The 225,471-nt window shown below is 71.3% G+C and carries 215 protein-coding genes (1 of these 215 only partly in view); 109 read left to right on the forward strand and 106 right to left on the reverse strand.

Annotation, left to right across the window (positions count from 1 at the left end; all coding sequences use genetic code 11):
• Positions 1-2,382: the 5' portion of an MMPL family transporter gene (locus DEJ09_RS00500; RefSeq protein ID WP_111087306.1), read on the reverse strand. The gene continues 270 nt to the left of window position 1, outside the view; the window shows 2,382 of its 2,652 coding nt (coding positions 1-2,382); it begins with the start codon at positions 2,380-2,382; its stop codon lies off the left edge, out of view.
• Between the two features lie 86 nt (positions 2,383-2,468).
• Entirely contained in the window at positions 2,469-3,107 is a 639-nt protein-coding gene (locus DEJ09_RS00505) for a TetR/AcrR family transcriptional regulator (protein ID WP_181433214.1), read from the reverse strand.
• Positions 3,108-3,291: 184 nt separating this feature from the next.
• Here DEJ09_RS00505 and DEJ09_RS00510 point away from each other — a divergent pair, with 184 nt between their 5' ends.
• Complete coding sequence (locus DEJ09_RS00510) at positions 3,292-4,773, forward strand: mannitol dehydrogenase family protein (protein ID WP_111087308.1); 1,482 nt, start codon at positions 3,292-3,294, stop codon at positions 4,771-4,773.
• A gap of 160 nt (positions 4,774-4,933) precedes the next feature.
• Here the strand turns inward: DEJ09_RS00510 and DEJ09_RS00515 are convergent, their stop codons facing one another.
• Entirely contained in the window at positions 4,934-5,491 is a 558-nt protein-coding gene (locus DEJ09_RS00515) for a GNAT family N-acetyltransferase (protein WP_111087309.1), read from the reverse strand.
• Between the two features lie 42 nt (positions 5,492-5,533).
• Between DEJ09_RS00515 and bla the strand changes: the two genes are divergently transcribed.
• A complete protein-coding gene (gene bla, locus DEJ09_RS00520) occupies positions 5,534-6,496 on the forward strand; it encodes a class A beta-lactamase (RefSeq protein ID WP_220034901.1) in 963 nt (320 codons plus the stop codon).
• A 28-nt stretch (positions 6,497-6,524) separates the two neighbouring features.
• On the opposite strand, the gene DEJ09_RS00525 is transcribed toward bla, so the two are convergent.
• The 4 genes from DEJ09_RS00525 to DEJ09_RS00540 all read right to left on the reverse strand — a co-directional run bounded on the left by DEJ09_RS00525 (position 6,525) and on the right by DEJ09_RS00540 (position 8,735).
• Positions 6,525-7,514 carry an alpha/beta hydrolase gene (locus DEJ09_RS00525; protein ID WP_111087311.1) on the reverse strand — a complete coding sequence of 330 codons (990 nt, stop codon included), beginning with the start codon at positions 7,512-7,514 and terminating at the stop codon, positions 6,525-6,527.
• Positions 7,515-7,605: 91 nt separating this feature from the next.
• Positions 7,606-7,797, reverse strand: a complete 192-nt coding sequence (locus tag DEJ09_RS00530) for a hypothetical protein (RefSeq protein ID WP_111023553.1) — start codon at positions 7,795-7,797, stop codon at positions 7,606-7,608.
• A gap of 55 nt (positions 7,798-7,852) precedes the next feature.
• Positions 7,853-8,422 (reverse strand): GNAT family N-acetyltransferase, encoded by a 570-nt coding sequence (locus DEJ09_RS00535; RefSeq protein ID WP_071414699.1) that lies wholly within the window; start codon positions 8,420-8,422, stop codon positions 7,853-7,855.
• A gap of 76 nt (positions 8,423-8,498) precedes the next feature.
• Positions 8,499-8,735, reverse strand: coding sequence for a hypothetical protein (locus tag DEJ09_RS00540; protein ID WP_111087312.1), 237 nt, complete (start codon positions 8,733-8,735; stop codon positions 8,499-8,501).
• Between the two features lie 158 nt (positions 8,736-8,893).
• Here DEJ09_RS00540 and DEJ09_RS00545 point away from each other — a divergent pair, with 158 nt between their 5' ends.
• Positions 8,894-10,948: a transglycosylase domain-containing protein gene (locus tag DEJ09_RS00545; RefSeq protein ID WP_258373741.1), complete on the forward strand. Its 2,055-nt coding sequence runs from the start codon at positions 8,894-8,896 to the stop codon at positions 10,946-10,948.
• A gap of 81 nt (positions 10,949-11,029) precedes the next feature.
• On the opposite strand, the gene DEJ09_RS00550 is transcribed toward DEJ09_RS00545, so the two are convergent.
• The 4 genes from DEJ09_RS00550 to DEJ09_RS00565 are packed head-to-tail and all read right to left on the reverse strand — an operon-like array spanning position 11,030 to position 15,244.
• Entirely contained in the window at positions 11,030-12,049 is a 1,020-nt protein-coding gene (locus DEJ09_RS00550; protein WP_111032867.1) for an ABC transporter substrate-binding protein, read from the reverse strand.
• Between the two features lie 11 nt (positions 12,050-12,060).
• On the reverse strand, positions 12,061-12,990 hold the full coding sequence (locus DEJ09_RS00555) for an ABC transporter ATP-binding protein (protein ID WP_111087313.1): 930 nt from the start codon (positions 12,988-12,990) through the stop codon (positions 12,061-12,063).
• Positions 12,987-14,144 carry an iron ABC transporter permease gene (locus DEJ09_RS00560; protein WP_258373742.1) on the reverse strand — a complete coding sequence of 386 codons (1,158 nt, stop codon included), beginning with the start codon at positions 14,142-14,144 and terminating at the stop codon, positions 12,987-12,989. The genes DEJ09_RS00555 and DEJ09_RS00560 overlap by 4 nt, the downstream gene beginning before the upstream one ends.
• Positions 14,141-15,244, reverse strand: a complete 1,104-nt coding sequence (locus tag DEJ09_RS00565; protein ID WP_258373743.1) for an iron ABC transporter permease — start codon at positions 15,242-15,244, stop codon at positions 14,141-14,143. The genes DEJ09_RS00560 and DEJ09_RS00565 overlap by 4 nt, the downstream gene beginning before the upstream one ends.
• A gap of 28 nt (positions 15,245-15,272) precedes the next feature.
• On the opposite strand from DEJ09_RS00565, the gene DEJ09_RS00570 reads away from it, so the two are divergent.
• Positions 15,273-16,103: a siderophore-interacting protein gene (locus DEJ09_RS00570; RefSeq protein ID WP_111087314.1), complete on the forward strand. Its 831-nt coding sequence runs from the start codon at positions 15,273-15,275 to the stop codon at positions 16,101-16,103.
• Between the two features lie 480 nt (positions 16,104-16,583).
• On the opposite strand, the gene DEJ09_RS00575 is transcribed toward DEJ09_RS00570, so the two are convergent.
• From DEJ09_RS00575 to DEJ09_RS00585, 3 genes are all read right to left on the reverse strand, one after another.
• Entirely contained in the window at positions 16,584-17,495 is a 912-nt protein-coding gene (locus DEJ09_RS00575; protein WP_111087315.1) for a carbohydrate ABC transporter permease, read from the reverse strand.
• 1 nt (position 17,496) lies between these two features.
• Positions 17,497-18,468, reverse strand: coding sequence for a carbohydrate ABC transporter permease (locus DEJ09_RS00580; RefSeq protein ID WP_027466146.1), 972 nt, complete (start codon positions 18,466-18,468; stop codon positions 17,497-17,499).
• Positions 18,469-18,552: 84 nt separating this feature from the next.
• Positions 18,553-19,908, reverse strand: a complete 1,356-nt coding sequence (locus tag DEJ09_RS00585; RefSeq protein WP_027466147.1) for an extracellular solute-binding protein — start codon at positions 19,906-19,908, stop codon at positions 18,553-18,555.
• Positions 19,909-20,203: 295 nt separating this feature from the next.
• Here DEJ09_RS00585 and DEJ09_RS00590 point away from each other — a divergent pair, with 295 nt between their 5' ends.
• The gene (locus DEJ09_RS00590) at positions 20,204-21,709 is read left to right on the forward strand and encodes an alpha-N-arabinofuranosidase (RefSeq protein WP_110865198.1); all 1,506 of its coding nucleotides are present in this window, start codon (positions 20,204-20,206) and stop codon (positions 21,707-21,709) included.
• Between the two features lie 311 nt (positions 21,710-22,020).
• On the opposite strand, the gene DEJ09_RS00595 is transcribed toward DEJ09_RS00590, so the two are convergent.
• On the reverse strand, positions 22,021-23,046 hold the full coding sequence (locus DEJ09_RS00595) for a LacI family DNA-binding transcriptional regulator (protein ID WP_181433227.1): 1,026 nt from the start codon (positions 23,044-23,046) through the stop codon (positions 22,021-22,023).
• 196 nt (positions 23,047-23,242) lie between these two features.
• Between DEJ09_RS00595 and DEJ09_RS00600 the strand changes: the two genes are divergently transcribed.
• The 4 genes from DEJ09_RS00600 (at position 23,243) to DEJ09_RS00615 (ending at position 28,503) form a co-directional block, all read left to right on the forward strand.
• On the forward strand, positions 23,243-24,187 hold the full coding sequence (locus DEJ09_RS00600) for a carbohydrate ABC transporter permease (protein ID WP_071404236.1): 945 nt from the start codon (positions 23,243-23,245) through the stop codon (positions 24,185-24,187).
• Positions 24,184-25,155 (forward strand): carbohydrate ABC transporter permease, encoded by a 972-nt coding sequence (locus tag DEJ09_RS00605; protein ID WP_027466151.1) that lies wholly within the window; start codon positions 24,184-24,186, stop codon positions 25,153-25,155. The genes DEJ09_RS00600 and DEJ09_RS00605 overlap by 4 nt, the downstream gene beginning before the upstream one ends.
• A 96-nt stretch (positions 25,156-25,251) precedes the next feature.
• Entirely contained in the window at positions 25,252-26,586 is a 1,335-nt protein-coding gene (locus tag DEJ09_RS00610; protein WP_181433215.1) for a sugar ABC transporter substrate-binding protein, read from the forward strand.
• A gap of 87 nt (positions 26,587-26,673) precedes the next feature.
• On the forward strand, positions 26,674-28,503 hold the full coding sequence (locus DEJ09_RS00615; RefSeq protein ID WP_111087318.1) for a beta-galactosidase family protein: 1,830 nt from the start codon (positions 26,674-26,676) through the stop codon (positions 28,501-28,503).
• A 111-nt stretch (positions 28,504-28,614) separates the two neighbouring features.
• On the opposite strand, the gene DEJ09_RS00620 is transcribed toward DEJ09_RS00615, so the two are convergent.
• On the reverse strand, positions 28,615-28,920 hold the full coding sequence (locus DEJ09_RS00620; RefSeq protein ID WP_111087319.1) for a biopolymer transporter Tol: 306 nt from the start codon (positions 28,918-28,920) through the stop codon (positions 28,615-28,617).
• 44 nt (positions 28,921-28,964) lie between these two features.
• Between DEJ09_RS00620 and DEJ09_RS00625 the strand changes: the two genes are divergently transcribed.
• Positions 28,965-30,038, forward strand: coding sequence for a spore photoproduct lyase family protein (locus DEJ09_RS00625; protein ID WP_111087320.1), 1,074 nt, complete (start codon positions 28,965-28,967; stop codon positions 30,036-30,038).
• Positions 30,039-30,053: 15 nt separating this feature from the next.
• Here the strand turns inward: DEJ09_RS00625 and DEJ09_RS00630 are convergent, their stop codons facing one another.
• Positions 30,054-31,154 (reverse strand): SDR family oxidoreductase, encoded by a 1,101-nt coding sequence (locus DEJ09_RS00630; protein ID WP_111087321.1) that lies wholly within the window; start codon positions 31,152-31,154, stop codon positions 30,054-30,056.
• 122 nt (positions 31,155-31,276) lie between these two features.
• On the opposite strand from DEJ09_RS00630, the gene DEJ09_RS00635 reads away from it, so the two are divergent.
• Together DEJ09_RS00635 and DEJ09_RS00640 are read left to right on the forward strand one after the other, a co-directional pair.
• Complete coding sequence (locus tag DEJ09_RS00635) at positions 31,277-31,870, forward strand: nucleotidyltransferase domain-containing protein (RefSeq protein ID WP_111038240.1); 594 nt, start codon at positions 31,277-31,279, stop codon at positions 31,868-31,870.
• Between the two features lie 11 nt (positions 31,871-31,881).
• Positions 31,882-32,268 carry a hypothetical protein gene (locus tag DEJ09_RS00640; RefSeq protein WP_146245643.1) on the forward strand — a complete coding sequence of 129 codons (387 nt, stop codon included), beginning with the start codon at positions 31,882-31,884 and terminating at the stop codon, positions 32,266-32,268.
• Between the two features lie 22 nt (positions 32,269-32,290).
• Here DEJ09_RS00640 and DEJ09_RS00645 read toward each other — a convergent pair whose 3' ends face one another.
• On the reverse strand, positions 32,291-32,689 hold the full coding sequence (locus tag DEJ09_RS00645; protein WP_111055130.1) for a DUF3253 domain-containing protein: 399 nt from the start codon (positions 32,687-32,689) through the stop codon (positions 32,291-32,293).
• A gap of 81 nt (positions 32,690-32,770) precedes the next feature.
• Between DEJ09_RS00645 and DEJ09_RS00650 the strand changes: the two genes are divergently transcribed.
• Positions 32,771-34,111 (forward strand): alpha-amylase family protein, encoded by a 1,341-nt coding sequence (locus tag DEJ09_RS00650; RefSeq protein WP_258373744.1) that lies wholly within the window; start codon positions 32,771-32,773, stop codon positions 34,109-34,111.
• Positions 34,112-34,214: 103 nt separating this feature from the next.
• On the opposite strand, the gene mmsB is transcribed toward DEJ09_RS00650, so the two are convergent.
• From mmsB to chvE, 3 genes are all read right to left on the reverse strand, one after another.
• Entirely contained in the window at positions 34,215-35,396 is a 1,182-nt protein-coding gene (mmsB, locus tag DEJ09_RS00655; protein WP_027466160.1) for a multiple monosaccharide ABC transporter permease, read from the reverse strand.
• Positions 35,383-36,936 carry a multiple monosaccharide ABC transporter ATP-binding protein gene (gene mmsA, locus DEJ09_RS00660; protein ID WP_111087323.1) on the reverse strand — a complete coding sequence of 518 codons (1,554 nt, stop codon included), beginning with the start codon at positions 36,934-36,936 and terminating at the stop codon, positions 35,383-35,385. The genes mmsB and mmsA overlap by 14 nt, the downstream gene beginning before the upstream one ends.
• 102 nt (positions 36,937-37,038) lie before the next feature.
• The gene (gene chvE, locus DEJ09_RS00665) at positions 37,039-38,166 is read right to left on the reverse strand and encodes a multiple monosaccharide ABC transporter substrate-binding protein (protein ID WP_111029920.1); all 1,128 of its coding nucleotides are present in this window, start codon (positions 38,164-38,166) and stop codon (positions 37,039-37,041) included.
• 179 nt (positions 38,167-38,345) lie between these two features.
• Between chvE and DEJ09_RS00670 the strand changes: the two genes are divergently transcribed.
• A complete protein-coding gene (locus DEJ09_RS00670; protein WP_071404246.1) occupies positions 38,346-39,395 on the forward strand; it encodes a substrate-binding domain-containing protein in 1,050 nt (349 codons plus the stop codon).
• A 199-nt stretch (positions 39,396-39,594) separates the two neighbouring features.
• On the opposite strand, the gene DEJ09_RS00675 is transcribed toward DEJ09_RS00670, so the two are convergent.
• The 4 genes from DEJ09_RS00675 to DEJ09_RS00690 form a co-directional block, all read right to left on the reverse strand.
• A complete protein-coding gene (locus tag DEJ09_RS00675; protein WP_027466164.1) occupies positions 39,595-40,548 on the reverse strand; it encodes a carbohydrate ABC transporter permease in 954 nt (317 codons plus the stop codon).
• A gap of 4 nt (positions 40,549-40,552) precedes the next feature.
• Positions 40,553-41,521, reverse strand: a complete 969-nt coding sequence (locus DEJ09_RS00680; protein ID WP_071247863.1) for a carbohydrate ABC transporter permease — start codon at positions 41,519-41,521, stop codon at positions 40,553-40,555.
• Positions 41,522-41,599: 78 nt separating this feature from the next.
• Entirely contained in the window at positions 41,600-42,916 is a 1,317-nt protein-coding gene (locus DEJ09_RS00685; protein ID WP_258373745.1) for a sugar ABC transporter substrate-binding protein, read from the reverse strand.
• Complete coding sequence (locus DEJ09_RS00690; RefSeq protein WP_111087325.1) at positions 42,913-44,913, reverse strand: glycoside hydrolase family 127 protein; 2,001 nt, start codon at positions 44,911-44,913, stop codon at positions 42,913-42,915. The genes DEJ09_RS00685 and DEJ09_RS00690 overlap by 4 nt, the downstream gene beginning before the upstream one ends.
• Positions 44,914-45,077: 164 nt before the next feature.
• On the opposite strand from DEJ09_RS00690, the gene DEJ09_RS00695 reads away from it, so the two are divergent.
• The 10 genes from DEJ09_RS00695 to DEJ09_RS00740 all read left to right on the forward strand — a co-directional run bounded on the left by DEJ09_RS00695 (position 45,078) and on the right by DEJ09_RS00740 (position 59,043).
• Positions 45,078-46,076, forward strand: a complete 999-nt coding sequence (locus DEJ09_RS00695; RefSeq protein ID WP_111087326.1) for a LacI family DNA-binding transcriptional regulator — start codon at positions 45,078-45,080, stop codon at positions 46,074-46,076.
• Positions 46,077-46,808: 732 nt separating this feature from the next.
• Positions 46,809-48,512, forward strand: coding sequence for a xylulokinase (locus tag DEJ09_RS00700; protein ID WP_111087327.1), 1,704 nt, complete (start codon positions 46,809-46,811; stop codon positions 48,510-48,512).
• Entirely contained in the window at positions 48,509-49,219 is a 711-nt protein-coding gene (locus tag DEJ09_RS00705; protein ID WP_071247850.1) for an L-ribulose-5-phosphate 4-epimerase, read from the forward strand. The genes DEJ09_RS00700 and DEJ09_RS00705 overlap by 4 nt, the downstream gene beginning before the upstream one ends.
• Entirely contained in the window at positions 49,216-50,751 is a 1,536-nt protein-coding gene (gene araA, locus DEJ09_RS00710) for an L-arabinose isomerase (RefSeq protein ID WP_111029926.1), read from the forward strand. The genes DEJ09_RS00705 and araA overlap by 4 nt, the downstream gene beginning before the upstream one ends.
• 17 nt (positions 50,752-50,768) lie before the next feature.
• Positions 50,769-52,043, forward strand: a complete 1,275-nt coding sequence (locus DEJ09_RS00715) for an FAD-binding protein (protein WP_111087328.1) — start codon at positions 50,769-50,771, stop codon at positions 52,041-52,043.
• A gap of 511 nt (positions 52,044-52,554) precedes the next feature.
• Positions 52,555-53,481, forward strand: coding sequence for a cation-transporting ATPase (locus DEJ09_RS00720; protein WP_258373746.1), 927 nt, complete (start codon positions 52,555-52,557; stop codon positions 53,479-53,481).
• 204 nt (positions 53,482-53,685) lie between these two features.
• Entirely contained in the window at positions 53,686-55,353 is a 1,668-nt protein-coding gene (locus DEJ09_RS00725; protein WP_071404254.1) for an ABC transporter substrate-binding protein, read from the forward strand.
• On the forward strand, positions 55,350-57,110 hold the full coding sequence (locus tag DEJ09_RS00730) for an ABC transporter ATP-binding protein (protein ID WP_111087329.1): 1,761 nt from the start codon (positions 55,350-55,352) through the stop codon (positions 57,108-57,110). Before DEJ09_RS00725 ends, DEJ09_RS00730 begins: the two co-directional genes overlap by 4 nt.
• A complete protein-coding gene (locus DEJ09_RS00735) occupies positions 57,107-58,042 on the forward strand; it encodes an ABC transporter permease (RefSeq protein ID WP_111087330.1) in 936 nt (311 codons plus the stop codon). The genes DEJ09_RS00730 and DEJ09_RS00735 overlap by 4 nt, the downstream gene beginning before the upstream one ends.
• Positions 58,039-59,043, forward strand: coding sequence for an ABC transporter permease (locus tag DEJ09_RS00740; protein WP_111087331.1), 1,005 nt, complete (start codon positions 58,039-58,041; stop codon positions 59,041-59,043). The genes DEJ09_RS00735 and DEJ09_RS00740 overlap by 4 nt, the downstream gene beginning before the upstream one ends.
• Positions 59,044-59,197: 154 nt before the next feature.
• Here the strand turns inward: DEJ09_RS00740 and DEJ09_RS00745 are convergent, their stop codons facing one another.
• The 8 genes from DEJ09_RS00745 to DEJ09_RS00780 form a co-directional block, all read right to left on the reverse strand.
• Complete coding sequence (locus DEJ09_RS00745) at positions 59,198-60,187, reverse strand: squalene cyclase (protein ID WP_111087332.1); 990 nt, start codon at positions 60,185-60,187, stop codon at positions 59,198-59,200.
• A 50-nt stretch (positions 60,188-60,237) separates the two neighbouring features.
• A complete protein-coding gene (locus DEJ09_RS00750; protein WP_111087333.1) occupies positions 60,238-60,702 on the reverse strand; it encodes a DUF2087 domain-containing protein in 465 nt (154 codons plus the stop codon).
• Positions 60,702-62,021, reverse strand: coding sequence for a GNAT family N-acetyltransferase (locus DEJ09_RS00755; protein WP_111087334.1), 1,320 nt, complete (start codon positions 62,019-62,021; stop codon positions 60,702-60,704). Before DEJ09_RS00755 ends, DEJ09_RS00750 begins: the two co-directional genes overlap by 1 nt.
• 586 nt (positions 62,022-62,607) lie before the next feature.
• Positions 62,608-63,039, reverse strand: coding sequence for a hypothetical protein (locus DEJ09_RS17990; RefSeq protein WP_111087335.1), 432 nt, complete (start codon positions 63,037-63,039; stop codon positions 62,608-62,610).
• Positions 63,005-63,793, reverse strand: a complete 789-nt coding sequence (locus DEJ09_RS00765; protein WP_253183680.1) for a signal peptidase I — start codon at positions 63,791-63,793, stop codon at positions 63,005-63,007. The genes DEJ09_RS17990 and DEJ09_RS00765 overlap by 35 nt, the downstream gene beginning before the upstream one ends.
• The gene (locus DEJ09_RS00770) at positions 63,790-64,686 is read right to left on the reverse strand and encodes a hypothetical protein (protein WP_111038224.1); all 897 of its coding nucleotides are present in this window, start codon (positions 64,684-64,686) and stop codon (positions 63,790-63,792) included. The genes DEJ09_RS00765 and DEJ09_RS00770 overlap by 4 nt, the downstream gene beginning before the upstream one ends.
• Positions 64,683-65,261 carry a TasA family protein gene (locus DEJ09_RS00775; RefSeq protein WP_111087336.1) on the reverse strand — a complete coding sequence of 193 codons (579 nt, stop codon included), beginning with the start codon at positions 65,259-65,261 and terminating at the stop codon, positions 64,683-64,685. Before DEJ09_RS00775 ends, DEJ09_RS00770 begins: the two co-directional genes overlap by 4 nt.
• Before the next feature lie 45 nt (positions 65,262-65,306).
• Positions 65,307-65,861, reverse strand: coding sequence for an alternate-type signal peptide domain-containing protein (locus DEJ09_RS00780; protein WP_111087337.1), 555 nt, complete (start codon positions 65,859-65,861; stop codon positions 65,307-65,309).
• A 393-nt stretch (positions 65,862-66,254) separates the two neighbouring features.
• On the opposite strand from DEJ09_RS00780, the gene pnuC reads away from it, so the two are divergent.
• The 4 genes from pnuC to DEJ09_RS00800 all read left to right on the forward strand — a co-directional run bounded on the left by pnuC (position 66,255) and on the right by DEJ09_RS00800 (position 68,467).
• Positions 66,255-66,920, forward strand: coding sequence for a nicotinamide riboside transporter PnuC (gene pnuC / locus DEJ09_RS00785; RefSeq protein ID WP_110865285.1), 666 nt, complete (start codon positions 66,255-66,257; stop codon positions 66,918-66,920).
• 90 nt (positions 66,921-67,010) lie between these two features.
• Positions 67,011-67,643 (forward strand): TetR family transcriptional regulator C-terminal domain-containing protein, encoded by a 633-nt coding sequence (locus DEJ09_RS00790; RefSeq protein WP_111032838.1) that lies wholly within the window; start codon positions 67,011-67,013, stop codon positions 67,641-67,643.
• Positions 67,644-67,727: 84 nt separating this feature from the next.
• Positions 67,728-68,162 carry a chemotaxis protein CheY gene (locus tag DEJ09_RS00795; protein ID WP_111087338.1) on the forward strand — a complete coding sequence of 145 codons (435 nt, stop codon included), beginning with the start codon at positions 67,728-67,730 and terminating at the stop codon, positions 68,160-68,162.
• Positions 68,159-68,467 carry a transcriptional regulator gene (locus DEJ09_RS00800; protein ID WP_111022077.1) on the forward strand — a complete coding sequence of 103 codons (309 nt, stop codon included), beginning with the start codon at positions 68,159-68,161 and terminating at the stop codon, positions 68,465-68,467. The genes DEJ09_RS00795 and DEJ09_RS00800 overlap by 4 nt, the downstream gene beginning before the upstream one ends.
• A 10-nt stretch (positions 68,468-68,477) precedes the next feature.
• Here the strand turns inward: DEJ09_RS00800 and DEJ09_RS00805 are convergent, their stop codons facing one another.
• The 6 genes from DEJ09_RS00805 to DEJ09_RS00830 all read right to left on the reverse strand — a co-directional run bounded on the left by DEJ09_RS00805 (position 68,478) and on the right by DEJ09_RS00830 (position 75,799).
• The gene (locus tag DEJ09_RS00805; RefSeq protein ID WP_111087339.1) at positions 68,478-69,698 is read right to left on the reverse strand and encodes an ABC transporter permease; all 1,221 of its coding nucleotides are present in this window, start codon (positions 69,696-69,698) and stop codon (positions 68,478-68,480) included.
• Positions 69,695-70,630, reverse strand: a complete 936-nt coding sequence (locus DEJ09_RS00810; RefSeq protein ID WP_071404266.1) for an ABC transporter ATP-binding protein — start codon at positions 70,628-70,630, stop codon at positions 69,695-69,697. Before DEJ09_RS00810 ends, DEJ09_RS00805 begins: the two co-directional genes overlap by 4 nt.
• Positions 70,631-70,881: 251 nt before the next feature.
• Complete coding sequence (locus DEJ09_RS00815; RefSeq protein ID WP_111032940.1) at positions 70,882-72,540, reverse strand: glycoside hydrolase family 13 protein; 1,659 nt, start codon at positions 72,538-72,540, stop codon at positions 70,882-70,884.
• Positions 72,541-72,617: 77 nt separating this feature from the next.
• A complete protein-coding gene (locus tag DEJ09_RS00820) occupies positions 72,618-73,532 on the reverse strand; it encodes a carbohydrate ABC transporter permease (RefSeq protein ID WP_111087340.1) in 915 nt (304 codons plus the stop codon).
• Positions 73,532-74,488: a carbohydrate ABC transporter permease gene (locus DEJ09_RS00825; protein WP_111087341.1), complete on the reverse strand. Its 957-nt coding sequence runs from the start codon at positions 74,486-74,488 to the stop codon at positions 73,532-73,534. Before DEJ09_RS00825 ends, DEJ09_RS00820 begins: the two co-directional genes overlap by 1 nt.
• A gap of 12 nt (positions 74,489-74,500) precedes the next feature.
• Positions 74,501-75,799: an ABC transporter substrate-binding protein gene (locus DEJ09_RS00830; RefSeq protein ID WP_111087342.1), complete on the reverse strand. Its 1,299-nt coding sequence runs from the start codon at positions 75,797-75,799 to the stop codon at positions 74,501-74,503.
• A gap of 132 nt (positions 75,800-75,931) precedes the next feature.
• Between DEJ09_RS00830 and DEJ09_RS00835 the strand changes: the two genes are divergently transcribed.
• Positions 75,932-77,161: an ROK family protein gene (locus tag DEJ09_RS00835; RefSeq protein WP_111087343.1), complete on the forward strand. Its 1,230-nt coding sequence runs from the start codon at positions 75,932-75,934 to the stop codon at positions 77,159-77,161.
• On the opposite strand, the gene DEJ09_RS00840 is transcribed toward DEJ09_RS00835, so the two are convergent.
• The gene (locus tag DEJ09_RS00840; protein ID WP_258372662.1) at positions 77,073-77,765 is read right to left on the reverse strand and encodes a CoA pyrophosphatase; all 693 of its coding nucleotides are present in this window, start codon (positions 77,763-77,765) and stop codon (positions 77,073-77,075) included. The genes DEJ09_RS00835 and DEJ09_RS00840 overlap by 89 nt on opposite strands.
• Before the next feature lie 183 nt (positions 77,766-77,948).
• Between DEJ09_RS00840 and DEJ09_RS00845 the strand changes: the two genes are divergently transcribed.
• The 3 genes from DEJ09_RS00845 to DEJ09_RS00855 are packed head-to-tail and all read left to right on the forward strand — an operon-like array spanning position 77,949 to position 82,356.
• Positions 77,949-79,280 (forward strand): esterase family protein, encoded by a 1,332-nt coding sequence (locus DEJ09_RS00845; protein WP_111087344.1) that lies wholly within the window; start codon positions 77,949-77,951, stop codon positions 79,278-79,280.
• Positions 79,281-79,324: 44 nt separating this feature from the next.
• The gene (locus DEJ09_RS00850) at positions 79,325-81,784 is read left to right on the forward strand and encodes a bifunctional lysylphosphatidylglycerol flippase/synthetase MprF (protein ID WP_111087345.1); all 2,460 of its coding nucleotides are present in this window, start codon (positions 79,325-79,327) and stop codon (positions 81,782-81,784) included.
• A gap of 38 nt (positions 81,785-81,822) precedes the next feature.
• On the forward strand, positions 81,823-82,356 hold the full coding sequence (locus DEJ09_RS00855; protein WP_146245644.1) for a hypothetical protein: 534 nt from the start codon (positions 81,823-81,825) through the stop codon (positions 82,354-82,356).
• 191 nt (positions 82,357-82,547) lie between these two features.
• Here DEJ09_RS00855 and DEJ09_RS00860 read toward each other — a convergent pair whose 3' ends face one another.
• From DEJ09_RS00860 to DEJ09_RS00875, 4 genes are all read right to left on the reverse strand, one after another.
• Positions 82,548-82,946 carry a hypothetical protein gene (locus tag DEJ09_RS00860; protein ID WP_146245645.1) on the reverse strand — a complete coding sequence of 133 codons (399 nt, stop codon included), beginning with the start codon at positions 82,944-82,946 and terminating at the stop codon, positions 82,548-82,550.
• Between the two features lie 40 nt (positions 82,947-82,986).
• On the reverse strand, positions 82,987-84,237 hold the full coding sequence (locus DEJ09_RS00865; protein ID WP_111087348.1) for an MFS transporter: 1,251 nt from the start codon (positions 84,235-84,237) through the stop codon (positions 82,987-82,989).
• On the reverse strand, positions 84,222-84,794 hold the full coding sequence (locus DEJ09_RS00870; protein ID WP_111029949.1) for a transcriptional regulator: 573 nt from the start codon (positions 84,792-84,794) through the stop codon (positions 84,222-84,224). The genes DEJ09_RS00865 and DEJ09_RS00870 overlap by 16 nt, the downstream gene beginning before the upstream one ends.
• Before the next feature lie 71 nt (positions 84,795-84,865).
• A complete protein-coding gene (locus DEJ09_RS00875) occupies positions 84,866-85,993 on the reverse strand; it encodes an FAD-dependent monooxygenase (RefSeq protein ID WP_111087349.1) in 1,128 nt (375 codons plus the stop codon).
• 104 nt (positions 85,994-86,097) lie between these two features.
• Between DEJ09_RS00875 and DEJ09_RS00880 the strand changes: the two genes are divergently transcribed.
• From DEJ09_RS00880 to DEJ09_RS00900, 5 genes are all read left to right on the forward strand, one after another.
• Positions 86,098-86,730, forward strand: a complete 633-nt coding sequence (locus tag DEJ09_RS00880) for a TetR/AcrR family transcriptional regulator (RefSeq protein ID WP_111087350.1) — start codon at positions 86,098-86,100, stop codon at positions 86,728-86,730.
• Positions 86,731-86,872: 142 nt separating this feature from the next.
• A complete protein-coding gene (locus DEJ09_RS00885; RefSeq protein ID WP_111087351.1) occupies positions 86,873-87,967 on the forward strand; it encodes an SGNH/GDSL hydrolase family protein in 1,095 nt (364 codons plus the stop codon).
• A 240-nt stretch (positions 87,968-88,207) separates the two neighbouring features.
• Entirely contained in the window at positions 88,208-88,633 is a 426-nt protein-coding gene (locus DEJ09_RS00890; protein WP_111029953.1) for a hypothetical protein, read from the forward strand.
• A gap of 76 nt (positions 88,634-88,709) precedes the next feature.
• The gene (locus DEJ09_RS17995) at positions 88,710-89,519 is read left to right on the forward strand and encodes a hypothetical protein (RefSeq protein ID WP_111105242.1); all 810 of its coding nucleotides are present in this window, start codon (positions 88,710-88,712) and stop codon (positions 89,517-89,519) included.
• Between the two features lie 279 nt (positions 89,520-89,798).
• Entirely contained in the window at positions 89,799-90,428 is a 630-nt protein-coding gene (locus DEJ09_RS00900) for a hypothetical protein (RefSeq protein WP_146245646.1), read from the forward strand.
• A 59-nt stretch (positions 90,429-90,487) separates the two neighbouring features.
• Here DEJ09_RS00900 and DEJ09_RS00905 read toward each other — a convergent pair whose 3' ends face one another.
• From DEJ09_RS00905 to DEJ09_RS18315, 4 genes are all read right to left on the reverse strand, one after another.
• Positions 90,488-91,468, reverse strand: a complete 981-nt coding sequence (locus tag DEJ09_RS00905) for an alpha/beta hydrolase (RefSeq protein WP_111032819.1) — start codon at positions 91,466-91,468, stop codon at positions 90,488-90,490.
• On the reverse strand, positions 91,461-93,002 hold the full coding sequence (locus tag DEJ09_RS00910; RefSeq protein WP_309146924.1) for an MFS transporter: 1,542 nt from the start codon (positions 93,000-93,002) through the stop codon (positions 91,461-91,463). The genes DEJ09_RS00905 and DEJ09_RS00910 overlap by 8 nt, the downstream gene beginning before the upstream one ends.
• A gap of 147 nt (positions 93,003-93,149) precedes the next feature.
• A complete protein-coding gene (locus DEJ09_RS00915) occupies positions 93,150-93,602 on the reverse strand; it encodes a flavin reductase (RefSeq protein WP_258373754.1) in 453 nt (150 codons plus the stop codon).
• 3 nt (positions 93,603-93,605) lie between these two features.
• Complete coding sequence (locus DEJ09_RS18315) at positions 93,606-93,773, reverse strand: hypothetical protein (protein WP_258373747.1); 168 nt, start codon at positions 93,771-93,773, stop codon at positions 93,606-93,608.
• Positions 93,774-93,906: 133 nt separating this feature from the next.
• Here DEJ09_RS18315 and DEJ09_RS00920 point away from each other — a divergent pair, with 133 nt between their 5' ends.
• The 3 genes from DEJ09_RS00920 to DEJ09_RS00930 all read left to right on the forward strand — a co-directional run bounded on the left by DEJ09_RS00920 (position 93,907) and on the right by DEJ09_RS00930 (position 95,961).
• Entirely contained in the window at positions 93,907-94,269 is a 363-nt protein-coding gene (locus DEJ09_RS00920) for a hypothetical protein (protein ID WP_111022117.1), read from the forward strand.
• Positions 94,270-94,280: 11 nt separating this feature from the next.
• Positions 94,281-95,090 (forward strand): hypothetical protein, encoded by an 810-nt coding sequence (locus DEJ09_RS00925; protein ID WP_111087352.1) that lies wholly within the window; start codon positions 94,281-94,283, stop codon positions 95,088-95,090.
• 64 nt (positions 95,091-95,154) lie between these two features.
• On the forward strand, positions 95,155-95,961 hold the full coding sequence (locus DEJ09_RS00930) for an isocitrate lyase/phosphoenolpyruvate mutase family protein (RefSeq protein WP_111087353.1): 807 nt from the start codon (positions 95,155-95,157) through the stop codon (positions 95,959-95,961).
• Between the two features lie 101 nt (positions 95,962-96,062).
• On the opposite strand, the gene DEJ09_RS18320 is transcribed toward DEJ09_RS00930, so the two are convergent.
• The 11 genes from DEJ09_RS18320 to DEJ09_RS00985 all read right to left on the reverse strand — a co-directional run bounded on the left by DEJ09_RS18320 (position 96,063) and on the right by DEJ09_RS00985 (position 111,901).
• A complete protein-coding gene (locus DEJ09_RS18320; RefSeq protein ID WP_258373748.1) occupies positions 96,063-97,025 on the reverse strand; it encodes a glycoside hydrolase family 16 protein in 963 nt (320 codons plus the stop codon).
• Between the two features lie 291 nt (positions 97,026-97,316).
• Positions 97,317-98,642 (reverse strand): alpha-hydroxy acid oxidase, encoded by a 1,326-nt coding sequence (locus DEJ09_RS00940; RefSeq protein WP_181433216.1) that lies wholly within the window; start codon positions 98,640-98,642, stop codon positions 97,317-97,319.
• Entirely contained in the window at positions 98,639-100,126 is a 1,488-nt protein-coding gene (locus tag DEJ09_RS00945) for a rhamnulokinase family protein (RefSeq protein ID WP_111087354.1), read from the reverse strand. Before DEJ09_RS00945 ends, DEJ09_RS00940 begins: the two co-directional genes overlap by 4 nt.
• Before the next feature lie 45 nt (positions 100,127-100,171).
• Positions 100,172-102,220, reverse strand: coding sequence for a bifunctional aldolase/short-chain dehydrogenase (locus tag DEJ09_RS00950; protein ID WP_111087355.1), 2,049 nt, complete (start codon positions 102,218-102,220; stop codon positions 100,172-100,174).
• Positions 102,221-102,260: 40 nt separating this feature from the next.
• Entirely contained in the window at positions 102,261-103,433 is a 1,173-nt protein-coding gene (rhaI, locus tag DEJ09_RS00955) for an L-rhamnose isomerase (protein WP_111087356.1), read from the reverse strand.
• A gap of 181 nt (positions 103,434-103,614) precedes the next feature.
• Positions 103,615-105,933, reverse strand: coding sequence for a family 78 glycoside hydrolase catalytic domain (locus DEJ09_RS00960; RefSeq protein ID WP_111087357.1), 2,319 nt, complete (start codon positions 105,931-105,933; stop codon positions 103,615-103,617).
• A 119-nt stretch (positions 105,934-106,052) separates the two neighbouring features.
• Positions 106,053-106,931 (reverse strand): carbohydrate ABC transporter permease, encoded by an 879-nt coding sequence (locus tag DEJ09_RS00965; protein WP_111038202.1) that lies wholly within the window; start codon positions 106,929-106,931, stop codon positions 106,053-106,055.
• Complete coding sequence (locus DEJ09_RS00970) at positions 106,928-107,860, reverse strand: carbohydrate ABC transporter permease (RefSeq protein ID WP_241660435.1); 933 nt, start codon at positions 107,858-107,860, stop codon at positions 106,928-106,930. Before DEJ09_RS00970 ends, DEJ09_RS00965 begins: the two co-directional genes overlap by 4 nt.
• Positions 107,861-107,865: 5 nt before the next feature.
• On the reverse strand, positions 107,866-109,185 hold the full coding sequence (locus DEJ09_RS00975; RefSeq protein ID WP_111029963.1) for an ABC transporter substrate-binding protein: 1,320 nt from the start codon (positions 109,183-109,185) through the stop codon (positions 107,866-107,868).
• 558 nt (positions 109,186-109,743) lie between these two features.
• The gene (locus DEJ09_RS00980; RefSeq protein WP_111087358.1) at positions 109,744-110,847 is read right to left on the reverse strand and encodes a LacI family DNA-binding transcriptional regulator; all 1,104 of its coding nucleotides are present in this window, start codon (positions 110,845-110,847) and stop codon (positions 109,744-109,746) included.
• A gap of 43 nt (positions 110,848-110,890) precedes the next feature.
• Entirely contained in the window at positions 110,891-111,901 is a 1,011-nt protein-coding gene (locus DEJ09_RS00985) for a LacI family DNA-binding transcriptional regulator (protein WP_071405040.1), read from the reverse strand.
• A gap of 365 nt (positions 111,902-112,266) precedes the next feature.
• On the opposite strand from DEJ09_RS00985, the gene DEJ09_RS00990 reads away from it, so the two are divergent.
• The 4 genes from DEJ09_RS00990 to DEJ09_RS01005 all read left to right on the forward strand — a co-directional run bounded on the left by DEJ09_RS00990 (position 112,267) and on the right by DEJ09_RS01005 (position 116,157).
• Entirely contained in the window at positions 112,267-113,622 is a 1,356-nt protein-coding gene (locus DEJ09_RS00990) for an MFS transporter (RefSeq protein WP_220034902.1), read from the forward strand.
• Positions 113,619-113,960: an L-rhamnose mutarotase gene (locus DEJ09_RS00995; RefSeq protein WP_111087359.1), complete on the forward strand. Its 342-nt coding sequence runs from the start codon at positions 113,619-113,621 to the stop codon at positions 113,958-113,960. Before DEJ09_RS00990 ends, DEJ09_RS00995 begins: the two co-directional genes overlap by 4 nt.
• Positions 113,961-113,985: 25 nt before the next feature.
• Positions 113,986-114,918 (forward strand): metallophosphoesterase, encoded by a 933-nt coding sequence (locus DEJ09_RS01000; protein WP_111087360.1) that lies wholly within the window; start codon positions 113,986-113,988, stop codon positions 114,916-114,918.
• A 177-nt stretch (positions 114,919-115,095) separates the two neighbouring features.
• A complete protein-coding gene (locus DEJ09_RS01005; RefSeq protein ID WP_051596869.1) occupies positions 115,096-116,157 on the forward strand; it encodes an NADP-dependent oxidoreductase in 1,062 nt (353 codons plus the stop codon).
• 61 nt (positions 116,158-116,218) lie between these two features.
• On the opposite strand, the gene DEJ09_RS01010 is transcribed toward DEJ09_RS01005, so the two are convergent.
• Genes DEJ09_RS01010 through DEJ09_RS01020 form a run of 3 tightly spaced genes read right to left on the reverse strand, consistent with a single transcriptional unit; the run spans position 116,219 to position 119,158 of the window.
• Positions 116,219-117,079, reverse strand: coding sequence for an ABC transporter permease (locus DEJ09_RS01010; protein WP_027466217.1), 861 nt, complete (start codon positions 117,077-117,079; stop codon positions 116,219-116,221).
• Positions 117,066-118,043 (reverse strand): ABC transporter ATP-binding protein, encoded by a 978-nt coding sequence (locus DEJ09_RS01015; protein ID WP_111087457.1) that lies wholly within the window; start codon positions 118,041-118,043, stop codon positions 117,066-117,068. The genes DEJ09_RS01010 and DEJ09_RS01015 overlap by 14 nt, the downstream gene beginning before the upstream one ends.
• A 38-nt stretch (positions 118,044-118,081) precedes the next feature.
• Complete coding sequence (locus tag DEJ09_RS01020) at positions 118,082-119,158, reverse strand: outer membrane lipoprotein carrier protein LolA (RefSeq protein WP_146245647.1); 1,077 nt, start codon at positions 119,156-119,158, stop codon at positions 118,082-118,084.
• A 125-nt stretch (positions 119,159-119,283) separates the two neighbouring features.
• Between DEJ09_RS01020 and DEJ09_RS01025 the strand changes: the two genes are divergently transcribed.
• Positions 119,284-120,765 (forward strand): FGGY-family carbohydrate kinase, encoded by a 1,482-nt coding sequence (locus DEJ09_RS01025; protein ID WP_111087362.1) that lies wholly within the window; start codon positions 119,284-119,286, stop codon positions 120,763-120,765.
• Positions 120,766-120,862: 97 nt separating this feature from the next.
• On the opposite strand, the gene DEJ09_RS01030 is transcribed toward DEJ09_RS01025, so the two are convergent.
• The 4 genes from DEJ09_RS01030 to DEJ09_RS01045 form a co-directional block, all read right to left on the reverse strand.
• On the reverse strand, positions 120,863-121,345 hold the full coding sequence (locus DEJ09_RS01030) for a ribose-5-phosphate isomerase (protein WP_111087363.1): 483 nt from the start codon (positions 121,343-121,345) through the stop codon (positions 120,863-120,865).
• Complete coding sequence (locus DEJ09_RS01035; protein WP_111087364.1) at positions 121,342-123,081, reverse strand: dihydroxyacetone kinase family protein; 1,740 nt, start codon at positions 123,079-123,081, stop codon at positions 121,342-121,344. The genes DEJ09_RS01030 and DEJ09_RS01035 overlap by 4 nt, the downstream gene beginning before the upstream one ends.
• Before the next feature lie 73 nt (positions 123,082-123,154).
• Positions 123,155-124,471 carry an MFS transporter gene (locus DEJ09_RS01040; RefSeq protein WP_209082617.1) on the reverse strand — a complete coding sequence of 439 codons (1,317 nt, stop codon included), beginning with the start codon at positions 124,469-124,471 and terminating at the stop codon, positions 123,155-123,157.
• A gap of 29 nt (positions 124,472-124,500) precedes the next feature.
• Positions 124,501-125,661: a zinc-binding dehydrogenase gene (locus DEJ09_RS01045; RefSeq protein ID WP_111087365.1), complete on the reverse strand. Its 1,161-nt coding sequence runs from the start codon at positions 125,659-125,661 to the stop codon at positions 124,501-124,503.
• A 107-nt stretch (positions 125,662-125,768) separates the two neighbouring features.
• Here DEJ09_RS01045 and DEJ09_RS01050 point away from each other — a divergent pair, with 107 nt between their 5' ends.
• Both DEJ09_RS01050 and DEJ09_RS01055 read left to right on the forward strand, forming a co-directional pair.
• On the forward strand, positions 125,769-126,626 hold the full coding sequence (locus tag DEJ09_RS01050; protein WP_111087366.1) for a GolD/DthD family dehydrogenase: 858 nt from the start codon (positions 125,769-125,771) through the stop codon (positions 126,624-126,626).
• A gap of 53 nt (positions 126,627-126,679) precedes the next feature.
• On the forward strand, positions 126,680-127,657 hold the full coding sequence (locus DEJ09_RS01055; RefSeq protein WP_111087367.1) for a sugar-binding transcriptional regulator: 978 nt from the start codon (positions 126,680-126,682) through the stop codon (positions 127,655-127,657).
• Positions 127,658-127,923: 266 nt separating this feature from the next.
• Here the strand turns inward: DEJ09_RS01055 and DEJ09_RS01060 are convergent, their stop codons facing one another.
• Positions 127,924-128,448, reverse strand: coding sequence for a DinB family protein (locus DEJ09_RS01060; protein ID WP_111087368.1), 525 nt, complete (start codon positions 128,446-128,448; stop codon positions 127,924-127,926).
• 191 nt (positions 128,449-128,639) lie between these two features.
• On the opposite strand from DEJ09_RS01060, the gene DEJ09_RS01065 reads away from it, so the two are divergent.
• Complete coding sequence (locus DEJ09_RS01065; RefSeq protein ID WP_111087369.1) at positions 128,640-130,187, forward strand: MFS transporter; 1,548 nt, start codon at positions 128,640-128,642, stop codon at positions 130,185-130,187.
• A gap of 231 nt (positions 130,188-130,418) precedes the next feature.
• Here DEJ09_RS01065 and DEJ09_RS01070 read toward each other — a convergent pair whose 3' ends face one another.
• Positions 130,419-131,447, reverse strand: coding sequence for a GTP-binding protein (locus DEJ09_RS01070; protein ID WP_111087370.1), 1,029 nt, complete (start codon positions 131,445-131,447; stop codon positions 130,419-130,421).
• 45 nt (positions 131,448-131,492) lie between these two features.
• On the opposite strand from DEJ09_RS01070, the gene ykgO reads away from it, so the two are divergent.
• Together ykgO and DEJ09_RS01080 are read left to right on the forward strand one after the other, a co-directional pair.
• Positions 131,493-131,615 (forward strand): type B 50S ribosomal protein L36, encoded by a 123-nt coding sequence (ykgO, locus tag DEJ09_RS01075; RefSeq protein ID WP_017888460.1) that lies wholly within the window; start codon positions 131,493-131,495, stop codon positions 131,613-131,615.
• A gap of 28 nt (positions 131,616-131,643) precedes the next feature.
• Positions 131,644-132,300 carry a histidine phosphatase family protein gene (locus DEJ09_RS01080; protein WP_042538188.1) on the forward strand — a complete coding sequence of 219 codons (657 nt, stop codon included), beginning with the start codon at positions 131,644-131,646 and terminating at the stop codon, positions 132,298-132,300.
• 73 nt (positions 132,301-132,373) lie between these two features.
• Here DEJ09_RS01080 and DEJ09_RS01085 read toward each other — a convergent pair whose 3' ends face one another.
• On the reverse strand, positions 132,374-134,107 hold the full coding sequence (locus tag DEJ09_RS01085) for a glycerol-3-phosphate dehydrogenase/oxidase (protein WP_111087371.1): 1,734 nt from the start codon (positions 134,105-134,107) through the stop codon (positions 132,374-132,376).
• Between the two features lie 192 nt (positions 134,108-134,299).
• Here DEJ09_RS01085 and DEJ09_RS01090 point away from each other — a divergent pair, with 192 nt between their 5' ends.
• The 3 genes from DEJ09_RS01090 to ald all read left to right on the forward strand — a co-directional run bounded on the left by DEJ09_RS01090 (position 134,300) and on the right by ald (position 137,512).
• Positions 134,300-135,262 (forward strand): sugar-binding transcriptional regulator, encoded by a 963-nt coding sequence (locus tag DEJ09_RS01090; protein ID WP_027466231.1) that lies wholly within the window; start codon positions 134,300-134,302, stop codon positions 135,260-135,262.
• Between the two features lie 48 nt (positions 135,263-135,310).
• Positions 135,311-136,270 (forward strand): AraC family transcriptional regulator, encoded by a 960-nt coding sequence (locus DEJ09_RS01095; RefSeq protein WP_111087372.1) that lies wholly within the window; start codon positions 135,311-135,313, stop codon positions 136,268-136,270.
• 141 nt (positions 136,271-136,411) lie between these two features.
• Complete coding sequence (gene ald, locus DEJ09_RS01100; RefSeq protein ID WP_111087373.1) at positions 136,412-137,512, forward strand: alanine dehydrogenase; 1,101 nt, start codon at positions 136,412-136,414, stop codon at positions 137,510-137,512.
• A 166-nt stretch (positions 137,513-137,678) separates the two neighbouring features.
• Here the strand turns inward: ald and DEJ09_RS01105 are convergent, their stop codons facing one another.
• Positions 137,679-138,488, reverse strand: coding sequence for a tryptophan-rich sensory protein (locus DEJ09_RS01105; RefSeq protein ID WP_111047241.1), 810 nt, complete (start codon positions 138,486-138,488; stop codon positions 137,679-137,681).
• A gap of 153 nt (positions 138,489-138,641) precedes the next feature.
• On the opposite strand from DEJ09_RS01105, the gene DEJ09_RS01110 reads away from it, so the two are divergent.
• From DEJ09_RS01110 to DEJ09_RS01140, 7 genes are all read left to right on the forward strand, one after another.
• A complete protein-coding gene (locus DEJ09_RS01110; RefSeq protein ID WP_111029980.1) occupies positions 138,642-139,625 on the forward strand; it encodes a magnesium and cobalt transport protein CorA in 984 nt (327 codons plus the stop codon).
• Positions 139,626-139,750: 125 nt separating this feature from the next.
• Positions 139,751-141,862 (forward strand): alpha-galactosidase, encoded by a 2,112-nt coding sequence (locus DEJ09_RS01115; RefSeq protein ID WP_111087374.1) that lies wholly within the window; start codon positions 139,751-139,753, stop codon positions 141,860-141,862.
• A gap of 100 nt (positions 141,863-141,962) precedes the next feature.
• Positions 141,963-143,246 (forward strand): chloride channel protein, encoded by a 1,284-nt coding sequence (locus tag DEJ09_RS01120; RefSeq protein WP_071405054.1) that lies wholly within the window; start codon positions 141,963-141,965, stop codon positions 143,244-143,246.
• 95 nt (positions 143,247-143,341) lie between these two features.
• Positions 143,342-143,554, forward strand: a complete 213-nt coding sequence (locus DEJ09_RS01125; protein ID WP_071247674.1) for an Rv0909 family putative TA system antitoxin — start codon at positions 143,342-143,344, stop codon at positions 143,552-143,554.
• Between the two features lie 135 nt (positions 143,555-143,689).
• On the forward strand, positions 143,690-144,982 hold the full coding sequence (locus DEJ09_RS01130; RefSeq protein ID WP_111029982.1) for an aminotransferase class V-fold PLP-dependent enzyme: 1,293 nt from the start codon (positions 143,690-143,692) through the stop codon (positions 144,980-144,982).
• The gene (gene sufU, locus DEJ09_RS01135; protein ID WP_071405057.1) at positions 144,979-145,428 is read left to right on the forward strand and encodes a Fe-S cluster assembly sulfur transfer protein SufU; all 450 of its coding nucleotides are present in this window, start codon (positions 144,979-144,981) and stop codon (positions 145,426-145,428) included. The genes DEJ09_RS01130 and sufU overlap by 4 nt, the downstream gene beginning before the upstream one ends.
• 27 nt (positions 145,429-145,455) lie before the next feature.
• The gene (locus DEJ09_RS01140; RefSeq protein WP_111087375.1) at positions 145,456-145,932 is read left to right on the forward strand and encodes a GNAT family N-acetyltransferase; all 477 of its coding nucleotides are present in this window, start codon (positions 145,456-145,458) and stop codon (positions 145,930-145,932) included.
• A gap of 3 nt (positions 145,933-145,935) precedes the next feature.
• Here the strand turns inward: DEJ09_RS01140 and DEJ09_RS01145 are convergent, their stop codons facing one another.
• Complete coding sequence (locus DEJ09_RS01145) at positions 145,936-146,745, reverse strand: hypothetical protein (protein WP_111087376.1); 810 nt, start codon at positions 146,743-146,745, stop codon at positions 145,936-145,938.
• An 18-nt stretch (positions 146,746-146,763) separates the two neighbouring features.
• Entirely contained in the window at positions 146,764-147,816 is a 1,053-nt protein-coding gene (locus tag DEJ09_RS01150; RefSeq protein WP_111087377.1) for a zinc-binding alcohol dehydrogenase family protein, read from the reverse strand.
• 95 nt (positions 147,817-147,911) lie between these two features.
• On the opposite strand from DEJ09_RS01150, the gene DEJ09_RS01155 reads away from it, so the two are divergent.
• Positions 147,912-148,487 (forward strand): TetR family transcriptional regulator, encoded by a 576-nt coding sequence (locus DEJ09_RS01155; protein ID WP_111032081.1) that lies wholly within the window; start codon positions 147,912-147,914, stop codon positions 148,485-148,487.
• On the opposite strand, the gene DEJ09_RS01160 is transcribed toward DEJ09_RS01155, so the two are convergent.
• Positions 148,441-148,896, reverse strand: a complete 456-nt coding sequence (locus tag DEJ09_RS01160) for a GNAT family N-acetyltransferase (RefSeq protein ID WP_111087378.1) — start codon at positions 148,894-148,896, stop codon at positions 148,441-148,443. The genes DEJ09_RS01155 and DEJ09_RS01160 overlap by 47 nt on opposite strands.
• A gap of 53 nt (positions 148,897-148,949) precedes the next feature.
• Between DEJ09_RS01160 and DEJ09_RS01165 the strand changes: the two genes are divergently transcribed.
• The 3 genes from DEJ09_RS01165 (at position 148,950) to DEJ09_RS01175 (ending at position 152,065) form a co-directional block, all read left to right on the forward strand.
• Positions 148,950-149,519, forward strand: coding sequence for a uridine kinase (locus tag DEJ09_RS01165; RefSeq protein ID WP_111087379.1), 570 nt, complete (start codon positions 148,950-148,952; stop codon positions 149,517-149,519).
• Positions 149,520-149,837: 318 nt separating this feature from the next.
• Positions 149,838-150,695 carry a hypothetical protein gene (locus DEJ09_RS01170; protein ID WP_146245648.1) on the forward strand — a complete coding sequence of 286 codons (858 nt, stop codon included), beginning with the start codon at positions 149,838-149,840 and terminating at the stop codon, positions 150,693-150,695.
• Positions 150,696-151,195: 500 nt separating this feature from the next.
• Positions 151,196-152,065, forward strand: coding sequence for a hypothetical protein (locus tag DEJ09_RS01175; RefSeq protein WP_146245649.1), 870 nt, complete (start codon positions 151,196-151,198; stop codon positions 152,063-152,065).
• Positions 152,066-152,289: 224 nt separating this feature from the next.
• Here DEJ09_RS01175 and DEJ09_RS01180 read toward each other — a convergent pair whose 3' ends face one another.
• Positions 152,290-152,733, reverse strand: coding sequence for a MarR family winged helix-turn-helix transcriptional regulator (locus DEJ09_RS01180; RefSeq protein ID WP_111087382.1), 444 nt, complete (start codon positions 152,731-152,733; stop codon positions 152,290-152,292).
• 62 nt (positions 152,734-152,795) lie between these two features.
• On the opposite strand from DEJ09_RS01180, the gene DEJ09_RS01185 reads away from it, so the two are divergent.
• The 3 genes from DEJ09_RS01185 to DEJ09_RS01195 all read left to right on the forward strand — a co-directional run bounded on the left by DEJ09_RS01185 (position 152,796) and on the right by DEJ09_RS01195 (position 155,201).
• The gene (locus DEJ09_RS01185) at positions 152,796-153,164 is read left to right on the forward strand and encodes a VOC family protein (protein ID WP_111087383.1); all 369 of its coding nucleotides are present in this window, start codon (positions 152,796-152,798) and stop codon (positions 153,162-153,164) included.
• Positions 153,165-153,301: 137 nt separating this feature from the next.
• Entirely contained in the window at positions 153,302-154,705 is a 1,404-nt protein-coding gene (locus DEJ09_RS01190; protein ID WP_220034903.1) for an LLM class flavin-dependent oxidoreductase, read from the forward strand.
• A gap of 4 nt (positions 154,706-154,709) precedes the next feature.
• Complete coding sequence (locus DEJ09_RS01195; RefSeq protein ID WP_111087384.1) at positions 154,710-155,201, forward strand: N-acetyltransferase; 492 nt, start codon at positions 154,710-154,712, stop codon at positions 155,199-155,201.
• Between the two features lie 65 nt (positions 155,202-155,266).
• Here the strand turns inward: DEJ09_RS01195 and DEJ09_RS01200 are convergent, their stop codons facing one another.
• The 4 genes from DEJ09_RS01200 to DEJ09_RS01215 all read right to left on the reverse strand — a co-directional run bounded on the left by DEJ09_RS01200 (position 155,267) and on the right by DEJ09_RS01215 (position 159,460).
• Positions 155,267-156,034 carry an SGNH/GDSL hydrolase family protein gene (locus DEJ09_RS01200; RefSeq protein ID WP_258373749.1) on the reverse strand — a complete coding sequence of 256 codons (768 nt, stop codon included), beginning with the start codon at positions 156,032-156,034 and terminating at the stop codon, positions 155,267-155,269.
• A gap of 76 nt (positions 156,035-156,110) precedes the next feature.
• Positions 156,111-157,040 carry an acetamidase/formamidase family protein gene (locus tag DEJ09_RS01205; protein WP_111029990.1) on the reverse strand — a complete coding sequence of 310 codons (930 nt, stop codon included), beginning with the start codon at positions 157,038-157,040 and terminating at the stop codon, positions 156,111-156,113.
• Entirely contained in the window at positions 157,037-158,443 is a 1,407-nt protein-coding gene (locus DEJ09_RS01210; protein WP_071405068.1) for an APC family permease, read from the reverse strand. The genes DEJ09_RS01205 and DEJ09_RS01210 overlap by 4 nt, the downstream gene beginning before the upstream one ends.
• Positions 158,444-158,554: 111 nt before the next feature.
• On the reverse strand, positions 158,555-159,460 hold the full coding sequence (locus DEJ09_RS01215) for a proline iminopeptidase-family hydrolase (protein ID WP_258373750.1): 906 nt from the start codon (positions 159,458-159,460) through the stop codon (positions 158,555-158,557).
• Between the two features lie 86 nt (positions 159,461-159,546).
• Here DEJ09_RS01215 and DEJ09_RS01220 point away from each other — a divergent pair, with 86 nt between their 5' ends.
• Positions 159,547-160,278 carry a FadR/GntR family transcriptional regulator gene (locus tag DEJ09_RS01220; protein ID WP_111022162.1) on the forward strand — a complete coding sequence of 244 codons (732 nt, stop codon included), beginning with the start codon at positions 159,547-159,549 and terminating at the stop codon, positions 160,276-160,278.
• Positions 160,279-160,329: 51 nt separating this feature from the next.
• On the opposite strand, the gene DEJ09_RS01225 is transcribed toward DEJ09_RS01220, so the two are convergent.
• Positions 160,330-160,893 carry a VOC family protein gene (locus tag DEJ09_RS01225; RefSeq protein WP_111087386.1) on the reverse strand — a complete coding sequence of 188 codons (564 nt, stop codon included), beginning with the start codon at positions 160,891-160,893 and terminating at the stop codon, positions 160,330-160,332.
• A gap of 273 nt (positions 160,894-161,166) precedes the next feature.
• On the opposite strand from DEJ09_RS01225, the gene DEJ09_RS01230 reads away from it, so the two are divergent.
• The 6 genes from DEJ09_RS01230 (at position 161,167) to DEJ09_RS01255 (ending at position 168,412) form a co-directional block, all read left to right on the forward strand.
• Positions 161,167-162,732 carry an NCS1 family nucleobase:cation symporter-1 gene (locus DEJ09_RS01230; protein ID WP_111087387.1) on the forward strand — a complete coding sequence of 522 codons (1,566 nt, stop codon included), beginning with the start codon at positions 161,167-161,169 and terminating at the stop codon, positions 162,730-162,732.
• 159 nt (positions 162,733-162,891) lie between these two features.
• Positions 162,892-163,656 (forward strand): aspartate/glutamate racemase family protein, encoded by a 765-nt coding sequence (locus DEJ09_RS01235; RefSeq protein WP_111087388.1) that lies wholly within the window; start codon positions 162,892-162,894, stop codon positions 163,654-163,656.
• Complete coding sequence (allB, locus tag DEJ09_RS01240; protein WP_220034904.1) at positions 163,653-165,029, forward strand: allantoinase AllB; 1,377 nt, start codon at positions 163,653-163,655, stop codon at positions 165,027-165,029. Before DEJ09_RS01235 ends, allB begins: the two co-directional genes overlap by 4 nt.
• Before the next feature lie 43 nt (positions 165,030-165,072).
• Positions 165,073-166,326 carry an alanine--glyoxylate aminotransferase family protein gene (locus tag DEJ09_RS01245; RefSeq protein ID WP_110863478.1) on the forward strand — a complete coding sequence of 418 codons (1,254 nt, stop codon included), beginning with the start codon at positions 165,073-165,075 and terminating at the stop codon, positions 166,324-166,326.
• A complete protein-coding gene (locus DEJ09_RS01250; RefSeq protein WP_111087389.1) occupies positions 166,323-167,582 on the forward strand; it encodes an allantoate amidohydrolase in 1,260 nt (419 codons plus the stop codon). Before DEJ09_RS01245 ends, DEJ09_RS01250 begins: the two co-directional genes overlap by 4 nt.
• Positions 167,579-168,412, forward strand: coding sequence for a MurR/RpiR family transcriptional regulator (locus DEJ09_RS01255; protein WP_056070518.1), 834 nt, complete (start codon positions 167,579-167,581; stop codon positions 168,410-168,412). The genes DEJ09_RS01250 and DEJ09_RS01255 overlap by 4 nt, the downstream gene beginning before the upstream one ends.
• On the opposite strand, the gene DEJ09_RS01260 is transcribed toward DEJ09_RS01255, so the two are convergent.
• A complete protein-coding gene (locus tag DEJ09_RS01260) occupies positions 168,379-168,888 on the reverse strand; it encodes an SRPBCC family protein (protein ID WP_111087390.1) in 510 nt (169 codons plus the stop codon). The two genes, DEJ09_RS01255 and DEJ09_RS01260, sit on opposite strands and share 34 nt — an antisense overlap.
• A gap of 144 nt (positions 168,889-169,032) precedes the next feature.
• On the opposite strand from DEJ09_RS01260, the gene DEJ09_RS01265 reads away from it, so the two are divergent.
• The 3 genes from DEJ09_RS01265 to epsC all read left to right on the forward strand — a co-directional run bounded on the left by DEJ09_RS01265 (position 169,033) and on the right by epsC (position 171,877).
• Positions 169,033-170,070 carry a dipeptidase gene (locus DEJ09_RS01265; RefSeq protein ID WP_111087391.1) on the forward strand — a complete coding sequence of 346 codons (1,038 nt, stop codon included), beginning with the start codon at positions 169,033-169,035 and terminating at the stop codon, positions 170,068-170,070.
• 287 nt (positions 170,071-170,357) lie between these two features.
• On the forward strand, positions 170,358-171,296 hold the full coding sequence (cysK, locus tag DEJ09_RS01270) for a cysteine synthase A (protein WP_111087392.1): 939 nt from the start codon (positions 170,358-170,360) through the stop codon (positions 171,294-171,296).
• Positions 171,297-171,316: 20 nt separating this feature from the next.
• Complete coding sequence (gene epsC, locus DEJ09_RS01275; RefSeq protein WP_110863472.1) at positions 171,317-171,877, forward strand: serine O-acetyltransferase EpsC; 561 nt, start codon at positions 171,317-171,319, stop codon at positions 171,875-171,877.
• 118 nt (positions 171,878-171,995) lie between these two features.
• Here the strand turns inward: epsC and DEJ09_RS01280 are convergent, their stop codons facing one another.
• Positions 171,996-172,295, reverse strand: coding sequence for an excalibur calcium-binding domain-containing protein (locus DEJ09_RS01280; RefSeq protein WP_220034905.1), 300 nt, complete (start codon positions 172,293-172,295; stop codon positions 171,996-171,998).
• 141 nt (positions 172,296-172,436) lie between these two features.
• Here DEJ09_RS01280 and DEJ09_RS01285 point away from each other — a divergent pair, with 141 nt between their 5' ends.
• Entirely contained in the window at positions 172,437-172,820 is a 384-nt protein-coding gene (locus DEJ09_RS01285) for an MmcQ/YjbR family DNA-binding protein (protein ID WP_111038164.1), read from the forward strand.
• Between the two features lie 33 nt (positions 172,821-172,853).
• Here DEJ09_RS01285 and DEJ09_RS01290 read toward each other — a convergent pair whose 3' ends face one another.
• Positions 172,854-173,483: an MOSC domain-containing protein gene (locus DEJ09_RS01290; protein ID WP_111087394.1), complete on the reverse strand. Its 630-nt coding sequence runs from the start codon at positions 173,481-173,483 to the stop codon at positions 172,854-172,856.
• 185 nt (positions 173,484-173,668) lie between these two features.
• Here DEJ09_RS01290 and DEJ09_RS01295 point away from each other — a divergent pair, with 185 nt between their 5' ends.
• From DEJ09_RS01295 to DEJ09_RS01320, 6 genes are all read left to right on the forward strand, one after another.
• Entirely contained in the window at positions 173,669-174,505 is an 837-nt protein-coding gene (locus tag DEJ09_RS01295; protein WP_111046741.1) for an alpha/beta fold hydrolase, read from the forward strand.
• A gap of 206 nt (positions 174,506-174,711) precedes the next feature.
• Positions 174,712-175,266: an RNA polymerase sigma factor gene (locus DEJ09_RS01300; protein ID WP_027466268.1), complete on the forward strand. Its 555-nt coding sequence runs from the start codon at positions 174,712-174,714 to the stop codon at positions 175,264-175,266.
• Positions 175,263-175,943 (forward strand): hypothetical protein, encoded by a 681-nt coding sequence (locus DEJ09_RS01305; RefSeq protein ID WP_146245650.1) that lies wholly within the window; start codon positions 175,263-175,265, stop codon positions 175,941-175,943. The genes DEJ09_RS01300 and DEJ09_RS01305 overlap by 4 nt, the downstream gene beginning before the upstream one ends.
• Positions 175,940-176,248 carry a hypothetical protein gene (locus tag DEJ09_RS01310; RefSeq protein WP_110863466.1) on the forward strand — a complete coding sequence of 103 codons (309 nt, stop codon included), beginning with the start codon at positions 175,940-175,942 and terminating at the stop codon, positions 176,246-176,248. The genes DEJ09_RS01305 and DEJ09_RS01310 overlap by 4 nt, the downstream gene beginning before the upstream one ends.
• A gap of 219 nt (positions 176,249-176,467) precedes the next feature.
• A complete protein-coding gene (locus DEJ09_RS01315) occupies positions 176,468-177,745 on the forward strand; it encodes an NAD(P)/FAD-dependent oxidoreductase (protein WP_111087396.1) in 1,278 nt (425 codons plus the stop codon).
• Positions 177,746-177,760: 15 nt separating this feature from the next.
• Positions 177,761-178,450: a hypothetical protein gene (locus tag DEJ09_RS01320; protein ID WP_110863464.1), complete on the forward strand. Its 690-nt coding sequence runs from the start codon at positions 177,761-177,763 to the stop codon at positions 178,448-178,450.
• Between the two features lie 36 nt (positions 178,451-178,486).
• On the opposite strand, the gene DEJ09_RS01325 is transcribed toward DEJ09_RS01320, so the two are convergent.
• Complete coding sequence (locus DEJ09_RS01325; protein WP_111087397.1) at positions 178,487-178,846, reverse strand: UBP-type zinc finger domain-containing protein; 360 nt, start codon at positions 178,844-178,846, stop codon at positions 178,487-178,489.
• Between the two features lie 140 nt (positions 178,847-178,986).
• Between DEJ09_RS01325 and DEJ09_RS01330 the strand changes: the two genes are divergently transcribed.
• Positions 178,987-179,625 carry an acetolactate decarboxylase gene (locus tag DEJ09_RS01330; RefSeq protein ID WP_181433217.1) on the forward strand — a complete coding sequence of 213 codons (639 nt, stop codon included), beginning with the start codon at positions 178,987-178,989 and terminating at the stop codon, positions 179,623-179,625.
• Positions 179,626-179,637: 12 nt separating this feature from the next.
• On the opposite strand, the gene DEJ09_RS01335 is transcribed toward DEJ09_RS01330, so the two are convergent.
• Complete coding sequence (locus DEJ09_RS01335; RefSeq protein WP_111087399.1) at positions 179,638-182,505, reverse strand: AAA family ATPase; 2,868 nt, start codon at positions 182,503-182,505, stop codon at positions 179,638-179,640.
• 179 nt (positions 182,506-182,684) lie between these two features.
• Entirely contained in the window at positions 182,685-184,646 is a 1,962-nt protein-coding gene (locus tag DEJ09_RS01340; protein ID WP_111087400.1) for a helix-turn-helix transcriptional regulator, read from the reverse strand.
• 261 nt (positions 184,647-184,907) lie between these two features.
• Here DEJ09_RS01340 and DEJ09_RS01345 point away from each other — a divergent pair, with 261 nt between their 5' ends.
• A complete protein-coding gene (locus DEJ09_RS01345) occupies positions 184,908-185,963 on the forward strand; it encodes a Dyp-type peroxidase (RefSeq protein WP_111087401.1) in 1,056 nt (351 codons plus the stop codon).
• Positions 185,960-186,766, forward strand: coding sequence for a family 1 encapsulin nanocompartment shell protein (locus tag DEJ09_RS01350; protein WP_111087402.1), 807 nt, complete (start codon positions 185,960-185,962; stop codon positions 186,764-186,766). Before DEJ09_RS01345 ends, DEJ09_RS01350 begins: the two co-directional genes overlap by 4 nt.
• 167 nt (positions 186,767-186,933) lie before the next feature.
• Here the strand turns inward: DEJ09_RS01350 and DEJ09_RS01355 are convergent, their stop codons facing one another.
• The 7 genes from DEJ09_RS01355 to DEJ09_RS01385 form a co-directional block, all read right to left on the reverse strand.
• On the reverse strand, positions 186,934-187,806 hold the full coding sequence (locus DEJ09_RS01355) for a phospholipase (RefSeq protein ID WP_111087403.1): 873 nt from the start codon (positions 187,804-187,806) through the stop codon (positions 186,934-186,936).
• A 298-nt stretch (positions 187,807-188,104) separates the two neighbouring features.
• Positions 188,105-188,560 (reverse strand): MarR family winged helix-turn-helix transcriptional regulator, encoded by a 456-nt coding sequence (locus DEJ09_RS01360; protein WP_027466277.1) that lies wholly within the window; start codon positions 188,558-188,560, stop codon positions 188,105-188,107.
• A gap of 176 nt (positions 188,561-188,736) precedes the next feature.
• Complete coding sequence (locus tag DEJ09_RS01365; RefSeq protein WP_111038155.1) at positions 188,737-189,387, reverse strand: GntR family transcriptional regulator; 651 nt, start codon at positions 189,385-189,387, stop codon at positions 188,737-188,739.
• 182 nt (positions 189,388-189,569) lie between these two features.
• Positions 189,570-190,037 (reverse strand): DUF1810 domain-containing protein, encoded by a 468-nt coding sequence (locus DEJ09_RS01370; protein WP_111087404.1) that lies wholly within the window; start codon positions 190,035-190,037, stop codon positions 189,570-189,572.
• The gene (locus DEJ09_RS01375; protein WP_181433218.1) at positions 190,034-190,825 is read right to left on the reverse strand and encodes a YqjF family protein; all 792 of its coding nucleotides are present in this window, start codon (positions 190,823-190,825) and stop codon (positions 190,034-190,036) included. The genes DEJ09_RS01370 and DEJ09_RS01375 overlap by 4 nt, the downstream gene beginning before the upstream one ends.
• Complete coding sequence (locus DEJ09_RS01380; protein ID WP_181433219.1) at positions 190,822-191,220, reverse strand: hypothetical protein; 399 nt, start codon at positions 191,218-191,220, stop codon at positions 190,822-190,824. Before DEJ09_RS01380 ends, DEJ09_RS01375 begins: the two co-directional genes overlap by 4 nt.
• Positions 191,221-191,299: 79 nt before the next feature.
• The gene (locus tag DEJ09_RS01385) at positions 191,300-192,568 is read right to left on the reverse strand and encodes a phosphopantothenate--cysteine ligase family flavoprotein (protein ID WP_111087462.1); all 1,269 of its coding nucleotides are present in this window, start codon (positions 192,566-192,568) and stop codon (positions 191,300-191,302) included.
• Between the two features lie 64 nt (positions 192,569-192,632).
• Here DEJ09_RS01385 and DEJ09_RS01390 point away from each other — a divergent pair, with 64 nt between their 5' ends.
• Positions 192,633-193,424: an NRDE family protein gene (locus DEJ09_RS01390; RefSeq protein WP_181433220.1), complete on the forward strand. Its 792-nt coding sequence runs from the start codon at positions 192,633-192,635 to the stop codon at positions 193,422-193,424.
• Positions 193,425-193,601: 177 nt separating this feature from the next.
• Here DEJ09_RS01390 and DEJ09_RS01395 read toward each other — a convergent pair whose 3' ends face one another.
• On the reverse strand, positions 193,602-194,540 hold the full coding sequence (locus DEJ09_RS01395) for an SDR family oxidoreductase (protein ID WP_027466280.1): 939 nt from the start codon (positions 194,538-194,540) through the stop codon (positions 193,602-193,604).
• Positions 194,541-194,664: 124 nt separating this feature from the next.
• Here DEJ09_RS01395 and DEJ09_RS01400 point away from each other — a divergent pair, with 124 nt between their 5' ends.
• The 3 genes from DEJ09_RS01400 to DEJ09_RS01410 all read left to right on the forward strand — a co-directional run bounded on the left by DEJ09_RS01400 (position 194,665) and on the right by DEJ09_RS01410 (position 197,515).
• The gene (locus DEJ09_RS01400) at positions 194,665-195,774 is read left to right on the forward strand and encodes an LLM class flavin-dependent oxidoreductase (protein ID WP_258373751.1); all 1,110 of its coding nucleotides are present in this window, start codon (positions 194,665-194,667) and stop codon (positions 195,772-195,774) included.
• A gap of 206 nt (positions 195,775-195,980) precedes the next feature.
• A complete protein-coding gene (locus DEJ09_RS01405) occupies positions 195,981-196,643 on the forward strand; it encodes a hypothetical protein (protein ID WP_111087407.1) in 663 nt (220 codons plus the stop codon).
• Positions 196,644-197,023: 380 nt separating this feature from the next.
• On the forward strand, positions 197,024-197,515 hold the full coding sequence (locus tag DEJ09_RS01410; protein WP_181433221.1) for a pyridoxamine 5'-phosphate oxidase family protein: 492 nt from the start codon (positions 197,024-197,026) through the stop codon (positions 197,513-197,515).
• A 102-nt stretch (positions 197,516-197,617) separates the two neighbouring features.
• On the opposite strand, the gene DEJ09_RS01415 is transcribed toward DEJ09_RS01410, so the two are convergent.
• Entirely contained in the window at positions 197,618-198,865 is a 1,248-nt protein-coding gene (locus DEJ09_RS01415) for a hypothetical protein (RefSeq protein ID WP_111038148.1), read from the reverse strand.
• A 281-nt stretch (positions 198,866-199,146) separates the two neighbouring features.
• Between DEJ09_RS01415 and DEJ09_RS01420 the strand changes: the two genes are divergently transcribed.
• Entirely contained in the window at positions 199,147-200,556 is a 1,410-nt protein-coding gene (locus tag DEJ09_RS01420) for an MFS transporter (RefSeq protein WP_111087409.1), read from the forward strand.
• Positions 200,557-200,689: 133 nt separating this feature from the next.
• The gene (locus DEJ09_RS01425; protein ID WP_071405095.1) at positions 200,690-201,466 is read left to right on the forward strand and encodes an endonuclease/exonuclease/phosphatase family protein; all 777 of its coding nucleotides are present in this window, start codon (positions 200,690-200,692) and stop codon (positions 201,464-201,466) included.
• 829 nt (positions 201,467-202,295) lie between these two features.
• On the opposite strand, the gene DEJ09_RS01430 is transcribed toward DEJ09_RS01425, so the two are convergent.
• From DEJ09_RS01430 to DEJ09_RS01440, 3 genes are read right to left on the reverse strand one after another with little or no spacing between them, the layout of a single operon-like run.
• The gene (locus DEJ09_RS01430) at positions 202,296-202,970 is read right to left on the reverse strand and encodes a methionine ABC transporter permease (protein ID WP_017888525.1); all 675 of its coding nucleotides are present in this window, start codon (positions 202,968-202,970) and stop codon (positions 202,296-202,298) included.
• Positions 202,967-204,049: a methionine ABC transporter ATP-binding protein gene (locus DEJ09_RS01435; RefSeq protein ID WP_111087410.1), complete on the reverse strand. Its 1,083-nt coding sequence runs from the start codon at positions 204,047-204,049 to the stop codon at positions 202,967-202,969. The genes DEJ09_RS01430 and DEJ09_RS01435 overlap by 4 nt, the downstream gene beginning before the upstream one ends.
• Positions 204,049-204,999: a MetQ/NlpA family ABC transporter substrate-binding protein gene (locus tag DEJ09_RS01440; protein ID WP_111087411.1), complete on the reverse strand. Its 951-nt coding sequence runs from the start codon at positions 204,997-204,999 to the stop codon at positions 204,049-204,051. Before DEJ09_RS01440 ends, DEJ09_RS01435 begins: the two co-directional genes overlap by 1 nt.
• A 177-nt stretch (positions 205,000-205,176) precedes the next feature.
• Here DEJ09_RS01440 and DEJ09_RS01445 point away from each other — a divergent pair, with 177 nt between their 5' ends.
• Positions 205,177-205,686 (forward strand): 2'-5' RNA ligase family protein, encoded by a 510-nt coding sequence (locus DEJ09_RS01445; RefSeq protein WP_111087412.1) that lies wholly within the window; start codon positions 205,177-205,179, stop codon positions 205,684-205,686.
• A gap of 24 nt (positions 205,687-205,710) precedes the next feature.
• Here the strand turns inward: DEJ09_RS01445 and DEJ09_RS01450 are convergent, their stop codons facing one another.
• The 3 genes from DEJ09_RS01450 to DEJ09_RS01460 all read right to left on the reverse strand — a co-directional run bounded on the left by DEJ09_RS01450 (position 205,711) and on the right by DEJ09_RS01460 (position 208,997).
• Positions 205,711-206,958 (reverse strand): D-arabinono-1,4-lactone oxidase, encoded by a 1,248-nt coding sequence (locus DEJ09_RS01450; protein ID WP_111087413.1) that lies wholly within the window; start codon positions 206,956-206,958, stop codon positions 205,711-205,713.
• Between the two features lie 108 nt (positions 206,959-207,066).
• Complete coding sequence (locus DEJ09_RS01455) at positions 207,067-208,548, reverse strand: MDR family MFS transporter (protein ID WP_110863444.1); 1,482 nt, start codon at positions 208,546-208,548, stop codon at positions 207,067-207,069.
• Positions 208,549-208,715: 167 nt separating this feature from the next.
• Positions 208,716-208,997, reverse strand: coding sequence for an acylphosphatase (locus tag DEJ09_RS01460; RefSeq protein WP_071247546.1), 282 nt, complete (start codon positions 208,995-208,997; stop codon positions 208,716-208,718).
• Positions 208,998-209,141: 144 nt separating this feature from the next.
• On the opposite strand from DEJ09_RS01460, the gene DEJ09_RS01465 reads away from it, so the two are divergent.
• From DEJ09_RS01465 to DEJ09_RS01495, 7 genes are all read left to right on the forward strand, one after another.
• On the forward strand, positions 209,142-209,849 hold the full coding sequence (locus DEJ09_RS01465) for an NUDIX domain-containing protein (RefSeq protein WP_035808830.1): 708 nt from the start codon (positions 209,142-209,144) through the stop codon (positions 209,847-209,849).
• A gap of 8 nt (positions 209,850-209,857) precedes the next feature.
• The gene (nadA, locus tag DEJ09_RS01470; protein WP_111046759.1) at positions 209,858-211,129 is read left to right on the forward strand and encodes a quinolinate synthase NadA; all 1,272 of its coding nucleotides are present in this window, start codon (positions 209,858-209,860) and stop codon (positions 211,127-211,129) included.
• 32 nt (positions 211,130-211,161) lie between these two features.
• Positions 211,162-212,829, forward strand: a complete 1,668-nt coding sequence (gene nadB, locus DEJ09_RS01475; protein ID WP_111087414.1) for an L-aspartate oxidase — start codon at positions 211,162-211,164, stop codon at positions 212,827-212,829.
• Positions 212,826-213,728, forward strand: a complete 903-nt coding sequence (gene nadC / locus DEJ09_RS01480; protein ID WP_111087415.1) for a carboxylating nicotinate-nucleotide diphosphorylase — start codon at positions 212,826-212,828, stop codon at positions 213,726-213,728. The genes nadB and nadC overlap by 4 nt, the downstream gene beginning before the upstream one ends.
• 2 nt (positions 213,729-213,730) lie before the next feature.
• Positions 213,731-214,870, forward strand: a complete 1,140-nt coding sequence (locus DEJ09_RS01485; protein ID WP_111087416.1) for a cysteine desulfurase family protein — start codon at positions 213,731-213,733, stop codon at positions 214,868-214,870.
• A gap of 79 nt (positions 214,871-214,949) precedes the next feature.
• Positions 214,950-215,216 (forward strand): hypothetical protein, encoded by a 267-nt coding sequence (locus tag DEJ09_RS01490; protein WP_111233264.1) that lies wholly within the window; start codon positions 214,950-214,952, stop codon positions 215,214-215,216.
• A gap of 218 nt (positions 215,217-215,434) precedes the next feature.
• Positions 215,435-215,725 (forward strand): hypothetical protein, encoded by a 291-nt coding sequence (locus DEJ09_RS01495; protein ID WP_110863438.1) that lies wholly within the window; start codon positions 215,435-215,437, stop codon positions 215,723-215,725.
• 22 nt (positions 215,726-215,747) lie between these two features.
• Here the strand turns inward: DEJ09_RS01495 and DEJ09_RS01500 are convergent, their stop codons facing one another.
• Entirely contained in the window at positions 215,748-216,215 is a 468-nt protein-coding gene (locus DEJ09_RS01500) for an MSMEG_6728 family protein (protein ID WP_111087417.1), read from the reverse strand.
• A gap of 88 nt (positions 216,216-216,303) precedes the next feature.
• Between DEJ09_RS01500 and DEJ09_RS01505 the strand changes: the two genes are divergently transcribed.
• On the forward strand, positions 216,304-216,900 hold the full coding sequence (locus DEJ09_RS01505) for an NAD(P)H-dependent oxidoreductase (RefSeq protein WP_027466300.1): 597 nt from the start codon (positions 216,304-216,306) through the stop codon (positions 216,898-216,900).
• 198 nt (positions 216,901-217,098) lie between these two features.
• On the opposite strand, the gene aroQ is transcribed toward DEJ09_RS01505, so the two are convergent.
• Positions 217,099-217,542: a type II 3-dehydroquinate dehydratase gene (aroQ, locus tag DEJ09_RS01510; protein WP_027466301.1), complete on the reverse strand. Its 444-nt coding sequence runs from the start codon at positions 217,540-217,542 to the stop codon at positions 217,099-217,101.
• Between the two features lie 142 nt (positions 217,543-217,684).
• Here aroQ and DEJ09_RS01515 point away from each other — a divergent pair, with 142 nt between their 5' ends.
• Positions 217,685-219,355 (forward strand): sodium:solute symporter family protein, encoded by a 1,671-nt coding sequence (locus tag DEJ09_RS01515; RefSeq protein ID WP_071405106.1) that lies wholly within the window; start codon positions 217,685-217,687, stop codon positions 219,353-219,355.
• Between the two features lie 22 nt (positions 219,356-219,377).
• Positions 219,378-219,713: a hypothetical protein gene (locus DEJ09_RS01520; RefSeq protein WP_181433222.1), complete on the forward strand. Its 336-nt coding sequence runs from the start codon at positions 219,378-219,380 to the stop codon at positions 219,711-219,713.
• Positions 219,714-219,934: 221 nt separating this feature from the next.
• Here the strand turns inward: DEJ09_RS01520 and DEJ09_RS01525 are convergent, their stop codons facing one another.
• Positions 219,935-220,579, reverse strand: coding sequence for a DUF3800 domain-containing protein (locus DEJ09_RS01525; RefSeq protein WP_146245651.1), 645 nt, complete (start codon positions 220,577-220,579; stop codon positions 219,935-219,937).
• Here DEJ09_RS01525 and DEJ09_RS01530 point away from each other — a divergent pair.
• From DEJ09_RS01530 to DEJ09_RS01540, 3 genes are all read left to right on the forward strand, one after another.
• The gene (locus DEJ09_RS01530) at positions 220,560-220,976 is read left to right on the forward strand and encodes a VOC family protein (RefSeq protein ID WP_111087418.1); all 417 of its coding nucleotides are present in this window, start codon (positions 220,560-220,562) and stop codon (positions 220,974-220,976) included. The genes DEJ09_RS01525 and DEJ09_RS01530 overlap by 20 nt on opposite strands.
• Positions 220,977-221,013: 37 nt before the next feature.
• The gene (locus DEJ09_RS01535; protein ID WP_111087419.1) at positions 221,014-221,634 is read left to right on the forward strand and encodes a DNA-3-methyladenine glycosylase I; all 621 of its coding nucleotides are present in this window, start codon (positions 221,014-221,016) and stop codon (positions 221,632-221,634) included.
• A gap of 87 nt (positions 221,635-221,721) precedes the next feature.
• The gene (locus tag DEJ09_RS01540; RefSeq protein ID WP_111087420.1) at positions 221,722-222,402 is read left to right on the forward strand and encodes a DJ-1/PfpI family protein; all 681 of its coding nucleotides are present in this window, start codon (positions 221,722-221,724) and stop codon (positions 222,400-222,402) included.
• Between the two features lie 171 nt (positions 222,403-222,573).
• Here the strand turns inward: DEJ09_RS01540 and DEJ09_RS01545 are convergent, their stop codons facing one another.
• Positions 222,574-223,044 (reverse strand): GNAT family N-acetyltransferase, encoded by a 471-nt coding sequence (locus tag DEJ09_RS01545; RefSeq protein ID WP_111087421.1) that lies wholly within the window; start codon positions 223,042-223,044, stop codon positions 222,574-222,576.
• Positions 223,041-223,865, reverse strand: a complete 825-nt coding sequence (locus tag DEJ09_RS01550; protein ID WP_181433223.1) for a LysR family transcriptional regulator substrate-binding protein — start codon at positions 223,863-223,865, stop codon at positions 223,041-223,043. The genes DEJ09_RS01545 and DEJ09_RS01550 overlap by 4 nt, the downstream gene beginning before the upstream one ends.
• A gap of 33 nt (positions 223,866-223,898) precedes the next feature.
• Between DEJ09_RS01550 and DEJ09_RS01555 the strand changes: the two genes are divergently transcribed.
• Both DEJ09_RS01555 and DEJ09_RS01560 read left to right on the forward strand, forming a co-directional pair.
• Complete coding sequence (locus tag DEJ09_RS01555; RefSeq protein WP_017888549.1) at positions 223,899-224,288, forward strand: DUF5997 family protein; 390 nt, start codon at positions 223,899-223,901, stop codon at positions 224,286-224,288.
• A 40-nt stretch (positions 224,289-224,328) separates the two neighbouring features.
• Positions 224,329-224,835, forward strand: a complete 507-nt coding sequence (locus DEJ09_RS01560; protein WP_111087423.1) for a hypothetical protein — start codon at positions 224,329-224,331, stop codon at positions 224,833-224,835.
• 50 nt (positions 224,836-224,885) lie between these two features.
• On the opposite strand, the gene DEJ09_RS01565 is transcribed toward DEJ09_RS01560, so the two are convergent.
• Positions 224,886-225,335: a phage holin family protein gene (locus tag DEJ09_RS01565; RefSeq protein WP_111087424.1), complete on the reverse strand. Its 450-nt coding sequence runs from the start codon at positions 225,333-225,335 to the stop codon at positions 224,886-224,888.
• Positions 225,336-225,471: the final 136 nt, after the last annotated feature.

Raw genomic sequence — 225,471 nt, forward strand, 5'->3', positions numbered from 1 at the left:
GCCGATCGGCTTGATGGTGGACGAGTCCGAGAAGATGAAGCCCGCGAACACGGAGATCATGATGATCGCCGCCGCCGTGACCACCGCGCGACCCGCGTGCAGACCGCGCTGGACGGCCACCTTCGCGCTCGCGCCGTGGGCGTAGGCCTCACGCATGCCGGACACCAGGAACAGCTGGTAGTCCATCGCCAGACCGAACAGGATGCCGATCTCGATGATGGGCAGGAAGCTCAGGATCGGTGCCGGGTCGTGCACACCGAAGACCGAGCCGAGCCAGCCGAACTGGTAGATCGCGGTCAGACCACCGAACGACGCCAGCACGGACAGGATGAACCCGGCGGTGGCGGTGATCGGCACGAGGAACGACCGGAACACGATGATCAGGATGATCAGCGACAGCCCGACGACCACCACGAGGTAGAGCGGCAGCACGTTCGAGAGCTTCTCGGACACGTCGATGTTCGCCGACGCGTTGCCGGCGACGCCGAGGGTGACCTTGCCGTCGTCGGTGGAGACGGTCTGCTCGCGCAGGTCCTTCACGACGTTCTCGGTGGAGACGCTGTCCGGGCCACCGGCGGGCTTCACCTGGAACGCGACGATGTCACGGTCCTTCGAGGCGCCGATTGGCAGCACGGCCTCCACGTCGTCGTTCTTCGCGATGGCCTGGCCGATGGTGACCTCGGTCGCGGTGACGTCGCTCTTGCTGATCGACTCCGGCAGGGTCGCCACGACGAGCAGCGGGCCGTTCTGCCCGGCGCCGAACTCCTTCTCGAGCGTCTTGTAGGCCTTGTACTGGCTCGACTCGACCGCCTCGGACGAACCGCTCGGCAGGCCGAGGCGCATCTGGGTCGCGGGCAGGGCGATGGTGCCGAGCACCGCGACGCCGAGGACGAGCGTGATGACCGCGCGCCAGCTCGACATCGGCTTGTTCGGGATCCGCGTGGAGTCGGTGTTGCCGATCTTCGCGCGCTCCTTCTTCCGCAGGATCCGCATGCCGATGAGCGACAGCAGGGCCGGGGTGAACGAGGTCGCGATGAGGATCGCGAAGAGCACCGCGACCGCACCGACCGTGCCCATCAGGCCGAGGAACGGGATGCCGGTGATGTTCAGCGCGAGCAGCGCGACGATGACCGTCGCACCGGCGAACACCACGGCGTTGCCCGAGGTGCCGTTCGCGAGCCCGATCGACTCGTGCACCTGCATGCCCTGCTTCAGCTGGGTCCGGTGCCGGTTCAGGATGAACAGCGAGTAGTCGATGCCGACCGCCAGGCCCAGCATCACCCCCAGCACCGGCGTGACCGAGATGAACTCGACGACGCTCGAGAACGACAGGGCGGTGAGCGAGGCGACGCCGACGCCGAGCACGGCGCTGACGAGCGGGACCGCGGCGCCGATGACCGTGCGGAGCATCAGGAGCAGCACGATCGCGGCGATGATGACACCGCCGATCTCACCCGGGCCGAGGATCGACGGCACACCCTGTGCGATGTCGTTCGAGACGTACACGTTGACGCCCTGGATGTCGGCCGACTCGGCGTCGTCCGCGATGGCGGTCTTCGTGTCCGCGGGGACCTCGTAGGTCGACTTCGTGAACTGCACGGTGCCGATCGCGGCGCTGCCGTTGTCCGACACGAAGCGGATGTCCTTCGACAGGTCGAGCAGGTCCGAGCCCTGTTCGAGCTCCTGCTCGTTGTCGTCGAGCTTCTGCTTGTTCGTGTCGATCGTCTTCTGGGCGTCGGCGATCTGCTGCTCACCGGCGTCGATCTGGGCCTGCTGGGCGTCGATCTGCGCCTGCGCCTGCTGGAGCTGGGCGGCCGCTGCCTGCGCCTGTGCGGCGGGGACGGCTGCGCCACCGGCTGCCTGCGCCTGGGCCTTCTGCGCGTCGAGCTGCGCCTGGGCGTCCTCGATCTTCTGCTTGCCGGACTCGAGCTGCGCCTTCTGGGCGTCGAGCTGGTCCTGGCCGGTCTCGATCTTCGCGCGACCGGACTCGATCTGGTCACGGCCGTCGACGATCTTCTGCCGCTGGTCGTCGAGCTGGTCCTGGGTGGCGAAGCCGCTCGTCGTGCCCTTGACGCCGTCGAGCTTCTCGAGGCTGGTCAGGAAGTCGTCGATCTCGGACTGCTGCGACGACGAGAACGCCTTGCCGTCCTTCGTCTCGAAGACGATCGTGCCGTTGCCGCCGTTCGCCGACGGGAACTTGTCGGCGAGCTGGTCCTGCACCTGACTGGTCTTGGTGTTCGGGATCGTGATCGACGACGAGATGGTGCCGGCGAAGAGCGTGTACGTGACGCCCGCCACGGCCATGATCACGACCCAGGTGATGATCACGAGCCAGTGGCGTCGTGCGGAGAACCGTCCGAGACGGTAGAGGAGACCGGCCATGCGGTTGCCTGCGGTCCTTTCGTGTCAGGTGCTGGTGGTGCGGGGTGCGCCGGTGGACCCCTGGGGGATGAGGAGGTGGAGCGGTGTCAGCCGTCGGCCATGTAGCCGCTGCGGACGCTGTGCACGAGTCGTGCGAGCAGGTCGTCCCACGCGTCGAGCGCCGGTCGGTCGAGCTCGGGGCCGGACGTCGCCAGCCAGTGCTCCGCGATGACGACGATGCCGCTCATGAGCGACTCGACGAGCAGTGCGGCGTCCAGGGGGTCGGCGGCCGGGTAGCGCCGGGCGACCTCGTGCCGGAGTCGTTCGGTCACCCGCGAGAACGCCGTCTGGGTCAGGACCGCGGCCTTCGGGTCGTCCTTGCCGGGGTCGCCGAGGATCCGGTACATGCTGGCGATCGCGGGAGCCAGGTCGGCACCGCGGGCGGCGGACTCGAGCTCGTCGAACATCGAGGCCCGGCTGCCGTCGCCCACCGGGGTCCGGGCCATGTCGGCGAGGAACCGGTCGATGATGACGGACAGCTCCTGCTCGCACACGGCCAGCAGGACCTCGTCGAGCGAGGCGAAGTGGTTGAACACGGTGCGCCGGGCGATGTCGGCCCGGGCGGCGAGGTCGTCCACGCTGAAGTCGCGGCCGCCACGCTCGTCGATCAGGTCGCGAGCGGCCTGCAGGATCGCCGCACGGTGCTTCGCCTTGAGGGCAGCACGGCGGTCGGTCGCGATGGTCACGAGATGGAACACTAGGTGCATCGATGCACTCGGTGCAACGAGGTTGAGTGCATCCCCAGGTTCGTCCCCCGGCGCAGAACGTCTGTGCTGCACCACTGTTCAGTCGGAGGTGCCGGGTGCCAGACTGGCGGGACGAACCGCTGCGTCACCGCCCGCGGATCCGCCACCGTACGAAGGAGTACCGATGCCCGTCCGCCTGTCCCCGGAGACCCTCGACGAGATCGCCGCGAGCGGTGTCGCCGTGCCCACCTACGACCGCGACGGCATCACCGCCGGCATCGTCCACTTCGGCGTCGGCGGGTTCCACCGCGCGCACCAGGCGATGGTGATCGACCGGCTCCTGCAGCGAGGCGAGGCCCGCGAGTACGGCATCTGCGGCGTCGGCGTCCTCGAGCAGGACCGTCGGATGGCGACCGCGATGGCCGAGCAGGGCGGCCTGTACACGCTCGTCCTCAAGCACCCGGACGGCACCCGTGAGTCACGCGTCGTCGGCAGCATCGTCGAGTACCTGCTCGCCGTCGACGACCCGGACGCGGTCGTCGAGAAGATGGCGCACCCGGACACCAGGATCGTCAGCCTGACCATCACCGAGGGCGGCTACAACTTCGACCACGTCACCGGCGAGTTCGTCGCCGACGAGCCCGGCGTCGCGGCCGACCTGCGCGGCGACGGCCCGCCCCGCACGGTGTTCGGCCTGGTGGTCGCGGCACTGCGCCGCCGACGGGACCGCGGCCTCGACCCGTTCACCGTGATGTCCTGCGACAACATCCAGGGCAACGGGCACGTCGCACGGTCGATGTTCACCGCCTACGCCCGGCTGCAGGACCCGGACTTCGCCGACTGGATGGACGAGCACGTGGCGTTTCCGAACTCGATGGTCGACCGCATCACCCCGGTCACCGCCGACGAGGACCGCGCCTGGGTCCGCGACGAGCTCGGCATCGACGACGCCTGGCCCGTCGTCGCCGAACCGTTCTTCCAGTGGGTGCTCGAGGACGCCCACCCCGCCGGCCGCCCACCCTACGAGGACGCCGACGTCCAGCTCGTCGACGACGTCGAGCCGTACGAACTCATGAAGCTCCGACTCCTCAACGCCAGCCACCAGGGGCTCTGCTACTTCGGCTACCTGTCCGGGTACCGCTACGCGCACGAGGCCACGCAGGACCCGGCGATCGCGACCTTCCTGCGCCGCTACATGGACGAAGAGGGCACGCCGACACTGCACCCGGTGCCCGGCATCGACCTGGAGGACTACAAGTCGACCCTGATCGAGCGCTTCCAGAACCCCGAGGTGCGCGACACCCTCGCCCGGCTCTGCGCCGAGTCGAGCGACCGGATCCCGAAGTGGCTGCTCCCCGTCGTGCGCGAGAACCTGGCGGCCGGCCGACCCGTCGCGCTGTCCGCCGGCATCGTCGCGTCGTGGGCCCGCTACGACGAGGGCACCGACGAGTCCGGTGAGCCCATCGAGATCGTCGACCGGCTCGCCGAGCCCCTGCACCGCATCGCCCTGACCCAGCGCGACGACCGCCTCGCCTTCATCGCGAACCGCCAGGTCTTCGGCGACCTGGTCGACGACGAACGGTTCGTCGCGGCGTACCGCGACGCTCTGGACGGGCTCATCGCGGACGGCGCGCACGCCACCGTGGAGCGCCTGTCACGGTCCTGAGACGCGACCGACCGACCGACGGGAGGCCCGTGGCGGCGCCGCCACGGGCCTCCCGTCCGCCTGCTGCCCGCGTGACGGGCGCGGGACGGCGGTTCGTCTCCGCACGATGACGGTTCCGGTTCGCGAACCCCGAGGATCATGAACCAGAACCGTCAGCCGCTCACCGCGCGACGTCGTCCCACGGCACCGGAGTGGTCTCGCCCGTCTCCCAGTCGCGGCGCAGCACGCCGTAGCCGACCGACCCGACGGCCGGGCCGCCGTCGACGGGCCACGCCTCGCGGTAGTGGGCCTCCTGTACCCAGCCGGCACGGACGAAGACCCGGCGCATGGCGGTGTTGTCCTCGCGGGTCTGGCCCTCGAAGCGCGTGATCGCCGGCATCGTCGTGAACACGTGGTCGGTCACCGCATGCAGGGCGGGGACCCCGAGGCCGCGGCCCCGGAACCGACCGGCCAGGCGCAGGTCGAACAGGGGGACGGGGTCGGCCAGGTCCTCGAGGCGGACCAGACCGATGCGGCCGTGGTCGTCGTGGTCGAGCCAGGAGGTGTCGTGCTCGTCGTCGCGGTAGGTGCCGGAGTCGACGGCGCTCGCCGCGTCGGCCGCACTGATGCGCCGTCGGACGTGGAACGGGAACTCCTCGGACGTCAGGAACGCGAGCAGCTCCTGGCGGTCGGCGCCGGTGGGGTCCAGACGGGTGAGGCGGACGGCGGGAGCTGGCATGCCGCTCAGGGTAGTTGCACGGTCGTCGGGCATGCTCGGGGCGTGCGAGGTGGGACGAGGATGACGGCCGCTGCTCTGACGGCGTTGGTGCTGGTCGGGCTGGTGGGGTGCTCCGGCGGCCCGGGCGGGGCGTCGACCGGGCCGACGTCGTCGGCGTCGGCTTCTGCAACGGCTTCTGGTTCTGGGTCGGCTTCCGAGTCCGTGGCGCCGTCGACCGGCCCGGCCACTGCCCGGGCCTTCGCGGTGCTGGAGCGGCGGTACGACGCACGGCTCGGGGTCGCCGCGATCGACACCGGGAGCGGTCGGACGATCGTGCACCGTGCGGGGGAGCGGTTCGCCTTCGCGTCGACGATCAAGGTGTTCATCGCGGCTGCGGTCCTCGATGCCTCGTCCGACGCCGACCTGGCGACCCTCGTGCACTACGACCGCGGCGACCTGCTCGAGTACGCGCCCGTGACGAGCGAGCACGTCGACACCGGGATGACGGTGCGCGAGCTCGTCGATGCGGCGCTCCGCTCCAGCGACAACACCGCGGCGAACCTGCTGGTGGAGCGGCTCGGCGGGCCGGATGCCGTCGAGCGGTGGCTGCGCGGCATCGGGGACCGGACGACGCGTGTCGACCGGGTCGAACCCGACCTGAACGAGGCGACCCCGGGCGACCCACGGGACACGACGACGCCGGAGCGGTTCGCGGCGGACCTCCGGACCGTGCTGCTCGGGGACGCCCTCGACGCCGCCGACCGGCGGGTGCTCCGTGAGGCGATGCTCGGCAACACGACCGGGGACGCGACGATCCGTGCCGGGGTGGACCCGTCGTGGCGGATCGCCGACAAGACCGGCACGGCGTCCTACGGGGTGCGGAACGACATCGCGGTCGTGACACCGCCGGGGCGCGACCCCATCGTGCTCGTGGTCATGACGAGCCGCGCCGATGCCGGCGCGGAGCCGTCGGACGCGCTCGTCGCCGCGGCGACCCGCACCGCGGTGGCCGGGCTGTCCGACTGAGTCCCCCGCGTCGCCGGGCGTCGCGGGGCTACCGGAGTGTGCTCGCCCAGCGCGCGATGGCGTCGTAGGCCCGTTCCCGCACCTCCGGCGCGGACAGCACGACGTCGTGCAGGGCACCTTCGAGTCGGCGGACCGTGACCTCCTCGCCGAGGGAGAGCGAGCGGTGCGCCACCGTGTCGACGTTCAGGGCGACGTCGGCCCGCGCCATGCCCGGGTCCCACCGCGGCTGGAGCATGCTCTTGTCGCTCAGCATCACCAGGGTCGGGACCCCGATCCCGAGGCCCTTCTCGACCTCTGCCTGGCCGTCGAAGACCGCTGCGAGCCACCCGGGGTGCAGCGGGAAGCCACGCTCCGGCCGCCACTGCTGCTCGTAGGTCCACGACCCCTCGCCCTCGGCCGAGACGGTGCGGGTGTAGAAGCCGGGGTCGACGGCGGGCATCGGCGCGAGGGGGTTCCGGCGGGCACCGAGCTTGATGACCGGTGCGACGATGGCCCGGCCGACCGCGGTGGCCTGGAACTCGAGCCACGGGCTGTTCAACACGAGGCCGTGCACGAGCTCCGGGTGCCGGGCGGCCCAGAGCGACAGGGTCAGGCCGCCGGTGGAGTGGCCCATCGGGACGAGTCGGCGGCGGTCCGAGCCGGGGTGCTCGGCCGAGATCGCGTCGAGCGCCGCGGCGATGTCCTCGTCGTACACCGCCAGGTCGTCGACCATGCCCGGGGTCTGGTACGGGCGCAGGCTCCGACCGTACTTCCGCAGGTCCAGCGCGTGGAACCGGGCACCGAGCCGCTCGAGGCGCTCGGCGAGCTCCACCTGGAAGAAGTAGTCCGACCAGCCGTGCACGTAGAGCACGTCGACCCCGTGCAGGGGTCCGCGACCGTGCAGCAGCAGGTCCGTCGGGGTGTGCCGGCGGCGGACCAGGGTGGCGACGACGGGCCCCTCGGAGTCGGTACCGAGCGGCAGTTCGAGCCGCTCGTACGGTGCTCCGAGCACGTCCTCGTGCCACCCCTGGTCCGTCATGCGCCGAGCGTATCCGGCGCTGCTGCGGGCGGTGCTGGTGCGGGGGTGTCGCGCGGCACGCCAGATCGTCGCGCTGGCCGTGGCTCGCGGCCTAGCTGCGGGGGGCCCGCACCAGGAACAGCGTGATGGCGCCGAGGACGACCGCGGCGACGATGAGCGCCCAGGCGAGCACGATGACCGGCCCGTCCCAGGGGGTGAAGAGCAGGCCGACCCCGATCACCAGGGCCACGGCGGCGCCGATGAGGGCGAGGCGGTGCGGTCGTACCGGAGCGGTGCGTGTCACGGTTCCCACGGTACGCGCGACGGGCTGGCAGTGCGGCGTCGAGCGGGCACGCCGGTCACACCGTCGTGCGCATCACCCACCGCCACTTGGCGATGCGGCGGTCGCGCACGAACCCGAACTGCGTGAACAGCTCTTCCGGTCCGGTGTGCAGGTAGGCCCCGCGCTGCGGCTTCCGCTCGACCGTCTGCTCCGGGTAGGCCTCGACGGTCCCGCCGCCGGCCCGCCGGATCTGGTCGAGTGCGGTCGTGACCGCGGCGCGTGCGACCCCTTGACCCCGGTGCCGGGACTCCACGAACACGCAGCCGATCCGCCAGTCCGGCGGCGTCGAGGCGTCGCGGGCGTACGCGCCGGGGTTCAGGATCGTCGGCAGCTCGACCGGCCGCCCGAACTGGCACCAGCCGACCGCCGTGCCGTCGGCGTAGACGAGCACCTGGTGGTTCGTGCCGTTCCGCACGTGGCGGTGCTTCGCCTCCTGGTGGGACACCGTCGGGTCGGGCGTCCCGCGTGGGCCGTCCGGGTGGAACCCGATGCACCAGCACCCGCCCCACACACCGTTGCTGCGGGTCACGAGCGCGGCGAAGTCGGGCCACGTCTCCTCGGTGAGCATCGCCGTCGAGTACTCCATGGGCCGATGATCCTCCGGTCCTGGCGATCCCGCCACCACCGCGACCGTGGTGCTCCGAACGGCGCGCGACCGGTGGTCAGGCCGCGCTGCGCCGGGCGGCGACGAGGCCGGAGACGAGCGCCGCGACGCCGAGCCCGATGCCGACCACGCCGGCGAGTGCACCGAAGAACATCAGCGCCCCGGCACCGATGTTCGCGCCGCCCTCGCCGGAGTCGTTCGCGTTCGCGTACCCACCGACGAACGATGCCAGGAACGCCACGACGAGGAACGCCGTGCAGAGGATGTGCAGCACACGTGGCGCGAGCGGGGTCATGCCCGGATCGTAGCGCGGCGGCGGGGAGCGGATCGCACCGGCACTTTCCCAGCGGACACGACGGTGTTCCGCGGGGAAGTCACGGCGCCTGCCCGAGCAGGACTGCGAGCCTCTCCGGACCGCGCCGATGCTGGTGCGACCGAGGGGGAACGGACGACATGACGATGCGACGTGCAGGGGGAGCCGCGCTCGGCTTCGTGGGTGGCAGTGTGCTCGCCGGATTGCTGGTGAGCGTCGGGGTGACCCCGGTGATCGCGGTCGCCGGCGTCGGCACGACCTCGGCGATCGGGGTGTTCGAGACGTTGCCGGAGGACATCGAGATCGGGCAGCTGCCGCAGCGGAACCAGATCTGGGCCTACCGCGGCGGCGAGCCGGTGCACCTGGCGAACGTGTGGGACCAGGACCGGCAGGAGCTCACGCTCGACCAGATCAGCGACCAGCTGGAGCACGCCGCGGTGGACGGCGAGGACAAGCGGTTCTACGAGACCGGCGGTGTCGACGCGACGTCCGTTGTCCGGTCGCTCGTGAGCGTCGCCACGTCCGGGACCGAGGGCGGGTCGGGTGGTTCGACCCTGACGATGCAGCTCGTGCGGAACATCAAGATCCAGCAGGCGAGCGAACTGCCCACGGCCGAGGAGCGCGAGGCCGCGTACGAGGACGCGACCCGGCGGACACCGCAGCGCAAGCTCGCCGAGATGAAGCTCGCGATCAGCCTGGCGAAGCAGTACACGAAGCAGCAGATCCTGGCGGCGTACCTGAACATCGCCTACTTCGGCGACCAGACCTACGGGGTGCAGTCGGCGGCGCAGCACTACTACGGCAAGTCGGCGACCGACCTGACCCCGGCCGAGGCGGCGTCCCTCATCGCGATCGTGCAGTGGCCGGAGCGACGGGACCTGTCGACGCCGGACCACCACCGCGACAACGCCGCGCGGCGGAACGTGATCCTGCGGTCGATGCACGAGCAGGGGCACCTGTCGACCGAGGAGTACCGCACGGCTCGGCTGTCCCGTGTCGCCGACTCCGTCCACCTGACGGCCCCGCAGCAGGGGTGCGAGGCGGTCGAGGTGGGCGCGGAGTTCTTCTGTGACCACGCGGAGACCATCGCCCAGCGGCTCCCGCAGCTCGGCGCGACGAAGCAGCAGCGGGCGGACGCCTGGCGCACCGGCGGGTACCGGATCCAGACCACGCTCGACCTCGACCTGAACGCGGAACAGAAGCGGCTGCTCGACCGGTACGACCCGAAGACCGAGACGCGGCTGGCGCTGGGGGCCACGTTCAACACGGTCGAGGCCGGGACGGGCCGTGTGCTGACGATGGCGCAGAACACCGACCACGACCGGTCGTCCGACGCGCCCCGCACCGCGACCTCGCTGAACTACGCCACCGACCAGGCGGACGGCAGCTCGACGGGGTTCCAGACCGGGTCGACCTACAAGATGTTCACCCTGCTGGCGTGGATCGAGGCCGGCCGCAGCCCGGACACCGTCGTCGACGGCACCCCGCACCCGCACAGCGAGTGGACCGCCTGCGGTGGACCCGCCTCGGCGTTCTGGCAGCCGAAGAACGACTCACCAGGGCAGCGTGGTCCGTACTCGGTCCGGTCGGCGACGGCGCAGTCCGTGAACGCGGCGTACCAGTCGATGGCCGAACAGCTCGACCTGTGCGACATCCGCGACGTGGCCGAGCGGCTGGGGGTGCACCTGGCGACCGGTGGCGAGCTGCCCTGGAACCCGGGGTCCCTGCTCGGCACCGAGAGCATCGCCCCGCTGACGATGGCGTCGGCCTACGCCGGCATCGCGAACGGCGGGCGGTTCTGTGCACCCGTGGTGATCGACCAGGTCATCGCACCCGACGGCGAGGAACTCGGCGGACAACCCCGCACCTGCACGCAGGCGGTGTCGCCGCAGACCGCGGCCACCGCGTTCGACGTCATGCAGGGCGCGTTCCGCGGCGGCACGGCGAGCGGTGGGCAGACCCCCGACGGCGCGACCCTGTTCGGCAAGACCGGCACCACGGACGCTGCCGACCAGGTGTGGCTGGTGGGTGGGACCTCGCGTGCCGTCACCGCCTACTGGCAGGGCAACACGGACGGCGCGAAGCACAACCTGCGGTCGTTCTCCAACGGTCAGGGCGGCACCTACGCGGGATCGCGCGCGGCCGTCTGGCGCGACGCGCAGACCGCGGTGAACGCGGCGCTGCCGGCCGGCTGACGGCCCGGAACGCAACCACGAACGGCCTGGAGGCGCGGTGCCAGCTGGCACCGCGCCTCCAGGCCGGTTCTCGGTTGCGTCCTACGACAGCTTCTTGCTGTCCTCGAGCCAGCCCGCGAGCTTGGTCATGTAGTCGGCCTGCGACGCGTAGTCGAGGGCCGGGAACGTCCAGCTGTGGACCTGGCCCGCCTCGAGCGCGGCGTTGTCGGCGAAGGTCGGCTGCTTCTCGAGGTCGGCGACCTGGTAGCCCTGCTGCGACAGCAGCAGCACGTCACCGGTGATCTGGCCGGCGTTCTCCCACGAGTAGATGCCCCAGTAGAAGCCCTCGGGCTTCGGGTTGACGAAGTCGACCCCGTACGACGCGTACATCTGCAGCGACGGCTCGTCGGTCGGGCGGGTGACGTACGCGCCGTCACCGTCGGCGTACATCGAGACGACCGACAGGTCCTTCTCCTTCGAGACCTTCTCGAGCTCGTCGGCCGCGGTGTCGAAGCGCTCCTCGGCGGCGTCGACCGTCGACTCCTTCGCGCCGAGGGACTCGGACAGTTCGGCGATCTTCTCGATGACGTCCTCGCCCTTGCCGCCCCACTTCACCTGGACGACCGGCGCGATGGCCTCGATCTGCTTCTCCTGCGCCTTGTCCTTGAAGCCGTAGCCCGGCTGCTTCGTGTCGAGCGTGCCCTTGGCGTCGGTCGGGTAGACCGAGGTGACGACGAGGTCGGGCTTGAGCGCGGCGAGCTGCTCGAGGTCGATGTCGCCGTAGGCGGTGCCGAGCTGCGTGATGCCGTCGGTGTCGAGACCCTTGAACCGGGCGTCCTTCGCCATCGTCAGCTGCCCGAAGGTGCCGACGGGCTTCAGGCCGTACTCGATGAACGACAGGGCGATGTCGTTCAGCACGACGACGCGCTTCGGCGTGTGGTCGACCTTCACGGTGGCGCCCGTGGCGTCCTCGTACGACCACGCCTTCGACGCGGCGGTGCCGCCGTCGGAGTCGGAGTCGTTCGAGTTGCCGGTGCTCGAGCAGCCGGTCAGGAGGAGTGCCGAGACGGTCACGGAGGTCAGGAGGGCGGCGCGCAGGTGGCCACGTCGGGAGGTCTTCACGTTAGGAGAGGCTAACCTAAGTTCGCGGTACTCGCCAGCACGTCTTCGGTTTTCGTCGGGACCGTGCGCTCGGTCGGGGCACTCGGGACCGTGTGCCCCGTCGTGGCACTCGGGACGGGGTCGTGCTCGTCCGCCTCGGGCACGATCATCGGTGCACCGCTCACCGGGTCGGGGAACACCCGGGCGTGCAGGCCGAACGCGTGCTCGAGCAGTGCCGGGGTGAGGACGTCGTGGGGGGTGCCGTCGGCCACGACCCCGCCGTCGTGCAGCACCACGAGCCGGTCGGAGTACCGCGCCGCGAGCGACAGGTCGTGCAACACCATCACGATCGTCGACCCCTGCTCGCGGTTCAGCCGCCGGACGAGCCGCAGGACCTCGAGCTGGTGCGCGAGGTCGAGGTAGGTCGTCGGCTCGTCGAGCAGGAGCGTCTGTGCCTGCTGCGCGACGACCATGGCGATCCAAGCGCGCTGGCGCTGCCCGCCGGACAGGCTCGTGACGTCGCGGTGCGCGACCTCGGTCAGGCCGGTCGCGGCAATGGCCTCTTCGGCGACGGCGGCGTCCTCAGCGGTCCACGGCTTCGCCCACGACTGGTGGGGGTTCCGGCCGCGCATCACGAGGTCGAGCACGCTGGTGCCCGCGGGGGCGACGGGGGACTGCGGCAGGATCGCGAGCTTGCGGGCGACCTGGCGGTTCGGCTCCTTGCGGATCGGGGTGCCGTCGAGCAGGACCTCGCCGGCCTGCGGCTTGAGCACGCGGCCGAACGCCTTGAGCAGGGTCGACTTGCCGCAGCCGTTCGCGCCGAGGAACGTCGTGACGGTGCCGCGTTCGATGCGCAGGTCCAGGTCGCGCAGCACGGGCTGGCGGTCGTAGCCGACGGACAGGCCCGTGGCTTCGAGGACGGGGGTGTGGTGCTCGTGCTCGTGTTGGTGCGATGTTGTCATCGGGACATCTCCTTGCGGTGACGGACGAGGAGCCAGATCAGGTACGGCGCCCCGATCACGGTGGTGATGATGCCGACCGGCACCTGCCACGGGAACGCGGAACGGGACAGCAGGTCGGCGGCGAGCACGAGCACGGCGCCGAGGGCACCGGCGAGCAGCAGCGGCGGCCGGTTCGTGCCGGCGAGCCGGAGCCCGACCTGCGGGACGACGAACGCGACGAAGCCGACCGGTCCCGCGGCGGCCACGGCGGCGGCGGTCAGCACGACCGCGAGCGCGATGACGAGCAGCCGGTGCCGCTGGACGCCGAGTCCGACGCCCGTCGCGACCTCGTCGCCGAGCTGCCCGATGCCGAGGGCCGCACTCGTCGCGAGCGCGATCGGCACCGCGACGACCGCCACCACGAGCAGCGGCCAGACGCTCTCCCACGAGGTGCTCGACAGGCTGCCGACGAGCCACTGCGACGCCGCGGTGGCGACGGTGATCTTCGCGCGGACGAGCAGGTAGCTCGTCACCGCGTCGAGGGTCGCGCTCACGCCGATGCCGACCAGCACGAGTCGGTAGCTCTGCACGCCGCCGCGCCAGCCCAGGCCGTACACCAGGACCGCCGCGACCAGGGCGCCGATCGTCGCGGCCACCGGGATCCCGCCACCGAGCACCAGCGACGACACCGAGTACGTCCCGCCGCCGAGGACGATCGCCGCGACCGCACCGACGCTGGCGCCCGCCGTGACACCGATGATGTCCGGGGTGCCGAGGGGGTTGCGGGTGAAGGTCTGGGTGAGTGCGCCGGCCACCCCGAGTGTCAGGCCGACGAGTGCGCCGGTGAGCACGCGGGGCAGGCGCAGGGTGGTGATGATGAAGGCGTCCGGCCCGGACTCCAGGCCGAGCAGGGACCGGATGACGACCCCGGGGGCGATCCACGTCGAGCCGACCGCCGTGCCGAGGACGATGAGCACCAGGACGGTGGCGATCGATCCGACCGTGTACCAGAACACCCGGGGGCGCCAGGCGAGGCCGACGGGGCCGATGCGGATGCCGGCGCGGCCGGGGGTTCGTGCAGCCGGGGCGGGCGTGCCCGGCGTGGTGGTCTCGGGCGTGCTGCTGGGCGCGCTGCCGGGCGTGCTGCCGTTGCTGCGCACCGCTGCCCCGCTCACAGCGACACCAGCGATCGGCGACGGGCGACGGCGACGAACACCGGGCCCCCGATGACGGCGAGCACGATGCCGACCTCGACCTCGGAGAACCCGCCGATCAGGCGACCGATGACGTCGGCGAGCAGCACGAGGGCGGCGCCGACCAGACCGGAGACCGGCAGGGTCCAGCGGTGTCCGGTGCCGACGAGCGCGCGGGCGACGTGCGGCACCGTCAGGCCGACGAAGCCGATCGGGCCGGCCGCAGCGGTCGCCCCGGCGGCGAGCAGCGTGATCCCGCCCAGGCCGACGAGCCGGGCGACGAGCACGTTCTCGCCGAGCCCCTTCGCCAGCTCGGACCCGAGCCCGAGGGCGTCGAGGGCGCGGACGTTCAGCACCGCGAGCACGAGCCCGGCGGCCAGGAACGGCCACACCGCCCCGAGGATGTCGAGCTGCCGTGCCGCGAGGGACCCGACGACCCAGAGCCGGTACGCGTCGAGCGAGGCCTGGTCGGTCAGCACGACGAAGGAGGTCAGGGCGGCGAGCAGTGCCGACACCGCGGCCCCGGCGAGGGCGAGCGGCACCGGACTGGCGGTGCCGCTGCCGGCGATCGTCACCGAGAAGACGACGACGCTGGCGACCAGGGCCCCGACCAGGGCGAACCACACGGTCGCGCTCGTGCTCGTCACCCCGAACACGTAGACGCCGAGCACCACCGCGAGTCCCGCACCCGACGAGACCCCGAACAGGCCGGGGTCGGCGAGTGGGTTGCGGGTGTGTCCCTGCATGAGGAGCCCGGCGATGCCGAGGGCCGCCCCGACCGCAGCACCGATCAGCGTGCGCGGGATGCGGGACCCCCACACGATCGCCTCGTCGGTGCTCGACCCGGAGCGGGTGAGCCCCGCCCACACCTCGGCGACACCGATGCGGTTGCTGCCGAGCAGCATGCTCGCCACGGCGACGAGCACGAGGGCGACGACGAGCCCGACGATCACCGCGGTCCGCCGCCGCATCGCGGTCCGGTGGACGCCGAGGGCACGGGACGCGTCGCCGTCCCGGGCGCTGGACACGACGGGTTCGGGGGCCTCCGGACCGGAAGCCAGAACGGGATTGGGGGCTGGCACGGAAGTCATCTTAGGTTAGCCTTGCCTCATGGCGAAGACCCCGCGGCTCCTGCCGACGAACCCCCGGCTCTTCCGCGCCCGTGTCCTCCGGACCCAGCGGGTGACCCCCTCGATGCAGCGCGTCACCGTCACAGGCGACGACCTGCACGAGTTCGGCTACCTGGGTTTCGACCACTGGTTCCGCCTGTTCGTCCGGCGCCCCGACCAGGACGCCTTCCGGATGCCCGACCTGGACGGCAAGAAGTGGTGGCCGACGTTCCTCGGCATCCCCGAGGACATCCGCCCCCACTGCGCGAACTACACCGTCGCCGCGTACCGGCTGCTCGCCGACGGCACCGCCGAGCTCGACATCGACTTCGTCGTGCACCTGGACCACCGCGGTCAGCTCGAGGGCCGTGCCGCGATCTGGGCCTGCTCCGCCCGCCCCGGCGAGGAACTCGCGATGCTCGACCAGGGCTGCATCTTCGACGTCCCCGCCGGCACCAGCGAGGTCGTCGTCGCCGCCGAGGAGACCGGCCTGCCCGGCATCGTCGGCATCGCTGCCTCGTTGCCGCGCGACACCGTCGGCCGCATCATCCAAGAGGTCCCGACCCCCGCCGACATCCGCGACCTCGACGCCCCCACCGGCGTGCAGGTGACGTGGATCGTCCGGCAGCCCGGCGCCGTCCCCGGCAGCGGGGCCCTCGCCGAACTGCAGCGGCACGTGCCGTCCGACGACCAGGGGTACGCGTTCGTCGTGGGGGAGTCGCGACTCGCAACGGAGGGCCGCCGCCACCTGCACCGTGCGGGCCTGCCGAAGTCGCGCATCACGTTCTCCGGGTTCTGGAAGCACGAGACGAAGGTCTCCGTCCCCGCCTGACCCGCGCGCTGCCTGGCAGGTATGCCCGTTGCCGCCAGGTACGCCCGGTCTTTCCCCTTGCGCGCGCGATGCCTGGTGCTTTCGGGCGTACCACCACGGAACTTCCGACCGGGTATGCCCGGTTCCGCCAGGTATGCCCGGTTCGGCCAGGTGCGCCCGGTCCTTCCCTTGGCGTGCGCGATGCCTGGTGCTTTCGGGCGTACCACCACGGAACTTCCGACCGAGTACGCCCGGTTCCGCAAGGTGTGCCCGCTCTGCACAGGTACGCCCGGTTCCACCCGCTACGCCCGGTTCTTCCCCTGGCGCCCGCGATGCCTGGTGCTTTCGGGCATACCGCCACAGAACTTCCGACCAGGTACGCCCGGTTCTGCCAGGTACGCCCGAAAGCGCCAGCCGCGCCGCGCCCGCGACGCGACCAACGGACGGACGGGAGGCCCGGTGCCAGCTGGCACCGGGCCTCCCGTCCGTGGTGGGGTGGCGTCAGCCCTTGAGGCCCGAGCCCGTCACGCCCTCCACGATCTGCCGCTGGAAGATCAGGTAGAGGATGATCAGGGGCAGCGCCGCCAGGATCGCACCGGCCTGGATGTCGGCGTAGCGCTGCCCGAAGCTGCCCTGGACCGTGGCAAGCCCGACCGGGATCGTCATGAGGTCCGGGTTGGACAGCACGAAGAGCGGGAGCAGCAGGTTGTTCCACACCCCGACGAAGGTCAGGATCGTCACGGCCGCGATCACCGGACGTGACAGCGGCAGGATGACCGACCAGTAGACCTTCCAGATGCCGGCGCCGTCGATGCGCGCCGCCTCTTCCAGCTCCTTCGGGATGCCGTCGAAGAACTGCTTGAAGATGAACACCGCGATCACGGCGGGCACCTGCGGGAAGATCACCGACCAGTAGGTGTTGAGCAGGCCGACCGCGTTGAGCTCCTGGAAGATCGGGATGATCAGCACCTGGGTGGGGATCATGATCCCGAGGATGATGAGCAGGAACGCGATGTTGCGGCCGCGGAACACCAGCCGCGACAGCGCGAACGCCGCCATCGACGCGAACAGCACGGTGAGTGCCGCCGTGACGACGCTCGTGATGGCGCTGGCGAGGTACCAGTTCCAGATGTCGCCGGCCTGGAACAGCGACGAGTACGAGTGCAGCGTCGGGTTCCAGTTCGACAGGATCGCGTTCGCGCCGAGTGCGGCGACGCCGTTGTCGGACAGCGACGTCTTCAGGGCGAACACGCTCGGGATGAGCCAGATGATCGCGAAGATCGTCAGGACGATCCCCGACGCGATCGTGAAGCCGCGACCGCTGACGCCGATCTTCGCGGCGCTCGTGGGAGCGGCGGACGAGACGCCGGTGCGGCGCTTGCGGCCGGTGGTGATGCTCTCGGTGGCGGTCATGTCAGGCCCCGATCTCTCGCTTGGCGGCAGCGCGCTCGACGAGCTGCCGGATGACCGCGATCGCCACGATCACGATGAACAGGAGGACCGACGCGGCCGATGCGGCACCGAGCCGGTTGTCGGTGAAGCCGACGCCGGTGATGAGCTGCAGCGAGACCTGGGTCGAGATGCCCGGCCCGCCGTTCGTCATCAGGTAGACCTGGTCGAAGATCTTCAGGCTCGCGATGATCTGCAGCAGGACGACCAGCGTCGTCGTGCGGCCGAGCAGGGGGAGCGTGATCGACTTGATCTGCTGCCAGTTCGACGCACCGTCGACGGCGGCTGCTTCGTACAGTTCGCGCGGGATCTCCTGCAGACCGGCCAGGTAGAGCACGAAGTTGAAGCCGAGGGTCCACCACACGGTGGCGATCGCGACACCGATCATGGCCGTGTTCGGGCTCGACAGCATGCCGGAGCCGGGCGTCATGCCGATCGCCGACTGCAGGCTCGCCCACAGACCGGTGCTCGGCGTGAAGATGAACACCCAGATCAGCGAGATCGTCGCCGACGGCAGGATGAACGGCAGGAAGAACGCCAGACGGAAGAACCACTGCCCGCGGTTCATCCGGTTCGTCAGCACGGCGAACACGAACGCCAGGATGACGAGCGGCGGGGTCGTGTACAGCGTGAACTGCAGCGTGTGCCAGAGCGACGACCAGAAGTCGCTGCGCCCGAGCATCTCGGCGTAGTTCGCGAACCCGGCGAAGCTGCCGAGCCCGGTGCGGACGGTCGAGGTGTTGAAGAAGCTCGTGACGATCATCCAGACCGTCGGGCCGAGCAGGAAGGCCACGTAGAACAGGCCGAACGGGGCGAGGAACAGCCAGCCGCTGCGGCCCTGGCCGCGGTTCACGCTGGAGCCGTAGGAGCGGTTCCGGCGGAGACGCGGCGCGGTGGCCGCGTCGGTCGGCCGGTCGAGGACAGGTGCTGTGGTCACGTCATCGTGCCTTTCGCGCGGTGTTCACGGCGATCGCGGGAGTCGTCTGCCCGGCGTGGTCCGGCCGGGTGGTTGCGTGCCGGGTCACAGGGGGCTCGGGGTGTTGAGGTACGTCGCGAGCTGCGACTTGATGGCGCTGAGGGCCTGCGCTGGGGACGAGCTGCCCTGCTGCACGAGGGCGAGCTGGGCGCCCACCGTGCCCTCGAACGTCGAACCCGACCCGCCGTACCAGGCGGCGTCGTCGAACACGGCGGTCTCGGCTGCGGCCGCGTAGTTCGACTGGGGCGTGAGCTTCTTGTACGCCGCGCTGTCGAACGTCGGGATGTAGGCCGGCACGTGCCCGCCCTCGGCCCACGTCAGGCTCTGCTCGAGCATCTGCTTGATGAAGAGCATGTGCTGCTTGCGCTGCTCCGGCGTGCGGGCCTTCTTCGGCAGGACGAACGTGTGCGAGTCCGCCTGGGTCGCCGGCTTGTCGTAGAGCTGGGGGATCGGCGCCATGCCGAAGTTCAGGCCCTTGATCGACTGCGCGGTGCTGATCTCCCACTCGCCCTGCATGAAGAAGCCGGCCTTGCCGTCGAACATGAGCGACTGCGCGGTGGCGTAGTCGAGGGCCTTGTTCAGCCAGCCCTCCTTCACCCACTTCTGGGTGCGGCTCGTGACTTCGTTGTAGGCGTCCTCGTTGACGGTGAGCTTCGACCCGCCGTCGCTGATGAACGGGGTGGCGTCCTTCAGCTGGTTGTACATGGTCCAGAAGAAGCGCCACGGGGTGGCCGTCTCCGGCACGACGTTCGCCACGTTGAGCGCCGTGCCGCCGGTGACCTTGGCGACCGCGGCGAGGGCCTTCTCGAAGTTGTCCATGCCGTTGAGGTCGACGAGGTTGCCGTCGCCGTCGATCAGGCCGGCCTTCTTGCAGACGTCGACGTTGTAGAAGAGGACGAAGGGGTGGGTGTCGAGCGGGACCGCGATGTTGTTGCCGTCGGTCTTCTGCGCCGCCCAGGCCTTCTGGTTGAAGTCGGCGGCGCTCAGGCCGACGCTCGCCAGGTCGTCGGACGTGATCGGGTCGAGCAGGTCACCGTCCCAGAGCGGCTTCGCGCGGGTCAGGTGCGCGACCGCGACGTCCGGCGGCTTGTTCCCGACGGTCGCCAGTGTCAGCTTCGAGTAGTACGGGTTGCCCCACGCGAACGTGGTGCCCTGCAGCGCGCTCGAGCCGCCGTGCTGCTTCGCGTAGCCGTCCTCCATGGCCTGCATGCGGACGCCGTCGCCGCCGCCGAACAGGTTCCAGAAGACGAGGGTCTCGGGGTTGAGTGCGCTGCCGGCGAGGCCGGCGGCGAGGGGGCTCGAGCAGGCGGCGAGCGGCAGGACCGTCGCGGCCGCTGCGCCGGCGGCGAGGAAGCCCCGGCGCGAGAGGCGCGACGCGGGTGTTGCGGGTGGGATCGGCATGGCATCACTCCATCGGGATGGGCCGGGCTCGGGAACAGGGTCGGTGCTCCCGCCGGAGCATCGCTGCTCCGGACCCGGAGCACTGCTGCTCCGGACACGGAACCACCTTCCGGTGCTCCGTGAGCGCTCACATTAGCGCTCGCTCCCGGCATCCGCCACCCCTTTCGCGACGGCGTGGAACCCGGTAGCGTTTCTGTCAGGTGAGCGCTCACTTTCGTGACGGCCCGCTTCGGTTCCCGTCCGTGGCCCCACCCGCTCCCCGCACGAACCGCACTGCCACGATCGAAGGAGATCCATGCCCCGCACACACCTCGTCCTCGACGCCGCGTTCACCGTGGGGCCGGTGCGACGTCGCCTGTTCGGCGGGTTCGTCGAGCACCTCGGCCGCCACGTCTACGACGGCATCCACGAGCCCACCCACGAGACCGCCGACGAGCACGGCTTCCGCAAGGACGTCGTCGAACTCGTCAAGGAACTCGGCGTCTCCGCCATCCGCTACCCCGGTGGCAACTTCGTCTCCGGCTACAAGTGGGAGGACGGCGTCGGCCCCGTCGAGCAGCGCCCCCGCCGCCTCGACCTCGCCTGGCACTCGACCGAGACCAACGAGGTCGGCCTGCACGAGTTCCAGCACTGGCTCGACCAGGTCGGCTCGGAGCTCATGCTCGCCGTGAACCTCGGCACCCGCGGCACGCAGGAGGCCATCGAGCTCCTGGAGTACGCGAACATCGACGCCGGGACCGCACTGTCCGAATACCGTCGTTCGAACGGTCGCCAGGAACCCTTCGCCATCAAGATGTGGTGCCTCGGCAACGAGATGGACGGCCCGTGGCAGCTCGGCCACAAGAACGCCGACGACTACGGCAAGCTCGCCGCCATGACCGCCAAGGCCATGCGGCAGATCCAGCCCGACCTCGAGCTCGTCGCCTGCGGTTCCTCCGGGGCGTCGATGCCGACGTTCGGCGAGTGGGAGCGCACCGTCCTCGAGCACACCTACGACGACGTCGACTACATCTCCGCGCACGCCTACTACGAGGAGGACGACGACCTGCCGTCGTTCCTCGCCTCGGGCGCCAACATGGACCACTTCATCAAGACGGTCACCACGGCCGCCGACCACGTCCAGGCGCAGAAGAAGTCCGACAAGCGCATCGACATCTCGTTCGACGAGTGGAACGTCTGGTCGATCAAGAAGTGGGAAGCGAAGGCCAAGACCTTCACGCTCGACGAGTGGCCCGTCGCCCCGCGTCTGCTCGAGGACGTCTACACCGTCGCCGACGCCGTCGTCGTGGGTGGCCTGCTCATCTCGCTGCTCCGGCACGCCGACCGCGTCGCCTCGGCCTCGCTCGCCCAGCTCGTCAACGTGATCGGCCCGATCATGACCGAGCCCGGCGGCCCGGCCTGGCGCCAGACGACCTTCTTCCCGTTCTCGGTCACCTCGCGCCTGGCGCAGGGCACCTCGCTGCAGGTCAAGGCGTCGGGCGACACGGTCGACGGTGGCAAGCACGGCGAGGTCCCGGTCGTGGACTCCGCCGCCACCGTGTCCGAGGACGGCAAGGCCGCGGTCTTCCTGATCAACCGCCACCCGTCCGAGCCGACCACGGTGACGATCGACCTGGCCGGCATCGGTGCGACCGGTGACGTCCACGCCGAGGGCGTCTGGGACGACGACCTGCACGCCGTGAACGACCTGGAGAACACCTCGCGCGTGGGGCTCCGCACGAACGAGTCGGTCCGCCGCGAGGGCGACACCGTCACGATCGAGCTCCCGCCGGTCTCCTGGACCGCCGTCTCGATCGGCTGACAAGGCGCCTCGGCGCACGCCACGGCGGGCGTCGAGTGAGCACAGAGGACGTCGGGCGCTCGCGCCCGACGTCCTCTGCTCGTTGCGGGGGCGCGGTGGGCGGCGCGAGTTCACGTGCTGGGCGACAGTTCACGGGGTGACGGGCGCGTGGACTGTCGCTGGGCCCGAAACATGCGCGGCGGCGGCCGGGAGGCCCGTGGCGGCCTGGCACCGGGCCTCCCGTCCGGCGTGTGCGCGAGTCCACGTGCTGGGCGACAGATCACGGGGGCGTGCGCACGTGATGTGTCGGTGAGCGCGAAACGCGCGCCGTGTCAGCGCGCCAGCGGCGCCGCCGTGCTCGCGCGCTCGACGAGCCGCACCGGCACCAGGTCCGCCGCGACGCTGACCCGCTCGCCGTCGATCTGGGCGAGCAGGTTCGCGACCGCTCGGCGGCCGACCTCGTCGAAGGACTGGTGCACGGTGGTGAGCGGCGGCCAGAACGAGTCGGACTCGGGGGAGTCGTCGAACCCCACCACGCTGAGCGACGACGGCACCGGGCGTCCGGACTCGTGTGCGGCGCGCAGGACCCCGAGGGCGGTCTGGTCGTTCGCGGCGAACACCGCGGTGATCTCCGGGCGTGCGGCGATCTCGAGCCCGGCCTCGTAGCCGTGCTCGGTCGTCCAGCCGCCGCGGAACACCGGGGGCACCGGTCGACCGGCGCGCGTCAGGGTGTCCTGCCACGCGGCGAGGCGACGGGCTGCCGAGTACGACGACTCCGGACCGGCGACGTGCCAGACGGTCTCGTGCCCGAGGTCGAGCAGGTGCTGCGTGGCCTGCCGGGCGCCGTCGGCCTGGTCGGTGTCGATCGCGGGGTGGTCGGTGCTGCCCGTGGAGTCGATGATGACCATGGGCACGCCGTCGGGCAGCACGACCTCGGCGGTGTCGATGATGTGCGACTCGATGATGATCACGACGCCGTCGACGGCCTGTTCGTGCAGGCGCGAGAACGCGGAACGGACGCCCGCTTCGGTGCGCGAGGCCATGGGCAGCAGGGTGATCGTGAAGTCGGCGACCCCGGCGGCGTCGGCGATCGCCTCGAGCGTGCGCATGTTGCCGAAGGACGCGAGCGTGAACATGATCACGCCGATCGTGCGGAAGCGGCCGGAGCGCAGGGCACGGGCGGCACGGTTGGGCCGGTAGCCGAGGGACTCCATCGCGCGCTGGACGCGGTCGCGGGTCTCCGGGCTGACGTTGTCGAAGCCCCGGGCGACGCGCGAGACCGTCTGCATCGACACTCCGGCGGCGTCGGCCACGGCGGCCATCGAGGGGGCGCGGCGGGTGCCGGCGGGGGACTCCATCGTCACGCTGGCGCTCCTTCCGGATCGAGGGGCCGAGCGGTCGGCCTCCCCGGACGCTAGCGCATGTTGACGTTGCCATGCTATCGTCGCGTCGTTCGATGTTGACGTCAACATCGGTGACCGCCCGGACACCCTGATCCGGCCCGGGCCGAGCCGCCGACATCGACCACCCGAACGCAGCAGACGAAGGAGTCACATGAGCACGCTCGCAGCGCGCCCCGGTGAGGCAGCACCGCGCCCCACCGCCGAGCGCCCCGCCGGCCGCCGCCCCAAGCCGCGGGGACGGCTCACCGGATGGCTGTTCGTCGGCCCGTTCGTCGTCGTCCTGGTCCTGATGCTCATCGTGCCGATCGGCTACGCGCTCTGGCTCAGCCTGTTCCGCGACCAGCTCATCGGCGGCAACCAGTTCGTCTGGTTCGCCAACTACGTGCAGCTCTTCCAGGACGCCAAGTTCTGGTCCGGGTTCGGCCGGGTCGCGATCTTCCTGGTCGTCCAGGTGCCGATCATGCTCGGCCTCGCGCTCGTCGCCGCCCTGGCCCTGGACAGCGCCCGACTGTGGGGGACGAGCTTCTTCCGCATCGCGGTGTTCCTGCCGTACGCCGTCCCCGGTGTCGTCGCCGCCCTGATCTGGGGCTTCATCTACGGCAACCAGTTCGGTCTGACGGGCGCTGCGAACGACGCGCTCGGCATCGACCTGCTGCAGCCGTTCAGCCCGAGCTGGGTCCTGACGTCGATCGGCAACGTGGTCACGTGGGAGTTCCTCGGCTACAACATGCTGATCTTCTACGCCGCACTCCGCACCGTCCCCGGTGAGCTGTACGAGGCGGCAGAGCTCGACGGCGCCGGCCCGATGCGCACGGTCTTCTCGATCAAGCTCCCGGCGCTCCGCGGCCCGATGGTCATCGCCACGATCTTCTCGATCATCGGCAGCTTCCAGCTCTTCAACGAGCCGAACCTGCTCAAGACGCTCGCCCCGAACGTCATCGGCAGCGCCTTCACCCCGAACATGTACGCCTACTCGCTGTCCTTCAGCGGTCAGCAGTTCAACTACTCCGCCACGGTCGCGATCGTGATGGGCGTGATCACCGCGGTGATCGCCTACGTCGTCCAGGTCCGCGGCACCCGCGAGGAGAACCGATGAGCACCATCCAGCACCCCGCCGGGCCCGCAGCGGCCACGGTGACCGAGGCGACCACGACGCAACGTGCGCCGCGCACCCGCTCGATCCGCGCCTCCAGGCAGCTCCGCACCGCGGAAGGCGGACGCAAGCCGAAGCGTTCCGGCCTGCTGACCGCGGTCATGGTCGTCTTCGTCGTGTACTCGTTCGCGCCGCTGTTCTACCTGCTCGTGAACAGCACGAAGACGCAGGCGTCGCTGCTCTCCACGTTCGGTCTGTGGTTCGGCGGGGACTTCAACCTCTGGCAGAACATCGTCGACACGCTGACCTACAACGACGGCATCTTCCTGCAGTGGTTCGGCAACACGCTGCTCTACGTCGTCGTCGGTGCCGGCGGGGCCACCCTGCTCGCCACCGTCGCGGGCTACGGCATGGCGAAGTTCCAGTTCCCCGGTCGCCGCGCGGTGTTCGCCGTCGTCCTCGGTGCCATCGCGGTCCCCGGCACGGCCCTGGCGGTCCCGACGTTCCTGCTGTTCTCGCAGGTCGGCCTGACCAACACCCCGTGGGCGATCATCCTGCCCTCGCTGATCAGCCCGTTCGGCATGTACCTGATCTGGACCTACGCGGTCGACGCGATCCCCGCCGAACTGCTCGAGGCCGCCCGCATGGACGGCGCCGGTGAGTTCCGGATCTTCTTCACGATCGCGCTCCGCCTGCTCGCGCCCGGTGTCGTCACCGTCCTGCTGTTCGCGGTCGTCGCCACCTGGAACAACTACTTCCTGCCGCTCATCATGCTGAGCGACCCGAAGTGGTACCCGCTGACGGTCGGCCTGAACCAGTGGAACGCCCAGGCCACCGGGTCCGGCGCGCAGCCGATCTACAACCTCGTCGTCACGGGATCGCTCCTCACGATCATCCCGATCGTGGTCGCGTTCCTCTTCCTCCAGCGCTTCTGGCAGTCCGGCCTCGCGGCCGGGTCGGTCAAGGCCTGATCCCTCGGACGGGAGGCCCGTGGCGACCCCGCCCCGGTCCTCCGGTCCGGCACACAGCAGCACCACCCCCTCCACGAAGAAGTGAAAGGCACTCCCATGAACAAGCGTCTCCGGCGCGGGCTCAGCGCCCTCGCCATCGGCGTCACCGCCGCGATCGCCCTCGCCGCGTGCGCCTCCGGCGGCTCCGGCTCCGGCGGATCGGCCGACGACATCGACAAGGCCCTGAAGGACGGTGGCACCCTGACCTACTGGTCGTGGACCCCGTCGGCGAAGGCCCAGGTCGCCGCGTTCGAGAAGCAGTACCCCGAGGTGAAGGTCAAGCTCGTCAACGCCGGCACCGGTGCCGACCAGTACACGAAGCTGCAGAACACGATCAAGGCCGGCTCGGGCGCCCCCGACGTCGCCCAGGTCGAGTACTACGCCCTGCCGCAGTTCGCCCTGTCCGAGTCGCTGCTCGACCTGTCGAGCTACGGCTTCGACTCGCTCGAGAAGGACTTCGCGAAGAGCACCTGGAGCTCGGTGTCGATCGACGGCAAGGTCTACGGCCTGCCGCAGGACTCCGGCCCCATGGCGCTGTTCTACAACAAGAAGGTCTTCGACAAGCACGACATCGCCGTGCCGAAGACCTGGGACGAGTACGTCACCGCGGCCAAGAAGCTGCACGAGGCGGACCCGAAGGCCTACATCGCGGCGGACTCCGGCGACGCTGGCTTCACCACGAGCATGATCGCCCAGGCCGGTGGCACCCCCTTCACCACCGACGGTGACAAGGTGACCATCAACCTGCAGGACGAGGGCACCAAGAAGTGGACGAGCACCTGGAACGAGCTCGTCGAGCAGGGCCTGCTGTCGAAGACGGTCGGCTGGACCGACGACTGGTACAAGCAGCTCGGCAACGGTGAGATCGCCACGATGATCACCGGCGCCTGGATGCCCGGCAACCTGGAGTCCGGCGTCGCCCAGGCATCGGGTGACTGGCGCGTCGCCCCGATGCCGACCTACGACGGTGGCACCGCCCAGACCGCGAACAACGGCGGCAGCGCCCAGGTCGTCATGAAGCAGTCGAAGAACCCGGCCCTCGCCGCCGGCTTCCTCAAGTGGCTGAACTCCTCGAAGGAGTCCACGAAGGTCTTCATGGAGTCCGGCGGCTTCCCGTCGACCACCGCTGACCTCGACTCGTCGGCGTTCCTCGACGAGAAGCCGGAGTACTTCGGCGGCCAGCAGATCAACAAGGTGCTCGTCGACGCGTCGAAGTCCTCGGACAACGACTTCACCTACCTGCCGTACCAGGTGTACGCGAACAGCGTCTACGCCGACACCGTCGGTCAGGCGTACGAGAACGGCACCTCGCTTGACGCAGGCCTGCAGGCATGGCAGAAGGCCCTCGCCAAGTACGGCAAGGACCAGGGCTTCACGGTCTCGTCGAAGTAGTTCGACAGCACCCCCGCGGGGCCGTGCGGACACGTCCGCACGGCCCCGCTCCACGCCCGGCCCGGCCGGCAACGAAAGAAAGACACCATGCGCTTCGCCATCGGCGACACCGACTTCCTGCTCGACGGCGAGCCGCACCGGGTCCTGTCCGGCGCGATCCACTACTTCCGCGTGCACCCCGACCTGTGGGCCGACCGGATCCGCAAGGCGAAGCTGATGGGCCTCAACACCATCGAGACCTACGTCGCCTGGAACGCGCACGCGCCGTCGCCCGGGGTGTTCGACCTGTCGGGTGGCCTGGACCTCGGCCGCTTCCTCGACCTCGTCGCCGCCGAGGGCATGCACGCCATCGTCCGCCCCGGCCCCTACATCTGTGCCGAGTGGACGAACGGCGGTCTGCCGTACTGGTTGTTCGCGGACGGCTCCGTGGGCGTCCGGCGCAACGAGCCCGGTTTCCTCGCGGCGGTCGAGACGTACCTGCAGCAGCTGGCCCCCGTGCTGGTCCCGCGGCAGATCGACCAGGGCGGGCCCATCGTCCTGGTGCAGGTCGAGAACGAGTACGGCGCCTACGGCTCCGACCCCGAGTATCTGCGCGCACTCGAGCAGATGCACCGCGACATCGGGCTGACCGTCCCCTTCACGAGCGTCGACCAGCCGATGGGCACGATGCTCGAGGACGGCTCCCTGCCCTCGCTGCACAAGACCGGGTCGTTCGGCTCACGGTCCGCCGCCCGCCTGGAGCGCCTGCGGCAGGCACAGCCCACCGGGCCCCTGATGTGCTCGGAGTTCTGGGACGGCTGGTTCGACAGCTGGGGCGAGCACCACCACACCACGCCGGCGTCCGCCAGCGCCGAGGACCTCGACGTCCTGCTCGCCGCCGGCGGCTCGGTGAACATCTACATGTTCCACGGCGGCACGAACTTCGGCTTCACGAACGGCGCCAACGACAAGGGCGTCTACCGCCCGATCGCGACGTCGTACGACTACGACGCCCCGCTCGACGAGGCCGGCCGGCCGACCGAGAAGTTCCACGCCTTCCGCGCGGTGATCGCGCGCTACGCGCCCGTCCCGCCGCTGCCCGCGACGATGGAGCCGGGTGGGTCGGGTCGCCTCGGTCCCGTGGTCGCGTCCGGCGACGGCCTGGAGGCCCGGATCACCCCCGCCACGGACCTCGCCGTCCGTCTGGACCGCGTCGCGTCGCTCCGTTCCCTGCTGCCCACGCTCACGACGTGGTCCGCGCACGACGAGCCGCCGACCTTCGATGCCCTCGGAGCCGCGAGCGGCTTCGTCGCCTACCGCGCCGAGGTCGACCTGCCGGCCGGAGGGGTACTGACCGTCGGCACCGAGGTGCGAGACCGAGCGATCGTGTCGGCCGACGGTGTCGTGGTCGGGGTCCTGGAGCGCGAGCACCACGACCGCGCCATCGCCCTGCCGCCGGTGACCGGCACGCTCGAGCTCCTCGTCGAGGACCAGGGCCGCGTCGACTACGGCATCCGCATCGGCGAGCCGAAGGGCCTGATCGGCGGCGTCTCCATCGGCGGCGTCCCGGTGGCCCGGTGGACGGCGTCGCCGCTCGCCCTCGACCCCATCGCACCGGCCGCCGTGACCGCGCTGTCCGAGGTCGCTCCGACCGGCGGCGAGGTGCTCGCCGGGCCGACGTTCGCAGCTGGCTCGTTCGACCTCGACACCGTGGACGACCGGTACCTGTCGCTCGACGGGTTCCGGAAGGGTGTCGCCTGGGTCAACGGGTTCTGCCTCGGTCGGTACTGGTCGCGAGGCCCGCAGCGGACCCTGGCGATCCCGGGGCCGGTGCTCCGCCACGGTCGCAACGAGCTCGTCGTGCTCGAGCTGCACGCCGCTGCTTCCCGTACCGCGTGCCTGCTCGTCGAGCCCGACCTGGGCCACACCGAGGCCTAGTCGGGCGCCCTGGTCGAACCGGGCGTCCCTGGTCGAATCGGGCGTCCCTGGTCGGAAGTTTCGACCAGGGACGCCCGATCCTGCTTTCCATCGCGGGCGTTGTGGGAAGGATCAGTCGCGGTCGAGAGCGTCCAGGTCGGCGAGGGCCTGCTCGGCATCGGCGATCCGGTCGGCCTCGGCGCGGGTCCACCACTCGGGTCCGCGTTCGCCCAGCCCGTGCTTGGCCAGGCCGTTCCGGTGCCGCGCCGCCGCCAGGGCCTCGTCGTCGCCCGCGCGCTTCGCGGTCTTCACGGCGTTGCGCCCGCGCCCCAGGTGGGAGCGGAGTGCGGCGGCGAGTTCCTCGGGCAGGGCTGGGTCGGTGCGGCGCCAGCGTCGGCCGTCCACGACGAAGAAGTGGTCGTCGGGTTCGGCGGTCATGGTCCGAGTCTGCACCGTCGGTGGTGCCGGGTAGACAGGAGCCGATGAGCGACGAACGCGTCCGCCCGATGCTCGACGTCCGACGCATCTACGCCGAGCCGGCCGCCCTCGAACTCCAGCGCGGGCAGGAGATCGTCGGGCGCTGGCCGGACGCCGAGATCGTCCCGGTCGAGTCGCACTGGAACATCCCCGAGGTGCACGGCGACGAACGGAACGTCCAGCGCTGGGTGCGGATCAAGACCGAGGCGCTCGTGCTCGGCGTGAAGAAGTCGTTGGTGACCCGGCCGAACGGTCGCTCCGCCGACTTCATCGCACCGTCCACCGCGAACGGCTGCGCGATGGCGTGCGCCTACTGCTACGTGCCGCGGCGCAAGGGCTACAGCAACCCCGTGACGGTGTTCGCGAACATCGACCAGATCACCAAGCACGTGGCGCGGAACATCGCCAAGCAGGGGCCGAAGACCGAACCGAACCAGTGCGACCCGGAAGCCTGGGTCTACGACATCGGCGAGAACAGCGACTGCTCGGTCGACGCGATGATCAGCGACAACGTCCGCGACCTCTGTGACCTGTTCCGGATGACGCCGACGGCCAAGGCCTCGTTCGCCACGAAGTACGTCAACCGCGACCTGCTCGACTGGGACCCGATGGGTCGGACCCGGATCCGTTTCTCGCTGATGCCGCACGAGACCGCGAAGGTCACCGACATCCGTACGAGCCCGATCGCCGAGCGCATCGCCGCGGTGAACGACTTCGTCGACGCCGGCTACGAGGTCCACCTGAACTTCTCGCCGGTCATCCTCACGCCGACGTGGGAGTCGGACTGGGCCGAGCTGCTCCGGCAGGTCGACGACGTGCTGTCCCCGGGCGCCAAGGCGCAGCTCGCGGCCGAGGTGATCTTCCTGACCCACAACCAGTCCCTGCACGAGGTCAACCTCGGGTGGCACCCCAAGGCCGAGGACCTGCTGTGGCGTCCGGACCTGCAGGAGCAGAAGGTGTCCCAGAACGGTGCCGTGAACGTGCGCTACCGGTCCGGCATGAAGGGGCAGCTCGTCGAGCGCTTCCGCGAACTCGTGGCCGAGCACCTGCCGTCCTGCCGGATCCGGTACGCCTTCTGACCGGCCCCCGACGGATCAGGGGATGAGGCGGTCGGCCCGGTACCGGGCGAACAGGTCCGCGAAGGCCTGCTCGGTCCGGCGGAACGCCGTGAACCCGGCGTCGCGGCTCTTCCCCATGTCGGTGACGACCTCCATCGCACGACCGAGGTCGGCGTCGGTGTGCCACCACGAGGCGAGCCGGGTGATGTCGGCCTCGGCGAGACCGTGGCGCTCGGCGATGCCGGCCCACTCGGACTCGTACGGCGCCATCTGCTCCTCGAGCGGTCGCGGAGCGTCCTCGTAGCCCACGACGCGCGCGGGGTCGACACCGAGGTGCGCGGCCAGGCGCGGCCACATCCAGCGCCACCGGAAGACGTCACCGTTGACGATGTTGAACGGCTCGTCCGCACCCTCGGGTGACGTCGAGGCCCACACCATGTGCTCGGCGAGGATGCCGGCGTCGGTCATGTCGGTCAGGCCGTTCCACTGGGCCTCGCTGCCCGGGAACACGAAGTCCAGGTCGAGTTCCTTCGCCAGCGTGGCCTGCACGGCGAGTGTGAGGCCCATGTTCATGGCGTTGCCGACCGCGTGCCCGATCACGGTGTGCGAGCGGTGCACGGACCAGGTGAACCCCTGGCGCTCGGCTGCGGCGAAGAGCTCGTCCTCTTGCGCGTAGTAGAAGTTCGGGGTGTCGAGGCGCGGTTCCTCCTCGTGGAAGGGGGTGTCGGGCATCTCGCCCGCGGCGTACGCCTCGAACGGGCCGAGGTAGTGCTTCAGGCCGGTGACCAGGGCGACGTGCTCGAGCGGAGCGTGCGACAGCGCCGCGAGCAGGTCGCGGACCATGCCGCCGTTCACGCGGATGTTCTCCGCCTCGGTGTCCTGCCGCTGCCAGGCGGTGAAGAAGACGTGGGTCGGGTGCTCGTCGGCGAGTGCGGCCGCCAGGCTCTCGGGGTCGCGCAGGTCGGCTGCGACGGTCCGGACGCCCTGTTCAGCGAGCGGTCGGCGGGAGAGCGCCGTCACGTCCCAGCCCAGGTCGAGCAGGTGGCGCACCAGGGCGGAACCGGTGATGCCACTGGCTCCGACGACCAGGGCTTCGCGGCGGGCAGGGGTCGGTTCGGTCGATCCGGTTGCAGTCATCCCTCGATGCAACCCACGTTGGGCGACACGTGTTCCCTCACCGCGTCCCGGCGACTGGCCTGTGTACACAAAGACGCACCACTTGTACCGTTGAGCGGTACACTCCTCGCGGAGGAACCAACATGCAACTCGTGCAACCACTCGCCACGCTGCTGGGAGCCACACAGGCCGACGCGCTCCGCGTCCTCGCCCGGACCGATTCGGGCATGACCGGACGACAGGTTGCGCGGGTCGCGGGCGCTCCGCAGCACACCGGCATCAAACGAGCGCTCGACAAGCTCGAGGCGGCAGGGCTCGTGCAGGTCGAGCGCGGTCTGCAGCACTCTGCTTACCGGGTCAACCGGGAACACCTGCTCTGGCCGGCGGTGGAACTCGGACTCGAAGCCAGCGACGAACTCGAACGTCGGATCGGCGCGTACGTCGCGTCGGCGCAGGCCGGAGTCCTCTCGGTCTCGATCTTCGGGTCAGTCGCGCGGGGCACCGCGACGCCGACGTCCGACCTGGACCTCCTCGTCGTCTTCGAGGAGACCGTCGACACGGACGTCGTCGTCCGCCTCGGTGACCTCGTCCGGCGGTGGACCGGCAATGAGTGCCAGGTCTTCGACGTGACCCGCGCTGATCTCCGTCGGTTCGTGGCCGAGGGAGACCCGCTCGTCGGGTCGTGGCGAGAAGAAGCCCGAACAGTCTTCGGCGAGGAGATCAGGACGTACATCTGATGGGTTCCCGCGTGCGCGCCGTCGACAGGGCCGCAGTCGCGATGCGCCGAGACGAAGCGGAGTCCTACCTCGAGGTCGCGCTCCTCTCCGTCGAGTCGACGAGTCACGCGGACTGGAAGGCCGCCGGTGCGAACGCTGTGCTCGGCGGGATCGCGGCGTCGGACGCGATCTGCGGTGCGATCCTCGGCCACCACCATCTCGGCGACGACCACGCCGCCGCTCGACGGCTGCTCGACACGGCCTGCGCACCGGACATCCGACCCGGCCTGCACTTCAAGCGCCTGACCGATGAGAAGACGAACTTCCAGTACTCGACGTCGCGTGTGACCCAGGAGAAGACACGGGCGCTGGTGACCGCGCTCGAACGGCTCATCCGAACGGTTCACGAGCACACCTGAAACAGGGGCGCCGCGACCCGGATCACCGCGGACGGCGGATGCGGATCGGGCCCTTGGCGGTCGACGGGTCGACGACGGACCCGCCCTGGGTGATCTCGACCTCGCCGCGCGCGACCATGCGCCGGGCGGCTCGACGTGCGGGCTCCATCAGCGGTCGCCAGTCGTCCGGCTCCAGTGAGCGGGCGACCTCGGACGGGCAGATGCTCGAGGTCCGTGCCCGTGCCGCGAGCAGTTCGTCGATGCGCTGCTCGAGGGCCCGGTCGGTGTCGTCGAGACCGTGCCGGCGGCAGGCTGCCGAACACCACTTCGCCTCCGGTGCCGCCGAGGACGGCATCCGTCGCCCGCACGAGGCGCAGGTCCGTTCGGCGTGTGCCGACTCCGATGCCGACGCATCGGCTTCCGTCCTGATCGCCCGTCCCATGGGCCCATCCTCGTCCTGCTCGGCAGGGCGGCACACAGCGACCACGCACACGGTCCAGGTGCGCCTGGCAGCATCGGAGCGGTGAACCCCGAGACCGCCCCCGCCCGTCCGTCCGAGCCGGCCTGGGTCCAGCACGTGATGTGGTGGCACGTCTACCCACTCGGCTTCGTCGGCGCAGAGGTCCGCCCTGCGTCACCGGTGGGGGAGCGTCCGCTCGAACACCGCCTCGACCGCCTGACCGGGTGGCTCGACCACGTCGTCGACCTCGGTCTGAACGGCCTGCTGCTCGGCCCGGTGTTCGCGAGCTCGACCCACGGGTACGACACGGTCGACCACTTCCGCATCGACCCGCGCCTGGGCGACGACGCCGACTTCGACGCCCTGGTCACCGCAGCGCACGAGCGGGGCGTGCGGGTGCTGCTGGACGGGGTGTTCAACCACGTCGGCCGTGAGCACCCGGCGTTCCGTGCGTTGTCGGACCAGGGCCCGGAGGCGCCCACCGCCGACCTGTTCGCCATCGACTGGTCCGGGTGGCAGCCGGGGCAGCCCGTGCCCGTCGGACTGTTCGAGGGCCACGACATCCTCGTCGCGCTCGACCACGACAGCCGTGCCACCGAGGACCTCGTGGTGCAGGTCATGACGCACTGGCTGGCGCGCGGGGTCGACGGCTGGCGGCTCGACGCGGCGTACGCGGTGCCGCCGGCGTTCTGGGCGCGGGTGCTGCCGCGGGTGCGGGAGCGGTTCCCGGACGCCTGGTTCAGCGGCGAGGTGATCCACGGCGACGCGGCGGCGATCGCACGCGACTCGACGATGGACTCGCTGACCCAGTACGAGCTGTGGCAGGGGATCTGGCACGGCATCGCGGACCGCAACGGCCACGAGCTCGCGCACGCGATCGAGCGGCACGACGCGCTGCTGGCCACCTTCGCCCCGACGACGTTCGTCGGCAACCACGACGTCACCCGGATCGCGAGCGCGGTGGGGGAGCGGTTCGCCGGGCACGCCGCCGCGGTGCTGTTCACGGTGGCGGGGACCCCCGTGGTCTACGCGGGCGACGAGTACGGCTGGACCGGGGTGAAGGAGGAACGCGAGGGCGGCGACGACGCGGTCCGCCCGGAGTTCCCGGCCGAGGTGCCGGCGCCGACGGATCTGACCCACGCGTACGAGGCGCTCATCGCCCTGCGTCGCCGGAACCCGTGGCTGCACCGCGCACACACCGACGTCGTGCACCTGACCAACACCGCCGTGGTGCTGCGGACCGCGACGGCGGATGCCGCCGTGGTGACCGCCCTGAACCTGTCGGACGAACCCGTCGAGGTGCCCGTGGCCGACGCGACGCAGGTCGAGGCGGGCGGGGCCGATCTCGGGGACGGGACCCTGCGCCTCCCGGCCGGGGGTTGGGCCGTCCTGTCGCGTTCGTGAGCAGAAACGGTCGGGTCCCCATCGAGGACCCGACCGTTTCTGCTCACCAAGCGAACGCGCGAACACGCCAACGCGCGCACGCGAACGCGCAGGCGCGCGAACGCTACTTGCGCGCGGACGCCGCCCGGCGCTTGTTGAACACGTCGAACGCGACGGCGGCGAGCAGCACCAGACCCTTGATCAGGGACTGGAACTCGGTGCCGACACCGAGGATCGACATGCCGTTGTTCAGCAGGCCGATGATCAGACCACCGACGATGGCTCCCGGCACGGTGCCGATGCCACCGGTGACGGCCGCGCCACCGATGAAGACGGCGGCGATGGCGTCGAGCTCGAAGCCGTTGCCCGCGCCCGGTGCCGCCAGGTTGAGCTGGCCGGTGAAGACCACACCCGCCAGGGCCGAGATGACACCCATGTTGACGAAGAGCAGGAACGTGACGCGCTTCGTCTTCACACCCGACAGCTGCGCGGCCAGGGCGTTGCCACCGATCGCGTAGATGTGGCGGCCGAACACCGCGCTCCGCATGACGACCGAGTAGATCACCACGAGGGCGCCGAGCACGACGAGCACGATCGGGGTGCCGTTGTAGCTGGCGAGCAGGAGCGCCACGTAGATCACGAGCACGGCGCCGAACGCCGTCTTCACGATGAACCAGGCGAACGGCTCGCTCTCGAGCTGGTACTTGCGACGCGTGATGCGACCGCGGAACGCGGCGATCACCATGACGGCCGCGGCGGCGAAGCCGAGGATCATCGTGAGCGGCTCGTACCCGGTGGTGCCGAAGGACGGCAGGAAGCCGGAGCCGAGCGAGCGGAAGCCGGCGGGGAACGGCGAGATCTGCTGGTTCTGCAGGACGATCTGCGCCGCGCCGCGGAACGCGAGCATGCCCGCCAGCGTCACGATGAACGCCGGGATCCCGAAGTACGCGATCCAGAAGCCCTGCCAGGCGCCGACGAGTGCACCGACCACCAGGCAGAGCACGACCGCGATCGGCCACGGGATGTTCCACTGCGTGATCATGACGCCGGCCATGGCACCGGTGAAGGCGACCACCGAGCCGACCGACAGGTCGATGTGGCCGGCGATGATGACCATGACCATGCCGATGGCCAGGATGAGGATGTAGCTGTTCTGGACGATCAGGTTCGAGACGTTGATCGGGGCCAGCGTGATGCCGTTCGTGGTCACCTGGAAGAAGATGACGATGACGATCAGCGCGATGAACAGGCCGATCTGTCGGAGCTGCCCGGTGAGGTAGCCGACGGCGGACTTAAGCGCGTTCATTGACAGGGGTCTCCCGTTCCTGGGTCATGTACTGCATGAGGACCTCGGGCGTCGCCTCGGCGCGCGGGACGTCGGCCGTGATGGTGCCCTCGGAGAGGGTGTAGATGCGGTCGCAGATGCCGAGCAGTTCGGGGAGCTCGGAGGAGATCACGATGACCGCCTTCCCCTGGTCGGCGAGCTGGTTGATGATCGTGTAGATCTCGTACTTCGCGCCGACGTCGATGCCGCGGGTCGGCTCGTCGAGGATGAGCACGTCGGGGTCGGCGTACATCCACTTCGACAGGACGACCTTCTGCTGGTTCCCGCCGGAGAGCTTCCCCGTCACGACGTCGACGTTCGGCGCCTTGATGTTGAGGCTCTTGAGGAACTGGGTCGCGACGGTGGTCTCCTCCGAGGAGTTCACGAACCCCCAGTTGGCGAGCTTGCCGAGGGCCGACCCGGAGATGTTCCGCTTGATGTCGTCGATCAGGTTCAGGCCGTACCGCTTGCGGTCCTCGGTGACGTAGGCGATGCCGTTGTCGATCGCCTGCGAGACGGTGTGCGTCTTGATCGGGGTTCCGCGCTTGTAGACGGTGCCGCTGATGCCGGTGCCGTAGGACTGGCCGAAGACGCTCATCGCGAGCTCCGTGCGGCCGGCGCCCATCAACCCGGCGATGCCGACGACCTCGCCGGCACGGACGTTGAGGTTGGCCCGGTGGATGATCTCGCGCGACGAGTCGAGCTGGTGGTGGACGGTCCAGTCCTCGATCCGCAGCAGTTCCTCGCCGATGACGGGGTTCTCGCGCTCGGGGTACCGGTTCGACAGGTCACGGCCGACCATCCCGCGGATGATCCGGTCCTCGGACACGTCGTCGGCCCGCATGTCGAGCGTCTCGATGGTCTTGCCGTCGCGGATGATCGTGACCTTGTCCGCGATCGCCTTGATCTCGTTGAGCTTGTGGCTGATGATGATCGCCGTCATGCCCTCGGCCTGCAGCGAGCGGATGAGCTCGAGCAGGTGCGCGGAGTCGTCGTCGTTCAGCGCGGCGGTGGGCTCGTCGAGGATGAGGAGCTTCACCTCCTTCGAGAGCGCCTTCGCGATCTCGACGAGCTGCTGCTTGCCGACACCGAGGTCGACGACCTTGGTGACGGGGTTGTCCTTCAGCCCGACGCGCTTGAGCAGCTCGGCGGCCGTCAGGTTCGTCTTGTTCCAGTCGATGAAGCCGCCCTTGGACTGCTCGTTGCCGAGGAAGATGTTCTCGGCGATCGACAGGAAGGGGCTGAGCGCCAGCTCCTGGTGGATGATCACGACGCCCGCAGCCTCGGAGTCGTTGATGTTCGCGAACCGCACGGGTTCGCCGTCGAGCAGGATCTCGCCGTCGAAGGAGCCGGCCGGGTAGACACCCGACAGCACCTTCATGAGCGTCGACTTGCCCGCGCCGTTCTCGCCGCAGATCGCGTGGACCTGGCCGCGCTCGACCTCGATCGAGACGCCCTGCAGGGCCTTGACGCCGGGGAACGTCTTGGTGATGTCCCGCATCTCGAGGATGGTGTCCGCCATGTGGACGCCTTTCCGTCGTGCGCGCGTGCGCGCGCTGGTGGAGACGGACTGGAGGCGCGGTGCGGGCTGGCACCGCGCCTCCGGTCCGTGAGATGGACCTGACTACTTCAGGTCGGCTTCGGTGTAGTACCCGGAGTCCACGAGGACTTCCTTGTAGTTGTCCTTCGTGACGACCGTCGGCTGGAACAGGAAGGTCGGGACGACCTTGACCTTGTTGTCGTAGCTCTTCGTGTCGTTGACCTCGGGGTCCTTGCCGGTGAGCAGGTCCTCGGCCATGGTGACGGACTGCTTGGCGAGCTTGCGCGTGTCCTTGTAGATCGTCGAGTACTGCTGGCCGGCGATGATCGACTTGACCGAGGCTGCCTCGGCGTCCTGGCCCGTGACCGTCGGGAGCGGGCGGTCACTCGTGCCGTACCCGGCGCCCTGGAGCGCCGAGATGATGCCGATCGAGATGCCGTCGTACGGCGAGAGCACGCCGTCGAGCGTGGTGCCGCCCGAGTAGGACTTCGCGATCAGGTTCTGCATGCGGGCCTTGGCCGTGGCCGGGTCCCACTGCTGCGTCGCGGCCTGGGACAGCTCGTCCTGGCCGGACTGGATCTTCAGCGTGCCGTCCTCGAGGTACGGCTTGAGCGTCTTCATGGCGCCGTTGAAGAAGAACCCGGCGTTGTTGTCGTCGAGCGAGCCGGCGAAGACCTCGATGTTGAAGGGGCCCTTCTCGCCGGTCTTCTTGCCGTCCGCGTCGAGCACACCGAGGCCGGTGAGCAGGCTGTTCGCCTGGTCGACGCCGACCTTCTCGTTGTCGAAGGACACGTAGTAGTCGACGTTCTTGTTGCCCGTGAGCAGGCGGTCGTACGAGATCACCTTGATGCCGGCCTTGGCGGCGGCGTCGAGCTGGTCGGAGAGCGCGCCACCGTCGATCGACGCGATGATCAGGACCTTCGCGCCCTTGGTGATCATGTTGCTGACCTGCTGGGCCTGCTGCTGGACCTTGTTGTCGCCGTACTCGAGGTCGACCTTGTAGCCGGCCTTCTCGAGGTCGCTCTTGACGGCGTTGCCGTCCTTGATCCACCGCTCGGAGACCTTGGTGGGCATGGCGACGCCGACGAGGGCGCCCTTGTTGTCGCCGCTGCCGCCACCATCGGTGGACGCACGGCCGCCGGCCGAGCAAGCGGCCAGCGAGATCGCGATGCCGACGGCTGCGACGCCCGCGATGATCCTGCGCTTCATCATCGAAGTACCTCTGTTCCTTCGCGTCGTCCTCGACGCGGTCGGGTGCCGGGGCTGCTGTGCCCCGTGGGATGCGCTCGTGTGAGCGCTCACATCTTGTGGGTTCCGTGACGGGGTGTCAACTCAACACCGCCGTTTCGTGATCTTGCCGCGGCGACCGGACCGAGCGGTACGGTTGGCGCGTGAGCACCACGACCGCCCCCGAGGGCAGGGGCGGCAAGCGCCGGAAGGCCCCGACGATCTTCGACGTCGCCGAGCGCGCCGGCGTGTCCCACCAGACCGTCTCCCGCGTGATCAACGGCGATCCGACCGTCCGCGAGCAGTTCCGGACGCAGGTCACCGACGCCGTCACCGAGCTCGGGTACCGGCCCCGCGCCGCCGCCCGGGCGCTCGCCGGTGGGCGGAGCAAGGCGCTCGGCATCATCACCGCCGGCGACGCGCTGTACGGTCCGTCGAGCACCTCGATCGGCTTCGAACGAGCTGCCCGCTCCGCCGGGTACCACGTGCTGCTGTCGACCCTGCCCGAGGAACCGCGGCCGTCCGACCTGTCCGGGGCGCTCACCACGCTGCTCGCGCAGGACGTCGCCGCGATCGTGCTCGTCGCCGCCGACAACCGGGTGCTCGACGCCCTCGCATCGCTCACCGTGCCGGTCACGGTGCCCGTCGTGGTGTCGAACGCGGTGCAACGAGACGCCGTCCGGACCCCGGTCGCGCCGAGCGTCGCCGCCGTCGCCATCGACCAGGCGGCCGGCACCTCGCTCGTCATGCAGCACCTGTTCGACCGCGGACACCGCCGGATCGTGCACATCGCCGGGCCGCACGTGTCGCAGGAGTCCGAGGTGCGCCGCGCCACCTACGTGCGGATCATGCAGGACGCCGGGCTCGAACCGGTCGTGCTCGAGGGCGACTGGACCCCGGCGAGCGGCTTCGCGGCCGCCCGGCACATCGACGTGGGGACGGTCGACGCCGTCTTCGCGGGCAACGACCAGATGGCGCTCGGGGTGCTGCACGCCTTCGCCGACGAGGGGCTGCGGGTCCCCGACGACATCGCGGTGGTGGGGTTCGACGACGTTCCCGAGGCGGCGCACTTCACACCGCCGCTGACCACCGTGCGGCAGGACTTCCGGGCGATGGGGGAGCGGGTGCTCGACACCGTGCGGGCCCTGGTCGAGGGGGAGCCCCGCGACGAGACGCTGCTCGCGCCCGAGCTGGTGGTGCGGCGCAGCACGTAGCGCCCCCTCGCACCGTGCGAGCCCCGGTGCCGCGCGCTCCCTCGCACCGTGCGAGGTCTGGCACCGCGCGATCAGTGTGGTGCGAGGTTCCGTACTCGGTGCGAGCCCCTGCGCCCCGCACGGAGTACGCAATCTCGCACCACACCGGCGGCACCCCTCGCACGGTGCGAGGGGCGCCGCCGGCGAGCTGACCCGACCGTCAGCCCTTCAACGCGCCGGACGACAGCCCGGCGACGTAGAACCTCTGCAACCCGACGTACAGCGCGATGCACGGGATCATCGCCACCACCGACCCGGCGACGAGGTTGCCGTACGACACCTGCCCGTACGCCCCGGTCTGCAGGTTGAGCAGCGCGACGGGCAGCGTGTACAGCGAGTCCTTCGTCAGGAACGTCAGGGCTCCGAGGAACTCCGTCCACGACGCCAGGAACGCGTAGAGCGCCGCGGTCGCCGCCCCGGGCAGGAGCAGCGGGCGGAGCACCGACACCACGACGCGGAAGCGCGAGGCCCCGTCGACGAAGGCCGAGTCCTCGAGCTCGGTGGGGATCGACTCGAACGCGTTGCGCATCACGAACACCCCGAACGGCAGGTTCACGGTCGTGTAGAACAGCACGAGCCCGAGCAGCGAGTTCGTCAGCCCCATGGCGTTCATCTCGAGGTACAGCGGCGTGAGGATGGCCTGGAACGGCACCATCATCGTCAGCAGCACCAGGCCGAACACGAGCCCGGCGCCCCGGAACCGGAAGCGGGCGAACCCGTAGCCGGCCATCGTCGCGATCACCGCGGTCAGCACCGCCGTGGCGATCGACACGATGAGCGAGTTCACGACGCCGGTGAGCAGGTGCGACGACGAGGCGAACACGGCGGCGAAGTTCTGCCACCCGAGTTGGAAGAACGTCGCCGGGTCGGGGGCCTGCGTGATGACGGCCTCGGACTGGAACGCCCGCAGGATCGACCAGATGAGCGGGACGCCGAACACGAGCGCGGAACCGATGCCGGCGATCGCGTACAGGGTGCGCTTCACGGTGGTGTCGCGCGGGTGCTGGACGCTGCCCTGCTGGTGGCGCCGACGTCGGCCGTCACCCGTGGTGGTCAGGGTCCTGGTGGACAGGTCCGGCGCCGCGAGGGCCGCACGGGAGGTCGTGGTGCTCATGGCGTCAGTCCTTCTCTCGCAGTGCCCAGAACTGGAACACCGTCACGGCGGCGATCACCACGACGAGGGCGATCGACTGGGCGGTCGCCGCTCCGAGCTGCAGGTTCACGAACCCGCGGTTGTAGATCGCGTTCACGATCGTGGTGGTCTCGGTGCCCGGCCCGCCCTGGGTCAGGATGTAGAACTGGTTGAAGGCGAGCAGCGAGCCGATCACCGAGATGATGACGCTCAGCGCCACGGTCGATCGGATCATCGGGAACGTGATGAGGCGCTCGGTCTGCCACCAGGAGGCCCCCTCGAGCTGCGCCGACTCGTAGACCTCGTCGGGGACGCCCTGCATCGCCGACATGAGCAGCACCATGGTCAGCCCGGACACCGCCCAGACCACGAGCACGCAGATGAGCAGTGTCGCCAGCGGACCGTTCACGAGCCACGCGGTGCTGCCGTCGGTGATCCCGAGCCAGCGGAGCACCATGTTGACGGCGCCGGAGTTCGGCTGCGCCTCGAGCACGAGCATGAACGAGAGCGTCGTCAGCCCGACCACGTACGGCAGGAAGAACACCGTCCGCAGGATCGTGCTGCCACGGCGACGGGCCCGGACGAGCACGGCGAGGAAGTACCCGAGCGCCAGGATCGGCAGGGTCACGATCGCCGTGTACAGCAGCGTGTAGCCGATGGCGTGCACGAACGTCGGGTCCTGGAACAGCGTCAGGTAGTTCTGCAGCCCGATGAACCGGTACGGGCCGATCAGGGGCCAGTTCGTGAACGAGATGTAGAGCGCGAACACGAGCGGGACGAGCACGAAGACGGCGACGAACAGGATCGCCGGGGCGACGAGGACGGCGCCGGTGCGCGGCGGGTGGGTGAGCGAGTTGCGGGTCCGGACGGAGCCGCCACGCCCCGGGCCGCGGCCCACGGTGGGACGGCCCGGGCCGGTCCGGCCGGCGGGGCGCCGGGTGGAGATGGTCGACATGCGTGCACCTCTCTGTGCATCAACAAGAGCGAGACGAGCGAGACGAGCGGGACGAGCGGAGAAGACAGGCAGGCAGGCTCAGGCCTGCACCTGGTCGAGGATCCGCTGGTAGTCGGACTGCGCCGTCCGCATGGCGGCAGCGCTCCCCGACCCGAACACGGCCTCGCGGAACATCGCGAAGTACGGCGACGACGGCTGGTTGTTGAGCAGGTTGTACGCCAGCGTCTGCGGTGCGTATCCCTTGTCGATGGCGTCGAGCGGCCCGTACGCCAGTGGGAACCGCTTGCGGTACTCCGGGGTGGCGGCGTCGGACCGCGTCGGGAAGTACCCGCCGTCCGGCAGCGCCTGCTGCTGCTGGAGGCCGTTCGCGTACTGCATGAACGCCCACCCACCGGACGGGTTCGCCGCCCCGTTCGGGATGCACATGTTGTCCCCGCCGTCGAAGAACGACCGCTGGCCGTCCCACGACGGGATGAGCACCGTCTGCATCTTCGCCCGCATCGCCTTGGTGGCCGCGGGCACGGTCGCCCCGTACGAGGTCGGGAAGATCCCCACCTTGCCGGCCCGGAAGTCGGCACCCCACGTGGTGCCGGCATCGGAGTACGTCGCCTTCGACAGCACGCCGTCCTTCCACAGCTGCCGGTAGAACTCGAGCATGCGTTCGAGGGCCTCGTTGCCGGTGATGTTCGCCCGCTGGGACCCCACCTCGCCGGTCATCATGTCGACCCCGGTCGCCCAGACGTGCGGCTGCGTGACGAAGCCGATGATGCCGGCGGCGTTGCCGGAGATCGACCAGCCGTAGACGTCGTCGTCGAGCTTCCGGATGGCCTTCGCCGCGTCGAGCAGCGTGGACAGGTCCTTCGTCGACTCCTCGACGTCGAGGCCCGCACGCTCGAACAGCTCGGTGTTCACGAACAGCTGCGAGTTGTCGGCCAGGTAGGGCAGCCCGTAGTACCGGTCGCGGTACTCGAGCAGGCGCAGGTGCCCCGGCGAGATCGCGTCGAAGTAGTCCAGGCTCTTGACCACGTCGGTCAGGTCGGCGAACGCCTCGCGGAAGATGAACAGCTGCGAGTTGATGTCGTCGATGTCGACGACGTCCGGCGGCTCACCCCCGCGGATCGCGGTCGCGAGCTTGGTCACGTACTGCGCGTCCGGCACGGGCGTCAGCTGGACCTGCAGCGCCGGGTTCGCCTTGTTGAACCCGGCGACGGCCGACGTCAGGCCGGCCTGGGTCGCCGACCGGCACCACACCTGCACGGTGCCGGTCGCGTTCTTCCCGAAGCTCGCGGGCTTCGCGACGACCTTCGGCAGGGTGCCGGAGCACCCGGCCAGGGCGAGGGCTGCCCCGCCGGCGACGCCGCCGACGAGGAACGCTCGGCGGTCCACGCCGGTCACCGCGCCAACGGGAGCCAGACGCGCATCGGCGCGGCTCCCCGGTTGGCCCACGCGTAGTACGGGACGGCGATCGCGGTGACGTCGCGACCGGCCTGGAGGCCCGTGGTGGCGCCCTGCGGACCGGCCACGTCGTCGACGTTGGCCGCGTCGCGGGCCGTGGTCGCGCCTCCCGGCCCGTCCAGCCGCTGGTACGGCCAGGCCGGCTGCACGTGCTCAGCCGGGGCGTGCCCCGGGATCCGCAGCGTGACGACGCCGTCGAGCAGGTCGTCGCGGCGCTCCTCGGTGATCGGCGCGTCCGCGTCGACCGTCAGGTCGTCGACCGTGAAGCCCTGCTGGTCCGCCTGCTCGACCGCGTACACGAGCGGGCCGCGCTCGATCGCGACCTGCCCGCGGGCGGCGTCGATGCGGGCGTCGGCCACGTAGCGGTGCGGCGTGGTGTCGAACGCGAGTTCGACGGAGTCACCGGCGGTCCACTCGCGCTCGATGACGTGGAGCGTGCCCGCTGCGGGACTCGCGTCGCCACCGGCGCCCGTGACGGTCGTCGTGTCCGACCAGGCCGGGATCCGCAGACCCAGGGCGAGCGGGCCGTCCTCGGTGACCGTGACGCGGACGCGGCCCTCGTGCGGGTAGTCGGTCTCGACCCGCACCGGACCGAGGTCGGCGGTGGCGTACTGGTGGACCTGCAGGCCGCCGTCGGTCGCGGTCGCCAGGTAGCCGTCGAGGCTCGCGAAGGTGCGCATGATGTTCGGCGGGCAGCAGGCGCAGTCGAACCATCCGCGGCGCCCGTGGGCGGGGGAGCGGTTCTCGTCCTGGTGGGCGTGGTCGCGCTGCTGGAGCGGGTTCACGTAGAAGTACTCGGTGCCGGCCAAGCTCACCCCGGCGAGGAACGCGTTGTAGAGCAGGCGCTCGATCGCGTCGGCGTAGACCGGCTTGCCGGTGGCGAGCAGCAGCCGCCAGGCCCACTGCACCCCGCCGATGGCCGCGCAGGTCTCGGCGTAGCCGCGGTCGGTCGGCAGCTCGTAGGGGTCGCCGAACGCCTCCCAGTCCCAGCGCGCCCCGAGGCCGCCGGTGATGAAGGCCTTCGTCGCCATCATGTCCGCGAACTGGCGCTCGCTCGCGGTGAGGAGCTCGGTGTCCCCGGTCTCGATCGCGACGTCCACGGCACCCGCCGCCAGGTACACGGCGCGTACGGCGTGCCCCTCGACGGTCGTGGCCTGCCGGCTCGGCACCCGGTCGGAGAAGTACGTCGGCTCGCCGCCGGCGCGCTCGATGATCCCGTGCCCGCGGGCGTCGACGAACCAGTGCGCCAGGTCGAGGTAGGCACGGTTGCCGGTCTCGCGGTACAGCTCGACCAGACCCATCTCGACGACGGGGTGGCCGTCGACGTCGCGCGTCTTCGGCGTGCCGTCCGGTGCGGTGCCGTCGCCGAACGTGCGGACCAGGTGGTCGGCGTTCTTGATCGCGACGTCGAGCAGACCGGTGTCGCCCGTTGCACGGTGCTGGGCCACGGCCGCCTGGTACAGGTGCCCGGCGCAGTACATCTCGTGGCTCCACTTGAGGTCCGTGTACCGCTCGCCCTTCCCACGGACCTGCTGGACGGAGTCGAGGTACCCGTCGTCGGCCTGTGCCCGGGCGTACAGGGCGGTGACCTCGCGCTGCAGGTCGAGCAGGTCCTCGGCGGGGGCGCGGCCGTACTCCCAGGCCACGGCCTCGAGCCACTTCGTCACGTCGGAGTCCATGAAGATCGGGCCGACGGCCTCGCCCTCCTCGAGTCCGGCGGCGATGCGGAGGTTGCGGAAGTTGCCGGCCGTCTCGAGCTGCTGGTAGCCGCTGCGGACGGCGTCGCGGCCGTTGCGCTCCTGGCGGAGCGCCCAGAAGCCGCCGGTGATCCGGGCGTCGCCGGTCGGCAGCGGCCGGAGCGTCAGGCAGGCGTCGGCGGTCGGGAGGACCGGGGTCGCGGTGTGCGCGCCGCGATCGGTCGCGAGCGTGGTGGTCATGTCGCCTCCTTGCGATGTGACTGGCACCGTCCGGATGGAGCTGGCAATCCGGAAAACGGTTTCTGCGGTGGACGCTACGACACGGGGCGCATGCCGCGCAAGAGCATTCCGGCGGTTTTGTGTAAGGTCATCGGCACGCCCTGATCGTCGGAAAGGTGGTTGCCGTGACGCTCGAACGCACCGGACAGCCGATCCGGATCACCGACGTGGCGGCGCTTGCCGGGGTGTCGATCGGCACCGCGTCGAAGGCGCTGAACGGCACCGGGCAGCTGCGGGACGCCACCCGGCTGCGGGTGAAGGAAGCCGCCGAGAAGCTCGGGTTCGTCGGCGATGCCCGGGCCCGTGCGCTGTCGTCGGGGCGGACCTACACCGTCGGCATGATCACCACCGACTCGTTCGGACGGTTCTCGATCCCGGTGCTGCTCGGCGCCGAGGACGCCCTGTCCGCCGGGCGGATGGCCGTCCTGCTGTGCGACACCCGCGACGACCACGTGCGCGAGGCCCACTACCTGCGCTCCCTGGCGGCCCGCGGCGTCGACGGCATCATCGTGACCGGCCGCTCCGCCGACGCCCGGCCCCCGATCGACGTGTCGATCCCCGTCGTCTATGCCTTCACGCCCTCGACCGATGACTCCGACGTGTCGATCACCCTCGACGACGCCGCCGGGTCGGCACTCGTCGCCTCGCACGTGCGCTCGCTCGGGCGGCAGCGGGTCGCGATCGTGACGGGGCCGGCGCGACACCGGTCCGCGGCACGACGGGTCGCCGGTGCCGCGTCGGTCCTCGGGTCCCACCTGGTCACCGACCCGCTGTACGGCGAGTGGTCGGAGCGCTGGGGGAGGCAGGCCGTGGACGTGCTCGCGCGGGAGTCGCCCGACGTCGACGCGATCGTCTGCGGCAGCGACCAGATCGCCCGGGGCGTGTGCGACCGGCTGCGGGAACTCGGGCGTTCGGTGCCCGGAGACGTCGCGGTCACGGGGTTCGACGACTGGGACGTGATGGCGCTCGCCTCGAGGCCGCCGCTGACCACCGTGGACCTGCGGCTCGAGGAGCTCGGGCGCGTCGCGGGGCAGGCGCTCCTCGCCCTGATCGACGGCGGGACGGCGTCGTCGGCGGCCGTGACCCCGTCGCTCGTCATCCGCGAGAGCACCGTCGGCGCGTAGGGCGCGTTCGGGGCGACCTCGGCGGCTCGCGAGGTCGCACGAACTGCCGCGCATCGTGCCGTCCGACGGCAGTTCGTGCGACCTCGGCGGACCGGTTGCGGCGTGTCGTGCGATCTCGATCGTGCTGGTGCTGGTGCTGGTGCTGGTGCTCGTGGTCGAGCGGTCACAACACCCCGTCCGCCGTGGTCGAGCGGTCACGACTCGTCGCCCGGCGCGCCTCCAGCCGACACTTCGTGACCGCACGCTGGGGAGGCAGCGGGGTGTCGTGACCGTCCCGAGCGCCGCAGTTCGGGGTGTCGCGGGTTCGGAGAGCCGGTGGTCGGGACGTGCGCGGGTGCGGGGCGGCGAGTGGTCGGGACGTGCGCGGGTGCGGGGTAGCCGGTGGTCGGGACGTGCGCGGGTGTGGGGCGGCGGGTGGTCGGGACGTGCGCGGGTGCGGGGTAGCCGGTGGTCGGGACGTGCGCGAGTGTGGCATTGCGGTGGTCGCACGTCGTCGCCGACCTCGTTCGTCGCGCGGTCACGACCCGTCGCGCGTGGGGCGTCGAGTGGTCAGGAACCGTCGGCTGCCGATGCGCCGGACGACGGTTCGTGACCGTTCGGGGGAACTGAGCGGGGTGTTTCGACCGCTGGCGAGACGCGCGCACCGGCGGCGCGCCGCGGCGTTGCACGAGTGAGCGCTCACGTGCCAGGATGTGAGCGCTCACTGAGGACGACGAGGTTCTGGAGGAACACATGGGTGACGACCGCCGACAGCGGATCGTGGACGGCCGCACCACACTCGGGATCGAGCTCGGTTCCACCCGCATCAAGGCCTGCCTGGTGGACGAGGACCTCGTGCCCATCGCGGCCGGTTCCCACGAGTGGGAGAACGAGTACGTCGACGGCCGCTGGACCTACTCGCTCGAGGCCGTCGAGACCGGACTCCGTGCCGCGTACGCCGCCCTGGTGGCCGACGTCGAGGCGCAGTACGGCGTCGCCCCGAGCACCTACCGCGCGGTGGGCGTGAGCGCGATGATGCACGGCTACCTGGCGTTCGACGCCGCGGGCGAGCTGCTCGTGCCGTTCCGCACCTGGCGCAACACCTCGACCGGCCCCGCGTCCGAACGGCTCAGCGAGGCCCTCGGGTTCAACATCCCGCTGCGCTGGTCGATCGCGCACCTGTACCAGGCGGTCCTCGACGACGAGCCGCACGTGGCCGAGATCGCCGGCGTCACGACCCTGGCCGGCTACGTGCACCGCCGCCTGACCGGCCGGAACGTGCTGGGCGTCGGCGACGCGAGCGGCATGTTCCCGATCGAGGGCGGTCCCGTCGACAGCGGCCCCGGCGACCCGGGCGCGAAGGACTTCGACCACGCCATGCTCGCCACCGCGCAGGAACTGATCGGCGTCCCGGACCTGCGGTCCCTGCTGCCCGAGGTCCTCGTCGCCGGTGCCGAAGCCGGTGAGCTGACCCCCGAGGGTGCGGCCTGGCTCGACCCGACCGGCACGCTCGAACCCGGCGCACCGCTCTGCCCGCCCGAGGGCGACGCCGGCACCGGCATGGTCGCGACGAACGCCGTCGCCCCGCGCACCGGCAACGTCAGCGTCGGCACGAGCATCTTCGCGATGGTCGTGCTCGAGCAGCCGCTGACCACCGCGCACGAGGAACTCGACGTCGTCACCACCCCGGCCGGGGACGCCGTGGCGATGGTGCACTGCAACAACGGCGCGAGCGAGATCGCGAGCTGGGCCCGCGTGTTCGGACGCTTCGCCGAGGCCTCGAGCGAGCGGACCGGCGCGACGCCGATCGGCATCGACGACGTCTACGCGACCCTGCTCGCCGAGGCCGTCGCCGACGACACCGACCCCGACGCCGGCGGCCTGCTCTCGTTCAACTACCTGGCCGGCGAACCCGTCACCCACGTCGAGGACGGCCGGCCCCTGCTGCTCCGCACCCCCGGCGCGCGCTTCACGCTCGGCAACCTGGTGCGATCCGAGGTGCACGGCGCGTTCGCGACCCTGGCCATCGGCATGGACGTCCTGCACGGCGAACAGGTGCAGGTCGACCGGATGACCGCGCACGGCGGGCTCTTCCGCACACCCGGCAGCCCGCAGCGGCTCCTCGCGGCGGCCCTGCGGGTGCCGATCGCGCTCGAGGAGACCGCGGGCGAGGGCGGCGCGTGGGGGATCGCCGTGCTGGCCGCCTACCTCGAGCACACCGACCAGCAGCTCGCCGACTACCTGTCCGACACCGTGTTCGGCGGGGACGCCGTGCACGTGGCCGAACCCGAGCCGGCGGACGTCGCCGGGTTCCAGACGTACCTGGAGCGCTACCGGGCCGCACTGCCCGTGCAGGACGTCGCCGCGGCGGCGACCCGCCCCAGCGCGACCACAGGACCGACCGAAGAGACCGACGGCGCCGACCCGCGCCTCCAGACAGAGGAAGTGACCCGATGACGGACGCGATCGACGAGACCACACGCCAGGCGGTGGCGACGACGCGGGAGCGCGTCGCGCGCCTGCACGGCGAACTCGTCCGCTACGGCCTCGTGATCTGGACCGGCGGCAACGTCTCCGAGCGCGTGCCCGGCACGGACCTGTTCGTCATCAAGCCGAGCGGGGTGTCGAGCGACGACCTGACGCCCGAGAACCAGGTCGTCTGCACCCTCGACGGCGTGCCGGCCGAGGGCTGGGGCAACGAGCACGGCCCCTCCAGCGACACCGCCGCGCACGCCTACGTGTACCGGAACATGCCCGAGGTCGGCGGTGTCGTGCACACCCACTCGACGTACGCGACCGCCTGGGCCGCCCGCGCCGAGGCGATCCCGTGCGTCATCACGGCGATGGCCGACGAGTTCGGCGGCCCAATCCCGGTCGGCCCGTTCGCGATCATCGGCGACGACTCGATCGGCCACGGCATCGTCGACACCCTGAGCGGCCACCGCAGCCGTGCGGTCCTGATGCAGAACCACGGCGTCTTCACGATCGGCAAGGACGCGAAGGACGCCGTCAAGGCGGCCGTGATGTGCGAGGACGTGGCACGGACCGTCCACATCGCGAAGCAGGGCGGCGAGGTCGTCCCGATCCCTGAAGCAGACATCGATCGACTCTTCGATCGCTACCAGAACGTCTACGGACAGAACCCCGAAGGAGCCATGCGATGACGCAGGACACCACCGTCGCCCCCCAGGCCACGCTCGACAGCTACGAGGTCTGGTTCCTCACCGGCTCCCAGGGGCTGTACGGAGAGGAGACCCTGCGCCAGGTCGAGGAGCAGAGCAAGGCGGTCCACGCGGAGCTCGCCGGGCACCTGCCGGTGAAGCTCGTCTGGAAGCCCGTGCTCAAGGACGCCGACGGCATCCGCCGGGCGCTCATCGAGGCGAGCGCCGACGACAAGGTCATCGGCGTCACCACGTGGATGCACACGTTCAGCCCGGCCAAGATGTGGATCGGCGGCCTGCAGGCGCTGACCAAGCCGCTGCTGCACCTGCACACGCAGGCGAACGTCACGCTGCCCTGGGCGGACATCGACTTCGACTTCATGAACCTCAACCAGGCCGCGCACGGCGACCGTGAGTTCGGCTACGCCCTGGCCCGCCTCGGCGTCCGGCACGCCACGGCCGTCGGCCACGTCTCGGACCCCCGCGTCCAGCAGCGCGTCGCGAACTGGACCCGTGCCGCCGCCGGCGCCGCGGCCGTCCGCGAGCTGAAGCTCACCCGCTTCGGCGACAACATGCGCTACGTCGCCGTCACCGAGGGCGACAAGACCGAGGCCGAGATCGAGCTCGGCGTGCAGGTCAACACGTGGGCCGTCAACGAGCTCGCGGCAGCGGTGGACGCCGCCGCAGCGGACACGGCAGCGGTCGACGCGCTCGTGGCGACGTACGAGCGCGACTACGACGTGGACCCGTCACTCCGCAGCGCCGGCGGCGAACGGCACGCCGCGCTCCGCGACGGTGCCGCCATCGAGATCGGCCTCCGCACCCTGCTCGCGCAGAACGGCAGCGCCGCGTTCACCACGAACTTCGAGGACCTCGGCTCGCTCAAGCAGCTGCCGGGCCTGGCCGTGCAGCGCCTGATGGCCGACGGCTACGGCTTCGGTGCCGAGGGTGACTGGAAGACGGCGGTCCTGGTCCGCGCGATGAACGTCGCCGGCGCCGGCCTGCCCGGTGGCGCCTCCCTGATGGAGGACTACACCTACGACCTCACCCCGGGCGCCGAGAAGATCCTCGGGGCGCACATGCTCGAGGTCTCGCCGACGCTCACCACCACGAAGCCGACGCTCGAGATCCACCCGCTCGGCATCGGCGGCAAGGACGACCCGGTCCGCCTGGTCTTCACCGCCGACTCCGGCGAGGCCGTCGTCGTCGCGCTGTCCGACACCCGCGACGGCTTCCGCCTCACGGCGAACGTCGTCGACGTCGTGCCCCCGACCGAGGCCCTGCCGAAGCTGCCCGTGGGCCGCGCGGTCTGGGAGCCCCGGCCGTCGTTCCCCGTCGCCGCCGAGGCCTGGCTCACCGCCGGCGCCGCCCACCACACCGTCATGACGACGGCGGTCGGCCTGCAGGTCGTCGAGGACTTCGCGACCATGGTCGGCACCGAGTTCCTGGTGATCGACGAACACACCACCGCACGCGGGTTCCGCGACGAGCTGCGTCTCCAGCAGACGTGGCACCGTCTCGACCGCGGCTTCTAGAGGAGTCAGGACCCACGATGGACGACGTGATCGCGGCCGAGCGCACCCGCACCAACTGGGCGGGCAACGTCACCTACCGCGCCTCGGCGCTGGCCCGGCCGACGTCGGTGGACGAGCTCCAGCAGCTCGTCGCCTCGACGCCGCGCCTGACGGCGCTCGGCTCGCGACACTCGTTCAACACCATCGCCGACACCGATGCCGTCCAGGTCTCGTTGTCGGACCTGCCGCCCGTGCTCGACATCGACACGTCGCGGCGCGTCGTGCGGGTCGCCGCAGGCATGACGCACAGCCAGGTCGCGGCCGGTCTGGAGGCCCGTGGCTGGGCACTCGGGAACCTCGCGTCCCTGCCGCACATCTCCACGGCCGGGGCCGTCGCCACGGGGACGCACGGCTCCGGTGTGCGGAACCCGTCGCTCGCGCAGACGGTGGTCGGCCTCGACGTCGTCCGCGCCTCTGGTGAGATCGCCCACGTCGACGCCTCGTCGCCCGACGGGCTGCTCGACGCCCACCGGGTGGGGATCGGCGCGCTGGGCGTCGTCACCGCGGTGGAGCTCGCGATCGAGCCGACGTTCCAGGTCGCCACGACGGTGCACCTCGACCTGCCGTGGGACGCCGTCGCCGCGCAGTTCGACCAGGTGATGTCCGACGCGTACTCCGTGTCGATGTTCACCTCGTTCGACGACCGCGGTGCCCGGCAGGTCTGGGTCAAGCACCGCGTCGACGAGGCCGCACCGACCGTCGACCTCGTGGCCCTCGGAGCCCGTTCGGCCTCGGGGCCGGTGCACCCGGGGGAGAACGACCCTGCCGGGGTCACCGAGCAGGGCGGCGTGCCGGGGCCGTGGTCGGAGCGACTGCCGCACTTCCGGTCCTCGTTCACCCCGTCGACCGGGGCTGAGATCCAGGCGGAGTACCTGATCCCCGCTGCCTCGGCGGTGGCGGCACTCGAGGCGCTCCGACCGCTGGCGTCGCTGTTCGCCCCGATCCTCATCGCCGCCGAGGTCCGCACCATCGCGGCCGACACCGCGTGGCTCGCACCGTCGTCCGGACGACAGTCGGTCGGCCTGCACTTCACGTTCCGCCGCGACGCCGCCGCCGTGGCCGCGGCGGTGGCCCGGATCGAGGACGTGCTCGAGCCCTTGGACCCGCGGCCGCATTGGGGCAAGGTCTCCGCGGCCAGTGCCGAGCGGCTGCACGAGGCGTACCCGCGGCTGTCCGACTTCGCCGCACTCGCCCGGGACCTCGACCCCACGGGGCGGTTCCGCAACGCGTTCCTGGCCCGCATCCTGTCCTGACGCGATGGACAGGTGTCCCGCACCACCGGCTGCGGTGCGGGACACCCGGGTCCTCAGTCCTTGCGAGACAGGTCGATCAGGAGCCTGACCACGGTCACGAGCAAGCTCGCGATCCCCAGCCATGGCACCCGACGCCTGGACCGATCATCGGTGTCGTTCGACATCGCTGACCTCCTGGTGTCGTCGCCGGCTGACACGAGGAGCTTCGGCCGAGGGATGCGTCGCCGAGCGGGCTCGGCTACCATCGGTTCCGAGCGTTGGACTCGGGATGGTTGACGCATCCCTTGGCTTTCCACTCGGAAGGCGAATCGAGGCCCGGAACTGTTGTCGCAGTCCCGGGCCTCACGCTTTCGCCCAGGTCGCGCTCCGGCGGTGACGCGACCGGAGCCAGCCTACGTGTATGTGTCCGCTGAAATGCAGCCGGAATCTCACAGGGGATCCTCATCGGATGCCCTGGCGAACCCCCGCCTCGGTGCCGGTCGTCCACATGTGAGGACGCAAAGGTGGGGGCATGGCGAACCTCAACCGCATCATCGGCATGGCCTCGAAGGTCATCGACAAGCAGCTCCAGAAGCGTGGGCAGGGGGGAACCGCGCCCGGCGCCGGATCGCAGCAGGGCGGAACCGACTGGCGCGGCATCGTGCGCAGCGCCGCGGACAAGCTGACCGGCGACGACCGGAACCAGCAACAGCCGCTGCAGCAGCAGTACGGCCAGCAGCCGTCGCAGCAGTACGGCCAGCCGCAGTACGGCCAGTCGCAGCAGTACGGCCAGCAGCCGCAGCAGCACGCCGGCACGCCGCAGCACGGGGCCGACGCCGACAAGGTCGCCCTGGCGAAGTACGACTACCTGCTCCGCACCTCGTCGCCGGAGCAGCTCGAGCAGGTCCACCACGACGCCTTCGCGCGGCTCACCCCGGGGCAGCGCCAGCAGGTCCGCGACCGCCTGAACTCCGAGCTCCCGCCCCACGAGCACCTGCGCGACGACTCGGCTGGCGGCATGGCCCGTGCGATGACCCGCGGTGAGATGTCGCGTCCGGGTCTGGTCCGACGGGTCCTCGGCGGTTCCGGCCGGGGTAACGGCAACGGCCGCGGCCGCGGTGGGGCCTTCGCCGGTGGTGCGGCGGTCGGTGCCGGCGCGATGGCGTTCGGTGGCCTTGCCGCCGCGGTGGCCGGGGGAGCGGTGCTGAGCGCTGCCGCCGGCCCGGTCCTGGCAGGGGCGGCCGACCTCGGCGTCGACTTCGAGGGCATCGCCTCGGGCATGGGCGACCTCGGACTCGGTGACCTCGGCGGTGGCGTCGAGGGCGTCCTCGGCGAGGGCGAGCAGCTCCTCGGCGGGTTCGGTGAGCAGGCCGCGGGGTTCGGTGAGCAGGCGTCCGGGCTCGGCGAGCAGGCGTCGAACCTCGGCAACGACTTCCTCGGCGGGCTCTTCGACCGCTGACGCTCCGCGGTGCGATCGCATCGGGAATAGCGGGACGGCGTCCGGCGCTTGCAATGTTTCGTCGTGCGTCGTCCGACGCACGCGAGATTCGGACGGGCCACCGTCGCGGTGTCAGGATGGACGCCGCCCGGCGGGTGAACCGTTCCGCCGTCGCAGCGACCGCCACCGCGATCGCGACCCCCTTCCCCGAGGAGCAGCACCGTCATGAGACGCCCCAACCGCCTGACGATCACCGCGGCCGTCGCCGCAGCAGCAGCCCTGGTCCTGACCGGCTGCTCGGGTGGGGGTTCGTCCGACGACGGCGCCGAGGGCACGGCCAAGGGCGGCACGCTCAACATCCTGACGCCGCAGACCTCGTTCCACCTCGACCCCGCGACCAGCCAGAGCCTCGGCATCACGTCGATGGGCCTCGTCGCCCGACGGCTCACCACGTGGGACGTCGAGCCGGGCAAGACGGCGAAGGTCGTCCCCGACCTGGCGACCAACACCGGGGTCTCGAGCGACGACGGCAAGACCTGGACCTACACGCTGAAGGACGGCGTCGAGTTCCAGGACGGCACGCCGATCACCACGAAGGACATCAAGTGGGGCATCGAGCGCTCGTTCGCGCCGACCCTCAGCGGTGGCCTGAGCTACCACAAGTCGCTCCTGGTCGGTGGTGACTCCTACAAGGGCCCGTTCGACGGCAAGTCGCTCGACAGCATCGAGACCCCGAACGACAAGACCATCGTCTTCAAGCTGAACGACGCGTACGGCGACTGGCCGTGGCTCGCGTCGATGCCCGCGTTCACCCCGGTGCCCGAGGGCGACGGCAAGGACACCGGCGCCTACGACCTGAAGCCGGTCGCATCCGGTCCGTACCAGGTGCAGTCGAACACGCAGGGCTCGCAGGTCACGCTCGTCCGCAACAAGAACTGGAGCGCGAAGACCGACGAGGTCCGCACCGCCGGCCCGTCGAAGATCGTCTTCAAGGAGAGCCAGGACCAGTCCACGGTGACGCAGACGCTCATCGCGGACAACGGCGACGCCAAGAACTCGTTCGGCGCCATCTACCTGGGTGCCGCCGAGCTCAACCAGGTCCGCAGCAACCCGGCCGCCCAGGACCGCCTCGCCACCTCGAAGGCCGGCCCGATCAGCTACATGGCGATCAACACGCAGCGCGGTGAGCTCAAGGACCTCAAGGTCCGCCAGGCGCTGCAGTACGCGGTCGACCGCAAGTCCTTCCGGATCGCCGCCGGCGGCGCGATCGCCGGCTCGTACGCCTCGACGCTCATCACCCCGGGCATCGCCGGACGCCAGGACTACGACCTGTACAAGACGAAGGCCACCGGTGACGTCGACAAGGCGAAGGAGCTGCTCAAGGAGGCCGGCGTCAGCAACCTGAAGCTGACCCTGGTCACGCAGAACGACCCCACGTACCTCGCCCAGGCCCAGGCGCTGCAGTCCGGCCTGAAGCGTGCCGGCATCGCCGTGACGCTCAAGCCGCTCGACTACGACTCCTTCACGCAGGCGACCACCAACGGCACCGACTTCGACCTGTCGCTGTCGAGCTGGCAGCCGGACTTCCCGAGCGCGAACGCCAACCTGCAGCCCCTCTACGACTCGTCGCAGATCGGTGGCGGCGGCTACAACGTCTCGAAGTACAGCAACCCCGAGGTCGACGCCCTCATCGCGAAGGCCAGCTCCACGGTCGACCAGGACGACGCGCAGAAGCTCTGGGCCCAGGCGGACCAGAAGATCATGGCCGACGCCCCCGTCGTGCCGCTGATCTACGCGAAGCAGTCCTTCCTCGCCGGCTCGAACGTGCAGAACTTCCAGATCGCGGACTTCCCCGCGTACCCGAACTACCTCAAGGTCTCGCTCAAGCAGTGACCGAACCGATCCTGCAGGTCGAGGGGCTCCGCGTCGCGTTCGGCGACGCGGAGCCCGTCGTCCGTGACGTCTCCTTCGACCTGACGCCCGGCCGGGTCCTCGCCCTGGTGGGGGAGTCCGGCTCGGGCAAGTCCGTCAGCGCCATGAGCGTGCTCGGGCTCCTGCCGCCGCAGGCCTCGGTGTCGGGCAGCGCCCGGTTCCGTGGCGAGGAACTCATCGGTGCCCCCGTCGAGACGGTCCGCGCCGTCCGGGGTGCGGGCATCGGCGTGGTGTTCCAGGAGCCGATGAACTCGTTCACGCCCGTCCTGTCGATCGGCACGCAGATCGCCGAGGCCGTCCGAGCGCACCCGACCGGGCTCGACCGCGCCGGGGTCCGGGCGCGCGTCGACGAACTGCTTCGTGACGCCGGGCTCACCGACCCGGAGCGCATCCGGAAGGCCTACCCGCACGAACTGTCCGGCGGTCAGCTCCAGCGCGCGATGATCGCGATGGCCCTGGCAGGCGACCCGGTCGCACTCTTCGCCGACGAGCCCACAACCGCGCTCGACGTCACCGTGCAGGCGGGCATCCTCGACCTGCTGCGGCGGCTCGGTCGCGAGCGTTCCCTGGCTGTGCTGCTCATCACCCACGACATGGGCGTGGTCGCGGACGTCGCGGACGACCTGCTGGTGCTGCGCCGCGGGGACCCGGTCGAGCACGGGACCGTCGCCGAGGTCTTCGCCCACCCGACCGCCGACTACACGCGCGAGCTCCTCGCGGCCGTTCCCAGCCTGGAGGCGCGCCCCGCGTCCGCAGCGCCGGCTGCGGACCCGGACGCCCGGGCCGGCGATCCCGGCTCACGCGCCCAGCGACAGCTCACGGCTCCGGGCGCGCGTGAGGTGTCGCCCAGCGCGAAGACCGCTGCGGTGACCGACGAGGCGGACGCGAGTCGCGCCTCCCGGTCGCTGGTGGCGCGCCTGCGCGACGTCGCCGTGCGGTACTCGCGCCGAGGCGGACCGACCGTGTCCGGCATCGACCTCGACCTGCATGACGGCGAAACCGTCGGCCTGGTGGGCGAATCCGGTTCCGGCAAGTCCACGATCGGGCGCGCGCTCGCGGGCCTGGTGCCCGTCGTCGCCGGCTCGGTCGAGGTGGACGGCAGCGACCTGCGCACCGCTCGCGGACGACGACTGCGCGAGTTGCGCAGTCGGGTCGGCATCGTGTTCCAGGACCCGGCGTCGTCGCTCAACCCGCGGCAGACCATCGGCTGGAGCATCGCGGAACCGCTGCTCGTGCACGGCACCGACTCCGCTGCGGAGCGGTCCGAACGGGTCCGTGAACTGCTGACCGCTGTACAGCTCGACCCGACGTGGGCCGAGCGGTTCCCGCACCAGCTGTCGGGCGGCCAGCGGCAGCGCGTCGCCGTCGCGCGTGCGCTCGCACTGCGGCCGGCACTCGTCATCGCCGACGAACCGACCTCGGCACTCGACGTGACGGTGCAGGCCGCCGTGCTCGACCTGCTCGCCGGGCTGCAGCGGGAGTTCGGCTTCGGCATGCTGCTCATCAGCCACGACCTCGCCGTCGTCCGCCAGCTCGCCGACCAGGTGATCGTGCTGCGCGACGGCCGGATCGTCGAGCGGGGGAGCACCGACGCCGTGCTCGACGACCCGCAACAGGACTACACGCGCATGCTCCTCGCTGCCGCGCCCGTCGCCGATCCCGTGCGACAGGCCGCTCGCCGCGAGGCGTGGCGCGCGTGGGAAGGAGTGGCCTCGTGACGGCCAACGTCGTCGACCGACCGGTCGCACCGTCCGGCCGGACCACCGGCTTCCGGGCCGTGGTGCGACGCGTCCGGCAGGACCGCTGGGCGGTGGCTTCAGCCGTCGTCATCGCGGTGTTCCTGGTGGTCGCCGTGGCGGCCCCGCTCATCGCGAAGGCGTCCGGGCAGGACCCGTACTCGTACGACATCGACGCGCTCAACTCGTTCGGTGCGCCCCGGGGTGCGGGTGGCGGCATCAGCGGCGAACACTGGTTCGGCGTCGAGCCCCTGACCGGGCGCGACCTGTTCTCGATCGTCACGTACGGTGCTCGGACGTCGCTCGGCATCGGACTCGCAGCAACCCTCGTCTCGATCGTCATCGGCGTGCTCGTCGGCGTCACGACCGGGTTCTTCGGTGGCTGGTACGACCGGGTGCTCTCGCGGGTCGTCGACGTGATCTTCGGGTTCCCGTCGCTCGTGTTCATGATCGCCCTCACCGCGATCGTGCCGTCGTCGTTCCCGAAGCCCGTGCTCGTCGTGCTCGTCATCGGGTTCTTCGGCTGGCCGGCCGTGGCCCGTGTCGTGCGGGGGCAGACGCTGTCGCTCGTCAGCCGCAACTACGTCGTCGCCTCCACCGCGATGGGCGCCGGACGGTGGCACGTCATCCGCACGCAGCTGCTGCCGAACCTCGCCGCGACGATCACCGTCTACGCCACCATCTCGATCCCGTCGATGATCGGTGCCGAGGCCGCGCTCTCGTTCCTGGCCGTCGGCGTCAACCCGCCGACGCCGTCGTGGGGTCGCAGCATCGGCGACGCCATCGGCTGGGTGCAGACCGATCCCATGTACCTCGTGTTCCCCGGAGCCGCACTGTTCCTCATCACCCTCGCCTTCAACGTGCTCGGTGACGCCCTGCGCGACGCCCTCGACCCGCGAGGGGGCACCGCGTGAACGCCGCCACCTTGCGCTTCCTGGCGATCCGCGTGCTCGGGGCCGCCGTCGTGCTGCTCGTCGTCGCCGCCATCACGTACGCGCTCTTCATGCTCCTGCCGACCAACCCGGCCCGAGCGATCTGCGACAAGCCCTGCACGCCGGACCGGCTGCGAGAGGTCCAGGCGTTCCTCGGCACCGACAAGCCCTGGCTCGCGCAGTTCGGCGCCTACCTGGCCGGCATCTTCACCGGCCGCACCTTCGGCAGCGGCAACAGCGTCATCGAGTGCGCGGCGCCGTGCTTCGGGTACTCGTTCCAGCTGCACGAGAGCGTCACCGAGCTGATCCTCGCGCGCCTGCCCGTCACCGCTTCGATCGCAGTCGGCGCTGCCGTGCTGTGGCTCGTCGTCGGGGTGTTCGGTGGCACCGTCTCGGCGCTGCGCCGCGGCACCTTCGTCGACCGGGCCGTGATGACGGTCGCTGTCGCCGGTGTCTCGTCCCCGGCGTACCTGGTCGGGCTGCTCGGCATCCTGCTGTTCGGCTTCGTGCTGGGGATCCTGCCGACGAGCGGGTACGTGGCCTTCGGTGACGACCCAGTCGGCTGGTTCACCCACCTGATCCTGCCGTGGTGCGTGCTCGCGTTCATCAGCGCGGCGATCTACGCCCGGTTGACCCGTGGCGAGATGCTCGAGTCGATGTCGCAGGACTTCGTCCGGACCGCCCGGGCCAAGGGGCTGCGGGAGCGCCAGGTCGTCGTGCGGCACGGGCTCCGGACCGCCATCCTGCCCGTGGTGACGCTGTTCGGGCTCGACCTCGGGTCGCTGCTCGGTGGCGCGGTCATCACCGAGAAGGTGTTCTCGATGCAGGGCCTCGGCGCGCTGCTCATCGACGCGGTGCACACGCTCGACCTGCAGGTGGTCGTCGGCTTCACGCTGTTCTCGGCGCTGCTCATCGTCACGGCGAACGTGATCGTCGACGTGGTCTACGCGTTCGTCGACCCGCGGGTGCGGCGCCGGGCGTAGGGGCGCCCCCGCTCGTGCCGAGCCTCGCACCGTGCGAGGTCAGGTGCCCCCGCCGCTGTTGTGGTGCGAGGTTCCGTACTCCGTGCGAGCGCATCCGCCTGCCACGGAATCGGGAACCTCGCACCAGAGCGCCCGCCCCTCGCACCGTGCGAGGTCAGCCGGCCGTTGCCGCGCCGTCCCACCACCGCAGGACCCGCGTCCCCATCAGGGTGAGCCACTTCGAGCGTTCGCCCGCCGGGACGTCGACCTCGAACCACTGCCGCCCTGGTGCACGTTCACCTTGGGTCCAGGTGCCGTCGGCGTTGCGAGCCGCCCGGACGAGCTCGATCGCCTCGGCAGCACGTGGGTCCGGCGGGGTCCCGTCCTGCAACCCGGCCGCCCGCAGGTGATCGGTCGTCCGAAGCGCGGTGTAGATCCATCGCGACGGGTACGCGAAACGGTGCACCCAGGAGCCGACGAGCTCGCCGTCGGACTTCCGGTACAGCAGCCGCCGTTCGAGCAGGTACTCGGCTCCGCGGTGTCGGGCGGCGCGGAGCTCCGTGGCGCGCGGGTGCGATCCCTCGGACAGCTGCTCGTGCTGCAGCAGCCCGTCGAGCACGTTGAGGGTCGAGTGGAACGACGACACGGTGGACCCTTCGACCCACTCGCAGTTCCAGCCACCGTCGGCGAGCTGGTGCTCGAGGATCCACTCGGCGATGTCATCCACGTCAGCACCGAGCCAGGTGCCGTTGGCGAGCGTGAAGGCGTTGATGCAGCAGTCCACTTCGCCGCCCCAGTACGGCAGGTCGTCGTAGTCCCACCGACTGTTCTCGGCGAGGCGCACGGCGGTGTCCCCGAGCACAGCGGCGTCGAGCCCCCAGTCGCGCAGCGTGTTGAGCGACCAGGTCGTCGCCGTGTAGGGCTGTCCGGCGGCCTGGGCCTCGGGACCGTCGGGGTCGAAGTCGGCGGGGAAGTACGAGCCGCCAGCCCACTGTCCGTCCGGGTCCTGGTGAGCGAGGAGCGCTGCGCCGAACCCCTCGGTCGCGACCCGGGCACGGGTGGCCTGCCACGTCGCGGCGGGGGCGTCGACGAGGTCCCGCTCGACCTGCCAGCGCAGTGCCGGGTCGGAGGCGACGAGCCAGTCGACCACCGTGTCGTCCGTCATGGCGGGGAGACTACTCGCTGCTGCGCGCCGTGCGGGACGACCGAGCAGCATCAGGCCGGACGACGCACCATCCGGTAGACCGAACCGTTGTCGGTGCGCGTCAGGACGCCGAGGTCCACGGCGTCCCGGCGCACGACGGAGACATCGGTCGCGAACATGCCGATGGCCGCGTTCAGGACGGCCTCCGGCACGGCTCGCTCCTGTCCGAGTCGCTCGAACACCAGCTCCACGATCCGGACGGACAGCGCATGTCGTTCGACGTCCTTCACCGGCATCCGCTCGATCCGGTCGAACTCGAGCACCGCTGCCGGCGACTGCAGCCGTTGGAGTTCGCGTGACGTCCTGCCGAGCACCGACGCGTCGGGACCGTCGTCGGTGAGCCAGTCGAACGAGTCGATCGCTGCCCGGGTGCGGTCATCGACGGGGCTCCCGCCGAGCACCGCTGCTCGCAGGGTGGGGGACGCCAGGACGGAGACGACCTGACGCGCGCGCCCCACCACCCGGGCGACGTCCATCAGAAGTACGTGATGCCGTGCGGCGTCCGCGGCGGCAGCAGCATCGCGCGGAGCAGCTCCACCGACGCCGGGTCCGCAGCGCGGACGAGCCCCGCGGCGGCCAGGGTGACGGGGGAGACCGACCCGATCAGCAGCGCACCGAGCTCTGCGACGTCGAGCTGGACGTCAGACCCGGCCACGTCGACGTCGTCGGCGATGCGCGTGACGGTGCCACGGGCCTCCTGGACGTCGAGGCGGTACGTACCGGTGGTGAAGCCGAGCGCGTCGGTGACCCCGAGTGTCAGCGACCCGTCGACGGCGAACGGCCGCGAGGCCAGCACCGTCGGCACGTCGAGCACGCGCAGCCAGACGTGGTCCTCTTCGTGGTCGACGTCGTACGCACGGTTGTCGCCGAGCGCCGCGACGATGGGGTCGTCGAGGCGGGAGCGGTTGTACTTCACGACGTCGTTGAGGTCGACCGAGAGCAGGAACTCCCACAGCGCAGTGTAGGCCTGGTCGTCCGCGTAGACCAGGTCGACGATCTCGAGCGCGGTGTCGGAGCCGCGGTCCTCCTTGACGCGCCAGGTCACGTAGCCGTCGATCTCATCGGAGCCGTCGGGACGGTGCACCGCCGCACGGACGTCCTTCGCCTTCTGCCCGTCGTGCCCGAGCAGGCCGAACACGATCGGCCAGGTGCCGGTGTTGCGGACCATCGAGCCGGGGGTGCGGACGTGGAACCGGTCGAAGACCGCCTTGCCCGGGCCGTCGGCCAGCCACTGCGGCGTGACGACCGACACCGTGCCGGAGGTCGGGGCGAGCAGGGGGAGCGCGCGCTCGCGGCGGACGTGCACGGCACGCTCGCGGATGGCGCAGCCGAAGCCGAAGCGGCGGTAGATGGTGCCCTCGGACGCGGTCAGCGACGCGACGGCGTAGCCTTCGGCGACCCCGCGCTCGAGCGCGTGCGTCATCATCCGGCGCAGGATGCCGCGGCGACGCTCGGTCGGGCGGACGGTGACCGCGGAGATCGCCTGGGTGTCGACGGAGGACCCGTCGCCCCAGCTCAGCGCCTTGCGGAACCACGTGAAGGTGCCGGCCGGCCACGTCTCGTCGACGGACCCCGGGAACGGCTCGCGCACGTAGACCCCGAGGAACGTCTCTTCGTCGGCGATGAAGTGCGACGCCATGCGGGCTGCGCCCTCGGCGTCGGGGTCGGCTTCGTGGAAGCCCATCCCGACGGCCTGCATCCACGCTGCCGTCTCGGCGTTCGGTGCCCCCTTGTCGTCCGTCCCGGGCGCGAACTCGCGCAGCTCGTAGCGGTCGTCGAATGCCTCGTTGCTCACGTTCCGACACTATCGGGACCGGGTGACGTCGCGACAGGCGCGTGGTCGGTCCGGTCGGACTGGAGGCCCGGATCGCGTCCGGCGGACTGCCTGCGGGGTGCGGGTGGCCGGTTCGGGTGCCGGGTTCGGGTGCCGCGGACGCACGGTGCGGGATGCAGGGCGGGCCGCACGGTGCTGGGATTCCGGGTGGCGGGCCGCAGGGTGCTGGGTTCGTCAGTGGGGGCGGCGGAGGTGGTTCGGTGCAGGGTCGTGGCGGGGCACGGGGCGGGCAAGTTCGCACGAGTCAGGAGATCCGGCACGGTGCGGTTGTGTGGCTCTGGGCACGAGCTCGCACCGGGAGCGGGAACGCGCACGGAGTCGCCGCCGCTGCACGGTGCGCACGACGAAGCCGGCACGGTGCGCTTCCGTGGTCGCGTCCTTGGGGCTCACCCGGAGCCGCACGGTGTGGGGTTCGTGGGTCGGGGCGGTCGCGGTGGTTCGGTGCGGGATCGTGGCGGGGCACGGGGCGGGCAAGTTCGCACGGGTCGGGCGAGCCCGCACGGCACGACGAACCCAGCACCGTGCGATTCCGTGGCCGCGGGCCGCGTCAGTCGGCCGCGCCCCGCGGGGGATCGACGAGCAGCCCGACGCGGTCGTCCAGGTAGTCGGCGAGGGGGACCGCGGCGCCGGTGGTCGGGGACCACCGGACCGAGGGCACGTCCTCGATGACGACGAGCACGCCCTCGGCGCCGACGAGGGAGTCGTCGACGGGGATCGGGACGGCGCCGTGGTTCACCGTGTCACCGGCGCTGAAGTGCCCCTTCGCGGCGGCGGCGCGGTAGGCGCGACGGACCTCGGCGGAGACCGACTGGTACTGCGACCGACCGGGTTCGGTGACACGGGTGATCGACCCGGTGGCCCAGACACGGCCGGCGGTCTCGGGGGACGACCCGATCAGGAGTGCTCCGACCCGCCACACCCGGCCGAGGGGTCGCATCGTCGGGTCACGACGGATCCCGAGGACGGCCTTCGGCTGCACGTACTCGCCGAGTGCTTCGTCCGGGACGTCCGCGGCGCGGAGCCGTCGGGCCGCTGCGTCGAGGAGCTCCCGCGCCCGCTGCACTCCGTCCGTCACGTCCACCGAGCCTAGACCGGGTGGTGGTCGTGTTCTCGGTGGTGGTCCGCTCGACGTGGTGCGCTGCGCTGCGGCGTCCGTGGCTGGTGCCGGCGCGGCTCGTGCCAGCGCGTCGACGACGTGCGGCGCTCACGAAGCCCGCCGTCATCATCACTGCCCCGTACGTCAGGAGCACGCCGGCGACCGCAGGGATGAGCCAGCTCCGCGACCCGTTGACGACCTGGTTGACGATGCCGATCTCCGGCACGGAGTACCAGACCACGCCGCGGATCTGCACGGCGGTGACCGGTGCCGGGTCGGCCTCGGCGTTGTTGTCGCCCTTGAGGACGAAGGTTCGCTCGCCGTCCGACGACGACGACACCGAGACCACCCGGTGGCTGACGACCGCGGGCTGGCCCGACACGATCTGGTAGGTCACGACGTCGCCGACGCGGATGTCGTCGATCGGGGTCGGACGGACCACGAGCAGGGTCCCCGGCGGCAGTGTCGGCTCCATCGACTGCGTCAGGACGGTGAGCGGCATCGAGCCGGTGGCCTTCGGCACGACGATCAGCACGACCGCCAGGGCCGCGACGAGCAGCAGGAGTCCGGTACTGAGACCGAGCACGACGGCGTGGACGACGGCGCGCCAGCCGGAGCGCGGGGTGGGGGTGCTCATGCGCCGCATCGGATCGCCGCCCCGTTGTCCTGCGTGAAGAGCGTGACCTTGCCGGTGCCCGCGACGGTCGACGTGGGGTTGCCGGCGCTGTCGAGCACCTTGACGGTGACGGTCAGCGTGCCAGCGGTGCCGGCGCTCGCGGGGACGTCCGGCGGGGCGATCGTGATGAACGCGGAGTAGTCCTGCGCCTTCTGCCCGACCGGGGTCGAGCCGACGAACGCGCCGTACCAGGTGTCCATCGGCCGGTTCGCGGCATCCCACCGGATCTCGACGTACCAACCGCCGTGGTCCGTGCAGACCAGCGAGGGCGTGGTGTCGACGGTCGCCGCCGGGGTGGTCAGGGTGAAGCCGCCGGCGACGACGCCCGAGGTCCAGGTGCCGCTCGTGACGGTGAGGTTGACGTTCACCTTGGCGGTCGAGCCGGCCGGGGCCGATGACTGCAGGGTGCTGCGGGTGCACCAGACGGCGGAGGCGCCGGCGGCCAGCTTCGCGCTCATGCTCGGCAGCGACGCCCAGGTGCCGGTGACGGACCCGGTGCCGACGGCCGTGCTCGTGGTGCAGCCCGCGGTCGAGGCGACCGGCCAGGCGACGACGGTGACGGCCTTGGCGAGCGCGGTCGAGCTGCCGGACACGACGGAGACCGTGGTGGTGGCGGTGCCGGCGAGGGTGCCCGAGTCGGTCAGGGTGATCGGCTTCGTCGTCGAGGTGACGCTCGACGAGAACGCCGTGGTGAGGGCGCTCGTGCCGCCGATGGACGCCGCGACCGTGCCGACCGTGGTGCTCGCCGCTGTGGTGCCCGACGCGCTCCACAGTGCCCACGCGGCGCTCGAGGTGCCACCGACGAACACGGCGGTGAGGAGCACGGCGACGAGGAGCCGGAGGCGGCGGTTCATGCGGAGACCTGCGTTCCCGTGACGGTGAGGGTGAAGTCGGTGGTGGCGCCGGCGACGCTCTGCGGGGCGTCGGCGTCGAGGGCCATCTCGAGGCAGGCGATGCCGCTGACCCCGGCCGGCAGGGTGAAGGACCCGGTGCCGGTGTCGAAGGTGGCGAGCCGCGCGCTCGTGCCGGTGAGCCCGGGCACGCACTTCGCGGCCGAGGACACCATCGCGAGGTGGAGCGTCAGCTCACCGGTCGCCGCCGCGACGGACGACTTGGAGGCCGTCGTCGTGACGCGCATGGACAGGGGGATCGACCCGGTGTTCCGCACCGTGAAGGTGCCGGTGGTGCTCGTGCCCGGCCCGAGGACCGCGGTGTTCATCGCCGTGGTGCTGCCGACGGTGACGGTCGCCGTGGCGGAGCGCACCGTGGTGGCTGCAGTGCTGGCGGTCCCGTTCCAGAGGGCGTACGTGCCGCCGGCGCCGAGGAGCGCCGTTCCGACCGCGACGACCAGGGCGATCGCGACCGGCCACACCCAGCGGTACCGTCGGGCTGCGCGGTGGCGTCCCGTCGTCCGCTGTGTGGCGGTCATGTGCGTGCTCCTGGTCGTCGTGGTCGGTGGGGTGCGATCGGGGGATCAGGAACCGATCGCGGTCTGGGTCAACGTGAAGGCCAGCGCGCTGAGGTTGATCGAGCCGCCCTGACCGGTGGTCGCCGACGAGGGGAGCGTCACCGTGAAGACGACCTTGACGGTCGACGTGGACGAGGACGGCGAGACCACGAAGGTGTTCGTGTTCGACGAGGACTGCACGACCGAGGCGCTCGTCGACGTGACGGCCAGCGTCTTCGTCGTGGCGGCGAGCAGCGCGGCGTCGCCGGTGATGCTCTGGTTGGCGTAGGTCAGGTTCGCCTTGAGGTCCTGGCCGGTCGCACCGATGTTCAGCGTCTGGGTGAACTGGGACGTGTTGCCCGGGACCATCAGGGCCTTCGTCGGGTCGATCGCGGTGGAACGACCGTTCGTGATGTCGGTCCAGGCGCCGTCGTTGTTGGCGCTCAGCGTCAGGGTGCCGGCGCTCACGGCGGATGCGGCGCTCGAGGCGCTGGCGTTCCAGAGGGCGAACGTGCCCGCACCGCCGAGGAGGAGTGCGACGCCTGCTGCGCCGGCGATGGCACCGGTGACGATCTTGTGCATGGGGTGGATCCGTTCCTGCGTGCTCCGGGCACGCTGAAGCCCACCGGGGACATTCGGGCGTCGTGTCCGGTGGGGAGGTTGTCATCGACCCAGTGGTTGGAGGGGGTCGCGGCTGACCGGTGCCGAGAACGGTCGCCGGGCCTCGGAGCGCATGTGCTGCTGCTCGGGCGGGCTGGACTCGCTCTGGTGACGACGTTAGCTGTCCCCCAAAGTGCCGACAAGCGAGAACGATCGTTCACCCGGACCCCAGAACAGGGGTCATTTTTGTCCCCACTAGGGAGGACATGGTTTGTACCCCGCTTTCTGGGTGCGCGCTTCGCGTGCGCAGGGCAATCGCGGAAGGAATGCCGGTACGCACGGCGTCGTTGCACCGTCCGGAAACGAGGAGGGCCCATGGGCATCGTGCGCTGGTTGTTCGACGCGCAGATCGTCATCGGCGACCAGACGGTGCTCTGGCGCGAGGTGATCGGCAACGTCTTCGGGCTGCTCAGCGCCCTCGGGGGCATGCGCCGGAAGGTCTGGGCCTGGCCGGTCGGACTGGTCGGCAACGCCCTGCTCTTCACCGTCTTCATGGGCGCGCTCTTCGACACCCCGAACCCCGTCAACCTGCTCGGGCAGGCCGGCCGTCAGGTCATGTTCATCATCGTGAGCATCTACGGCTGGTACCGGTGGACGCACCGCCCCGAGGACGCGACGACCGTGATCGACCCGCGCTGGGCCTCCTGGCGGACCCGTCTGCTGCTCGTCGTCGGCATGGTCGGCGGCACCGCCCTGCTGACCCCCGTCTTCCGCGCGCTCGGGTCCTACGAGCCGGTGTGGAGCGACGCGTGGATCTTCGTCGGATCGCTGCTCGCCACCTACGGCATGGCGAAGGGGTGGGTCGAGTTCTGGCTCATCTGGGTGGCGGTCGACCTGGTCGGCGTGCCGCTGCTGTTCTCCGCCGGGTACTACGCCTCCGGGTTGATGTACGTCTTCTACGGCGTCTTCACCCTGACCGGGTTCTTCGTTTGGATGCGCCAGCGGGTCCGCCCGCCGGCGGCGCCCGTCACCGTCGGCTGACCGCTGTGATCACGACGCGCTGACGCGGCCCGGAGCACGGCCCCCGCTCTGGGACGAGACAAACGGCCCGGAATGCGCTGCAATGGTCGGATGGAACCCCTGCACGGCGAACGCGTCGAGGACGACGAGTCCCTCGCAGAGCGCACGGTGCGCGCGGCCATCCGTGCCTACCGGCTGCACCCGTTCGACACCGTCGACGCGGCGGTCGTCGCCGAGGTGGCCGGTATCCCGCTCGAGACCGTCGAGCGGCTGTTCCCGACCTGGCACGCCCTGCTCCTGGTCACCTACGACCGGTGGGCGCAGCTGCGGGGGACCCGGCGGAAGAACCCGCCCACGTGCACGATCGAGCACGTCCGTCTGACCCTGGCCGAGGACGTCGCCGACCCCGGGCTCGTCCGGGTGCTCGCCGGGCTGATCACCGTGGCCAGCTCGGAGTCCGGGTTCGCCGAACTGTTCCGCAAGCGGTTCGAGGAGTACGCCGAGCAGCTGACCGTCGGGCTGCAGCGCGACTTCGACAAGGGCTCGGAAGAGGCCGGCATCCCCGCGTACCAGGCTGCGACCCAGCTGCTCGCGGTCTACGAGGGGCTGCAGATCCAGATGCTGGTCCGCCCGCACATCGATGTCCTGGTGGAGTTCGACCGCGCGGCGAACACCCTGCGCCAGGGCTGGAAGCGGCATGCCGTCCCGTCGTGGGACCTCGACGAGGCACCCGTCCGCGTCTGAGCGCAGCGGCAAGCTCTCCGGTTTGGAAAGTATTTGCCAAACTGGAAAGTACTTGCAACACTGGTGTCAACGAGAGGGGACACCATGGAGGACACCACCGCACGACCCGGACCCGCCGAGGCGGCCCGACTGCTCGACCAGGCGGACCGGATCGGCCGACGTGCGCACGACGCCGTCCGCTGGCCGTACGTCATGTTCATCACCGCGCTCGGCGTCGCGACGTCGCTCGGCACGCTCGGCATGGGGCTCACGACCGGGGACGCGTTCGCCGCCGTCTACGTCGGCACCCTCGTGGCCCTGTTCGCCCTGGTGGTGTTCTTCATGGTGAGCATCCGCGGCCGCTCGGCCTTCGCCCGGAGCCGCCGCTGGACCGTCTACATCGCAAGCTGGGCTGTCACCTACCTGGCGGCGATCGCCGTGGTCGGGTGGGTGCACGGCTCGGTGCTCTGGTCGGGCATCACCTCGGGGCTGGTGCTGCTGGTCGCCCTGGTGTGTGCGGCGCGCGAGGCCCGCTCGTGAGCACCACCGACCGGGTGCACCCGCGGCACGAGCTCGACGACCTGCTGCAGCACCCCGTGCGCTTCTCGGTGATCGCCGCCCTGACCCGTGCCGGCACCCTGGGGTTCCGCGAGGTGCGGGACGCGGTCGAGGTCAGCGACTCGGTGCTGAGCAAGCAGGTCTCCGCGCTCGAGGCGGCCGGCTACGTGTCGGTGGGGAAGGGGTTCGTGGGCAAGACACCCCGCACGTCGATCACCCTGACGGCGTCGGGTCGGGCCGTCTGGGCCGCCCACCTGGACGCGCTCCGCCGCATCGCCGCCGGCTGATCGGCGGGGATCAGCCCCGCCGCCCCCGCCGCCACGACAACATCTGCCGCACTGTCACCTTCGACCCGTACTGCGCGACCGAGTGCCGGAACAGGTACTCCGCGAACCACAGCAGCAGCCCGGCGACGACGAACACCTCGACGATGCAGACCACCGACTCCGCCACGGTCAGGGCCCCGACGGCGTTCCGCACCATCGCGGTGATCGGGGTGAAGGTCGGGAAGTACGTGAAGAACTGCGCGACGGGCGACGTCGGCGTCGTCATCACGAAGAACGCCGCGTACAGGGGGATGATCAGCGCGAAGATCGCCGCCGACTGCAGGGCCGAGGCGTCCTTGATCGACGGGACGGCGGCCCCGACGGCGACGAACAGCCCGGACGCCAGCAGCACCCCGCCGACGAGCAGCAGCGCCCCGGTCACCATCCGCCACGGGTCGACGGTCAGCCCACCGAGCTGCGACGACACCAGCGGCAGGGCGACGAGCAGCCCGACCAGGCCGGGCACGACGAACACGCTGACCTGCACGAAGCCGACGAGCAGCATCGCGATGACCTTGCCGCGGATCAGGTCACCCGCGGTCACCGTGGTCAGGATCATCTCGGAGATCCGGTTCTCCTTCTCCTCGACCACGACGGTGACCATCCGGGCGGCGAGCAGGATGACGAGCCCGAAGAACGCGGCGACGAACAGGAACGGCGGCACGACGGACAGCCAGCCCGGGGCAACCCGGCCGTCGGCGTAGGTGGTGACGTCGGTGGCGGGCGGACTGCGGAGCAGCTGCACGGTCTCGGGGTCGTCGACCGACGCGGCGACGCTCTGCTCGAGCACCCGCTCGGCCAGCGACGAGTACACCCCGTTGGCGAAGAGCCCGCGGTCGGCGGCGTCGACCCGGATGGCCGTCGTGGACGGCGACGACGGGAACACGATGAAGGCGTCGAGGTCACCGGATCGAACGGCTGCACGTTCGGCGGCGGCGTCGGTGGAGGGGGTCCCGCCCCACTTCGCGGCCACGGACTCCGACACCAGGCCGGACTCGTCGACGTAGTGGAACGGGGTCTTGGTGGCCGACGACCCGGACACCACGGAGTTGGTGCCGGCTGCCTGTCCGATGCCCACGAGCAACGAGACGACCACGATGACGATCGGCAGCGCGAGGGTGCCGATCCAGAACGCGGGCTTCTTGACCGCGCGGACGAACTCGAACCGGACGACCGTGCCGAGGTTGCTCATGCCGCTGCCCCGTCGGTCGACGCCGCAGCCAGGGCGTCGTGCCCGTAGACCTGCACGAAGATCTCGTCGAGCGGGATCCGGCGCATCTCGAACGCGGTGACGTGCACCCCGGCCGCGACCAGTTCTGCCAGGACGTCCGCACCGTCCGGAGCGGCGGCCTGGGTCGGGACCAGGTACGCGACGTGCCCCTCGTGGCGGGCGAGCCGGTACAGCGGTGACTTCGGTACGGGGCCGTCGAGCCCGACGCGGGCGACGGCGCCGCCGAAGGCGTCCTGCACGTCGGGCACGGATCCGTACGCGGCGGCCCGCCCGTCCTTGAGCAGCAGGATGCGGTCGCAGAGCCGCTCGACCTCGTCCATGTGGTGTGTCACGAGGACCACGGTCGCCCCGTCGGCCTTCCGTTCGTCGACCAGGTCGAGCAGGAGCCGCCGGTTCACGGGGTCGAGGCCCTTGGTCGGTTCGTCGAGGATGAGCAGCCGGGGCTGGTCCATGATCGTGATGCCGAGCTGCACCTTCTGCTGCTGCCCGCCGGACAGTTTGTCGACGCGCAGCTTCGCGCGGTCGGCGAGCCCCACCCGGGCCAGGTAGTCCATGCTCCACGCGGTCGCCTCGGCACCGCGGAGTCCGCGCAGGCGCCCGAAGTAGGTCATCACGTCGATGACGGACTCCTTGCGGTACAGCCCGCGCTCTTCGGGCAGGTAGCCGATGCCGCCGGTGGCCGGTCGGTAGGGGCGGCCGTCGATCGTCAGCGTGCCCGCCGTCGGGGTGGTGATGCCGAGCAGGGCCCGGATCGTCGTGGTCTTGCCGGAACCGTTGCTGCCGAGCAGCCCGAACGTCTCGCCGGGGGCGACGTCGAACGACAGTCCGTCGACCACGTTGCGGTCCCCGAACCGCATCACGAAGTCCTGCACGCTGATGCTCGCCCCGCTCATGCGGCGACCCTACCGGGACTTCCTTCCCAGAACGGCTGCGATGGGATGCGAGAACGGGCGTACTTGGTCGGAACTCTCGACCCGGTACGCCCGCTTCCGGCAGGTACGCCCGTTTCGACCCGGTACGCCCGTTTCCGCCGGGTACGCCGGGTTCCGCGGGCAGACGCGGGACACGGCGGACGGGAGGCGCGGTGCCAGCTGGCACCGCGCCTCCCGTCCGTCGTCCGGTCGCGCCCAGGGCGCGGCTCGCGTCAGGAACGCAACCAGGCCGTCCCCACGCCCGACAGGGCGCCGTCGACCACCGGGGCCGAGGCGAGCAGCAGCTCGCCGGCCGGCAGCGCGAAGGGCTCGTCGCCGAAGACCGTCACGCTCGTCCAGCCGTTCGGCCGACGGAACGCGAGCACGTCGTCGCGGCCGGTCTCGATCCACTCGAGCTGTTCCTCGGACTGCAGCTGGCCACGCAGGCCGAGCGCCTTCCGGTACAGGTTGAGGGTCGAGTCGGGGTCGGCGTCCTCGGCCTCGACGCTGGAGTCGGCGAACCACGCCGGCTGCGGCAGGTGCGAGCCGTCCGGACCGAAGCCGAACGACGAGCCGGTGCGCGTCCACGGGATCGGAACGCGGCAGCCGTCACGACCGACGTCGACGCCCGGGTTGCGGAAGAACGCCGGGTCCTGGCGGTCGGCGTCCGGGATGTCGCCGACCTCGTGCAGCCCGAGCTCCTCGCCCTGGTACAGGTAGGCGGAGCCGGGCAGGGCGAGCTCGAGCAGCGTCGCGGCCTGCGCGCGACGCAGGCCGAGCGACCGGTCGAGCGCGTCCTGCGAGCCACCGGCGAGCAGCCACGCGCTGCCCTGCTTGTCGGTGCCACCGGCGCGGGGCGGCAGGGCGTAGCGGGTGGCGTGCCGGACGACGTCGTGGTTCGAGAACACCCACGTGGTCGACGAGCCGGACTGCTCGGCGAGGCCGAGGTTGAACTCGATGATCGTGCGGAACTGGCCGGCGTCGAAGTCGGCCTCGAGCAGGTCGAAGTTGAACGCCTGACCGAGCCCCTCGGCGCTGGCGTAGCGGGCACGGCGGTGCGCGGGGACCCAGGCCTCGGCGACCGCGGTGCGGGCCGGCGTGTACTCGTTGAAGACCGTCCGCCACTCGGCGTAGATCTCGTGCACGTCGTCACGGTCCCAGAGCGGGTGCGTGCCGTCCTTCGGCATCTCGGCGAGCTCGGCCCAGGTGGGCAGGGTCTCGCCCAGGTCCTTCGCCAGGCCGTGGGCCACGTCGATGCGGAACCCGTCGACGCCGCGGTCGGACCAGAAGCGCAGGGTGTGCAGGAAGTCGTCGCGGACCTCGCGGTTCGCCCAGTTCAGGTCGGGCTGCTCCTTCGCGAAGCTGTGCAGGTACCACTGACCGTCGCCGACGGCGGTCCAGGCCGGGCCACCGAAGATCGAGATCCAGTCGGCGGGGGCTTCCTCGCCGGACGGTCCGCTGCCGTCGCGGAACACGTAGCGGTCGCGGGCGGGGGAGCCCTTGGGCGCTGCGAGCGCCTCGCGGAACCACTCGTGCCGGTCGCTCGTGTGGTTCGGGACGACGTCGACGATCACCCGGATGCCGGCGGCGTGCAGTGCCTCGACCATCCGGTCGAAGTCGTCGAGGGTGCCGAGGCGCGGGTCGACGCCCCGGTAGTCGTCGACGTCGTAGCCGCCGTCGGCCAGGGCGGACGGGTAGAAGGGGCTGAGCCAGACGGCCTCGATGCCGAGTGAGGCCAGGTACGGCACCCGCTCGGTGATGCCGGGCAGGTCGCCGATGCCGTCGCCGTTCGCGTCGGCGAACGAGCGGGGGTAGATCTGGTAGACGCTGGCCTGGCGCCACCAGGTCTCGTCGTGCGAGGTGGTGGCGGGCTGGGCGAGGGTGTCGGTCACGTCGGGCCTTTCGTGGGTCGAGGGGGTCGTCGGGTTCGAGGGGTGTGTGTCGGTCGGGCCCGCACCGGCGGTGTCGGTCACTTGATGGCCCCCTGGGTCACGCCGGCCATCACCCACCGCTGGGTGACGAGGTAGACGATGATCGCCGGGGCCATCGCCATCAGGTACGAGGCGAACGACACGTTGTAGTTGTTGCTGAACTGCGTCTGGAACATCTGCTGCAGCACCGGCAGGGTCTGCAGCGCCGGGTCGGAGGTGATCAGCGACGGCATCACGAAGTCGTTCCAGGACGCGAGGAACGCGAAGATGCCGACGGTGGCGCTCATCGGTGCCAGCAGCGGGAACACGAGTCGCCAGAACACCTGCCCCGTGCTCGCACCGTCGATGCGTGCACTCTCCTCCAGTTCCGCCGGGATCGACCGCAGGAAGGCCGTGAAGAGCAGCACGCTGAAGGACAGCTGGAACATGACGTGCAGGATCGCGACGCCGAGCGGGTTGTCCAGGTGCGCGAGCCCGGTGAGCTTCACCTGCGACAGCGCGAGCACCGGGAACGGCAGGAACATCGCCGCGAGCAGGTAGAAGAACGACCAGCGGAACAGCCGGCGGTCCCAGTTCCGGGCGATCGCGTAGGCCGTGAACGAGGCGAGCAGGATCGTGCCGACGACGGTGATCGCGGCGACGAACACCGAGACCCCGAACGCCCGCGGGAAGTCGGTCAGCTGCCACGCCTGCACGAAGCCGTCGACGCTGAACGGTGCCGGCAGCGAGAACGCGTTGCCGTCGACGGCCTGGCCGGTGGTCTTGAACGCCATCGTCAGGGTGACGTACAGCGGCACGAGCACCGACAGCGCGCACAGCACGAGGACGACGGTGACGGGCCAGTTCGAACGAGCGCGGCCGGCCTTGCCCGAGCCGGAGGACCGGTCAGCGTCGACGGAACGGATGCTGCCGGTCGCGGTGGTCCCCGGTCGCAGGGGTGCTTGCAGGGACATCAGAGCGCTGCCTTCCCGCGGGTCGCCCGCAGCTGGATCACGGCGATGACGACCGCGATGACGAAGAAGATCGTGGCGTTCGCCATCTGGTAGGCGTAGTCGCCGCCGTTGAAGCCCTTGAAGATCGACATCGCGACACTGGTGGTCGAGGTGCCGGGGCCGCCGTCGGTCAGGCCGACGATGATGTCGTACGAGTTCAGGAAGTTCTTGAACCCGATGACCAGGTTGATCAGGATGTAGCCCGCCGTCAGCGGTGCGGTGATCGAGATGAGCTGCCGCCACGCGCTGGCACCGTCGAGGGCTGCTGCCTCGTACACCTCGCCGGGGATCGAGAGGACGCCGGCGATGTAGATGAGGAGCGTCGACGGGATCGCCTGCCAGGCGGTGACGACGACGATCGCCAGCCAGGCCAGGTCGGGGTTCGCCAGGATGCTCTGCTCGAGCGGCCCGAAGCCGATCGCGGTGGCGAAGGCCGGCAGGCTGTTCGCGAACAGGAACGAGAACACGTAGGCGATGACGATGCCCGAGATCACCATCGGCAGCACGAACACCGCACGCAGCGCGATCTTGCCGCGGATCTTCGACGTCAGCGCGATGGCGAGCAGGAACGCGATCGCGTTCACGACGATCACGGTGACGAGTGAGAAGCCGAGCGTGAACAGGTACGCCTGCAGGATCGCGGGGTCGGAGAACACCGCGATGTAGTTGGTGAGCCCGGTGAAGCGGAACTCGCCGAAGCCGACGGAGTTCGTGAAGCTCAGCACGATGCCCATCACGGCCGGCAGCGTGATGGCGAGCGTGAAGAGCACCAGGGTGGGTAGCAGGAACGCCAGGAAGAGCGGGTCGACGCGGGGCTTGCGTCGTCCGTCCCGTCGTCCGGCCTGGAGGCCCGGTGCGGCTCCGCCACGGCGGCGGCGGTCCGCCGTCGTGATGGATTCGGTGGTCGTGGTTGCCATTCGGACGTCTCCTTACGCGGCCGTGCGGAGCGCGAGACGCGCCCAGTCGGCGTCGAGGGTGCGGAGCTGGCGCTGCGGGTCGCCGCCGAAGGCGATCGACTGCGCGTAGTTCGCGACCGGGATCTCGGCGGGGATGAGCTGCGAGGCGCCGAGGTAGAAGGCTGCATCGTCGTAGTACGACTGCATGCCACGGAGGGCGGGGTTCGACGCCGGGGGAGCGTCCTTGCGCACCCCGAAGCCGTTGTTGTCCGCGTTGTACTTGTCGTTGACCTGCTTGGTCATCAGGAACGACAGGAACTCGCGGGCGGCCTCCTGCTTGCGCGACGCCTCCGGGATCCAGAGCGCCAGGTCGACGTTCACGCGGACCTTGCGGTCGGCCGGGTCGTCGGTGACGGGGAGCGGGAAGGTGCCGAGGTCCATGTCCTTCGTGGTCTTGGCGATCTCGCCGAGGGCCCACGGCCCCTGCAGGTACATGCCCGCCTTGCCCTGGGCGAAGGCGAGGTTGCCGTCGCCGTACCCGCGGCTCGCGGCGCCGTCCTGGTGCCAGGCGCGGAGCTGCACCATGCGATCCATCGGCTTCCGCAGGTCGCGCTCGAACGAGACCGCGGATCCCCTGCCGACGTTCGTGCCCTCGCGCCGGAGTGCCTCGAAGGTCGCCGGGGTGTCGATCATGCCGCCGATCGAGTAGTCGAACATGCCCTGGGCGATCGTCCAGTTGTCCTTGAACGTGCCGTAGATCGGCGCGATGCCGGCCTTGGTCAGGCGCTCGCACACGTCGGCGAACTCGCTCCACGTCGTCGGGACCTCGAGCCCCTGCTGCGCGAAGAGCGCCTTGTTGTAGATCACCGACGCCGCCGTCACCGAGTACGGCAGGGCGCTCTTCCGGCCGGGGTAGTCGGCGGTCTGCTCCATGAGCGGCCACAGGTCGGGGTTGATGGTGTCGGCCTGCGGCAGGTCGGACAGGTCGGTCAGCGCGCCGTGCTCGACGAACGGCACGACCGAGAAGTTGTAGTTCCAGCAGCCGAGGTCCGGCGGCCGGTTCCGCACGAAGTTCGCGGACATGCTCGAGGTCGAGTCGCGCACGACCCGGACCTTCGACTGGCTCTGGTGGAACTGCGCGATGACGTCGTCGAAGTAGCCGATGACCTCGGGCTTCGACACGTAGAACGTGATGGTCTCCGGCTTGGCGCTCGAGGACCCGATCGGGGCGCATCCGGCGAGCGCGAGGCCCGCCCCGATGCCGCCCGCTCCCAGCAGGAACCCGCGTCGGCTGACCGATGCTGCGCTCCTGGCGGTGGCGTGTGCTTGCACGTCGTCTCCGTCCGTCCGGACCCGGCGTCCCTGCCGTTCCGTCCCGCGAGCGGCTCCGATGCTGCCCGCGGAACTAAATGTAGCGAGAAAATCTAATTCCGCAAGGAACTCGTCGCGCGATAGGGTCACGACATGCCGCCACCCCGTGGAACGAGCGCAGAGACGCTGCTCGCGTACGCCTTCGACTCGTCCGCGTTCACCGCGACCGAGGCGATCGACGCCACCGGCCTGACCCGGTCGACCGTGCTCGGGGCGGCCGAAGAGCTCGTGCGGCTCGGCTGGCTCCGCGAACTCGACGATGCCCGGGCCGCGGGGGAGTACCGGATGGGACGCCCCGCCCGGCGCTACGAGCTCGACACGGTCGCCGGGGTCGTCGTCGGTGTGGACGCCGGCCAGCACCGGGTCACCGCCTTCGTTGCCGACCTGCGCGGCACGGTGCTCGGTCGCGCCGAGGGGTCGCTCGGAGAATCAGGCCTCGACGTGCCCGTTCGACTCGGGGTCCTCGCCGACACCGTGGCCGCCGCCCTCGCCTCGGCCGACGTCGACCGCGGACGGGTCCTGGTCACGGTCGTGGGCATCCCGGCGCCGGTCGACGCCGCCGGTGCCTCGCCCGACGACGGCGGCTTCTGGGTCCGGATGAACCCGGGGTTCGCCGACGCCGTGCCGGACGGGCGGGTGCTGGTCGAGAACGACGCGAACCTCGCCGCGCTCGCCGAACGGCCGTCCTCGGGTGACGCCTCGTTCGCGGCGCTGCTGTCCGGCGAACGCTTCGGCGCAGGCCTCGTCGTCGACGGGGTCCTGCTGCGCGGTGCCCACGGTGGTGCCGGGGAGATGCGGGTGCTCGAACTCGTCGAGGGTGTCGGCTCCTCCGACGGCATCGGCGCGGTCGCCCGCACCTTCGTGGCCGACGCTGTCGCTGCCGGGCACATCCCCGCGGACGCCGCGCTCGCCGCGGACGCCGCCCTGGTGTTCGCGGCCGCACGGAGCGGTGATCCGGTCGCGCGCACGATCGTCGACCGTCTGGGTGACCGCCTGGCCCGGGTCTGCATCCTGCTCGCGAGCCTGCTCGACATCGACCGCGTGGTGGTCGCCGGCGCGATCGCCCAGCCCGCGGTCGCCGTCATCGACCGCGCGCGCGACCTGCTCGCCAAGGGGCACTTCGACCCGGTGCCCGAACTCGTCGCGTCGTCGCTCGGGGCCGACGTGGTCGTCATCGGGGCCGTGGCCCACGCGGTCGACGCGGTGCGGGCCGACCCGCTGTCGTTCCCGCTGCTCAGTCGGGCAGCGGCACCTCGAGGCTCCGGTCCCACGGTTCCGTCCAGCCGAGTCGGTCGAACAGTGCATCCAGCAGCATCGCGGTGAAGCCCCACACCAGGTGCTCGTCCCCGTCGGCCTCGATGGTGAACGCCGGTCCGCGCCACTCCTGACCACTGCGGCGGATCACGGTCACGCCGCGGTTCGCCGGATCGAGCAGGTCGGCCACGGGGACCCGGAACACCGCCGCCGACTCGTGCTCGTCGACGACGCGGATCGGTGAGGGGTCGCGCCACCAGCCGATGACGGGTCGGACCAGGTGGTTCGAGAACGCCAGCGGCACGGCCGGCAGGGTGCCGAGCACCTCGACGCCGGCGGGGTCGAGGCCCGTCTCCTCCTGTGCCTCGCGGAGTGCGGCGGCGACGGCGTCCGCGTCACCGGGGTCGATGCGTCCACCGGGGAACGCGACCTCGCCGGCGTGCGCGCGCAGGGTCGTGGCCCGGGCGAGGAGCAGGACGTCGAGGTCCCGCGGGACACCGGGCGCTGCTGCCGGTCGGTCACTCGGCGTGTGGTCGAGCGCGCCGAAGAGCATCAGGACCGCGGCCCGACGTGGTGAGGCCGTGCCGCCGGGTTCGACGAGCGGCCCACCGTCGCCCCAGCCGTCCGCTGCGACCGCCGCGAGAGCAGCCCGTACCGATCCGTCGTGCGTCACTCGTTCACCCTAGGTGCGCGCCACCGAGCGGTCCCGCGGCAGCGTCGCACCGGACGCCTCACTGGGCGTTGTTCGAGTGCCGTCTGGGAGCCGCACAGGTGGGAACTGTGCGAACCGGAAGCGCCTCGGTGCCCCGTTCGCAGCAGGCCGCCGCCACGATTGCACCGTCCGCCGGGAGGCCCCATGTTCCACGATCTGCTCCGTCCCCTGTTCCACGTCGCCGTCGTCGCACCGTCCGTGCTCGTCCCGGTGGACGTCGCCGCGGGGCTCCTCACCGTCGCCGCGCTCCTGCCGGCGTTCGGTCGTCACTCCCGCCATCCGGTCCGGGGCCTGCTCTGGCGGCTCGGTGCCGTGGCTGTCGGCGCCGTGATCGGCCTGGTCGCGGTGTGGTGGTTCGGGGACGTGCAGGACCTGTACGGGGTGTCGTTCACCCCGATCACCCGGATGTGGGTGGCCCTTGCGTTCGGCGGTGTCGGGCTCCTCGTCGTGACGGTCGTCCAGGGCGGCTGGCTCCGCCGCGTGCTCGGCGTGCTCGTGGCGGTGGCGGTGGCCCTGGCCGCCGTCCTCGGCGTCAACGTCGACTTCGGGGCGTACCGCACGATCGAGCAGGCCGTGACGACCGATCCGTACCCGTCGGGTCCGCTGGGACACGAGACGGGGGTGGGGCGCGCCTCCAGTCCGGTGGTGGACCCGGCCACTTGGCGGGCCCCCGCCGGCATGCCGCGACGCGGGAAGGTGCTCTCGGTCACCATCCCGTCGACCGTCGCCCACTTCCACGCACGGCCGGCGGTGGTGTACCTGCCGCCGGCCGCCCTGACCGAGCGACCACCGACCCTGCCGGTCGTGATCAGCCTGGCCGGGCAACCCGGGCAGCCGAGCGACATGTTCCAGGCCGGTCGGCTCGGCGCGGTGATGGACGCGTTCGCCGAGGCCCACCACGGACTCGCCCCGATCGTCGTCGCGCCGGATCAACTCGGGGCACCGGACCGGAACCCGATGTGCGTCGACTCGTCCCTCGGCCGTTCCGCGACGTACATCATGACCGACACCACGAACTGGATCCGGCAGCACCTGCGCGTCGGGGCAGCGCCCTCGGCCTGGGGCATCGTCGGGTTCTCGCAGGGGGCCACGTGTGCCATGCAGTTCTCCACCGCACACCCGGACGTGTTCGGCACGACCTTCGCGATCTCGAGCGAGCTGGCACCCCTGAACGGCTCCGTCCAGCACAGCATCCGGTACGGGTTCGGCGGCTCGGCCTCGCGGTACGCCGAAGCGGCACCGCGGGCGATCATGCGTGCGCACGGTCCCTACCCCGGGCACCTGACGGTGTTCGCCTACGGCAGCGACGACGCCCCCTACGTCGCCTCGACCACGGCACTCCGCGCCGCCGCGAACGCCGCCGGCATGCGGACCCGGCTGTTCGTGTCCGAGGGCTCCGCCCATGACTGGAACACCGTCCGCTACGCGCTGCGCGTCGGGATGCCCGGCGTCATCGCGCACCTGGGCCTGCGGTGAGCGCGGTGGTCGCGGCCCTCGCGTGGGCGCATCCGAGACGGCTCGTGCCGGCAGCCCGTCGGTACCCGCTGACGAGCGTCGTCTCGGCCCTGACGATCGTCGCCGGCATCGCCGCCGTGGTGCTCCGATGCCTCGGCACGGAGGACGGCCGGACGCCCGACACCCTGGGCGGGACGATGGGTCCGCTCGGCGTGGTCGCGGTGACGAGCAGCGTCGTCGGGTTCCTCGTCACCTTCGTCGCCGTCGTGGTCTGCACCGCGGCGTCCGAACGGCTGCTCGGCTGGCGGCGCACCCTGCTCGCGATGGTCGTCACGACCGTGGTGGGGACGGGGCTCGGCGCCCTGCTGCAGCTGTTCGACGGCGCCCCGGCGAACCGCGGTTTCCTCGTGCACCTGGGGCACGTCGGACCCTGGACGTGGATCGTCGGCACCATCGTCACCGCGAGCGCGTTCGCCGGCGCCCTGTGGCGACGCCGGATCCGGGTGGTGTCGATCGCCGTCGTCGCGGCACTGCTGCTCTACGCCGGACACGCGTCCGACCTGCACGCGGCACTCGCTCTGCTCGTCGGCCTGGTGCTCGGCCGCGTGCTGCGACGGTCACCGGTACGGAGCGGCTGGACCCGGAGCTCCTCACGCGAGACCCGGGTGCTGCTGGTGGCCGCGGTGACCGTGTCGGCCGTCGGGCCCGTCCTCGCGCTCGTCACCGGTGCGCAGTTCGGGCTGCTCGCCCCGCTCGCCGTGGTGCTCGACACCGGGCCGACCGGACGGATGCCGCACTGTTCGGTGACCGGGGTGACCGCCAGCTGCGTCCGGGCGCTCGCCGAGGTGCACCCGCACGGCCTGTTCCACTCGCTGCTGGCCGTGATGCCGCTCGTGGTCCTGGCGGTCGGCGCGGTGGGACTCCGGAGCGGGAGCCGGTTCGCACTGTGGCTCGTCGCGACCGTCGACCTGGTCTCCGGCGTCGCGACCGCCGTCTCGTACGGGGTGCTGCCCGAACGCCACCACGCCGTCGTGCAGCGCCTGGCGTCGGACCACCTCGCGGTCTCACTCTCGATCGCCGCGTCGGTGCTGGTGCCGATCGCGACCGCCGTGGTGCTCGTCCTGCGCCGCGCGGACTTCCCGGTCCGGACCGACCAGCGACGACTGCGGACCTTCGTCCTGACGGTCGCCGGTTCGGCCGTGGTGCTCGCGGTCGTCGTCGTCGGTGTCGCCGTGGCCTCGGGCGACAGCGTGCGCGAGCCCCTCCACCTGGCGCTCGCCGTGCTCGGCCCGATCGCCCCCGTGACGCTGCCGACGCACCTGGCGCAGGCCGACCCGGCGCTGCGGTTCGTCGTGGGTGTCTCCGGCCCGCTCCTGTGGCTCGCCGTGGCGATCGCCGCGGTCCGGCCGACCGGGGCAGGACGCTCGGACAGCGACCTCGACGGGCAGGACGCCGCTCGGGTGGCCGCTCGGGCGCTCCTGGTCGCCGGCGGTGGTGACACCTTCGGGTGGATGACCACCTGGCCCGGCAACGAGTACTGGTTCACCGAGGACGGCCGCGCCGGTGTCGCCTACCACCGCACCGGGAGCGTCGCCGTGACGACCGGTGGCCCCTTCGGACACGAGGACGCGCGGCTGGCGGCACTCGAGGGCTTCGCACGGGCCGCGGACGACCACGGCTGGACGCCCGTCTTCTACGGCATCGACGCCACCCTCGGCGCGGCGCTCGCCCGACTCGGTTGGACGACCCTCCCCGTGGCCGAGGACGCCGACCTCGACCCCCGCACCTGGACCACGACGGGCAAGCGCAAGCAGGACGTCCGCACGGCCGTCAACAAGGCCGCACGGTCCGGCACCACCGCACTCTGGTCGGACTGGGCCTCGCTGCCCGGCTCGGTCACCCGCCAGATCGAGGCGATCTCGGAGGAGTGGGTCGCCGAGCGCGAACTGCCCGAGATGGGGTTCACCCTGGGCGGGATCGACGAGATGCGCGACCCCGCCGTCCGCACGCTCGTCGCCCTGGGCGAGGACGGCTCGGTGCTCGCCGTCACCAGCTGGCTGCCGGCGTACCGCGCCGGGCAGGTGGTCGGATGGACGCTCGACGTGATGCGCCGCGCCCCGGACGCTCCGAACGGTGTGATGGAGTTCCTGGTCGCGAGTGCGGTCGACCGGATGCGCGCCGACGGTGCCGAGCGGCTCAGCCTGTCCGCGGCCCCGCTCGCGTCCTCGGCGGAACCACAGGGAGCCGGCCGGAGCGGCGTCGAATCGTTCCTCGACGTCGTCGGCGGTGCGCTCGAGCCCGTGTACGGGTTCCGCTCCCTGCTGCGCTTCAAGGCGAAGTTCGGGCCAGACCTGCACCCGCTGGTGATGGCGTACCCGGACCCGGTGGCGCTGCCCACGATCGGCGTCGCGATCGTCCGTACCTACCTGCCGGGGTTGTCGCTGCGCCAGGCGGTAGCGATCGTGCGGGAGCGGCGTCCGGCACACGGGGTCCGGGCCGAGCAGCCGGGGGAACGGGTCGGCTGACCCGGACGGTTCCCCAGCGCCGTCGGTACGTTCGGAGCATGGGAACCGAACGGGCCGACAGACCGGCCGTGGACGAGCACGATCCGTACGAACGCCGCCCCGGTTACGTCACGAGTGTCGACGGCCGGACCGACCGGATGACCTCGGACATGTTCGTGGGCATCGCGGTCGGGTTCGTCCTGGTGATGGTCTTCGGGTTCTTCCAGCTCGTCGAGTGGATCGCGATCGGAGCGGCCGTGGTCATCGGCGCGGCGGTGTGGTTGGTCCTGCGCGGCCGGCGACGGCGTGCAGATCGCCGCGCTGGTCGGTCGCCGGACGCCGTCCCGCGTGCCCGGGACCGGGCGATCGCCGAAGCGAACGGTGGGCGCCGGTTCTTCGTCGCCCAGAACCCGGTCGTCGTCATCGTGATGGGGGCGATCTTCATCGGCGTCGCGGTCGCGCCGCTGCTGTTCGGCGGGGTCTCCGTCGGTCGGATCGTGACCGGGGTCATCGTCGTCGCGAGCGGCGTCGTCTGCATCGTGCAGGGGATCGGCACGCTGCGGGTTCGCCGTCGGGAGCGCAGCAGCGGCTGAACCCTGGTCGTCAAGCATCTGGGGGCCGGTGGAGGTCTGCGGCTCGACGAACGGCGGCCCCGAGACCTGCCAGACCTACTGGCCCTGGGAAGCCTGACGCGTCGTCGACGCGACCACAGGGCGGACGGGAGGCGCGGTGCCAGCTGGCACCGTCCCTCCAGGCACGGCCGCCTCGTGTGGTCTTCCGGGCGTCAGGGAGAGGGCTCGCGGGACCAGTAGTCCGCCTGGATCACGAGGAGGTCTCCCTGGACTTCTGACGTCAGGTTGATGACGCGTGGGTCCCACAGGCTCCCGGGCAGCCTCGCGAACGGTTCAGTGCCCAACGTCGTCGACAGTTCGGTCGGGCTCATCCCCGACGGCGGCTGCACGGACACGAGCGACCAGCACCCGCCGGACGCGCACTGCTCGTCCTCGTCGACCACCCTGCTCCCGGCCGGCAGGGGGATCGACGCCGTCGCCGGCACGTCGCCTTCCGTCGCGCCCATGAACAACAGTGCGGTGCGCAGGCCGATGAACAGGAGCGCCGCGGCACTGACGATCAGAACGGTCACGACGATCGCTCGTCGGGTGTTCGTCCGGTGCCTGGTCACCTCCGCAGCCTAGGCGGCGGTTCGGGCGGACCACCGGACGTCAAGCCGCCGACACCGTGACCGAGCGGCGTTCCATCAGCCGCCATGATCCGCCGAGCAGCGGCGTGAGCGTCACGACCGTGTACACGACCGCGACGACGGCGAAGGTGGCCTCGACCCCCACACCGTCGGCAGCGAGCCCGGCGAGCAGGCCGCCGACGGGGATGCCCGCCCACGCGCCGGCACCGAGCAGGCCGAACACCCGCGCGCGCATGTGCTCCGGGATCCGCTCGAGCTCGACGGCTCCGAGGATCGGGTTGATCGACCCGGCCGCCAGCCCGGACAGCGCAGCCGAGGCGAGCATCCACGGCAGGCCGAGCCCGAGCGCCGGGACCACCAGGGACGGCCCGCCGGCGAGCACGAAGCACAGGGCGAAGACCAACCGCCGTGGCACGCGGTGCGCCACGTACCCGAAGGCGACGGAGCCGAGGAACGCCGCACCCCCGAAGACACCGGTGACGAGCCCGAGCGCCTGCGCGCCGCCGAGCTGCTGGTCGGCGTAGAGCGGCAGGAGCGTGGTCGAGCGTGCGGCGTCGAGCAGGTTCGTCACGAGCACCAGCGCGACCACGAGCCGGAACAGGGGATCGCGGACGCAGAACCGGAACCCGTCGGCGATGTCGCGCCAGTACCCCTGCGACTCCACGGGCTCGCCGGACGCGACCGGCGCCACCGCACCGCGGACCGTCAGCGCCATGAGCATCGCGGCTGCCCCGAAGGCGATCGCCACGCAGGCGAGACCCGGCATCGGACCGAGGACGGCGACCAGGGTCCCGCCGAGGGGCGCACCGATCAGCACCGACAGCCGTGACGACGCCTCGAAGTGGCCGACGGCACGTTCGAGCGGCACGCCTGCCGCGGTCGCGAGCCCCGGCAGGAGCACCCGTCGGGCGGACTCACCCGGGGTGTCGAACAGCCCGCTGACGAACACGAGCGCGAGGAGCGCCCAGAACGGCAGACCGACGGTCCAGGCGAGCACCGGCATCGCGAGCAGGGTGAGCCCGCTGACGACGTCGGACGCGACACTCGAGCGGACGAAGCCGACCCGCTCCACGATGGCACCGCCGAACGGGCCGCCGAGCACGATCGGCACCGTCGCCATGAACGCGGCGATGCCGACGTCGGTGGCGGAGCCGCCACGCGCGAGGACGGCGAACGGCACGGTGATGGTGGTGATGACGTTCCCGACGCGCGACACCACCTGCACCGCGAGCAGTGCGCGCAGTTGCGCCCGGGGGCTCAGCCGCGAGGCCATCGGTATGCCTGGTTCAGCACGAAGACCTGCTCGGAGCCGTCGCCGGCGTGGTGCTCGGCAGCGACACCAGCCCAGCGGTCCACGACGCCGCGGAGTTCCTCGCCCATGTCCTGGAGCTCGGCTGCCGTCAGGCGGAGCACGCGGTCCGAGCTCGAGGACGCCGACACCCACTCGCGTCCGAACGTCGGCGCGAGGTCGACGAACGCCTCGTAGTTCGCGGCGTACACGCGGGCGACCGCGTGGTCGAGGGTGTTGGTGGCGAGCAACCGCTCCGGGTCGTCGAGCGCATCGGCGAGCTCCCACACGGAGGCGTCGTGCGCGGCTCGCCACCAGCGCTCACGTCGGTCCGTGCCCGCGTCGGGAGCGGGTTCGATGAAGCCCGCGGCGGCGAGTCGGGTGCAGTGGTAGCTGATCGTGCCGGGCGCTTCGTCGATCACCTCGCCGATCGTCGCGGCGGTTTGCGGGCCGTTCGCACGCAACAGGCCGAGGATGCGCAGGCGTGTCGGGTGAGCGAGGGCGCGCATCTGGGCGGGGTCGTCGATCCGTCCTTGGGTCATGGTGCGACCCTATACGCACAAGAAGTCTTGTGGAATTGTTTCGAACAGGCGCAACCGCGGGGCGTCCGTACTCAGCGGTCGAGCAGCATCCTGTTGCGCGCATCGATCTGGTCTGCGGTCGCGGGGAAGTAGCTGCTGACACCGATGTGCTCGGCGTCGTGCTGTACCGCGTCGACGACCGGCCGGAGCGCGCGCTCGTAGTCAGCGAATGCTTGCTCGACGTCGCCGTCCGCGTCCCGCAGGGCGTCGTGGAGTGCAGTGGCACCGATGATGGCGAGCGAGCCGCCCATCCCTGCGGCCGGGGAAGGGCAGTAACCGGCGTCGCCGACGAGTGCGACGCGGCCGGACGTCCACGCCGGCATCTTGATCTGGCTGAGCTTGTCGAAGTAGAAGGTCACGGCGCCGATGGCTTCGTCGACGTGGTCCGAGAACGGCGAACCGGCCCGGAGCATGTGCTCGCGGAGGATGCGCTTCTGTGCCGCTTCGTTGTGGTGGTCGAAGGGGATCTCCTGCTCGGAGCGGAAGCCGAGGACGAGGTCGGTGGTGGTGTCGTACGAGTTGACCAGCATCGTGACGCCCGGTGCGTTGGTGATCCGGGTCGTCTGCGGTTCGATGACGAGGTCGTCGAGGACGGCGACGGAGAAGTACGTCCGCAGGAAGTGGCTGTACAGCGCTTCCTGCCCGAAGTGCAGTCGACGCACTGTGGAGTGGTTGCCGTCGCAGCCGAACACCATGGAGAAGTCCCGTTCGGTTCCGTCGCGGAAGGTGACGTGCACGCGCTCTTCGTCGGTCTCGTGCAGGGATGTGACCGAGTTGTTCCACAGCATCTCCACTTCGCCCTCGGTCGCGGCGGCGAGGATGTCGAGCAGGTCGTCGCGGTGGACCTCGTAGCCGTCGCCCGTCGATCCGGCCGAGGGAGGCACCGGATCCATCCGCGCGATGCGGTCTCCCTCCGGCGTCGTGAACTCTGTCACCCGCGGCGCGAGCGCCTTCGCCGAGATCTGCTCGAGCAGGCCCATCCGGTCGACGATCGCGATGGTGTCGTCGCGGATGTCGACCGGGGTGCCGCCTCGCTTCAACCCGGGAGCGACCTCGACGATCGAGACGTCGTACCCGAGCCGACGCATCCACAGCGCGGTCGTGAGCCCAGCGAAACTCGCTCCTGCGATGAGTACCTGTTCCTGCTTCTGCGTGGTCATCGATCGTCCTCGTTCCTCGGCATCCACCGAACTTGTAGTGACTCTAAGTTCGGCAAACGTACCAGAACTTTGGGTCACTCAACGTTTCGTGCCAGACTCGGGGGATGGTGGAGTCGAGCACGGGCGTTTCGTCGGGCCTGCGAGAGCGCAAGAAACGGGAGACCCGCGAGCGCCTGGGTGACGTTGCTGCACGGCTGTTCGCTGAGCACGGGTACGACGAGGTGTCGATGTCAGACGTGGCCCGAGCTGCAGGCGTCTCGGATCAGACCGTCTACAACTACTTCCCGACCAAACCCGATCTGGTGTTCGACCGAGCCGATGAGGTGCTCGAGAAGATCCGAGCTGCGGTTGCGGACCGAGGTGCGCAGCAGTCACCCGCGGAAGCGATGCGCACCATCGTGCTCGAGGATGTCGATCGGTACGTCGCAGAGGACCCGGCCTTGGCGCGAGGGGAGTTCCCAGCGCAGTGCCGGCTCAGCGCGGTGCTCCGGCGACGGGCGCTGGAGTTCTACGACGAAGTCACGTCCGCGGTGGCGGCAGAACTGGCGGACACGGGTTTCGACTCGATGACCCGGCGTGCTCAGGCTGCCGCGCTCGTGGCCGTCGTGCACCAGACCACCGAAGCCATCGGCGACGCGGTCCTCGCGGATGCCGACCGGGAATCGACCCGCAAGCGCTTGGTGACCACGGCCGGAGCGGCGCTGGACCACCTGTCCACCTGGTGCGCGCCGGCCTGATCCACGTCGAGGGACAGGGGGGTGCGCGGAATGCGTCCGATGCACCTTGTGGCCCTCTCATGGCGCGGGGCGTCCCACCAACCTACCGTCTACTTGTCAGACGATCGTCTGTCGAATAGGCCCTCTGGAAGGAACCTGCTCCATGCGTCACGCTCCTCGCCTCCGCCGGACCAACGCGCTGCTGATCACCAGCGGCGTCCTCACGGCGGCAGCGCTCGCTGTCGGGGCGGCCGGGCCCGTCTCCGCGGCCAACGCCGACGGCGCGGCACCCACCCAGTCCGTGGCCACCGCCAGCGGTGACAACTACGTGGCCCTCGGCGACTCGTACGCGGGCGGCTTCGGCGTCGCCCCCTACAGCTCGGGTCCGGCAGCCGGCTGCTTCCAGTCCACCACCGACTACCCGCACCAGGTCGCAGCATCACTGGGACTCCAGCTCGACGACCGCGCCTGCGCCGGTGCCACCACCGGCAACATCTCCCGGGTCGCGCAGAAGACCGGAGCCGGAAGTGCCACCGCGCCCGTCCAGGCCGACGCGCTCTCCAAGGACACGGACGTCGTCACGGTGTCGATCGGCGGGAACGACCTGGGGTTCTCCGGCGTCATCGCGAACTGCGTCGCGCTGGACAAGGCCGGCCCGGTGTTCTCGGAGATCCACGGGAAGACCTACGACCACTGCAAGGACTACTACGCACCGGTCGTGCACGGCGTCACGCGGGATCGTCTCGCATCGCGCATCCGCACCGTCGTGGCACCGCGGCTCGCGTCGACGTTCCGCGTGATCGCGCAACGTGCTCCGCAGGCGAAGGTGTTCGTCGTCGGCTACCCGATGATCGCGCCGGGTGCGGCGCAGGCCCCGAAGGGATGTTTCTCGAGCCTTCTCGGTGACTCCGGTCTCGAGCCGCCGTTCCCGCAGAACGCGTTCCCCTTCACCGCGACCGACACCGCCTACTTCCACCGCACCCAGAACGCGCTCGACGCAGCGGTCAAGGCTGCGGCGAAGGCTCGTGGGTTCACCTACGTCTCGACGCTCCAGGGCTCTGCCGCGCACACCCCCTGTGCCGCGTCGGGTTCCGCCTGGATGGCGGGACTCACCCTGACCGATCGCGGCACCGCCGCGAACAGCACGCCGCTGGCCGGGACGAAGTACAGCATCCTCTTCGGCGCACTCCACCCGAACGCCGCCGGCATCGCGTACCTGCGTGACCAGACCAAGGCCGCGATCGTCCGATCGCGCTGACGCACCAGCGCCTGCTCGTCGCGTCGTCGACGCGACCATCATGCGGACGGGAGGCCCGTTGCCAGCTGGCAGCGTCCCTCCAGGCTCGGCCGTCGCCCCGCTGGCGCGGTGCGCCGGTACCGGCTGGTGGGGCCCACCTCCCGTCCGTCTGGTGTGGACCATCGGGCGTCAGGTCGCCAGCGCTCGACATGTTGTCGGACCGTGACCCGGCAGGGCGTCTCGTTGAGCCATGCTCGTCCTGTGCAGAAGCCACTGGTCCTCGCCGCCGCCGGACTCGCGCTGGTCGCGCTGCCGCTCCTGTCGGCGTGCAGCGAGCAGCCAGCTGACCCCATCGCGTCCGCCCGCACACTCGCCGATGCGCCCGAGTGGGTCAGCAACCCGAGCGGTACCGACTGCGGTGACGTGGAGCTCGAGGCCGACGGTGCGCTCCCTGCCGAGAGCCTGCGGTGTCTGCGGGACGCGAGCGAAGCGGGCGAGGTGGCCTCGCTCCAGTGGGTCCGGTGGACGACCGAGGGTGATCCGACCCCGTCCTTCGTCCGGACGGCTGGTGCAGGGGCCACGGTGGCGTCGACTGCGGCGTACGACACCTACGGCCAGGGTGGGTGGAGCGAGTACGGGTGCACGGACATCGCGGCGTTGCCGGGCTGCTCGGACGTGGGGGAGTAGGGGCGGTTCCGGTTGCGGATGGTCTTCGGAGACTGCTTTTCCTGAGTGAAGGCGTTCGCCGTGGGATGCTGATGCGGTGATCCTGCTGACCGAAGCCCTGCGAGGCGATTGGCTCGTGAAGCGAGCCGGTCGATGGGCGACCGTCGGCGGTGTCGCTGGCACGGGCTTCGAGGCGTACGCGCGGCTGCTGCACCCGGTGGATGCGCACCGTACTGACCCGAACACGGTCGACGAGTGGGGCAATCCCGTCGATGTTGAGCACACGCGTTGGCGGTGGGCTGAGGTTGCGCGCCGTAACGGCCGGGTGATGCATCCCCTGGTGCAGTGGTTCCGCATCAGCGATGACGAGCACACGAGGGACTGGTCGGATGGGTGGAGTGTCGGTCAGTCCGACGATGGGTGGTTCAACCCGGAGGACCTCGCGGTCCTGACCACGCATCTGCGGGCCGCGACGCGGAACCCGGACGACCTGGTCATCGGAGCATGGGAAGGCACCGGCAACCCGCCATGGGCCGAAGGAGGCCGGAACGCGCGCGCGCGGGCTCGCATGCAGATGCCGTGGCCCGGTCGGGACATGTGGTTGTTCAGCTCGAGCCTGCGCGAGCTTGCTGACCCATCGTGGGCGCAGCGCTCCGTCCCCGGATGGGGATGCAGTCGCCCCCAGCAGGAAGGGCCCTACACGTCGCTGATCTGGCCCGGGGATCACACCTGGGTCGTCGCTTCCGAGGAAGACTGGGACTCGACGATCGTCGCCGGCTCACGCGCACTCGTCGACAGCATCCTCGCGGACGATCACTTCGAGGCCTTCGAGGTGCACGAAGACGACGACCTGAGCTGGGACGGCGATCTCCTCAACCCCCGCCAACAGCCGACGTCAGAGCTCTGAGGCGACCAGACCCCGGTGGTGACGAGTCACCACACAACACGGTGCTCGGTGTCTTCGCGACTGAGTCCGAAGCGTCGAAGTTCAGCGACGAGGTAGAAGCACGATTCCCGCTGGGAGTCATCTACTCGCGCTTCGGGGCTGCGCCGGCGCGAACTCCGAATCGGCCTTGCTGGTTACCGCAAGATCGGTGAGGAACCGTCGTGTGGGCCGACGGTCCGGCAGTACGGTCCGGGAACAGCCTGACTCGAGGCTGCGAGAAGCCGACCCGAAGGCGACCCGATGGACAACTGCGACGAGCGACGGCCTGGCGCCCTTGCGTTCAAGAAGCATCTCGGCGAGCAGTTCGGCGGTGATCTCCGGCGGACAAGAGCAGCTCCGGTCGCGCCACGACTCCACGGCGCGGTGAAGGCGACTGCCGTGCGAGCGCACACCGCCGGCGGCTCGAACGGCGGAATCCGTCAGGTCGTTGCTGAGCCAGTCCCGTTGCGGTTCGAGATGGCGAGCATGGGGCTGTCCCTCGCCGGCCTGGGTGTCGCGATCGGGTGCGGAGTCGCGCGCACGATCGGCCAGCAGATCCTGCCAGTCGCGAGGATCGTGGATCCCGAGGCGGGCGACGCGGAGCTCGACGAACGCGGCGTGTTCGAGGCACAGCTCGCCGAGGTGCTCACGGAGTCTCGGCCTCTCACCGTGGAACTCGCTGCAGAGGAGCTGGCGGCGGACACCATCATCATGCCCGTCGTCGGTGATCGCGTGCACTACAGCAGGGGTTCCGGGCACCTCATCGGGCTGCAGGGAGTCGTCGTTGAGTCCGATGACGGACAAGCCCTGCCGCGCGGGCTGCGGTCCGTGCAGCTCGACGGTGAGGCGTGGCCGATCGTCGTCGCGGTGGCGTCCCTGGACCGGATCTAGCTGATGCTGCGAGCAGGTCCCGGCACGAGCACCACGATGCGCTCGTGCCGGGGCTGCCGTCAGACTGCCGGGTTGAGGAGGCGACCGGTGAACTCGCGCAGGGCCCGCACGGCCCGCTGCGACAGCGTCGCGTCGGGCATCATGCTCGTCGATCCGTGGAACGCTCCCGGCCACACGTGCAGTTCCGCCTGGACTCCTGCCGCCCACAGCGAGCTGGCGTAGGCGACGGTCTCGTCGCGGAACACCTCGGTGCTGCCGCAGTCGATGTACGCGGGTGGGAGCCCGGTGAGGTCGGTCGCGCGGCCCGGTGCGGCGTAGACGGAGACGTCCTCGCCACCCCGCCGGTCACCGAGGTAGGCGTCCCAGCCGAACCGTGTCATCTCCCGGTCGGCGACCCCGACACCGTCGAACTGCCGAGCCGACAGCGTCGCGTCGCGGTCGTCGAGCATGGGACTCACGAGCACCTGGCCGATGACGGAGGGCCCCTGTCGGTCGCGGGCCAGGAGGGCCGTGCCGGCGGCGAGACCGGCACCGGCGCTCTGCCCGACGAGGACGATGCGCTCCGGGTCGATGCCGAGTTCGTCGGCGTGCTCGGCTGCCCAGACGAGACCGGCGTAGCAGTCCTCGACCGGGTACGGGTCCGGGTGTTCCGGAGCCAGGCGGTAGTCCGGGCTGACCAGGACGACGTCGTGCACCAGCAGCCACTCGTCGTAGGAGTCGAGGTTGCCGAGGTGGTGGCCGAACATCATGCCGCCGCCGTGGATCGCGTAGGCCAGGGCAGCCGTGCCGGTGCGGCCGGCGCGTTGGATCACGGCGAGGTCGATCGGGTCGCCGCGGTGCCCCGCGATCGTGATGCTGCTCCGCTCGAGGCCACGAGCACGCAGTCCTTCGTCGAGCTGCGCCTCCGTCATGTCCAGTTGTCGCATCTGCGGCAGCATCTGGGTCGTGAGGTGGAAGCGGCCTCGCGCGTCCATGGCCGTGAGGAAGGGCACGAACTCGGGATCGAACGGCGGGCGGGGGAGGGCGATGGTGTCAGGCACGGGAGGTCTCCTCGGTGATGGTGATCGGGTCGGGCTGTGCAGGCGTGGTGTTGGCAGGTTCGGACGAGGCCGCGTCCTCTGGTTCGACGGCGGGCCGGGCTCGGAGCATGCCGACCACGACGAGCAGCGCTGCGACCGCGGCGAGACCGAGGCCGGCGACGGTGAGGGCGTCCTGGAAGCCCTCGAGCCGGGCGGTGGTCCAGGTGGTCGTGGTGATGCTCCCGGTGACGAAGGCGGCGACGATGGTCCCCGCCGCAGCGACGGCGGCACCGCCCGCGAGCTCGCTCGAGGTGTCGACGAGCGCCGCTCCGACGGAGGCGCGGTCCGCGGGCAGGCCCGTGAGGACGGACGCGCCGGCGACGACGCCGACGACCCGCATGCCGGCGGCGACGAGCACGAGCGCGACGAGCACCCACGGGTACCCGTGCCGGCTCAGGGCGCCGAAGACCGCGAGACCGGAGACGACCGAGACGGCGCTCATCCAGGCGGCGCGGCCCAGGCCGACCCGCTGCACGAACGGCCCGACGAAGCGGCCGCCGACGAGCAGCACGACCACCTGCGGCAACGTCCCGACGGCGGCCAGCGCCGGCGGCCAGCCCCAGGCGAACTGCAGCTGCAGGGTCACGAGGTACGACAGTCCGGCGACGGCCAGACCCGACGCGGCCTTGAACGCGAGGCCGCTCGAGACGAGTGGTCGGGCGAGCAGGTGCAGGTCGATCAGCGGGTGCTGCGCGGTCCGCTCGCGGGCGACGAACCCCACCGCGCAGGTGGCGGCGAGGGCGAGGACTGCCCACCCCCACCAGTCAGTGGCTCCGGACTCGACCAGGATCGTCGGCGTCACGAGTGCTCCGGCCGTGGTCACGGTGCCGAGCAGCGCTCCGACCACGTCGACCGGATCGCGACGGAGCCCCGCCGCCTCGTCGCGTGCGACACCCAACCGGATGCCGACGAGCGCGAGGACCGCGATCGGCACGTCTGCCAGCAGCAGCACCTGCCACGGGGCGACGGCGAGCACGAACCCGCCGACGGTCGGACCGACGGCCAGCCCCACGAGCCCGGCCGTCGAGATGACGGTGAGCGCCCGCACCCGGAGGCCTTCGTCGTCGAAGAGGCGGAACGCCAGCGCCATCGACCCGGGCGTCGTCATCGCCGCGGCGACGCCCATCGCGACCCGCACGGCGATCAGTTGCTCGGTCGACGTGACCACCGCCGTGGCGAGGCTCGCCAGGGCCAGCAGCACGAGCCCGGCGAGCATGACCCGACGGCGTCCGATGCGGTCGGCGACGGCGCCGAAGAGCAGCATCAGCCCTCCGAAGGCGACCGAGTAGGCACCCGAGACCCACTGCAGGCCCGTCGTCGACGAGCCCAGGTCGCGGCCGATCGTCGGCAGGGCGACGTTGAGCACGGAGTTGTCGAGCATCTCGAACAGGAACACCGCGGACAGCCCGGCGAGGGCGATCCAGGCGTCGCGCAGACGAGGCGACGAGTCACCGGCGGGTACGTGCCCGGTGGTGAGAGGGGGACTGGGGGACACGATGGCGCACTCCTTCGAGGGAAGAAGTGGCGACTCGTTCGATGCCGCGTGCTGGTGCGTCGCAGATCGCGGCGCCTTTTACCTCAGTGATCGAGACCATACACGGCCTGCACGCTCGAGGAAAGTCCGCGGTCGGGGCCCCTCTCGCTACCGGTACCACTCCTCGTCGACGCCGGCGAGCCGCGACGGGTGGAGCTCGCCGCCGAGGCCGTAGAACCGCTGGAAGCTCATGATGAGCGGACGCCACAGCTCGGGATCGATCCGGTTCGCGGTCCCCGCCATGCGGATGGAATCGTGCACGTGGACGCGGCTGATCGAGGCTTCGAAGACGAAGGTGCCGTCGTCTGATGCGAGCGGTCGCGTGTGCACGACGTGCGCTTCGAGGTTGACCGGGCACTCGTCGATCCGTTCCGTACGGACGGTGTCGCCGGGGCGGCCGTGGAGCCCGGCGAGGCGGAGCTTCTCCGGTTCGTGGCGGTAGCGGACGTGGGCCTTGCCGGCGGGGACGGGTGATCGTCCGGTCGTGAGGGCGAGCGTGTCCACCGCGGCCACCAGATCAGCGGACGGGAGGTTGATGACGCACTCACCGGTGGCGAGCAGATTCTACGCGGTCTGGGATCGGCTTCCCATGCCGAGGACGGCGGTCTTCCCGAGCCAGAAGACCGACGACATGGGGGCGGTGTTCGTGGTGCCGTCGTCAGCGATGGTGCTCAGCAGCGCCACAGGTGTGCCGAAGTAGAGGGTCGCAGGGTCGATGGGGCTGTGGTGCACGGCGCTCGGCTCTCGGTCGGGCTTCGCGGCGGTCGCGGGCTCCGAGCCAGTCTCGCCAAGCGCGGGAGTGATCACTGGCGGTTTCCCGACATCGCAGTTCGAGGTGGGAAGGGGCAGGACCTACCCTGGACGGATGCTCTCCCGCCGCGAAGCCGCCGTCCGGCTCGACATCCCCCTCGAGATGGCGACCCGCCACGGCATCCCGTCGCGCCTCAGCGAAGCGGAGCTCGACGCGATCGAGCAGGACCCGCCCGCCTGGCTCGTGCAGTCCCGCGCCAACCGCACCGGCACCAAGAAGGTCTGGACGCGCCTGGAGTGCGTGGTCTGCGGCTTCGACGAAGAGGCGCGCCCGAAGAAGTGGTGGCCCGAATGGGACTACCTGATGTGCGACTACCACGCCCCGTACCAGGCGCCGGAGCCCACCGCCGGGTTGACGCGGCGCGAGGTCGAGGGCATCGGCAGCCGCTTCATCGCGCTCGTCGACGAGAAGCTCTGAGCAGCAGCACGATGCGCCTGCTGAGCGATGCATCGCGGGGCGACTGGCTCGTCGCGCGTGCCGGGCGTTGGGCGAGCGTCGGTGGTGTCGCGGGCACCGGGTTCGAGGCGTACGCACGCCTGTTGCACCCGGTCGGCGCGCACCGGGCGGACCTCGACACCACGGACGAGTGGGGCGACCACCCGGACGTCGAACACACCCGCTGGCGGTGGTCGGAGGTCGCGCGCCGCAACGACCGCGTGATGCACCCCCTGGTGCAGTGGCAACGCCTGACCGACGACGAGCAGACGACGTCGTGGGCCGACGGCTGGCGCGTGGACCAGTCGGACGACGGGTGGTTCGACCCGCAGGACCTCGCCGTCCTCACCACGCACCTACGGAGCGCGACGTCGACCCCCGAAGACCTGGTCGTCGGAGCGTGGGAGGGGACGGGCGGGCCGCCGTCCGCTGAACGCCGGCACCGGATCCGACGTGCGCGGGGCTTGATGGCCTGGCCCGCGCGGGACACCTGGCTCTTCAGTGCGACCCTGGACGAGCTCGTCGATCCGTCGTGGGCGCAGCGGGCGGTCCCGGGTTGGGAGAGCTTCGGGCTGCACGGCCAGGTGGCGCCGCACACGACGTTCATCTGGCCGGAGGACCACGCGTGGGTCGTCGCCGCCGAGGAGGACTGGGACTCGACGATCGTCGCCGGATCGCGCGCGCTCGTCGACCGCGTGCTCGACGACGGCCGGTTCGAGGCGTTCGAGGTCCGCGAGCACGACGACCTGTCGTGGGACGGAGACCTGCTGAACCCACGCAGGTCTCCTCGCCCCGAGGGCTGAGCGGCCCCACCGCGTCGTCCGGAACCCGCCAGCTCGTCCGCGCTCGGACCGCTGGGATCGAGGGGTGAACACCACTTCGACCAGAGCCGCGACCTTCCACGGCCTCCACGACCACCGATCCCGGCCACTCGTCCTCGTCAACGTCTGGGATGCCGTGAGCGCCCGACTCGTCGGGGATGCCGGCGCGACCGCGATCGCCACGACCAGTGCGGGCGTCGCCTGGTCCCTCGGGCGACCGGACGGGAACACCCTGACCCGCGCGGAAGCGATGGACGCGGTCGCGCGGATCGCGGCTTCGGTGTCGGTGCCGGTCACCGTCGACATCGAGTCCGGGTACGCCGACGACGCGGACGGCGTGGCGCGCACGGTGGACGCGGTGCTCGAAGCGGGCGCCGTCGGGATCAACATCGAGGACGGCAGGTTGCATCCGGATGCGCTCGCCGACCGGATCGGGGCGGCCCGGCGCGCGGCGGACCGAGCCGGGGTGCGCCTGTCCGTCAACGCACGGACCGACGTCCACCTCGCCGGTCTCGTCGATCCCGAACGACTCCTGGCCGAGACGCTCGAGCGTGCTCGTCGCTACCGCGGAGCCGGCGCGGACGGCGTGTTCGTCCCCGGAGTGCGAGACGTCGAGACCATCCGTGCGCTGGTGGAGTCGATCGACGGCCCGGTGAACGTGATGGCCGGTCCGGGGTCGCCGACCGTGGCGGAACTCGCCCGGCTCGGGGTGGCCCGCATCAGTCTCGGTTCCGCCGTCGCGCAGGCCGCGTACGCCGTCGTTCGGCAGGCCACGGCCGAGCTGCGGACCACCGGCACCTACGACTCGCTGGCGGGCGGGGTGGACTACGCGGACCTGAACGCGCTCTTCTGAGCGGCGCGCGACGCCCTGAACGCGACCACACGGACGGACGGGAGGCCCGGTGCCAGCTGGCACCGGGCCTCCCGTCCGTCCGTGGTGCGGACCTGCGGACGCTACTCGGTCGTCGAGACCCAGTCGATGAGCAGGTTGCCCTGCTCGCCCCAGTTGCCGACCTGGAACATGAAGCGGTGCGGGGTCGTCGGCACGTCGTGCGTGACGGTGCCGAGTACCTTGCCGTCGACGCTGTAGGTCACGGACTCACCGGGGACCCAGTCGACCTTGTAGGTGTGCCAGTCGCGCCACGAGACGCCGGTGCCGAGCTGGACGCGCTCGGCTTCCTTGCCCGGGGTCATCGAGTGGTGGAACACCGAGGGGCTTTCCTCGAAGTTGCCCTCGGGGAAGTCGATCTCGCCGTCGGCCCACACGTTCGACGTCGGCCACAACATGAAGGCCGCGCCGTTGCCGTCGCCGCCGGTCGCCTTCGCGCGGACCGAGAAGGAGCCACCGACGTGGTCCCAGGCGCCGGCGGAGGAGCCGAAGGTGCCGGCTGCTCCGGCACCGGTGCCGAGGGCGACGTCCATCACGCCGTCGTGCACCGACACGGTCTTGCTCGGCGCGTAGATGCCCGAGGTGCCGTCGGGGTAGGGCTGCCACGACTGCGGGTACAGCGACTGGACGAGGCCGGTGACGGCGTTCGTGGTGAAGTCCTCGACGAACGGGGCGTCCGGTGCGATCGCGGACAGGTCCGCGGGGGAGGCCTCCGCCTCGGGCGCGGCTTCCGGCGCTGCTTCGGACTCGGGCTCGGCCTCTGCGTCGGGCGCGGGCTCGGCGACGGGGGCCGAGTCCTCGATCGGCGCGGAGTCCTGCTCGGGCTCCGCATCCGGGGTCCACTCGTCGGTGGGGGCCGGGGTCTCCGTCTCGTCCGGGGCCGGCGTCGGGGTGGGGTTCACCGGGGCGTTGTGCCAGCGGCGTTCGCCGTCCCAGCCCCACCACGTGCGGGCGGAGGCGGCGGTGGGGACACCGAGGACCAGGGCGCCGGCGGTCGCGACCGCCAGGATCGCGCGGTGGCGGATCATCGGGTGCCCCCTCGGGTTGTCGGGGGCGTGGACGTCGTGCGTGGGGTCGTGCCGCGAGAGGGCGTGCACGTGCTTCGGGTCGAGATGTCGGGCTCCTCGTGGATGCTCGGGCGCAGGATGCGGGGAGGGACGGACGCACCAGCCGGCCGGATGCCGAGGGTTTCGTTGACACGTCCACGGACATCTTGCATCATTTGTGACCCGTTCGGGGGGCGTCACGGAAATCGACCGACGAACGCCCGGTGTCCGCCGCCCGAACGTGCACGATGCAACGCGCGGGGAGCCGACCGCTCAGGCCCGGGGGATCGGCTGCAACCGCTGCAGCTGCGTCACGTGCCCCGGCTCGAGCTCGTCGAGCGAGGCCACCCCGAGCAGCCGCATGGTCCGCTCGATCTGCTCGGACAGGATCTGGATCATCCGGTCCACCCCGGCCTCGCCGCCCGCCATCAGCCCGTACAGGTAGGCACGGCCGACCATCGTGAACGTCGCCCCGAGGGCGACCGCGGCGACGATGTCGGCGCCGGACAGGATGCCCGTGTCGAGGTGCACCTCGGTGTCCTTCCCGACCTCCTTGACCACGGAGGGCAGCAGGTGGAAGGGGACGGGGGCGCGGTCGAGCTGCCGGCCGCCGTGGTTCGACAGCGTGATGCCGTCGACGCCCAGGTCCGCGAGGCGCTTGGCGTCGGCCAGCGACTGCACGCCCTTGACGACGACCTTGCCCTGCCACTGGTCACGGATCCAGGCGAGGTCCTCGTAGGTGACGGTCGGGTCGAACATGTGGTCGAGCAGCTCGCCGACGGTGCCGGACCAGCGGTCGAGCGACGCGAACGCCAGCGGTTCGGTGGTCAGGAAGTCAAACCACCACCACGGCCGCGGGATCGCGTTCACCACGGTCCGGGCACTCAGCTGCGGCGGGATCGAGAACCCGTTCCGCTTGTCCCGCAGCCGCGCACCCGCGACGGGGACGTCCACGGTGACGAGCAGGGTGTCGAAGCCGGCCTGCTGGGCGCGGGAGACCAGCGCCATCGACTTCTCGCGGTCCTTCCACATGTACAGCTGGAACCAGTTGCGCCCGTGCGGGTTGGCGTCGCGGACGTCCTCGATCGCGGTGGTGCCCATCGTGGAGAGCGAGAACGGGATACCGGCACGTCCGGCGGCCCGGGCACCGGCCCGCTCGCCCTCGGTCTGCATCATCCGCGTGAAGCCCGTCGGCGCGATGCCGAACGGGTACGACACCGGCGCCCCGAGCACCTGGCGCGAGGTGTCCACCCGCGACACGTCCCGCAGGATCGCCGGGGTGAACTCGATGTCCTCGAACGCCTGCCGCGCGCGGGCCAGTGAGATCTCCGCCTCGGCCGCGCCCTCGGTGTAGTCGAACGCGGCCTTCGGGGTGCGGCGGGCGGCGATCTCCCGCAGGTCCCAGATCGTCAGGGCCTGTTCGAGGCGCTGCCGTCGACCCGGCAGCGACGGCTTCTTGAACTGCATGAGCGGCGCGAGGTCCCGCACCGTCGGCAGCTGCCGCTTGACCCGCGTGCGAGCTGCGGACGCGGACCCGGTCGCGGGCGCCGGTGCGCCGGTTGCGGGGTCGATCCGGTGCTGGTCGTCGGTCGTGGTCATGCGTGGCTCCTGACGGGGGATCGATCGGGATCGGCGCGCGACGACGCCGACGGGGTGTACCGCACGGGCTCGACGCTCCGTGCGACGATGCTGCGGAGTGCCTCCAGTGAAGCCCCTCCGAGGCCCGCGAGTCCAGCGGCGCGCGCCTGCACCAGCACGTTGCCGAGTGCGGTGGCCTCGACCGGTCCGGCCACGACCGGCAGGCCGGTGCGGTCCGCGGTCAGCTGGCAGAGCAGCCGGTTCTGCGAGCCGCCGCCCACGACGTGCACGACCCGGATGGTCTTGCCGGTCACGTCGGCGATGGTGCGCAGGGTCTCGGCGTACGCCGTCGCGAGGGACTCGAGGATGCTCCGGACGAACTCCTCCCGCGACGCGGGGGCGCTCAGCCCGTGCGCCGCGCACCACACGGCGATCCGCGCCGGCATGTCGCCGGGCGCCGTGAACGACTCGTCCGCGGGGTCGAAGACGGGGACCGGGGCGGTGACGGCCGCGGCGGAGGCGAGCAGGGCCTCCAGGTCGACGTGGTCGCCACCACGCTCCCAGGTGCGGACGCTCTCCGACAGCAACCACAGTCCGGACACGTTCTTCAGGAACCGGACACGGCCGTCGACACCGCCCTCGTTCGTGCAGTTCGCGCGTCGTGCCGCGTCCGACAGGACGGGCGCGTCGAGCTCGACGCCGACGAGCGACCACGTGCCCGACGAGATGTAGGCGAAGTCCGGCTCCGTCGCGGGGACCGCGACGACGGCGCTCGCCGTGTCGTGCGAGCCGACCAGGGTCACGTCGGCCTGCCCGCCGACGAGCTCGGCGACGGACGGCAGCAGGGGGCCCAGTCGGTCGCCCGGGTCACGCAGCGTGGGCAGCAGCCCGGCCGGGAGGCCCGCAGCAGCCCGCATCGCGGGGTCCCACCCACGGGTGGTCGCGTTCAGTGCCCCGGTCGTCGAGGCGTTCGTGCGCTCGGCCGCCTCGACCCCCGTCAGCCAGTACCCGAGCAGGTCGGGGACGAGCAGCGCACGCTGCGCGAGCTGCAGTGACGGGTCGGCAGCCCACTGGAACAGGGTGTTGAACGGCAGGTGCTGCAGGCCGTTCCGCGCGTACAGCTCGGTGGCGTCCATCCGGTCGTGCACGGGGAGGACACCGCCCTGGTGCCGGTCGTCGCGGTAGTGCGACGGCAGCCCGAGCAGTCGGCCGTCGCGGAGCAGGCCGTAGTCGACCGCCCACGAGTCGATGCCGATGCTGGCGATCGCGGGGTGCTCGGCGAACGCGCGTCGCAGCCCCTCGGTCACCTGCCGGTACAGCTCGACGACGTCCCAGTGCAGGGCGTCGCGGCCGGTGTCGGCGTCGCCCTCGTGCAGGGTGACGGGGCCGTTCGGGAACCGGGCGACGTGGTCCATCCGGACCCCGTCGGGGTCGACGTGGCCGACGATCACCCGGCCGCTGGTGGCCCCGAGGTCGACCGCGGCGACGCTGCCGCTGGTGTGCATGGTCTGCTCCTGCTCGGTTCGTTGGTCGTCGCTCGTTGGTCGTCGCTACCGCAGGAAGGCCGCGGCGACGCCGGCGTCGACGGGCACGTGCAGGCCGGTGGTGTGCGAGAAGTCGTCGGTGCAGATGGCGTAGACGGCGTTCGCGACGTTCTCGGGCACGACCTCGCGCTTCAGGATCGTGCGCTGCGCGTAGAACTTGCCGAGGTCCTGCTCCTCGATGCCGTACGTCTTGGCGCGGTTGGCGCCCCAGCCGCTCGCGAAGATGCCGGAGCCGCGCACGACGCCGTCGGGGTTGATGCCGTTCACGCGAACGCCGTACTCCCCGAGCTCGGCCGCGAGCAGCCGCACCTGGTGGGCCTGGTCGGCCTTCGTGGCGGAGTACGCGATGTTGTTCGGCCCGGCGAACACCGAGTTCTTCGACGAGATGTAGACGATGTCGCCGCCCAGGCCCTGCTCGATGAGGACCTTCGCCGAGGCCTTCGACACCAGGAACGAGCCCTTCGCCATCACGTCGTGCTGCAGGTCCCAGTCCTGCTCGGTGGTCTCGAGCAGGCTCTTGGACAGCGACAGCCCCGCGTTGTTCACGACGAGGTCGAGGCCGCCGAAGTGCAGCAGGGTCTGCTGGATCGCCTGGTCGATCGCGGCGGCGTCCGTCACGTTCGCGGCGACGCCGATGGCTTGGTCGAGGCCGCCGATCTCGGCGGCGGTCTCCTGCGCCTTCGCCAGGTCGAGGTCGGCGATGACGACGGCGGCGCCCTCGGCCGCCAGGCGCTTCGCGATCGCCTTGCCGATGCCCGATGCGGCTCCGGTGACGAGGGCGATGCGCGTCGCGAGCTTCTTGGGTGCGGGCATCCGCTGCAGCTTCGCCTCTTCGAGGGCCCAGTACTCGATCCGGAACTTCTCGGCCTCGTCGATGGGGGCGTAGGTGCTGACGGACTCGGCACCGCGCATCACGTTGATGGCGTTGACGTAGAACTCGCCGGCGACGCGGGCGGTCTGGGCGTCCTTGCCGTACGAGAACATCCCGACGCCGGGCACCAGCACGATGAGCGGGTCGGCGCCGCGGATCGCGGGGGAGTCCGGCGTCCGGTGCCGGTCGTAGTAGGCCTGGTAGTCCGCGCGGTACTGCTCGTGCAGTTCGTGCAGGCGGGCGGTCTGCTCGTCGACGCTCGACGAGGCCGGCAGGTCGAGGATGAGCGGCTTGACCTTGGTGCGCAGGAAGTGGTCCGGGCAGCTGGTGCCGAGGGCCGCGAGTGCTTCCGCCCGTTCGCTCGCCAGGAACTCGAGCACGACGTCGCTGTCGGTGAAGTGCCCGACGACCGGCTTGTCGTGCCCGGCGATGCCGCGGATCGTCGGGGCGAGGGCGGCGGCGCGTGCGCGACGTTCGTCGGTCGGCAGTGCTTCGAACCCCGCTCGGAGGCCGCCGAACGGGTCCGCCGTGCCGTGCTCCGCGAGGTACTGCTCGGCGGTGTCGATGATCCAGCGGGAGTTCGCCTCGGCCTCGTCGCTCGTGTCTCCCCACGCGGTGATCCCGTGGCCGCCCAGGATCGCGCCGATCGCCTGCGGATGGTCACGCTTGACGCCTGCGATGTCGAGCCCGAGCTGGAACCCGGGCCGGCGCCACGGCACCCAGACGACCCGGTCGCCGAAGATCCGCTCGGTCAGGGCCGGACCGTCCGCCGCCGTGGCGATCGCGATGCCGGCGTCGGGGTGCAGGTGGTCGACGTGGGCGGCGTCGACGAGGGCGTGCATCGCGGTGTCGATCGACGGCGCAGCACCGCCCTTGCCGTGCAGCGTGTAGTCGAACGCGGCGACCATCTCGTCCTCGCGCTCGACCCCGGGGTAGACGTCCTGGAGGGCACGGACGCGATCGACGCGCAGGACCGCGAGGCCCGCCGGAGTGAGGGTGCCGAGGTCGCCCCCGGAGCCCTTCACCCAGAGCAGCTCGACCGGTTCGCCCGTGACCGGGTCGGTGTCGGTGCCCTTGGCGGAGGTGTTCCCGCCCGCGTAGTTCGTGATCCGCGGATCCGAGCCGAGCGCGTTCGAGCGCGCGACCAGCGCCCGGATCGTGGTGTCTGCGTCGGTGCCGTGCATTGCGGGGTCCACCCGTGCCTCCACTGTGTTCGTCATGTTCCTACGCGCCCCACCCGGCCTGGACGCCGCCGACGCGGTCCTCGGCGATGGACTGCTGGTAGCCCGAATCCAGGTACGCGCGCATCGGGTTCGCCGGCAGCCCGCGGGACTCGCGCCACTCGGCGAGGTCCTTCCGGACGTCGGTCTGGTACGCGTCCATGAAGACCTCGTTGGCGCCGAGGACGTCGTGTGCCTCCTGCGCCGCGGTCAGTGCGACGCGGTCCAGGAGCAGCGCGCGGGCCGTCATCTCCTGCACGTTGAGCACGGAGCGGATCTGGCCGGGGATCTTGTCCTCGATGTTGTGGCACTGGTCGAGCATGAACGCGACGTCGGGGTTGTCGTACCCGCCGCCGCGGATGACCTCGACCAGGATCCGGAACAGCTGGAACGGGTCCGCGGCGCCCACGATCAGGTCGTCGTCGGCGTAGAAGCGCGAGTTGAAGTCGAAGGAACCGAGCTTGCCGAGGCGCAGGAGCTGCATCACGATGAACTCGATGTTCGTGCCGGGGGCGTGGTGGCCGGTGTCGAGGCAGACCATCGCCTTCGGCCCGAGCGCCGCCGTCTGCACGAAGCTGGTGCCCCAGTCGGGGACGTCCGTGTGGTAGAACGACGGCTCGAAGAACTTGTACTCGAGCACCAGTCGCTGGTCGGCACCGAGGCGGTCGTAGATCGTGCTGAGCGACTCGTGCAGGCGGTCCTGGCGGGAGCGCATGTCCTCCTGCCCCGGGTAGTTCGAGCCCTCGGCGAGCCAGATCTTCAGGTCGCGGCTGCCGGTGGCGTCCATCACGTCGATGCAGCGCAGGTGGTGGTCGATCGCCTTCTGCCGGATCGTCTCGTCGACGTGGGTCAGGGCGCCGAACTTGAAGTCGTCGTCCTGGAACGTGTTCGAGTTCACGGTGCCGAGCGACACCCCGTGCTCCTCGGCGTGGCGCTTGAGGTCGGCGAAGTCGTCCACCAGGTCCCACGGGATGTGCAGCGCGACGGTGGGGGCCAGGCCGGTGTACTCGTGCACCTGGGCGGCGTCGGCGATCTTCTCGTACGGGTCGCGCGGGGTGCCCGGCGTGCTGAACACCTTGAAGCGGGTGCCGGAGTTGCCGAAGGCCCAGCTGGGCAGCTCGATCTGCTGTCGTGCCAGCTGGTCGGCGATGCCGGCGAAGCTCGGGGTCGATGTCATCGTGTCACTTCCTCGTGTGCGATTGAATCGTTTCATACAGTACGGCGCGCGGCGGTCTGCCGCAACCGTGGTGGGTGGGGCGGTGCCGCGGGGTGCTGTGGGCGGGGCGGGGAACCAGGTTCCGGATACGGCACCACGCACTTCCGCGGTGTTGTGTCCGGAACCTGGTTCCGGCAGCCCCCTACCCGGCGGGGACCGCGGCGGGCGCGCGGAGGTCGTGCGTTCCGCCGCCGAGCCACTGCTCCGCAGCACCCGGCAGGCGCACCACGGCCGAGACGCCCTCGGGCACGGTCGCCCGGACGCGCAACTCCCCGTCGACGAGCTCCCACCGCACCGCGACGTGCCCGTGCACGGTGTCGAGCGAGGTCTCCGCCCACGTCAGCCCACCGCCCGGCTGCGGCGCGATCAGGACGGCCGAGTACCCCGGCGACAGCGGCGACAGGCCACCCACCACCCGGTGCATCCAGTCCGCCACGGCACCGAGTGCGTAGTGGTTGAACGAGGTCATCTCACCCGGGTTGATCGTGCCGTCCGGCAGCATCGAGTCCCACCGCTCCCACACCGTCGTCGCGCCCATCGTCACCGGGTACAGCCACGACGGGCACTCCGTCTGCAGCAGCAGCCGGTAGGCGTCCTCCAGGTGGCCCGTCTGCGTCAGCGCGTCGGTGATGGAGGGCGTTCCCGCGAAGCCCGTCGAGATCCGGTACCCGGACGCCTCGACCAGCTCGGCGAGACGGTCGCCGGCCACGGCCTGCTCCTGCTCGGACAGGATCCCGAACACGATCGCCAGCGTGTACACCGTGGTCGCGTCCGACAGGATCCGCCCGTCGTCCTGCAGGTAGTGGGTGCGGAACCCGGCCTGGAGGCGCGTGGCGAGTTCCCGGAACTCCGCTGCTTCCGCCTCGTGGCCGCCCAAGAGCTCCGCCGCGTCCGCCACGATCGTCGCGGACCGGTAGGCGCAGATGGTCGCGACGACGCCCTTGTCGGCCTTCGCGTCGGCCGGGGCCTCGGGCGGGGCGTCCGGGTCGAGCCAGTCGCCGAACTGGAACACGGTGTCCCACAGGTCCTCCGGGGACAGGTGGTCACGGACCCGGCGCAGGTGTGCGGCCATCGAGTCGAACTGCTCCTCGAGCACCGCGGTGTCGCCGTACGCCTGGTACAGGGTCCACGGCACCCAGACGCCGGCGTCCGACCAGACGGCGGTCGCGTCGGGCGTGCCGAAGTCCTCGGCGGGGGAGTACTTCAGCACGTCCGGCACCACGAACGGGATGACCCCGTCGGCGTGCTGCTGCTCGAGCCAGACGTCGCGCAGCCAGTCGGCCAGGAACGTCCGGGTGTCGAACAGGTACGAGGCCGTCGGGGCGAACGCGGCGATGTCGCCCGTCCAGCCGAGTCGCTCGTCGCGCTGCGGGCAGTCCGTCGGCACGCTCAGGAAGTTGCCCTGCATGCCCCGGACGACGTTGTCGTGGAAGGTGTTCAGCAGCTCGTGGCTCGACGCGAACGTGCCGGTGCGGGTGAGGTCCGACCCGACCTGCACGGCGGTGACCGCGGCGCGGAGTTCGTCGTGCGTGCCCGGCCAGCCGTCGACCTGCGCGTACCGGAACCCGTGGAACGTGAACCGGGGCTCGAACGTCTCGGGCTCGTCGTCACCGCGCAGGGTGAAGTGGTCCGTCGCCTTCGCGGTGCGCAGTGGGCGGGTGCCGAGCTCGTCGTGCTCCAGCACCTCGGCGTGCTGCAGGGTCAGCACGGTGCCGGCCGGGCCGGTCGCGGTGACGCGGAGCCACCCGACCAGGTTCACGCCGAAGTCGAGCAGGGTCGCTCCCGACGGGCTCGTCCAGATCGCCACCGGGGCGATCTCCGCCAGCGGGCGCACCGGCGGCACCGTGTCGGCGACGAGTTCGCGCTCGCCGATGTCGACCGTGTGCACCGTGCTCGTCCGTCCCTGGTGCCCGTTGACGCTGGGCACGGTGACCTCGCCGGGCGTCAGGAACGAGCCGTCGCGGAGTCGGGCGTCGATGTCCTGCCCGTCGTAGAGCTGGTCCGCGGTGATCGCGCTCGACAGGGCCTGCCAGTCGGTGTCGGTCGTGACTCGCTGCTCGTGCCCGTCGGCGAAGGTGATCCGGAGCTCGGCGAACCCGGCGCGCTCGTCGGTGTACCAGCCGCCGCCGCCGCCCCAGGCCAGTCGTCCGGCGGCCCAGCCGTTGCCGACGACGAGCGCGAGGACCGCCGGCTGCCCGGGGACCGTGTCCGTCAGGTGCTCGGTGACGTCGTGCGAGACGACGCGGATGCGCCACTCGTAGCTCGTCCACCCCGGTTCGAGCAGGTGGTCGGAGACGCGCTGCCCGCCGAGCCAGGCCTCGACGACGCCGAGGGCGCTGATGCCGAGGGTGGCGGCGGTGACGGCGCCGTGGCCGTCGTCGAGGGGGAACTCCCGACGCAGGATCGGGGCGCTGCCGAGGTCGGTGTCGGCCGCGATGAACGGTGCGGTCCAGGTGGTCATGTGGTGGTCCTTTCACGCGACCGGTCGTCGTCGACCGGTGCGGGGGTCGTGGGCCCGGCCGTCCGCCCGGGTGGGCGGTGTGGCGGAGGCGGGTCGCGCCTCCAGGCCGGGGTGGGCGGTCAGCCCTTGACGGCGCCGCTGGTCATGCCGGCGACGATCTGACGGTTGAAGAAGACGTAGAGGATCAGCGGCGGGATCGTGATGAGCAGCACGTCGGTGAACAGCAGGTTCAGCTGGCTGACCGACTGGCTCTGGAACGCGTAGAGCGTCTGCTGCACCGTCGCGTTCTCGGACCCCGGCAGGAAGTACAGCGGGTTGGTGAAGTCGTTGAACACCGTCACCGACTGCACGAGCACGACCGTGATGATCACCGGCTTGAGCAGTGGCAGCACCACCCCGAAGAACAGGCGGATCGGGCCGGCGCCGTCGAGCACGGCGGCCTCGTCGAGCTCCTTCGGGATCGTCGCGACGAACGCCCGGAACAGCAGGATGCAGAACGACAGGCCGAAGGTCGCCTCGATGAGGATCATCCCGCCCATGGTCTTGAACAGGTTCAGACCCTGCAGCACCCAGATGGTCGGCACGATCGCCGGCGGCACGATGAGCCCCGCCAGCACGAAGAAGTTGATCAGGGCGTTCCACCGGCTCGGGCGCCGCTGCAGGACGTACCCGACCATCGCCGAGAACACGACCATGACGGTGACGCTGCCGACGGTGAGCAGGGCGCTGTTCCAGAACGCGCGGAGGATCCCGCCGTCACCGCTCTGGAACACCGCCTGCAGGTTCTGCCACAGCTGCCAGTCGGTCGGCAGGCTGAAGCCGAGCTGGTTCGCCTCGGCCGGGTTCTTCGCCGCCTGGAGCAGGACGAACACGAACGGCACCAGGAAGACGACGAAGCTGACGACGATGGCGATCGAGCCGATGATCCACCGGCGGGCGCGGCCCGGGTGGCGCGACCGCGTCGGGGTGCTGACGCGGGGGCTGGTGAGCGCGGTCACAGCTCTGCCTCCTTGCGGTTGAGGAGCCACGAGATCGGCACCATGATCGCCGTGACGACGACGAACAGGACCACGTTGCCGGCGGTGGACAGACCGTAGAACCCGGCCTGGTACTGCTTGTAGATCACGCTCGCGATCACGTCGCTCGTGAACCCCGGCCCGCCGCCGGTCATCGCCCAGATCAGGTCGAACGACCGCAGGCCGCCGATGAGCGACAGGATGATGACGGTGCCCATCGCGGGGCGGGACAGCGGCAACGTGATGTTCCGGAAGATCGACCACGCGCTCGCGCCGTCGACCCGTGCCGCCTCGAAGTACTCCTGCGGGATCGCCACGATGCCGGCGATGAAGATGAGTGTCGCGATGCCGACGCCCTTCCAGACGTCCACCGCGGCGACGCTCCACAGGGCGAGCGCCGGGTCGGTCAGCCACCCGGGGGTGGGCAGGCCGACCGAACCCAGCACGCCGTTGATGATCCCGTGGAACGGGTCCATCAGGGCCTTGAACGTGATGCCGATGCCGATGGTCGACACGAGCACCGGGAAGAACACGACCGCCCGCAGGTAGCCGCGCCCCAGCACGGGCGACGTGAGGAGCAGGGCGAGGGCGAGTCCGAGGACCACCTTCGCCGCGCTCGTCACGAAGCCGTACTGGAAGGTGTGCACGAACCCGGAGACGAGCTGCGGGTCCTGGAAGAACCGGACGAAGTTGTCGAAGCCGATGAAGGTCTGGTCGAACAGCGTCCAGCGGGTGAGCGAGAAGTAGAACCCGGCGAAGGTCGGGACCGCGAAGAACACGACGTACAGTGCGATCGCGGGGATGAAGAACCACGCGGGGTAGAACGAACGCATCCGCTTGCGCGCTGGTCCGGGGCGGCCGGCCTTGCGTGTCTGCGGCGGGGCCACCGCCGTCGTGAGGGTCGCGGTCACGCCGATCACCAGCCCTTGATGCCGAGCTGCTGTGCCTGCTGGACGACGTCGTCGTCGTACTGGTCGGCGCCCTTGCTCGCGGTGGTGATGCCCGAGCCGACCTGCACGCAGATCTTCTCGAGGTTCGGGCCCTTGATCGGGGACAGGAACTCGAGCGCGGGGCTGGCCTTGCCGTCGTCCAGGTACTGCTGCAGGTCGTCGATCATCGGGGGCACGTCGTCCGGCAGCGAGCAGGTCGAGATGACGTACGGGCCGGCGGGGGTGCCGGTGTCGTTCTGCACCTGGCAGCCCTCGGTGGAGTTCGCGAAGGCGACGAACTTCTTCGCGGCCGCCAGCTTGTCACCGGTGGTCGTCTTCGGGATGTACAGGCCGTTCGGCTCCCAGATCGTCAGGTTCGTGTCCGCGGCGTCCTCGGCCGGCAGGGCGAACGCGCCGATGTCGTCGACGGCGTCGGGGGAGTCCTGCTGGATCGCCGAGATCGCGTTCGTGAGCATCGGGTACTGCGCGCCGGTGCCGTCGGCCAGCATCTTCAGGCCGTTCGCCTGCGTGGCCGAGGCGTAGTCCTCGTTGTAGAGGTCCTTGTCCTTGCCCTCGGCGAGGTGCTCGAACCCGGCGAGAGCGGGTTCGTCGGCGTAGGACTCCTTGTTGGCGGTGTAGTCGTCCGCCCACTTGTCGTCCTGCGCGGTGATGTTCGCGAAGTCGCCGAGGACGAAGAGCTGGCTGGTCCAGGTGTCGCCGTAGGTCTGGATGATCGGGGCGACGTCGCCGGCGTCCTTGATCTTCTCGCTGTTGCTGATGAACTCGTCCCACGTGGTCGGGACCTTGAGGCCGAGGTCGTCGTAGACCTTCGTGTTGTAGAGCACCGCGCCGCCGAAGCTCGTGCCGAACGGGGCGCCGTACATGCCCTTGTCGGTGCTGACGACCTTGGTGAACTGCGGGTCGACGTCGCTCGCCCACTTCTCGTCGGACAGGTCCACCAGGGTGTTGTCCGGGTTGAGGGCCTGCATGAGCGAGCCGGAGTTGTAGTTGAAGACGTCGGCGGCCTCGCCGGTCGACAGCCGGGTCTTGATCAGGTTGTCGCCGTCGGTGCCCTGGGGGCGGGTGTCGAACTTGACGGTGATGTCGGGGTTGGCCTTCTCGAAGGCCTCGATGAGCGGCTTCGCGGTGGCCGCGGTGGCCGGGGCGTTGTCGGCCTGGTAGGTGATCTCGACCTTGCCGCCGCCTTCGTCGGCGGAGCCGCCGGACGAGCACGCTGCGAGCCCGCCGATCAGGACCGTCGCGCCGCCGATGGCGATCGCGCGCTTGGTCACGGAACGAACTGACATTCCTTACCTCCTCGTAAGGCCCGGGGCTGGGGTACCCCGGGTGAAACGGACCCGGATCCCGCGCCGTCGCGGGGTCCGGTTACTGCGTGTTAGAACGTTTCAATCAGGATGGAACCACGAGGATTGAAGCGTGTCAATCGCTGTGCCGATTTCGTTACGCGCAGCTCGTTCGCTGGTTCGCTCGTTCGTCGTTCGGTGCGAGGTTCCACGCTCGGTGACGGGCGCGCGGGCTCGCACGGAGTGCGCAACCTCGCACCGAGCCGACGCGCGGTTCTGCACCGTGCGGTGGTCGCGCCGCCCGCCGGCCGGGAGGCCCGTACCGGCCCCGCCCCGCGCCTCCCGTCCGGTGTCCGGTCGCGTCCGCGGGCCCGCGTCGCCTCGTGCGCGCCGGCCCGGCCCGCAGCCTGCTGCCTGCTGCCTGCTGCCCGCAGCCCGCGGCCCACTGTCCGCGAAAGCGACAGTGTGCCGCCGAACGTTCGCGCCGATCTGTCGCTCTGGCGGACCGGACGCAGCGACGACCCGCAGAAGTGTCGCTTTCCCGGGTTGGTCCGCCGCCGGTCAGGCCTCGGTACGCCTCGGGTCGCTCGGTGTCGTGCCCGCGACGGCTGCGGCGGCGGCTGCTGCGGCCGCGCCCTCCCGACCGAGCGTGCTTTCGCGCGGCACCAGCTCGCTGCTGAGCACGACGGTCCGGTGCACGTGCATCGGGTCGGTGAGTTCCTCGAGCAGCAGTTCCACCGCCGCCACACCCATCTCCGAGCCGTGCATCGTCACCGAGGTGAGCGGCACCGCACCACCCCACGCCACGGAGTTGTGGTCGCAGCCGGACACGGGGATGTCCTCGGGGACGCGGATCCCGGCGGCTCGGAGCTCGGAGACGACCGCCATCGCGAGCAGGTCGGTCACACCCAGCACCCCGTCGGGGCGTTCGTCCTCGGGCATCCGTGCGATGCGGAGCCCGGCGTCGGTGCCTCCGGGCGGGTCGATGTCCCCGGCGTCGACGTCGACGAGCACGACCCCCGGGTGCGCCGCGACGGCCCGCAGTACCCCCGCCCGTCGGCGGTCGACGGGCTGCAGGTCCGGCCGGGCGCTCACGAACCCGATGCGTCGGCAGCCGCGGTCGATCAGGTGCTCGGTCGCCAGGAACCCGGCCTGCTCGTTGTCCACGACCACCGCACACGCGTCGAGCTCGGTCGGCTCGTAGTTGACGTACACGACGGGTCGGCCGTGGCGCCGCGCGGCCTCGACCTGGTCACGCGACTCCGTCATCGAGGCGAGCAGGATCCCCGACACCCGGGCGCTCTCGAGGTAGGCGAGGTGTTCGCCCTGCGCCTGCAGGTCGTCCTCGCTGCTGGCGATCAGCAGGGTGAAGCCGCGTTCCCGCGCGGCCAGCTGCGCGCCGTTGACCATGTCGCTGAACAGGGAGTTCCGCAGCGACATCACGACCAGACCGATCGCTCGTGTGCTGCCGGACACCAGGGCGCGGGCGTTCCGGTTCGGCGTGTACCCGAGCGCGTCGATCGCGTCCCGCACGCGTGCGGCGGTAGCGTCGGCGACCCGCTCGGGGTGGTTCAGGACGTTCGAGACCGTGGCGAGCGAGACCCCGGCCCGGGCTGCGACGTGGTGCACGCTCGGCGGACCGTCGCGCCGGGGGACATGCACCATGCTCCGATCGTAGGCGGCGGGGGAGCCGTGTCCGGACCGGGCCCTAGGCGTCGGCGACGGAGGACTGCCGCACCACGAGCTCCGGTGTGAACTCCACGTGCTCGAGGTCGATGTCCTGCCCCTGCTCGACCTGCTTCGTCAGGAGCTCGATCGCACGACGACCGAGGTCCTGCGCCGGCTGCCGCACCGACGTCAGCGGGACCACGGCGGACTCGGCGAACGCGATGTCGTCGTACCCGACGATGGCGATCTGCTCGGGGACGGCGATGGTGCCGCGCATGATGAAGGCCTGTTCGAGCCCGACGGCGAGCAGGTCGTTGGCGGCGAAGACGGCGTCCGGGCGATCGGCGGCCGGGCGGGCCTGGATCGCTTCGCCGATGCGGCGCCCTTCGAGCACGGACAGCGAGGTGGTCGGCAGGGCTTCGAGCCGGATGCCCGCGGCCTGGGCGGCGGCGAGTGCCCCGGCGTGCCGGTCGGCGACCTGGCGGATGCCGAACGGCCCGCCGACGAAGGCGATGTGGGTGCGGCCGATCGCCGCGAGGTGCTCGACCGCGATGCGGCCACCCGCGACGTCGTCGACGGAGACCGAGGCGAAGTGCTCGTCATCGGCGCGACGGTCCACCAGCACCACGGCGGTGCCCTGGTCGCGCAGCCGCGCGAGGCGGGACAGGTCGTCGCCGGCGGGGGAGATCAGGAGTCCGGCGACACGGCGTTCCTCGAACAGGTCGACGTAGGTGCGTTCGCGGTCGGTCGACTCGTCGGAGTTGCCGATCAACACCGCGAGGCCGTTGTCCATCGCGGCGTCCTCGGCGCCCCGGGCGACGTCGGTGAAGAACGGGTTGCCGCCGTCGAGCACGATGAGCCCGACGGTGGAGCTGCGCCCGGCCCGGAGCTGCCGTGCGGAGTCGTTGCGGACGAACCCGAGCGTCGCGATCGCCGACTGCACGCGTTCCACCGTGCCGGGAGCGACCTTGTCGGGGCGGTTCAGCACGTTCGACACCGTGCCGAGGGACACGCCCGCGAGCGCTGCCACCTCTCGCACACTGACCGCCATGTGGCCATCCTGGCATCGGCGCGGCCCGTGCGGTCGGCCCGCGCCGTGATCTGTGGAAAACGCGGACGGGAGGCGCGGGGCGGGCCGGTGCCGGGCCTCCCGTCCGTGGGGTGTCGCCTCGACTGCCCGCGCACGGTGCGACGTACGCGGCTGGTGCGAGCCGTGCGGCTGGTGCGAGGTTCCGCACTCGGTGCGGGGTGGAAAGGCTCGCACGGAGTGCGCAACCGCGCACGGGGCGAACGCCCCCTCGCACGGTGCGAGGCGCAGCCCGACGAACCCGCTCTTGCCAGCGCGCACACCGGAGCGCTATCGTCCTCGTCGTCCCGTTGAAACGATTCACCGACGAACACGCGAACGGAGGACCAATGGCGGTCCGCATCGGAGCCCGGAACACCACGGGCTGGAAGGCCACCGTCTCGGTGGCCATGTCGAACTACATCGAGTCGGGGTCGATCATCGCGATCGCCACGAGCCTCAGCCTCTGGCAGGCCGAGTTCCGGATCGGCGACCTCGAGGTCGGCCTGCTCGCGAGCCTGTCCGCGAACGCCTTCGGTGCCGCCCTCGGCGCGATCGTCGGCGGACCGCTGTGCGATCGGTACGGCCGGAAGTTCATCTACACGTACGACCTGCTCCTCTACATGCTCGGCATCCTGCTCGCGGTGTTCGCCGGCAGTTACGGCATGCTCCTGGTCGGCTTCATCCTCACCGGCATCGCCGTCGGTGCGGGTGTGCCGGCGAGCTGGACCTACATCGCCGAGCAGGCCCCCGCGGACAAGCGCGCGGCCCACGTCGGCACGGCACAGCTCGCGTGGTCGATCGGGCCGATGGTCGGGTTCGCCCTGGCGATCGCCGCGGCCCCGCTCGGCCTGCTCGGGAGCCGCCTCATCTTCGCCCACCTGTTCGTCGTCGCCGCGATCGTGTGGTGGCTCCGCCGCGGGCTGCCCGAGTCGGCGATCTGGAAGGACGAGCGCGCGGCCACCGGCACGGCGAACTTCTTCCACGGGATCACGCAGCTGTTCAGCCGCCGGAAGAACCTGACCGCGATGCTGTTCCTGTTCGGCGTCTACGCGCTCTGGAACACCGTCGCGGGGCAGGCCGGCATCTTCCAGCCCCGGGTGTACGCGGCGACCGGGGTCACGAGCGTCACCGAGCAGTACGGACTGCAGATCCTGGTCTGGGGCTGCACCGTGGCCGCGACGTACTTCGGCTTCATGCGGTACGCCGACCGGGTCAGCCGCCGCGCGCTCTACGCCGCCGGGGCCGTGCTGGCGATCATCGCGTGGGCCGTCCTCATCTACGCGCCCGCCAACCTCGGCACCCTGCTGTTCTTCGCCGTGGCGTGGGGCATCTCGTCGGGCATCGGCGCACAGGCGTTCTACGGCCTGTGGACGAGCGAGCTCTTCGCCACCCGGTACCGCGCCAGCGCCCAGGGCGTGCTGTTCCTGGCCGCCCGCGTCATGGTCGGCCTGTTGAGCATCTGGTTCCCGCTGCTGCTGTCGGACATCGGGCTGCGGGCCCTCGGCGGCCTGATCCTGGGCCTCCTCGCGTTGTCGTTCCTGGTCGGCACGATCTGGGCACCGCGGACGCAGGGCAAGACCCTCGAGGCGATCGAGGCCGAGCGCTACGGCACCGTCACCACGGTCACCGGGACGGTCCGCACCGCCGACGAGCGCAGCGTCCACGACGCCGAGCAGCGTCGCCGCGAACAGGCCGGCCGGTGACCCGCGTCTGCTTCCGGCTGCAGGTGCAGGTCGAGCTGCTCGACGCCTACCGCGAGCGGCACGCCGCCGTGTGGCCGGCGATGCTCCGGGCGATCGCGGCGGCGGGGCGGCGGAACTACTCGCTGTTCCTCGACGACGACGGACTGCTCATCGGGTACTACGAGACGGACTCGGTGGCCGATGCGGACGCCGCGCTCGCCGCGTCCGAGGTGGCCGCGGCGTGGGAGGCGCACATGCAGAACCTCTTCGCCGGGGCCACCGGGCGCGCCGACCAGACGGCGCGGGTGCTGCCCGAGGTGTTCAACCTCGAGGACCAGCTCGCGGCCGCGCCGGACTGACGGGGGCCGTGGCTACCGTGGACGCATGCAGCCGCCAGCAGCCGGGACCCTCCGCATCCTCCACCTCTCCGACACCCACCTGACCGGCGACGGGTCCCTGCACCAGGGCGCGGTCGACACCACGGCCGCGCTCGAACGGCTGCTCGCCCACGTCGACGCGGTGCCCGGCATCGGGCTGGTGGTGGTCTCGGGCGACGTCTCCGAGGACGGCAGCCCGGAGTCCTACGAGACCGTGCGGGACCGCGTCGGCGTCTGGGCGGAGCGGCACGGCGCGGCCGTCGTCGTGGTGCCCGGCAACCACGACCTGCGCGAGGGCTTCCGGCAGGTCCTGGCGAACGGACACGTCCTGGGCCAGGGTGGCACCGCGCTGCTGCACACGATGGAGTACCTGCCGCCGACGGTGCCCGTCTCCGGGCAGTCGGTCGTCGCCGGGCGCCGGATCGTGACCGTCGACACGAGCGTCCCGGGTGCCGGGTACGGCGAGCTCAGCGACACGGCGCTCGAGCACCTGCGCACGGCCCTCGCCGAAGACGCCCACAGCGGCCCGGACGACGCCCCGCACGGCACCGTCGTCGTCCTGCACCACCCGCCACTGCCCGCCCCGACCGAGCTGCACGAGGCCCTCCGCCTGCAGAACCCCGAGGCGCTCGCCGACGTCATCCGCGGTTCCGACGTGCGGGTCGTCCTCGCCGGTCACTACCACCACCACTTCGCCGGGTCGCTCGCCGGCGTCCCGGTCCTCGTCGCCCCCGGTGTCGCGAACGACACCGACGTCGTCGGCCCGTACGACGAGGAATCCGCCGTCGTCGACAGCGGCGCACTCGTCGTCGACGTCGCCGCGGACGGCTCCGTCTGGTCGACACCGGTCCGCGTGCCACGGGGCGACGCCGACCCGCGGGCGTTCCGCCTCGACCCCGAGACGGTCCGCGCCGTCATCGCGGCCGCCGGCAAGCACTGAGCCTGGTCCCCACGCGCGGTGGACGCGCGTGACGTCTGACGGGAGGCCCGTGGCGGCGCCGCCACGGGCCTCCAGTCCGTCGTCTGGTCACGTCCACAGCCGCGGTACCCCACGTCTTCGGGTTGCGTGCGGGAACACCGAGTAGCACGGACGCACACCTGGAGCGAAGGAGCACCCATGCGAGTCGGCAGTGCAGTGCAGTACGACCGGTACGGCGACTTCGACGTCGTCGAGCTCGTCCCCCAGCAGAAGCCCGAGGCCGGACCGGGCGAGATCGTCGTCGAGATCGTGGCCGCGGGCCTGAACCACATCGAGCGGTTCCTGCGCGAGGGGAAGCTCCGCGACCACGTCGACCTCGAGTTCCCCGCCCACCAGGGCGTCGACTTCGCCGGCATCGTGCGCGCGCGGGGCGACGGCGTGAAGGATCTCCGCATCGGCGACGAGGTGATGGGGCACGCGCCGACCGGCGGCGCCCACGCCACCTGGATCGCGGTGCCGCGCGGCGCCGTCATCAAGAAGCCGGAGCACGTCGGGTGGGAGGTCGCCGGCGGCCTGTACCTGGCGGGCTGCACCGCGGTGTCGGTCGTCCGGTCGCTCCGGCTCGGACCGCAGGACACCGTCGTGATCTCGGCCGCAGCCGGTGGCGTCGGACACATCGAGTGCCAGCTGGCGCACGACGCCGGCGCGACCGTGATCGCCCTCGGCAGCCCGCGCAACCACGACTACCTGCGGCAGATCGGCACGTTGCCCGTCGCCTACGGCGAAGGTGAGGAAGACCGCATCCGCGACATCGCCGACGGCCGGCCGATCACCGCGTTCATCGACAACCACGGCGAGAGCAACGCCGAGCTGCTGGCCGAACGCCTCGGCGTCGGCCAGGAGCGCTTCGTGTCGTCCGAGGAACGCCGGGACATCGAGGTCCGGTTCCTCCGTGCACCCGCCGAGGACGAGGAGACGCGCGAGCTGCTCACCCTGCTGGCGAAGGCCGTGCAGGACCGTCGCGTGCAGGTGCTGATCTCGGGCTTCTACCCGTTCGAGTACATCGTCGAGGCGTACGAGGACCTGGCCGAGATGAAGTCCCGCGGCAAGGTCGTGATCGGGATGCAGACGGTGGAGACCGGGGCACGGCTCGACTGGTACCGCTCCGAGAAGGCCCGTGACCTGCGCGACCGGTACGCCGATGCGCGGGGGACCGACACGGAGACGATGGCCGGCGGATCGGCGTCGCCCGCGAGCTGAGCGAGCGGAGCGAGCTGCCCGTCGCAGGGGCCCGACACCGTCGTGTCGGGCCCCTGCCGCGTCAGCTCAGGATGTCCTTCGAGGCGAACCGGCTGTACGCCAGCGCCCCGAACACCACGACGTACCCGAGCTGCAGCACCGCGTTCGACCCGAACGAGTCGAACGAGATCGGGTCGCGCAGCAGGTCGCCGAACCCGAGCCACTGGTGCGAGAACAGGAACGGGTGCAGCCAGTCGAGCTGGGGGAGCTGGTCGAGCACCTGCGACGCCCCGGCGAGCACGACCGTCGCGGCCATCGCGCCGACCGGCACGTTCGTCAGCGTCGACGTGAACATGCCGATCGCCACGAGCCCGAGCATCGACATCGCGACGTACAGCGCGAGCAGCAGGGCGCGGCCGGCGTACGACCAGCCGCCCACCTGGGTGCCGGAGAGCAGCGTGACGGGGCCGATCGGGAACAGCACGGCGCCGATCGCCGCGCCGACCAGGACGACAAGGAGTGTGGCGGCCAGGCAGAACGCGACGGCACCGGCGAACTTCACCAGGATGAACCGCACGCGGCCCGTCGGTGCGACGAGCAGGTAGCGGATCGTGCCGTGGCTGGCCTCGCCTGCGACGGTGTCCCCGGCGACCACGCCGACGGTCAGCGGCAGGAACAGCGGGATCGACACGGTCAGTGCGGTGAACGCGACGAACAGGCCGTTGTTGGTGATGTCGCCGAGGAACGCCGGCCCGCCGTCGTCGCCGTCGGTGGTGAGCTTCACGGCGACCGCGATCAGGATCGGCACGAGCGCGAGCGCCCCGAGCATCGCCCAGGTGCGGCGACGCCGGAACACCAGCGCGAGTTCGGAACCGAGCAATGCGAACGGGCGCTGCCGGCGGCGGACGGGCAGGTCGCGCACGGCCGCGTCAGGCTGCGACATCGAATCCCTCTCCGGTGAGTGCGACGAACAGGTCCTCGAGGGTGCCGCCGCCCACCGTCAGGCCGCGCACCCGGACGTCGGCGCGCACGAGTTCCGCGGTGATCGTCTCGGGCAGCAGCGCGTTCGGCAGGTCGGCCACCAGCACGTCGGCCCCGCCGTCGTGCCGCGGGGTGAGCCCGAGTCGGGTGAGGACGGAACCGGCCTGCCCGACGTCGGGCGTCCGCACGGTCACGGTGCGGGCCCCGGCTGCGCGCAGCTCGTCGAGGGGGCCCTGCGCGACGATCTTGCCCGTCCGCATGACGGCCGCGTGCGTGCAGACCTGTTCGATCTCGGCCAGCAGGTGGCTGGACACGAACACCGTGGTGCCGTCGTCGGCCAGGGAGCGGATGAGGTTGCGGACCTCGCGGGTGCCCTGCGGGTCGAGGCCGTTCGTCGGCTCGTCGAGCACCAGCAGGTCGCGCGGGGACAGCAGGGCGTTCGCGAGACCGAGTCGCTGCTTCATGCCGAGGGAGTACGCGTGCGCCTTCTTGTCGGCCGCGTGGGTCAGCCCGACGCGGTCGAGGGCACCGGCCACGCGGGCCTTGCGGGTGCGCGGGTCCGACGTGGGGTCGGCGGCGTCGAAGCGCTGCAGGTTCGCCCGGCCGGACAGGTACGGGTAGAAGGCCGGCCCCTCGACGAGTGCACCGACGCGGGGCAGGACGTCGTGCAGCGCCTTCGGCATCGGTTCGCCGAGCAGCTCGATGGTGCCGCCGCTCGCGCTCGAGAGCCCGAGCAGCATCCGGATCGTGGTGGTCTTGCCGGAACCGTTCGGCCCGAGGAACCCGAACACCGCGCCGCGCGGCACCGCCAGGTCGATCCCGTCGACCGCACGCTGCTTGCGGAACACCTTCTGGAGGCCCGTGGTGCGGATCGCCAGGTCGGGTGCCGGCCCGGCCGTGCTCGCCTGATGGTCGGCTGAGTTCACCTCGTGGTCGGCTGTGCTCACCTCGTGGTCGACCGCGCTCACTTCGCGGCGTCGACCAGGGAGGCGACCGGCACGGCACCCGCGAGCACGCGGCCGTCGTCGGTCAGGTAGACCGAGACGAGCGACGTCTGCACGGCACGGCCGCCGTCGACGGGCTTCGTCAGCTGGTCGAGCAGGCCGGAGGCGTCGCCCTCGAGCCCGGACCGGTCGACCGTGCCGGCGGGGAGCTCGGCGATGGTGCTCCACCCCGTGCCGGTGAAGGTCGGCTCGTCACCGCTCGGGGTGCCACGGTGGTCGCCGTGCTCGCCCTTCGCGTGGGATCCGGCCTCGGACAGGTCCTTCTCGGTGACCTTGGCGTTCGACGGCGGGGTGAAGTCGAAGAGCCGGGCCGCCGGGGCGCCGTAGTCGAGGCTCGTGAACCCGACCTGCACCGCGGGGTCGTCCGCGCCGGCGGCCTGGACGCTCGCGCGGAGCGGGAGTCCGGTCTGCTGGTCGACGGCCAGCCGGACGGCTCCGACGAGGGTGTCGGACGACTTCGGCGTCAGGGTGATCTGCCAGGCGTCGTGTCCGGCGACGCTGACCTCGGTCGGCTTCGACACGGTGGTGGTCGGGGTGATCGCGTCGATGGCCTGCTCCGCGATGTCCGCCGGGGTGGTCGTGCCGCCCCGCGGGTCCTCCGCGGTGTCGCTCGGCAGCGTCACGTGCGTGGCCGTGCGCTCCTTCGAGTCCCAGGTCCAGACGTCCGAGCCGTTGCGGACGACGTCCTGCTCGGCGAGCTGCTGCGTCAGCTGGACGCGCTGCTTGTCGGGGCCGTCGACGTAGACACGGGCGGTGTGCGACGCGGTGAGCAGCCCGAGCACGTCGGAGGCGTCGCCCTCGAGCGAGGAGCCGCCGGACCCGGTGGGCAGTTCGGGGAGCCCGAGTGCGCTCGTCTGCGAGAGCTTGCCCGAGTACTGGGCGTCCGACGACTTCGCGATGCTGGCGATGACGTCCGACGCGCTGGGGTTCGTCCCCGCGATCGGGTCGTTCGCGGCGTTCGCGATCATCGGGGCGGCAACGGCGCCGGCGACGACGACCGGTGCGATGACGGCTGGCAGCCAGGCTGACTTCTTCATCGGGTTCCCCTCGTGGAGCATTGGAGTCGTCGGTACCGTACGTCCGGCCCCCGACAGGCAGCTGGGCGTCGCTCGTAGACTCGTGGCGCGACCGGCGGCGGTCGTGTGGCGGCGAAGGAGGCGGCATGCGAGCGGTGCTCGGTCTGGACATCGGGACGTCGAGCACGAAGGCGTTGCTGGCCCGGTTCGACGGCACCGTGCTCGCCGAGGTGAGCCGTCGCCACGAGGTCGACCGCCCCGAGCAGGGCCTCGTCGAGATGGACTCCGGCGTCTGGTGGGAGGAGTTCACCACCCTCACCCGCTCCCTGCTCGACCGCGTGCCCGACGTCGAGGTGCAGGCGGTCGGCGTGAGCGGCATCGGACCGTGCGCGCTGCTGACCGACGTCGACGGTGCGCCGCTCGGTCCGGCGATCCTGTACGGCATCGACACCCGAACGGCGGAGTTGCTCGACGACGTCACGGCCGAGCTCGGCGGCGAGGGCGCGATCCGGGCCCGCTGCGGGTCCGCCCTGAGCACCCAGGCCGCCGGCGTGAAGCTCGCCTGGCTCGCCCGGCACGAACCCGACGTCTGGGCGCGGGCCGCCCGGTTCACGATGCCGTCGTCCCGCGTGGTCGAGCGGCTGACGGGCGAGTACGTCCTCGACCACCACTCTGCCAGTCAGACGACACCCCTCTACGACGTGCACGCGAACCGGTGGATCCCGGAGTGGTGCGACCGGCTGGCACCCGGTCTCGCCATGCCGCGCCTGCTGTGGTCGGGCGACCAGGCGGGCGTCGTGACGCCCGAGGCGGCCGCGGCCACGGGCCTCCCGGCCGGCATCCCCGTGACGGCCGGGACCATCGACGCCTGGGCGGAGGGCGTGAGCGTCGGCGAGTCCGTGCCGGGCCGGATGTTCCTGCAGTACGGCACCACGATGTTCATGATCGTGCCGACGGCCGAACCCACGGCGGTGCCGGGGATGTGGACGACCGTCGGCACGCACCCGGGCCAGCCGAGCGTGTCCGGGGGGATGGCGACCTCCGGGGCGATCACGGACTGGCTGCGACGGCTGGTCGACGGCGAGTGGTCGACCATGCTCGAGGAAGCGCGGTGCTCCGGCATCGGGGCGAACGGGCTGCTGATGCTGCCGTACTTCGCGGGGGAGCGGACGCCGATCGCCGACCCCGACGCCCGCGGAGTGCTCGCGGGGCTGACGGTCCGGCACACGCGCGGGGACATCTACCGGGCGACGCTCGAGGCGACGGCGTACGCGGTACGGCACCACCTCGAGGCGCTGCGCGACGCCGGGGTCGAGGTCCGCGAACTCGTCGGGGCCGGCGGCGGGCTGCTCGGACGGCTGTGGCCCACGATCGTGTCGGACGTCACCGGGCTGCGGCAGACGGTGCCGAGCGTGACGATCGGTGCGTGCTTCGGCTCGGCGTACCTGGCTGCCGAGCTCGTCGCGGGGCCGGGCGACACCGTGGACATCGGTGCGTGGAACCCGCCGGCGACGGTGATCGAACCGGACCCTGCGGCGACCGCGGCGTACGAGGCCGGCTACCGGGACTACCGCGAGCTGTACGAGGCGACGAAGGCCGTCGTGCACCGCCTGGCCGCGCGCGGGTGAGCGGCGCGGGATGGCTCGCAAGACACCGGTGTTCGCGTGCCGAACACCCGAACGGGCGTGTTCAGCGTGCGAACACCGGTGTCGTGCGGGACCCTGCCTACGCCTGGGCGTCGACCCCGGTGGGCGCGCTGCCGTCGTACTCGCAGATGGCGTTGACCTTCTCGGCGCTGGCACTGGAACGGTCGAACTCGTAGCCGAGCCACTCCTTCGCCAGACGGCGGGCGAGCTCGATGCCGACGACGCGCTGCCCCATGCAGAGCACCTGGGCGTCGTTCGACAGGATCGACCGTTCCACGCTGTACGAGTCGTGCGCGGTGACGGCACGGATGCCCGGCACCTTGTTGGCGCTGATCGCCACACCGAGGCCGGTGCCGCAGATCAGGATCGCCCGGTCGGCCTCGCCGTTCGCCACCAGGCGCGCAGCGTCCACGGCGACGTGCGGGTAGGCGGTGTGGCCGTCCGCGTCGACGCCGACGTCGGTGACGTCCGACACCCGGTCGTCGGCGAGCAGGTCGGCCTTGATGATCTCCTTGTAGTCGAACCCGGCGTCGTCGGACCCGATCACGAGACGGTACGTCATGCGTGTGTTCCTTCCTTGTCAGCACGGGCGGCGAGGACCTCGCCGATCCGCGTGAGGATCATCCCCATCGAGGTGGCACCCGCGTCGGGTGTCCCCAGGCTCTTCTCGGCCAGCGGCCTGGCCCGTCCGACCTTCGGCGTGAGGTCGGCGGTGGCCTCGGCCTGCTCGACCGCGACCCGCGCCGCGGTCTCCCACGCTGCCACGAGCGGTGCGCCGGTGTCGACGGCCCGGCGCAGTTCGTCCACGAACGGCAGCAGCGCGTCGAGCAGCGTCTTGTCCCCGCGGGACGCCCCGCCCAGGTGGACGATCGAGTCGGCGAAGGCCTGCGCCGCGTCGACGACGTCGGCGGCCTGGTACGACTCGCGGTCGTCGCCGAGGGAGCGGCCGAACGCCTCGAGTGCGGCGCCCCACAGGACACCGGAGGTGCCGCCCGCGAACGCGGCCCACGCGTCACCCGCGCGTCCGAGGACGAAGGCGACCCCGGCCTCCGGGCCGAGCCCGTCGACCGCCTTGCGCGCCGCACCGATCCCCTTGACCATGCCGCGGCCGTGGTCGCCGTCCCCGGCGACCGCGTCGATGCGGCCGAGCGTCTCCTCGTGCTCGCGCAGGAGCGCGTCCATCGCCTCGACGGCGGCTCGCGCCGTCTGCGCGGCCTGCCGGGAGGCATCGGTCGCCTCCGGCACGACCGTCGCCTCGTCCTCGGCGGCGTCCACCGCGTCGGCCGGCACGAGCGCCGCGACCGGCGCCGCCACCTTGCGGTACGCGGGCGTGTAGGCGTCGGCGCGCCAGAGGCGTTCGAGTTCGTCGTCGAGCCACTGCAGCGTCAGCGAGCAGCCGCCCATGTCGAGGCTCGTGACGAGTTCGCCGACCTCGGGTTCGACGACCTGGAGCCCGGCTTCCTGCAGCAGCGGCAGCACCCGGCCCCAGAGCAGGAAGAGCTCCTCGTACTTGGTGTCACCGAGCCCGTTGAGGATCGGGGCGACCCGGGAGCCGGCGGCTGCGGGGCGGTCGGTGACCAGCCGTTCGGCGAGCAGGGACGCCAGGTCCGTCGCACGGAGCAGCGGGACGTCCTGGATGCCCGGTTCGCCGTGGATGCCGAGCCCCAGGCCGAGGTGGCCGTCGGGGACGGTGAACAGCGGTTCGGTCGCGCCCGGCATGGTGCAGCCCGAGAACGCGACGCCGATGGTGCGGGTCGCGGCGTTCGACGCACGGCCGATCCGTTCGACCTCGTCGAGGTCGGCTCCCTCGGCAGCGGCGGCGCCCATCGCCTTGAAGACGGAGAAGTCACCGGCGATGCCGCGGCGCTTCGTCTCGTCGTCGGCACTGGCGACGTCGTCGGTGACCACGACGATGCGGGTGTCGATGCCCTCGGCACGCAGCCGCTCGGCCGCGAGCCCGAAGTTCATGGTGTCACCGGCGTAGTTGCCGAACGACAGCACGACACCGCGGCCCTGGTCGGCGGCCTTGGCGACCGAGTAGACCTGCGCGGTCGACGGCGAGGTGAAGACGTTGCCGACGACGGCGCCGGTGGCGAAGCCCGGGCCGACGACGCCGCAGAACGCGGGGTAGTGGCCGGAGCCGCCCCCGACGACGACGGCGACCTGCGGTGCGGCCCCCTCGGTGGGCAGGGTGACGACGCCGCCGTGGACGCCGCGGACCCGGTCGGCGTAGAGCGCGAGCCAGCCGCTCAGCTGGTCTTCGGCGAACTCGTCCGGGTCGTCGTGGATCGTGGTCATGGTGCGGGTCCTCCGGGGATGGTGGTGGGATGGTGCACCGGGCGACGACGGGACGGCCGTCGTCGCCCGGAACTCAGTGTCCTCGGTCGCCCTGCGGGACCTTGAGGAAGTGGATCATCACGAACGCGCAGGCGTACAGGCCGACGAACGTCCACGTGGCGGCCTGGCCGCCGCCGCCCAGGGCGAAGACCGCGGCGACGACGCCGGTGCCGAGGAACGCGGCGCCCCCGGCGGCCGTGGTGTACATCGCCATCGCGGCGCCCTTGTGCTCGGGGGCGAGCGCCGGCATGATCGCGCCCATCGGCACGAACCCGGCGAGCAGACAGCCGAACACGCACCCGGCGACGACGGAGAGCACGTAGCCCCAGTCCGAACCGGCGGGGACGAGCTGCGGCACGTACCACCAGGCGATGAGCCCGAGGGCGGAGCCGACGATGCCGAACCACTTGACGGTGCGCTGCCAGCCGATCTTGTCGCCCACCCAGCCGAACAGGGCGTTGACCAGGATGTTCGTCGCGTAGACGCAGACGGTCATGAGCAGCCAGCGGCTCTGGCCCCAGCCGCGCTCGTTCGCGATGACCGCGGGGAGCACGACGAACATGCCGAACTCCGGCGCGGTGTTGATCAGGCGGACGAGGAAGCCCATCAGGATCTTCGGTCGCGTGACCGTCAGGCGGATGCCGCTCGTCAGCACCTGCCAGGCGCTCTCGCCGGCGGGGGCGATGCGCGTGAACCCGTTCGGCAGCCGGACGCCGAACAGCATGATGAGGAACCCGATCACGACCAGGCCGATCGAGGCGACCATCGCACCGGTCTCACCGACCGTGCCGCCGCCGAACACCGGGATGGCACCGATCGCGAACAGCGAGCCGAGGGTCGGCAGGCCGCCCGTGAAGGCGACGTAGAACCAGCCGACCGCCGAGCCGTTCCGTTCGACCGGGGTGGTGATGTTCACCCAGACCAGGAACGCGAAGGCGAACAGCGGGTAGCCGAACCCGCGCAACGCGTAGGTGACGGCGGCGAACGGGACACTGCCGGCGCCGAGTGCCAGCAGGAACAGGACCTCGAACACGACCCAGACGGCGAAGCCGAGGATCATCACGCGGCGCGGGCCGACCAGGTCGGACAGAGCCCCCGAGATGTAGCTGCCGATCAGTGCGGCCAGGCTGTAGAACGTGACGATCGTCGCCACGGTGGCCTCGGGGCTGCCGAGGACCGCCACCATGTGCGGCGTGATGAAGTTCGACTCGACGCCGTTCCCGGTCATGAAGACCAGGACGGCGACGAACCCGAGGGCGAGCGGACGGGGGATGCCCATCCGGTCCAGGCGTCCCTCGGTGCGGGGCGCGGTCGTGCGGGCGCCGGTGGCGCGGGCTGTCGTCGCTGACATGCTCGTTCTCTCCCTGCTGGCGGGGTCGGTCAGGCCTGAGCGGCCTGTGCGGCCGTGGTGGGGGCGGTCAGGGACGGGATGATCGACACCTTGACGCTGGCACCGGCGGAGTCGCCGACCAGGTCGAGGGCCTCCTGGAACTGCTCGAGCGGGAACTGGTGCGTGCAGATCTCCGACATCGGCAGGGTCTCGGCCTCGAGCAGCTTGATCGCCGCCGGCCAGGTGTGCGGGCCGAGGTGGGCGCCGCGCACGTCGAGCTCCTTGTCGTCCGAGATGATCGACCAGTCCACGGACACGTCGTCCTTGAACACCGAGTACTCGACGAAGGTCCCGAGCTTGCGGAGCAGGTTCAGTCCCTGCGGCACCGCGGACGGGTGCCCGGTGGCCTCGATGTAGACGTCGGCGCCGTAGCCGTCGGTGAGCTCCTTGACCCGGGCGACCGCGTCCTCCTGGGCGATGTTGATCGTGAGGTCGGCGCCGACCTTGCGGGCCAGCTCGAGCTTGGCCTCGACCACGTCGAGCGCGATGATCCGGAGCGGGTTCTTCTGCCGCGCACCGGCGATGGCGGAGAGGCCGATCGGGCCGGCACCGGCGATCACCACGGTGTCGCCGAACTTGATGTCCCCGCGCTCGACGGCGTGGAACGCGCAGGACAGCGGCTCCGAGAACGCGGCGACCTGGCCGGGCAGGGCCTTCGACACCGGGTGGGTCAGCGCCTTCGCCGGCACGAGCACGTACTCGGCCATCGCGCCGTCGTAGCCCTTGAAGCCGAACATGTCGTGCACGTTGCACATCCAGTACGCGCCCTCGAGGCAGTAGCGGCACTCCCAGCACGGCACGATCTGCTCGCAGGCGATCCGGTCGCCCAGGTCGACGCCGCGCTTGGCCAGGGCGGCGTCGTCACCGGCGACGATCGTGCCGACGAACTCGTGTCCGGGGATGCGGTCCCGCTCCGCCCAGGCCGCACGGTTCTCGTCGCCCCAGAACTTCGCGGCGCCGTGGTAGCACTTCAGGTCGCTCGCGCAGATGCCGACGGCGTCGGTGCGGAGCAGGAGTTCCCCGGGGCCGGGCGTCGGGACGGGACGCTCCTCGAGCCGGTAGTCACCGGGGCCGTAGACGACGACGGCGCGCATCGTCGTGGGGATCGTGGTGGGGGCGGCCGGGGCCGCGTTCTCGGTCGTCGTCGACATGAGCTGTTCCTCCGTTGGGTGGCTTCGGCGATGACTGTACACCTTCCAGAACGTTTGTCCAGAACACAATTTCTGATAGGTTCGGCACCGAACGCAAGGGAGCGAACATGACGACGGACTTCGCCGCGGCCCTCCGACCGGGCCCCGACACGATCGACCTGACCAACGACTTCAGCGGCCGCACGGCGGTGGTGACCGGCGGGGCGTCGGGCATCGGCAACGCCATCGCCCGGGCCCTGGCTGCACGGGGTGCCCGTGTCGCCGTCGTCGACGTCCGTGCTGACGGCGCCACGTCGGCCGCGGCCGACCTGCCCACGTCCGCGCTGCCCGTGACGGCCGGGCCGGACGCCGCCGCTGACGGGGCGGGCGCGGCCACGAGCCTCCACGCCGGGTTCGCCTGCGACGTGACCGATGCCGACTCCGTGACCCGCACCGTGGCGGACGTCGTCCGGCACTTCGGCGGCGTCGACGTGTTGGTGAACTGCGCCGGCATCGCCGCGCTCGCCCCGGCGGAAGACCTGGCAGCCGACACCTGGGCGGCGACCATCGACGTCAACCTGACCGGCACGTTCCGTGTGGCGCAGGCCGTCGGCCGGCACATGCTCGACGCCGGGTACGGGCGGATCGTGAACATCGCGTCGCAGGCGGCCCACGTCGGCATCGACGGGCACGCCGCCTACTGCGCCTCGAAGGCCGGCGTCATCGGCCTGACGACGGTGCTCGCACTCGAGTGGGGCGGACGCGGCGTCACCGTGAACACCGTGTCGCCGACGGTCGTCCTCACCGACCTCGGCCGTGCTGCCTGGGCGAACGAGAACGGCATCCGGCACCAGGACGAGATCCCCACCGGCCGCTTCGCGACACCCGACGAGATCGCCGCGGCCGTGCTGTTCCTGGCGGGGGAGTCGAGCGCCATGGTGAACGGTGCGGACCTCCGGGTGGACGGCGGGTTCACGATCCGCTGAGCCCTGCTCGGACTACGATCGCGGTGTCCGATCGAGTCGAAGGGTCCTGCTCCATGTCGTCCGAGAGCACCGCTGGGCCCGGCCCCGTCGCCGACGCGTCGCGGACCCGGTTCCCGCTGGACACCGTCTACCAGGCGGCGCGGATGTACTACCTCGAGGACGCCACCCAGGTCGAGATCGCCTCGCGCCTCGGGGTCTCGCGGCCGACCGTCTCGCGGCTCGTCGCCGAGGCCCGCAAGGCCGGACTCGTCCGCATCGAGGTCGTCGACCCGTTCCAGGACGAGACCGTGGCGCTCGCCGAACGGCTGCAGGTCGTGCTCGGGCTCCGCGCGGTCCACCTCGCCGCGGTCACCCACGCCGCCACGCTCGGCGCCGACCTGGCCGCACCACTGGCCGCCGCGGTCGAGGGCATGGGACTCGTCCCCGGCGACGCCGTCCTGATGTCGTCCGGCCGCACCGTGTACGACGTCGCACGGTCCGGCATGCCGACCATGCCCGGGGTGCAGCTCGTGCCGACGGTGGGCGGGCAGGCCGACCCGATGCCGTGGTTCCAGACGAACGAGATCACCCGGACGGCCGCGGAGCACTCCGGCGCGATCCCGGCGTTCCTGTTCGCCCAGGCGCTGCCGTCCCCGGCGATGCGGTCCACCCTCGACGAGGACCCGGCGTTCCAGCACGTCGTCGGGCTCTGGAGCCGGGCGAAGGGCGCGATCCTCGGCATCGGGGCACCGACCCACACGCGCGACGCCCTGGCCCGGGGCATCCCGGTCGAGGACGCCGCGTTCGACCGTGCCGCCGGCGACGTCTGCCTGAACTTCTACGCCGCGGACGGCTCACCGATCGAGTTCCCCGGCAGCGACCGGATGGTGCGGACCTCGCGCGAGATCCTGTCGACCGTGCCGCACGCGGTCGGGGTCGCCGTGGGCAGCGCCAAGGTCACGAGCATCGTCGCCGCGGTGCGGGGCGGGCTCGTCAACGAGCTGGTGACGGACGCCGCGACGGCGCGCGCCGTGCTCGACGCACTCGCCTGAGCGCTCCGGCTCGGCGCCCGATCCTTCCCATCACGCGTGCGATGGATGGTGCTTTCGGGCATACCTGGTCGTTTCTTCCCGGTATGTACGCCCGGATTCGGCAGGTACGCCCGGTTTCGGTAGGTACGCCCGAGTCCGGCAGGTACGCCCGGTTCCGGTCGGTACGCCCGGTTTCGGCAGGTACGCCCGGATCCGGGGGTGACCGCAGGCGGCCTGGAGGCGCGGGGCGGGGCAGCACCGCGCCTCCAGGCCGGTGGTCCCCACGTCTAGAGCGCGCGCCGCACGTCCCACAGGTGGTGCACCGGGTCGTGCGCGTAGTAGGTGGCGAGCGTCGCGACGGTGAAGGCGCTGCCGTCGGACCGGAGCCCGGTGCGCCCGAGCACCTCGTCGGGGACGGCGGCGAAGGCCCGGGCCGCGCGGTCCGCCGACTCCCGCAGCTCCCGAGCGACGACCGCGGGGTCCTGCTCGCCGTAACGGTCCTCGACGGCGGTGGCGTCCTGGTCCCAGTTCGGGAACGTCGGGGCGTCCTCGGTGAGCATCAGCTCGAGGCGCTCCGCCATCTTCCGGTGCACGTCCCGCACGTGGGCGCCGTACTCGAGCGGTGACCAGGTGTGGTCGTCGGGGCGATCACGGACGTCGTCGCGGTCGAGCACCGCTGGCCACCCGGCGGTGTTCTCGTCGATGATGCCCGGCACGTCGCGGACGGTCACCGCGCTGCCGTCGTAGCCGCACTCGGGACACGCGGACTCGATGACCCATGTCCAGTTCTTCGTCTCGGGTTCGATCGCCATGGGCCGATGTTACGGCCTCGTTACTCAGCTTCCGGGTTCGCCGGACTGGTGCGGATCGGCGGCGACCCCCGTTCGGGTGACACGCCGTTCCCTGAGAATCACCGGCCAATGACATTTCGGTTGCTCGGTAACGTCGCTCGCTGTTCTGGGCCGGTTCCCGACGGCCCACCGATCTTCTCGAGGAGCAAGGCATGGGTTCCGACCCCAGCAGTACCCACCCCCGACCACACCGACGGCTGCGCGAGAGCGACGTCACCGTGGTCGACAAGAGCATGATGCGACGAGCCGTCAGCGGCATGGTCGTCGGCAACACCATGGAGTGGTACGACGTCGGTGTGTACGGCTACCTGGCCGTCACGATGGGGAAGGTCTTCCTGCCGACGGCCGAACCCTCGGTGCAGATCCTGTTCAGCCTCGGGGTGTTCGCGGCGACCTACATCGCACGGCCCCTGGGTGGCATCGTGTTCGGACGCCTCGGCGACAAGATCGGCCGGCAGAAGGTGCTCGCGACGACGCTGATCATGATGGCGGCGTCGACGTTCCTGATCGGGGCGCTCCCCGCGTACGCGACGATCGGCGTGTTCGGCCCGATCCTGCTCGTCGTGCTGAAGCTCGCGCAGGGCTTCTCCACCGGTGGTGAGTACGCCGGGGCGACGACGTTCGTCACCGAGTACGCCCCGGACCGCCGTCGCGGGTTCTTCGCGAGCATCCTGGACTTCGGCAGCTACCTGGGCTTCGCGCTCGGTGCCACGGTCGTGTCGGTGCTGCAGCTCACCCTCGGCGACGAGGCGATGACCGCCTACGGCTGGCGGTTCCCGTTCCTGGCCGCCGGTGTGATCGGCGTCGTGGCGATCTACTTCCGTCTGCGGATCGAGGAGTCGCCGGTGTTCCAGGCGACCCAGGCCGCGCAGGAGGCCGCGACCGAGTCCCGTGCGTCCTTCGACGGTGAGCGACCGGCCAACGTCGTCGCGATGGTCCGTCAGCACTGGCGTCCGATCGTCATCGCGATCATGCTCGTCGCCGCGTCGAACACCGTGGGCTATGCCCTGACCTCGTACATGCCGACGTACCTGACCGACTCGCTCGGGTACTCCGCCATCGACGGCACGCTGCTGACGATCCCGGTGCTCCTGCTGCTCGCGGTGATGCTCCCGCTGACCGGCAAGCTCTCCGACCGCCTCGGCCGCCGAGTCGTGATGTGGATCGGCGCGGCCACCACGGTCGTGCTCGTCGTGCCGGCCTTCATGCTGATCGGGCACGGGGCGCAGTGGTCGACGCTCGCCGGCCTCGGGCTGCTCGCGCTGATGACCGCGCTCTGGGTGTCGAACCAGGCTGCGTCGCTGCCGGCGCTGTTCCCGACCTCGACGCGGTACGGCGGCATGGGGTTCGCCTACAACATCGCGATCGCGGTGTTCGGTGGGACCACGCCCCTGATCGTGCAGGCGCTGCTCACCGCGACGGGTGACGAGCTCGCGCCGGCGTACTTCCTGATGGCGATGAGCGTCGTCGGAGCGATCGGTGTCTTCTGCATGAAGGAGTCCTCGCAGCGCCCGCTGCCCGGGTCGATGCCGGCCGTGGAGACCGAGGACGAGGCGAAGGAGCTCGTGCTCACGCAGGACACGAACCCGCACCTGGACCTCGGTGACCTGCCGTTCGCGGCGCAGGACGCGGCGGCTGCTGCTGCGCGGGAGGCTGCCGCGCGGGAAGCTGCCGCGCGGGAGGCGTCGCCGGTGCGGTGACGCGCGGTTCTCGACGTGACCACGGACGGGAGGCGCGGTGCGGGTCCGACCCGCACCGCGCCTCCCGTCCGTGCGTGCGCACACTGCGACGATCCACGCGACGATCGACGCGCGTTCTGTCGCAACATGCGCGCGTAGCGGATGTGTGCGCATGAGGCGACGATGCACGCATCGATCGACTCGTGCTCTGTCGCAAGACGAGTGCGCAGCCGCCCGCGCCCGCGCCCCACCTCACTCGTGCCGGTGCCCCGACGCCGGGTCCACCGCGGGCCACACCGGGAACGGGTCCGGCCAGCCGCGCCACACGTCCGGCCCGGCGAGCAGCTCCGACGGCGTGAGCAGCGCCCCGTCGAGCGCCCGCTCGATCGCCCGGACGTCGAGCTGCTCGCCGACGAACCACAGCGCCTGCCCGATCGGGGCGTCGGCGTCCCACGACGGGTTCGCGGTGGGGTCGAGCGCGAGCATCGACCCGAAGCTCGACCACGAGCCGACGTGGTCCGGCCGGGACGCCAGGCGGAAGAACCCCCGCGACCGCAGCACGCGGCCGTTCACGCCGGCGGACAGGTCCTCGGCGATGACGGACGACAGTCGACCGGGGTGGAACGGCAGCGGCTCCCGGTAGCGCATCGAGACCAGGGCGTCGCGGGCCTCACGCCCGGTGTCCGCACCGCTCGACAGTGCCCGCATCCAGCCGGCACCGGCGGCGAGCACCCGCGCGGCTCCACCGTTCGAGGCCGGCAGGTCGGCGGCGCTCCGGATCGCGGGCAGGGCGACGATCACGGCCTGGGGTGCCATCCGGTGCAGCAGTGACACGAGTGCACGACGCCGACGGCCCGACAGCGGTTCGATGCGGTCGAGGGCGATCACCGTCGCGTACTCGACGAGTGCGGCCATCCGGTCAGCGGCCACGAACGCGTCGTCGACGTCCGACCACAGCAGGTGCGCGACGTCGTCGGCCCGCAACACCCCGACGACGTGCCGCAGCACCCGGTCGTCGCCGGTCTCGGACCGTGCCGCGTTGGCGAGCAGCATGCCGACCGCTCGGGCATCGGCCCCCGGGTGCAGGGTGACGACGAGCCCGTGGCCCGCGTCGGGTCCGCAGACCCGGTCGAGCTGGTCGGCCCGGTCGGCCACGGCGCGGGCAGTGGCGAAGGCACTCCCGGCGACGTGCATCCGGTGTCCGTCCGAGATCCGGGCGGCGACGCGGTCGGCGTCGACCTGGTGCAGGGCGGTGACGAGGGTGATGGCAGCAGCACGCATGTCCGCTACTGTAACTGAAAACCGTTATCAACAAGGAGGCTCGTCGTGAAGGTCCGCAACTCCCTCAAGGCCCTGAAGAAGATCCCCGGCTCGCAGGTGGTCCGACGCCGGGGTCGCGTCTACGTCATCAACAAGAAGAACCCCCGCTGGAACACCCGGCAGGGCTGACGTCAGCGGCGGTCCGTAGGGTGGCGGCATGCGACTGCTGCTCATCCGCCACGGCCAGACCCCCGCGAACGTGCACGGCATCCTCGATGCCGTGGTGCCCGGACCGGGGCTGACCGAGCTCGGGCAGCAGCAGGCCGACGCCCTGCCCGCAGCGCTCGCCGACCGCGGGATCGAGCGACTGTTCGTGTCGTCGATGGTCCGCACGCAGATCACCGCGGCGCCCCTGGCGACCTCGCTCGGCCTCGAGCCCGTGGTACTGCCGGGCCTGCGTGAGATCGAGGCGGGCGACACCCAGGGCAAGAGCGACAAGGTGTCCGTGCAGACCTACATCTCCACCGTGCACGGCTGGTCCGGCGGCGACCGGACGACCCGGATGCCCGGTGCCGAGAGTGGCGTCGAGTTCTTCGAGCGCTACGACGACGCCGTCCGGCAGATCGAGGCCACCGGGGTCGCCGTCGCCGCCGCCGTCAGCCACGGTGCCGCGATCCGCACGTGGGCGAGCGCAGCTGCGCAGAACACCCCGGACCACTTCGGCACGAAGCGTCACCTGGAGAACACCGGCATCGTCGAGCTCGAGGGGTCGTTCGCCGACGGCTGGCGCCTGGTCGACTGGGAAGGCGAGCCGGTCGGCGGCGACCAGCTCATCGACCGCACGGCGCTCGACCCCACCGGCGAGCGTTTCTGACGCGACCAGCAGACAGACGGGAGGCGCGGTGCCAGCTGGCACCGCGCCTCCTGTCTGTGGTCGGTCGCGTCGACTACGCGAGCTGCGACGCCGATGCGGACGTCAGCGGCACGATCACGCCGTGCGACTCACGCAGCACGTCGAGCGTGCGCTGGACCTCGTCCGCGCGCTCCTCGGTCGTCCAGCCGAGCGCACCGGCGAGCACGTCGGCCAGCTCGTCGAGCAGGTCGATCGTGACCCCGCCGACGAACGCCAGGTTCGTGCGGCGCAGGACGACGTCCACCAGGTGGACGGCCTGCTCGTGGCGGGCGAAGTACGCGACCTCGGCGCGGGTGAGCGACGGGTCGGACTCGAGCGGCTCGACCGGGCCGTCGGTCAGGACGTCCACGACCTCGGCGGCACGGGTGCCGTAGCGCTCGAGCAGCCCCTCGACCAGGGATTCGTCCAGGCCGTCGCGGTGCGACTTGATCCACAGGGCGCGCTGGGCGTCCGTGGTCGGGAACTCCTTGCCACCGCCGATCGGCATGCCCGTGGTGTCGACCTTGCGGCCCATGCCGAGCTTGGTCGTCGCCTCGGTGGACAGGTGTGCAGCGAGGGCACGGAAGGTCGTCCACTTGCCACCGACGAGCGACAGCACGGTGGACTTCGGCAGGCCGGCGATCTGCGTGTCCACGATCCGGTAGTCACGGGACACGAAGCCGGGGGCGGTGTCCTCGTGGCGGGGGAGCGGACGGATGCCGGAGTAGCTGTAGACGATGTGGTCGCGGGTGACGTCGATCTGCGGGAACACGTGCTTGACGAGCCCGAAGAAGTAGTCGATCTCCTCGTCGGTCGTCGTGACCGGCTTCGCGGGGTCGGCGTCGATGTCGGTCGTGCCGATGAGGACCCGGCCCTTGAGCGGGTAGATGAGGACGATGCGGCCGTCGTCGTTCTCGAAGAACAGCTCGCGGCCCTTGGTGGCCTCGAGCAGCTCGTCGTTGTGGACGACGATGTGCGAGCCCTTCGTGCCGCCCATGAACTTCGTCTCGCCGCCGAACGCCTCGTTCGTCAGGTCGGTCCAGGGGCCGGAGGCGTTGATCACGACGTCGGCCGTGAAGACGAACTCGTCGCCGGTCTCGCGGTCACGCAGCAGGACGCCGCCGTCGCGGGTGCCGGCTGCCTCGACGTAGTTGACGGCGCGTGCCTTGTCGGCTCCCGCGGCCAGGCCGTCCTTCAGGACGTCGAGGGCCAGGCGCTCGGGCTCGTGCACGCTCGCGTCGTAGTAGGTGCCCGTGTACTTCAGGTCCTTGTTGAGGGCGGGCATGTCCTCGAGCGCGGCCTTCTTGGTGCGGAAGACGTGCTTCGGGACGGAGCCGCCGTCACGCGAGAAGGAGTCGTAGATCGTCATGCCGATCTTGATGAGCATCGCGCCGCGCTCCTTGGTGGAGCGCTGCTTGTGCGTCAGCATGCGCAGCGGGGCGTTCATGATGCCGGAGAACGTCGAGAAGATCGGCATGGTCGTCTGCAGCGGCTTGACGTAGTGCGGGGCGATGCGGATCAGGCCGTTGCGCTCCTGCACGCTCTCGCGCACCAGGCGGAACTCGCCGTTCTCCAGGTAGCGGATGCCGCCGTGGATCATGTGGCTCGAGGCCGCGGAGGCGCCGGAGGCGTAGTCGCCACGCTCGACCAGGGCGACGTCGACGCCCTGGAGCGCCAGGTCGCGGAACGTCGCGATGCCGTTGATGCCGCCGCCGACGACGAGGACCTGCGCGTTCGGGCGCTCGGTGAGGGCGGTCACCGTGTTCCGGGGCTGTGTCTTCTTCGACATGGTTCGTCGCTTCCTTCGTCTGTTCGTGGGGTCAGGATCGATCGTGCGCTCGTTCGGCAGGGCGGGCAACTTGCGTGCACGAACGTGCAGCACACGTGTCGTCCAGGCCCGACACGGCGGTCAGGAGGCGCGGCAGGGGTTGCAGAGGCCCTGCACGTCCGTGCATGGTTGCGTTCGACAGATCGGAGCACCATGAGCGATGCGGCTCAGCCCATGCGCACGCAGCAGGCGCTGCGCGCCGCCCACCTGTACTACCTGCAGGACCTGACGATGGACGCGATCGCCGACGAACTCGGCACCTCGCGCTCGTCGGTGTCGCGGCTGCTGAAGTACGCCAGGGACACCGGGCTCGTCGACATCCAGATCCGTTCGCCCCTGGACCAGGCCGCTGCGCTGAGCCGGAGCATCCGCTCCCGCTTCGGGGTGCACGCGCACGTCGTCCCGGTGCCGGACCACACGAGCGACGTCGACCGGCTCGAGCGGGTGGCCCTGTCCGCCGCCCGGATCCTGACGCAGTACGTCGAGTCGAACATGGTCATCGGGATCTCGTGGGGCTCGACCGTGAGTGCGGTCAGCCGCTACCTGGTGCCGAAGACCACCCACGGCTCGACGATCGTGCAGATCAACGGCGCCGCGAACACCCGCACCACCGGCATCGTCTACGCGTCCGAGATCCTGCGCCGGTTCGGCGAGGCCTACGGCGCGTTCGTCCAGCAGTTCCCGGTGCCGGCGTTCTTCGACGACCCCGCGACGAAGGAGGCCCTGTTCCGCGAGCGCTCGATCCGCCGTGTGCTCGACCTGCACGAGCGGATGGACCTCGTCGTGTTCGGTGTCGGTGCCCCGCAGGCCCCGGTGCCCTCGCACGTGTACTCCGGCGGGTACCTCGACCCCGAGGACCGCGACGAGCTCACGCAGGCGGGGGTCGTCGGTGACGTCTCGACGGTGTTCTACCGGGCCGACGGCTCGTGGAAGGACATCGGGGTGAACGCCCGCGCCGGCGCTCCGGACCTCGACACGATCAAGCGCGCGCCGCGGCGGGTCTGCGTCGTCGCCGGGCGGTCGAAGGCGGCGTCGCTGCGGGGCGCGCTGGCCGCCGGGCTCATCACGGACCTGATCCTGGACGAGAGCGTGGGGCAGGCGATTCTGCAGCCCTGAGTCAGGACCTGACGCAGTTTGTCGGTGGTCCGTCGTAGGTTCTCGACCATGGTGCTTTCTCTCGAACAGCCCGGTCAGCGGTACTTCCGGCGGATGGTCGGCAGCGACGTCGACCAGGCGCTCGCGTTCTTCACGGGCGACTACGACTTCCGTGCACCACTGGTCCGTCGCACCCACGAGAACGCCCACTGGGACTTCGCGGGCGTCGGTGACGAGCGGATGTCCCTGCGCTCGTCACGGTTCATGGTCGACCTGCGGAGCGAGAGCCAGGTCGACGACGAGTTCCTGGTCGCCTGGATGCGCAGCGGTTCGAGCCGGATCACCTCGGGCGGCGAGACGTACGAGCTCGAGGCTGGGGTGCCCGTCGTGCTGCCCTTCGCCGAGCCGTACGCGCTGCACCACCGCGACATCGCCCTGAACCTGGTGCACCTGGACCGCGACTTCGTCCGAGCCGTGGCCGGCGACGACGACTTCGCCTTCGAGCCGATGCGCCGTCCGACGGCCGACGGCATCGCGCTGTGGCGGTCGGTGGTGCGGAAGTACTCGGCAGTCTGGCTCGACGTCGAACAGGCCATGAGCCCGATGGTGCAGCACGACATCGCCGAGGCCTTCGCGACCGCGGCGATCCGGGCGTTCCCGCAGCGCAACAAGTGGCGTGCGACGGTGTCCGGCAGCGGTCCGGAGCACGACCGCCTGCGCCGGGCGCTCGAGTTCGTGCACGAGCACGCGCGCGAAGCGATCGGTACCCCGGACATCGCCGCGGCGGCGGGGCTCAGCCCGCGCGGGCTGCAGCAGTCCCTCCGTCGGCACCTCGACCAGACTCCGGGGGAACTCCTGCGCGGCGTGCGACTCGACGGTGCCCGGACCGACCTGGTCGGCAGTGGCCTGGACGAGACGACGGTGGCCGAGATCGCGCGGACGTGGGGCTTCGGGCACCTCGGGCGCTTCTCGGCGACCTACCGCAGCCGTTTCGGGGAGCTGCCGAGCGAGTCGCTGCGCGGGCACTGACCGACTGCTGCTGCGGACCGCTCCGCCGAATCTGATGACACGGATCGCGCTGCCGCTGTCCGGATGTTCGGCTCAGCGCTGCTGTGGGCGAATCCGGTGCTCAATGGACGGGACGAACGCACCGCCCACGAAGGAGTCAGCATGCGCATCGGCGTCCCCACCGAGATCAAGAACAACGAGTACCGCGTCGCGGCCACGCCCGCCGGTGTCGCCGAGCTCGGTTCGCACGGCCACCAGGTGTTGGTGCAGGCCGGGGCCGGGTCCGGTTCGGCCTTCTCCGACGACGAGTACCGCACCGCCGGCGCCACGATCGTCGACACCGCGGCCGAGGTGTGGGAGCGCGCCGAGCTGATCCTCAAGGTGAAGGAACCGGTCGCGTCGGAGTACCCGATGATCCGGCCGGGCCAGGTGCTCTTCACCTACCTGCACCTCGCCGCCGACCGACCGCTGACCGATGCGCTCATCGATTCGGGCGCGACGGCGATCGCCTACGAGACCGTGCAGCTGCCGGACCGCTCGCTGCCCCTGCTGTCGCCGATGTCCGAGGTCGCCGGGCGACTGTCCGCCCAGGTCGGCGCGTTCCACCTGATGCGCACGAACGGTGGGCGCGGGCTGCTGCTCGGCGGGGTACCCGGCACGCCGAAGGGCCGCGTGGTCGTCATCGGCGGCGGCGTCGCGGGGGAGCACGCCGCGACGATGGCGCTCGGCATGGGCGCCGACGTCACGGTGTTCGACATCAGCCTGCCGCGGCTCCGGGCCCTGGACGCCCGGTTCGACGGCCGCGTCACGACCCTGCGCTCGTCGGCGCACGCCATCGCCGAGGCCCTGCGCGACGCCGACCTGGTGATCGGCTCCGTGCTCATCCCCGGGGCGTCCGCGCCGAAGCTCGTCACCGACGCGATGGTCGCCGACATGCGGCCGGGCTCGGTGCTGGTCGACATCGCGATCGACCAGGGCGGCTGCTTCGAGGGCTCCCACCCGACCACCCACGACGACCCCACGTTCGCCGTGCACGACACCGTGTACTACTGCGTGGCGAACATGCCCGGCGCCGTTCCGCGCACGAGCACGATCTCGCTGACGAACGCCACGCTGCCGTACGCCGTCGCGATCGCCGACCGTGGCTGGGAGGCCGCGCTCGAGGCCGACCCCGCACTCGCCGCCGGCCTGAACGTGCACGACGGCCGGGTCACGAACGCCGCGGTCGCCGCCGCCCACGGCCTGGTCGCGTCCACGCGCTGATTCCTCGCGCTGAGGCCGGGGGCGTCGGGCTGTCCGGCCGCCCACTTCGCGAAAGCGACAGTTCCCCGCCGGACATCGGCGGGGAACTGTCGCTTTCGCGGCCCGGACGGGTGCGAGGCCGCGGGAGCTGTCGCTTTCGCGGGCCTGACGCGCAGGTAGCCGCGCGTCAGGCCGCCACCGGGGCCGCCGCCCGACCGGCACGGCGTCCGACCCAGCCGGCGCGGGCACGCACCACCACGGTCACGACGACCACGGCCGCCGCAGCCACCACGGCCGCGACCGCCGTCGGCACCGAGACGAGCGGCCCCTCGAACCGGGCCACGGCGACCCACGCCAGACCCCACGCGACCGAGGCCATCGGCGCCAGGCGTCCCCGGCCCCACAGCGCGATGAGGACCCCGACGAGCCCGGCCACCGCGGCGACGACCACGCCCCACGGGTCCTGCCCGAGTCCGAAGCCCCGGAAGCCCGCCGCTGTCAGCACCGCAGCGGTGTTCGCGGCCGTCGCGACGCAGACCCACCCGAGGTACAGCCCGAACGTGCCGTCGGTCAGGATCGCCTCGACGACGCCGCGGGACGGGGTGCGGCGCAGGATCGTGAACGTCCAGATCAGCACGACGAGCAGGGCGACGATGATCGGCTCGCTCGCCCACAGGAACCCGAACTGCACCGACAGGATCCACGCGGCGTTGAGCAGCAGGGAGAGCACCGCCGGCACCACCAGCCGCTCGTGCCGCTCGTCGTTCGCGGTGCGGAAGAGCTGCAGGACCGCGTAGCCGATGAGCCCGGCGTAGACGACACTCCAGATCGAGAAGGCCGGGCCGTCCGGTGCGATCGCGGTGGAGGACGCCGACAGGGCGCCACCGGCGGCGTCCTGGATGGGTGTCCCACCGGCAGCGCCCGACCCCACGTACGCGCCGATGACGGCGACGACCGCGCTCACGGCCACCGCGATGCGCTTCCAGATCCTCTTCATGACAGTCCCTTTCGTCAGCATGCTGATGACCTGCACCGTAGGCGGCCGGTGGCGGCGGCCGTGCAGCGCACGTTCAGGCAGGACGCGGGGCGTGTGGCGGGGCCGCCACGGGCCTCCAGGCCGGAGACCGGCCACCCTGCGTACGGTGGGCGCGTGAGCGTCGAACTGAACACCGTCTACATCGACCGGATCGCACCGATCGCGAGTCCGTCCCTCGACGACACCTTCCGGATGCTCGACGAGCAGGGTGCCAGCGCGTGCATCGTCCTGCACCAGCCCGACGCCGAGGAACTCGGCGACGTCGCGGTCGCCCTCGGTCTGCACGAACTCGCCGTCGAGGACTCCGCCGAGGGGCACCAGCGACCGAAGCTCGAGCGCTACGGCTCGACGCTGTTCGTGGTGCTCAAGCCCGCGCTGTACAACGACCAGCAGGAAGAGGTGGCGTTCGGCGAGGTGCACGCCTTCGTCGGTGAGACCTTCTTCCTCGCCGTCGTGAAGGCCGACCCCCGCGGCAAGCAGACCGTTCCCAAGGCGCTGCAGCGGTTGAGCGGCAAGCCGGGGCTGGTGACCGTCGGCCCGCAGGCGCAGCTCTGGGCGCTGATGGACTCCATCGTCGACGGCTACGTCCCGGTGATCGACGGACTCGAAGAGGACATCAACCAGATCGAGGACCAGCTGTTCTCGGGCGAGGCCGGGGTGTCCCGGCGCGTGTACGAGCTGTTCGGCGAGGTCGTCGACTTCCAGCGAGCGGCGCGTCCCCTGGTCTACATGATCGAGAACCTGCACCGCGGCGCCGAGAAGTACCACCTGCCGATCGAGATGCAGCGGCGGTTCCGCGACGTCCTCGACCACGCGATCCGGGTGGTGGAACGCCTCGACACGTTCCGGCAGCTGCTGCAGAACGCCCTGACCGTCGACTCGACCCTGGCGGCGCAGAAGCAGAACGACGACACGAAGAAGATCTCCGGCTGGGCGGCGATCCTGTTCGCGCCGACGCTCATCGCCGCGATCTACGGGATGAACTTCACGCACATGCCCGAGCTCGGTTGGACGTGGGGGTACCCGCTGTCGATCGTCGCGATGGTCCTGTTCGCCGCGATCCTGTACGTGGTGTTCAAGGTCAAGCGCTGGTTCTGAGCCGCAACCGGAGCGGCGCCGGAGCCTGGGCTGAGCCGCAACCGGAGCCGCGCCGCAGCAGGATTTGCAGCGGACGGCCCCGGACCGGAAAGCTCTGACGTGCAACGACGCCGACTGGAGCCCGCATGCCGCACGAACTCGTCCACCTGACCGCCGGTGGCGTCTCGCTCGTCCTGGACTGCCGCGACGACGCGCTCCCTGCCGTCGTGCACTGGGGAGCGGCACTCGGACCGCTCGACACCGACGCACTGACGGCCCTCGCCGACGCCGACGTCACCCCGGTGTCCCCGAACGAGATGGACGACCCGGTCCGCCTGTCGGTGCTGCCCGAGCCACACCGGGGCTGGAGCGGGCGTCCGGGGCTCGCCGGGCACCGTGACGGCGCCGACTGGTCGCCGGCGTTCACCGTGACGTCGCTCGCGGTCACCGACTCCGCGGTCACCGCCGACGCCGAGGACACCACCGCCGGGCTCACCGTCCGGGTCACCATCGAGATGCTCGGCTCCGGGCTGGTGCGGGCCCGCGCGAGCGTGACGAACACCGCCGACGGCGTCTACACCGTCGACGACCTGACGCTCGCGATGCCGATCCCGTCGGGGGCCCGCGAGATCCTGGACTTCGCGGGCCGCTGGGGCAAGGAGCGGACCCCGCAGCGCCGCGAACTCGTCGTGGGGACCCACCAGCGCGAGGGACGGAAGGGCCGTACCGGCACCGATGCCGCGACCGTGCTGACGGTGGGGGAGCCGGGCTTCGGCTTCGCCCACGGTCAGGTCTGGGGCGTCCACACCGCCTGGAGCGGCAACCACCGGCACCACGCCGAACGGCTCGCCACCGGCCGCCAGGTCATCGGCGGCGGCGAACTCCTGCTGCCCGGCGAGGTCCGGCTCGACACCGGTGCCACGTACGAGGGGCCGTGGGTGTACTTCGCCCACGGGGACGGCCTCGACGACCAGGCCCGACGGTTCCACCGCTGGCTCCGCAGCCGCCCGCAGCACCCGACGACGCCCCGCCCGATGACGATCAACGTGTGGGAGGCCGTGTACTTCGACCACGACCTGGCCCGCCTCGTCGACCTCGCCGAGCGTGCTGCGGCCCTCGGCGTCGAACGCTACGTGCTCGACGACGGCTGGTTCCGTGGCCGCCGCGACGACCACGCCGGCCTCGGTGACTGGTACGTCGACGAGGACGTCTGGCCGGACGGTCTCGGACCGCTGGTCGACCGCGTCCGTGCGCTCGGCATGGAGTTCGGCCTGTGGTTCGAACCCGAGATGGCGAACGAGGACAGCGACCTGGCGCGTGCCCACCCGGAGTGGATCCTGCAGGCCGACGGTCGGCTGCCCGCGCGTTCCCGCGACCAGCAGGTGCTGAACCTGGCGATCCCCGAGGCCTTCGACCACGTGCTCGAACGGATGACGGCGATCATCGGCGAGTACGCGGTCGACGCCGTGAAGTGGGACCACAACCGCGACCTCGTCGAGGCGGGGTTCCCGGGCGGCGGCGCAGCGGTCCACGAGCAGACCCTCGCCGCGTACCGGTTGATGGCGACGCTCGGCGAGCGCTTCCCGTCGCTGGAGATCGAGTCGTGCTCGTCGGGTGGCGGTCGGGTCGACCTCGGCGTCATCGAGCACACCGCGCGAGTGTGGGTGTCCGACGACATCGACCCGCTCGAGCGCCAGCAGATGCACCGGTGGACGCAGCAGCTCCTGCCGCCGGAGCTGCTCGGCTCCCACATCGCGAGCGGCCGGAACCACACGACCGGTCGCGTCCACGACCTCGCCTTCCGTGCCGGCACGGCGCTGGTCGGGCACCTCGGCATCGAGTGGGACCTGGCCGGCGCGACCGCCGACGAGTCCGCCGCATTGACCGAGTGGATCGCGCTCTACCGCGAGCTCCGCCCGCTCCTGCACGGCGGCGACCTGGTGCGCTCGGACGAGGTCGACGACGCACGGCTCGTGTACGGCACGGTCGCGCCGGACCGGCAGCAGGCCGTCTTCTTCCTCGCCAGCATCGGCCGCTCCGAGGTCTCCGGCACCGGCCGGGTCACCTTCCGCGACCTCGACCCCGACACGGCGTACCGCGTCGACCCGGTGGTCATCGGCGACGGCCACGACCTGGTGCGACCGGACTGGTGGTCCGGCCCGCGGGTGTTCAGCGGCCGGGTGCTCGGCACCGTCGGCCTGCAGCCACCGCTCATGCCGGCCGACTGCGTGGTGCCGTTCCGGGTGACGGCCGTCTGACGGCGGGTGGTCGGGGCTCCCGGCCTGGAGGCCCGTCCCGCGTCCGGCGGGCCCGTCGCGGTCCGTCATCGGGTGCGTCCAGCCCGTTAGGCTTCCGGTCATGCCGCACTCCGGACACGCGACCCCGGTCTGGGCCCTCAAGCTCGCCGTCGTCACCGCCCTGGTGGGCGTCTCCGGCGGCATCGCCGGCATCGCGGTCTGGCTCGCGCTCCAGCTCATCCAGTTCGTCGCCTTCGGGTACGGGTTCGGCGGGCACCTCGAGGCCGCCGACGCGTCGTCGGGTCTGAACCGGTTCCTCGCGCTCACGGCGGCCGGGGTCCTGACCGGGTTCGCCTGGTGGGCGCTCCGTCGGTGGGGGCGCTCGATCGTCTCCGTCACCGCGGCCGTCGACGGCAAGCGGATGCCGGCCCTGGCGACGCTCGCGAACGCCGGCATCCAGATCCTGGCCGTGGGGCTCGGCGCGTCCATCGGCAAAGAGGTGGCGCCGCGCGAGGTCGGGGCCTGGCTCGCCCAGCTCGTCACCCGTCGTGCGGGGCTGACCGCACGCGAGACGAAGATCCTCGTCGCATGCGGTGCTGCGGCCGGCCTCGCCGCCGTGTACGACGTACCCCTCGGTGGTGCGCTGTTCGCGGTCGAGGTCCTGCTCGGGGAGATCAGCTTCGCGACCGCCCTGCCCGCCTTCGCCACGAGTGCGGTCGCCGCCATCACCGCCCGGCTCGTGATCCCGGACGAGGTGCTGTACCACGTGCCCGCGATGCACCTGTCGCCGTCGCTGCTCGTCTGGGCGATCGTCGTCGGGCCCGTGCTGGGGCTCGCCGGGGTCGGGTTCGTCAAGCTGACCAACCGGCTGCAGGGCATCGCGCCGAAGGGCTGGCACCTGCTCGTCGTGCTGCCGGTGGTCTTCGCGATGGTGGGGCTCATCGCGATCCCGTTCCCGGAGATCCTCGGCAACGGTCGGGCGCTCGGCCTCGTCGCGATGAACACCACGCTCGACGACGCCTCGTTCGCCGGCCTCTCGCCGATCGTCCTGCTGCTGTTGCTCGGTGTCCTGCGGACCGTGACCACCTCGGCGACCATCGGAGCGGGTGCGGTCGGTGGCACGCTGACCCCCTCGATCGCGATCGGTTCCGCGATCGGCGGTGGCCTGGGCGGTGCGTGGCTGCTGTTGTGGCCGGCCGACGGTCCGAGCCTGGCGGCCTTCGCCTTCGTCGGTGCAGCGGCCTTCCTCGCCACCACCATGCGGGCGCCGTTCACCGCCCTCGTGCTCGTCGTCGAGTTCACCCAGCAGGGCACCGACATCCTCGTGCCCTCGTTGCTCGCGGTGTCCGGCGCGGTCGCCGTCGGGTACGTGCTCGCGCGCCGTCGCAGCGCCCAGATGGTGTGAAGACCCCGAGCGTTCCGGTACGGACGACTACCCGGCGGCCTACTGTCGGCGCCAGGACGGAGCGACGGGCTCCGCACCGAGACGAGGAGCAACCGATGGCGGGGTTCGACGACATCACGAAGAAGGCCCAGGAGTTCCTGAAGGACGGCAAGGTCCAGGACGCCCTGCAGAGCGAGAAGGCCGAGGGCGTCAGCGACAAGGTGCTCGGCGGGGTTGCCGACGCGGTCAAGAAGGCCACGGGCGGCAAGTACGACGACAAGATCGACGGTGCCCGCGACGCAGCGGACAAGAAGATCGGCAACGAGTAGCGAACGACGTGCGACGGCCCAGGACCCGGCGTGGTCCTGGGCCGTCGCCGTGCCGACTGGACGTGGTCGGGAACAACGGACACCATGGACGGGTTGCTCCGGACAGCAGCACCAGGAGGACGAGACGTGACAGTCGTGGCGCCGAACCAGCCGCTCACCGAGACCGAGGTCGAGGCGATCAAGCGGGACTTCCCGATCCTCGCGCAGGACGTGAACGGGCAGCCGTTGGCGTACCTGGACTCCGGGGCGACGGCTGAACGCCCGCGCCAGGTCCTCGACGCCGAGCGCCGGTTCCTCGAACACGACAACGCCGCCGTCCACCGCGGCGCGCACACGCTCGCGGCGCTCAGCACCGACGCCTACGAGGACGCCCGTGCCACCGTCGCCGGCTTCATCGGCGCCGCTGCCCCGACCGAGGTCGTGTGGACCGCGAACGCCACCGACGCCCTCAACCTCGTCGCCTACGGCATGGCCAACGCCAGCCGTGGCCGCGGCGGTGCCGACGCGGAGCGCTTCCGCCTGGGCACCGGTGACGAGATCCTCGTCACCGAGGCCGAACACCACGCCAACCTCGTCCCGTGGCAGGAGCTCGCCGCACTGACCGGAGCGACCCTCCGATGGATCCCGGTCGCCGACGACGGCACCTGGACCGCCGACGACGCCGCGGCGCTGATCACCGACCGCACGAAGGTCGTCGCGTTCTCGCACGTCTCGAACGTCACCGGGATGATCGCCCCCGTCGAGCAGGTCGTCGGCCTCGCCCACGCCCGCGGCGCGCTCGTGGTGCTCGACGCCTGCCAGTCCGCACCGCACCGTCCCCTCGACGTGCAGCAGCTCGGGGTCGACTTCGCCGCGTTCTCCGGGCACAAGATGCTCGGCCCGAACGGCATCGGCGTGCTCTGGGGCCGTGCCGAGCTGCTCGACGCCCTGCCGCCGTTCCGCACCGGTGGCTCGATGATCACCACCGTGACGATGGAGGGCTCCGAGTTCATGCCGGCGCCCGAGCGGTTCGAGGCCGGCACGCAGCCCGTGTCCCAGGCGGTCGCCCTCGCCGAGGCCGTCCGCTACCTGCAGGGCATCGGCATGGAACGCGTCCGCGCCCACGAGGAGCACCTGGCTCGCCGGATGCTCGACGGTCTCGCCGCCGTGCCCGGCATCCGCCTGGTCGGTCCGCCCGCCGGCGTCCCGCGCTCCGGCCTGGTGTCCTTCGACGTCGACGGCGTGCACGCCCACGACGTCTCGCAGTACCTCGACGCGCAGGGCATCGCCGTGCGCTCCGGCCACCACTGCGCCCAGCCGCTGCACCGCCGCCTCGGTCTGGTCGCCACCAGCCGCGCGAGCACCTACGTCTACACGACCGAGCACGACGTCGACCGGTTCCTCGCAGCCGTCGCCGAGATCCGCGACTACTTCGGAGCGACCGCGTGAACGCCCTCGACAGCCTGTACCAGCAGGTCATCCTCGACCACGCGAAGGCGCGTCACGGCGACGGTGCGATGCCCGACGCGGATGCCTCGCACTTCGAGCGGAACCCCACGTGCGGCGACGAGATCACGGTCAGCCTGCGGCTCGAACCCGGCACCGACCGCATCGCCGGGCTCGCCTGGCAGGGCGACGGCTGCTCGATCTCGATGGCCTCGGCATCGGTCCTCACCGACATGGCCGTCGGCCGCACGGTGCCCGAATTCCTCGCACTGACCGAGGAGTTCCGCACCATGATGCGCTCGCGCGGTGTCGGCGAGCCCGACGAGGACGTCCTCGAGGACCTCGTCGCCTTCCACGGCGTCTCGAAGTTCGTCATGCGCGTGAAGTGCGGCATGCTCGCCTGGGTCGCGGCGGAAGCCGCCGCGCGCGAGGCGACCGCGTCCCGCTGAGCCGGCTGCGGCCGTGCAAGGGGCGCGATGATCATCGAGACGGAGCGACCCGGCGCAGGCCGGGCCGACGCGATCGTGCGGGCCTACCTGACGGAAGTCGCGTCGCGGTGGTACGGGCGGGCGGCGACGCCGGCCGAGGTCGACCGGGCGCTCGACGAGGAGCCGTACGACGACCTGCAGGGGGACTCCGGGGTGTTCGTCGTCGCGAGTGACGGGGAAGCCGCTGTCGCCTGCGCCGGCGTGCGCTTCGTGGGTGCCGTCGGCGAGCTGACGAAGGTGTTCACGCTGCCGGAGCACCGCGGCCGAGGCGTCGGTTCGGCGCTCCTGCGCCACGTCGAGGACGTCTGCCGGGGACGCGGGATCACGTCCCTGCGGCTGGACACCCGCGCTGAGCTCGCCGAGGCCTGTGCGCTCTACGAGCGGCTCGGCTTCGTCCGGGTGGCGCCGTTCAACGACGATCCGTACTCGGACCGCTGGTACGCGAAGTCGCTCACTGCGGGGTAACGATCAGGCGATGGCGCCGATCTCGCGGAGTGCGTCGCCGACGGTGATGCGCTCGCCGCGTTCCTGCGCCCGTGCCCAGCGGGACTTCGCGAGCGCGACGGCGTCGTCGTCGAGACCGAGGAGCTCGTAGAGGCCGTCCAGCTCTCGGGGAACGAGGTCGGCGAGCGGCACGGGGAACTTCCGTTCGGGGCTCGCGTAGCTCTGCTGGGCGAGCTGTTCGAGCATCTCCGGGTCGGTCTCTCGCTGTTCCATGAGCAGGACGACGGCTCGTGACCTCGTCATCATGAGGAAGGCGGACCGCACGTTCTCGTCCGGATCGGTCGCCAGGGTGATCTCGACGGCGAGGGGGAGGTCCTCTTCGCAGGCGAGCTCCCAGCGCTGCGAGGTGTCCCCGTGGATCGCCGTGAGCATGTCCGGGTGGACGCCGAGGCCGCGCTCGCCGCGTTCCGGTCGCAGCGAGGTCGGGCGGGGGGCGTCCCCGACGCGGGCGGTGGGGAAGCCGACGCCCGTGTACACGGTGTGGGCGATCGGCAGGAACTGGAGCGCCTGGTGCAGTGCGGTCGCGGCGTCCTGCACCGCCGGAGCGGTCACGTCACCGTCGGCGGCCGCTATGGCGGTGGCGTAGTCGGAGAGTGCGGTGTGCTGCTGCTCGATGGCCCGGGCGAACATCTCCTTGCCCCTGGCGGTGTCGCCGAGGAGCCGCGGGTCCAGGTGCAGCGTGACGGCGCTCGGGTCCTGCAGGTGTCCCCGTGGCGTGCCACCGCCCGACATCGTGATCTCGAACGTCTCGTCTTGCTCGTGGGCATCGGTCACGTCGCTGACGCTACCTGCTCAGGGGAGCATGACGACGAGCTTCCGGGCGGAGACACCGGCGCGGAGCTCGGCGAGGGCGTCCGGGATCGCGGCGAGTCCCGATCCGACGACGGACGCGGTCGGGGTGGCACGGTACCGCCCGGTGCGGAGCGCCTCGGGCAGGAAATCGCGGTAGATCGCGGGGCCGACCTCGGACTCCGTCGGGCGGCCGCCCCAGATCGCGGTGACGTGGACCCCGCGTCGGCGCTCGAGCCGCGCGCGGATCGTCGTCACCGGTGTCGGGTACGCCGACGCGAGTCGACCGGAGCCGGTGGCTGCCCGGACGATCGGGAGCGTGCGGGTCAGCGAGCCCTGACCGAAGGCGAGGGTGCCGGCGAGCTCCCGGTCGGCGAGTGCCTCGAGGATGCGGCGTGCGGCACCGTCGTCGCGGTAGTCGAACACGGCCTCGGCCCCGAGGTCCTGCACGAACCCGTGGTTCTTCGGCGATGCGGTGCCGATCACGGCGTAGCCGGCGGCCCGGGCGAGCTGGACGGCGTTGGCGCCGACGCTCGTGGACGCACCCCACACCAGGACGACCCCGTCGCGATCGACCGCATCGGGCGTCGGGAGCGACAGCGCGAGCTGATCCGGCTCGAAGAGACCGGCCGCGGCGGTCGAGACGGCGAGCGGCAGGACCGCTGCCTGCTCGGCGGGCAGGGCATCCGGAACCGGGGTCGTCACACGGTCGAGCAGCAGGACCAGGTGCTGGAAGGCGCCTTCGGCAGCACTGTTCCGGTGCTGTTCCTGCCCCGCGGCGTGCCCGACGACCCGGTCGCCCACGCGGAAGCGCTCGACGTCCGGGCCGATCGCGACGACCGTGCCGGCGACGTCCGACCCGAGGACCGCGGGGAACCGCAGCTTCGGGAACACCAGGTGCCGGAAGAGCCCGCCGACGGCGTCGACCGGGTTGACGGCGACCGCCTCGGCGCGGACGACGAGTTCGCCGGGGCCGGGCTGGGGGACCGGTGCGGGCCCGACGGCGAACCGCCCGGTCGACGTGGTCCAGAGTGCTGCGTTGCCCGATGGCGACATGGTGTCCCGATCTCTTGCTCGAAGTGAGTCATGACACGACGTGTCATCGCCCAGTCAACCATGACACGACGTGTCATCACCACTACTGTGGACACATGCGTTGGTCTCCGGATGCCCGAGGGCGACTCGAGCGTGCGGCGTTCGAGCTCTTCGCCGAGCAGGGCTACCAGGCGACGACCGTGCCGCAGATCACCGCACGGGCCGGCCTGACGACCCGCACCTTCTTCCGGTACTTCGCCGACAAGCGCGAGGTGATCTTCGCCGGTGACGAGATCCCCGACCTCGCCCGGGCTGCCATCGAGGGCGCGCCGGCCGGGATCGACCCGCTCGACATCGTCGTGCACGGCCTCCGCACCGTCGCCGACGAGCGGTTCGAGGGGCGGCACGGCGAGGTCGGCTCGGTGCGGCGGCTGGTGCTGTCCGAGTCCTCGCTCCGGGAGCGCGACGCCCGGAAGCGTGCCGACCTGACGGACGCGGTGCGCGAGGCCTTCGTCCACCGCGGGCTCGATCCGTCCGAGGCAGCGGTCATCGCCGAGACGACCGTGATGCTGTTCCACCTGGCCCTCGAGGCCTGGCTCACCGGACCGGCCGAGCGCCGGATGGCCGACGTGGTCGACGAGCAGCTCAGTGCACTCCGTGGGGTGCTCGATCGGCGGCCCGCAGCGTCATGAACACGTCGACGCCGTCGTCGGTGTCGAGCACGAAGCCGTGTCGTTCGTAGAGTCGGCGAGCCGGGCTGCCCACCAGCACGTTGAGCCGCGTCGGACCGTCGTGGGGCTCGTCGAGGACGGCGCGCAGCACGGTCGAACCGACTCCACGCCCCTGGACGTCGGGCGCGAGGTAGAAGTGCTCGACCCAGCGGACGTCGTCCTCGACCCGCACGGTGATCGACCCGACGTCGCGGTCGTCGACCACGACGATGCGGGTCAGCTCCGGCTGGAACGCGTCGCGGAGGCGCTGTCGGACGCGCGTCTCGTCGAACACCCCGAGGCGCATCAGGTCGTCGCGCAGCACCACGGCCCGGAGCTCGACGAGCCACTCGAGGTCCTCGGTGGTGCTGTCCCGCAGTGCGACGTCCATCCGCTCAGCCTACGAACCCCGGTGCACCGTCAGCGACCTCGTACGCTTGACCGATGGACCGCGACGGCGTCATCGACCTTGTCGCGTCCCGCCGCGCCTCGGCCCGCGCACCGATCGTCGTCGGTGTCTCCGGCTACTGCGGATCCGGCAAGTCGACGCTGACGCGCACCCTCGCCGAGGGGCTCCCCGGCGCGGTCCGCATCCGCGGCGACGACTTCCTCGACCCCGTTCGGTCCCACCAGCGGTCCTCCGACTGGGACGGCGTCGATCGTCCCCGCCTGGTGTCGTCGGTGCTCGAACCGCACCGAGCCGGTCGTGCGAGCACGTTCCAGCGGTTCGACTGGTCGGTGCGAGCCCTCGGCCCGGCCGAGCCGCTGCCGCGGACGGACGTCCTGATCGTCGACCTGATCGGACTCTTCCACCCCGCGGCGCTCCCGCACCTCGACGTCAGCATCTGGTGTGACGTCGACCTCGACACGGCGGTGCGTCGGGGCACGGCTCGTGATCGCGCGCTCGGGCGCAGGCACGATGCGCTCTGGCGGGACGTGTGGATCCCCAACGAGCGTGACTTCGAGGAACGGTACGCGCCGAAGGATGCCGCGTCGGTGCGCTACGTGGCCTGACTGGGATCGGTCTACGCCTGCGACTGTGCACTGATCGATTGGGCGGGCCGCGCCGGTTGAGTGAGCAGGAGCGGCACAGCGAGTGCGCTGAGGAGCAGCACCGCCCCGCGTAGGAACCCGCCCGCGTCCCGGCTAGGCCTACCCGAGGGCCAGCCCCGCGGGCCACATCACCCGGTGGTCGGGCGTAGCAGCACCGCGAATAGGCGCGGGCAATGCCGGAGTGAGTGTCAGATACGGCTCTCGAAGGCGTTCCCGAGGTGAACCACCGAGACCTTGCACAATGGGAGAAAGCAATTGAGCAGGGCTGAGGGGGAACTCGTGCACGAAGCACGTAACGGGATCAGTAACCACACGATAACTGCCGAGGAGTTCGAGAAAGCTCCCGAGCGCCAGACCATCGCGCTCGCGCTTACGTGCCTTGGGTGCGGGGCTGATGCGATGTTCCGGCGCCAGTCGATCGACGGTCGGAAGGCGACGTTCTGGGCCCGGCACGCTCGGATCGATTGCCGCTACGCATCGGGTGGTGCTGGCGACACCGAGTACCGGGCGCTCCAGGAGACCGAACCGAGAACTCCAGCCGAGAACGTGGTCAAGATCCGCCCGGCCCAGCACGGAGGCGCTGCGGCGATGGGCCCTCGTATCGAGCACGATCCCGACGCGCACCCAGCGGAGCCGGGGAGGCGCGGCCGCCACACCGTGCCTGGTGAAGCGACAACCGAGTCCATCCCGACACAAGGGCTCCGTACGATCCTGCGTTCGCTGATCCGCGATCCGAAGTACCGCATCAGCTCGAAGCAACTCATGCTTCCAGGGCGCGAGAAGGACTATGCCCACCTGGTTCGACGAATCTGCGTCCGCACGCTCGACGTCACCACCGAGCACGTGGACCCGCCTCGGCGCCGGGTGTACTGGGGTGAGATCCGATGGGTTGCCTCTGCTGGCGGCTCCTACTGGCTCAACACCGAACGCTGGGACACCCTCACCGTGCGGGTGCCAGCGGAGGCGATGGCGGACCTACTCACGGCCTATCAACTCGGCGACGCCGAAGAACTCATCGGCGCCCGCTTCATCGTCTACGGCTGGCTGAATGCCAAGGATGATCGTAAATTCGTGCATGTCAGGGAGCCGGAGTGGTTCGACCTTCGACTCCCTGCCGAAGATCCCGCAATCGGTTAGTGAATCACGACGACCCAATCATCCAGGTTGTCGTCGATATTGATTAGGGCACCTGATTTACCCGCAACGGTAGCTGGGTGCCCTTTCGTATGCCTTCCTGATGATTCGGTGGGTCGCCATATTTACGCCCCCGAATTGGGGTAAAAGAATGTCTTGAATAAGACTCCGACTTCCACATTCTAGCGCATTTCTGTGGTAAGGTAGATACATGATGATGAATGCGTCATACTTAACTACGAAGCGAAAGTTAGCAATAAAATGGAAGAAGTATTACTGGCAGTTGTTATGATTCTTATTGAATCTGGTTTCTTTGATTACATCGGATTTTGGAGCCGTTCGACTTGGGCTCAAATTTACACGACGATTCGGAGAATCGGTAAATGTTTCCGCAAAGTAGCTCGATGGGTCTACGACAGATGGAAAATCTGAAAATTTGGTTGGGGTTCATTGGTCGTCCAGATCAGTGAGCCCCTTCTCTCTTTGTCCGCTACGCTCGTCGCGTGGATGAGGAAGCGGTCGACGACAAATTGGTGGAACTCGGTCGACGCTGGCGTGTCGCTGTAGACGCGTACCTGCCTACAACGGCGGTGTTCCCAGCTGCCGGCACTGCGTATGGGCACGACATGGCTCGGATCGGTCCGGTTGACAGCGATCTTGTTCCCGGCGTCGTCGCCTCCGCCAAGCTCATGGCCGCGTACGACTCTGCACGGGCTCTGAGTATTCTCTGGACTGCTCGCCACGTTCACCTGCATGCCGACTACGCGCTGCTTCGGAGTGTCCTCGAGAACGCCGGCGTCGCCTGGTGGCTCTTGCAAAGTGACGCCAGTCAGGACGAGCGATTGAGGAGGGCATACCGCGTCGTCGGCGACGACCTACGCAGTGCACTCGGCAGAGAGAACTTGGCCGAGAGGCTGGCGATTACTCTTCCGATCCGAGTTCGGCACCACCGGGAGGCGAACGCCGTCAAACGAAGAATTTCCGAGATAGAACGAGCGATGCGCATGCTGGGGCGCGGAGGTCTACCTGAGGTCAAAAAGTGGAAGCGGTTTGAGATGCTGACCGAGGTGTTGCTACCGGCGCAAATTCACCATCGGAAGCTGGTACCAGACCTGGCTTTCACCTGGCCCTGGGGGATGCTGAGTTCACTTGCTCACGGTTCAATGACGAGCATGATGGGCGTATCGAACGTCGTCGAGGTAGACGGACAACATGTTGTGCACCTCAACGTCGACAACCTTTTCATGTTCGCCCGTTTGACATCTCGCCTGCTGCTATCGGCGGCACAAGGTTGGTATCGGTACACGGGTAGCTCGCCCCTGCCGGGGCCGGGGCTTACCGTGGGTGACGACGTGCTATTTGACCAGGCTTGATTCCCGGGACGTCATTTACCGCGCGAGCCTCGACCGCATTGCCGAACACTACACGAGCGTCGAAGCGTCCGATTCGGTTGATCGAGGCTTTCTTGCCCTTCGCAGGTCGCTGGCAAATGAGTTGGCGGCGTTGCGGGCGGGGCCCGCGTAAACCTTCGCCCACTCGCCGCCGTCGTTCTTGGCGAGGATGTCGATTCGGGCAATGGGGCCCGGCGTGATCAGCCCTAACTGCGGAGAGCAGTGACCATGCTCCGCAGGATCTGACGGGCCTCGGTCTGCTGGTCCGCGGTCAGATCGGCGAGCATCCGCTGCTCGACCCCGCGGATCGCCGCACTCGCCTGCGCCAGGCTCCGTCGCCCGCTGTCGGTCAGCTGCGTGGGGAGTGCCTTGCCGACCGACGGTTCGGTGGCACGAGTGACGAAGCCGTCGCGCTCCAGGGTCTGCAGCAGCACGTTCATCGACTGCCGGGTCACGAACGTGCCGCGCGCGAGCTCGGAGTTCGACAGGCCGGGGCGCTGTGCGAGCAGTTCGAGGCAGGAGTAGTGCGTCACCGTCATGCCGAGCGGGCGCAGCACGGCCTCCATCGACGCGCGGAGGGCACTCGCGGTCTCCTTGAGCAGGTAGCCGATCGACGTCTCGAGGTGGATACCGGTGTCGTCTTGACGCATGTCAGTAGTCTGACATAGCTTGTCCTGTGTCAGAAGACTGACACGAATCCGAGGAGCACCACATGCCCGTCACCGGCCCCGACTTCATCTCCCTGCAGACCCGCGACCTCGATGCCTCGCAGGCGTTCTACGAGCGGTACCTCGGCCTCGTCCGCTCGCAGGCCGGCCCGCCGCACGCCGTCGTGTTCGAGACCACGCCGATCGCCTTCGCCCTGCGCGACCTGGTACCCGGCACGGACCTCGACGCGGTGGCGCAGCCCGGCATCGGCGCCGCGATCTGGCTGCACGCGACGGACGTGCAGGCGATCCACGACGCGCTGGTCGCCGACGGACACCGCATCGTCTCGGCGCCGATCGACGGACCCTTCGGTCGGACGTTCACGTTCGCCGACCCCGACGGCTACCACGTCACGCTCCACGACCGCGCCTGAGCCCTGGAACCGGCCACGCGCCCGGCGCGGGCGACGCGGCGGACGCGGGGCGGGCCTCCAGGCCGGTGCCGGAGCCGACCGTCACGCTTCGTCACGATCCGTGACGGTCGCAGGTGTCCGACGTAGCGTCTCGACCCGTGACCACCAGCAGCGAGCACCGGCAGATCCGCTTCAACGCGTTCGACATGAACTGCGTCGCGCACCAGTCCTCCGGACTGTGGCGGCACCCCCGCGACCGGTCGCGGGACTACCGCGACCTGACCTACTGGACGGACCTGGCGAAGACGCTCGAGCGCGGCGCGTTCGACGGCATCTTCATCGCCGACGTCCTGGGCACCTACGACGTGTACGGCGGCTCGAACGAGGCCGCGCTCCGCACCGGGTCGCAGGTGCCGGTGAACGACCCGATCCTGCTCGTGTCGGCGATGGCATCGGTGACCGAGCACCTGGGCTTCGGCATCACGGCCGGCACCGCGTACGAACACCCGTACCCGTTCGCCCGACGCATGTCGACGCTCGACCACCTGACCAAGGGGCGGGTCGGCTGGAACGTCGTCACCGGGTACCTGCCGAGCGCCGCCCGGAACATGGGCCAGACCGACCAGCTGTCGCACGACGACCGGTACGACGTGGCGGACGAGTACCTCGAGGTCCTCTACAAGCTCTGGGAGGGCTCGTGGGAGGACGACGCCGTCATCGCCGACCGCGAAGCCGGGGTCTTCACGGACCCGGCGAAGGTGCACCCGATCGAGCACCACGGCACGCACTTCGACGTCCCCGGCATCCACCTGTCCGAACCGTCCGTGCAGCGCACGCCCGTCATCTACCAGGCGGGCGCGTCACCGCGCGGCATCCGCTTCGCCGCGGAGAACGCGGAAGCGGTCTTCGTGGGCGCACCGACCGTCGAGCAGCTCGCGTCGACCGTCGCGAAGGTCCGGGACGCCCTGGAGGCAGCTGGTCGCGACCGGTACGCCGCCCGCGTCTACACGTTGCTCACCGTGATCACGGACGCCACCGACGAACTGGCCCAGGCGAAGTACGAGGACTACCTGTCGTACGCGTCGGAGCTCGGCGCGCTGGTGCTCAACTCCGGCTGGATGGGCGTCGACCTGTCGCAGTGGGACCCGGACCAGCCCCTCGGTGACGTCGAGTCGAACGCGATCCAGTCGGCGGCGGCGAACATCGCGGCAGCGACGGGGGAGGACGGGTCGAAGTGGACGATCCGTGACCTGGCGCGACAGACGGCGATCGGTGGACTCGGCCCGGTGGCGGTCGGCGGGGGAGCGACGATCGCCGACCGGCTGCAGGAGATCCAGGAGCTGACCGACGTCGACGGCTTCAACCTGGCCTACGCGGTGACCCCGGGCACGTGGGAGGACGTCATCGAGTTCGTGATCCCGGAGCTCCGTGCCCGTGGGGCCTACCCGGAGGAGTACGAGCCGGGGTCGCTCCGCCAGAAGCTGCACGGCCGCGGGGACCGGCTGCCCGACGAGCACCGTGGGGCGTCGTTCAGGATCGGGAGCCGGGCGGTCGTAGGCTGATCGGGTGATCGAGTCGTCCGTGGTCGTGCGTCCTGAGACCGCGGACGAGACCGACACCTGCATCGACCTGTGGGCCGCTGCCGTGGCTGCCCGTGACGGTGCCGCCGAGGACCCGGCGGTGCGAGAGCGCGCGCGGCAGAAGTTCGCGGCGGAGCACGTCGCCTGGCTGGTGGCCCCCGGCCCGGACGGTGCGCTCGACGGCTTCGTGCTCGTGACGGCACCGGGCACCGGGCGGTCGACGGACCCGGCGGACGCCGCCTACCTGTCGTTGCTCGCGGTGCGCCCCGGGGTGCAGGCCCGCGGGGTCGGACGGTCGCTGCTGTCCGAGGCGGTGCACGACGCCCGGGCCGCCGGACACCCCCGCGTCGTGCTGCACGTGCTCGGCGACAACGACCGGGCGGTGCGGCTGTACGAGGCGGGCGGCTTCGTGGCGACGGGCGACGAGTTCGCGCACGCGCTGAGCGGGGTCACCACCCGCGTGTACGTCGCGGGCTGAGCGGGCCGACGCTTGCGGAGGCGGGCCGAGGCGGGCAGACGCGGGCTGCGGCTGGCTGACGCTGGTTACGCGTCCTGACCGCGCACCGGCGTCCACGTCGGGTAGGTCGCCGAGCGCCCGTCGCCCGACGACGTGCGGGTGATCCGGCGCTGGACCCACGGCAGGACGTACTCGCGGTAGTAGCGGAGTTCCTCGCCCAGACGGGTCCGGGCGGCACCGGGGTCCGCGGGCTCGACCGGCGCGGGGCCGTCCAGGACCGCGTGCAGCGCCAGGTCCGCGACGCGCTGGTGCCCGGTGGCGTTCATGTGCAGCCGGTCGTCCGACCAGAACTGCGCACGGCGCAGGTGCGGGTCGCGGGAGACGTCGACGAACGGCAGACCGCGGCGTCGGGCGAGGGTGCCGAGCGCCTCGGCCCAGGCGTCACCGCGGCGGTTGATCAGGGATCCGAGGGGCAGGCGGGCGCTCGGGTCGGCCGGGCTCAGGAGCGCCAGGCGCGCGCCGGTGGCCTCGACCCGGTCGGCGGCGGCCTCGACCTGCCCGATCAGCGCATCCACCTCGAAGCGCGGGCGCAGCAGGTCGTTGCCGCCGGCGCAGAAGGTGATCAGGGTCGGCGCCGGGTCGAGCGCGAGGGCGGCCTCGAGCTGGCCGTCGAGGACGCCGGCGAGCAGTCGGCCGCGCACCGCGAGGTTCGCGTACGAGACGTGGGCGTCCGAGGCTCCCGCCATCGCGCTCGCGAGTCGTCCGGTCCAGCCGGGGAACGGAGCGGGTCCGGCGTCGCCGATTCCCTCCGAGAAGCTGTCGCCGATCGCGACGTAGCGGATGGTGTCGTGCATGCGCCCCATCATCGTGCACATGCCTGTGCAGGTTCCCGGCGCGACAGTCGTACCGGGAACCCGCATCAGCGAACCCTCACAGCACCGCCTTCGGCACCCGGTGCAGGGTGACCGCACCGACGGCGGCGAAGGGGTGCAACGGGTCCGGGGCGGTGGAGCCGGTCGGCCCGCCGAGCTTCGAGTCACCGACCGCGCTCAGCACCGCGTAGGCGTCCTCGGGGGTCCAGCCGTGCTCGTCGACGAGGAACGCGAAGGCGTCCTCGTACCCGCGCCGGACGCTCTCCTGCACGGGGTCGCCGAGGCCGACGAACAGCCAGTCGTCGGCGGTCTCGATGCGGGGTGCGCGGAGCACCGGGCCGCCCTTGACCAGGTCGACGGAGACGATCGCGGTGCCCTGGGCCTCGATGGCGACGAACGACGACTCGCCCTCGGCCATGAGCGCGTGGATGTCGCCGATCGACAGCAGCGCACCGGGGACCCGGACGGGCAGTGAGACGGTCGAGCCGGGGCGGGCCTCGGTGACGTCCATGTTGCCGCCCTCCGGGTAGGCCGGCATGATCGTCGAGTTCTCGCCCTCGGCCGGGGCCGTCCCGATGCACCCGATCATCGGCCGGACGGGGAACCGGTGCCGGTCGGACACCTGCACCATGTCGTCCGAGATCGGGCAGCGGCGGGCGAAGACCCGGTCGCCCATCACGTGCTGCAGGGCCCCGGAGCCGGGCAGGGACACCGACCAGCCGTGCGTGGTCAGCTCGATGGCGTGGATCGTCACCACGAGGGTGTCGCCGGGTTCCGCCCCCTCGACGAACACCGGGCCGGTCACCGGGTTGATCGGTGCCTGCAGCTGCGCCATGTCGTGGTGCTGGTCGAGTTCGGCGTAGACGGCGTCGGTGGTCTCGAAGCCGATGGTCTCGCCGGTGCCGGGGCGGACCCGCAGCACGGGCTCCCGGTCGGCCGAGAACCCGGGGCGGCCGAGGGTGTTCGGCAGGAAGTGGTCCGGGGTCATCGTGCGTCCTCCGTCGTCGGTTCTGCTTCGGAGCCCACCTCGGTGGAACGGCCGGTGCGTCGGTAGTACAGGAACACGGCCGCGCCGACGATCAGCCAGATGATCCCGCCGACCTTCGCCTCGACCGCGGCGTTGAGCAGGACGTACCCGATGATCAGGAACCCGACCAGCGGCACGACCAGGTGCAGCAGCCAGTTGCGCGACTTCCCCTTGACGACGTGGTGCACGAAGACGGACACGTGCAGCAGCATGAAGCCGAACAGCGCGCCGAAGTTCACGAGCGACGAGATCGTGTCGATCTGCCCGACGAAGAACAGCACCAGGATCGCGGAGAGCACCGAGACGACGATGATCGCGTTCTGCGGCACCTGGCGCCCGTTGAGCTTGTGCAGGAACGCGGGCAGCTGACGGTCGCGGCTCATCGAGAAGAGCAGGCGGCTCGTCGCGGCCTGTGCGGCCATGGCGTTCGCGATGCCGACGGCGAGCACGTTGACGGCGAAGAACGCGGTCGCCCACCCGCTCGACGAAGCCTGCTCGACGATGGTGAAGAAGGCGTTGCCGGCCTCGCTGTCCGAGAACGAGTCCCGCCCCGCGGCCAGAGCGGATGCGAGCCAGGTCTGCAGGATGAACAGGAACGCCACGATGACGAGCGCCAGGATCATCGCCGTGCCGGCTCCGCCACGACGGCCGGTGGACTCCTCGGACAGCGTCGAGATGCCGTCGAAGCCCAGGAAGCTCAGCACCGCGATCGACAGGGCCGAGGCGATGAGCGGCGCCGACACCTTGGCAGGGTCCCAGATCTGCTCGGTGCCGAAGGACGCGTCGGGGATCGTGCCACCGGTCAGCGCGACGATGGCGATGACGACGAAGATCGCGACGAAGACGAGCTCGATGAGCAGGAAGATGCGGTTCGCGAGCTTGAGCGAGGACACCCCGGCCAGGTTGATGACGGTGTTGATCGCGACGAACACGAGTGCCCACAGCCAGCGGGGCGTGCCCGGGAAGATGCCGACCATGCTCTCCGCGGCGAACACGTAGAGCAGCGTCGGGACGAGCAGGTAGTCGAGGAGGATCGCCCAGCCGGCGAAGAACCCGGCGGTGGGGTGGATGCCGCGGCCGACGTACGAGAACACGCTGCCGGCGAGGGGGATCGACTTCGCCATCTGCGCGTAGGCCAGGGCGGTGAAGATCATCGCGACGAGGCCGACGAGGTACACCAGCGGCACCATGCCGCTGGAGGCGTTGTAGACGGTCCCGAAGATCGCCCATGGGGCGATCGGGACCATGAAGACCAGGCCGTAGATGAGGAGGTCGGTGGTGGAGACGGAGCGCTTGAGCTCCTGCTTGTAGCCGTAGGCCTCGAGCTGCTGCTGTGCGGAGAGCTCGCTGTGCTGCTGCGACATGTCGGGTTCCGTTTCGGGTGGAGGGACGGGTGCGGCGGTGGGGGTGGGGACTGCTTGCCTGGAGGCGCGGGGCGGGCCCGCCCCGCGCCTCCAGGCAAGGTGGTGGCCGGGTCAGGCGTCGTCGTGCGCGGCCAGGAAGGTCGCGACGACCCGGCGGAACTCCGCCGGCTGCTCCAGGTGCGAGCAGTGGCTCGCACCGGGGAAGACGTGCTGCCGGACGTCGGCGATCCGCTCGACGAACGGCGCCCACGTGGCGGGGGTGGCCTCGTCGTGCTCGCCGGCGACGACGAGCGTCGGCACGGCGACGCGGTCGAGCCGGTCGACGATGGTCCAGTCACGCATCGTGCCGATGACGTGGAACTCGTTCGGGCCGTTCATCGTGTGGTAGACCGTCGGCTCGCGCTCCATCTGCTCCTCGGAGTCGACGAAGTCCTGCGGCATCGGGACCACGCGGCAGACGTGCCGCTCGTAGAAGACCTGCGTCGCCGCCAGGTACTCGGGGTCGTCGACGGTGCCGGCCGTCTCGTGCCGGGTCAGGGCGTCCTGCACGTCGGCGGGCAGCTGCGCGCGGAGCTCGGCGGCGCCGTCGACCCAGAGCTGCATCGACGCGGGGGAGTTGCAGATCGCCAGCGACCGGAGCCCCGCGGGCTGCTGCACCGCGATCTCGGCGCCGAGCATGCCGCCCCACGACTGCCCGAGCACGTGGTGGTCGCCGAGCCCGAGGTGCTCGACCAGGGCGGCGTACTCGTCGACGAACAGCTGCGGCTGCCAGGTGTCGACCGGCGCGTCCGGGCGGTGGCTGCTCCGGCCGCAGCCGAACTGGTCGTGGTGGACGACGGTCCGGCCGGTCTCGTCGGCCAGGGCCGCGAGGTTCCGGAGGTAGTCGTGGGCCATGCCGGGCCCGCCGTGCAGGACGACGAGGGGCAGCGCGCCGGCGACCGGGGTGTCGGGCGTGGTGACCCGGTACCAGGTCTCGCCGTCGCGGAACGGCATCGTGGATTCGGTGATGCTGGACATGGGGGTCAGCATGGAGCGGAAAAAGGTCCCACGCAATACCTTTTCTGCTGCCTTAACGTGGTCGTAACACCGCGAAGGGGGTCCGTGTGTCCGATCGTGCGACCGAGACGCGCGTCGACGAGGTCGAGGACCGCCTCGTGACCGCCGTCGCCGTGGGTGAGTACCTACCCGGCGCGAACCTGCCGCCGGAACGCGAACTGGCCGGCCTGCTCGGCGTCGCCCGGGTCACCGTGCGCGGTGCGATCGCGCGGCTCGTCGAACGGGGGCTGCTCGAGACCCGTCGAGGCCGGGGCGGCGGCACGTTCGTCCGCACCGAGTGGCCGGACAACTCTTCGGACGCCGTCGGGCGGGTGCTGCTCGCCCGGTGGGAGGCGATCCAGGACACCGCCGACGCCATCGCGCTGCTGCACGGGGCGCTCGCGACGGCCGCCGCGGAACGGGTGACCCCGGACGACGCAGCCCTGATCCGTGCACGGCTCGAGGTGTTCCGCGACGCCACCTCGGGACTCGAGAAGCAGCAGGCCGACGCCGTGCTGCACCGGACGATCATCGACGCCGCGCGGAACGACGCCCTGCGGACGGCGCTCGCCGGGTTGGAGGCGCAGATCTCCATCGCCGCTCCGGCGCACCTGTGGGGCACGGCCGAGGGCATGGCGGAGATGGAGACCCGCGCGCTCCACGAGCACGAACTGCTGGTGGACGCGGTGTGTTCGGGGCGGGCGCCCGAGGCGGGCGTCATCGCCCGGCAGCACGTCGGGATCGACGTCGAACTGCTCGAACGGGCCGTGCGGCGGACGGGGCAGGTGCCCCGCCACTGAGAGGACGGTCTGTCGGTCGGTGTGTTGGTCGGTCGGTGCGGCGAACGGTCGTCAGTGCACGGCGGGTGCCGGCACCGGGTAGACGTCGTCGGGCATCGGCCACGGCGCCCACTTCGGCCGCGGCGCGTACACCAGGTACGGCTGCGGCGTCGGGTAGCTGACGAGCTCGAGCGTCGAGCCCCACGGCGTGCGGGTGTACACGAACCGGTTGCCGGCCCCCGCCTCGTCACCACGCAGGTCGCGCGGGTCGGAGTTCCGGGTACCGCCGGCTGACTCGACCCGGGCGAGCGTCTCGTCCAGGTCGTCGGCGTACATCGCCAGGTGCTGCCACCCCAGGTCGGACGGGTGTGCGGCGTTCCGCTGCTCGGGCCCCAGGTACTCGAACAGCTCGAGCCCCGGCCCCTCCGGCAGCGCGAGCATCCGCATGGCCCCCTGCGCCATGGAGCTCGGGATGCCGAGGTAGCCGTGCGCCTCGGAACTGCTGTTCGGCGTCTCGTCACGACGCCGCATGTCGTACAGGACGACGGCGTCGAACGCCGCCTCGAAGAACTGCGTGGCTGCGTCGATGTCCGGCACCGTGACGCCCACGTGGTCGATCCTGATTCCCCTGCTCATGGTCGATTCGTACCACCGGCGGTCCCCGCGGCTCGGGTCGGGGCGGGGTCCGTGCGGGGTCGGTGCCCATCGATGCGGCAATCCGCACCGCGGCTCCGCGCGCGGCACCGGGAGCGGTCGGCGCCGGTCTCGGCGACCGTCCTGGAACGGTCGTTCCAGGACGGGGTGCGGGACACACGACCGTTACACGAGGGAAACGGCGGGGGCGAAGTCGCTCCGTAGCTTCGTGCTCAAGCACGCACCGCCCCGCTTCCCACTCCCTCGGAGGACGCCATGGCTACCGACATCGCGACACCAGTCGCCGCGCCCCACGCCCCCACCACGACCGCCGCTCCCGCCCCAGCGGGCGCCGGTGTCGTCAAGCCCGGGTACGACCCGGCGCTCACGAACGAGGACCTCGCCCCGCTGCGCGAGCAGCGCTGGACGAGCTACAACTTCTTCGCCTTCTGGATGTCCGACGTGCACTCCGTCGGCGGCTACGTCACCGCCGGGTCGCTCTTCGCCCTCGGCATCGCGAGCTGGCAGGTGCTCATCGCCCTGGTGGTCGGCATCCTCATCGTGCAGGTCTTCGCCAACCTGGTCGCGAAGCCGTCGCAGCGCACCGGCGTGCCGTACCCGGTGATCAACCGCGCGGTGTTCGGCGTGCTCGGCGCGAACGTCCCCGCCATCATCCGCGGCCTCATCGCGATGGCCTGGTACGGCGTGCAGACCTTCCTCGCCGCCCAGTCGCTGAACATCATCTTCCTCAAGTTCATCCCGGCGTCGGCGGGGCTGCTCGACCACTCGTTCCTCGGGCTGTCGGCCCTGGGGTGGATCTCGTACGCGATCCTCTGGGTGGCACAGGGCGCGCTGTTCTGGATGGGCATGGAGGCGATCAAGCGGTTCATCGACTGGGCCGGACCGGCCGTCTACGTGGTGATGATCGTGCTCGCGGTCTACCTGGTCAGCCAGGCGGGCATCGGCAACATCTCGTTCACCCTGTCGGCCGGCGAGCCGCTGTCGTTCGGGGCGTCGATCCCGGTGATGCTGTCCGCGGTCGCCCTGGTGGTCAGCTACTTCTCCGGCCCGATGCTGAACTTCGGGGACTTCTCGCGCTACGGCCGGTCGTTCCGTGCGGTCAAGCGCGGCAACTTCTGGGGTCTGCCGATCAACTTCCTGTTCTTCTCGGTCCTGACGGTCCTCTGCGCCAGCGCGACGGTGCCGGTGTTCGGCAAGCTCATCACCGACCCGATCGAGACCGTGCAGGCCATCGGAGCACCCTTCGCGATCCTGCTCGGCGGCCTGACCTTCGTCACGGCGACCGTCGGCATCAACATCGTGGCGAACTTCATCAGCCCCGCGTTCGACTTCTCGAACGTGGCACCCCGGAAGATCTCGTGGCGGGCCGGGGGCATGATCGCCGCGGTCGGCTCCGTGCTCCTCACCCCGTGGAACTGGTACGGCAACGACCAGGCGATCCTGTACACGCTCGGGGTGCTCGGTGCGCTGATCGGCCCGCTGTTCGGCATCCTCATCGCGGGCTACTACATCGTCGGCAAGCAGTGCATCGCGATCGACGACATGTACTCCACGAGCCGCACCGCCCGGTACTGGTACCGCGGCGGGTTCAACCCGAACGCCATCTGGACCCTCGTGGTCACCGGCGCGATCTCGGTGGCGAGCGCGGTCCTGCCCCCGGCACTCGGCGTGCTGCCGTGGCTGGCGAGCTACAGCTGGTTCATCGGGTGCGGCCTGGGCCTCGTCGTCTTCTGGGCGCTCGAGCGTGTCCGGCCGAGCATGCCCGTGCTCGACGCGGACGACCCCTCGGTCGACGACGGCGCAGCCGTCGGTCGCGCCTGACCCCCGGCGTCGCGGCCCGTCCTCCACAGGGCGGGTCGCGGCGCTCGGTCGTCCACAGATCCGAGACACGGCCGGGAGGCCCGCCCCGCCCCCGCCACGATGGTCACCACCCAGCACCACCGGTTCCACCGCTCCACTCGCTCCACCGGAAGGACCCCGATGCGCATCCGCGTCGTCAACCCCAACACCACCGCGTCGATGACACGGGCGATCGGCATCGCGGCCCAGGCCGTCGCCGCTCCCGGCACGCTGGTCGAAGCGGTCGAACCCTCGATGGGGCCGGCCTCGATCGAGAGCCACTACGAAGAAGCCCTGGCCGTGCCCGGGCTGCTCGAGCAGATCGCCCGCGGTGAGCAGGACGGGGTGGACGCCTTCGTCGTCGCCTGCTTCGGGGACCCGGGGCTCGACGCCGCGCGGGAGCTCGCGACGGTGCCGGTGATCGGGATCGCCGAGGCCGGGTTCCACGCCGCCGCGATGCTCGGCAGGCGGTTCGGCGTGGTCACCACCCTGGCGCGGACGACCGGCCGCGCCCACGAGCTCGCCCAGCGCTACGGCTTCGCCCCGCTCGTCACGGAGATCCGGGCGTGCGAGGTCCCGGTGCTCGAGCTCGACGACCCCGAGTCCGGTGCACGGGCGCTCGTGATCGAGGAGTGCCGAGCGGTCATCGACGGCGGAGCCGACGCCGTCGTGCTCGGGTGCGCGGGCATGGCCGACTTCTGCACAGAGGTCTCGCAGGCCATCGGAGCGCCGGTCGTCGACGGCGTCGCGGCGGCCACGGTCCTGGCGGAGTCGCTCGTCCGGCTCGGGTTGTCCACGGGCAAGCGCGGCGAGTACGCCCTGCCGCCGGTGAAGGCGATGTCGGGGCTGCTGGCGGGCTTCGAACGCCACCCGGCGGCGGTCGCGACGGCCGGGGCGGGCGCGTGACGGGCCTCCCGGCGGGCGACACGGCAGACCTGGTCGTCCGCGCGCAGCGAGCCTGGGTCGACGGGGCGTTCCGCCCGGCGGCGGTCGTCGTCCACGACGGCCGGGTCACCGGCGTCCTGCCCGTCGACACGGTCGTCGACGCCGTGCAGGACCACACCGTGCCGGACGGGCAGGTGCTGCTCCCCGGACTCGTCGACACGCACGTGCACGTCAACGAGCCCGGCCGCACCGAGTGGGAGGGCTTCGCGTCCGCGACCCGGGCCGCTGCGATGGGCGGCGTCACCACGATCGTGGACATGCCGCTCAACTCCATCCCCGCGACGACCACGGTCGAGGCGCTCGCCGTCAAGCGTGCGAGTGCCGAGGGCCGGGTGGCGGTTGACGTCGGGTTCTGGGGCGGCGCGGTCCCCGCGAGTCTCGGGTCGCTCGACGCCCTGCACGACGCCGGCGTCTTCGGGTTCAAGTGCTTCACGGCGCCGAGCGGTGTCGACGAGTTCCCGCACCTCGATCCCGAGCAGCTCCGCGCCGCGATCGCCGAGGTCGCACGGATCGACGCCCTGCTGATCGTGCACGCCGAGGACCCGGAGCACCTCGTGCCGCACCGGGCGCTCGGCGGCCGGTACGCCGACTTCCTGGCCACCCGGCCCGTCGCCGCCGAACGGTCCGCGATCGCGCAGGTCATCGACGGCGCGCGGGCGACCGGTGCGCGGGTGCACGTGCTGCACCTGTCCGACGCGGGCGCGCTGCTGATGCTCCGCGCAGCGAAGGACGACGGGGTCCGGATCACGGTCGAGACCTGCCCGCACTACCTGTCGTTCGAGGCGGGCACGATCCCGGACGGCGCGACCGCCTACAAGTGCTGCCCACCGATCCGCGACGACGCCAACCGCGACGCGCTGTGGGCCGGTGTGCTCGACGGCACGATCGACCTCGTCGTGTCGGACCACTCGCCCTCCACCGCCGACCTGAAGACCGACGACTGGGGCCTCGCCTGGGGCGGGGTCGCCGGCCTGCAGGTCGGGTTCCGGGCGGTGTGGACCGAGGCCGAGCGTCGCGGGATCCCGCTCGAGGCGCTGCTCCCGCTGTTCACGACCGGTCCGGCCGCCCTGGTCGGGCTGCGCGACCGCGGGGTGATCGCTCCCGGTGCCCTGGCGCACTTCGCCGTGTTCGACCCGTCCGCCGAGTCGGTCGTCGACGTCGCCGGGCTCGAGCACCGCAACCCGGTGTCCGCGTTCGACGGGCTCCGCGTGCGCGGCAGCGTCACCGAGACCTGGCTCCGCGGCCGTCGCATCGCCACGGCGGACGGCGGCGTGGTCGGCGTCGAGGGGCAGCTGGCCGGACGGCCCGTGCTCGCGGCGGAAACACCACTGTAACGATCGTTCCGGTATCGTCGGATCAGGAACGGAAGGAACCACCATGCTCCCAGTGAACCCACCCGCCCGTCTCCTCATGGGGCCCGGCCCGATCGACGCCGACCCGCGCGTGCTCCGTGCCCTGTCGACGCCGCTCGTCGGCCAGTACGACCCCTGGATGACCTCGACGATGAACGAGACGCAGGCGCTCTACCGCCGCGTGTTCGGCACCCGCAACGACGCGACGCTGCTCGTGGACGGCACCTCCCGTGCGGGGATCGAAGCGGTGCTGGTGTCGCTGCTCGCCCCGGGTGACCGCGTGCTCGTGCCGGTGTTCGGCCGGTTCGGGCACCTGCTCGCCGAGATCGCCGGCCGTGCCGGTGCCGAGGTCCACACCATCGAGACCGACTGGGGTCAGGTCTTCACGCCGTCCGCGATCGAGTCGGCGATCGCCCGTGTCCGTCCGAAGGTGCTGGCGGTCGTGCAGGGCGACACCTCGACCACGATGAACCAGCCGCTCGACGAGCTCGGTGCGATCTGCGAGCGGTACGGCGTCCTGCTCTACACCGACGCCACGGCGACGGTCGGCGGCAACCCGCTCGAGGTCGACGCCTGGGGGATCGACGCCGTGAGCGCCGGGCTGCAGAAGTGCCTCGGCGGCCCGTCCGGCAGCGCACCCGTCACGCTGTCGCCCAAGGCCGTGGCCGTGCTCGACGAGCGGCGGAGCGTCGAGGCCGGCATCCGCGAACCCGGTGACGACGTCGCCGACGAACCGATCCGCTCGAACTACCTCGACCTCGCGATGATCCTCGACTACTGGGGCCCGCGCCGCCTGAACCACCACACCGAAGCCGCTTCGATGCTCTACGCCGCCCACGAGTGCGCCCGCATCCTGCTCGAGGAAGGCCGCGACGCCGTCGTCGCCCGCCACGAGACCGCCGGGCGGGCGATGCTCGCCGGGGTGCAGGCCCTCGGGCTCCCGGTCTTCGGCGACGTCGCCCACAAGATGCACAACGTCGTCGCCGTCGAGATCCCGTCCGACGTCGTCGGCGACCAGGTGCGCGGCGCGATGCTCGACGACCACGGGATCGAGATCGGCACCTCGTTCGGGCCGCTGCACGGTCGGGTCTGGCGCATCGGCACCATGGGCTACAACGCCCGGAAGGACACCGTGGTCACGACCCTGGCCGCGCTCGAGCACACCCTGCGCCGGGCCGGGCACGCGGTCCCGCACGGCGGCGGTGTCGATGCCGCCCTCGACGTCTTCCGCGACGACACCGCAGCGGTCGCTCCCGCCGGGGCGGAGGTGCTCGCGTGAGCGCCGTGCCCGTCCTGAACGCCACCGCCGTGGGCACCGCCGACGCCGAACTCGTCGCCCGCTGGTGCGACGAGCTCGCCGCCCTCAGCGCCGAACCGGGCCGGATCACCCGCGTCTACCTGTCGCCCGAGCACGCCCGGGCGAACGCCCTCGTCGCGGGCTGGATGCAGGACGCCGGACTGTCCACCTGGCAGGACGCCGCCGGCAACCTGCACGGCCGGGCCGCGGGCGCGACGCCCGACGCCCCCGTGCTGCTGCTCGGCTCGCACCTGGACACCGTGGTGGACGCCGGACGGTACGACGGCGTCGTCGGGGTGCTCATGGCGATCCGCACGGTCGCCCGGCTCACCGCCGACGGTCCGCTGCCCGTCGCGCTCGAGGTCATCGCGTTCTCCGACGAAGAGGGCACGCGCTTCGGCAAGGCCCTGCTCGGGTCGTCCGCGGTGGCCGGGGTCTGGGACGACGCCTGGTGGGACCTGGCCGACGGTGACGGCGTCACGCTCCGGCAGGCCTTCACCGACTTCGGCCTCGACCCGGAGCGCGTCGGCGACGCCGCGGTCGACCCGGCGTCGGTGGTCGGCTACCTCGAGGCGCACATCGAGCAGGGGCCGTACCTCGAGCAGGCCGGGCAGGCCCTCGGGGTCGTCACGAGCATCGCGAGCGCCCGCCGGTTCTCGGTCGAGGCCGTGGGAGAGGCCCGGCACGCTGGCGGCACCCCCTACGAGCGCCGGCACGACGCCCTGCTCGCCGCCGCCGAGGCCGCGCTCGCGGTGGAACGGATCTGCCGGGCATCGCACCAGGTCGGCACCGTCGGCACGATGATGGTCGAACCCGGAGCCGTCAACGTCGTCCCCGGGCTCGCACGGTTCTCCGTCGACCTGCGCGGCGAGTTCGACGACGAGCGCGACGAGGTCTGGGACGAACTCACCAAGGCCTTCACGCTCATCGGTGAACGGCGCGGGGTGAGTGTCACCCCGACCGAGGTGCACCGTGCGCCCGCGGTGTTCTGCTCGCCCCGGCTGATGGACGCCGTCCGCGCCGGGATCGTGTCGACGGGCGAGACCGCGCCGATGGAGCTGTTCTCACGAGCCGGCCACGACGCGATGTCGCTCGGACTCGTGACCGACGTCGCGATGCTGTTCCTCCGCAACCCCGACGGCATCAGTCACCACCCCGACGAGTTCGTGTCGACGCCGGACATCGCCCTCGGCCTCGACGCCCTGGCCGTCGCCGTCGACCGGGTGGCCCGCGCATGAGCACCGCCGGCCCCGACGTCCGCGCCCGGATCGACTCCGTGTGGGAGCAGCTCTCGCCCGCCGAACGTCGGGTCGCCGCCATGGTCCGCCACGACCCGGAACTCCTGCTCGTCGGCACCTCCGCCGAACTCGCGGCCGAGTCCGGCACCTCGAAGGCCACGGTCTCGCGACTCGTGCGGTCGCTGGGGTTCCAGGACGCCGCCGAGGTCCGGCAGAACCTGATGTCCGCACGGGGCTCGGGCCTGCCCTGGGTCGCCGAGGACGCCGCCCACGTCGACCAGCGCGCGGTCGAGGCGCGCAACCTCGACGCGGCCTTCGCGTCCCTCGGCCGAGCGGATCGCCCGCGCCTGGCCCGTCGGATCGTCCGTGCCCGCCGCGTGCTCGTCCTCGGTGAACGCGGCGCGTACCCGATCGCGCTGCAACTGCGGTCCCAGCTGGCGCAGGTGCGGTCCGACGTCCGGGTCGGTCCGTCGCCCGGGCAGCGGCTCGGGGAAGAGGTCGCCGACCTCGACCGGCACGACCTCGTGGTCCTGGTGACCGTTCGTCGGCACACCGCCGGGGTCGAACGGATCGTCCGGCACTGCGTCGACTCCGGGGCGGACGTCGTCGTCCTCGGCGACCCGACGGCCGCGGTCATCGCCGCTCCCGCCGCCACCGCGATCCTCTGCCCGGTCGACTCGCCGTCGGCGTTCGACTCGATGGCCGCGCTGTTCGCCGTCGTCGCCGCGATCACGAACGACGTCTACGACGCCTCGGGTCCCGGTGGCCGGGTGCGGGTCGACGCCGTCGCCACCGCCTACGACGCGCTGGGGGAGCTCGCTGCGCCCTGATCGCCGTCCGATCCGGCGCGCAGCTCGGCACGCAGTTCGGCGGCGAGCGAGGCATTGCGGTCGGCGATGAGTCGCGGCATGTACCGAGCCAGCGCGAGCACCTCGGCCAGGCGGCCCAGCGGGCCGAGCGGTGCGCGGAACGTGATGGTGTCGACCATGCGCGTGCCGCCGGCCGACGGCTCGAAGCGGTGCTCGTGGTGGAACCGGGCGAACGGCCCACGCACCTGTTCGTCGACGAACCGGTGGGGCGCCTCCAGGGCGGTGATCCTGCTCGTCATCCGCCAGACGATCCCGAAGTGCCGCGCACGCCAGGTGACGGTCTCGCCCAGGCCGATCATGCCGGCCGTCGTGCCGGCGACGGCGCGTTCGTCGGTCGTGGCCATCGATCGCTCGTGCGCGCCGATGTCGAGCGACAGCGCGAAGGCGCGTTCCGGCGGGACCGGCAGGTCCGTCACGACCCGGAACGAGACGGTCACGACGTCGGCCAGACCGTCGGGGCGGACCGATCGTCGTCGGCGTCGCCGAGCTCGGGGACCGAGAGCACCAGTCGCTCGGTGCGGAGGGTGACGGGCTGCACGGTTCGAGCCTAGCCACGACGGCGCGGGCGGTAGCGTCGGGGGATGACGTTCGACGCGCTCCCGTTCCCGGTCATCGACGGCCACAACGACCTGCCCTGGGAGCGCCGTGACAGCCACGACTCCGGCGTCGAGGGCATCGACACCGAGACCGACTCGCTGCACACCGACATCCCGAAGCTCCGTGCCGGCGGCGTCGTCGGGCAGTTCTGGTCGGTGTTCGTGCCCGCGGACGACCCGGACCCCGTGACGACGACGCTGCAGCAGGTCGACCTCGCGCACAGGATCATCGCGCGCTACCCCGACGACCTCGCGCTCGCCCGCACCGCCGCCGAGGTCCGAGCCGCCGTCGACTCCGGCCGGATCGCGTCGCTGCTGGGCGCCGAGGGCGGGCACTCGATCGGTGACGACCTCGCGGTCCTCCGGACCCTGGCGCGGCTCGGCGTCCGCTACATGACGCTCACCCACAACGACGACACCCCCTGGGCCGACTCCGCGACCGGGGAGCGGGCGCACGGCGGCCTGACCGACCGCGGGCGGCAGATCGTCGCCGAGATGGAGCGGATCGGCATGCTCGTCGACCTGTCCCACACCGCCCCGGCCACCATGCGGGACACCCTCGACGTGGCGACCCGGCCCGTCGTGTTCAGCCACTCGTCGACCGTCGCGATCGACGACCACCCGCGGAACGTGCCCGACGACGTGCTCGCCCGGTTGGCCGACAACGGCGGCGTCGTGATGATCACCTTCGTGCCGAAGTTCGTGTCGCGGGCGTGGGCGGACTGGGAGGAGTCGGGCATGGCCGGCGAACCGCCCCTGGTCACGGTGTCGGACGTCGCCGACCACGTCGAGCACGCCCGCGACGTCGCCGGTGTGGCGCACCTGGGCCTCGGCGGCGACTACGACGGCACCCCGGTGCTGCCGCCGGACCTGCGGGACGTGTCGCGGTACCCGGTGCTCGCGGCGGAGCTCGTCCGACGCGGCTGGGGCGAGCCGGACCTGCGGGGGCTGGCCGGCGGCAACGTGCTGCGGGTGCTCGAGGCGACCGACGAGCGGTTCGCCCGGACGGCGTTCGTGCGCTGACGCGGTGTGTTTCGCTTCGCGAAAGCGACTCTCCTCGGCGCTGGTCGTGCTCACTCCCGCGAAAGCGACAGATGTCCGCAAACCTTCCGCGGGCATCTGTCGCTTTCGCGGTGGGTTCGCGGAGGCACGGCCCGAGGAAGCGGCAATTGGTCCACAGCGTGTGGACCAATTGCCGGGCGCGCGCGCCGTCACGGACAGGACCGCCTGGGGTCCGGTCGCTAGGATCGGGCGCACACCGCGCCTCCAGGAAGAGCGATGCGCGACCTGAGCTGCGAAGGACGGACCGGATGAGCGGCACCATCTACGAGAACATCTCCCAGGCGTTCGGCAACACCCCCCTCGTCAAGCTGAACCGGCTGCCGAAGGCGGGCGGGGCCGAGGTGCTCGCCAAGCTCGAGTTCTACAACCCGGGCGCCAGCGTCAAGGACCGCCTGGGCGTCGCGATCATCGACGCCGCTGAGGCCTCCGGCGCGCTGCAGCCCGGTGGCACCATCGTCGAGGGCTCGTCCGGCAACACCGGCATCGCCCTCGCGCTGGTCGGTGCCGCTCGCGGGTACCGGGTCGTCATCACGATGCCCGAGACGATGAGCGTCGAGCGCCGTGCGGTCATCCGTGCGTACGGGGCCGAGATCGTCCTGACCCCCGGGCCCGAGGGCATGAAGGGCGCGGTCGCGAAGGCGGAGTCGATCGTCGCGGAGACCCCCGGCGCGATCCTCGCCCACCAGTTCGAGACGGCTGCGAACGCCGAGATCCACCGGAAGACCACAGCGGAGGAGATCCTCCGCGACACCGAGGACCACGTCGACGTGTTCGTCGCGGGTGTCGGCACCGGCGGCACGATCACCGGTGTCGGGCAGGTGCTCAAGGAGCGCGTACCCGGCGTGCAGATCGTCGCCGTCGAGCCGAAGGACTCGCCCCTGCTCACCGAGGGCAAGGCCGGTCCGCACAAGATCCAGGGCATCGGCGCGAACTTCGTGCCCGAGGTCCTCGACCAGAGCGTCATCGACGAGGTGTTCGACGTCGAGCTCGACGACGCGCTCCGGGTCGCCCGTGCCCTGGCGACGCAGGAGGGCATCCTGTCCGGCATCTCGTCCGGCGCGATCATCCACGCGGCCCTCGAGATCGCCGCACGCCCCGAGAACGCTGGCAAGCGGATCGTCGCCATCGTGTGCGACACCGGAGAGCGCTACCTGTCGACGGTGCTCTTCGAGGGGCTCACTGCGTGAGTCGTCCTCTTCGACGAGGCGTGCTGCGGACCATCCGGGAGGACCTGTCCGCAGCACGCCGCGGTGACCCCGCTGCCCGGGGTGACCTGGAGAACGCGATCGTCTACTCCGGGTTGCACGCCATCTGGACGTACCGCGTGACCCACCGTCTCTGGAACGCGCAGGGGCTGCCCGGGTCCCGGTTCGCGGCCCGCCTGCTCGGGCAGGTCGCACGGTCGGTCACCGGCATCGAGATCCACCCCGGCGCGCGCATCGGCCGTCGGTTCTTCATCGACCACGGCATGGGCGTCGTGATCGGCGAGACCTCGGTCATCGGTGACGACGTGCTCGTGTTCCACGGCGTCACACTCGGCGGACGCGGCGGAGACCACGGGCCGGGAGCCCGACGGCACCCGGTGGTGGGGGACCGCGTGGTGCTCGGCGCCGGGTCGTCGCTGATCGGGGCGATCACGATCGGTCCGGACTCCGTCGTCGGTGCCAACACGGTGGTCACGAAGGACGTGCCGGCGGGGTCGGTCGTCACCGGCGTCGCCGGGACTCCGCGTCCCCGTTCCGGGCACGAGGGCGTCCCGACGCTCTGAGCGCCTCGCGCCGCGCCGGGCACGCAAAACACCGGTGTTCGCGCATCGCACCCCGGCGTGCGGGTGTTCAGGACGCGAACACCGGTGTCGTGCCGGTGTCACCGAGCGAGCGGGAGCGTCAGCTCTTCTCGCAGGCGATGCCGTCCTTGTCGCGGTCGAGCTTGGTGTTCGCCTTGTACAGGGCGTCGTCCTTCTTCACCGTGCCCTTGAGCGCACGGTAGGTGGTCTTGCCGCCGGAGACGACCTTGTTCTTCGTGACGGACTTCTTGGCGATGCCGCCGGAGTACACCTTGTGCACCGCGGTGCAGTTGGCGTAGGACTTCGGCGCGGCCTGCGCGGTCGAGGTCCCGCCGACGACGACGGTGGTCGCGAGGACGGCGGTGGCGGCGGCGATGCCGAGGATACGGATGATGCGCACGGGTTCCCCCTGGAACTGGTGGTGATCGCGCGAGCGACCGCCGCGTCGGGTGCGCGGCGTGGTGATCCTACGACGTGATCGACACTCACGACCTGCCCCCGAACGGGGTGCGCTGTCGGCGGCCTGCGGCATCCTGGTCACATGGACGGCGAGCAGCTGCACGACATCGCGAGCCGCACGGCGCTGGCGTTGCCGGCGGCCGTCGAGACCCAGCCGTTCGGCGAGGGCTCGGTGGTCTACAAGGTCGTCGGCAAGATGTTCGTGATGGTCACCGAGGTGCGTGGGACCCCGATCGTGAACCTCAAGTGCGCGCCGCCGCACGGGGCAGCGCTCGTGCGCGACCACGACGAGATCACGCCCGGGTGGCACATGAACAAGCGGCACTGGATCACGCTGACGCCGGGCAACGGCATCGACGAGACCCTGGTCGAGGACCTCGTGGCGAACGCCTACGACCTGGTCGTGGCCGGGCTGCCCGTGGCGAAGCGTCCGATCGACCCCTCGCGCGGCGTGCTGCCGAGCTGATCGGGACCGACGGGCCCGACCGGCTCGACCGGCTCAGGCCCGCGCGGCGACCTTCGTCAGGTCGTGGACGACCTTCGGCGCCAGCCGTTCTCCCGACTCGAGCACGGCCCGCGCACGATCGGGCGCCAGGTCCCCGAATATCTCGCCGATGGTCACCCCGTGTTCCGGCCGGTACGTCACCTCGATCGGGTCACCCGCGGCGACCGAACCGGACTTGACGACGCGGAAGTACGCCCCCGGCCGCCCCTCGTCGGCGAACCGCTTCACCCACCCGTCGATCCCCATGCGCCGGGCGAAGGTGCCGCAGGGTGTTCGGGGGACCGTCACCTCGAGCACGAGGGTGTCGCCGATCCGCCAGCGTTCCCCGGTCACGGCCCCGGTGACGTCGATGCCGCTGGTGCGGAGGTTCTCGCCGAACAGGCCGGGCGGGACCTCGCGCTCGAGCAGGTCGGCGAAGTACGCGGCGTCCTCGTCGGCGTAGGCGTACACGGCCTGGTCCACACCGCCGTGGTACTTGCGGTTCGCCTGCACGTCGGCGCGCAGGCCGAGCGGCCGGACCCGGACGCTGCCGGTGACCGGACGCTTGTCGATGGCGGTGACGCCGATGATGCCGGAGTCCGGCAGCAGGCGGTCGACGCGGCAGACGGCGGTGACGAGCGACATGGGATCAACTCTGGTGCACACACGCCCCCGCACCAAGCCGTGCCCGGCCCGGCCGGATCGGGATGAATGACCCAAGCGGTCGCCGGAGCGCCGGTCCTACGGTGAAGGGGCTTCGGTCTCCCGCCGAACGGGAGGCAGCGGCCAGTCCGCGTCACATGTGGAGCAGAAACTCACGGAGGTTCACGATGGCGTTCGTCACCACGAGCGATGGTGCAGAGATCTTCTACAAGGACTGGGGGCCGCGCGACGCGCAGCCGATCGTCTTCCACCACGGATGGCCCCTGTCGTCGGACGACTGGGACGCACAGATGCTGTTCTTCCTGGGCAAGGGCTACCGGGTGATCGCGCACGACCGCCGCGGGCACGGGCGTTCGTCGCAGATCGGCACCGGTCACGACATGGACCACTACGCGAGCGACACGGATGCGGTCGTGCAGCACCTCGACCTGCAGAACGCGGTCCACATCGGGCACTCCACCGGTGGTGGCCAGGTCGCACGGTACGTCGCGCAGTACGGCGAGCCCCAGGGCCGGGTCGCCAAGGCCGTCCTGGTCTCGTCGGTGCCCCCGATCATGCTGCAGAGCGACACCAACCCGGAGGGCACGCCGATCTCGGTGCTCGACGGGTTCCGGAGCGCCCTCGCCGCGAACCGCGCCGAGTTCTTCCAGGCCGTCGCCGAGGGCCCGTTCTACGGGTTCAACCGTCCCGGCGTGGAGGTCTCCGCCCCGGTGGTCGCGAACTGGTGGCGCCAGGGGATGACGGGCAGCGCCCTGGCCCACTACGAGGGCATCAAGGCGTTCTCGGAGACGGACCAGACCGAGGACCTCAAGGCGATCTCCGTCCCGGTCCTCGTCACGCAGGGCGACGACGACCAGGTCGTGCCGTACAAGGCGGCCTCGCTCAAGCAGGCCGAGCTGCTCAGCAACGCCACGCTCAAGATCTACGAGGGCTACCCGCACGGGATGCTGACGACCCACGCGGACGTCATCAACCCCGACCTGCTCGCCTTCATCCAGCAGTAGGGCGAGCCGATCGGCAGGAGGACGAGCCGACCAGCAGGAGGGCGAGCCGACACGCGCGACGTCAGGGGCGCGCACCGGAACCGTCCGGTGTGCGCCCCTTCGGTGTGTGACGAACGCGGTGCGGGTTGCGTCCCACCAGTACCCGTCCGACGACGGTGGACGGACGCACCCAGCCGTTCACCATCCACCACCAGTAGAAGGAACGCGTGCACCACCAGTCCCTCGCCGAGCTCGACGACGCGGTCCTCGCCGGCCGGTCGTCCGACGGTGACGTCCGGGCCTTCGAGGTCCTGATCCGTCGCCACACCCCGCTGCTCCGCGCCTACGCCCGTCGGACCCTCGGTTCCACCGACGAACTCGACGACGTCGTGCAGGAGACCTTCATCACCGCGTGGGACCGCCTCGACTCCCTCGAGGACCTCGCGCGCGTGAAGTCGTGGTTGATGCGCATCCTGAGCCGGAAGTGCCTCGACCGGATCCGCGCGCGGCGTGTCCACGACGACGTCACCGAGCTCGAGGTCGCCGCGCCGGCCGACGACGCACCCGACCGGGTCGCCGAGGCGCGCTCGCGCGAGGACGCGGTCGAACGTGCGCTGGCCGAACTGCCCGAAGCCCAACGACGGTGCTGGATCATGAAGGAGGTGCTCGAGTACCGGTACGACGAGATCGCCGCCGAACTCGACCTGCCACCCTCGACGGTCCGGGGACTGCTGTCCCGAGCGAGGAAGAACATGATCCGACTCATGGAGGGATGGCGATGACCGACCACGACGGCATCCGGCCGGACCTGCCCGACAGCCCCGAAGCACTCGACGCCCTCGAACCCGGTGACCTCGACGGCCACTCGATCGACGAACTCGCCGACTACCTCGACGCCGGCATGCAGCCGGCGGACCCGAGCATCGACGACTCGCCCGCCTGCCAGAACGCCCTGGCCGCGATCATCCGCGTCCGCCACGCGTCGCTCCGCTCGCTCGAGGCGGCCGCCCGCGACGAGGCCCCGGCCGACGAGTCCTGGATCAGCGGCGTCCTGGCGAACATCTCGATCGAGTCCCGCTCCGGTCGCGACGTCCCGCTCCGCCCCCTGTCCGAGACCGAGCGCCCGGTGATGACCGAGGGCGCCATCCGGTCCCTCATCCGCCGCACCGGCGACGAGGTCCCCGGGGTGCTGGTGGCCCGCTGCCACCTCGACGGTGACGTCACCGAACTCGCGTCCCCGATCCGGGTGGTCGTCGAGATCGCGATCGCGTCCGGTCCGTCGATCCCGGCGACCGCCGAGCTGGTCCGCGCCGCCGTGGCCGGTGCCCTGGCCGAGCAGACCGACCTGCTCGTCGAGGCGATCGACGTCGTCGTCCGTGACCTGCTGCCGGACCCCGAGCCCGGCACCGACGAAACAGGCACCGACGAGCCCGGCACCGACCCGGAGGAGGCCCGATGAGCACCACCGACGAGACCCTCGCCGCGATCGAGGCCGCCGTCCTCGAGGTCCCCGGCGTCACCGACCTGTACCGCTCCCGCCCGACGGTCGCGAGCGCCGTGCAAGCGGTCCGCAGCATCGCCACGAGCACCGGACCGCTCCGGATCGTCGTCGACGACGACGCCCTGCGCGTGGTCATCGGTACCGACGGCTTCCGCCCGGCCCCCGAGGTCGCCCGCGCCGTCCACGACGTCGCCCTGGCGACCGCCGCGGCGCACGGCCTGGCGCTCAGCCGCGTCGACGTGCGCGTCGCGCGGGTGGGCTGACCGCGACCACAGACCGAACGGGAGGCCCGTGGCGACGCCGCCCCGGGCCTCCCGTCCGCCGTGGGCGCAGCTGATCCCGCCCGGCGCGACCCGACGACGCCTCCGGTGCCGAAGGAGACCCTCGCAGGACCACGTGCAGCGCGCCGGCAGTCCGTAGCGTGCTCGTGAGGGAGCGGCAGCAGTTCCGCACCGATCGTCGTCGCACCGACCGGAGGAACCATGGAGACCGACGCCGCCGTGGTCCCGTCACGTCGCGTCCGCGTGTACGGACGGCCGTTCGACGCGGACTCCTACGCCCTGCGGGACTTCCTGTCGCGCTCCGTGGTGCAGTTCGACTGGTTCCCGGTCGACGTCGGTGGTGCCGTACCCGGCGACCAGGTCGCGGCCGCCGTCCAGGTCGATCCGTCGCGGCTCCCGCTCGTGGTGTTCCCCGACGGCACGGAACTGGTCGCACCAACCCTGCGCGAGGTCGCCGACCGGCTCGGGTGGATCCACGCACCGCGACGCCAGGAGTACGACCTGTCGATCTACGGCGCCGGTCCCGCCGGGCTGTCCGCGGCCGTGTACGCCGCCTCCGAAGGGCTCGACGTGGTCCTGCTCGAACGGGACGCCGTGGGCGGGCAGGCCGGTTCGAGCAGCCTCATCGAGAACTACCTGGGGTTCCCCGAGGGCATCGCCGGGGCGGACCTTGCCGAGCGTGCCCGGGAACAGGCCGTCCGGTTCGGCGCCGAACTCCTGGTGATGCGCGAGGGCGTGCGCGGGGTCTTCCACGACGGCCGCATCCACGCCGACCTCGCCGACGGCGGCCACGTCGTCGCCCGTGCGAACATCTGCGCGACCGGTGTCGAGTGGCGTCGGCTCGGGCTGCAGCGCGAGCAGGAGCTGCTCGGTTGCGGTGTCTACTACGGTGCCGGGACGAGCGAGGCGGACGGCTGCGCCGGCGAGCAGGTCTTCGTGGTCGGCGGGGCGAACTCGGCGGGCCAGGCGGCGATGAACCTGTCCCGTTCCGCGGCGCACGTCACGATGCTCGTGCGGGGCGCGTCGCTGTCGGCCACGATGTCGGAGTACCTGAGCGCCAGGATCGCGGCCGCACCGAACGTGACGGTCCGGACGGGCTGCCAGGTCTCGGCGCTCCACGGGGACACCCGACTCGAGTCGATCGAGGTGACCGACGGCGACGGGGCCACGGTGTCGCTGCCGGCCACGCGGTTGTTCATCTGCATCGGCGGACGACCGGACACGAGCTGGGCCGAACAGACACCCATGGTCCGTGACCGCCTCGGGTACCTGGTCACCGGCCCGGACCTCGACGCCGTCGACGGCTCACTCGACCAGTGGCCGCTCGAGCGTCGTCCGTTCTGGCTCGAGACGAACGTGCCGGGGTCCTTCGCCGCCGGGGACGTCCGCGCCGGGTCCGTCAAGCGCGTCGCCGCAGCGGTCGGCGAGGGCGCCATGGCCGTGACCTTCGTCCACCGCCACCTGGCGACGAGCGACTGACCGAGGAGTCCCGTGATGCCCGACGAACCCGACACGACACTGCCGACCGCCGCGGAGTCGATCACCTCCCTGGACCGGCCCACCGCCTTCTTCAACGCCCTGATGACCGAGCACTTCGTCCTCGAGAGCGCGCGGAGCATCACGGTCAGCGAGTCGAGCAGTCGCTCCTCGCTGTACCTCACCACGCTCTCCAGCTCGCTCGTCGCCTTCGGGTTCCTCGCGCACACGCCCTTCGCGCTCGGGTTCCTCGGCGCGATCATCCCGGTGATCGTCCTGCTCGGTGCGTTCACCTACGAACGCCTCGTCGAGACCTCGCTCGAGGACGTCGCCGCGCTCGCCGCGATGCAACGGATCCGTCGCTACTACGGTCGGCTGCTGCCCGAGGCCGACACGTACTTCCCGATGCCCCGCGGGCGGCACGCGGCGAACGAGCTGCTCGACATCGGCCGGGCCCCGTCGTGGTACCGGCTGCTGTTCACGATGTCGTCCGCGATCGCGGTGGTGAACTCGATCGTCGCCGGCGCCGGGGTCGCCATCCTGGTCGACCAGCTCGGCGTCGACGACCCGGGTTCGATCGCGTGGGGCGTCGGGTCGGCGGTGGTGCTGGCCGTGGCGCACCTGTCGTACCAGGTGCGGTCGCACACCACGATGCACGAGGTGATCGCCCGGTCGGAGGCGCTCGACACCGACCGCAGGCTGCCCTGACCGGTCGCGGGAGGCCGCGACCGGCCGCGGCCGGTGTCAGCGTCGCTCGGCCAGCTGCTCCGACCAGTCGCGGGGGAGCCGGTCGGCCGGGCCCGGGACCGACTGGGTCGTCGGGTGCGCCTGCGGGTCGGCGAGGCGGGGTCCGTCCACGAAGTCCTGCATGACGAAGTCCCAGAACCACCCCTCGCCGGGCTCGAACGACTGCATGACCTCGTGCCCGGTGACCGCGAAGTGCGCGGTGGCGTGCCGGTTCAGGGAGTCGTCGCAGCAGCCGACGTGCCCGCAGGCGGCGCACCGACGCAGGTGCACCCACCACGAGCCCGTCGCGTCGCACTCCACGCACCCCGTGCCGGACGGGGGGACGGACGGGGAGACCATGGTCGCGCGTGCAGTCATGGTCCAACCGTGCGCCGCGCACCCACCGGAGCGCTTGAGTCAAACGGCGCTGGTCCCGCGCGGGCGGACTTCCTACGGTCGAACCGAGGCCGGACGAGGAGTGCGTGGTGCGGGAGACGACGGATGACAGGACCACGTCCTTGACGACCCTCGCCACGTGGGCGCAGCAGGTCGTCGACGATCCTCGGCACCGACGACCGGCAGTCCACGTCCCGGTCGCCGTGGCGGACCTCGGTCGGCACGGCACCCTCGGGCTCGGTGCGCTCGCCGGGGCCGGCACCGGCACCGCCGACGGCCTGGTCGTGTTCGACCGCCGGTGCTTCCGGATGCTGCCGGACGGCGCCGCAGCGGTCGCGGACACGGCCGACCCGGTCGCGTTCGCGGTCGTCTCGACGTTCTCGCCCGACCTGGTGGTGACGGTCGCGTCGGTCGCCTCCGTTGCCGACCTGGAAGCCCGGATCGCCGCCGTCCTGCCGCCGCGCGACTTCGCGGTGGCCGTCTCGGTCGACGGCGTCTTCGACGAGGTCCGGACCGAGGACGGCACGACCGGGACGACGGTGCACCGCGCGGTGACGGGGCGTCTCGTCGGCTTCCGGACGCCGGGCCCGGGCGGGGTCCGTGCCGACCTGCACCTCGGGTTCCTCGACGCCACCCGCACCCGCGCCGGAGCGCTCGCCGGGTTCGCGGGGTTCTCCGGGCGGATCGAGCTCGGCTTCTCCACCGCGCCGCACCTGGCGGTTCGTGCGCTCGGTGCCGGGTTCGACGGGGGACCGGTGTGACCCGAGCGGCGGTCAGCCGGAGCGGTGCTGCCGGAACCGCGCCGCGAGCTCCCGGCGGGACGCCACGCCCCACTTCGTGTAGACGTGCCGGACGTGGCTCGTCACCGTGTGGGTCGAGATGAACAGGTCGGACGCGATCTGCTGCGTCGTCAGGCCGGCGGCGACCCGTTCGACGACCTGGGCCTCGCGAGCGGTGAGCCCCGGGAGTCCCGAGGCGCCCGACGCAGCGGGGTCGGCGGTGGCCGCCCGGACGGTCACGCCGACGCCCCGCAGGTGCCGCCGCGACCGTTCGGCCTCGCGCAGGGCACCCGCACTGTCGAACAGCTCCGTCGCCTCCCGCCACACCTCGACGGCCGCGGGCACGGAGCGCCGCCGCAGGGCGCTCCCGAGGTCTTCGAGCGCCGCGGCCAGCACGAGCCGGCGGTCGACCCGGCGCAGCCGCTCCACCGCCGCGCCGAGGTGCTCCACGGAGTCGTGGACGAGTCCGTGGACGTGCAGCCAGGTCCCCCCGCACAGGTCGTTGTCCGGGTTCGCCGTGGCCCGGAGTCGCGCCACCCGTTCGATCCGCTCGAGTCGGTCCCGTCGGCCCCCACGGATCGCGATGCGCGCCAGGTGGACGTCGTCGGCGAAGTCGGCCGGGCTCGACATCGACGCGATCGGTTCCTCCAGGCTCCGCCACGCCACCTCGCTGCGGTCGACGGCGGCCCGGACATCGCCGTATGCGTCCGCTTCGAGCGCCAGCAGCCACGAGCCGGAGCGTGCGAAGGCCGGATCGGCGTGCAGGGCCTCGGCGAAGTGCCGCGTCCGGTCGGCCGCTGAGCGGTCGCCCTGCAGCAGCGCCGTGCGGAAGAGGACCGTCCCGGCCGTGAGCGCAGCGAACTGACCGAGCTCCAGGTCCTCGGCCAGGTCGAGGACCGACTCGGCCGACGTCTTGACGTCCTCCAGGAGGCCTTGGTCGAAGAGCACCCGCGTGCGCAGCATCATCCAGGCGGCAGTCGGGCGGGCCAGGTGGTTGCGACGGGTCTCGATGGCGTTCGCCTCGGCGATGCGTCCGGCTCGGTCGGTGTCGCCGAGCGCACCCGCGAGGAACGCCACCCAGAGTCCCTCGGGCAACCAGGTGCTCGACGAGCCCCCGGTGGCAGCGATCCGGCTCATCGCCGACGTGATCGCCTGCGTCGCGTCCGCGAACCGGCCCTCGTTGAAGGCGAGCACGGACGCGCTGGCCTCGAAGGTGGCGACGGCGACCGGGTCCGCGTCGCCGTCGACCGTCGCCCGGGCCTCCCGCAGCGCGGTCGCGAGGTCCGCGTGCCGTCCGGCCTGGGCGAGGTTCAGCGCGCGGACGGCGAGCAGACGGGACCGCACACCGGCGCTCACGCCGGGCAGGGCCAGCGCGGACTCGACCGTCCGAAGCGCATCCGGCGTCGAGCCCTCGGTCTGCAGCCGCGCCAGGGTGAGGTGCAGGCGTGCGTCGTCCTCCGGGGCGAGGCGGCCCTGCAGGTCGTCGAGCAGCGCACGGGCTTCGGCCGTCCGACCGCTGTGCCAGAGCAGCGGCAGGACGTCGACGACGACGCCGGGCAACGCCGGGGTGCCGTGCGCGAGGTCGGCGGCGCGGAGGGCGAGCGCGCCGGCCTCGGTGGGATCCGTGCTCGCGAGGTCGATCGCCACCGTGCGCAGGACCTCGGCGGCGCGGACGTCCCCGCGCTGCGCCACGGTGGCGATGCGCGCGACGATCGAGACCGGTGGGACACCCTGCCGCAGGAGTTCGTCCACCGCTTGCCGGAGCAGGTCGTCGCGGACGGCCGCGGGGATCATCGACTCCGCCGCCTCGCGGAGGACGTCGTGGCGGAACGACAGGTCCGTGCCGTCGTCGACGAGCACCCCCGCCTCGATCGCTTCCTGCAGCCCGGGGAGCAGCCGCTGCACCGGCTGGTCGAGCATCGCCGACAACGACCGCACCGAGAACGAGCGTCCCAGGGTCGCTCCGACCTGCACGAGCTGCTGCGTGGGCTTCGACAGGCGTCGGAGGCCCTCGCGGATCGACGCACCGAACCTCGCCGGCAGCGCGGCGCCCGGCATCGTGGCGACACCGTCCACGATCGCCAGCAGGCCCTCGTCGACGAGTCCGCGCACGAGTTCGGCGACGAGGATCGGGATGTGCTCCGTCCGTTGGGCAACATGCAGGACCGAGCTGTCGGGCGTCGCGCCGACCAGGTCGGCGATCATCGCGGCCGTGGCCTGTTCGTCCAGCGGGTCGAGGTCGAGGAGCCGTCCCGTCGCGGCGAGCTCGTCGACGGTCGCCGTCACCGGCGGGTCCTGGTGCTCGGTCCGGACCGCGACGACCCAGAGCACGGGGACGTCGGCGAGCCGGCGCGACAGCGATCGGAGCACCGCCAGGGTCGTCGTGTCGCACCACTGCAGGTCGTCGACCACGACCACGACGCCGCTCGACGCCGCGGCCCGCTCCAGGTCGTCCTGGAGCTGCTGGAGGAGCCAGTACCGCGCCTCCGGGTCCAGCGTCACCGCGCTGAGCCGGACGCGGTCGGAGATCGGCCGGGGCCCGGCGCCCAGCGCGTCCATGATCGGTGCGAGCGGGATCAGGCGTGCGTCGCGGTCCGTGCGACCGACGGCCACGCGGAGGCCGGCCGCGGTCGCCTGGTCGACGACGTCCTCGAGCAGACGCGACTTGCCGACCCCCGCTGCGCCGCGGACGACGAGCACGTCACCAGCACCCCGTGCCAGACCGGCGAGGGCATTGGCGACGACGCCCTGCTCGACGCTCCGGCCGCGGATCGGCAGCCCGCTCCGGGGCACGGCGGACACCGGCACGGAGACCTCGTCTCCGCGGGGGAGCAACTCCTCGTCCGTCAACACGGCGGCCACCAGTCCTCGTCGGTGGCTGGAGTCTACGAACGGACCGCGGGCTCGCGACGGGCCCTGCCGTTACCCCGGCGACGGGTTCCGGTGACGCTCCCGGGTCGTCCGCCCGGGGTGTCGCGGGTGGTGGCCGGGGCATCCGGGGCCCGCGGGGCGAGCGGCCGGCGAGGGTGTCCCTGACAGGGTCACGTCCGGACGTCGCCCGTCGCATCGCCTTTCAGTCGCAGGAGTGCATCCCGGAGTCCGGCGCGCGTCGTCACGCCGAGCTTCGGGAACAGCCGGTACAGGTGCCCGCTCACGGTGCGCGGCGAGAGGTACAGCTGCCCGGCGATCTGCTTGTTGGTCAGCCCGGCCGCGGCGAGGGACGCCACACGGCGTTCCTGTTCGCTCAGGTCGACCGCCTCCAGCGCCGTCAGCACCGGACGGGCGGCACCGGCTGCGCGCAGCTCGCGTTCCGCGCGGGCCTGCCAGTCACCGGCACCGAGCACCTCGAAGGCGCGCGCCGCCATCCGGAACTGGCCCCGGGCCTCCAGGGCGTGCATCCCACGACGCAACCACTCGCCGTAGGCCAGGCGGACGCGGGCCACCTCGAACGGCGAGACGTCGCCGTCGACGCTGGCCAGCGCGTCCTCGAAGAGGGCGCGGGCTCCGTGCGTCTCGTCGACGACCGCTCGGCAGGCGAGCAGCACCAGGGAGCGGCGCGGGGTCGGCTGGTCGGTGAACGCCCGTTCTGCCCGGGCCACCAGTGCGGCACCGTGGTCGGCCAGGCGGAGCCGCGCAGCCGACTCCACCGCGTCGAGCAGCTCGATCGGTCCGTAGCTGCTCTCGAGCCACCGCCCCGCCCTGCCCGGTCGCGTCGCCGAGCGGCTGTAGGCCTCCTCGAACCGTCCCGTCGCGACGTCGAGCGCGGAGCGGGCGTGCTCCGCAGCCCGGGCGACCAGCGGCGTGCCGTGCTGCGCCGCCCACCGTGCTGCGCGGTCGGCCTTCCGTGCCGCCTGCTCCTGCTCGCCCTGCACCGACAGGACCAGGGCCTGCAGCGCCTCGGTCAGCGCGACGAGCGTCCCGGCCTGCCAGCGCTCGGCCGCTCGGTGCACGTGGTCGAACGCCGCCCGCGCCGCGTCGAGCCGCCCCGCCTGGTAGTGCGTCACGGCGGCACGGCACGAGCTGAAGTAGCCGAGGAGCCCGGCGTCGCCCGCTCGTCCGAGCACGGCCTCCACGTGGTCCCGGCGCGGATCCGTCGAGTCGAGCAGCGTCCACGCGATGTGCAGTGCCACGGCCTTCCAGGGCCGCGCGTCGGCAACTGATGCCTGCACCTCGCGGTACAGCGCGGCACGCTCGTGCTCGGTCCGGCCGGATCCGTCCACACAGTCCTCGACGAGCCGCAGCACCGGGTCGAGGTCGCGGTCCGCAGTCAGCGCCAGCGCCTCGTCCCACCAGGAGTCGTGCCCGCCGAGGTAGCAGAGCACGTGCAGCGTCGCGACCAGGACGTCGTCGGCGCCAGCCCGGTCGGACTCCCCGAGCGCGGCCAGGACGGTCCGCCTGCCGGCGTGCACGTCACCGGACCGGACCGCCCGGGCGAACTCGACCGCCGCCACCAGCGACGGATCGGGTCGGGTGCCCCGGCGGACGGCCCGTTCGGCCTCGGTGTCGACGAGACCGAAGTCCCCGGTGAAGGCGGCCGTGACGGTGACGGAGACGTCGGCCGACGGCAGCCGGGTGCCCGATCCGGTCAGGGCCCGGCCCTCGCGCACGGCGACCACCACGACCGTCCCGAGGTCCTGCGCCAGTGCGGCGAGCAGGTCGTGCAGCACGGTCCTGGCGTCCTCGTCGAGCGCGTCGAAGTCCTCGACGAGCACGACGCTGCGGGTGGGCCCCGGTGCCCCGGCGTCGTGCGCCCGGACGAGGGCGAGCCACGGGGCCAGCGACGCGGCCTCCATGACGGGGTCACCGCCCACCGCACGCCACCGGACGACCGTGTGGCCGTCCGCCCGGGCGGCGTCGGCGACGTCCGCGAGTGCCCGTGCCCGGGCGGACGCGTCCGGTCCGGTGACGACCACGAAGGGATCGGTGCCGCCGGACGGCGAGCGCAGCGCCCGCCCCGTGCCGTCGTCGTGCGCCGGTCGTGCGTCCGAGATGCTGATCGTCATCGTCGCTCCTGGATCGTCGGTCGTCCGCCGCCCGGGAGGCCCGTGGCGGCCGCTCCGGACGCTAGCGACGACGACGCGGTCACCACATCACCCCGTGGTCGCCCGGGCATCCCCCCTTGCGGAGCGGGTCATCCGACTCAGGCGTGACGGGGCACCGGGTGGCGATGCTCGACGGGAGACACCCCACGGCACCGAACCGCACCGTCAGGACGGCTGCGGAGGAAAGGCGGACACCATGGCCTCCGTCCACGGCGCACGCTGATGACCGGCGCACCGGGCAGCCGCGTCCCCATCGACGCGCAGAGCGTCGACGCACCGCTCTCCCGTTCGGCGGTGTTCCTGACCCTCGACGTCGGGCCGGACGACGACGACCTCGATGCCGTCCGCGACGTCCTCAGCGACCTCGACGGCCTGCTGAAGACGGTCGGCTTCCGCGACCTCGACGCACACCTGTCCTGCGTCGTCGGGATCGGGGTGGTGGCGTGGGACCGGTTCTCGCCGCACGCCCGCCCGGACGCGCTGCACCCGTTCCCCGCACTGACCGGGCCGGTCCACTCGGCGCCGTCCACCGGGGGAGACCTGCTCTTCCACATCCGGGGCGAACGCACCGACGTCTGCTTCGAGTTCGAACGCCTCCTGCTGGCCGCGCTCGGGGACCACGTCACCGTGGTCGACGAGGTCAGCGGCTTCCGGTACTTCGACACCCGCGACCTGCTCGGCTTCGTGGACGGCACGGCGAACCCGGTCGCGCAGGACCTGGCAGCCTCCGCACTCGTCGGTGCGGACGACCCGGACTGGGCCGGTGGCAGCTACGTCGTCGTCCAGAAGTACCTGCACGACCTGGCGGCGTGGAACGCCCTCGGGACGGACGCGCAGGAACGCATCATCGGCCGGTCGAAGTCGGACAACGTGGAGCGGGACAGTGCCACCGAGGTCCGGCCCTCGCACAAGTCGCTCGCGACCATCGTCGACGACGACGGGGTCGAGCACGACGTCCTCCGCGACAACATGCCCTTCGGTCGACCCGGCAGCGGGGAGTACGGCACCTACTTCATCGGCTACAGCGGTGAGCTCTGGGTGCTCGAACGGATGCTGGAACGGATGTTCGTCGGCGATCCTCCCGGGACGTACGACCGGCTGCTCGACTTCTCGCGCGCGGTCACCGGAGCGACGTTCTTCGCCCCCGCACGCGATCGTCTGGTGGACCTCGCCGCGCTCGCGGCACCGCCGTCGCCGTCCGTGGTGACGGCTCCCGACGCCACCGGTCCCGGTCTCGGCATCGGTTCACTCCGCAGCACGGAAGGGCACACGCCATGAACCACCTCCTCCGCGAACTCGCACCGTTCGGCGACGACACCTGGGCGGTGCTCGACGCCGAGGCCCGTGACCGGCTGGTCCCGGCGCTCGCCGCACGGCGCATCGTCGACTTCGACGGCCCGCGCGGCTGGCAGTGGTCCTCGGTCGACCTCGGCCGCACCGACGCGGTGACCGGCGGGGTCGCCGACGGCATCACCGCACGGCGCCGCAGGGTCCTGCCGCTCTGCGAGGTCCGTGCGACCTTCACCGTCGCGCTCGAAGAGCTCGTGGACTCCTCCCGCGGCGCCACCGACGTCGACCTGGGCGACCTCGACGCGGCCGTGCTGCGGCTCGCGGCCCACGAGAACCGGGCGACGCTGCGCGGGTGGCCGGAGGGCGGCATCACCGGGGCCGGCCACGCGTCGACCCAGCCCGCACAGTCGCACGACGGCTCGCCGGCGTCGTTCCGGGCCGCGGTCACCGCTGCGGTCGCCGCACTCCGCGACGTCGGGGTCGCCGGGCCGTACGCCCTGGCGTGCAGCCCCCGTGACTGGGCGGACATCGTCGAGACCGACGACGCCGGCACGCCCCTGCGTGAGCAGCTCGAGGGCATCACCGGCGGTCGGGTCGAGCGAGCGCCCGGCATCGACGAGTCGCTGCTGATCAGTCAGCGCGGCGGGGACTTCGTGTTCACCGTCGGCGAGGACCTTGCCCTCGGCTACCTGGGCCACGACGGCGTCGACGTCACGATGTACGTCGAGGAGACCTTCGCGTTCCAGGTGAACACCCCCGAGGCGTCCGTCGTCCTCCGCCGGTCACTCTGAGGAGCAGGCGCGACGAGCGGCGCGACGGGCGGGTCCGTTGCCCACCCGCGTCGACGTGCGCGTCGCGCGGGTGGGCTGACCGCGACCACGCAACGGACGGGAGGCCCGTGGCGGATCCGCCACGGGCCTCCCGTCCGTCTGCCGGTCGCCGTCGCGACCCGCGCCGATCAGTAGAAGTTGTTCGCCTGCGAGTGCCCCCACGCCGCGCACGGGGTGCCGTACGCCGAGCTGATGTACTGCAGGCCCCAGGTGATCTGGGTGGTGGCGTTGGTGCGCCAGTCCGCGGCGATCGTGGCCATCTTCGAGCCGGGGAGCGCCTGCGGGATGCCGGTCGCGCCGCCGTTCGCGTTGACGGCCTGGTAGTTCCAGCCGGACTCCTTGGTCCACAGGTTGTCCAGGCACTGGAACTGGTCGGCACCCCAGCCGTACTCCGACGACGCGAGCGAGCTCGCCGTGGCCTTGGCACCGGCGACGGTGTTGCCGGCGGCGAGCTTCCGGGCGGCCTCCGCTGCCTCGGCGGCAGCCTTGCGCTCGGCAGCGGCCTTCGCTGCGGCCGCGGCCTTCGCGTCGACGTCCCGCTTGTCCTGCGTGGCGCTCGCCTGCGCGACGTCGGTGGTCGACGCGACCGTCGTCGAGATGCGGTTCGTCAGCGCAGCGCCGGACAGGTCCGGGTAGTCGCTCAGCGCGTCGACGCGCTGTTCGAGCGCCGAGGTGTCGACCTTGTGGTTCGCGGTCTGCATGACGGTCTTCGCCGTGGTGATCGTGGCGGCGGCCTGGGCACGGTCGAGCGCGGTGCCGCGCAGGGCGGGCTCCGCGGTCGCCGAGGCGCTCGGGGTGCCGGTCGGCATGCCGAGGGCCTCGCCGATGGCGGGCTGCGTGCCGACGGTCAGGGCGCCACCGGCGACGGCCAGGACCGCTGCGCCGCCGGCGATCAGCGTCGCGCGGTGCCGCAGGGCCCGACGCATCCGGCGGGTGGGGGTGTTCAGGGCTTCACGTCGGGTCGAGGCCGTCGTGGTGGGGAGCTCAGGGGTGTGTCGCATCGGTTCCGCAGGTCGGCGGCTCGGTGGGGGAGGGACTCCCGCTCGCGCGACCGAGATCGTGCGGGCACGCCGGAGGCTGGCGGTGTCGGTGACACCGTCGGCGACGACGAGGAGTCCTCGAGCCGGTGAGGACCGGACGGTGGTGTGGGGCCCGTCCGTCCGCCGGGAGCAGCCGTGGGGTGGCCGCGGTCAGGCGGAGCCGACACCATGACCGGTCAGACTGGGCAGCGCGTCCAGGAACGCTGGCAGAACGGTCCGTCCACCGCTTGGTAACGGTTCGGTAACGGCCGTGCGGGGCCTAGAAGGTGTGAGGTTCCTGGGCGTGCTCGCCCTGGGCGACACGCTCGAGCGCGGCCAGGGCGCCGGCGATCGCCTGGACGTCCGACTCGTCGAGCTCGGCGATGAGTTCGGCGACGATCCCGGTGCGGTTCGCACGGGCCTGCTCGACCGCCTCGATGCCCTCCGGCGTGGCCGTCACCATGAACGCCCGGCCGTCGCGTGGGTCGGCCTCGCGCTGGATGAAGCCGCGCTGCTCGAGCTCGGTCAGGATGCGGGTCATCGTGGGCTTCGTGACCACCTCGATCCGCGACAGGTCGCCGGGGCGCAGGGGTCCGTGCCGCTGGATCGACGCGAGTGCCGACACGATGCCGTACCCGAGCGAGGCCGAGTCGGTGCGGGCCCGTCGGTTGATCCGACCGACCGCGGCGGCCAGGCGTGCGGCGACCTCGGTACGGTCCGTCGGGCGGGGGTTCATGTGCTGCTCCGGGTGCCTGGTTCAGGTGGTCGCCAGCGATGCTATCGGTCCGCGCGGCCCCGGGACTGGGAGCGTCACGCGCGTGGCCGGGCCGCCGACCGGGAGGCCCGTGGAACGTCGGCCGCCCGCCTCGCGTGGGCGAGACGGGCGGTTCCTGTACGCGGGTACAGGTGGACTCAGTGCTTCTCGCCCGGCAGCTGGTGGATCGCCTCGGTCGCGAGCTCGGCCGTGACGTTGTCGCCGGATTCGGTCGCCGCCCGGAGTCGCCGGAAGTCCTCGGTCATCCGGTCCCAGTCGACCAGTTCGTCGAGGTTCGGCAGTCGCAGCCGGAACGCCAGGCCGTCCATCGTGTCGCGGCAGACGCGCTGCAGGTTCTCGTTGCCGCACTCGGCGACGTACAGGGCGAAGACGTCGAGGGCGTCGTGGTTGACGGCGGCGACCTCGTGGGCCTCGAGCTCGGTGATCGTCTTGTCGAGCTGGGCCAGGATCTTCTTCCGGCTCGCCGAACCGAGGCGCGGGACCGCGAGCCGGACCACGCCACCGAACAGCACGCCGAGGGTCTGCATCGCTTCGATGACCTCGGCGGGGTCTGGCGTGGTGACGCGGGTGTACCGGTTCGGGGCCATCTCGATCAGGCCGGCGCGGGACAGCTGGCTGAGGGCCTCGCGGATGGGTGTCCGGGAGACGCCGAGCCACGAGATGAGCTCGTCGTCGTTCAGTCGTTCGCCCGGCAGCAGGGTGCCGTCCATGATCGCGTCGTGGATCTTGTGACGGACGGTGTCACGGAGCAGCTGGTGCTCGGTCGGGGCGCTGCGGGGGACCGGCATGCGTTCTCCTTCGGGGGCGGCGGCGTCGGGGCGCCGGGCGAACGGGCACGGTCGACATCGCACGTGCTCGCATCACCGTACCTGATATGACAACGGCGTTGCGGTCGGCTCAGCGCGTGTCAGTGTCGACGTTCAGATGCCGGTCACGCGCGTCGGGCGTCGTGGGTCGTGCGTCGCGTGCGTCAATCGCGTTCCGAGCGCTCTCCGAGCAAGCGGAGCGTGGCCGGGTCCTCGGCGCCGGCGTCCCAGCGGTCCAGCACGGCGGCGAACGGCTGTGGGTCGGTCGCGACTCGGGCGAACAGCGTCATCGACGACCGGAGCTTCACCGAGTCGATGCCCCCGAGCAGGGCGTCGGCGGAGCGGGCGGGGGCGTCGTGTGCGACGTCGGTCGCCGTGAGCAGGCGGGGCCCGAGCACCGGGTGCGTCAGGTAGGCGCGGGCTTCGTCCACGCCGGTGATCGCGTAGCGCACGGCTGTGGCGCTCCGCCCCAGACCGGCCAGCTGCGGGAACACGAACCACATCCAGTGCGACGACTTCCGGCCCCGGCGGAGTTCGTCGAGTGCGACGTCGTACACACCCTGCTGGGCCCGGACGAAGCGGTCGAGGTCGAACGGGTCGTCGGCCTGTGCGTGCGGCTGTGCGTCCGTCACCGGACGACCCCGCCCCAGCCGTACCGGACGGTCGTGCCGTCGACCACGAGCAGGGAGTCCGGCGCCCGGTCGAACAGTCCGGGCATGCCGACGGCGTCGGGCAGGTCGCCCTCGAGCCGGTCGAGCGTGGCCGAACGGGTGGTGAGCACCGGGTGCTGTCGCTGCCAGAACAGGGTCTGCGCCAGGTACCGCGCGTGGATGCCGGCGCGGGTGGTGAGCTCGGCGGCCAGCGGGGTGTCGACGACCTCGCCGGCGGTCACCCGCACCGAGGCCGCGTGCTTCGGCCGCACCGCACCGGTCGGGCGTTCCTGCCGGAGCGACCGCGCCCACCGCACCGGGTGCAGCGCGCGGGTCGGGTGCCGGACGGACCGGTGCGCCACCGCGTCACCGCGGCGACGGGAACGTGCGTGCGCGAACGTGTACGGCACGCCGAGCAGTGCGTGCGCGGCCACGATGGCGGGCACGTTCGCGGTGTCGACCGTGCGGTAGGTCACCCCGCGCCGACCCTGGTCGTCCACCGTGAGGACCTCGATCGTGACCTCGGTCATGGTGCCGAGTCGCCCGGCAGAGGGGAACGGCGGCACCCGGGTCTCCCGGAACACGTACGCCGACAGCCCCACCCAGGCGCTGCCGTCGGCCACGTCCGGACGGGTCCCGCGGGGGACGAGCCGCTGCAACGACGCCGGGTCGTGCCGCCAGTGCGCGAACACGATGTCCTCCCAGGCGTGCTGGGTGACCGGGCGGTGCAGGAGCGGCACCGCCGCGCGGGTCCACGACGGCTGGGTCACGGCTTCGGTGCGTGCCGACCGACGCGCATGCTCCAGAGGACCAGCGGCAGCTGCAGGGGGAGCCGCAGGACCCCGATCAGCCGCATCGCCCGGCTCGAGCGGGGATGGTCGAGCAGGTCGTTCGCCATCTTGACGTTCGCCGGGAACACCGCCGCGAACAGCGCCGCCGCCGCCCAGCCCGAGGCACGGCGGGTGGCGGGGAACGCGAGCCCGGCGGCGATGCCCAGCTCGGCCACCCCGGAGGCCAGCGTGGTCAGCCGCGGGGGCAGGGCCTCCGGCACGATCCGGTCGAAGTGGGTCGGGCGCAGGAAGTGCATGGTGCCCGCCGCGCCGAGGGCCACCGCCAGGATGGTGGCCGTGCGGTTGGCACGTTTGATCCGCTCACGTCGTCGCATGCGCCCCATCGTGCCCGCTCGTCCTCGGAAGCAGCCGGAGACGCTGCTCACGTCAGTGCGCATTCACGTCAGTGTGCATTCACGTCAGGGCGGTCGCGACGAGGTCGAGGACCGCCGTCGCCACCTCGGCCTTCGTGCCGGAGGTCTCGCGGACCACCTCGCCACCGGGCACCAGGACCTCGATCGCGTTCTCCTCGCGCTCGAACCCGGCCGACCAGCCGACGTGGTTCACGACGAGCAGGTCCGCCGGCTTCCGGCTGATCTTGGCACGCCCGAGCTCGATCCGTGCGTCGCGGTCGGGCTCGGTCTCGGCAGCGAACCCGACGATGATCTGCCCGGTCCGCCGTGCCGCCACGAGGTCGGCGAGCACGTCCGGGTTCCGTACCAGCTCGAGCGTCATGCGCTCGCCCTGCGCGTCCTTCTTGAGCTTCTCGGTGAGCACCTCGGCCGGACGGTAGTCGGCGACGGCGGCGGTCATCACGACGACGTCCGCTTCGGTGGCGGCGGCGTGCACGGCCTCGGCGAGTTCGAGCGCGGACCCGACGGACACCACGGTCGCGTCCAGCCCGGCGGTCAGCGAACCCTCGACGTTCGCGGCGACGAGGGTCACGGACGCGCCACGACGGACGGCGTCGGCGGCGATCGCGATGCCCTGACGGCCGCTCGAGCGGTTGCCGACGAACCGCACCGGGTCGAAGGGCTCGCGGGTGCCGCCCGCGCTGACGACGACACGGACGCCGGCCAGGTCGCCCTGTTCGCCACGGGCCCCGGTGCTGAACGCGGTGCCGGTGTCCGCACTGCGGCGGCCGGCCGGGGCGGGGTGCTGGTCGAGCACGGCGAGCGCTGCGGCGACGATGTCCTCGGGCTCCGCCATCCGACCGATGCCCGCGTCGTCGCCGGTGAGCGCGCCGACGACCGGGCCGACCAGGTGGACGCCGCGGTCACGCAGCGTGGCGACGTTCGCACGGGTCGCGGGGTGCTCCCACATCTGCGGGTGCATCGCCGGGGCGACGACGACGGGTGCCTCGGTCGCGAGCAGCGTCGTGCCGAGCAGGTCGCTCGCCAGGCCGTGCGCCATCCGCGCCAACGAGTCCGCGGTGGCCGGGGCGATGACGACCAGGTCCGCCCGGCGACCGAGCGCGACGTGGCGCACCTCGGCGACGTCGTCCCACACGCTCGTGGTGACGGGGTTGCGGCTGAGGGCCTCGAGCGTCGGCAGTCCGACGAAGCGCAGGGCGCCCTCGGTCGGGACGACGTGCACGTCGTGGCCGCGCTTGACGAGGTCGCGGACGACCCCGACGGCCTTGTAGGCGGCGATGCCCCCGGTGATCCCCACGATGACGGTCAGGGCGCGCTCTGCTGCTGCGTTCACCTGGCTCACGCTACCGGGGCCACGTGCGAGGATCGACGGCATGTGCACCGTCGTCGTCCGCGTCGACCCCGGGTCCGCGTGGCCCGTCACCGTGCTCGCCCTGCGGGACGAGTCGCCCGAGCGCCCGTGGGACCCGCCCGCTGCCTGGTGGCCGGACCGCGACCCGGACCTCCGTGGTGTCCGTGACCGCTCCGCCGGTGGTGCGTGGCTCGCCGCGTCCGACCGAGCCGGCCTGGCCGTGGTGCTCAACCGCGCCGAACCCGTGACGAGCGTCGACGGCACGTGGACGACCCGCGGGGTGGTGCCGGTGGACGCCGTCGCCGACGACCTGCTGCCCGGACACGACGGCACGCTGCCGACCACGCGGGCCTTCAACCTGGTGCGCGCCACGGCCGAGGGCACCTCGGTGCTGACCTGGGACGGCGAACAGGTCCGCACCACCGACCTCGGCCCCGGCGTCCACATGGTCACGCACGGTGCGGCCGACGACCCCGCGGCGCCGCGCATCGGTCGGTGGCTCGAGGCCTTCCGCGCGGTCGACGCCCCGGCCGGCCCGCCGGTGCTCGGCCCGTTCGACGAACTCCGCACCGTGGACTCCGGTGGCGACGCCGGTGACGGCTGGGGCGGGTGGTTCGGCGTGCTGGCGGAGTCCGCGGCGCTGCCGAGCGACCACCCCGACGCGATCCTCCGCGACGTGCACGAGGCCGAGGGGCACATGACCACCCTGTCGATCGTCGCCGCGGCGATCGCGCCGGGCCGCACCGTCCTGCAGCACGCCCGCCTGACCGAACCCGGGAAGCTGGACGGGTCGGTGGAGCTGCACCGCGCCTGACGCTGGCGGCGTGCCGGACCCGACCCGGGCCTCCCGGCCGCGCCCGCGCCCGCGTCCCAGCGCGCAGGGCGTCCGAGCGGTGCGAGGTTGCGTTCTCGGTGCGACCCGCGCCCCCTCGCACCACGTCCGGAACTCCGCACGGGCCGCGGCGCCCCTCGCACCGTGCGAGGCGTCTGGCTAGAGCGGCGGGCGCGTCCCGGTGAGGTCCTCGGCGACGGCCCAGAGCGAGCGGGCGAGGTCGGCGCTCCGCGCGGACCCGGGGATCGACACGGTGGTGGTCGGACCGGTCATGCCGAACGGACCCGAGGGGCCGTAGTACGCGCCGCCCACGGCGTTCGGCCCGACCGCCGCGTACAGCAGCGGCTCGGTGCCCTGCTCGACGGCCTGGGTGAACGGCAGGGCGCGGTTGCTCGACCGCACCGGCTTCGACCGACCGAGCGAGCGTCCCGCGGCCTGCAGGTTCGTCCGGGTGTAGCCGGGGTGGGCGGCGGTGCTGACCAGTGGCACGTCGGCCTCGACGGTCAGGCGGTGCAGGTGCAGCGCGAGCAGCAGGTCGGCGAGCTTCGACTGCGCGTAGGCGCGCCAGCCGTTGTAGCCGCGCTCCCACTGCAGGTCGGCGAAGCGGATCCGTCCGGGGATCGCGGCGAGGCTCGACATCGTGACGACCCGGGGTGCCTCGGCCAGGGGGCCGTCGGCGAGGGGCGTGCGCGCGCGCAGCAGCGACGGGAGCAGCAGGTTCGTCAGGGCGAACGGGCCGAGGAAGTTCGTGCCGAACTGCAGCTCGAAGCCGTCGACGGTCTCGAAGCGCTCCGGCGGGGCCATCACACCGGCGTTGTTGACCAGGACGTCGATCGGACGTTCCTCGTCGACGATGCCGCTGGCGAAGCGGCGGACGCTCGCCAGGTCGGCGAGGTCGAGTTCGCGGACCTCCACGTCGGCTGCGGGGTGGGCGGCGCGGATGCCGGCGGCGGCGGTCTCGCCCTTCTCGGTGCTGCGGACGGCGAGCACGACACTGGCGCCGGCTCCGGCGAGGCGCAGGGCGGCCTCCTGTCCGGTGCCGCTGTTGGACCCGGTGACGACGATGCGGCGTCCGGTCTGGTCGGGGAGGTTCGGCATGCGGGTGACCGTACTCGTCCGGGCTGGCCGACCCCGGTCCGGGCGCGGCCCAGGCCCCGGTGCGCGCGCGCCCGGGCCGTGCTATGTTGATGCAAACGCATGGAAGTGCGACCAGGAGGACACCATGAGCAACGCATTCGGCACCGACCGTCCCTCGGACGTCCCGCCGCCCGCACCCGACCGGATCGGACCGCTGCAGCTCGGCCTCGACACCTTCGGTGACGTCACCGAGCGCGCCGACGGCAGCCTGCAGTCCGACGCGCAGAGCATCCGCGACGTCGTCGACCAGGCCGTCCTCGCCGACCAGGTCGGCGTCGACTTCATCGGCGTCGGGGAGCACCACCGGGCCGACTTCGTCGTGAGCGCCCCCGAGGTCGTCCTCGCCGCGATCGCCGCCAGCACCGAGCGCATCCGGATGGGCTCCGCGGTCACCGTGTTGTCCTCCGACGACCCCGTCCGCGTGTACGAGCGCTTCGCCACCGTCGACGCCCTGTCGAGCGGCCGCGCCGAGGTCATCCTGGGGCGTGGCTCCTTCACCGAGTCGTTCCCCCTGTTCGGCTACGAGTTGAGCGACTACGAGGTCCTGTTCGAGGAGAAGCTCCAGCTCTGGGCAGCCCTGCGCGGCGGCGACGCCGTGACCTGGTCCGGCACGAAGCGTGCGGGCCTGGTCGACCAGGACGTCTTCCCGAAGCTCGAGCACGGCGCGATCCCGACGTGGATCGGTGTCGGTGGCTCCCCGCAGTCGGTCATCCGTGCCGCGTCCTACGGCCTGCCGCTGTTCCTCGCCATCATCGGCGGGCAGCCCGCCCAGTTCGCCCCGTTCTCGCGCCTGTACCGCCAGGCCCTCGCGCAGCTCGACCTGCCGCAGCAGCCCATCGCGATGCACTCGCCGGGCTTCGTGGCCGCCACCGACGAAGAGGCCGCCGAGCGCTACTGGCCGTACCACAAGGCCGTCACCGACCAGCTCGGCCGGGAGCGCGGCTGGCCGCCCCTCGACGTCGCCGGGTACCGCGCGAGCCTGTCGGCCGGCGGCTCGCTCTACGTCGGCTCGCCGGAGACCGTCGCCCGGAAGGTCGCGCGCAACATGCGGATCCTCGGCGCCTCGCGCTTCGACATGCGGTACGCCACGGGTCGCCTGCCGCACGCCGACATGATGCGCTCGATCGAGCTCTACGGCACCGAGGTCGCACCCCGCGTGCGCGAGCTGCTGGCGCAGCCCGTCCCCGTCGCCTGACGGTCGCGGGCCCGTCCGGGGTCCGGTCCGGTTCGGTCCGCAAAACGCCGGTGTTCGCGCTCCACACCCCCCTTCGCGGGTGTTCGGAGCGTGGACACCGGTGTTTTGCGTTCAGGTTCCGGTCCGTGCGGCGCGCGGGTGACGGCCGGGAGGCCCGGGGCGGCCGCCGAGATCGGCTCACGGGGGCCGCGGGTACGGTCCAGGGCATGTCGTCACGCCCCGACCACGCCTCCGGTCCCGCTGCTGGTCACGCCCCCGACTCTGTCGTCGAACGCCGGTTCCGCGGCCGGATCATGGGCGTCGGCACCACCTCGGGCGTCCGGATCGTCGTCGGGATGTGGGACCGCTCGCCGTTCGGCCCGTTCACGGACGTGTTCCTCGAACTCCCCGACGGCACCAGCGTGCTGCTCGCACCCGACGAGATCGTCGCCGCGTACGTCTCCGGCACCTACCGCTTCGACACCGTCTCGGTCGTCGACGTCCGCGCCCGCCGCACCGCCGGCGGCCTCGAGCTGTCCGCCGGGGCACTGCAGGCCTCGATCGACGTCGGCGGCATCTCGCCGCTCGGCCGGATCCTGCGCATCGTCCCGAAGCCGATCGCCCGCGACCCGCGCTGGCTCGCCGCGATCGACCCCGTGGCACGGCTGCTCGCGCCCGGGTCCGGGACCGCGGGCTCGGCGGGCAACGGCCGGCGCGAGTACTACGGCGTGACCGGGGCGCACGACGTCACCGGCGTGCGCGGGACCTGGGCGGGGGAGCCCCTCGGGGACCTGGCGCCGCTCGACCCGCCCGTGGCGTTCGGCTTCGCCTCGATGCCGAAGATCCCGCAGGTCGTCGACGTCGAGACCACGATCCGCGAACCCGCCTGACCTCGGCTGGCCCGCCCACGGTGCCGCCCGCCGGTTCCGTGCGTGCGCATGTTCCGACGATCCGCGCGTCGATCGACTCGTGTCCGGTCGCTCGATGCACACGCATCCGGTGCGTGTGCATGCAACGACGTTCCACCTGTCGATCGACGCGTGTGGTGTCGCTTCCTGCAGACGCATGCACGGCTCGGAGGCCGGCGCGCGCCGGGCGGGGGCGGCGTGGCGGGCGTGCACCGGGCCTCCAGGCCGACCGAACCGGACCGCGTCGACGCGCCGGGCTGACGCGTCCAGCGCCGGAGGGGCACACTGGTCGGAACGGTACGGCCCCGTGCACCGACGGTCGCACGTCGGCGGAAGCGGGGCGCATGACGCAAAGGAGCACCATGACCGACACACAGACGGACCAGCGCGCCGCCATCTCGGACATCGTCCACGGCGCCCACACGGCACTGCTCACCACGGTGAGCGAGGACGGGAACCTGCACGCCAGGCCCCTCGCGGTGCAGGACAAGACGTTCCACGGGACCCTGCGGTTCCTGGTGCAGGACGGCAGCGAGAAGGTCGAGGACATCGCGCGGAACCCGCACGTCAACGTCTCGATCGAGTCGCAGGGCGGGTACCTGTCCATCGCCGGGACCGCGACCGTGACCCGGGACGACTCGGTCGTCGACGAGCTGTGGTCCCCGTTCGCCGAGGCCTGGTTCCCCGAGGGCCGTCAGGACCCGTCGATCCGGCTGCTGACGGTCGAGGGGGTCTCGGTCGAGTACTGGACCCAGGACACCGGGCCGGTCGGCAGCCTGGTGCAGATGTTCAAGGCGGCGCTCGGTAAGCAGAGCCAGCCGGACACCGGCGACCACGGCACGGTCGAGCTCTGAGGCGAGGCGCCTGACGCGCGACGCGCGACGCCGTCGTCCTGTCCGGACGGCGGCGTCGCGTCATGTCGGGGCACGTGCCTGCGAGGGCTGTGCGTCAGCCGCTCACGGAGGGCCGAGCAGCCACAGCACCGCGACCAGGACCGGCTGCCCGGCCAACGCGGCCGTCACGAAGGTCCACCGCATCCAGGGCTTCGCGACCAGCTCGGGCGACCCGAACAGCGGCGCGAGCGGCATGAGCAGCCGCGGGGTCGAGGCCATCGGCAGCGACACCGCGAAGATGTAGAGCGCGTACGCGGCCGAGTACAGCACCGTCGTGGGCCCGAGCCGCAGCGTCGAGCGGCGGAGCAGCCAGATCGGGTACGTGACGAGCAGGAACACCACGATCAGGATCCCGCCCACGCCGAGCCAGCGACCCGCGATGAGGAACCACGGCGTCAGCGGGACGAAGTCCACCCGGCCGATGAAGTTCACCCACCAGGACATCTCGGTCTCCAGGTAGGCGTTCGGTGTCCCGGTGGCGTGCGAGGCGATCACCGGCCAGGCGAGCCCGGCGAGGACCATGGTCAGCCCCGCGGCGACGACCCGGACCTGCTCGCGGAGTGGGAAGCCCTCGAACACCCGGCCGGTCTCGCGCCGTGCACGGACCCACCGCACGAGTGCGACGACGCCGAGCACGAGCGGGATCGCCAGGGCACCGGGGCGGGTGAAGGCCGCGGCGACGCCGAGTGCCGTCAGGAGCCCGTAGCGCCGACGCTCCAGGGCGAGCAGCGCCCCGAACGACAGCGCGAGGAACATGCTCTCCGCGTACCCGACCTGCAGCAGGAACGACAGCGGACCGCAGCTGAAGAAGAAGACCGCCCACATCGCGGCGGCGTGCCCGGCACGGTCCCGCACCAGGCGGTGCAGCAGGTAGGTGGCGAGCAGCCCGGCGACGATCGCGACGAGCGGGGCGCCGAGTTCGAACGGCACCCCGGTCGAGGCGGTCAGCGCCCGGATCGTGAAGGGGAACGCCGGCAGGAAGGCCCAGGCGTTCTGCGCGACGTTGCCGGCGGCGTCGAGCGGCAGCGCGTCGGGGTACCCGTGCAGCGAGATCTGCTCGTAGTACTGCCCGTCCCAGGCCACCAGGAAGGCGCCGAACCCGTGCTCGTTGCCCCAGATCGCGTTGCCCGGGAGCGCACGACCGATGAGCGGGTACGCGAGCGCGAGCCACAGGGTCGACAGGACCCGGCCGCCCGTCCAGACGAGCAGGACCGCCGCCCACGCCGGCAGTGAGGCGACGGTGTCCAGGACACGTCGTCGACCGCTGGCCGTGCCCGCGGCGACCACACCGGCGCTGTCGGTGCGGCTCACGCGCGAGTTCCTCGGCGTTCGGGTGGTCGGGTCGGCACCCGGCCAGGGTAGTCGGCCCGAGCATGAGGATCGCCCGGAACTGCGCCTGGAGGCCCGTCCCGCGTCATGTGCGCTGCGTCGCGCCCTGTGGGTGGCGGGTGCGGGGTCCGGCGGGTGGTCGGTGCCCCGCCCGGTGTCCCGTCCGGTGTCCCGTCCGGTGTCCCGTCCGGTGGGCGGCCCGTCCGTGACGGCGCGGACGTCCGTGACGGCGCGGGCGTCCGCGGGCATAGTCTCGGTGGGCGATGACGACGACGGCGACGACACCCAGACGACGGACGCGCAGCACGGCGGTCGCCGTGCTGGTGGCCGGGACCTTCTTCATGGAACTCCTGGACGGCACGATCCTGGCGACCGCCGCCCCGGCCATGGGGCGTGACCTCGGGGTCGACTCCGCCGCGGTGGGCGTCACGATCACCGCGTACCTCGTGACCCTCGCGGTGTTCATCCCGGTGTCCGGCTGGCTCACCGACCGGATCGGTTCCCGGACCGTCTTCGCCGGGGCCATCGCGCTGTTCACGATCGCGTCGGCCCTGTGCGCGCTGTCCACCGGGCTGGTCGAGCTGACGCTGTGGCGCATCCTGCAGGGCCTGGGTGGGGCGCTCATGGTGCCCGTCGGCCGGCTCGTCGTGCTCCGGAGCGCGGGGCGCGAACAACTCGTCACCGCCATCGCCATCCTGACCTGGCCGGCCCTCGCCGCACCGATCATCGCGCCGTTCATCGGCGGCGTGCTCGTCGAGACGCTGTCGTGGCACTGGATCTTCCTCATCAACATCCCGCTCGGCGTCATCGCCTTCGTCGCCGCCCTGGTGCTCGTGCCGCAGGAGCGTGCGGCACAGCGGGTGCCGTTCGACTGGTTCGGGTCGCTGCTCGCCTGCGTCGGGCTCGGCTCGCTCGTGGTCATGGCGTCCTTGCTCGCGCTCGACGTCGTGCCGGTCACCGCGGTCGTCGTCTCCGGCATCCTCGGCGCGGTGTGCTGCTGGCTCGCGATCCGGCACTTCCGCCGGGCTCCCCACCCGATCATGGGGCTCGACGCGTTCCGGCTCGAGACCTTCCGGGTGTCGCACGCCGGCGGCGGCCTGTTCCGCCTGGCGGTGTCCGCGGTGCCGTTCGTGCTCCCGCTGCTGTTCCAGGACGCCTGGGGTTGGAGCGCCGTGCTCGCCGGGTCCGCCGTGCTGTGGGTGTTCGTCGGCAACCTCGGCATCAAGCCGATGACGACCCCGTTCCTCCGCTGGTTCGGCTACCGCCCGGTGATCATCGTGTCGTCGGCCGTTGCCGCGCTGACCGTGGTCGCGATGGCGTTCATGACCGAGGACACCCCGTTCTGGCTGCTCGCCGTCCTGCTCGCCGTCAGCGGTGCCGCCCGCTCCGTGGGCTTCACGGCGTACAACACCATCGCCTTCGCCGACGTCGAGCAGGCCGACATGACCCCCGCGAACACGCTGTCGTCGACGCTGCAGCAGACCGCCGCGGGCTTCGGTGTCGCCGTCGCCGCCGTGGTCATCCGCGCGGCCTCCGGGCTGGGCGGCGACGGGCCGTACGCGGCGGCGTTCTGGGTCATCGCCGCCCTGCTCGTGGTCGCCTGCGTGGAGGGCATCCTGATGAGTCGCACAGCGGGCGACACCGTCCGCCCGGTCCGCCGTGTCCGCGCCTGATCCCGCCGCTGTCCGTTTCCGTCACGGTCACACGGACGAAACCCGGCAGGCGTTACAGTCTCAGCAACCGTCCGCGGTACCCGAGTACGGTGACCGCGGCAGGGTGACCGGAACACCCGGACAGGAAGGCAGCATGGCCGCGCCAGAGCAGCAGAGCACGATCGCATCAGAGCAGACCGTGCAGCCCACGCAGCTCCGTGTCGTCAGTTACAACCTCCGCGAGCACACCGCGAACAGCGAGCTCGCCGCACTGGCCGAGGCGTCCGACGCCGACGTCCTGTGCGTGCAGGAGTGCGACAGCAACGACCTCGCACCGTCGATCGGCGGCCTCTCGCTCGCCGCGTCGACCCGCACCAACCGGCTCGGGCTCGCGATCTACAAGCGCGACGACCGCTTCGAGGTGCAGGACTTCAGCATCCACTCGCTGCAGAAGTCGCTGCACGATCGGGTCCTCGCACCCGCGCACGAACGGCTCATCGCGATGCACCTGCGCGACACCGAGGCCGACGCCGAGGTCGTCGTCGCCTCGTTCCACGCCTCACCGCTGACCGCGACGAACTCCCTGCGTCGCAAGCAGATCGAGGCCGCGCACCAGTTCCTGCGCGAGCTGGCGAAGGACGTCCCCGCGGTCATGGTCGGCGACTTCAACTACCCGTGGTTCCAGACGAACCTGCGCCGCAAGATCGAGCAGGGCGGGTTCGCGCTGTCGCTGTCCGACCAGCCGACGTACCTGCGCTACCGCAAGTTCACCGGCCACTTCGACTTCGCGACGAGTGTCGGCCTGCACATCGCCGGCGTCGAGACCCTGCCGGCCGGCATCTCCGACCACCGCCCGATCCTGGTGCGTGCCCACTACGAGCACCCCGGCGAGACCGGCGCCGTCACCACCGTCGAGGCTCCCGCCGCCTGACCCGCGTCGGCGGCCGCTCGTGCCGGCCGCCGAGGTCGCACGACATGCCGCGTGCACATCGCCGAGTGGTCGCAAACTGTCGGTTGCGGGCCCGGTAAACGACGGTTCGTGCGACCTCGGCGGAGATGAGCGGGGAGTCGTGACCGCTCGGCAGTGGGCCGTCGGGCGCGTCGGCGGCGCGTGCGCATCGCCGAGTGGTCGGGAACTGTCGGTTGCGGGGGCGCCGGGCGACGGTTCGTGCGACCTCGGCGGAGGTCAGCGGGGAGTTATGACCGCTCGGCAGGAGGCCGTCGGGTGCGTCGGCGGCCGCGTGGCGAGGTCGCTCGACGTGCCGTGTGCGCATCGCCGAGTGGTCGCAAATTGTCGGTTGCGGGGGCGTCGGGCGACGGATCGTGCGACCTCGGCGGAGGTGAGCGGGGAGTGGTGACCGCTCGGCAGGGGGCCGTCGGGCGCGCCGGCGGCGCGTGCCGAGGTTGCACGACGTGCCCCGTGTGTGCCGCCGAGTGGTCGGGAACTGTCGGTTGCGGGGGCGTCGGGCGACGGTTCGTGCGACCTCGGCGGAGGTGAGCGGGGAGTCGTGACCGCTCGGCAGCACGTGCCGAGGTCGCTCGACATGCCGCGGGTGTGGCGCCGAGTGGTCGGGAACTGTCGGTTGCGGGCCCGGTAAACGACGGTTCGTGCGACCTCGGCAGAGATGAGCGGGGAGTCGTGACCGCTCGGCGCACGACGCTGGGCGCGTCCGTCCGGGCGGCGACGCATCGGAGGCCCGGTGCCGGTCTCGTGGACCGGCACCGGGCCTCCAGGCGGTTGCCCTCGGAACCCGCCCGCGTCAGCGACGCAGCGTCGCCCGCGCCAAGCGGTTGCCGATGAACTGGCCGAGCTGCACGATGACGACGATCGCCGCCACCGAGACGTAGACCACCCACCAGTCGTAGCGCTGCGAGCCGTAGGTGATCGCGTACTCGCCGAGCCCGCCACCACCGATCAGCGCACCCTGCGCCGTCATGTCGACGATGCCGATGTAGATGAACGTGTAGCCGAGGATCAGGGGGCCGAGACCCTCGGGGATGAGCACGGTCAGCAGGATCGAGACCGGGTGCGCACCCGAGGCCCGAGCCGCCTCGACGACGCCCGGGTCGACCGACAGCAGGTTCTGCTCGACGATCCGGGACACCGCGAAGGCCGCGGCCAACGAGATCGCGAAGGTCACCGCGGGGACACCGATCGTGGTCTGCACGACGACCCGCGACAGCGGCGCGATCGCGGCGAGGAAGATCACGAACGGGATCGGGCGGATCAGGTTCACGAACACGTTGAGCACCGTGTACGCGGTGCGGTTGCCGAGGACGTTGCCCGGCCGGGTCGCGTAGAGCAGCAGGCCGAGCGCGAGGCCGATGACCCCGGCGATGACCAGCGAGATCAGCGACATCACGATGGTGTCGCGGATGGCGGCGAGGAAGACGTCGAACGTGTCGATCACGCTCTGGAACGAGTTGTTGTTCACGCGGCGGCCTCCTCGTCGGTCGTGACGCCGTCGGCGCGGAGTGCGGCGATCGCGGCGTCGATGGCGCCGGACGCGCCGGACCGGCCGGAACCGCCTGGCCCACCGGGACCGCCGCTGGCGTCGCTCAGCTCGTAGGTGAGCGACCCGATCCGACGCTCTCGGATCTCGCCGACCCCGCCGTAGACGAGCTCGGCGGTGACCCCGGCGGCGCGGAAGGCTGCGTCGATGCGGTTCTGCAGCCCGGCCTCGTCGGTGATCTGCACCGTGACGAGCCGACCCGGGTGGCGGTCCCGCAGGCGCCGGAGCGTCTCGGGGGAGGGCCGGTCGTGCAGCGCGGTGCGGACGAAGCGCTGCGCGGCACCGGTCTTCGGGGTCGAGAACACGTCGTAGACGTCCCCGACCTCGACGACCCGCCCCTGCTCCATCACGGCGACCCGGTCGGCGATCTGCCGGACGGCGTCCATCTCGTGCGTGATCACGATGATGGTGACGCCGAGCTCCCGGTTGACCCGGCGGAGCAACGCGAGCACCTCGGAGGTGGTCTCCGGGTCGAGAGCGCTGGTCGCCTCGTCGGCGAGCAGCAGGTCGGGCGACGCGGCGAGGGCGCGGGCGATGCCGACGCGCTGCTTCTGGCCGCCGGACAGCTGCTCCGGGTAGGCGTGGGCGCGCTCGAGCAGGCCCACGAAGTCGAGCAGCTCGGCGACGCGACGGTTCCGCTCGGCCTTCGGCACGCCGGCGACCTTGAGCGGGTACGCGACGTTGCCGGCGATCGTGCGGGACCGGAACAGGTTGAACTGCTGGAAGATCATCCCGATGTTGCGACGCGCCAGACGGCGGTCCCGCTCGGGGATCGCCGTCAGCTCGCGGCCTGCGACGGTCACCGTGCCGGAGCTCGGCAGTTCCAGCGCGTTGACCAGGCGGACCAGGGTGGACTTGCCGGCACCGGAGTACCCGATGACGCCGAGGACCTCTCCCTGGTGCACGTCCAGGGAGACGTCCTCGACGGCCACCACGGTCTCGCCGGTGTCGGCGCGGCGGTAGTGCTTCGAGACGCCGCGGAGTTCGACGAGGACCGGCACTACTGCTTGGCCGCCTTCGCGTCCTGCTCGACCTGGGCGAGCTCGTCCTGCAGCTTCGAGGCGCTCTCGTCGCGGGCGACGGCCTCGGGCAGGTCCTTCGCGAAGGCCTTCTGCACGGCGTCGTCCTGGAACAGCTCCGCCAGGTCGAGGTAGGTCTTGTTGCCCTTGTCCTCGTCGCGGACGGCGAAGACGTTCACGTACGGGGCGGCGCTCGCGCTCGAGGGGTCGTCCTGGTAGATCGCGTCCGAGATCGGCAGACCGGCGGCGGTGGCGAAGTTGTTGTTCACGACGGCGGCGGCGACGGAGCCCTGCTGCAGCGCGTTCGCGGTCTGCGAGGCGTCGAGGGGCTGGACGTCGACCTTCTTCGTCTCGATGTCGTCCGCGGTGGAGAACGCCGAGCCGCCGTCCTTCAGGGTGATCAGGTCCGCCGCCTGCAGGATCAGGAGCGCACGGGCCTGGTTGATCGAGTCGTTCGGGATCGCGACCTTCGCGTTCGCGGGCAGCTCGGACGGCTTGTCGTACTTCGTCGCGTAGAGCGGCAGCGGGTACACGGCGGTCGAGCCGATCGGCTGCAGGTCGTCGTTCGACGTGACGTTGTAGTCCGCCAGGTACTGGATGTGCTGGAACTGGTTGATGTCCAGCTGGCCGTCCTTGAGGGCGGGGTTCGGCAGCGAGTAGTCCGAGAAGTTCGTCAGCTTGACGGTGACGTTGAGCTTGTCCTTCGCGAGCTTCGTGTACGTGTTCCAGTAGCCGAGCGACTTGTCCGAGACACCGATCGTGACGGTCTTCGGGGCGGCGTCACCGGCGGCACCGGCGTCGTTGCTCCCGGAGCGGAGGGCTCCGACGACGACGGCGACGACGATCGCCACGACGACGATCGCGGCCGCGACGATCCAGCCGATCGTGCGCTTGCCCTTCGGCTTCTCGGGCAGTGCGGGGGCTGCGGACATGCTGGTGCTCCTCGTGGGCAGTGCGTGTGGGGGAGCCGCGGTGGTCCGCGGCGTGGAGACGAGTGTGACGTGCGGTCCACCCCCGGTGCGAGTTCCGTTCCGTCGTGTTACGCAGCACTCGATCCGTGCCGCCTGCGTGGGAGCACGCGTCCCGACACGACTTGGTTGACTCGGATCGTGCGCAGCATCGAACTCGTCCTCGGCCCGGAGGCGGACGCCGCCGTGCGGTCCGCCTGGCAGGCCCTGATCGACGCCGACCTGCCGAGCCTCGGTCGGCACCCGTCGCCGTCGAACGCCCCGCACGTCACCCTGGCCGCCGGGGACACGCTGCCCGTGCCGGCCGGGTTCCGCACGTCGGTCCCGACAGCGATCCGGCTCGGCGGGCTGCTGCTCTTCCCCGCGGGTGCCGGTCGGTCGGTGCTGGTGCGCGCGGTGGTCCTCGACGCGGCGCTCACGACCTTCCACGGCGAGGTGCACGCTGTCGCCCCCGGCGGCGTCGAGACGTCGGTGCCCGGGCACTGGTCGCCGCACGTCACGCTGGCCCGTCGGGTGCGCGACGAAGACCTGCCGCGCGCCGTCGCTGCGCTGCGCGCCGTGCCGCTGCCGGAGACCCTCGTGGTCGGCGGCGTGCGCCACTGGGACGGCGAGACGCGGACGATCACGCCGCTCGCGTTCACGACCGATTAGCGGGGCACGGCCTGGAGGCCCGGGTCAGGTCCCGAGCACCCGCTCGCCGAACGCGGATGCGAACGTCCGCTCCGGGTCGGTCCGGGCGACGAGGTCGCGGAAGTCCGCCAGCCGCGGGTACAGCCCGGCGATCGTCGCGTGGTCGAGCGAGCTCATCTTGCCCCAGTGCGGTCGGCCGTCGAAGGCCGCGAGCCGGGACTCCAGGTCGGGCAGGAGCGCGGCGACCTCTGCCGGGTGCTTCTTCCAGGTGAACGCGATGCAGAGGACGTCCTCGCCCTGGGTCGGGCTGAGCCAGAGGTCGTCCGCGGCCATCGTCCGGAGTTCGCAGACGTGCAGGTGCGGCTGGATCCGGTCGGCGAGCCCCCGGAGCGCGTCGAGGGCGGCCGCCGCGTGCCGGAGCGGGACGAAGTGCTCGCTCTGCACCTCGGACCCGTGGCTCGGGACGGACCCGATCGGGAAGTGCGGCAGGCGGTCCCACCACGGGCCGACCGAGCCGTCGCGCGCGGTCCGGTGGTCGTCGCCGGGGGTGCCGGGCAGGCGCCGTGCGCCGGCCAAGGTCTCCGGGACCGGCACGTCCTCGGCGCCCTCGGGGACGCGCGACTTCACCAGGACCTCGGTGATCGCATCGCCGAACACGGTGTAGGCGCACACCGAGTACGCGGCGGCGTGCACGGCAGCGACGTTCGCCGTGAAGGTGTCCCAGGGGATCGCGCCGTAGACGTCCTGACGCATCCGGTAGGACGGTTCGACGTCGAGGGTCACCCGGGTCACGATGCCGAGCAGTCCGAGGTGCAGTACGGCACCGTCGAACGCGGGGTCCGTCCGGTCGATCGTCCGGGCGGAGCCGTCCGGACCGAGCACCTCGAACGCGCGCACCGCGGTGGCGAGCGAGCCCAGTGTTGTGCCGGAGCCGTGGGTGCCCGTCGCGACCGCACCCCCGACCGAGATGTGCGGCAGGGACCCCGTGTTGTGCAGGGCGAACCCGGCACGGTCGATGTCGGCCGCGACGTCGCCGTACCGGGTGCCGGCCCCGAGCGTGACGGTGCGGCGCTCGGCGTCGACGACCAGGTCGGCGGGGATGCCGGTCAGGTCGAGCAGGGTGCCTGCGGTGTCGGCGACGTCGTTGAACGAGTGCCGGGTGCCGAGGCCGTGCACCCGGTCGGCGTCGGCCACGACCTGGGCGGCCTCGTCGATCGACGACGGGCGGACGACCCGTTCGGCCGTGTACGTGACCGTGCCGGACCAGTTGAGCTCGCTCGTCGTCGACCGCATGGCGCCCACCCTGCCACGCGGGCCGGAGACGGGAGCGGGCCGGGCGCCGGTCCCGTCACGGGTTCGGCGTCCGGCCCGGCTCGTCGGTCGGTGCGCGAAGCTCGTCGGTCAGTGCACGGGCGGGGGCGTCGGCGCGCCCTCGGGCACCTCGGGCCGGCGGACGAACACCGACGCCAGGATGCCGAACAGCGAGATGATCGCGCCGACCATGAAGGCGGTGCCGACGCCCGATGCGGTGGCCACCTGGACCCCGCGGGCACCGGAGCCCTCGACGGCGGTGGCCGCACCGATCGTCAGCAGCGTGACGAACAGGGCCGTGCCCGCCGCACCGGCGAGCTGCTGCGCCGTGCCGAGCACCGCGCTGCCGTGCGAGTACAGCTTCGGGGGCAACCCGCCGAGCGCCGCGGTGAACAGCGGCGTGAAGGTCAGGGCCAGGCCGATGCTCAGCACCACGTGCGCACCGAGGACGAACCACACGCTGGTGTCGACACCCACGGTGGAGAGCGCCCAGAGCACGGCGCTGACGATGATCGATCCGGGGATGAGCAGCACGCGCGGGCCACGGCGGTCGTAGATGCGACCGACGATGGGGGAGAGCAGGCCCATCAGCAGGCCACCGGGGAGCAGCAGCAGGCCGACCTGCAGGACCTCGAGGCCGAGGACGCGCTCCAGGTAGATCGGCAGCAGGATGAGCGTGCCGAACATCGCCATGAAGCTCAGGCCCATCGCGACGATCGGCACCGTGAAGCCACGGGTGCGGAAGGTGCGCAGGTCGAGCAGGGCGCTGTCGGTGCGCTGCAGGCGCGTCTGCCGGACGATGAACACCGCCAGGGCCACGGCACCGACGACCAGGGCGGTCACCGGGACGAGCGGACCGGTCGTGCCGGCTTCACCGATGCTGGACAGGCCGTAGACGATGCCGCCGAACGCGAAGGCGGAGAGGATGACCGAGACGACGTCGATCGGTGCCTTGCGCGGCGTCGAGACGTTCTGCACCTTGACCATGCCGAGGATGAGCGCCGCGATCGCGATGGGCAGCACGAAGCCGAACAGCCAGCGCCACGAGAACGCGTTGAGGATCAGGCCGGAGATCGTCGGGCCGATGGCCGGAGCGACCGAGATGACGATCGAGATGTTGCCCATGATGCGACCACGGTGCGCGGGGTCGACGAGGGTCAGGACCGTCGTCATGAGCAGCGGCATCATGATCGCGGTGCCGCTGGCCTGCACGATGCGGCCGACGAGCAGGACGGTGAAGCCCGGCGCGAGCAGGGCGATCAGCGTGCCGACCGAGAACAGGCCCATCGCCCAGACGAACACCGGTCGGGTGTTGAAGCGCTGCAGCAGGAACCCGGTGATCGGGATGACGACCGCCATGGTGAGCAGGAAGCCGGTGGTCAGCCACTGGCCGGTCGCGGCGCTGATGTCCAGGTCGTCCATGAGCCGGGGCAGGGCCACGCCCATGATGGTCTCGTTGAGGATGACGACGAACGCGGAGACGAGCAGCAGCCCGATCACGAGTCGGGTCTCGGCAGCGGACGGCTGCGAGACGCTTCCCGTGCGGGGGGCGGAATCGACGGCCTGGGTCATGCGGGTGCTCCTGGTGGTTCACGACGGGTGGAACGGGTGTGGCGCAGGACGCGCAGACAGGCCAACTCCCTGAGTGGATGCGATTATTCCGCTTCGCTCCGACATCCGCAGGTGAACGATCGGTGCCGAGCACGCCGGTCGTCGGCGCAGCTCCCACACACGTCTGCTCAGTGCAGGATCGCGAACCCGTCGGCGTCGCCGTGCGGCACGACCGACCGGAGGCTGACGTCGGTCACGGTGGCCGACGGCGGACCGGTGCGCAGGCACTCGACCAACGAGTCCACGGCGACCGAGGGTCCCTCTGCCTCGACCTCCACCGTGCCGTCCCAGAGGTTCCTCGCGTAGCCGACGAGGTCGAGCCCGTCCGCCTTCCGAGCGGTCCAGTACCGGAAGCCGACCCCCTGGACCGTCCCCGACACCACGGCATGCACCCTCGTCACCGTCGTCATGTCCTCCACGCTAACCGCGACGGCCCTCCGGGAGTTTTCGGCCCCGTGACGATCTGTTTCCGGCTCGTGACGAGCGCACCGCGTCGGCAGTGATAGTGTCATCCCAACCCGAACACTTCGAGTCAGATTGACACTATCTCCACCATGGACGAAGCAGGCATCCGCGTCGCGGTCTCCACCGTGATCGTCGCACTGCGCCCGCACCCCGACACCGGGGCCCCGGCGCTGTGGATGCCGCTCGTCCGTCGCGTCGCCGAACCGTTCGAGGGTTCCTGGGCGCTCCCCGGCGGCTGGGTCGGCGACGACGAGGGGCTCGAGGACTCCGCGGCCGCCCGACTGCGCGAGACGACGAACGTCCAGCCGCGGTACCTCGAGCAGCTCTACGCGTTCGGTGACGTCGGACGCTCCCCGAGCCGCGTGGTGTCGATCGTGTACTGGGCACTCGTGCACCCGGACGAGGCGAACGTCGTGCCCGACGACTGGAACGTCCGGTGGTTCCTGGCCGACGAGCACCCGCCCCTCGCCTTCGACCACGACCGCATCGTCGAGTACGCCCTGTGGCGGCTGCGCAACAAGATGTCGTACTCGCGGATCGCGCAGGCGTTCCTCGGCGACCGCTTCACCCTCGCCGAACTCCGCGGCGTGTACGAGGCGGTGCTCGGCCGTGCACTCGACCCCGCGAACTTCCGTCGGCAGGTCGAGAAGACCGACGCGGTCCTGCCGACCGACGAGACCACGAGCGGGGGCCGGCACCGTCCGGCCCGGCTGTACCGCTCGAACCCCGACCTGGCCTACGCGGACAACGGCCCGCTGCAGACCGGGGCCGATCAGCACCAGCAGCGGAACCGATAGGAAGCCCCGTGTCCATCGCCACGACGATCGAACTCATCTCCAACGGCAAGGCCGGCGGCAGCACCTGCACGCCCGACCTCGCCATGCCGACGTGGGACTTCGACTCCCGCCCCGGGTACGGCCCGGGGTCGTCGATGTCCGACGTCATCCCGACGAGCGCCCCGCGCCAGGGCGTCCTGCCCGACGAGTACAAGACGACCCCGACCGACGAGCTCCACGAGCGCATCGAGCGGGCGAAGGCCACCCTCGGCGACCGGGTCGTCGTCCTCGGGCACTTCTACCAGCGCGACGAGGTCGTCCGGCACGCGGACTTCCTCGGCGACTCGTTCCAGCTCGCGAACGCCGCCCTGACGAAGCCCGACGCCGAGGCGATCGTGTTCTGCGGCGTGCACTTCATGGCTGAGACCGCCGACATCCTGGCGCGCGACGACCAGCGCGTGATCCTGCCGAACCTGGCCGCCGGCTGCTCGATGGCCGACATGGCCGACATCGACAGCGTCGAGGCGGCGTGGGCGGAACTGACCGCGGTGTACGGCACCGAGCCCGACGCCGACGGCCGCGTCCCCGTGATCCCGGTCACCTACATGAACTCCGCCGCCGACCTCAAGGCGTTCTGCGGTCGCAACGGCGGCATCGTGTGCACCTCGTCGAACGCCGCGACCGTGCTCGAGTGGGCCTTCGAGCGTGGGCAGCGCGTCCTGTTCTTCCCCGACCAGCACCTCGGCCGCAACACCGCGAAGGCGATGGGCATCAGCACGGACCTGATGCCGATGTGGAACCCCCGGAAGCCCCTCGGCGGCAACGAGACGAGCGACCTCGAAGCGGCGAAGGTCATCCTCTGGCACGGCTTCTGCTCGGTGCACCGCCGCTTCACCGTCGAGCAGATCGACCAGGCCCGCCGCGAGCACCCGGGCGTGCAGGTCATCGTGCACCCGGAGTGCCCGATGGCCGTCGTCGACGCCGCTGACCACGCCGGCAGCACCGACCTGATCCGGAAGACCGTCGCCGCGGCCACCGAGCCGACGACGTTCGCGATCGGCACCGAGATCAACATGGTGAACCGGCTCGCCGCCGAGTACCCGCAGCACACGATCTTCTGCCTCGACCCGGTCGTCTGCCCCTGCTCGACGATGTACCGGATCCACCCGGGCTACCTCGCCTGGGTGCTCGAGGCACTCGTCCGCGGCGAGGTCCTCAACGAGATCGTCGTCCCCGCCGACGTGCAGGCCGACGCCAAGGTCGCGCTCGAGCGCATGCTCGCCGCCAAGCCGCGCGGCTGAGACGCGGACCCGACCGAAGGAGGGAGACCACCGTGCACGTCGTCATCGTCGGCTCCGGCATCGCCGGGCTGACCGCAGCGATCCGCGCCAGTGCCCTGCACGACGTCACCCTGGTGACGAAGGGGGCGCTCGCCGACAGCGCCACCGCGTACGCCCAGGGCGGCATCGCGGTGGCGCTCGGTGCCGACGACTCCGCGGCGCTGCACCAGGCCGACACCCACGTCGCGGCGGCGGGCAGCGCCGACGCCCGGGCCGTCGAGGTCCTGTGCACCGACGGCCCGGCCCGCGTCCGCGACCTGCTCGCCCTCGGGGTGCCCTTCGACCGGTCGTCGGACCCGGCGACCCTCGACCGGTACGGCGACGACCTAGCCCGCGGGCGAGAAGCCGCGCACGGCCGGTGGCGCGTCGTGCACGCCGACGGTGACGCGACCGGAGCCGCCATCGAACGCACCCTCATCGCGGCACTGCACCGACGGCACGTCACGATCCTGGAGCGCACGAGCCTGACCGACCTGGTCGTCCGCGGCGGGGTGGTCGTCGGCGTCGACGTCCTCGACCTGCTCGGGGAACCCCGCCGCCTCGACGCGGACGCCGTCGTCATCGCGTCCGGGGGAGCCGGACACCTGTACCGCGAGACGACGAACCCCCTGGTCGCGACGGGCGACGGGGTCGCCGCCGCTTGGCGCGCCGGCGCCGTCCTCGCCGACCTGGAGTTCGTCCAGTTCCACCCGACACGGCTCGCCGTCCCCGGTGGCGGCCTGGTGTCCGAAGCCGTCCGCGGTGAGGGCGCCGTCCTCCGCGACGCCGCCGGGCACCGCTTCATGACCGACGTGCACCCGGACGCCGAGCTCGCCCCGCGTGACGTCGTCGCCCGGGGGATCGCTGCCGCGGTGCGCGACCAGGGCGGCGCACCCGTGCTCCTCGACGCCACCGGCCTCGACGCCGGGTTCCTGGTCACGCGGTTCCCCGGACTCACCCGGGCGACCCGCGCCGCCGGCTTCGACTGGACCCGCGAAGGCGTCCCGGTCGCACCGGCCGCGCACTACTCGATGGGCGGCATCGCCACCGACGCCGAGGGCCGCACCAGCCTGCCCGGACTCCTCGCCGTCGGTGAAGCCGCCTGCACCGGCGTCCACGGCGCCAACCGGCTCGCCTCGAACTCGCTGCTCGAGGGACTCGTCTTCGCGGTCCGCGCAGCGGACGCGGTCGCCGCACCGCGACCCGGCCTGCTCCGCCTGCGCGGGGACGCGGGTCTCCACGTCACCAGCGTGCCCCGAGCGGCCGACGCGATCCGCGCCTCCCGTCCGACCCTGCCTGGAGGCGCGACCCACCTCGCCGACGTGGGTGCCGTCCGGCAGGCGGTCCAGTCCGTCATGACGGACCGCGTCGGGCTGCTCCGTGACGCCGTCGGGCTGGCCAGCGCGCGCCGCGACCTCGACGCGCTGACCGCGCCGACCGGCGGCGGCGTGCGCGAGCACGAGGACCGTGCGCTCCTCGACCTGGCGCGACTCGTCGCGCTCGCCGCCGAGGCCCGCACGGAGTCCCGCGGGGCGCACGCCCGCACCGACCACCCCGACACCGACCCCACCGCCCCGGCCTCGTACGCCTGGGTCGCCGACCACACCGATGCACAGCCCGACGAGCACACGGACGAACGCGCCGACGGCTCCGCAGCCGTCCCGCAGGAGGTACCCGCATGACCACCGACCCCGGCACCATCCCGCCGCACGCGCTCCGTCGCGTGATCGAGACCGCGCTCGAGGAGGACGCGCCCTGGGGCGACGTCACCAGCGAGACCCTGATCCCCACCGAGGCGACCGCGACCGCGACCCTCGGCGCGCGCGAGCCCGGCGTGCTGAGTGGCGGCGCGGTGTTCGTCGCCGTGATGCACGCCGTCGACCCGGCGATCCACACCGTCGTGCACGTCGCCGACGGGACGCGCTTCGTCGCGGGCGACGTCCTCGCGACCGTGACCGGGTCGGCGCGCGCCGTGCTGCGGGCCGAACGGGTCGCCCTCAACCTGGTGCAGCGGATGTCGGGCATCGCGACGACCACCGCGGCGCACGTCGCGGCCGCCGCGGGCACCTCGGCGCGGATCGTCGACACCCGGAAGACGACGCCGGGCCTCCGAGCGCTCGAGCGGTACGCCGTCCGGTGCGGCGGCGGACACAACCACCGCACCTCGCTGTCCGACGCCGTGCTCGCCAAGGACAACCACCTGGCGGTGCTCCTGGCCGGCGGCATCGGCATCGGCGACGCGATCGCCCAGGCCCGCCAGCGGCTCGGGCACACCGTGCACGTGGAGGTCGAGGTGGACCGCATCGACCAGATCGAACCCGTCGTCGCGGCCGGGGTCGACACGATCATGCTCGACAACTTCACCCCGGACGAACTCGTGACCGGGGTCGGCATCGTCGCCGGCCGCGCGCTCGTCGAGGCCTCGGGCGGCGTGTCGCTCGACACCGTCGCGGCGATCGCGGCGACCGGCGTCGACGTCATCTCGGTCGGGGCGCTGACCCACTCGGCGCGGGCGCTCGACCTCGGACTCGACATCGACGTCGCGGTGCCCGAGCACGTCGCGGTGCCCGTGCGGGACTAGTCGTGTTCTACCTGGACCGCGCCGCCACCACCCCGGTCCGCCGCGAGGTGCTCGAGGCGATGTGGCCCTACCTGACGGGGGTGTTCGGCAACCCCTCGTCGACGCACGGGGTCGGGGACGAGGCCGCGCGGGGACTCACCGCCGCACGGGCCGCCGTCGCCGGGGTGCTCGGGTGCCGGCCCGCCGAGGTCGTCTTCACCACCGGCGGCACCGAGGGGGCGAACACCGCGATCAAGGGGATCGCCCTCGCCGCGCCCCGCGGTCGGCACGTCGTCACGAGCGCCATCGAGCACGAGGCGGTGCTGGAGAGCTGCGCGTACCTCGCCCGCTTCCACGACTTCGACGTCACCGTGCTGCCCGTCGGCCCGGACGGCCGCGTCGACCCGGCGGTGCTGCGCGCGGCACTCCGCCCGGACACCACGCTCGTCTCGATCGCGCACGCCGACAACGAGATCGGCACCGTGCAGGACGTCCCCGCGCTCGCGGCGGTGGCGCACGAGGTCGGGGCGCGGTTCCACACCGACGCCGTGCAGTCCGCGCCCTGGCTGCCGATCGGTCTCGGGGTGCTGGGCGTCGACGCGCTGTCGTTGTCCGGGCACAAGCTCGGTGCCCCGAAGGGCACCGGCGTGCTCGCCGTGCGCGCCGGCGTCCCGCTCGAGCCGCTGCTGCACGGCGGGGGACAGGAACGGGGGCGGCGGTCCGGTACCGAGGACGTGGCCGGTGCCGTGGCGGTGGCGACCGCCCTCGGGCTGGCGGCGGAGACGGTGCGGTCGGGGGAGGGCACGGCGACCACCGTGCGCGACGCGGTGCTCGACGGCGTGCTCGCCGCGGTCCCCGGAGCGTTCGTCACCGGGTCGCGGGAGCACCGGCTGCCCGGGCACGCGTCGTTCTGCTTCCCGGGCGTCAACGGCGAGACCGTCCTGCTCGAGCTCGAGCAGCGCGACGTGGTGTCGTCGTCGGGCAGTGCCTGTGCCGCGGGCAGCACCGAGGCCTCCCACGTGCTCACGGCGCTCGGGATCCCCGAGGACGTGGCGCGCACCGCGCTCCGCCTGACGTTCGACGCAGCACTCACGGCCGACGACGTCCCGGTCGTCGTCGGGGCCGTGGCCGACGCCGTGGCGACCGTCCGCGCCCTCGGCTGAGGTGTACTAGACGTTCTACTCCATCTCTGGGTACGTGTCCCCCCTTCTGCGGACAACCGATCTGCGTCAGAGTGTCGTCATGGCAAACGCGATGATGACCCGGACACGACGGGACGACCGCTTCCGAGCGGTACAGCTCCTGCCGGCGCCGGCCACCCTCGTCGCGCTCGCCCTGGCAGCGCAGCACGACCTCGGCACGGCCCCGCTCGGGATCATCGCCGTGGTCGGAGCGCTCGCGACCGCCGGGAGTGCCCTGCTCCCGATGGTCCGGCCAGCCGCCGCCCACCGGTCGATGCCCGCACCGACCGAGACGGACCGGTACCGAGAGGACACCGAACACCCTTGAGGTCCACCACCGTGCGGTTCCCCTGAACCGAGCCGCGCGGTGGACCCAGACCGGATGTCGACCCCCTGATCGACGTCCGGCGCGGGGCGCGACGTTCCCCCTGTCGTCGTGTCCCGCCGTACACCGCGATCCCGCCGTGGGTCGACGTCCGCACCCCTGAGCGGCGTCGGTTCCCCTGCAGCCCACGGCGGGATCCGGTTCCCCGGTAGCGTCGTCGCATGCCCTCGTACCGCGCGACCCTGGCGATCGGTGCCCTCGCACCCGGCACCGCCCCGGACGCCGTCCTGCCCGCCGCGGCCGCCCTCGTGCGCGAACACGCCGTGGTCGAGGCCGAGGACGTACGGCTGCTCCGTGGTGTCCCCTGTGCCGTCGTGCGCTTCGAGGCCGAGGACGACCGTGCCGCCGCGGCCGTCCGCGACGCCGCAGTCGACGGGCTGCGGGACGTGGTCGAGATCCGCTCCGACGTCGTCACCCGGCGCGAGGGCGGTCGCTGGATCCCCGTCGCCTGACCGCCGGGCGGTCGCCTGACGGTCAGCCGGTGTGCGTCGCCGGTTCGGGTGTCCCCGGCCAGACGTAGTCCAGGTCGTCCGGCACGTCCGGGAACAGCTCCCGGTAGTGCTCCGGCGCCTTCTGCACGAGCTTCGAGCGGTGCGAGACGTGCAGGGCCTCGTCGTCGTTCCACGGCGGGACCGGCACGTCGCCGCGCTCGTACGCCGCCAGGTCCTCCGGCACACGGCCCAGGTCGAGCAGGGTCTTCTCGAGACACGTGTCGGCGTACCCGCGCTCGGCCCAGACGCGGCACGTTGCCTCCTGGTACGCCATCAGCGCCGGACGGTAGCCGCGCCACATCGCCGTCACCGGGTGGTGCTGCCAGCCGTAGTCGGGGAGTGTCAGTGCGCGCATCACCTGCAGGGTCTCGACCCGCTGCTTGCCGAGCCGCCGGTCGTCGAGGACCTCGGCGGATGCCCGGAAGTCGGCGAACGGCAGGAAGGTCTGCATGGCGCGGACGCTACCCCGACCGACTGGCACCCGACACATGTCGTCACGAACGTGCCGCCCGCCCCGGCGGCGTGTGAGCATCGACCGCATGAGCGGAGAACTGGTCGTCGGCGTCAGTGGCAGCCCATCGGACCCCTCGCGGACCTCGACCCTGGTCGCGGCGACGGTGGCCCGGTTGGCCGAGGAGATCGACGGCGCCCGGACCGAGACGATCGAGATCGGCCCGCTGCTGGCCGACCTCGGAGCGGCGTCGGGTCGCGAGACGATGTCCGACCGCACCCGCCGGGCCCTCGAGACGGTGGAGGCCGCGGACGTGCTCGTCGTGGGCAGCCCGGCCTTCCGGGCGGCCTACTCCGGCGCCTTCAAGCTCTTCTTCGACTGGGTCGGGCAGTACGACCTCGTCGACACCCCGGTGCTCCTGACCGCCACCGGCGGCAGCGACCGGCACGCCCTGCTCGTCGAGCACCAGATGCGCCCGCTGTTCGGGTTCTTCCAGTCCACGACCCTGCCGCTCGGGGTGTTCGGCAACGAGCGGGACTTCACCAAGCGCGAGGGTGGCTACGACATCGCGAGCGTCGACCTGGAGCTCCGCATCGACCAGGCCGTGCGCCGGGCCGTGCCGCTCATCCGCGGCGGCTTCGCCACCGCCGGCCTGACCGACGTGCGGCGCCCCGCCGAGTTCTGATCCTCGTGCGCGCGCCCGGCACTTCCGGGCGTCCCTGGTGGTTCCGGGCGTCCCTGGTCGAAAGTTCTCACCAGGTATGCCCGGAACCACCTTGCATCGCGCGTGCCATGGGAAGGAACGGGCGCGACCCAGCGTGACCAGATGGCGGACGGGAGGCCCGTGGCGACGCCGCCACGGGCCTCCCGTCCGGTGGTTGGCTCAGCCGAGCAGGGACGCGACGTGCGCGACCGCCAGGCGGTAGCCATCGGCGCCCGCGCCGGCGATGACCGCCGTCGCGGCGGTGGCGACGTGGTCGACGTGGCGGAACGGCTCGCGCTTCCACGTGTTCGACAGGTGCACCTCGACGACGGGGACCCACAGGGCCTCCACCGCGTCGTGCAGCGCGACCGAGGTGTGCGCGTAGGCGGCGGGGTTGATGACGACCGCGGCGAAGTCGTCGAGGGCCTCGTGCAGCCACTCGACCAGCTCGCCCTCGCGGTTCGTCTGGCGGAAGTCGGCCTCGAGCCCGTGCACGGCCGCCTCGGTGTGCACGATCGCCTCGATCTCGGCGAGCGTCACGGTGCCGTACTGCTCCGGGTCGCGGCGCCCGAGGATGTCGAGGTTCGGGCCGTTGAGGACGAGGATGCGCGACGCGTCGGTCATGGGCCGAGCGTAGCGAACCGGGGGAGCGCTGCGCGGCTCGGACGATGCATGCGCTGGCTATGTGAACGGTCACAAATCGGTGTAACGTCTCCGTCCGAGTCGGCAGAGTTGTCGACTGCAACACACTGACGTGGAGATGTGAATGGTTCTCGCTGCAGCGAACGAAGGGATCCGGCTCGACTTGGGCTGGGTCGACTACCTGATGATCATCGTGTACTTCGCGGTCGTCATCGGGATCGGGTTCACCGCCCGCAAGCAGGTCCGGACGAGCATGGACTTCTTCCTGTCCGGCCGCTCGATGCCGGCGTGGATCACGGGCCTGGCGTTCGTGTCCGCGAACCTCGGCGCCACCGAGATCCTCGGCATGGCGGCCAACGGTGCCCAGATCGGCATGGCCACCCTGCACTACTACCTCGTCGGCGCCGTGCCCGCGATGGTGTTCCTCGGCCTCGTGATGATGCCGTTCTACTACGGCTCGAAGGTCCGCTCCGTGCCGGAGTTCATGCTGCGCCGCTTCGGCAAGGCGCCGCACCTGGTGAACGCGATCGCGTTCGCGGTGTCGAACGTGCTCATCGCGGGCATCAACCTGTACGCGATGGCCATCGTCATCGAGGCCATGCTCGGCTGGCCGGAGTGGCTGGCGATCATCGTCTCCGCAGGCTTCGTGCTCGTCTACATCACCCTCGGCGGGCTCTCGAGCGCGATCTACAACGAGGTCATGCAGTTCTTCGTGATCATCGCCGGGCTCATCCCGCTGACGATCGTCGGTCTGCACCGCGTCGGCGGCTGGGACGGCCTGTCGAAGGCCATCACCGAGACCCAGGGCGTGCAGCACCTGCAGGCCTGGGCCGGCACCGGCTTCGGAGACGTCACCAACCCGATCGGCGCCAACTGGCTCGCCATCGTGCTCGGCCTGGGCTTCGTGCTCGGCTTCGGCTACTGGACCACGAACTTCACCGAGGTGCAGCGCGCGTTCTCGGCGAAGAACATGTCCGCGGCCCGCCGCACCCCGCTCATCGCCGCGATCCCGAAGCTCTTCATCCCGGCCATCGTCGTGATCCCGGGCCTCATCGCCGCGGCCGTCGTGGGCAATCAATTCGCCGACGGCACGCTGACCTACAACGACGCGATCCCGAAGCTCATCCAGATGTACCTGCCGACCGGTGTGCTCGGCATCGCGGTGACCGGTCTGCTGGCGTCCTTCATGGCCGGCATGGCGGCGAACGTCTCGTCGTTCAACACCGTCTTCACCTACGACATCTGGCAGCGCTACATCCGCCCGAACATGCCCGACCTGCACTACCTGAAGACCGGCCGCTGGGTCACCGTCGTCGGCGTCGTGGTCGGCATCGCGACCGCGTTCATCGCGGCCCAGGCGTCGAACATCATGACGTACATGCAGACGCTGTTCTCGTTCTTCAACGCACCGCTGTTCGCCGTGTTCATCCTCGGCCTGCTGTGGAAGCGCATGACGACGCAGGGTGCGCTCTGGGGCTACGTCCTCGGCATCGTGACCCCGACGATCACCTGGATCGCCTACCTGGTCAACCCGGACCTGTTCGCCACCGCGACCGCGGAGACCCTGTACGGCGCGATCATCTCGTTCGTCACCGTGCTGGTCGTCGGCTTCGTCGTCTCGATGCTCACCAAGCCGAAGGACGAGAAGGAGCTCGGGGGACTCGTCTACGGCGTGGGCAAGATCGACCTGCACGGCGACTCGGTCGCGACGGACACCGCCTGGTACCGCTCGCCCGCCCTGCTCGGCACCGTCGCGCTCGTCCTGTGCGTCGTCCTGTACCTCCCGTTCCTCTGATCCGCGAAGGAGACCACTTCTCATGAGTGACACCACCACCCCCGGCGCGATGAGCGAGGAGCAGAAGGCAGCCCTCGTCCGTTCCACCCGCCGACTCGACCTGCGCCGCATCCTCGGCGGCCTGTTCGTGCTCTACGGCGTGATCACGACCATCGTCGGCATCGTGCACTGGAACACCGACCCCGAGAAGACCGGCGGGATCCACATCAACCTGTGGGTCGGGATCTCGCTGCTCGTCGGCGGCGGCCTGTTCTTCCTCTGGGACCGCCTGAACCCGGTGCCCGCCGAGGACATCATCGGCCAGGCCGAGGCCGAGTCGCACCAGCGTGCCGCGGGCGAGGGGCGCGAGCTGGCCTGAGGCCGTTCGGGTCGGGCGTCCCCGGCCAGACGCGGAACGACGAAGTCGCTGTCGGACGACAGCGACTTCGTCGTTTCCGGCCGCGGCGGCCGGCGCCTTGACCGGGGCCGAGCGTTGCGGGTAGCATTGATATGTCGATCGGGTGCTGCTCGGTCGAAAGTGATCCTCGGATGTCCTGCAGCCAGCGCGGGCCCGAGGATTTGCGCTTTCCGGGGCTTCCGTCAGGAGACCAGGATCGGGCTCGACAGTCCGTGATCTCCGGCGAGGCCGGCAACATGAGCCCCGCAGGCGATGTCAGCCAACGCGAGGAGCGGCTCCTCGGACGGGTTGAGGTGCTCGAACCGCACTCCGTGACCGACTCCACGATCGCGGAGCGCATCGAACATTGCTCGGTCATCCTTGTCCCGAGCGGGTCCGCGTGTCTCGAGGACCACGTGCCCGACCTTTCGCAGCTCCAGTTCGTGCACGAGGCGTTCGATGCACCGTCTTCGCCGACGTTCCGTCCGTGCCACGGCGCCGTCGTACCGGACCACGATGACGGCCACCGCATGCCGGAGGAGATCGAGCCACGAGATGCGCTGGCTCGGCAGCGCCTCGTACCAGTGCAGCTTCCGCATCCGCCTCGGAGTCGCCGCTCGGACGTCAGCACGCGCGGCGTCGCTGATCGAGACTGAGATGATCACCGCCGCGAGGACGTACGCGGTGTGGTCCCGTCCACCGCCGGGTTCTGACTCGTCCACGTACGCCCGCATCCAACCAGCATATTGTGTACCGGTTGGTTCCCCCACGAAACGGTTGCGCGCTGGACCGAGTGGGTCCAGGTTGAGCGTGACGAAAGGAACCGCCATGGACACGATGGTCTTCATCAACCTGCCCGTCACGGACCTCGAGCGCTCGAAGGCGTTCTACGAGGCGCTCGGGTACTCGATCAACCCGGCGTTCAGCGACGACACCGCGGCGTGCGTGGTGGTGTCCGACACGATCTCCGTCATGATCCTGACGACAGCGAAGTTCGCCGAGTTCACGGACAAGACGATCGCCGACGCCGACACGATCGAGGTCATCAACTCACTCAGCGCCCCGTCGAAGGAGGACGTCCACCGCGTCGTCGACGCCGCGGTCGCTGCCGGCGGCATCGAAGACCGCCCGGAGATGGACCTCGGCTTCATGTACCAGCGGAGCTTCACCGACCCGGACGGACACCGCTGGGAGTACGTGTGGATGGACGAGCAGGCGACGCAGGACGGCCCGCCCGCCGAGTGAGTGATCGGCTGTCGGCGGCGCCCGCCAGGATGGTCGCATGAGCACCGAGCCCGTCGACGCCCCGCCCGTGCCCGACCTCGTCACCGGCGACGACGGCCTCGCCCGGCCGGTCTGGGCGTCGTCGGACGAGCTCCTCCGCGAGTACTACGACGGCGAGTGGGGCATGCCCGTCCGCGACGAACGCGGGGTGTTCGAGCGGCTCTCGCTCGAGGCGTTCCAGTCCGGTCTGTCGTGGCGCACGATCCTCGCGAAACGACCGGCGTTCCGGGCCGCCTTCGCGGACTTCGACGCCGACACTGTCGCAGCCTTCGGCGAGGACGACGTCGCACGGCTCATGGCCGACGCCGGGATCGTCCGGAACCGCGCGAAGATCCTCGCGACGATCACCAACGCGAACGCCACGATCGCCCTGCGGCAGGACGGCGGGCTCGCCGACTTCGTGTGGTCGTTCCGGCCGGCGACCACGCCCGAGCCTCGGTCCTCCGCCGAGGTCCCGACGAAGTCCGATGAATCCCTCGCCCTGTCGAAGGCGCTGCGGAAGCGCGGCTTCGCCTTCGTCGGGCCGACCACGATGTACGCCCTGATGGAAGCGCTCGGCATCGTCGACACCCACCTGATGGGCAGCCACCGGCGCGGGACCTCCGGCGTCTGGAGCTGACGGGCAAGCCCAGCCAAGCTGAGCCCCGCCCACGGACACGAGCAGGCCCGAGAACGAGAACGAGAACGCCGGGACTATGGTCACGACATGGCCGACGACATCCGGATCGCGTTCCTGCTGTTCCCGCACCTGACCCAGCTCGACCTGACCGGTCCGGCGCAGGTCCTCAGCCGCGTGCCCGGCGCACGCGTCGAGTACGTCGCGGCGACGCTCGACCCGGTGCCGAGCGACTGCGGCTTGGCGCTCGTCCCCACCGTGACGATCAGGGATGCAGGCCCCGCGGACGTGCTCGTGGTGCCGGGAGGTGACGGTGCCTTCGACGCGATGCTCGACCCGGACGTCGTGGCCTTCGTGCGGCGCCAGGCCGAGCACGCGACGTGGATCACCTCGGTGTGCACCGGCGCCTTCGTGCTCGGCGCCGCCGGGCTGCTCGCCGGCAGACGCGCGACCACCCACTGGGCCTCGAAGCCGATGCTCGAGGCCTTCGGCGCGCAGCCGGTGGACGCCCGGATCGCAAGGGACGGTGCCGTCGTCACCGCCGCCGGGGTGAGCGCGGGCATCGACATGGCGCTGTGGCTCGCCGCCGAGCTCGCTGGACAGCCCGCGGCCGAGGCGATCCAGTTGCAGATCGAGTACGACCCGCACCCGCCGTTCGACCACGGATCGGCCGAACGCGCCGACGCCGTCGTCGTCACCCGGGCCCGCGCAGCAGCCGAGGAGTCGCGCGGCGCGAGGGTGACCCGGGCCGCCGCAGCCGTCCTGCGCTGACGCGGACCTTCACTCGGTCACGAATCCCCGCTGGCCTCCGCCGAGTGGTCACGACACGTCGTTCCGGGCGCGGCCAGTCGACACTTCGTGACCGCTCGGGACCATGCACGCGGGGTGTTGTGACCCGAGCAGCCGCAGCAGCAGCAGCAGCCGCCGCGCGGCCGCCGCGCGCTAGACCAGCGGCTTCCGCATCTGCGCCGACGTCACCTGGTACCCGAGCGCCGCGTAGAGCTCCTGCGCCCCGGTGTTGTAGCCGAACACGTTCAGCCCGATGCTCGTCGCGCCGTGTTCCGCAGCGACCCGGTGCCCGAGCTCGAGCGCCCGCCGTGCGTGCCCGCGGCGCCGGTGTGCCTCGTCGATCTCGACGTTGAACACCCACCAGTCGGTGCTGCCCGGCGTGAGCGGTCCGATCCACAGGTACCCGATGACGGTGTCGTCCTGGTCGGTGACGTCCCACACGAGGTGCCCGTCAGCGGGGGACCCGCCCGGGAACCAGCGGTCCCGTGACTGCTGCTCGTTCGCCTCGGCCTGCTCGCGGGTCTCGCCCGCCTGCATCCGCGACTCGACGTACTCGGCCATCGTGCGCTGGAGCCAGGCCGGGAGGCGCGTGGCCGGCATCGGTGCCAGCCGCGTGTCCGTCATCGGTTGCCCTTGGAACCCCGGCTCGGCTTCCCGCGCATCTTGCCGCGTCCGGGTGTCGGCCCCTTGCCGGTGTTCGACTTCTTGCCGGCGCCGGACTTGCCGCTGCCGGGCGACTTCGCCTTGGCCTTGCCGCCGGCGCCCGCGGCGCCGCCCTTGGAACCCGACGCACCCGACCCGCCGGACCCACCCGACCCGCTGGACGAGCCCTTGGCACCCGGCCCTGCCTTGGCACCGCCACGAGCCGGACGCGAGTCGTCGTCGGCGTCGCGATCCGGGCCTCCTGGCTGGCGCGAACTGTTGGCGGTCCGCCCGCGCACCACGCCGATGAACTCCTCGGTGGTCTCGGTGGCGTCCTCGTCCCGCCAGACCAGCGCGATGCGCGTGCCCTCGGCGTCCATGAGCGGACGACCGACCAGGTCCTTGCGGCTGGCGGCGCGGAACAGTGACTGGGGCAGCACGACGACGCCGACGTTCGCCTCGACCAGGTCGAGCGATCCGTCGATGTCGGCGGGCACCGGGCCGGCGTCGATCACGTGGACCTCGGCGTCGGCGAGGTCGACCTCGGCGAGTTCGGCGAGGGGGGAGTCCTTGGGCATCGCGACGACGGCGGTCTCGGTCCAGAGCGGGATGGCGTTGTGCTGCTCGGACACGGGCATGCGTGCGAAGGCCATGTCGGCCTCGCCGGCCAGCGTGTCGTCGACGTCGTCGGCGCCGATCGGCCGCAGCCGGAGCTCGACGGAGGGGAAGCGTTCCCGCCAGACACGGGCCCACTTTGCGGGGGAGACCCCCGGCACGAAGGCGATGGTGAGAGCCGCGGTCATGCAGACGAGCATAGGGGCCGTACCCTTGTCCTCATGGCGCAGGAACAGACCATGAAGCCCGAGACGGCTGCGAAGAAGCTCGGCATCTTGCTGACGGCGGCTCCGGAGTCCTTCCAGAGCGCTCCCCTCACGCGGACCGCCTTCGACGAGCTCCGCACCGAACCCCCGACCTGGCTCGAGGACCTCCGACGCGACGGCCCGCACCCGCGACCCGTCGTGGCGCAGAAGCTCGGCATCTCCATCTCCGGCCTGAGCCGTGCGGGGATCGACGACGCCCTGACGACGGCGGACATCAAGACGCTGCTCGAGCAGAAGCCCGAGTGGCTCGTCCGCGAGCGTGCGACGCAGGCCGCCGTCCACGCCGAGAACGCCCGCGTGAAGCAGGAGCGCGCCGCCAAGGCCGCTGCCCGCGCCGAGGACTGACCCCACCCCGCACCACTCCGCCGCACCGAGGACGCCCCACGTGCACGAGACCGTCGCCGACGCCATGCTCGTCGTGCCGCAGTTCGCGTCCGTGTGCTGCATCGTCGGTGACCGCTACCGACCGCGGCCGGGCGTGATCGTGCCGGCGGGCGTGATGCTCGTCGCGATGCTCATGCCCGTCGTCGACGCCGGAGCGGTGTGGACCCTGTTCGCCGCGACCCTCCTGCTCCTGCTCGCGCCGTTGCCCGTGATGCGTCGCCGCCGCGCCGACGGTCGCCGCGCGGAGCCGATGGACGTCCACCGCGCGCTGTCCGCCGTCGTGATGGCGGGGATGCTGCTGATGGGCCACGCCTCGGGCGTCGCCGGCGACCACGCGGGGCACGGCATCGCCCTGTCCGCGGTGCTCGGCGCCGGCGTGATCGGCTACTGCGCGTTCAGCGGCTGGCTGCTCCGGTACGAGTGGGGCCGCGAGGACCGGCGGGCCGTCCGCAGCGGCGAGGTCTTCGCGATGACCGTCGTGGTGGTCGGCATGACCCTGGCGATGTAGCGGAGCGAGCGCTGGCGGTCGCGGCCCCCGCAGCAGGTCCGTCGGGTCCGTCAGTCGCGCGCGGCGCTGTCCGTCGGGGCGTCCGCCGCGTGCGTCACCCGCTGCTTCGCCGCCTGGATCGTGTCCTTCGGCACCGGCGGCACACCCCGCCGGATCCCGCGCAGGCCGACGACGAACAGGATCGCGGTCACGATCGCGAACACGACGAAGGTGATCCCGGTGGCCGCCCACAGCGGCAGCGCCAGGGTGAGCAGCGCCACTGCGAAGCCGGCCAGCGCGACCAGGGTCGTCAGGGCGAACCCGACGGCCACCCCGGTGAGCACCAGCCCGGTCTTCACACCGCTCGCGCGCTCGCCGATCTCGCGCCGCGCCGAGGCGACCTCCTCGCGCACGGCGCGCAGCACCGGCTCGAGGGCCTTCTGCACGAGTCCGGCGGTCACGGTGTCGCGGAACGACGGCCGTCCGGGAGCGGTGGTGTCGTCGTGGTCGGTGCTGCTCATGGGGTCTCCTGTCCGGGCGCGGCGGTCCGCGTCCCCTGACAGGACGCGACCGGTCCGATGATCGTCACGCTGACTCGCGTGCGCCCGGTGCGTTCCCAGGTTGCGCAACGGACGGGAGGCCCGCCCCGCGTCGTCG

It is taken from the genome of Curtobacterium sp. MCLR17_055 (assembly GCF_003234305.1).
Classification (GTDB): Bacteria; Actinomycetota; Actinomycetes; order Actinomycetales; family Microbacteriaceae; genus Curtobacterium; species Curtobacterium flaccumfaciens.

Excerpts from the sequence above, each read along its gene's own strand:
- DEJ09_RS01180 (WP_111087382.1), bottom strand. The coding sequence starts at position 152,733 with ATGCGTCAAGACGACACCGGTATCCACCTCGAGACGTCGATCGGCTAC.
- DEJ09_RS00570 (WP_111087314.1), top strand. The coding sequence starts at position 15,273 with ATGGCGAAGACCCCGCGGCTCCTGCCGACGAACCCCCGGCTCTTCCGC.
- DEJ09_RS01410 (WP_181433221.1), top strand. The coding sequence starts at position 197,024 with ATGACCGACACACAGACGGACCAGCGCGCCGCCATCTCGGACATCGTC.
- DEJ09_RS00980 (WP_111087358.1), bottom strand. The coding sequence starts at position 110,847 with ATGGTGCATGTCCCCCGGCGCGACGGTCCGCCGAGCGTGCACCACGTC.
- DEJ09_RS01360 (WP_027466277.1), bottom strand. The coding sequence starts at position 188,560 with ATGAACCCCCGCCCGACGGACCGTACCGAGGTCGCCGCACGCCTGGCC.
- DEJ09_RS00610 (WP_181433215.1), top strand. The coding sequence starts at position 25,252 with ATGAACAAGCGTCTCCGGCGCGGGCTCAGCGCCCTCGCCATCGGCGTC.
- DEJ09_RS00525 (WP_111087311.1), bottom strand. The coding sequence starts at position 7,514 with ATGACGGACCAGGGGTGGCACGAGGACGTGCTCGGAGCACCGTACGAG.
- nadC (WP_111087415.1), top strand. The coding sequence starts at position 212,826 with ATGACCACCGACCCCGGCACCATCCCGCCGCACGCGCTCCGTCGCGTG.
- DEJ09_RS01425 (WP_071405095.1), top strand. The coding sequence starts at position 200,690 with ATGGCCGCGCCAGAGCAGCAGAGCACGATCGCATCAGAGCAGACCGTG.
- DEJ09_RS01235 (WP_111087388.1), top strand. The coding sequence starts at position 162,892 with ATGCGCATCCGCGTCGTCAACCCCAACACCACCGCGTCGATGACACGG.
- DEJ09_RS01095 (WP_111087372.1), top strand. The coding sequence starts at position 135,311 with ATGGTGCTTTCTCTCGAACAGCCCGGTCAGCGGTACTTCCGGCGGATG.
- DEJ09_RS01295 (WP_111046741.1), top strand. The coding sequence starts at position 173,669 with ATGGCGTTCGTCACCACGAGCGATGGTGCAGAGATCTTCTACAAGGAC.
- DEJ09_RS01080 (WP_042538188.1), top strand. The coding sequence starts at position 131,644 with ATGCGACTGCTGCTCATCCGCCACGGCCAGACCCCCGCGAACGTGCAC.
- DEJ09_RS01060 (WP_111087368.1), bottom strand. The coding sequence starts at position 128,448 with ATGGCGATCGAACCCGAGACGAAGAACTGGACATGGGTCATCGAGTCC.
- DEJ09_RS00870 (WP_111029949.1), bottom strand. The coding sequence starts at position 84,794 with ATGACCCAAGGACGGATCGACGACCCCGCCCAGATGCGCGCCCTCGCT.
- DEJ09_RS00725 (WP_071404254.1), top strand. The coding sequence starts at position 53,686 with ATGAGACGCCCCAACCGCCTGACGATCACCGCGGCCGTCGCCGCAGCA.
- DEJ09_RS00770 (WP_111038224.1), bottom strand. The coding sequence starts at position 64,686 with ATGAACCGCCGCCTCCGGCTCCTCGTCGCCGTGCTCCTCACCGCCGTG.
- DEJ09_RS00750 (WP_111087333.1), bottom strand. The coding sequence starts at position 60,702 with ATGGACGTCGCCCGGGTGGTGGGGCGCGCGCGTCAGGTCGTCTCCGTC.
- DEJ09_RS01285 (WP_111038164.1), top strand. The coding sequence starts at position 172,437 with ATGGACGGCGAGCAGCTGCACGACATCGCGAGCCGCACGGCGCTGGCG.
- DEJ09_RS01160 (WP_111087378.1), bottom strand. The coding sequence starts at position 148,896 with ATGGACGTCGCACTGCGGGACAGCACCACCGAGGACCTCGAGTGGCTC.
- DEJ09_RS01495 (WP_110863438.1), top strand. The coding sequence starts at position 215,435 with ATGCCCTCGTACCGCGCGACCCTGGCGATCGGTGCCCTCGCACCCGGC.
- DEJ09_RS01120 (WP_071405054.1), top strand. The coding sequence starts at position 141,963 with ATGCCGCACTCCGGACACGCGACCCCGGTCTGGGCCCTCAAGCTCGCC.
- DEJ09_RS00810 (WP_071404266.1), bottom strand. The coding sequence starts at position 70,630 with ATGAGCGGGGCGAGCATCAGCGTGCAGGACTTCGTGATGCGGTTCGGG.
- DEJ09_RS01440 (WP_111087411.1), bottom strand. The coding sequence starts at position 204,999 with ATGTCCGCAGCCCCCGCACTGCCCGAGAAGCCGAAGGGCAAGCGCACG.
- DEJ09_RS00515 (WP_111087309.1), bottom strand. The coding sequence starts at position 5,491 with ATGCCAGCTCCCGCCGTCCGCCTCACCCGTCTGGACCCCACCGGCGCC.
- DEJ09_RS01525 (WP_146245651.1), bottom strand. The coding sequence starts at position 220,579 with ATGAAGACCATCGTGTCCATGGCGGTTCCTTTCGTCACGCTCAACCTG.
- DEJ09_RS01505 (WP_027466300.1), top strand. The coding sequence starts at position 216,304 with ATGAGCGGAGAACTGGTCGTCGGCGTCAGTGGCAGCCCATCGGACCCC.
- DEJ09_RS00820 (WP_111087340.1), bottom strand. The coding sequence starts at position 73,532 with ATGTCCCTGCAAGCACCCCTGCGACCGGGGACCACCGCGACCGGCAGC.
- DEJ09_RS00775 (WP_111087336.1), bottom strand. The coding sequence starts at position 65,261 with ATGACCGCCACACAGCGGACGACGGGACGCCACCGCGCAGCCCGACGG.
- DEJ09_RS01105 (WP_111047241.1), bottom strand. The coding sequence starts at position 138,488 with ATGAAGAGGATCTGGAAGCGCATCGCGGTGGCCGTGAGCGCGGTCGTC.
- DEJ09_RS01115 (WP_111087374.1), top strand. The coding sequence starts at position 139,751 with ATGCCGCACGAACTCGTCCACCTGACCGCCGGTGGCGTCTCGCTCGTC.
- DEJ09_RS01550 (WP_181433223.1), bottom strand. The coding sequence starts at position 223,865 with ATGACCGCGGCTCTCACCATCGCCTTCGTGCCGGGGGTCTCCCCCGCA.
- DEJ09_RS01000 (WP_111087360.1), top strand. The coding sequence starts at position 113,986 with ATGCAGCCGCCAGCAGCCGGGACCCTCCGCATCCTCCACCTCTCCGAC.
- DEJ09_RS00975 (WP_111029963.1), bottom strand. The coding sequence starts at position 109,185 with ATGTCAGTTCGTTCCGTGACCAAGCGCGCGATCGCCATCGGCGGCGCG.
- DEJ09_RS01345 (WP_111087401.1), top strand. The coding sequence starts at position 184,908 with ATGACCGGCGCACCGGGCAGCCGCGTCCCCATCGACGCGCAGAGCGTC.
- DEJ09_RS01205 (WP_111029990.1), bottom strand. The coding sequence starts at position 157,040 with ATGACCCCGGACCACTTCCTGCCGAACACCCTCGGCCGCCCCGGGTTC.
- DEJ09_RS00795 (WP_111087338.1), top strand. The coding sequence starts at position 67,728 with ATGGAGGACACCACCGCACGACCCGGACCCGCCGAGGCGGCCCGACTG.
- DEJ09_RS01350 (WP_111087402.1), top strand. The coding sequence starts at position 185,960 with ATGAACCACCTCCTCCGCGAACTCGCACCGTTCGGCGACGACACCTGG.
- DEJ09_RS01535 (WP_111087419.1), top strand. The coding sequence starts at position 221,014 with ATGAGCACCGAGCCCGTCGACGCCCCGCCCGTGCCCGACCTCGTCACC.
- DEJ09_RS01225 (WP_111087386.1), bottom strand. The coding sequence starts at position 160,893 with ATGAGCAGGGGAATCAGGATCGACCACGTGGGCGTCACGGTGCCGGAC.
- rhaI (WP_111087356.1), bottom strand. The coding sequence starts at position 103,433 with ATGACATCGACCCCGAGCTTCGCCGGCATCGCCGACCAGCTGGCACGA.
- DEJ09_RS01140 (WP_111087375.1), top strand. The coding sequence starts at position 145,456 with ATGATCATCGAGACGGAGCGACCCGGCGCAGGCCGGGCCGACGCGATC.
- DEJ09_RS00880 (WP_111087350.1), top strand. The coding sequence starts at position 86,098 with ATGGTGGAGTCGAGCACGGGCGTTTCGTCGGGCCTGCGAGAGCGCAAG.
- DEJ09_RS00535 (WP_071414699.1), bottom strand. The coding sequence starts at position 8,422 with ATGGAGTACTCGACGGCGATGCTCACCGAGGAGACGTGGCCCGACTTC.
- DEJ09_RS01355 (WP_111087403.1), bottom strand. The coding sequence starts at position 187,806 with ATGCGACACACCCCTGAGCTCCCCACCACGACGGCCTCGACCCGACGT.
- DEJ09_RS00630 (WP_111087321.1), bottom strand. The coding sequence starts at position 31,154 with ATGACTGCAACCGGATCGACCGAACCGACCCCTGCCCGCCGCGAAGCC.
- DEJ09_RS00615 (WP_111087318.1), top strand. The coding sequence starts at position 26,674 with ATGCGCTTCGCCATCGGCGACACCGACTTCCTGCTCGACGGCGAGCCG.
- DEJ09_RS01045 (WP_111087365.1), bottom strand. The coding sequence starts at position 125,661 with ATGTCGACGACGACCGAGAACGCGGCCCCGGCCGCCCCCACCACGATC.
- DEJ09_RS01325 (WP_111087397.1), bottom strand. The coding sequence starts at position 178,846 with ATGACTGCACGCGCGACCATGGTCTCCCCGTCCGTCCCCCCGTCCGGC.
- DEJ09_RS01395 (WP_027466280.1), bottom strand. The coding sequence starts at position 194,540 with ATGCCGAACCTCCCCGACCAGACCGGACGCCGCATCGTCGTCACCGGG.
- DEJ09_RS00575 (WP_111087315.1), bottom strand. The coding sequence starts at position 17,495 with ATGACCGCCACCGAGAGCATCACCACCGGCCGCAAGCGCCGCACCGGC.
- DEJ09_RS01290 (WP_111087394.1), bottom strand. The coding sequence starts at position 173,483 with ATGTCGCTCGTCACCGCCGTCTGCCGCGTCGACCGCCTGCTGCCGGAC.
- DEJ09_RS00555 (WP_111087313.1), bottom strand. The coding sequence starts at position 12,990 with ATGACAACATCGCACCAACACGAGCACGAGCACCACACCCCCGTCCTC.
- DEJ09_RS01305 (WP_146245650.1), top strand. The coding sequence starts at position 175,263 with ATGACCGACCACGACGGCATCCGGCCGGACCTGCCCGACAGCCCCGAA.
- DEJ09_RS01555 (WP_017888549.1), top strand. The coding sequence starts at position 223,899 with ATGGCGCAGGAACAGACCATGAAGCCCGAGACGGCTGCGAAGAAGCTC.
- DEJ09_RS00835 (WP_111087343.1), top strand. The coding sequence starts at position 75,932 with ATGCCGCCACCCCGTGGAACGAGCGCAGAGACGCTGCTCGCGTACGCC.
- DEJ09_RS00875 (WP_111087349.1), bottom strand. The coding sequence starts at position 85,993 with ATGACCACGCAGAAGCAGGAACAGGTACTCATCGCAGGAGCGAGTTTC.
- DEJ09_RS01030 (WP_111087363.1), bottom strand. The coding sequence starts at position 121,345 with ATGACGTACCGTCTCGTGATCGGGTCCGACGACGCCGGGTTCGACTAC.
- DEJ09_RS00585 (WP_027466147.1), bottom strand. The coding sequence starts at position 19,908 with ATGCCGATCCCACCCGCAACACCCGCGTCGCGCCTCTCGCGCCGGGGC.
- DEJ09_RS01085 (WP_111087371.1), bottom strand. The coding sequence starts at position 134,107 with ATGTCGAAGAAGACACAGCCCCGGAACACGGTGACCGCCCTCACCGAG.
- DEJ09_RS01050 (WP_111087366.1), top strand. The coding sequence starts at position 125,769 with ATGACGACGGACTTCGCCGCGGCCCTCCGACCGGGCCCCGACACGATC.
- DEJ09_RS01025 (WP_111087362.1), top strand. The coding sequence starts at position 119,284 with ATGCGAGCGGTGCTCGGTCTGGACATCGGGACGTCGAGCACGAAGGCG.
- DEJ09_RS01035 (WP_111087364.1), bottom strand. The coding sequence starts at position 123,081 with ATGACCACGATCCACGACGACCCGGACGAGTTCGCCGAAGACCAGCTG.
- DEJ09_RS01520 (WP_181433222.1), top strand. The coding sequence starts at position 219,378 with ATGAGTGACACCACCACCCCCGGCGCGATGAGCGAGGAGCAGAAGGCA.
- DEJ09_RS00635 (WP_111038240.1), top strand. The coding sequence starts at position 31,277 with ATGCAACTCGTGCAACCACTCGCCACGCTGCTGGGAGCCACACAGGCC.
- DEJ09_RS01455 (WP_110863444.1), bottom strand. The coding sequence starts at position 208,548 with ATGACCCAGGCCGTCGATTCCGCCCCCCGCACGGGAAGCGTCTCGCAG.
- DEJ09_RS01265 (WP_111087391.1), top strand. The coding sequence starts at position 169,033 with ATGACGTTCGACGCGCTCCCGTTCCCGGTCATCGACGGCCACAACGAC.
- DEJ09_RS01530 (WP_111087418.1), top strand. The coding sequence starts at position 220,560 with ATGGACACGATGGTCTTCATCAACCTGCCCGTCACGGACCTCGAGCGC.
- DEJ09_RS00790 (WP_111032838.1), top strand. The coding sequence starts at position 67,011 with ATGGAACCCCTGCACGGCGAACGCGTCGAGGACGACGAGTCCCTCGCA.
- DEJ09_RS00605 (WP_027466151.1), top strand. The coding sequence starts at position 24,184 with ATGAGCACCATCCAGCACCCCGCCGGGCCCGCAGCGGCCACGGTGACC.
- DEJ09_RS00985 (WP_071405040.1), bottom strand. The coding sequence starts at position 111,901 with ATGGCGGTCAGTGTGCGAGAGGTGGCAGCGCTCGCGGGCGTGTCCCTC.
- DEJ09_RS01040 (WP_209082617.1), bottom strand. The coding sequence starts at position 124,471 with ATGTCAGCGACGACAGCCCGCGCCACCGGCGCCCGCACGACCGCGCCC.
- DEJ09_RS01255 (WP_056070518.1), top strand. The coding sequence starts at position 167,579 with ATGAGCACCGCCGGCCCCGACGTCCGCGCCCGGATCGACTCCGTGTGG.
- DEJ09_RS01165 (WP_111087379.1), top strand. The coding sequence starts at position 148,950 with ATGGACCGCGACGGCGTCATCGACCTTGTCGCGTCCCGCCGCGCCTCG.
- DEJ09_RS01020 (WP_146245647.1), bottom strand. The coding sequence starts at position 119,158 with ATGAAGAAGTCAGCCTGGCTGCCAGCCGTCATCGCACCGGTCGTCGTC.
- DEJ09_RS00825 (WP_111087341.1), bottom strand. The coding sequence starts at position 74,488 with ATGGCAACCACGACCACCGAATCCATCACGACGGCGGACCGCCGCCGC.
- DEJ09_RS00720 (WP_258373746.1), top strand. The coding sequence starts at position 52,555 with ATGGCGAACCTCAACCGCATCATCGGCATGGCCTCGAAGGTCATCGAC.
- DEJ09_RS01465 (WP_035808830.1), top strand. The coding sequence starts at position 209,142 with ATGGACGAAGCAGGCATCCGCGTCGCGGTCTCCACCGTGATCGTCGCA.
- DEJ09_RS00765 (WP_253183680.1), bottom strand. The coding sequence starts at position 63,793 with ATGAGCACCCCCACCCCGCGCTCCGGCTGGCGCGCCGTCGTCCACGCC.
- DEJ09_RS00620 (WP_111087319.1), bottom strand. The coding sequence starts at position 28,920 with ATGACCGCCGAACCCGACGACCACTTCTTCGTCGTGGACGGCCGACGC.
- DEJ09_RS00700 (WP_111087327.1), top strand. The coding sequence starts at position 46,809 with ATGGGTGACGACCGCCGACAGCGGATCGTGGACGGCCGCACCACACTC.
- DEJ09_RS00885 (WP_111087351.1), top strand. The coding sequence starts at position 86,873 with ATGCGTCACGCTCCTCGCCTCCGCCGGACCAACGCGCTGCTGATCACC.
- DEJ09_RS01070 (WP_111087370.1), bottom strand. The coding sequence starts at position 131,447 with ATGCGTGCTGCTGCCATCACCCTCGTCACCGCCCTGCACCAGGTCGAC.
- DEJ09_RS01515 (WP_071405106.1), top strand. The coding sequence starts at position 217,685 with ATGGTTCTCGCTGCAGCGAACGAAGGGATCCGGCTCGACTTGGGCTGG.
- DEJ09_RS00925 (WP_111087352.1), top strand. The coding sequence starts at position 94,281 with ATGCGCCTGCTGAGCGATGCATCGCGGGGCGACTGGCTCGTCGCGCGT.
- DEJ09_RS00845 (WP_111087344.1), top strand. The coding sequence starts at position 77,949 with ATGTTCCACGATCTGCTCCGTCCCCTGTTCCACGTCGCCGTCGTCGCA.
- DEJ09_RS01315 (WP_111087396.1), top strand. The coding sequence starts at position 176,468 with ATGGAGACCGACGCCGCCGTGGTCCCGTCACGTCGCGTCCGCGTGTAC.
- ald (WP_111087373.1), top strand. The coding sequence starts at position 136,412 with ATGCGCATCGGCGTCCCCACCGAGATCAAGAACAACGAGTACCGCGTC.
- chvE (WP_111029920.1), bottom strand. The coding sequence starts at position 38,166 with ATGATGAAGCGCAGGATCATCGCGGGCGTCGCAGCCGTCGGCATCGCG.
- DEJ09_RS01405 (WP_111087407.1), top strand. The coding sequence starts at position 195,981 with ATGTCGTCACGCCCCGACCACGCCTCCGGTCCCGCTGCTGGTCACGCC.
- DEJ09_RS01090 (WP_027466231.1), top strand. The coding sequence starts at position 134,300 with ATGAGCGATGCGGCTCAGCCCATGCGCACGCAGCAGGCGCTGCGCGCC.
- DEJ09_RS00645 (WP_111055130.1), bottom strand. The coding sequence starts at position 32,689 with ATGGGACGGGCGATCAGGACGGAAGCCGATGCGTCGGCATCGGAGTCG.
- DEJ09_RS01420 (WP_111087409.1), top strand. The coding sequence starts at position 199,147 with ATGACGACGACGGCGACGACACCCAGACGACGGACGCGCAGCACGGCG.
- DEJ09_RS00940 (WP_181433216.1), bottom strand. The coding sequence starts at position 98,642 with ATGACCACGACCGACGACCAGCACCGGATCGACCCCGCAACCGGCGCA.
- DEJ09_RS01340 (WP_111087400.1), bottom strand. The coding sequence starts at position 184,646 with ATGACGATCAGCATCTCGGACGCACGACCGGCGCACGACGACGGCACG.
- DEJ09_RS01565 (WP_111087424.1), bottom strand. The coding sequence starts at position 225,335 with ATGAGCAGCACCGACCACGACGACACCACCGCTCCCGGACGGCCGTCG.
- DEJ09_RS01400 (WP_258373751.1), top strand. The coding sequence starts at position 194,665 with ATGAGCAACGCATTCGGCACCGACCGTCCCTCGGACGTCCCGCCGCCC.
- DEJ09_RS00960 (WP_111087357.1), bottom strand. The coding sequence starts at position 105,933 with ATGACCACCTGGACCGCACCGTTCATCGCGGCCGACACCGACCTCGGC.
- DEJ09_RS00705 (WP_071247850.1), top strand. The coding sequence starts at position 48,509 with ATGACGGACGCGATCGACGAGACCACACGCCAGGCGGTGGCGACGACG.
- DEJ09_RS01010 (WP_027466217.1), bottom strand. The coding sequence starts at position 117,079 with ATGTCGCAGCCTGACGCGGCCGTGCGCGACCTGCCCGTCCGCCGCCGG.
- DEJ09_RS00945 (WP_111087354.1), bottom strand. The coding sequence starts at position 100,126 with ATGCACACCAGCGGCAGCGTCGCCGCGGTCGACCTCGGGGCCACCAGC.
- DEJ09_RS01460 (WP_071247546.1), bottom strand. The coding sequence starts at position 208,997 with ATGACGACGGTGACGAGGGTGCATGCCGTGGTGTCGGGGACGGTCCAG.
- DEJ09_RS00625 (WP_111087320.1), top strand. The coding sequence starts at position 28,965 with ATGAGCGACGAACGCGTCCGCCCGATGCTCGACGTCCGACGCATCTAC.
- DEJ09_RS00900 (WP_146245646.1), top strand. The coding sequence starts at position 89,799 with ATGGACAACTGCGACGAGCGACGGCCTGGCGCCCTTGCGTTCAAGAAG.
- DEJ09_RS00990 (WP_220034902.1), top strand. The coding sequence starts at position 112,267 with ATGGCGGTCCGCATCGGAGCCCGGAACACCACGGGCTGGAAGGCCACC.
- mmsB (WP_027466160.1), bottom strand. The coding sequence starts at position 35,396 with ATGAACGCGCTTAAGTCCGCCGTCGGCTACCTCACCGGGCAGCTCCGA.
- mmsA (WP_111087323.1), bottom strand. The coding sequence starts at position 36,936 with ATGGCGGACACCATCCTCGAGATGCGGGACATCACCAAGACGTTCCCC.
- DEJ09_RS01540 (WP_111087420.1), top strand. The coding sequence starts at position 221,722 with ATGGCCGACGACATCCGGATCGCGTTCCTGCTGTTCCCGCACCTGACC.
- DEJ09_RS01365 (WP_111038155.1), bottom strand. The coding sequence starts at position 189,387 with ATGCCGGTCCCCCGCAGCGCCCCGACCGAGCACCAGCTGCTCCGTGAC.
- DEJ09_RS01320 (WP_110863464.1), top strand. The coding sequence starts at position 177,761 with ATGCCCGACGAACCCGACACGACACTGCCGACCGCCGCGGAGTCGATC.
- DEJ09_RS00510 (WP_111087308.1), top strand. The coding sequence starts at position 3,292 with ATGCCCGTCCGCCTGTCCCCGGAGACCCTCGACGAGATCGCCGCGAGC.
- DEJ09_RS00855 (WP_146245644.1), top strand. The coding sequence starts at position 81,823 with ATGGGAACCGAACGGGCCGACAGACCGGCCGTGGACGAGCACGATCCG.
- DEJ09_RS01500 (WP_111087417.1), bottom strand. The coding sequence starts at position 216,215 with ATGCAGACCTTCCTGCCGTTCGCCGACTTCCGGGCATCCGCCGAGGTC.
- DEJ09_RS00865 (WP_111087348.1), bottom strand. The coding sequence starts at position 84,237 with ATGGCCTCGCGGCTGAGCCCCCGGGCGCAACTGCGCGCACTGCTCGCG.
- DEJ09_RS01055 (WP_111087367.1), top strand. The coding sequence starts at position 126,680 with ATGTCGTCCGAGAGCACCGCTGGGCCCGGCCCCGTCGCCGACGCGTCG.
- DEJ09_RS00715 (WP_111087328.1), top strand. The coding sequence starts at position 50,769 with ATGGACGACGTGATCGCGGCCGAGCGCACCCGCACCAACTGGGCGGGC.
- DEJ09_RS00805 (WP_111087339.1), bottom strand. The coding sequence starts at position 69,698 with ATGAGCAACCTCGGCACGGTCGTCCGGTTCGAGTTCGTCCGCGCGGTC.
- DEJ09_RS00540 (WP_111087312.1), bottom strand. The coding sequence starts at position 8,735 with ATGACCCCGCTCGCGCCACGTGTGCTGCACATCCTCTGCACGGCGTTC.
- DEJ09_RS00600 (WP_071404236.1), top strand. The coding sequence starts at position 23,243 with ATGAGCACGCTCGCAGCGCGCCCCGGTGAGGCAGCACCGCGCCCCACC.
- DEJ09_RS01005 (WP_051596869.1), top strand. The coding sequence starts at position 115,096 with ATGCGAGTCGGCAGTGCAGTGCAGTACGACCGGTACGGCGACTTCGAC.
- DEJ09_RS01210 (WP_071405068.1), bottom strand. The coding sequence starts at position 158,443 with ATGTCGCAGCAGCACAGCGAGCTCTCCGCACAGCAGCAGCTCGAGGCC.
- DEJ09_RS01230 (WP_111087387.1), top strand. The coding sequence starts at position 161,167 with ATGGCTACCGACATCGCGACACCAGTCGCCGCGCCCCACGCCCCCACC.
- DEJ09_RS01390 (WP_181433220.1), top strand. The coding sequence starts at position 192,633 with ATGTGCACCGTCGTCGTCCGCGTCGACCCCGGGTCCGCGTGGCCCGTC.
- DEJ09_RS01380 (WP_181433219.1), bottom strand. The coding sequence starts at position 191,220 with ATGCGACGACGTGAGCGGATCAAACGTGCCAACCGCACGGCCACCATC.
- DEJ09_RS00675 (WP_027466164.1), bottom strand. The coding sequence starts at position 40,548 with ATGAGCACCACGACCTCCCGTGCGGCCCTCGCGGCGCCGGACCTGTCC.
- araA (WP_111029926.1), top strand. The coding sequence starts at position 49,216 with ATGACGCAGGACACCACCGTCGCCCCCCAGGCCACGCTCGACAGCTAC.
- DEJ09_RS00590 (WP_110865198.1), top strand. The coding sequence starts at position 20,204 with ATGCCCCGCACACACCTCGTCCTCGACGCCGCGTTCACCGTGGGGCCG.
- DEJ09_RS00920 (WP_111022117.1), top strand. The coding sequence starts at position 93,907 with ATGCTCTCCCGCCGCGAAGCCGCCGTCCGGCTCGACATCCCCCTCGAG.
- DEJ09_RS00690 (WP_111087325.1), bottom strand. The coding sequence starts at position 44,913 with ATGACCACCACGCTCGCGACCGATCGCGGCGCGCACACCGCGACCCCG.
- DEJ09_RS01150 (WP_111087377.1), bottom strand. The coding sequence starts at position 147,816 with ATGTCGCCATCGGGCAACGCAGCACTCTGGACCACGTCGACCGGGCGG.
- DEJ09_RS01155 (WP_111032081.1), top strand. The coding sequence starts at position 147,912 with ATGCGTTGGTCTCCGGATGCCCGAGGGCGACTCGAGCGTGCGGCGTTC.
- DEJ09_RS00780 (WP_111087337.1), bottom strand. The coding sequence starts at position 65,861 with ATGCACAAGATCGTCACCGGTGCCATCGCCGGCGCAGCAGGCGTCGCA.
- DEJ09_RS01310 (WP_110863466.1), top strand. The coding sequence starts at position 175,940 with ATGAGCACCACCGACGAGACCCTCGCCGCGATCGAGGCCGCCGTCCTC.
- DEJ09_RS00595 (WP_181433227.1), bottom strand. The coding sequence starts at position 23,046 with ATGGAGTCCCCCGCCGGCACCCGCCGCGCCCCCTCGATGGCCGCCGTG.
- DEJ09_RS01215 (WP_258373750.1), bottom strand. The coding sequence starts at position 159,460 with ATGTCCAGCATCACCGAATCCACGATGCCGTTCCGCGACGGCGAGACC.
- DEJ09_RS01245 (WP_110863478.1), top strand. The coding sequence starts at position 165,073 with ATGCTCCCAGTGAACCCACCCGCCCGTCTCCTCATGGGGCCCGGCCCG.
- DEJ09_RS01185 (WP_111087383.1), top strand. The coding sequence starts at position 152,796 with ATGCCCGTCACCGGCCCCGACTTCATCTCCCTGCAGACCCGCGACCTC.
- DEJ09_RS00545 (WP_258373741.1), top strand. The coding sequence starts at position 8,894 with ATGACGATGCGACGTGCAGGGGGAGCCGCGCTCGGCTTCGTGGGTGGC.
- aroQ (WP_027466301.1), bottom strand. The coding sequence starts at position 217,542 with ATGACCGACGCGTCGCGCATCCTCGTCCTCAACGGCCCGAACCTCGAC.
- DEJ09_RS01490 (WP_111233264.1), top strand. The coding sequence starts at position 214,950 with ATGGCAAACGCGATGATGACCCGGACACGACGGGACGACCGCTTCCGA.
- DEJ09_RS01200 (WP_258373749.1), bottom strand. The coding sequence starts at position 156,034 with ATGCACGACACCATCCGCTACGTCGCGATCGGCGACAGCTTCTCGGAG.
- DEJ09_RS01125 (WP_071247674.1), top strand. The coding sequence starts at position 143,342 with ATGGCGGGGTTCGACGACATCACGAAGAAGGCCCAGGAGTTCCTGAAG.
- DEJ09_RS01450 (WP_111087413.1), bottom strand. The coding sequence starts at position 206,958 with ATGCGGTCGACGACGAGCGAGCTCAACTGGTCCGGCACGGTCACGTAC.
- DEJ09_RS01065 (WP_111087369.1), top strand. The coding sequence starts at position 128,640 with ATGGGTTCCGACCCCAGCAGTACCCACCCCCGACCACACCGACGGCTG.
- DEJ09_RS01545 (WP_111087421.1), bottom strand. The coding sequence starts at position 223,044 with ATGACGGACACGCGGCTGGCACCGATGCCGGCCACGCGCCTCCCGGCC.
- DEJ09_RS00745 (WP_111087332.1), bottom strand. The coding sequence starts at position 60,187 with ATGACGGACGACACGGTGGTCGACTGGCTCGTCGCCTCCGACCCGGCA.
- pnuC (WP_110865285.1), top strand. The coding sequence starts at position 66,255 with ATGGGCATCGTGCGCTGGTTGTTCGACGCGCAGATCGTCATCGGCGAC.
- DEJ09_RS18320 (WP_258373748.1), bottom strand. The coding sequence starts at position 97,025 with ATGATCCGCCACCGCGCGATCCTGGCGGTCGCGACCGCCGGCGCCCTG.
- cysK (WP_111087392.1), top strand. The coding sequence starts at position 170,358 with ATGAGCGGCACCATCTACGAGAACATCTCCCAGGCGTTCGGCAACACC.
- DEJ09_RS00680 (WP_071247863.1), bottom strand. The coding sequence starts at position 41,521 with ATGTCGACCATCTCCACCCGGCGCCCCGCCGGCCGGACCGGCCCGGGC.
- DEJ09_RS00950 (WP_111087355.1), bottom strand. The coding sequence starts at position 102,220 with ATGCACGGCACCGACGCAGACACCACGATCCGGGCGCTGGTCGCGCGC.